This window comes from Sphingomonas sorbitolis (assembly GCF_036663875.1).
Taxonomy (GTDB): domain Bacteria; phylum Pseudomonadota; class Alphaproteobacteria; order Sphingomonadales; family Sphingomonadaceae; genus Sphingomonas.
Genome location: NZ_JAXOJS010000002.1, coordinates 1 through 229,065, shown reverse-complemented (window position 1 = coordinate 229,065; position 229,065 = coordinate 1). Strand labels below are relative to the sequence as shown.

General features: G+C 65.6%; 209 protein-coding genes and 4 tRNA genes (1 of these 213 only partly in view). 111 read left to right on the top strand and 102 right to left on the bottom strand.

The genetic code is table 11. The annotated features are described in order from the left end of the window. Positions 1–355, top strand: partial view of a response regulator gene (locus U1763_RS06345; protein ID WP_132735457.1) — the 3' portion only. Its footprint begins 38 nt before the window's first position; 355 of the gene's 393 nt are visible here — the last part of the coding sequence; its start codon lies beyond the left edge, outside the window; its stop codon occupies positions 353–355. Here the strand turns inward: U1763_RS06345 and U1763_RS06340 are convergent, their stop codons facing one another. Further along, positions 356–1,198 (bottom strand): class I SAM-dependent methyltransferase, encoded by an 843-nt coding sequence (locus tag U1763_RS06340; protein WP_332754565.1) that lies wholly within the window; start codon positions 1,196–1,198, stop codon positions 356–358. A 78-nt stretch (positions 1,199–1,276) separates the two neighbouring features. Between U1763_RS06340 and U1763_RS06335 the strand changes: the two genes are divergently transcribed. The 4 genes from U1763_RS06335 to U1763_RS06320 are packed head-to-tail and all read left to right on the top strand — an operon-like array spanning position 1,277 to position 3,567. Further along, complete coding sequence (locus U1763_RS06335; RefSeq protein ID WP_332754564.1) at positions 1,277–2,026, top strand: ComF family protein; 750 nt, start codon at positions 1,277–1,279, stop codon at positions 2,024–2,026. Between the two features lie 31 nt (positions 2,027–2,057). Next, the gene (gene grxC, locus U1763_RS06330) at positions 2,058–2,312 is read left to right on the top strand and encodes a glutaredoxin 3 (RefSeq protein ID WP_132735451.1); all 255 of its coding nucleotides are present in this window, start codon (positions 2,058–2,060) and stop codon (positions 2,310–2,312) included. Next, a complete protein-coding gene (locus U1763_RS06325; RefSeq protein ID WP_332754563.1) occupies positions 2,312–3,139 on the top strand; it encodes a carbon-nitrogen hydrolase family protein in 828 nt (275 codons plus the stop codon). The genes grxC and U1763_RS06325 overlap by 1 nt, the downstream gene beginning before the upstream one ends. Next, positions 3,136–3,567, top strand: a complete 432-nt coding sequence (locus U1763_RS06320; RefSeq protein WP_132898454.1) for a DUF1178 family protein — start codon at positions 3,136–3,138, stop codon at positions 3,565–3,567. Before U1763_RS06325 ends, U1763_RS06320 begins: the two co-directional genes overlap by 4 nt. 70 nt (positions 3,568–3,637) lie before the next feature. Here the strand turns inward: U1763_RS06320 and U1763_RS06315 are convergent, their stop codons facing one another. Continuing rightward, positions 3,638–3,952 (bottom strand): hypothetical protein, encoded by a 315-nt coding sequence (locus U1763_RS06315; RefSeq protein ID WP_332754562.1) that lies wholly within the window; start codon positions 3,950–3,952, stop codon positions 3,638–3,640. A 1,101-nt stretch (positions 3,953–5,053) separates the two neighbouring features. Here U1763_RS06315 and U1763_RS06310 point away from each other — a divergent pair. Both U1763_RS06310 and uxuA read left to right on the top strand, forming a co-directional pair. Next, entirely contained in the window at positions 5,054–5,818 is a 765-nt protein-coding gene (locus U1763_RS06310; protein WP_332754962.1) for a FadR/GntR family transcriptional regulator, read from the top strand. Positions 5,819–5,929: 111 nt separating this feature from the next. Next, entirely contained in the window at positions 5,930–7,105 is a 1,176-nt protein-coding gene (gene uxuA, locus U1763_RS06305; RefSeq protein ID WP_332754561.1) for a mannonate dehydratase, read from the top strand. A gap of 49 nt (positions 7,106–7,154) precedes the next feature. On the opposite strand, the gene U1763_RS06300 is transcribed toward uxuA, so the two are convergent. From U1763_RS06300 to U1763_RS06290, 3 genes are all read right to left on the bottom strand, one after another. Next, a tRNA-Arg gene (locus U1763_RS06300) sits at positions 7,155–7,231 on the bottom strand. A 199-nt stretch (positions 7,232–7,430) separates the two neighbouring features. Next, on the bottom strand, positions 7,431–7,691 hold the full coding sequence (locus U1763_RS06295) for an SWIB/MDM2 domain-containing protein (protein ID WP_031394799.1): 261 nt from the start codon (positions 7,689–7,691) through the stop codon (positions 7,431–7,433). A 47-nt stretch (positions 7,692–7,738) separates the two neighbouring features. Next, positions 7,739–7,942, bottom strand: a complete 204-nt coding sequence (locus U1763_RS06290) for a hypervirulence associated TUDOR domain-containing protein (protein ID WP_056482645.1) — start codon at positions 7,940–7,942, stop codon at positions 7,739–7,741. A 119-nt stretch (positions 7,943–8,061) separates the two neighbouring features. On the opposite strand from U1763_RS06290, the gene U1763_RS06285 reads away from it, so the two are divergent. From U1763_RS06285 to fghA, 3 genes are read left to right on the top strand one after another with little or no spacing between them, the layout of a single operon-like run. After that, positions 8,062–9,168 (top strand): S-(hydroxymethyl)glutathione dehydrogenase/class III alcohol dehydrogenase, encoded by a 1,107-nt coding sequence (locus U1763_RS06285; RefSeq protein ID WP_192977096.1) that lies wholly within the window; start codon positions 8,062–8,064, stop codon positions 9,166–9,168. Between the two features lie 10 nt (positions 9,169–9,178). Then, positions 9,179–9,562: a VOC family protein gene (locus U1763_RS06280; protein WP_132898118.1), complete on the top strand. Its 384-nt coding sequence runs from the start codon at positions 9,179–9,181 to the stop codon at positions 9,560–9,562. Then, positions 9,562–10,395, top strand: a complete 834-nt coding sequence (gene fghA / locus U1763_RS06275) for an S-formylglutathione hydrolase (protein ID WP_332754560.1) — start codon at positions 9,562–9,564, stop codon at positions 10,393–10,395. Before U1763_RS06280 ends, fghA begins: the two co-directional genes overlap by 1 nt. Before the next feature lie 213 nt (positions 10,396–10,608). On the opposite strand, the gene U1763_RS06270 is transcribed toward fghA, so the two are convergent. Next, entirely contained in the window at positions 10,609–13,584 is a 2,976-nt protein-coding gene (locus tag U1763_RS06270) for a TonB-dependent receptor (protein ID WP_332754559.1), read from the bottom strand. A gap of 203 nt (positions 13,585–13,787) precedes the next feature. Between U1763_RS06270 and folE the strand changes: the two genes are divergently transcribed. The 4 genes from folE (at position 13,788) to U1763_RS06250 (ending at position 16,440) form a co-directional block, all read left to right on the top strand. Then, complete coding sequence (gene folE, locus U1763_RS06265; protein WP_332754558.1) at positions 13,788–14,426, top strand: GTP cyclohydrolase I FolE; 639 nt, start codon at positions 13,788–13,790, stop codon at positions 14,424–14,426. Beyond that, positions 14,426–15,184, top strand: a complete 759-nt coding sequence (locus U1763_RS06260; protein WP_332754557.1) for an SDR family NAD(P)-dependent oxidoreductase — start codon at positions 14,426–14,428, stop codon at positions 15,182–15,184. The genes folE and U1763_RS06260 overlap by 1 nt, the downstream gene beginning before the upstream one ends. Then, on the top strand, positions 15,177–15,533 hold the full coding sequence (locus tag U1763_RS06255) for a dihydroneopterin aldolase (protein WP_332754556.1): 357 nt from the start codon (positions 15,177–15,179) through the stop codon (positions 15,531–15,533). The genes U1763_RS06260 and U1763_RS06255 overlap by 8 nt, the downstream gene beginning before the upstream one ends. A gap of 229 nt (positions 15,534–15,762) precedes the next feature. Then, positions 15,763–16,440: a type 1 glutamine amidotransferase domain-containing protein gene (locus U1763_RS06250; protein ID WP_332754555.1), complete on the top strand. Its 678-nt coding sequence runs from the start codon at positions 15,763–15,765 to the stop codon at positions 16,438–16,440. Between the two features lie 44 nt (positions 16,441–16,484). Here the strand turns inward: U1763_RS06250 and leuA are convergent, their stop codons facing one another. The 6 genes from leuA to miaA all read right to left on the bottom strand — a co-directional run bounded on the left by leuA (position 16,485) and on the right by miaA (position 23,930). Continuing rightward, positions 16,485–18,143 (bottom strand): 2-isopropylmalate synthase, encoded by a 1,659-nt coding sequence (gene leuA, locus U1763_RS06245; RefSeq protein WP_332754554.1) that lies wholly within the window; start codon positions 18,141–18,143, stop codon positions 16,485–16,487. A gap of 194 nt (positions 18,144–18,337) precedes the next feature. Next, complete coding sequence (locus tag U1763_RS06240; protein WP_332754553.1) at positions 18,338–18,943, bottom strand: YceI family protein; 606 nt, start codon at positions 18,941–18,943, stop codon at positions 18,338–18,340. Positions 18,944–19,418: 475 nt separating this feature from the next. Continuing rightward, complete coding sequence (gene ilvC, locus U1763_RS06235) at positions 19,419–20,438, bottom strand: ketol-acid reductoisomerase (protein WP_093397093.1); 1,020 nt, start codon at positions 20,436–20,438, stop codon at positions 19,419–19,421. A 214-nt stretch (positions 20,439–20,652) separates the two neighbouring features. Next, on the bottom strand, positions 20,653–21,168 hold the full coding sequence (gene ilvN / locus U1763_RS06230; RefSeq protein ID WP_056057922.1) for an acetolactate synthase small subunit: 516 nt from the start codon (positions 21,166–21,168) through the stop codon (positions 20,653–20,655). Position 21,169: 1 nt separating this feature from the next. Further along, positions 21,170–22,918, bottom strand: a complete 1,749-nt coding sequence (locus U1763_RS06225) for an acetolactate synthase 3 large subunit (protein ID WP_332754552.1) — start codon at positions 22,916–22,918, stop codon at positions 21,170–21,172. Positions 22,919–23,000: 82 nt separating this feature from the next. Then, positions 23,001–23,930: a tRNA (adenosine(37)-N6)-dimethylallyltransferase MiaA gene (gene miaA, locus U1763_RS06220; protein WP_332754551.1), complete on the bottom strand. Its 930-nt coding sequence runs from the start codon at positions 23,928–23,930 to the stop codon at positions 23,001–23,003. On the opposite strand from miaA, the gene serB reads away from it, so the two are divergent. Continuing rightward, positions 23,923–24,804, top strand: a complete 882-nt coding sequence (gene serB / locus U1763_RS06215; RefSeq protein WP_332754550.1) for a phosphoserine phosphatase SerB — start codon at positions 23,923–23,925, stop codon at positions 24,802–24,804. The two genes, miaA and serB, sit on opposite strands and share 8 nt — an antisense overlap. A 149-nt stretch (positions 24,805–24,953) precedes the next feature. On the opposite strand, the gene U1763_RS06210 is transcribed toward serB, so the two are convergent. The 3 genes from U1763_RS06210 to U1763_RS06200 all read right to left on the bottom strand — a co-directional run bounded on the left by U1763_RS06210 (position 24,954) and on the right by U1763_RS06200 (position 26,815). Next, on the bottom strand, positions 24,954–25,433 hold the full coding sequence (locus U1763_RS06210) for a hypothetical protein (protein WP_332754549.1): 480 nt from the start codon (positions 25,431–25,433) through the stop codon (positions 24,954–24,956). Positions 25,434–25,533: 100 nt separating this feature from the next. Next, positions 25,534–25,743 carry a hypothetical protein gene (locus U1763_RS06205; protein WP_332754548.1) on the bottom strand — a complete coding sequence of 70 codons (210 nt, stop codon included), beginning with the start codon at positions 25,741–25,743 and terminating at the stop codon, positions 25,534–25,536. A gap of 55 nt (positions 25,744–25,798) precedes the next feature. After that, the gene (locus tag U1763_RS06200) at positions 25,799–26,815 is read right to left on the bottom strand and encodes an SPOR domain-containing protein (protein ID WP_332754547.1); all 1,017 of its coding nucleotides are present in this window, start codon (positions 26,813–26,815) and stop codon (positions 25,799–25,801) included. A 177-nt stretch (positions 26,816–26,992) separates the two neighbouring features. Here U1763_RS06200 and U1763_RS06195 point away from each other — a divergent pair, with 177 nt between their 5' ends. Genes U1763_RS06195 through U1763_RS06185 form a run of 3 tightly spaced genes read left to right on the top strand, consistent with a single transcriptional unit; the run spans position 26,993 to position 29,487 of the window. After that, positions 26,993–27,697 (top strand): AAA family ATPase, encoded by a 705-nt coding sequence (locus U1763_RS06195; RefSeq protein WP_132898105.1) that lies wholly within the window; start codon positions 26,993–26,995, stop codon positions 27,695–27,697. Position 27,698: 1 nt separating this feature from the next. Continuing rightward, entirely contained in the window at positions 27,699–28,154 is a 456-nt protein-coding gene (locus U1763_RS06190; RefSeq protein WP_332754546.1) for a hypothetical protein, read from the top strand. Positions 28,155–28,170: 16 nt separating this feature from the next. Continuing rightward, complete coding sequence (locus tag U1763_RS06185) at positions 28,171–29,487, top strand: SPOR domain-containing protein (RefSeq protein ID WP_332754545.1); 1,317 nt, start codon at positions 28,171–28,173, stop codon at positions 29,485–29,487. A gap of 203 nt (positions 29,488–29,690) precedes the next feature. Here the strand turns inward: U1763_RS06185 and U1763_RS06180 are convergent, their stop codons facing one another. From U1763_RS06180 to U1763_RS06160, 5 genes are read right to left on the bottom strand one after another with little or no spacing between them, the layout of a single operon-like run. Then, positions 29,691–30,911: a dihydroorotase gene (locus U1763_RS06180; protein ID WP_332754544.1), complete on the bottom strand. Its 1,221-nt coding sequence runs from the start codon at positions 30,909–30,911 to the stop codon at positions 29,691–29,693. Beyond that, positions 30,908–31,894, bottom strand: coding sequence for an aspartate carbamoyltransferase catalytic subunit (locus U1763_RS06175; RefSeq protein ID WP_332754543.1), 987 nt, complete (start codon positions 31,892–31,894; stop codon positions 30,908–30,910). Before U1763_RS06175 ends, U1763_RS06180 begins: the two co-directional genes overlap by 4 nt. Before the next feature lie 41 nt (positions 31,895–31,935). Beyond that, positions 31,936–33,468 (bottom strand): hypothetical protein, encoded by a 1,533-nt coding sequence (locus U1763_RS06170; protein WP_332754542.1) that lies wholly within the window; start codon positions 33,466–33,468, stop codon positions 31,936–31,938. A 46-nt stretch (positions 33,469–33,514) separates the two neighbouring features. Further along, positions 33,515–33,982, bottom strand: a complete 468-nt coding sequence (gene ruvX, locus U1763_RS06165; RefSeq protein ID WP_332754541.1) for a Holliday junction resolvase RuvX — start codon at positions 33,980–33,982, stop codon at positions 33,515–33,517. After that, positions 33,979–35,088, bottom strand: a complete 1,110-nt coding sequence (locus U1763_RS06160) for a DUF3089 domain-containing protein (RefSeq protein ID WP_332754540.1) — start codon at positions 35,086–35,088, stop codon at positions 33,979–33,981. The genes ruvX and U1763_RS06160 overlap by 4 nt, the downstream gene beginning before the upstream one ends. Positions 35,089–35,334: 246 nt before the next feature. Here U1763_RS06160 and gatC point away from each other — a divergent pair, with 246 nt between their 5' ends. Genes gatC through gatB form a run of 3 tightly spaced genes read left to right on the top strand, consistent with a single transcriptional unit; the run spans position 35,335 to position 38,604 of the window. After that, positions 35,335–35,637: an Asp-tRNA(Asn)/Glu-tRNA(Gln) amidotransferase subunit GatC gene (gatC, locus tag U1763_RS06155; protein ID WP_056048145.1), complete on the top strand. Its 303-nt coding sequence runs from the start codon at positions 35,335–35,337 to the stop codon at positions 35,635–35,637. Next, a complete protein-coding gene (gene gatA, locus U1763_RS06150) occupies positions 35,637–37,121 on the top strand; it encodes an Asp-tRNA(Asn)/Glu-tRNA(Gln) amidotransferase subunit GatA (RefSeq protein ID WP_332754539.1) in 1,485 nt (494 codons plus the stop codon). Before gatC ends, gatA begins: the two co-directional genes overlap by 1 nt. 1 nt (position 37,122) lies before the next feature. Beyond that, positions 37,123–38,604, top strand: a complete 1,482-nt coding sequence (gatB, locus tag U1763_RS06145; RefSeq protein ID WP_332754538.1) for an Asp-tRNA(Asn)/Glu-tRNA(Gln) amidotransferase subunit GatB — start codon at positions 37,123–37,125, stop codon at positions 38,602–38,604. 295 nt (positions 38,605–38,899) lie between these two features. Here the strand turns inward: gatB and U1763_RS06140 are convergent, their stop codons facing one another. The 3 genes from U1763_RS06140 to U1763_RS06130 form a co-directional block, all read right to left on the bottom strand. Continuing rightward, entirely contained in the window at positions 38,900–39,463 is a 564-nt protein-coding gene (locus U1763_RS06140; protein ID WP_332754537.1) for a retropepsin-like aspartic protease family protein, read from the bottom strand. A gap of 135 nt (positions 39,464–39,598) precedes the next feature. Further along, positions 39,599–39,817 (bottom strand): hypothetical protein, encoded by a 219-nt coding sequence (locus U1763_RS06135; RefSeq protein ID WP_332754536.1) that lies wholly within the window; start codon positions 39,815–39,817, stop codon positions 39,599–39,601. A gap of 2 nt (positions 39,818–39,819) precedes the next feature. Beyond that, positions 39,820–39,975 (bottom strand): hypothetical protein, encoded by a 156-nt coding sequence (locus U1763_RS06130; protein ID WP_332754535.1) that lies wholly within the window; start codon positions 39,973–39,975, stop codon positions 39,820–39,822. A 109-nt stretch (positions 39,976–40,084) separates the two neighbouring features. Here U1763_RS06130 and U1763_RS06125 point away from each other — a divergent pair. The 5 genes from U1763_RS06125 to clpX all read left to right on the top strand — a co-directional run bounded on the left by U1763_RS06125 (position 40,085) and on the right by clpX (position 45,228). Continuing rightward, positions 40,085–40,169 (top strand) — tRNA-Leu (locus U1763_RS06125). 68 nt (positions 40,170–40,237) lie between these two features. Beyond that, complete coding sequence (gene tig, locus U1763_RS06120; protein ID WP_332754534.1) at positions 40,238–41,893, top strand: trigger factor; 1,656 nt, start codon at positions 40,238–40,240, stop codon at positions 41,891–41,893. Between the two features lie 212 nt (positions 41,894–42,105). Then, positions 42,106–43,032: a glycosyltransferase family 2 protein gene (locus U1763_RS06115; RefSeq protein WP_332754533.1), complete on the top strand. Its 927-nt coding sequence runs from the start codon at positions 42,106–42,108 to the stop codon at positions 43,030–43,032. A gap of 117 nt (positions 43,033–43,149) precedes the next feature. Further along, positions 43,150–43,839, top strand: coding sequence for an ATP-dependent Clp protease proteolytic subunit (locus U1763_RS06110; protein ID WP_056048165.1), 690 nt, complete (start codon positions 43,150–43,152; stop codon positions 43,837–43,839). A gap of 123 nt (positions 43,840–43,962) precedes the next feature. Next, positions 43,963–45,228, top strand: coding sequence for an ATP-dependent Clp protease ATP-binding subunit ClpX (gene clpX / locus U1763_RS06105; protein ID WP_056048170.1), 1,266 nt, complete (start codon positions 43,963–43,965; stop codon positions 45,226–45,228). Between the two features lie 429 nt (positions 45,229–45,657). On the opposite strand, the gene U1763_RS06100 is transcribed toward clpX, so the two are convergent. Next, on the bottom strand, positions 45,658–46,110 hold the full coding sequence (locus U1763_RS06100; protein WP_332754532.1) for a hypothetical protein: 453 nt from the start codon (positions 46,108–46,110) through the stop codon (positions 45,658–45,660). Between the two features lie 100 nt (positions 46,111–46,210). Between U1763_RS06100 and U1763_RS06095 the strand changes: the two genes are divergently transcribed. Continuing rightward, a complete protein-coding gene (locus tag U1763_RS06095; RefSeq protein ID WP_332754531.1) occupies positions 46,211–47,335 on the top strand; it encodes a calcium:cation antiporter in 1,125 nt (374 codons plus the stop codon). Between the two features lie 2 nt (positions 47,336–47,337). Here U1763_RS06095 and U1763_RS06090 read toward each other — a convergent pair whose 3' ends face one another. The 3 genes from U1763_RS06090 to U1763_RS06080 form a co-directional block, all read right to left on the bottom strand. Beyond that, positions 47,338–47,724, bottom strand: a complete 387-nt coding sequence (locus U1763_RS06090) for a c-type cytochrome (protein WP_132741456.1) — start codon at positions 47,722–47,724, stop codon at positions 47,338–47,340. Continuing rightward, a complete protein-coding gene (locus U1763_RS06085; protein WP_332754530.1) occupies positions 47,721–47,975 on the bottom strand; it encodes a hypothetical protein in 255 nt (84 codons plus the stop codon). Before U1763_RS06085 ends, U1763_RS06090 begins: the two co-directional genes overlap by 4 nt. 95 nt (positions 47,976–48,070) lie before the next feature. Beyond that, the gene (locus U1763_RS06080) at positions 48,071–49,795 is read right to left on the bottom strand and encodes a M1 family metallopeptidase (protein ID WP_332754529.1); all 1,725 of its coding nucleotides are present in this window, start codon (positions 49,793–49,795) and stop codon (positions 48,071–48,073) included. A gap of 261 nt (positions 49,796–50,056) precedes the next feature. On the opposite strand from U1763_RS06080, the gene lon reads away from it, so the two are divergent. From lon to U1763_RS06045, 7 genes are all read left to right on the top strand, one after another. Continuing rightward, positions 50,057–52,450 carry an endopeptidase La gene (gene lon, locus U1763_RS06075; RefSeq protein ID WP_332754528.1) on the top strand — a complete coding sequence of 798 codons (2,394 nt, stop codon included), beginning with the start codon at positions 50,057–50,059 and terminating at the stop codon, positions 52,448–52,450. Between the two features lie 128 nt (positions 52,451–52,578). Then, the gene (locus U1763_RS06070; protein WP_056048186.1) at positions 52,579–52,851 is read left to right on the top strand and encodes an HU family DNA-binding protein; all 273 of its coding nucleotides are present in this window, start codon (positions 52,579–52,581) and stop codon (positions 52,849–52,851) included. 209 nt (positions 52,852–53,060) lie between these two features. Next, positions 53,061–53,135, top strand: a tRNA-Val gene (locus U1763_RS06065). 283 nt (positions 53,136–53,418) lie between these two features. Next, the gene (locus tag U1763_RS06060) at positions 53,419–54,057 is read left to right on the top strand and encodes a CerR family C-terminal domain-containing protein (protein WP_332754527.1); all 639 of its coding nucleotides are present in this window, start codon (positions 53,419–53,421) and stop codon (positions 54,055–54,057) included. Continuing rightward, the gene (locus U1763_RS06055) at positions 54,054–55,214 is read left to right on the top strand and encodes an HlyD family secretion protein (protein WP_332754526.1); all 1,161 of its coding nucleotides are present in this window, start codon (positions 54,054–54,056) and stop codon (positions 55,212–55,214) included. Before U1763_RS06060 ends, U1763_RS06055 begins: the two co-directional genes overlap by 4 nt. A 1-nt stretch (position 55,215) precedes the next feature. After that, on the top strand, positions 55,216–56,832 hold the full coding sequence (locus U1763_RS06050) for a DHA2 family efflux MFS transporter permease subunit (RefSeq protein WP_332754525.1): 1,617 nt from the start codon (positions 55,216–55,218) through the stop codon (positions 56,830–56,832). Continuing rightward, the gene (locus tag U1763_RS06045; RefSeq protein ID WP_332754524.1) at positions 56,832–58,295 is read left to right on the top strand and encodes an efflux transporter outer membrane subunit; all 1,464 of its coding nucleotides are present in this window, start codon (positions 56,832–56,834) and stop codon (positions 58,293–58,295) included. Before U1763_RS06050 ends, U1763_RS06045 begins: the two co-directional genes overlap by 1 nt. Before the next feature lie 706 nt (positions 58,296–59,001). On the opposite strand, the gene acnA is transcribed toward U1763_RS06045, so the two are convergent. Beyond that, positions 59,002–61,686, bottom strand: coding sequence for an aconitate hydratase AcnA (acnA, locus tag U1763_RS06040; RefSeq protein ID WP_332754523.1), 2,685 nt, complete (start codon positions 61,684–61,686; stop codon positions 59,002–59,004). A gap of 280 nt (positions 61,687–61,966) precedes the next feature. Here acnA and U1763_RS06035 point away from each other — a divergent pair, with 280 nt between their 5' ends. Then, a complete protein-coding gene (locus tag U1763_RS06035) occupies positions 61,967–63,058 on the top strand; it encodes a lactonase family protein (protein WP_332754522.1) in 1,092 nt (363 codons plus the stop codon). A gap of 25 nt (positions 63,059–63,083) precedes the next feature. On the opposite strand, the gene U1763_RS06030 is transcribed toward U1763_RS06035, so the two are convergent. Beyond that, complete coding sequence (locus tag U1763_RS06030; protein WP_132741474.1) at positions 63,084–63,359, bottom strand: hypothetical protein; 276 nt, start codon at positions 63,357–63,359, stop codon at positions 63,084–63,086. Positions 63,360–63,720: 361 nt separating this feature from the next. Here U1763_RS06030 and U1763_RS06025 point away from each other — a divergent pair, with 361 nt between their 5' ends. The 3 genes from U1763_RS06025 to U1763_RS06015 are packed head-to-tail and all read left to right on the top strand — an operon-like array spanning position 63,721 to position 66,088. Continuing rightward, entirely contained in the window at positions 63,721–64,692 is a 972-nt protein-coding gene (locus tag U1763_RS06025) for a KpsF/GutQ family sugar-phosphate isomerase (protein ID WP_332754521.1), read from the top strand. An 8-nt stretch (positions 64,693–64,700) separates the two neighbouring features. Then, positions 64,701–65,516 (top strand): 3-deoxy-manno-octulosonate cytidylyltransferase, encoded by an 816-nt coding sequence (gene kdsB, locus U1763_RS06020; protein WP_332754520.1) that lies wholly within the window; start codon positions 64,701–64,703, stop codon positions 65,514–65,516. Then, a complete protein-coding gene (locus tag U1763_RS06015; protein ID WP_332754519.1) occupies positions 65,513–66,088 on the top strand; it encodes a histidine phosphatase family protein in 576 nt (191 codons plus the stop codon). The genes kdsB and U1763_RS06015 overlap by 4 nt, the downstream gene beginning before the upstream one ends. A 125-nt stretch (positions 66,089–66,213) precedes the next feature. On the opposite strand, the gene kdsA is transcribed toward U1763_RS06015, so the two are convergent. Beyond that, a complete protein-coding gene (kdsA, locus tag U1763_RS06010; RefSeq protein ID WP_332754518.1) occupies positions 66,214–67,053 on the bottom strand; it encodes a 3-deoxy-8-phosphooctulonate synthase in 840 nt (279 codons plus the stop codon). Beyond that, a complete protein-coding gene (locus U1763_RS06005; RefSeq protein WP_332754517.1) occupies positions 67,050–67,355 on the bottom strand; it encodes a hypothetical protein in 306 nt (101 codons plus the stop codon). Before U1763_RS06005 ends, kdsA begins: the two co-directional genes overlap by 4 nt. A gap of 20 nt (positions 67,356–67,375) precedes the next feature. Between U1763_RS06005 and U1763_RS06000 the strand changes: the two genes are divergently transcribed. Both U1763_RS06000 and U1763_RS05995 read left to right on the top strand, forming a co-directional pair. Then, positions 67,376–68,500 (top strand): histidine phosphatase family protein, encoded by a 1,125-nt coding sequence (locus tag U1763_RS06000; RefSeq protein WP_332754516.1) that lies wholly within the window; start codon positions 67,376–67,378, stop codon positions 68,498–68,500. Further along, the gene (locus tag U1763_RS05995; protein ID WP_332754515.1) at positions 68,497–69,852 is read left to right on the top strand and encodes a cytochrome P450; all 1,356 of its coding nucleotides are present in this window, start codon (positions 68,497–68,499) and stop codon (positions 69,850–69,852) included. The genes U1763_RS06000 and U1763_RS05995 overlap by 4 nt, the downstream gene beginning before the upstream one ends. Positions 69,853–69,867: 15 nt before the next feature. Here the strand turns inward: U1763_RS05995 and U1763_RS05990 are convergent, their stop codons facing one another. From U1763_RS05990 to U1763_RS05975, 4 genes are all read right to left on the bottom strand, one after another. Continuing rightward, entirely contained in the window at positions 69,868–71,412 is a 1,545-nt protein-coding gene (locus U1763_RS05990; RefSeq protein ID WP_332754514.1) for a DHA2 family efflux MFS transporter permease subunit, read from the bottom strand. Between the two features lie 304 nt (positions 71,413–71,716). After that, a complete protein-coding gene (locus U1763_RS05985; protein ID WP_332754513.1) occupies positions 71,717–72,886 on the bottom strand; it encodes an HlyD family secretion protein in 1,170 nt (389 codons plus the stop codon). Further along, positions 72,883–74,316: an efflux transporter outer membrane subunit gene (locus tag U1763_RS05980; RefSeq protein ID WP_332754512.1), complete on the bottom strand. Its 1,434-nt coding sequence runs from the start codon at positions 74,314–74,316 to the stop codon at positions 72,883–72,885. Before U1763_RS05980 ends, U1763_RS05985 begins: the two co-directional genes overlap by 4 nt. Further along, positions 74,313–74,783, bottom strand: a complete 471-nt coding sequence (locus U1763_RS05975) for a MarR family winged helix-turn-helix transcriptional regulator (protein ID WP_332754511.1) — start codon at positions 74,781–74,783, stop codon at positions 74,313–74,315. The genes U1763_RS05980 and U1763_RS05975 overlap by 4 nt, the downstream gene beginning before the upstream one ends. A 270-nt stretch (positions 74,784–75,053) precedes the next feature. Between U1763_RS05975 and U1763_RS05970 the strand changes: the two genes are divergently transcribed. Together U1763_RS05970 and U1763_RS05965 are read left to right on the top strand one after the other, a co-directional pair. Further along, positions 75,054–76,778, top strand: a complete 1,725-nt coding sequence (locus tag U1763_RS05970) for a glycosyltransferase (protein WP_332754510.1) — start codon at positions 75,054–75,056, stop codon at positions 76,776–76,778. A gap of 2 nt (positions 76,779–76,780) precedes the next feature. After that, positions 76,781–78,040 carry a glycosyltransferase family 4 protein gene (locus tag U1763_RS05965; RefSeq protein ID WP_332754961.1) on the top strand — a complete coding sequence of 420 codons (1,260 nt, stop codon included), beginning with the start codon at positions 76,781–76,783 and terminating at the stop codon, positions 78,038–78,040. Between the two features lie 334 nt (positions 78,041–78,374). On the opposite strand, the gene rplA is transcribed toward U1763_RS05965, so the two are convergent. Then, positions 78,375–79,067, bottom strand: a complete 693-nt coding sequence (rplA, locus tag U1763_RS05960; RefSeq protein ID WP_056047582.1) for a 50S ribosomal protein L1 — start codon at positions 79,065–79,067, stop codon at positions 78,375–78,377. A 4-nt stretch (positions 79,068–79,071) separates the two neighbouring features. Next, positions 79,072–79,503, bottom strand: a complete 432-nt coding sequence (rplK, locus tag U1763_RS05955) for a 50S ribosomal protein L11 (RefSeq protein ID WP_056047586.1) — start codon at positions 79,501–79,503, stop codon at positions 79,072–79,074. Positions 79,504–79,878: 375 nt separating this feature from the next. Between rplK and U1763_RS05950 the strand changes: the two genes are divergently transcribed. The 6 genes from U1763_RS05950 to arsH all read left to right on the top strand — a co-directional run bounded on the left by U1763_RS05950 (position 79,879) and on the right by arsH (position 86,654). Continuing rightward, a complete protein-coding gene (locus U1763_RS05950; protein WP_332754509.1) occupies positions 79,879–82,293 on the top strand; it encodes a TonB-dependent receptor in 2,415 nt (804 codons plus the stop codon). Positions 82,294–82,758: 465 nt separating this feature from the next. Beyond that, positions 82,759–83,721: a hypothetical protein gene (locus tag U1763_RS05945; protein WP_332754508.1), complete on the top strand. Its 963-nt coding sequence runs from the start codon at positions 82,759–82,761 to the stop codon at positions 83,719–83,721. 115 nt (positions 83,722–83,836) lie between these two features. Continuing rightward, on the top strand, positions 83,837–84,169 hold the full coding sequence (locus tag U1763_RS05940; RefSeq protein WP_132898069.1) for an ArsR/SmtB family transcription factor: 333 nt from the start codon (positions 83,837–83,839) through the stop codon (positions 84,167–84,169). 12 nt (positions 84,170–84,181) lie between these two features. After that, positions 84,182–84,625 (top strand): arsenate reductase (glutaredoxin), encoded by a 444-nt coding sequence (gene arsC / locus U1763_RS05935; protein WP_132898068.1) that lies wholly within the window; start codon positions 84,182–84,184, stop codon positions 84,623–84,625. Beyond that, positions 84,625–85,908, top strand: coding sequence for an arsenic transporter (locus U1763_RS05930; RefSeq protein WP_332754507.1), 1,284 nt, complete (start codon positions 84,625–84,627; stop codon positions 85,906–85,908). Before arsC ends, U1763_RS05930 begins: the two co-directional genes overlap by 1 nt. Continuing rightward, positions 85,908–86,654: an arsenical resistance protein ArsH gene (arsH, locus tag U1763_RS05925; RefSeq protein ID WP_132898066.1), complete on the top strand. Its 747-nt coding sequence runs from the start codon at positions 85,908–85,910 to the stop codon at positions 86,652–86,654. The genes U1763_RS05930 and arsH overlap by 1 nt, the downstream gene beginning before the upstream one ends. A 145-nt stretch (positions 86,655–86,799) precedes the next feature. Here arsH and nusG read toward each other — a convergent pair whose 3' ends face one another. From nusG to U1763_RS05905, 4 genes are all read right to left on the bottom strand, one after another. Then, positions 86,800–87,336 carry a transcription termination/antitermination protein NusG gene (gene nusG / locus U1763_RS05920; RefSeq protein WP_055872668.1) on the bottom strand — a complete coding sequence of 179 codons (537 nt, stop codon included), beginning with the start codon at positions 87,334–87,336 and terminating at the stop codon, positions 86,800–86,802. Between the two features lie 13 nt (positions 87,337–87,349). Next, positions 87,350–87,547 carry a preprotein translocase subunit SecE gene (gene secE, locus U1763_RS05915; protein ID WP_056047594.1) on the bottom strand — a complete coding sequence of 66 codons (198 nt, stop codon included), beginning with the start codon at positions 87,545–87,547 and terminating at the stop codon, positions 87,350–87,352. Positions 87,548–87,824: 277 nt separating this feature from the next. Next, the gene (locus tag U1763_RS05910) at positions 87,825–87,974 is read right to left on the bottom strand and encodes a hypothetical protein (protein WP_332754506.1); all 150 of its coding nucleotides are present in this window, start codon (positions 87,972–87,974) and stop codon (positions 87,825–87,827) included. 166 nt (positions 87,975–88,140) lie between these two features. Beyond that, positions 88,141–88,217, bottom strand: a tRNA-Trp gene (locus U1763_RS05905). A gap of 146 nt (positions 88,218–88,363) precedes the next feature. Here U1763_RS05905 and U1763_RS05900 point away from each other — a divergent pair. Beyond that, positions 88,364–89,383, top strand: coding sequence for an alpha/beta fold hydrolase (locus U1763_RS05900; protein ID WP_332754505.1), 1,020 nt, complete (start codon positions 88,364–88,366; stop codon positions 89,381–89,383). A gap of 13 nt (positions 89,384–89,396) precedes the next feature. On the opposite strand, the gene U1763_RS05895 is transcribed toward U1763_RS05900, so the two are convergent. Beyond that, positions 89,397–90,611 (bottom strand): putative hexosyltransferase, encoded by a 1,215-nt coding sequence (locus U1763_RS05895; RefSeq protein ID WP_332754504.1) that lies wholly within the window; start codon positions 90,609–90,611, stop codon positions 89,397–89,399. 304 nt (positions 90,612–90,915) lie between these two features. Between U1763_RS05895 and rpsL the strand changes: the two genes are divergently transcribed. From rpsL to U1763_RS05870, 5 genes are all read left to right on the top strand, one after another. Further along, on the top strand, positions 90,916–91,287 hold the full coding sequence (rpsL, locus tag U1763_RS05890; RefSeq protein WP_010164594.1) for a 30S ribosomal protein S12: 372 nt from the start codon (positions 90,916–90,918) through the stop codon (positions 91,285–91,287). Positions 91,288–91,336: 49 nt separating this feature from the next. Beyond that, on the top strand, positions 91,337–91,807 hold the full coding sequence (gene rpsG / locus U1763_RS05885; RefSeq protein ID WP_055872660.1) for a 30S ribosomal protein S7: 471 nt from the start codon (positions 91,337–91,339) through the stop codon (positions 91,805–91,807). A gap of 147 nt (positions 91,808–91,954) precedes the next feature. Next, positions 91,955–94,051 (top strand): elongation factor G, encoded by a 2,097-nt coding sequence (gene fusA, locus U1763_RS05880; RefSeq protein ID WP_093396859.1) that lies wholly within the window; start codon positions 91,955–91,957, stop codon positions 94,049–94,051. Between the two features lie 213 nt (positions 94,052–94,264). Continuing rightward, positions 94,265–95,458, top strand: a complete 1,194-nt coding sequence (gene tuf / locus U1763_RS05875) for an elongation factor Tu (RefSeq protein WP_132741515.1) — start codon at positions 94,265–94,267, stop codon at positions 95,456–95,458. Between the two features lie 311 nt (positions 95,459–95,769). Then, positions 95,770–96,075 (top strand): hypothetical protein, encoded by a 306-nt coding sequence (locus U1763_RS05870; protein ID WP_332754503.1) that lies wholly within the window; start codon positions 95,770–95,772, stop codon positions 96,073–96,075. Between the two features lie 120 nt (positions 96,076–96,195). Here the strand turns inward: U1763_RS05870 and U1763_RS05865 are convergent, their stop codons facing one another. Next, complete coding sequence (locus U1763_RS05865) at positions 96,196–96,570, bottom strand: endonuclease domain-containing protein (protein ID WP_332754502.1); 375 nt, start codon at positions 96,568–96,570, stop codon at positions 96,196–96,198. 300 nt (positions 96,571–96,870) lie between these two features. On the opposite strand from U1763_RS05865, the gene rpsJ reads away from it, so the two are divergent. The 26 genes from rpsJ (at position 96,871) to U1763_RS05735 (ending at position 113,841) form a co-directional block, all read left to right on the top strand. Next, the gene (gene rpsJ, locus U1763_RS05860) at positions 96,871–97,179 is read left to right on the top strand and encodes a 30S ribosomal protein S10 (RefSeq protein ID WP_007406109.1); all 309 of its coding nucleotides are present in this window, start codon (positions 96,871–96,873) and stop codon (positions 97,177–97,179) included. Positions 97,180–97,537: 358 nt separating this feature from the next. Then, the gene (gene rplC, locus U1763_RS05855) at positions 97,538–98,284 is read left to right on the top strand and encodes a 50S ribosomal protein L3 (RefSeq protein ID WP_133031706.1); all 747 of its coding nucleotides are present in this window, start codon (positions 97,538–97,540) and stop codon (positions 98,282–98,284) included. Between the two features lie 2 nt (positions 98,285–98,286). Further along, positions 98,287–98,913: a 50S ribosomal protein L4 gene (rplD, locus tag U1763_RS05850; protein ID WP_056047616.1), complete on the top strand. Its 627-nt coding sequence runs from the start codon at positions 98,287–98,289 to the stop codon at positions 98,911–98,913. Further along, entirely contained in the window at positions 98,906–99,220 is a 315-nt protein-coding gene (locus U1763_RS05845; protein WP_056047618.1) for a 50S ribosomal protein L23, read from the top strand. The genes rplD and U1763_RS05845 overlap by 8 nt, the downstream gene beginning before the upstream one ends. Positions 99,221–99,224: 4 nt before the next feature. Beyond that, positions 99,225–100,064 carry a 50S ribosomal protein L2 gene (rplB, locus tag U1763_RS05840; RefSeq protein WP_055872649.1) on the top strand — a complete coding sequence of 280 codons (840 nt, stop codon included), beginning with the start codon at positions 99,225–99,227 and terminating at the stop codon, positions 100,062–100,064. Position 100,065: 1 nt separating this feature from the next. Beyond that, a complete protein-coding gene (rpsS, locus tag U1763_RS05835; protein WP_031393761.1) occupies positions 100,066–100,341 on the top strand; it encodes a 30S ribosomal protein S19 in 276 nt (91 codons plus the stop codon). Beyond that, complete coding sequence (gene rplV, locus U1763_RS05830; protein ID WP_056047621.1) at positions 100,341–100,718, top strand: 50S ribosomal protein L22; 378 nt, start codon at positions 100,341–100,343, stop codon at positions 100,716–100,718. Before rpsS ends, rplV begins: the two co-directional genes overlap by 1 nt. Further along, positions 100,718–101,425: a 30S ribosomal protein S3 gene (rpsC, locus tag U1763_RS05825; protein WP_055872646.1), complete on the top strand. Its 708-nt coding sequence runs from the start codon at positions 100,718–100,720 to the stop codon at positions 101,423–101,425. Before rplV ends, rpsC begins: the two co-directional genes overlap by 1 nt. A 15-nt stretch (positions 101,426–101,440) precedes the next feature. Then, the gene (gene rplP, locus U1763_RS05820; RefSeq protein ID WP_031393758.1) at positions 101,441–101,875 is read left to right on the top strand and encodes a 50S ribosomal protein L16; all 435 of its coding nucleotides are present in this window, start codon (positions 101,441–101,443) and stop codon (positions 101,873–101,875) included. 4 nt (positions 101,876–101,879) lie between these two features. Then, positions 101,880–102,086, top strand: a complete 207-nt coding sequence (rpmC, locus tag U1763_RS05815) for a 50S ribosomal protein L29 (protein WP_055872644.1) — start codon at positions 101,880–101,882, stop codon at positions 102,084–102,086. Between the two features lie 10 nt (positions 102,087–102,096). Beyond that, positions 102,097–102,369: a 30S ribosomal protein S17 gene (rpsQ, locus tag U1763_RS05810; protein WP_031393756.1), complete on the top strand. Its 273-nt coding sequence runs from the start codon at positions 102,097–102,099 to the stop codon at positions 102,367–102,369. Positions 102,370–102,636: 267 nt separating this feature from the next. Continuing rightward, entirely contained in the window at positions 102,637–103,005 is a 369-nt protein-coding gene (rplN, locus tag U1763_RS05805; protein ID WP_031393755.1) for a 50S ribosomal protein L14, read from the top strand. Continuing rightward, a complete protein-coding gene (gene rplX, locus U1763_RS05800) occupies positions 103,005–103,322 on the top strand; it encodes a 50S ribosomal protein L24 (protein WP_056047623.1) in 318 nt (105 codons plus the stop codon). Before rplN ends, rplX begins: the two co-directional genes overlap by 1 nt. Before the next feature lie 49 nt (positions 103,323–103,371). Then, positions 103,372–103,935 carry a 50S ribosomal protein L5 gene (gene rplE / locus U1763_RS05795; protein WP_082441396.1) on the top strand — a complete coding sequence of 188 codons (564 nt, stop codon included), beginning with the start codon at positions 103,372–103,374 and terminating at the stop codon, positions 103,933–103,935. 128 nt (positions 103,936–104,063) lie between these two features. Then, positions 104,064–104,369 (top strand): 30S ribosomal protein S14, encoded by a 306-nt coding sequence (gene rpsN / locus U1763_RS05790; RefSeq protein ID WP_056015537.1) that lies wholly within the window; start codon positions 104,064–104,066, stop codon positions 104,367–104,369. A gap of 10 nt (positions 104,370–104,379) precedes the next feature. Beyond that, positions 104,380–104,775, top strand: a complete 396-nt coding sequence (rpsH, locus tag U1763_RS05785) for a 30S ribosomal protein S8 (protein WP_031393751.1) — start codon at positions 104,380–104,382, stop codon at positions 104,773–104,775. Further along, entirely contained in the window at positions 104,775–105,308 is a 534-nt protein-coding gene (gene rplF, locus U1763_RS05780) for a 50S ribosomal protein L6 (protein ID WP_056047628.1), read from the top strand. Before rpsH ends, rplF begins: the two co-directional genes overlap by 1 nt. Further along, the gene (rplR, locus tag U1763_RS05775; RefSeq protein ID WP_031393749.1) at positions 105,308–105,664 is read left to right on the top strand and encodes a 50S ribosomal protein L18; all 357 of its coding nucleotides are present in this window, start codon (positions 105,308–105,310) and stop codon (positions 105,662–105,664) included. The genes rplF and rplR overlap by 1 nt, the downstream gene beginning before the upstream one ends. Before the next feature lie 3 nt (positions 105,665–105,667). After that, the gene (gene rpsE, locus U1763_RS05770; protein ID WP_060524133.1) at positions 105,668–106,462 is read left to right on the top strand and encodes a 30S ribosomal protein S5; all 795 of its coding nucleotides are present in this window, start codon (positions 105,668–105,670) and stop codon (positions 106,460–106,462) included. 6 nt (positions 106,463–106,468) lie between these two features. Beyond that, positions 106,469–106,645: a 50S ribosomal protein L30 gene (gene rpmD, locus U1763_RS05765; protein ID WP_332754501.1), complete on the top strand. Its 177-nt coding sequence runs from the start codon at positions 106,469–106,471 to the stop codon at positions 106,643–106,645. A 120-nt stretch (positions 106,646–106,765) separates the two neighbouring features. Further along, positions 106,766–107,308: a 50S ribosomal protein L15 gene (rplO, locus tag U1763_RS05760; RefSeq protein ID WP_332754500.1), complete on the top strand. Its 543-nt coding sequence runs from the start codon at positions 106,766–106,768 to the stop codon at positions 107,306–107,308. 382 nt (positions 107,309–107,690) lie between these two features. Then, on the top strand, positions 107,691–109,055 hold the full coding sequence (gene secY / locus U1763_RS05755) for a preprotein translocase subunit SecY (protein ID WP_055872627.1): 1,365 nt from the start codon (positions 107,691–107,693) through the stop codon (positions 109,053–109,055). A 52-nt stretch (positions 109,056–109,107) separates the two neighbouring features. Continuing rightward, positions 109,108–109,755 carry an adenylate kinase gene (locus U1763_RS05750; RefSeq protein ID WP_332754499.1) on the top strand — a complete coding sequence of 216 codons (648 nt, stop codon included), beginning with the start codon at positions 109,108–109,110 and terminating at the stop codon, positions 109,753–109,755. Between the two features lie 595 nt (positions 109,756–110,350). Next, positions 110,351–111,043, top strand: coding sequence for a winged helix-turn-helix domain-containing protein (locus tag U1763_RS05745; protein WP_132741525.1), 693 nt, complete (start codon positions 110,351–110,353; stop codon positions 111,041–111,043). Between the two features lie 9 nt (positions 111,044–111,052). Then, the gene (locus tag U1763_RS05740) at positions 111,053–112,399 is read left to right on the top strand and encodes a sensor histidine kinase (RefSeq protein ID WP_332754498.1); all 1,347 of its coding nucleotides are present in this window, start codon (positions 111,053–111,055) and stop codon (positions 112,397–112,399) included. Positions 112,400–112,581: 182 nt separating this feature from the next. Beyond that, positions 112,582–113,841, top strand: a complete 1,260-nt coding sequence (locus tag U1763_RS05735; RefSeq protein ID WP_332754497.1) for an MFS transporter — start codon at positions 112,582–112,584, stop codon at positions 113,839–113,841. Between the two features lie 58 nt (positions 113,842–113,899). Here the strand turns inward: U1763_RS05735 and rsmD are convergent, their stop codons facing one another. Together rsmD and U1763_RS21095 are read right to left on the bottom strand one after the other, a co-directional pair. Then, positions 113,900–114,436: a 16S rRNA (guanine(966)-N(2))-methyltransferase RsmD gene (gene rsmD / locus U1763_RS05730; protein WP_332754496.1), complete on the bottom strand. Its 537-nt coding sequence runs from the start codon at positions 114,434–114,436 to the stop codon at positions 113,900–113,902. Further along, positions 114,436–116,028 carry a pseudouridine synthase gene (locus U1763_RS21095; RefSeq protein ID WP_443026887.1) on the bottom strand — a complete coding sequence of 531 codons (1,593 nt, stop codon included), beginning with the start codon at positions 116,026–116,028 and terminating at the stop codon, positions 114,436–114,438. The genes rsmD and U1763_RS21095 overlap by 1 nt, the downstream gene beginning before the upstream one ends. A gap of 120 nt (positions 116,029–116,148) precedes the next feature. Here U1763_RS21095 and U1763_RS05720 point away from each other — a divergent pair, with 120 nt between their 5' ends. Together U1763_RS05720 and U1763_RS05715 are read left to right on the top strand one after the other, a co-directional pair. After that, entirely contained in the window at positions 116,149–116,580 is a 432-nt protein-coding gene (locus U1763_RS05720) for a response regulator (RefSeq protein ID WP_332754960.1), read from the top strand. 88 nt (positions 116,581–116,668) lie between these two features. Continuing rightward, positions 116,669–118,000, top strand: coding sequence for an AmpG family muropeptide MFS transporter (locus U1763_RS05715; RefSeq protein ID WP_332754495.1), 1,332 nt, complete (start codon positions 116,669–116,671; stop codon positions 117,998–118,000). Positions 118,001–118,002: 2 nt separating this feature from the next. Here the strand turns inward: U1763_RS05715 and U1763_RS05710 are convergent, their stop codons facing one another. The 12 genes from U1763_RS05710 to U1763_RS05655 all read right to left on the bottom strand — a co-directional run bounded on the left by U1763_RS05710 (position 118,003) and on the right by U1763_RS05655 (position 128,948). Continuing rightward, complete coding sequence (locus tag U1763_RS05710) at positions 118,003–118,479, bottom strand: DUF6628 family protein (protein ID WP_332754494.1); 477 nt, start codon at positions 118,477–118,479, stop codon at positions 118,003–118,005. Positions 118,480–118,547: 68 nt separating this feature from the next. After that, positions 118,548–119,867 (bottom strand): bifunctional folylpolyglutamate synthase/dihydrofolate synthase, encoded by a 1,320-nt coding sequence (locus U1763_RS05705; protein WP_332754493.1) that lies wholly within the window; start codon positions 119,865–119,867, stop codon positions 118,548–118,550. A 106-nt stretch (positions 119,868–119,973) separates the two neighbouring features. Next, the gene (gene accD, locus U1763_RS05700) at positions 119,974–120,825 is read right to left on the bottom strand and encodes an acetyl-CoA carboxylase, carboxyltransferase subunit beta (protein ID WP_332754492.1); all 852 of its coding nucleotides are present in this window, start codon (positions 120,823–120,825) and stop codon (positions 119,974–119,976) included. Next, the gene (trpA, locus tag U1763_RS05695) at positions 120,822–121,634 is read right to left on the bottom strand and encodes a tryptophan synthase subunit alpha (protein ID WP_332754491.1); all 813 of its coding nucleotides are present in this window, start codon (positions 121,632–121,634) and stop codon (positions 120,822–120,824) included. The genes accD and trpA overlap by 4 nt, the downstream gene beginning before the upstream one ends. A 202-nt stretch (positions 121,635–121,836) precedes the next feature. After that, positions 121,837–123,078, bottom strand: a complete 1,242-nt coding sequence (gene trpB, locus U1763_RS05690; protein ID WP_332754490.1) for a tryptophan synthase subunit beta — start codon at positions 123,076–123,078, stop codon at positions 121,837–121,839. Between the two features lie 161 nt (positions 123,079–123,239). Beyond that, positions 123,240–123,875, bottom strand: a complete 636-nt coding sequence (locus tag U1763_RS05685) for a phosphoribosylanthranilate isomerase (protein WP_332754489.1) — start codon at positions 123,873–123,875, stop codon at positions 123,240–123,242. 37 nt (positions 123,876–123,912) lie between these two features. After that, complete coding sequence (gene pyrF, locus U1763_RS05680) at positions 123,913–124,587, bottom strand: orotidine-5'-phosphate decarboxylase (protein ID WP_332754488.1); 675 nt, start codon at positions 124,585–124,587, stop codon at positions 123,913–123,915. Further along, the gene (locus U1763_RS05675; protein WP_132898048.1) at positions 124,587–124,931 is read right to left on the bottom strand and encodes a DUF1049 domain-containing protein; all 345 of its coding nucleotides are present in this window, start codon (positions 124,929–124,931) and stop codon (positions 124,587–124,589) included. Before U1763_RS05675 ends, pyrF begins: the two co-directional genes overlap by 1 nt. An 80-nt stretch (positions 124,932–125,011) precedes the next feature. Next, positions 125,012–127,300: a patatin-like protein gene (locus U1763_RS05670; protein WP_332754487.1), complete on the bottom strand. Its 2,289-nt coding sequence runs from the start codon at positions 127,298–127,300 to the stop codon at positions 125,012–125,014. Positions 127,301–127,319: 19 nt separating this feature from the next. Then, the gene (locus U1763_RS05665; protein WP_332754486.1) at positions 127,320–128,027 is read right to left on the bottom strand and encodes an endonuclease/exonuclease/phosphatase family protein; all 708 of its coding nucleotides are present in this window, start codon (positions 128,025–128,027) and stop codon (positions 127,320–127,322) included. A 145-nt stretch (positions 128,028–128,172) separates the two neighbouring features. Further along, positions 128,173–128,616 (bottom strand): hypothetical protein, encoded by a 444-nt coding sequence (locus tag U1763_RS05660; RefSeq protein ID WP_332754485.1) that lies wholly within the window; start codon positions 128,614–128,616, stop codon positions 128,173–128,175. A 101-nt stretch (positions 128,617–128,717) separates the two neighbouring features. Next, positions 128,718–128,948: a hypothetical protein gene (locus tag U1763_RS05655; protein WP_332754484.1), complete on the bottom strand. Its 231-nt coding sequence runs from the start codon at positions 128,946–128,948 to the stop codon at positions 128,718–128,720. Positions 128,949–129,323: 375 nt separating this feature from the next. On the opposite strand from U1763_RS05655, the gene U1763_RS05650 reads away from it, so the two are divergent. Continuing rightward, on the top strand, positions 129,324–129,974 hold the full coding sequence (locus U1763_RS05650) for a prolyl hydroxylase family protein (protein WP_332754483.1): 651 nt from the start codon (positions 129,324–129,326) through the stop codon (positions 129,972–129,974). Positions 129,975–130,036: 62 nt separating this feature from the next. Here the strand turns inward: U1763_RS05650 and U1763_RS05645 are convergent, their stop codons facing one another. From U1763_RS05645 to U1763_RS05595, 11 genes are all read right to left on the bottom strand, one after another. Then, positions 130,037–130,666: a L,D-transpeptidase gene (locus U1763_RS05645; RefSeq protein WP_332754482.1), complete on the bottom strand. Its 630-nt coding sequence runs from the start codon at positions 130,664–130,666 to the stop codon at positions 130,037–130,039. Between the two features lie 46 nt (positions 130,667–130,712). Beyond that, positions 130,713–133,394, bottom strand: coding sequence for a two-partner secretion domain-containing protein (locus tag U1763_RS05640; RefSeq protein WP_332754481.1), 2,682 nt, complete (start codon positions 133,392–133,394; stop codon positions 130,713–130,715). Between the two features lie 55 nt (positions 133,395–133,449). After that, on the bottom strand, positions 133,450–135,132 hold the full coding sequence (locus U1763_RS05635; protein WP_332754480.1) for a ShlB/FhaC/HecB family hemolysin secretion/activation protein: 1,683 nt from the start codon (positions 135,130–135,132) through the stop codon (positions 133,450–133,452). 536 nt (positions 135,133–135,668) lie between these two features. Further along, complete coding sequence (locus U1763_RS05630; protein WP_332754479.1) at positions 135,669–136,310, bottom strand: Crp/Fnr family transcriptional regulator; 642 nt, start codon at positions 136,308–136,310, stop codon at positions 135,669–135,671. Between the two features lie 506 nt (positions 136,311–136,816). Then, complete coding sequence (locus U1763_RS05625; RefSeq protein ID WP_332754478.1) at positions 136,817–139,318, bottom strand: glycoside hydrolase family 31 protein; 2,502 nt, start codon at positions 139,316–139,318, stop codon at positions 136,817–136,819. Next, the gene (locus tag U1763_RS05620; RefSeq protein WP_332754477.1) at positions 139,315–140,847 is read right to left on the bottom strand and encodes a tryptophan halogenase family protein; all 1,533 of its coding nucleotides are present in this window, start codon (positions 140,845–140,847) and stop codon (positions 139,315–139,317) included. The genes U1763_RS05625 and U1763_RS05620 overlap by 4 nt, the downstream gene beginning before the upstream one ends. After that, positions 140,844–142,445, bottom strand: coding sequence for an alpha-amylase family glycosyl hydrolase (locus tag U1763_RS05615; RefSeq protein WP_332754476.1), 1,602 nt, complete (start codon positions 142,443–142,445; stop codon positions 140,844–140,846). The genes U1763_RS05620 and U1763_RS05615 overlap by 4 nt, the downstream gene beginning before the upstream one ends. A gap of 35 nt (positions 142,446–142,480) precedes the next feature. Beyond that, on the bottom strand, positions 142,481–143,995 hold the full coding sequence (locus U1763_RS05610; RefSeq protein ID WP_332754475.1) for a tryptophan halogenase family protein: 1,515 nt from the start codon (positions 143,993–143,995) through the stop codon (positions 142,481–142,483). A 238-nt stretch (positions 143,996–144,233) separates the two neighbouring features. After that, positions 144,234–147,215, bottom strand: a complete 2,982-nt coding sequence (locus tag U1763_RS05605) for a TonB-dependent receptor (protein WP_332754474.1) — start codon at positions 147,213–147,215, stop codon at positions 144,234–144,236. A 183-nt stretch (positions 147,216–147,398) separates the two neighbouring features. Next, positions 147,399–148,079, bottom strand: coding sequence for a DUF6445 family protein (locus U1763_RS05600; protein ID WP_332754473.1), 681 nt, complete (start codon positions 148,077–148,079; stop codon positions 147,399–147,401). Between the two features lie 102 nt (positions 148,080–148,181). After that, complete coding sequence (locus U1763_RS05595; RefSeq protein WP_332754472.1) at positions 148,182–149,018, bottom strand: glutamine amidotransferase-related protein; 837 nt, start codon at positions 149,016–149,018, stop codon at positions 148,182–148,184. Positions 149,019–149,244: 226 nt separating this feature from the next. On the opposite strand from U1763_RS05595, the gene U1763_RS05590 reads away from it, so the two are divergent. The 7 genes from U1763_RS05590 (at position 149,245) to U1763_RS05560 (ending at position 155,947) form a co-directional block, all read left to right on the top strand. Then, entirely contained in the window at positions 149,245–150,399 is a 1,155-nt protein-coding gene (locus U1763_RS05590; RefSeq protein ID WP_332754959.1) for a DUF2252 family protein, read from the top strand. Positions 150,400–150,432: 33 nt separating this feature from the next. Further along, on the top strand, positions 150,433–151,011 hold the full coding sequence (locus U1763_RS05585) for a hypothetical protein (RefSeq protein ID WP_332754471.1): 579 nt from the start codon (positions 150,433–150,435) through the stop codon (positions 151,009–151,011). An 84-nt stretch (positions 151,012–151,095) separates the two neighbouring features. Further along, positions 151,096–153,684 (top strand): PAS domain-containing protein, encoded by a 2,589-nt coding sequence (locus U1763_RS05580; RefSeq protein ID WP_332754470.1) that lies wholly within the window; start codon positions 151,096–151,098, stop codon positions 153,682–153,684. 250 nt (positions 153,685–153,934) lie between these two features. Then, positions 153,935–154,300 (top strand): hypothetical protein, encoded by a 366-nt coding sequence (locus tag U1763_RS05575; RefSeq protein WP_332754469.1) that lies wholly within the window; start codon positions 153,935–153,937, stop codon positions 154,298–154,300. 159 nt (positions 154,301–154,459) lie between these two features. After that, the gene (locus tag U1763_RS05570) at positions 154,460–154,744 is read left to right on the top strand and encodes a CsbD family protein (protein ID WP_132741579.1); all 285 of its coding nucleotides are present in this window, start codon (positions 154,460–154,462) and stop codon (positions 154,742–154,744) included. Positions 154,745–154,835: 91 nt separating this feature from the next. Further along, positions 154,836–155,690 (top strand): aquaporin Z, encoded by an 855-nt coding sequence (gene aqpZ / locus U1763_RS05565; protein ID WP_443026886.1) that lies wholly within the window; start codon positions 154,836–154,838, stop codon positions 155,688–155,690. Then, entirely contained in the window at positions 155,687–155,947 is a 261-nt protein-coding gene (locus tag U1763_RS05560; protein WP_332754468.1) for a hypothetical protein, read from the top strand. Before aqpZ ends, U1763_RS05560 begins: the two co-directional genes overlap by 4 nt. Positions 155,948–156,103: 156 nt before the next feature. Here U1763_RS05560 and U1763_RS05555 read toward each other — a convergent pair whose 3' ends face one another. From U1763_RS05555 to U1763_RS05515, 9 genes are all read right to left on the bottom strand, one after another. After that, a complete protein-coding gene (locus U1763_RS05555; RefSeq protein WP_332754957.1) occupies positions 156,104–156,601 on the bottom strand; it encodes an Hsp20 family protein in 498 nt (165 codons plus the stop codon). 161 nt (positions 156,602–156,762) lie between these two features. After that, positions 156,763–158,352: an alpha,alpha-trehalase TreF gene (gene treF, locus U1763_RS05550; protein ID WP_332754467.1), complete on the bottom strand. Its 1,590-nt coding sequence runs from the start codon at positions 158,350–158,352 to the stop codon at positions 156,763–156,765. Positions 158,353–158,442: 90 nt separating this feature from the next. Then, positions 158,443–161,139: a TonB-dependent siderophore receptor gene (locus U1763_RS05545; protein WP_332754466.1), complete on the bottom strand. Its 2,697-nt coding sequence runs from the start codon at positions 161,137–161,139 to the stop codon at positions 158,443–158,445. A 93-nt stretch (positions 161,140–161,232) separates the two neighbouring features. Continuing rightward, a complete protein-coding gene (locus U1763_RS05540; RefSeq protein WP_332754465.1) occupies positions 161,233–162,231 on the bottom strand; it encodes a FecR family protein in 999 nt (332 codons plus the stop codon). After that, the gene (locus U1763_RS05535; protein WP_332754464.1) at positions 162,228–162,770 is read right to left on the bottom strand and encodes an RNA polymerase sigma factor; all 543 of its coding nucleotides are present in this window, start codon (positions 162,768–162,770) and stop codon (positions 162,228–162,230) included. The genes U1763_RS05540 and U1763_RS05535 overlap by 4 nt, the downstream gene beginning before the upstream one ends. 63 nt (positions 162,771–162,833) lie before the next feature. Then, positions 162,834–164,159, bottom strand: coding sequence for an MFS transporter (locus U1763_RS05530; RefSeq protein ID WP_332754463.1), 1,326 nt, complete (start codon positions 164,157–164,159; stop codon positions 162,834–162,836). Continuing rightward, positions 164,137–166,263 (bottom strand): glycoside hydrolase domain-containing protein, encoded by a 2,127-nt coding sequence (locus U1763_RS05525; protein ID WP_332754462.1) that lies wholly within the window; start codon positions 166,261–166,263, stop codon positions 164,137–164,139. The genes U1763_RS05530 and U1763_RS05525 overlap by 23 nt, the downstream gene beginning before the upstream one ends. Positions 166,264–166,364: 101 nt before the next feature. Further along, complete coding sequence (locus U1763_RS05520; protein ID WP_332754956.1) at positions 166,365–167,495, bottom strand: YdcF family protein; 1,131 nt, start codon at positions 167,493–167,495, stop codon at positions 166,365–166,367. A gap of 14 nt (positions 167,496–167,509) precedes the next feature. Continuing rightward, positions 167,510–170,068 (bottom strand): TonB-dependent receptor, encoded by a 2,559-nt coding sequence (locus U1763_RS05515; RefSeq protein ID WP_332754461.1) that lies wholly within the window; start codon positions 170,066–170,068, stop codon positions 167,510–167,512. A 113-nt stretch (positions 170,069–170,181) separates the two neighbouring features. Here U1763_RS05515 and U1763_RS05510 point away from each other — a divergent pair, with 113 nt between their 5' ends. Beyond that, positions 170,182–171,300, top strand: coding sequence for an ROK family transcriptional regulator (locus U1763_RS05510; protein WP_332754460.1), 1,119 nt, complete (start codon positions 170,182–170,184; stop codon positions 171,298–171,300). On the opposite strand, the gene U1763_RS05505 is transcribed toward U1763_RS05510, so the two are convergent. The 3 genes from U1763_RS05505 to U1763_RS05495 all read right to left on the bottom strand — a co-directional run bounded on the left by U1763_RS05505 (position 171,275) and on the right by U1763_RS05495 (position 173,997). After that, positions 171,275–171,562 (bottom strand): hypothetical protein, encoded by a 288-nt coding sequence (locus tag U1763_RS05505; RefSeq protein ID WP_332754459.1) that lies wholly within the window; start codon positions 171,560–171,562, stop codon positions 171,275–171,277. The genes U1763_RS05510 and U1763_RS05505 overlap by 26 nt on opposite strands. A 10-nt stretch (positions 171,563–171,572) precedes the next feature. After that, positions 171,573–172,349: an SDR family NAD(P)-dependent oxidoreductase gene (locus tag U1763_RS05500; RefSeq protein ID WP_332754458.1), complete on the bottom strand. Its 777-nt coding sequence runs from the start codon at positions 172,347–172,349 to the stop codon at positions 171,573–171,575. Positions 172,350–172,437: 88 nt separating this feature from the next. Continuing rightward, complete coding sequence (locus U1763_RS05495) at positions 172,438–173,997, bottom strand: GH39 family glycosyl hydrolase (protein WP_332754457.1); 1,560 nt, start codon at positions 173,995–173,997, stop codon at positions 172,438–172,440. A gap of 71 nt (positions 173,998–174,068) precedes the next feature. Between U1763_RS05495 and U1763_RS05490 the strand changes: the two genes are divergently transcribed. After that, positions 174,069–175,163 carry an SMP-30/gluconolactonase/LRE family protein gene (locus U1763_RS05490; RefSeq protein ID WP_332754456.1) on the top strand — a complete coding sequence of 365 codons (1,095 nt, stop codon included), beginning with the start codon at positions 174,069–174,071 and terminating at the stop codon, positions 175,161–175,163. A 148-nt stretch (positions 175,164–175,311) separates the two neighbouring features. Here U1763_RS05490 and U1763_RS05485 read toward each other — a convergent pair whose 3' ends face one another. From U1763_RS05485 to U1763_RS05470, 4 genes are all read right to left on the bottom strand, one after another. Continuing rightward, positions 175,312–175,785: a cupin domain-containing protein gene (locus U1763_RS05485; protein ID WP_332754455.1), complete on the bottom strand. Its 474-nt coding sequence runs from the start codon at positions 175,783–175,785 to the stop codon at positions 175,312–175,314. Next, entirely contained in the window at positions 175,782–176,888 is a 1,107-nt protein-coding gene (locus tag U1763_RS05480) for a Gfo/Idh/MocA family protein (protein WP_332754454.1), read from the bottom strand. The genes U1763_RS05485 and U1763_RS05480 overlap by 4 nt, the downstream gene beginning before the upstream one ends. Before the next feature lie 45 nt (positions 176,889–176,933). After that, on the bottom strand, positions 176,934–179,963 hold the full coding sequence (locus tag U1763_RS05475; protein WP_443026900.1) for a TonB-dependent receptor domain-containing protein: 3,030 nt from the start codon (positions 179,961–179,963) through the stop codon (positions 176,934–176,936). Between the two features lie 166 nt (positions 179,964–180,129). Beyond that, positions 180,130–183,174, bottom strand: a complete 3,045-nt coding sequence (locus U1763_RS05470) for a glycosyl hydrolase family 28-related protein (RefSeq protein WP_443026899.1) — start codon at positions 183,172–183,174, stop codon at positions 180,130–180,132. A 269-nt stretch (positions 183,175–183,443) separates the two neighbouring features. Here U1763_RS05470 and U1763_RS05465 point away from each other — a divergent pair, with 269 nt between their 5' ends. Further along, the gene (locus U1763_RS05465) at positions 183,444–183,971 is read left to right on the top strand and encodes a gluconokinase (protein ID WP_132741605.1); all 528 of its coding nucleotides are present in this window, start codon (positions 183,444–183,446) and stop codon (positions 183,969–183,971) included. Positions 183,972–184,003: 32 nt separating this feature from the next. On the opposite strand, the gene U1763_RS05460 is transcribed toward U1763_RS05465, so the two are convergent. After that, positions 184,004–184,681 (bottom strand): FadR/GntR family transcriptional regulator, encoded by a 678-nt coding sequence (locus U1763_RS05460; protein WP_132741607.1) that lies wholly within the window; start codon positions 184,679–184,681, stop codon positions 184,004–184,006. A 43-nt stretch (positions 184,682–184,724) separates the two neighbouring features. Further along, positions 184,725–186,083, bottom strand: a complete 1,359-nt coding sequence (locus U1763_RS05455; RefSeq protein WP_443026898.1) for a GntP family permease — start codon at positions 186,081–186,083, stop codon at positions 184,725–184,727. A gap of 293 nt (positions 186,084–186,376) precedes the next feature. On the opposite strand from U1763_RS05455, the gene U1763_RS05450 reads away from it, so the two are divergent. Together U1763_RS05450 and U1763_RS05445 are read left to right on the top strand one after the other, a co-directional pair. Then, positions 186,377–186,646: a helix-turn-helix domain-containing protein gene (locus U1763_RS05450; RefSeq protein ID WP_243643467.1), complete on the top strand. Its 270-nt coding sequence runs from the start codon at positions 186,377–186,379 to the stop codon at positions 186,644–186,646. Between the two features lie 148 nt (positions 186,647–186,794). Beyond that, complete coding sequence (locus U1763_RS05445; protein WP_332754450.1) at positions 186,795–189,803, top strand: glycosyl hydrolase family 28-related protein; 3,009 nt, start codon at positions 186,795–186,797, stop codon at positions 189,801–189,803. On the opposite strand, the gene U1763_RS05440 is transcribed toward U1763_RS05445, so the two are convergent. The 4 genes from U1763_RS05440 to U1763_RS05425 form a co-directional block, all read right to left on the bottom strand. Continuing rightward, a complete protein-coding gene (locus U1763_RS05440; RefSeq protein ID WP_332754449.1) occupies positions 189,804–191,054 on the bottom strand; it encodes an SGNH/GDSL hydrolase family protein in 1,251 nt (416 codons plus the stop codon). It abuts the gene before it with no gap. Next, positions 191,051–192,262: an endo-1,4-beta-xylanase gene (locus tag U1763_RS05435; RefSeq protein WP_332754448.1), complete on the bottom strand. Its 1,212-nt coding sequence runs from the start codon at positions 192,260–192,262 to the stop codon at positions 191,051–191,053. Before U1763_RS05435 ends, U1763_RS05440 begins: the two co-directional genes overlap by 4 nt. 117 nt (positions 192,263–192,379) lie before the next feature. Beyond that, positions 192,380–193,393, bottom strand: a complete 1,014-nt coding sequence (locus U1763_RS05430) for a sugar kinase (RefSeq protein ID WP_332754447.1) — start codon at positions 193,391–193,393, stop codon at positions 192,380–192,382. Between the two features lie 46 nt (positions 193,394–193,439). After that, on the bottom strand, positions 193,440–195,563 hold the full coding sequence (locus tag U1763_RS05425; RefSeq protein WP_332754446.1) for an alpha-glucuronidase family glycosyl hydrolase: 2,124 nt from the start codon (positions 195,561–195,563) through the stop codon (positions 193,440–193,442). A 154-nt stretch (positions 195,564–195,717) separates the two neighbouring features. Here U1763_RS05425 and U1763_RS05420 point away from each other — a divergent pair, with 154 nt between their 5' ends. Genes U1763_RS05420 through U1763_RS05400 form a run of 5 tightly spaced genes read left to right on the top strand, consistent with a single transcriptional unit; the run spans position 195,718 to position 203,491 of the window. After that, a complete protein-coding gene (locus tag U1763_RS05420) occupies positions 195,718–198,087 on the top strand; it encodes a glycoside hydrolase family 3 N-terminal domain-containing protein (RefSeq protein ID WP_332754955.1) in 2,370 nt (789 codons plus the stop codon). 10 nt (positions 198,088–198,097) lie between these two features. After that, positions 198,098–199,309, top strand: coding sequence for a D-mannonate dehydratase ManD (gene manD / locus U1763_RS05415; RefSeq protein ID WP_132898016.1), 1,212 nt, complete (start codon positions 198,098–198,100; stop codon positions 199,307–199,309). Next, positions 199,303–200,592, top strand: a complete 1,290-nt coding sequence (locus tag U1763_RS05410) for an MFS transporter (protein WP_332754954.1) — start codon at positions 199,303–199,305, stop codon at positions 200,590–200,592. The genes manD and U1763_RS05410 overlap by 7 nt, the downstream gene beginning before the upstream one ends. Further along, positions 200,589–202,001: a glucuronate isomerase gene (gene uxaC / locus U1763_RS05405; protein WP_332754445.1), complete on the top strand. Its 1,413-nt coding sequence runs from the start codon at positions 200,589–200,591 to the stop codon at positions 201,999–202,001. Before U1763_RS05410 ends, uxaC begins: the two co-directional genes overlap by 4 nt. Further along, complete coding sequence (locus U1763_RS05400; protein ID WP_332754444.1) at positions 201,998–203,491, top strand: mannitol dehydrogenase family protein; 1,494 nt, start codon at positions 201,998–202,000, stop codon at positions 203,489–203,491. Before uxaC ends, U1763_RS05400 begins: the two co-directional genes overlap by 4 nt. A 28-nt stretch (positions 203,492–203,519) precedes the next feature. On the opposite strand, the gene U1763_RS05395 is transcribed toward U1763_RS05400, so the two are convergent. Beyond that, positions 203,520–203,888: a DUF4440 domain-containing protein gene (locus U1763_RS05395; RefSeq protein WP_332754443.1), complete on the bottom strand. Its 369-nt coding sequence runs from the start codon at positions 203,886–203,888 to the stop codon at positions 203,520–203,522. Positions 203,889–204,136: 248 nt separating this feature from the next. On the opposite strand from U1763_RS05395, the gene U1763_RS05390 reads away from it, so the two are divergent. Beyond that, entirely contained in the window at positions 204,137–205,063 is a 927-nt protein-coding gene (locus U1763_RS05390) for an L-lactate dehydrogenase (protein WP_332754442.1), read from the top strand. Positions 205,064–205,128: 65 nt separating this feature from the next. Here U1763_RS05390 and rpsU read toward each other — a convergent pair whose 3' ends face one another. Beyond that, a complete protein-coding gene (gene rpsU, locus U1763_RS05385) occupies positions 205,129–205,329 on the bottom strand; it encodes a 30S ribosomal protein S21 (protein WP_031393196.1) in 201 nt (66 codons plus the stop codon). 317 nt (positions 205,330–205,646) lie between these two features. Between rpsU and U1763_RS05380 the strand changes: the two genes are divergently transcribed. The 4 genes from U1763_RS05380 to U1763_RS05365 all read left to right on the top strand — a co-directional run bounded on the left by U1763_RS05380 (position 205,647) and on the right by U1763_RS05365 (position 210,283). Continuing rightward, positions 205,647–206,330, top strand: a complete 684-nt coding sequence (locus U1763_RS05380) for an NAD(P)H-dependent oxidoreductase (protein ID WP_332754441.1) — start codon at positions 205,647–205,649, stop codon at positions 206,328–206,330. A 115-nt stretch (positions 206,331–206,445) separates the two neighbouring features. Next, a complete protein-coding gene (locus U1763_RS05375; RefSeq protein WP_332754440.1) occupies positions 206,446–208,842 on the top strand; it encodes a phosphoketolase family protein in 2,397 nt (798 codons plus the stop codon). Further along, positions 208,830–209,870, top strand: coding sequence for an acetate/propionate family kinase (locus U1763_RS05370; RefSeq protein WP_332754439.1), 1,041 nt, complete (start codon positions 208,830–208,832; stop codon positions 209,868–209,870). The genes U1763_RS05375 and U1763_RS05370 overlap by 13 nt, the downstream gene beginning before the upstream one ends. A gap of 128 nt (positions 209,871–209,998) precedes the next feature. Beyond that, complete coding sequence (locus tag U1763_RS05365) at positions 209,999–210,283, top strand: hypothetical protein (protein WP_332754438.1); 285 nt, start codon at positions 209,999–210,001, stop codon at positions 210,281–210,283. Positions 210,284–210,354: 71 nt separating this feature from the next. Here the strand turns inward: U1763_RS05365 and U1763_RS05360 are convergent, their stop codons facing one another. From U1763_RS05360 to U1763_RS05340, 5 genes are all read right to left on the bottom strand, one after another. Beyond that, positions 210,355–210,795, bottom strand: a complete 441-nt coding sequence (locus tag U1763_RS05360; protein ID WP_332754437.1) for a response regulator transcription factor — start codon at positions 210,793–210,795, stop codon at positions 210,355–210,357. A 69-nt stretch (positions 210,796–210,864) separates the two neighbouring features. Continuing rightward, positions 210,865–211,497 (bottom strand): response regulator transcription factor, encoded by a 633-nt coding sequence (locus U1763_RS05355; protein ID WP_332754436.1) that lies wholly within the window; start codon positions 211,495–211,497, stop codon positions 210,865–210,867. After that, on the bottom strand, positions 211,490–213,097 hold the full coding sequence (locus tag U1763_RS05350) for a PAS domain-containing sensor histidine kinase (protein WP_332754435.1): 1,608 nt from the start codon (positions 213,095–213,097) through the stop codon (positions 211,490–211,492). Before U1763_RS05350 ends, U1763_RS05355 begins: the two co-directional genes overlap by 8 nt. Positions 213,098–213,185: 88 nt before the next feature. Beyond that, on the bottom strand, positions 213,186–213,320 hold the full coding sequence (locus tag U1763_RS05345; protein WP_332754434.1) for a hypothetical protein: 135 nt from the start codon (positions 213,318–213,320) through the stop codon (positions 213,186–213,188). Between the two features lie 3 nt (positions 213,321–213,323). Continuing rightward, a complete protein-coding gene (locus U1763_RS05340; protein WP_332754433.1) occupies positions 213,324–214,142 on the bottom strand; it encodes a universal stress protein in 819 nt (272 codons plus the stop codon). A 172-nt stretch (positions 214,143–214,314) separates the two neighbouring features. On the opposite strand from U1763_RS05340, the gene U1763_RS05335 reads away from it, so the two are divergent. Then, entirely contained in the window at positions 214,315–214,965 is a 651-nt protein-coding gene (locus U1763_RS05335) for a BON domain-containing protein (RefSeq protein ID WP_332754432.1), read from the top strand. 9 nt (positions 214,966–214,974) lie between these two features. After that, positions 214,975–215,667, top strand: coding sequence for a VIT1/CCC1 transporter family protein (locus U1763_RS05330; RefSeq protein WP_443026897.1), 693 nt, complete (start codon positions 214,975–214,977; stop codon positions 215,665–215,667). A 30-nt stretch (positions 215,668–215,697) separates the two neighbouring features. Here the strand turns inward: U1763_RS05330 and U1763_RS05325 are convergent, their stop codons facing one another. Together U1763_RS05325 and U1763_RS05320 are read right to left on the bottom strand one after the other, a co-directional pair. Continuing rightward, a complete protein-coding gene (locus U1763_RS05325) occupies positions 215,698–217,050 on the bottom strand; it encodes a metal-dependent hydrolase family protein (RefSeq protein WP_332754430.1) in 1,353 nt (450 codons plus the stop codon). 174 nt (positions 217,051–217,224) lie between these two features. Further along, complete coding sequence (locus U1763_RS05320; RefSeq protein WP_332754953.1) at positions 217,225–217,983, bottom strand: FadR/GntR family transcriptional regulator; 759 nt, start codon at positions 217,981–217,983, stop codon at positions 217,225–217,227. A 135-nt stretch (positions 217,984–218,118) separates the two neighbouring features. On the opposite strand from U1763_RS05320, the gene U1763_RS05315 reads away from it, so the two are divergent. Genes U1763_RS05315 through U1763_RS05300 form a run of 4 tightly spaced genes read left to right on the top strand, consistent with a single transcriptional unit; the run spans position 218,119 to position 221,846 of the window. Continuing rightward, positions 218,119–218,277, top strand: coding sequence for a hypothetical protein (locus U1763_RS05315; protein WP_332754429.1), 159 nt, complete (start codon positions 218,119–218,121; stop codon positions 218,275–218,277). A gap of 53 nt (positions 218,278–218,330) precedes the next feature. Then, on the top strand, positions 218,331–219,323 hold the full coding sequence (araD1, locus tag U1763_RS05310) for an AraD1 family protein (RefSeq protein WP_332754428.1): 993 nt from the start codon (positions 218,331–218,333) through the stop codon (positions 219,321–219,323). Positions 219,324–219,325: 2 nt separating this feature from the next. Further along, positions 219,326–220,252: a Gfo/Idh/MocA family protein gene (locus U1763_RS05305; protein WP_332754427.1), complete on the top strand. Its 927-nt coding sequence runs from the start codon at positions 219,326–219,328 to the stop codon at positions 220,250–220,252. 7 nt (positions 220,253–220,259) lie between these two features. Further along, entirely contained in the window at positions 220,260–221,846 is a 1,587-nt protein-coding gene (locus U1763_RS05300) for an alpha-N-arabinofuranosidase (protein ID WP_332754426.1), read from the top strand. A 109-nt stretch (positions 221,847–221,955) separates the two neighbouring features. Here U1763_RS05300 and U1763_RS05295 read toward each other — a convergent pair whose 3' ends face one another. From U1763_RS05295 to U1763_RS05285, 3 genes are all read right to left on the bottom strand, one after another. Then, positions 221,956–223,428 (bottom strand): sulfotransferase, encoded by a 1,473-nt coding sequence (locus tag U1763_RS05295; RefSeq protein WP_332754425.1) that lies wholly within the window; start codon positions 223,426–223,428, stop codon positions 221,956–221,958. 94 nt (positions 223,429–223,522) lie between these two features. Then, on the bottom strand, positions 223,523–226,663 hold the full coding sequence (locus tag U1763_RS05290; RefSeq protein WP_332754424.1) for a TonB-dependent receptor: 3,141 nt from the start codon (positions 226,661–226,663) through the stop codon (positions 223,523–223,525). A gap of 675 nt (positions 226,664–227,338) precedes the next feature. Next, entirely contained in the window at positions 227,339–228,298 is a 960-nt protein-coding gene (locus U1763_RS05285) for an alpha/beta hydrolase (RefSeq protein ID WP_332754423.1), read from the bottom strand. Positions 228,299–229,065: the final 767 nt, after the last annotated feature.

Here is a 229,065-nt window from a genome sequence, read left to right as displayed (position 1 = left end):
ACGTGTCGTGAAGGACATGCTCGATGTCGCCGGCGTGACGATGGTGGAGGCGGAAAGCGCCGAACGCGGCCTGGAAATCATCGACGAGCAGGACTTCGCGATGATCTTGGTCGATCTGCGGATGCCTGGCATGGACGGCGTGACCGCGATCAAACACATTCGCGCGCGGGACGATGCCAAGGGCCGCGTGCCGATCATCGTCGTGACGGCAGATATCGCCCCCGATCTTCGCCAGCGCTGCCTCGTCGCCGGCGCGGATGACGTGATCTTCAAACCGGTGGCGATGGATTCGCTGTTCGACGCGATGGGCCGGATTTTAGCGCGCGATGCCGAAGGCGAAGGGATGATCGGCTAGCTAGCCTCGAGGCTTCAGCGCGTCCGTCATCGAGGTGGTCGCGCTGCCCCGTCGTGCCGGCTTTGGCTGCGACGGGTCGGGGGACCAGCCGGTCAGGAAGACGATCTGGAACGTCTCGTGCGTCCGGCCGCGGTCGTCGGCGGCATCCCCGAATGCGGCCAGCGTCCGCCCGAAGATTTCACGCGACATCGGTTGGCGCTGCTTGAGCATGTTGCTTGCTGCCATCCCGCGAAGATCGCCCAGTAATCGTCCGAGATCGCGGTAGCCGACATCGAGCGTCTCGACATCCGCGACCGGCAACGCAAAGCCCGCGCGCATCAGCAGGTCGCCGGCGGAGCGGACGTCGATCTGAGGATGTAAGCGTGCCGCCGGCCGGTCGGCCTCGGCGACGCGGAGGGCGGCGCGCAAGGCAGGCAGGCTGCCGGCGCCGACGAACGCGCCAAGGAAGAGACCGTCGGGGCGCAGTACGCGCCGGATCAGCGACAACGCGCCGGGCAGGTCGTCGACCTGGTCGAGGACGCCCGCGCTCACGACGAGGTCGAAGCTGGCATCGGCGAACGGCAGCCGGTCTTCATCGGCCTGCACGCCGTTTGCATTGGCGGCAAAGGCATAGCCTGGATCGCACCGCGCGATCCGCGCACCGATCGGCGCCGGAAACGCGGCATCGAAACAGCCGAGATCGAGGATATCGGCGAACGACCGCGTGACAGCCTCCAGCCGCTCCGCGATCCCGTCGAGCATCGTCGCGCGGAGAAAGTCGTGCTCGGCATAGTCGGGCGCAGCGCGATCGCGGCGGTGGCGCCGCGCGAAGCGGTCGAAGATTTCGGGGGCTTGATCGGACACGGGGCGCTTGTGCCGCGCACCGGCATCGCCGACAAGGGGCACGGCGCAAACAGCGGCCCCGGAAAAGGAGGCCTGCCTTTGCAACCGCCCTTGAACCAGCCTTTCAAACTGCCGAGCGTGCTACGCCATATCGTCGACGCCGCGTTGCCGCCGCGCTGCGCCGGGTGCGGCGACCCGGTCGCGCAGGATCATAGGTTCTGCGCGGTATGCTGGTCCAGCCTGCGCTTCATCGCACCGCCCTGGTGCGCCGGATGCAATCGTCCATTCGCGTTTGATCGCGGCGCCGATGCGCGCTGTGGCGCGTGCCTGCGCGATCCGCCGCGCCATGCTGGCGTGCGCGCGGCTGTAGCCTATGGGCCCGTCGCCCGCAGTCTTGCGCTTCGCCTGAAATATGGTGGGCGGACGGCCTTTGCCGAGACGATGGCGTTGCGGATGCGATGGCTGCTCCCGGCCGAGACCGACCTGCTCGTCCCAGTCCCGCTGCATCGTCGGCGGATCTGGTCGCGCGGGTTCAACCAGGCGGCGCTGATCGCGCAAGGCCTGGCCAAACTGAGTGCCGTCCCAGAGGACCGCGACGTACTCGTCCGACCGCGTCGCACCGCCGTCTTACGCGGCTTGGGAGGGCGACAACGCGCTCGGGTCGTCGCGGGTGCGTTCGCGATCGAGGCGGCCGAACGCGTGCGCGGCAAGACCGTCGTTCTGGTCGATGACGTCTACACCAGCGGCGCGACCGCAGACGCGTGCACCCGCGTTCTGCTGCGCGCAGGTGCCCGCTCCGTCACGATATTATGCTGGGCGCGTGTGCTGTCGGCGGACCGTGACGATTGACAAGAGCGGCATCGAACCACATTTCCGACGAATGGCTAAAGTTGAAATCTACATAAAGCAGTTCTGCCCCTATTGCTCGCGGGCGATGAAACTTCTCGCATCGAAGGGTGTCGAGCCCGAGACGTTCGACGTCACGATGGGCGGCCCGAAAAAGGCTGAAATGGTCGAGCGATCGGGCGGGCGCATGACGATGCCGCAGGTCTTCATCGATGGTAAGCACATCGGCGGGTCGGACGACCTCGCCGCGCTCGACGCAAAGGGTGGCCTCGACCCGCTGCTCGCCTGATGCCACGGATCGGCGTCCTCCAGATGACCAGCGGGATCGATCCCGCGGTCAACGCCGCTACGCTGGTCGATGCGATCCGCGCCGCGGGGGGACAGGGCGCCACGATGCTGTTCACCCCCGAAATGTCCGGTCTGATCGATCGCGACCGTCCGCGGGCCGGAGCCGCTATCGTTGCCGAGGATACCGACATCGTCCTGGCTGCAGTGCGTAGGGCGGCGGCGGAGACGGACATCTGGGTGCATCTCGGGTCGCTCGCGGTCCGGCGCCCAGACGGCAAGTTCGCCAATCGCGGCTTTCTGATCGATGCGACAGGGGTGATCCGGGCGCGCTACGACAAGCTGCATCTGTTCGACGTCGACCTGCCGTCGGGCGAAAGCTGGCGTGAATCCGCCGCCTATGTCGGCGGCGACACCGCGGTGGTGGTCGATACGCCTGCGGGAAGGGTCGGTGCGTCGATCTGCTACGACCTGCGGTTTGCCGATCTATATCGCGCACTCAGCGATGCGGGCGCGACGATCCTCTCGGTCCCCGCTGCGTTCACGCAACCGACTGGGGTTGCGCATTGGCACGTTCTGTTACGCGCTCGCGCGATCGAGGCCGGAGCGTATGTCGTCGCCGCCGCGCAGACCGGGACCCATGCCGATGGGCGCGCAACCTATGGACATTCGCTGGTGATCGACCCTTGGGGTGAGGTGATCCTGGACATGGCAGAGGCTGCGGGTCTCGCCGTCGTCGACCTCGATCCCGCGCAAGTCGACGCGGTCCGATCGCGTATTCCGGTGCTGCGACACCGCCGGCCGATACCCCCCGTCACGATCGTCCGATGATCGTGTTCGACCTCAAATGCGGCGGCGGCCATGTCTTCGAGGCGTGGTTCGGGTCGAGTAGCGCGTATGAAGATCAGCGCACCGCAGGCCAGGTCCGGTGCCCACTCTGCGACAGCGCCGACATCACCAAGGCGCTGATGGCACCCGCGATTGCAGCGAAGGGCAACAGGACGCCCGACTCGCCGACGCCGGATGCGGTCAAGGCAGTGATGAAACTGATTGCCACCCGACAGGCCGAAGCGCTCAAATCCTCGCAATGGGTCGGCCCGGCATTTGCCGAACGCGCCCGTGCGATGCATCTGGGCGAGGAGAAACAGGCGACCATCCACGGTCAGGCCAGCCTTGCAGATGCCAAGGCGCTGGTCGACGACGGGATAGCGATCACGCCGCTGCCGCTACCGATCGCGCCGCCCGAAAAGCTCAACTGAGCGTCGGCCGCGGATCTTTGCGGGTAAGGCGGATGACGGGGATGATTGCGATCGTTCCGGTGTGCGAATGTTATACGCGTCGAGCGCGCCGGATAAAGCTCAGAAGCCGGATAGTCAGATCGCGTTGATCGGCTGCGATCTGTTTTTGCGCGCGTTCGATGGCCGTCTGACCGGTCTGCGGCGATGCGCCAGCCTCACGGATCAGCGATTTCGTGTACCGATCGCGATCGGATGAGCATGCCGCCAACGCGCCGACTGCTATCGTGACGTCGCTCTTCGAACCGAGGCTCTCGACTTGCGCAAATGTCTGAAGGCAGCTTTCCCAGGCAGCCTTGGCCGATGGGGTACCATTTGACGGTGGAGGCGTAAGAGCGAGCGCCAGCATGAGCGAGACCAGTATCATCGGAGCCGTTTGCCTGATTAAGGCGATTGCGCAAAGGTTTACGAACGAACGATTGCAAACCCCGGCCGATCCAGCATGGCGATTTTGCCAGCTACCGTGACGACGGTCGCCGTGAACGCCATGCTGGGAGGAGGCGAACGCGCCTGACGCAGACAGACCACGCGACATTGATGGGCGACATACGATAATTTATAATGCGTTAACCTTCGCTGCGGTATGCAAGCCGCGCCGCGGGGCGTGTAGCGTATCTGCCCCGCGGTGAGACTTCGCCATTGCATGCACCCCAGAATGCGCTGCATTGACAATCCTTTACTCGATCCGCCATCGCCGCGTTCCGAACGCAGGCCTTGGCATCGCCGGTCGGGTTGGGGGACGTGGAGAGAGTTATGTCTGTCGAAGTGACGGGTGCACTGGTTGGCTGGAAGAGGGTTCCCTCGAGCAACGGCATCATGCTGACGATTCAGGTTGCCGGGACGGCCGCAGATTATGCAGCGGGGCGCCTCACGCGAGTCTCGGTCGCGCTGAACGATCGTCAACTACGGTCGCTGACACGCGATCTGGGGCGTGCATCGACATCGCGCGGACTGGATCTACGCGCACCGCGTCGCTGGTGGCAGTTCGGTAGAGCGAAATCCAGCTAGGTCCAGGCTGACAGGGTAATGCTTCGATGGCGGGGCTAGACGACCAAAGTGCAAAGTGGCAACCGTAATGACCGCCCGATTGACGCCTTCCCTATTCCCCAACGCACGTACCGCACCATCAGTCTGCTGGCGCGTCTGGGACGAAATGTACGATTAGTGGCGTCGTCCGCCTTGATGGCGCGCCGAGGGACACCTCGTAATGAACAATGTACTCTCGCACCCGCTGCCCAATCGTAGCGGTCCAAAGTCGCACGGCCGGCCATGTCGAAGTCGATGGGTCCAACATCCTGACGATAGCCGAGGCGCGGTGCCGCAGCTTGGAACGACGGCGGCTTGCGCGCGATGATGTCTTTCCACGCCGCTGCCTACTATGTAGCATTTGGCTGAATACGATCGATTGGTAAGTCCGATGGCGAAAGCTGCAGCACGCAAGACACTGTCCATGGTGGGAGCCTATGATCCTCCGGCCAATGACCGGCTTTATCAGCGTATTGCACGGCAGCTGGTCGATCAGTTGACGACGGGAACCTATGCCATCGGCGACAGGCTGCCCGCGGAGCGAGAGCTGGCGATCGATTACGGCGCAAGCCGCCCGGCGGTACGTGAAGCCCTGATCGCGTTGGAAGTGCAGGGCCTGATAGAAGTGCGCGTCGGCTCCGGGGCGTATGTCTGCCGGTTGCCGGGGCAGGGGGAAGAGCCCGGTTTCGCGATCACCGCCTTCGAGCTGACCGAGGCGCGGATCATGTTCGAGGGCGAGGCGGCGGCACTGGCGGCCGTCCAGATCAGCGATGCGGAGGTGCGCGTGCTCGACGGCCTGGTCGATGCGATGACGACCGAAAACCTGCTTGCCAAAGTGACCGAAATTGCCGACCGCGACTTCCACATGGCGATCGCGAAGGCGACCCGGAACGCCGGTGTCGTCCGGACGATCGAGGATCTGTGGCATCTTCGATCGACGTCTCCCGAATGCGCGCTGCTCCACGCCAAGGCGCGCAATGCGAAGGTCCGGCCGGTGGTCGCCGAACATGCTGCGATCGTCGATGCCTTGCGCGCCCGCGACGCAGTCGGCGCACGGGCGGCGATGCGCGCGCACCTGACGTCGGTGATGGACCATCTGCTGTTCCAGACCGAGGAAATGGCGATGGAGCAGGCGCGGCTCGCGCTTGCCGAGACCCGGCAACGCTATGGCGGCATTGCGCCGTCGTAATGCCCCCGCAAGGTGGCGGTAAGAAGTTGTCAGACCAATTCCGTAGCTGCTATCAACTACCACGGGGATGCGTCGCGCTCGCCATGATCTTAGCACGGGGATAGCTGCCAAATGACGATGACCCAGACCATGCGCTGGTTTGGCCCGAGCGATCCCGTGCCTCTTCATGCCATCCGCCAAGCCGGCGCGACCGGTATCGTCACGGCGCTGCATCAGGTCGCGAATGGCGACATATGGACCATGGATGCCATCGCCACGCGCCGCCGCGTCATCGAGGATGCCGGGCTGGCGTGGAAAGTGGTCGAGAGCCTGCCCGTTGCGGAAGCGTTGAAGACGCGTTCCAGCGACTGGGACCGTTTGATCGAGGCCTATATCGCCAGTCTGCGAAACCTTGCCGGGCAGGGCATCGAGGTCGTGACCTATAATTTCATGCCGTTGCTCGATTGGACACGGACCGACCTGAGCTGGGAAATGCCGGACGGCGCGCGTGCCCTGCGGTTCGAACTCCATGCGCTGGCCACCTACGACATCCACATCCTGCGTCGTCCCGGCGCCGAGGCGGATTATACACCCGATGTCGTCGCGATCGCCGGCGAGCGTTTCGCGGCGATGGACGACGCGGCACGCGCAACGCTCGAACGGACGATCATCGCTGGCCTGCCGGGGAGCGAAGAGACTTTCAGCTCGGCGCAGTTGCTCGAACAGATCGAAACCTATGCCGAGGTCGATGCAGCGCGGCTGCGTGCCAATCATGTCGCGTTCCTGGAGGCCGTTTGCCCGGTCGCCGAGGCGGAGGGGATCCGACTCGTGGTACATCCCGACGACCCGCCATTCCCGATCTTCGGCCTGCCCCGGGTGGTCAGCACCGAGGCGGACGTGAGCGCATTGTTGGCGGCGGTGCCCTCCGTCGCAAACGGCCTGTGTTTTTGCAGCGGCTCGTTCGGCGCGCGCGCGGACAATGATTTGCCGGGCATGGTGCGGCGGCTCGGTGACAGCATCGGCTTCGTCCATCTGCGATCGGTGCAGCGCGAACCCGACGGCGCCTTCCACGAGGCGGCGCATCTCGAGGGTGATGCGAACATGCCGGCCATCATGTCCGAACTGATCGCGTTGGAGGCGCGCACGGGGCGATCGCTGCCAATGCGTCCGGATCACGGTCATCAGATGGCAGACGATCTCGACCGGCGCACCAATCCGGGCTATTCCCTGATCGGACGATTACGCGGCCTGGCGGAGTTGCGCGGACTGGAAGCGGGTCTCGCCTACCAGGCCACCGCCCGGCCTTGAGCGCCGGGAAAGGCCTGTCGAATGCAGCGGGTCGTCGACGATCTACGGCTGGTGCCCCCGGCGAGATTTGAACACGCGGCCTACGGTTTAGGAAACCGTCGCTCTATCCGGCTGAGCTACGGGGGCATCCGAATGCGCAGTACGACGGTCGGATGAGGCGATCAAGCGTCTGGTGCGCGATCGGCCAAGCGTCATTGCGGGGCCGCCAGGGGGCAGGGCGACCAGGTAGCCGCCATCGGGTAACGATAATCGGGTATTAGAGTATCAAGGGGCGACGGGTATCGCTGTCGATGCCCCGTCGCCGCTTGCCGTGCAGTGCTGGCGGTTAGGCCTTGACGTGCTGCGAGATGTACTTGTTCATCTCGAACATCGTGCACTTGTCACGCCCGAAGACCTTCTTCAGCTTCTCGTCAGCCAGAATCTCGCGCTTGTTCTCGGGGTTCTGGAGGTTGTGTGCCTTGATGTAGACCCACACCTTGCTGATCACTTCGCTGCGCGGCAGCTTGTCGTTGCCGACGATCTCGCCGAGCTCGGGAGAGGGCTGGACGGGGGCGTGGATGCCGCCGGTCTTGGGAGCTGTAGCCATAAGCATTCCTTCCTGTTGCGCGCGTGCGTTAGGCACTGCGCGCGTGGTCACGCCTTGGTGAGCGCGTCCGCCTTGTGCGCTGCCTTGCCGCCCTTGTCACTCCTTACGATGAACTGCGGCTCCTCCTTGGAGGCCTTCACGGTGTGGCCCTTGATCTTCGTGTCGGTGGTCTGCTTCTTCTCGACCGTGCCATGCGCCTCGCCGCCGTGCGATTTCCAGGTGACCTCGTCGCCCTTCTTCGGATCCTTCATCGCGCCATCTCCTTGATTTGAAAGGATCAAGCGCGGGAACGTGGCTTTGGTTGCATCGCCGACGGGTTGCGGAGCCGGGGCTCGGGGGGCATCAGGGCGGCAATCAAGGAGACCGACCGATGAAGACCCGCGCCGCCGTTGCCTTCGAGGCAAAAAAACCGCTCGAGATCGTCGAACTCGACCTCGAAGGGCCGAAATTCGGCGAAGTCCTCGTCGAAATCATGGCGACGGGCATCTGCCATACCGACGCGTACACGCTCGACGGGCTTGATTCGGAAGGCTTGTTTCCGAGCGTGCTCGGCCATGAGGGCGCCGGCATCGTCCGTGAGATCGGCGCGGGGGTGACCAGCGTCGCGGTCGGCGATCACGTCATCCCGCTCTACACGCCCGAATGTCGGCAGTGTAAGTCGTGCCTCAGCGGCAAGACCAACCTGTGCACCGCGATCCGCGCGACGCAAGGGAAAGGGCTGATGCCGGACGGCACGACGCGGTTCAGCTACAAGGGGCAGCCGATCTTCCATTACATGGGCTGCTCGACCTTCTCGAACTTCACGGTGTTGCCGGAGATCGCGGTCGCGAAGATCCGCGAGGACGCGCCGTTCGATACGTCTTGTTATGTCGGCTGCGGCGTGACCACTGGGGTCGGCGCAGTGGTGCACACAGCGAAGGTCCAGCCGGGCGACACGGTCGTGGTGTTCGGGCTCGGCGGCATCGGCCTGAACGTCATCCAGGGCGCGCGGCTTGCGGGCGCGGGGATGATCGTCGGTGTCGACATCAATCCCGACCGCGAGGAGTGGGGCCGGCGCTTCGGCATGACGCACTTCGCCAACCCGAAGGATGTCGGCGACATCGTCCAGCACATCGTCGCGCTGACCGATGGTGGTGCGGATTACACCTTCGATGCGACCGGCAACACCACGGTGATGCGACAGGCCCTCGAGGCGTGCCATCGCGGTTGGGGGACCTCGATCGTGATCGGCGTGGCCGAGGCGGGCAAGGAGATTTCGACACGGCCGTTCCAGCTCGTCACCGGGCGCAACTGGCGCGGGACGGCGTTCGGCGGCGCGCGCGGACGGACCGATACGCCGAAGATCGTCGACTGGTACATGAACGGCATGATCGAGATCGACCCGATGATCACGCACCGCCTGACGCTCGACGAGATCAACAAGGGCTTCGACCTGATGCACGCCGGCGAGAGCATCCGCTCCGTCGTGATCTACTGAGGGGGGCGGAATGTTCACGCATATCATGATCGGCGCTGACGACGTCGCTGCCTCGAAGGCATTCTACGACGCGGCGCTGGGCGCGCTTGGCGTACCCGAAGGTGTCGTCGATGACTGGGGGCGGGTGGTCTACGCGCATGACGGTAGCCGCTTCCTGCTGACCAAGCCGATCGATGGACAGCCGGCGAGCCATGGCAACGGCAGCACGCTGGGGTTCGCTGCAGCCTCGACTGAGGCGGCCGATGCGTGGCACGCAGCCGGGCTAGCTCATGGCGGTACCGCTTGCGAGAATCCGCCAGGCGTGCGCGAGGCTACCGGGGGGCGGAAGCTGTACCTCGCGTATCTGCGCGATCCGTCGGGTAACAAGATCTGCGCGCTGCACCGGGTCGCGTGATGGAGACCGTCTCCACCAGCAAGGCATACGGCGGCATTCAGGGCGTTTACCGCCACGCCTCCACCGCGACCGGCACCGACATGACCTTCGCGGTCTACGTGCCGCCGCATGAGCAGGGCGCGCGGTTGCCGGTTTTGTGGTTCCTGTCGGGGCTGACGTGCACGCACGCGAACGTCATGGACAAGGGCGAGTATCGGCGGGCGTGTTCGGAACTGGGCGTGATCCTGGTTGCGCCGGATACGTCGCCGCGGGGCGACGACGTGCCGGATGACGACGCGTATGACTTTGGCAAGGGCGCAGGGTTCTACGTCGATGCGACCGAAGAGCCCTGGGCGAAGAGCTTCCGGATGCGGTCCTATGTCGAGAACGAACTGCCGGCGCTGATCGGCGCGGCGTTTCCGATGGCGGATATGACGCGGCAGGGGATCTTCGGACACTCGATGGGCGGGCATGGCGCGCTGACGATCGCGCTGCGTAATCCGGAGCGGTTCCGCAGCGTATCGGCGTTCGCGCCGATCGTGGCGCCGTTGCAGTGTCCCTGGGGTGAGAAGGCGCTCGGCGGGTATCTGGGCGCGGACCGAACGACTTGGCGGGCGTATGATGCTTGCGCGCTGATCGAGGATGGCGCTCGGGTGGCGGAGATTCTGGTCGATCAGGGGGATGCGGATGGCTTCCTCGTGGAGCAGTTGAAGCCGGAGTTGCTGGCGGCCGCGTGCGAGGCGGCGGGGATCGACCTGACGCTGCGGATGCAGCCGGGGTATGATCACAGCTACAACTTCATTTCGACGTTCATGGCAGACCATGTCGCCTGGCACGCGGCGCGGCTACGGTAAATTACCGTTCGCTTTTGGCGGACGGCTCTTCCCAAGCGAAAGACCCCAGCTTTCGCTGGGGTGACGGGCTGACGGGCTGACGGGGGAGTGAGTGGCCAGCACACCAAACTCCCGCCCGTCATCCCAGCGAAAGCTGGGATCTCACCGTGTAGCGAACCACGCTCGCCCCGCACGCGGTCCCGCTTAGACAGAACCGCGCGATAGTCGGCCTCCTCAGAACTTGAACCCCGCCGCGACGCCATATCGCCGTGGCTCGATCGTGAAGATGTTGGTGAACAGCCCGGCCGACTGGTCGGTCACATATTGCCCGGTCGTCGCATCGTTGTTGGTCAGATTCTGCACATACGCGCGGACGTAGAAGCGGTCCTCGCGGGCGTTGAGCTGGACCTGCATGTTGACGACTTCATACCCCTGGATCCGGTCGATCTGGGTGTTGAAGATGCTGCCCGACAGCCCGCCGGTATAGTTGAGGTCGGCACGCGGGACGAGGCTCATGCCGTTGGCGAAGTCGATCGTGTACTGCGCGCCGACCGACCATTTGTACGTTGGTGCCTGGGGCAGGCGGTTGCCGCGGATGTTGGTGGTCACGCCGTCGAGCACCGATACGCCGCTGGCGGCTGCGTTGGCGCCCAGCGCCGAGCAGATCCCGAACGCGCCGGTCGCCGCGATCGTCGGGATCGCGGTCGGCGCGCGCAGGCCGATCGCGCGATTGACCGCCGCGACATAGCCGTTAGATAGCGCCGCATTGCCCGCCACGTTGGGCACGACGACGCAGTTTGACGCGTTGGTGATGTCCTTGATGATCACCGCGTCCGCGCGGCCGCCCGACACGTCGCGCGGGTTCACCAGGAACTTGTCGCTCGACACCTTCGAATGCAGGTAGCTCGCATTCATGTTGACCACGAACGCCGGGATCGGGCTCATGATCGCTTCGGCCTCGACGCCGTAGATATCGGCGTTGACGTTGTCGTTGACCGAGGTCCGCGCGACGATCCGGCTCAGCTGGAGGTTCTTGTACTGGTAGTAGAAGCCGGTGAGGTTCAGCCTGAGCTGGCCGCCGCCGAAGGTGTTCTTCGAGCCGATCTCGTAGGCATTGACCTGCTCGGGGAGGAACGTGCTGCTGACGTTGAACATCGGCAGCAGCGGCGGATTGATCCCGCCCGATTTATACCCGCGCGAATAGGACGCGTAGAGCAGGTTGTTCTCGGTGATCCGGTAGTCGAGTACCGCGCGCCCGGTCAGCCGCGAGAAGCTGACCTGTGCATTGGCGAACTCCTGGCGCCCCGGCAGATTGGGGTCGAAATCGACCGTGCCGTAGTTCAGCCCCTGCTCGATTCCCGTCGCGCCGATCGGTGTCAGCACGTTGAGCGCGAGGTTGCGTGCCTGGTCGGTCTTCTTGTCATGGTTGTAGCGCAGACCGACGGTGAGCTTCAGCTTGTCGGTGAACTTGAAATACGTCTCGCCGAAGATGCCGTAGGATTTTAGGCGGAACTCGACATCGCTGTTGCGGTAGAACGGCGTCGACAGGAAATAGCCGTTGCCGGCGGGCAGCCCGGCCCCCGCGGCGTTCGCCGAGCCGAGGATGCCCGAGGCATAGTCCAGCCCGAACGCATTGACGAAGTAATCGGTGTTGGTCGACTTGCTGTCGACATAGATGCCGCCGAGCAGGAAGTTGAACATCCCGTCGAAATTGCTGTCGAGATGCGCCTCGGCGGAATATTGGCGGTTCTTCTGACGCGAGCGATCGAAGTCGAGGCTTTGTGCGTAACAGCCGATCGAATTACCGCCATAGATGCCGACATTGTTCGGGTCCGCTGCCGACTGGCATACGCCCCCCGCCGCGCCGTTGGGGATCAGCGTCTGCCGCACGCCGTTGAGGAACGCGAAAGGCGATCCGGTCCGGGCGAGCGCGTTGAGATTGGCGAGTCCGGCATTGTTGGTCAGCGGGTTCTCGACCGCGAGATTATAGTCGGCGGTGCTGTCGACCACGTTGCGTGTGTAGCCGCCGGTGAAGTTCAGGCTGACCGGGCCGAAATCGTGGAAAATCTTGGCGGTATATTGCTCTTCCTCGGCGAAATAGGTCGGGCTGTAGTCGAGCGACACGGTCCGCACGTCGGCCGGGTTGACGACGCCCGCATAGGTATCCTGGCCGTACAGGCTCTGCAGGCCGAAGCGCGCGAGCGCGGGGTTGTTGACCGCGAAGAACTCGTTCGAGCTGAGTACCGCGGACAGCGTCGAATTGCCGTTCGCGGTCTCGTTGGCGAGCCGGTCGGGCAGGCAGCCCAGGACGCCGGTCGGATCGCGGTGGCACAGCTGCTTCTGCAACCGCGAGCGATCGTCCTTTTCGCGGAAATAATAGCCGATCAGGTCGATCCGGGTGTCGCTGGTCGGCTCCCACGACAGCGTGCCGCGGATCGAATACAGATCGCGCCCGTCGATCTTGCGGCCGTCGTACAGGTTCTTGGTATAGCCATCGCGGTTGAGATAGGTGCCCGCGACGCGGATGCCGAGCGTGTCGGTGAAGGGCAGGTTGAACATCGCCTTCACGCGCTTCGAATCGTAATTGCCATATTCGAACTCGGCGGCGGAATGGATCGCGGACAGATCGGGCTTGGCGGAGATGAAGTTTACGACGCCCGAGGTCGCGTTGCGGCCGAACAGCGTGCCCTGCGGCCCGCGGAGGACCTCGATCCGCTCGAGATCGAAGAACTCGCTCTCGAACAGGCGGGTCGTCACCAGCGGCATGTCGTTGACGTGGATCGCGGTCGCGGTGTCGCAGGTCGCGCCGGTGCACAGATCGCCGATCCCGCGGATCGTGAAGCTCGACGTGGTGAAATTGGTCTTGGTGAAGGTGACGTTGGGCAGCGTCTGCTGGAGCGCGCTCGGGTTGACGATCTGCTGCTTGCTGAGGTTTTCAGCGGTAAAAGCGCTCACAGCAATCGGAACATCCTGCAAACGCTGCGATTGGCGTTGCGCGGTAATCACGATATCCTGCGACGCGTAAGCGCTGGACGGCGTATCGGCTGGGGCGGTCTGCGTCGACGGGGTTTGCGTCGACGGGGCTTCCTGGCCGGGTCCGTTGGTCGGCGCGGTGTTTTCAGCCGATGTGGTGGTGGCGGTCTGCGCCATTGCCGGCGCGATCGACAGGAGTATCATCGCCGATGCGGCGAGCAGTTCGAACTTAGCCATGGCAGTCCTCTCCCCGATCGTGCCGGTCTATGCCGATTCACGATTTAGTTTTTCAGGTATGGCGAGGTAACGACGATTTAAATCAACCGTCAACGCTTTTTCGTCCCCTGAAAACCGGGATTTATGGCAAGTGGCCGAAATGAAACAGTTGCAAAAGAGGACCCATGTTCTGATGTTTGGGTATGCTGACAAAGGGTGTTGCGATGCGGGATGAACTGGGCGGCCCCGAGGGGCCGGCGGCTGCGGAGGACGGGGTTGGTCCCGACGGCAAGCTGAATGTGCCCGAAGACGTAGCGTCGGCGATCCGTACGCTGATCCGCTGGGCAGGCGACGATCCAACCCGCGAGGGGCTGCTCGATACGCCGCGTCGTGTTGCACGTGCGTGGAAGGAATATTGCGCGGGCTATGGCGACGATCCGGCCAAGCACCTCGACCGCGTGTTCGAGGAAGTCGGCGGCTATGACGAGATCGTGCTGCTCAAGGACATTCCGTTCCAGTCGCATTGCGAACATCACATGGCGCCGATCATCGGCAAGGCGCACATCGCGTACCTGCCGCGCAACCACGTCGTCGGCATCTCGAAGCTTGCGCGCGTGCTGCACGGGTTCGCGCGGCGGTTGCAGGTGCAGGAGCGGCTGACCGCGGAAGTGGCGGACTGTATCTGGGACAATCTCAAACCGCAGGGCGTCGCGGTGGTGATCGAGGCTAGCCATGCCTGCATGACCGCGCGCGGCGTGCGGACGCCGGGCGTGACGATGGTGACGAGCCGGATGATGGGCGTGTTCCGCGACGACGAACGCAGCCGCAAGGAAGTGCTGGCGTTGATGGGACAGCGCGCCTGATGCGGACCGTGTTGGTCACCGGCGGGGCGAAGCGGTTGGGCGCGGCGATCGTCCGGCGGCTGGCGGCGGACGGCCATGCGGTGGTCGTGCACCAGGGGCATTCGCGGGACGAGGCGGAGGCGCTGGTCGCGGAGATCGTCGGGGGCGGCGGGCGTGCTGCTGCGGTGGCTGGCGACCTGAGCGACCTTGGCGCGATCGGCGACCTGTTCGCGGCGGCGCGGGCTGCGATCGGCGGGCCAATCGACGGGTTGGTGAACTGCGCCTCGCGGTTCGAATTCGATCGGCCGCCGAGCGTCGATCCGGTGCTGTTCGCCGAGCTTGGCGCGATCAATTGCGGCGCGCCGGTGCTGCTCGCCTCCGCGCTGGCGTCGCAGGATGATGTCGCGGACGGCGCGGTGGTCAACGTGCTCGACCAGAAGGTGGCGAATCTGAACCCCGATTTCTTCTCGTATAGCTGCGGGAAGATCGCGCTGGAGGGTGCGACGACGATGCTCGCGCAGGCGCTCGGGCCGCGGATCGCGATAAACGCGGTGTCGCCGGGGCTGACTTTGCCGAGCGGCGACCAGACCGAAGCGGAGTTCGCGGCGGTGGCGAGCGAGAATCTGTTGCGGCGACCGGTCGGTGCGGAGGCGGTCGCGGAGGCGGTTGCGTGGCTGCTGACTGCGAAAGGCGTGACGGGGCAGAATGTGTTCGTCGATTGCGGACAGCGGTTTCTGACGCGCGATAGCGACGTGATGTTTGAGGGGCGACATGGCTGAATTCACGACGATCCTCGACGGGCTCGAGGTCATGATGCGGCTTGGCATCCATCCGCACGAGGTCGCGCCGCAACGCGTGGTCGTCTCGGTCGAGATGACGGTGGTGTATCCAGGTCCGCTCGGCGAGGATGCGATCGAGGAGGTGCTCGATTACGATTTCGTCCGCGCTGGCATCCTGGCGATGGTCGCGGAGCGCCCGTTCAAGTTGCAGGAGACGCTCTGCGAGGCGATCGCTGCGCTCTGCCTGAGCGACGAGCGCGTGAGGCGGGTCGAGATCGAGACGATGAAGACCGGCGTCTATCCAGATGCGGCGATCGGGTGCCGGATTGTGCGGGAACGAGGGATTTAGCGGAAGATCGATCCAGCGTTTGGGAAAGACGTGTTTCCCCGCGAAGGCGGGGATCCAGGCTGGGCTCCCGCCTTCGCGGGAGAACAGGGGCATGGCGCCGTATGATTGCCGACCGGTCCTGCTCAGGGCGATAGTCCCACGATCGGGCGCATTTCGTTTCACACGCGTAAGGCCCCGATCTTAGAGCCGGATCGTTCTCTCCCCGTAATCCCCGATCCGGAGACCAAAGTTGAAAATTCTCGTCGTCCTCACCTCGCATGCCGATCTCGGCGATACCGGCCGCAAGACCGGGTTCTGGCTCGAGGAACTCGCCGCGCCCTATTACGTGTTCAAGGACGCCGGCGTGGACATCACGCTCGCGTCGCCGGCGGGTGGCCAGCCACCGCTCGATCCGAGCAGCGCCAAGCCCGACGCGCAGACCGACGCGACGCGCCGCTTCGAGGCGGACGCCGAGGCGACCGCCGCGCTCGCCGATACGCGCAAGCTGTCCGATATGCGGATCGCCGACTATGACGCGGTGTTCTATCCGGGCGGGCACGGGCCGCTCTGGGATCTCGCCAAGGATCCGGCATCGATCGCGTTGATCGAAGACACGATCGGCGCGGGCAAGCCGGTCGCGCTGGTTTGCCATGCACCCGGCGTCCTGCGCGACGTGAAGGCTGCGGATGGCACGCCGCTCGTCAAGGGCAAGACGGTGACCGGCTTCACCAACAGCGAGGAATCAGCGGTCGGGCTTAGCGATATCGTGCCGTTCCTAGTCGAGGACATGCTGGGTCAGCAGGGCGGCAACTATTCGAAGACCGCCGACTGGGGCGTGCATGTCGTCGAGGACGGCCTGCTGATCACCGGCCAGAACCCGGCGTCGTCGGAAAAGGCGGCGCAGGCGTTGCTGGCGAAGCTGGCGTAAGGAGGAGCGGCCACCGGTTCAGCCGGTGGCCGTTCTTTAGAGGGTCACGCGCGGTTGGCGGCGCTCAACACGGCACGGACCGAGGCGGTGGCGATGTCGGTGTCCATGCCGACCCCGAACACCGTCTTGCCCTCGGCGGTCCGGCATTCGACATACGCCGCCGCCTGCGCGTCCGCACCGTGGCCGATCGCGTGCTCGTTGTAATCCACCACGTCGAGCGTCGGCCCCGTCGACTCCGCAATTGCCGCAATCACCCCCGAGATCAGCCCGTTGCCGCGCCCGGAGATCGACCGCTCCTCGCCGTCGATCGCGACGCGGCCGATGAACACGCGCTGCCCCGAGGCACCGCTCTCCTCGTAATCGCGCAACTCCACGCGGTCGTCTGCCTGCGGCATGTAGGTCCGCTCGAACAGGCCCCAGATGTCCGCCGCATTCAGCTCGCGGCTGGTCTCGTCGGCATAGGCCTGGACGTGCCGGCTGAAGTCCGCCTGCAACCGCTTGGGCAGCTTCAGCCCCTTGTCCTGCTCGATCACCCAGGCGACGCCGCCCTTGCCCGACTGCGAATTGACGCGGATCACCGCCTCGTAGCTGCGACCTAGATCGGCGGGGTCGATCGGCAGGTAGGGCACCTCCCACAGCGTGTCGTTCTTCGCCTCCTGCGCCGCGAAGCCCTTCTTGATTGCGTCCTGATGCGAGCCCGAGAACGCGGTGAAGACCAGATCGCCGGCATAGGGCGTGCGCGGATGGACGGGAATGTTGGTGCAGTAGTTGACCGTGTTCACGACGCCGTCGATGTCCGACAGGTCGAGCTTCGGATCGACGCCCTGCGTGTACATGTTGAGCGCGACGGTCACGAGATCGCAATTGCCGGTGCGCTCGCCATTGCCGAGCAGGCAGCCCTCGACGCGGTCCGCGCCCGCCATCATGCCGAGCTCCGCCGCCGCGACGCCGGTGCCGCGGTCGTTATGCGTATGCAGCGAGATCGCCACCGCCTCACGGTTGCGGATGTTGCGCCCGAACCATTCGATCTGATCGGCGTAGATGTTCGGCGTCGCGCACTCGACGGTTGCCGGCAGGTTGAAGATGATCGGGTTCTCGGACGTCGGCATCAGCACGTCCATCACCGCCTCGCAGACCTCGAGGCTGAAATCGAGCTCGGCAGTCGAGAAGGTTTCCGGCGAATATTCGAACTGCCAGCGGACGTTCGGCTGCTTGGCGGCTTCGTCGCGCAGCACCTTGGCGCCGTCGATCGCGATCTGCTTCACCTGCGCGCGGTCCATCCCGAACACGATCTTGCGCCATGCCGGCGAGACGGCGTTGTAGAGGTGGACGATCGCGGTCTTGGCACCGACCAGGCTGGCAAAGCTCGTCTCGATCAGGTCGCGGCGCGACTGGGTCAGCACCTGGATCGACACGTCGTCGGGAATGCGCCCGGTCTTCACGAGCCCCGAGATGAAGTCGAACTCGGTGGCACCGGCGCTCGGGAAACCGACTTCGATCTCCTTCAGCCCGACCTTGCAGAGCAGGTCGAAGAAGCGCGTCTTCTTCTCGGCATCCATCGGGTCGATCAGCGCCTGGTTGCCATCGCGCAGATCGGTGGAGAGCCAGCGCGGCGGCTTGACGATGGTCTTCGACGGCCATTGGCGGTCGGGCAGGTCGACTTGCGGGAAGGGTCGGTATTTGGTCGATGGGTCGCGCAGCATGGCTCGTGTCTCTCGTGTCGTCGGGAGCGTTCGGGTCAGCCCTTAGGCGCGGGGCACGGGGCAGGGCCACCGCGCAAACGATCGGCGCGCCTAAGGGCGCGTAAGTCGAAGCAGCAGGAGGCGGCCGTGCGTCATTAATTGTCTCCTATCGCGCGGACACGGTGCGTGTCCAGCGCGATAGGAATTTTGGTATATTATTGCGCGGCGAAGGCGGCGTTGATCGTCAGGTCCACCTTGTCCGACACCACCGGAGCGTAGGCGCCGAGGTTGAAGTCGCTGCGCTTGATCGAGGTCGTCGCGCGGAAGCCGAAGTTCAGCTTCTTGTTCATCGGGTTCGCACCCGCGCCGACGAAGGTCGCCTGCAGCACGACCGGCTTGGTGACGCCCTTGAGCGTGAGGTCGCCGGTGATCGTCGCCTTGTCGCCGGTCGCGACGACCTTGGTCGAGACGAACTTGGCGGTCGGATAGGTCGCGGCGTCGAAGAAGTCCTTCGACTTCAGATGCCCCGCAAACGGTGCCGAGGTGACCGAGAGCTGATCGATCGCGAAGTTCACCTCGACCTTGGTCGCGTTCGGCTTGGCGGGATCGATCGTGATGCTGCCGCCCGACGCGCCGAGCTGCCCCTCGAGCATCGAGAAGCCCATGTGGTTGACCTGCCACGTGACCTGCGTGTGGTTCGGATCGATCGCGTAGGTGCCGGCGGCGACGCGTGCCTTGACCGGTGCGCCGGGGACGCCTGCGGTCTGGGCCAGTACGGGCGCGGCGGTGAGGGCGAGGATGGTGGCTAGGACTAGGCGCATGCGGGGTCTCCTGTTTGACGCGCGATGCTGGCCGAGGGGAGGGGGCGCGTCAAACGGCGTTATGCCAACGCTGTGTTTCGGATTTGGGTCGGTGGGGGGAGAGAAAGCGAGGCCGCTGCCCCGTTCCAGTTCCCCCGCGGACGCGGGGGCCCAGCTAAACCACGATCACCGCCCGAGACCCTGGCCCCCCGCGTTCGCGAGGGAACAGGGGAGGAGTGATCGACGCTTTCTCCAAAACGCGACCACCCCGGCGAAGGCCGGGGCCCAGTTGGAAAGGTCGAGGTAACGGAGCGTCGTCTTCCGTTAGCAACGTCCCCCAACTGGGCCCCGGCCTTCGCCGGGGTGTTAGGGTAGCGGCAGGCTTCACGCTGACCTCAGCACGTTCCCCACGCCAGCCCGTCGGACCCGGCGAAGCCGTGCCCTATGGGCAGGCTCCGTCGTGCCGGCCGCGCTCACGCGCTGTCGCGCGCTCGCGTCAGTTCTTCGCCTTGTCCACCAACGCATTCTTACCAATCCAAGGCATCATCCCACGCAGTTCCGACCCGATCTTCTCGATCGGATGCGCCAGCGCCTGCTTCCGCGCCGCCTTCAGCTCAGGCTGCCCCGCACGATTATCGAGGATGAAGTTCTTCACGAACCGCCCCGACTGGATGTCCGCCAGCACGCGCTTCATCTCGGCCTTCGTCTCCGCCGTGATGATCCGCGGACCCGTCGTGATGTCGCCATACTCGGCCGTGTTCGAGATCGAATAGCGCATGTTGGCGATGCCGCCCTCATACAGCAGGTCGACGATCAGCTTGGTCTCGTGGAGGCACTCGAAATACGCCATCTCGGGCGCGTAGCCGGCCTCGACCAGCGTCTCGAACCCGGCCTGGATCAGGTGGGTGATGCCGCCGCACAGCACGGCCTGCTCGCCGAACAGGTCGGTCTCGCATTCCTCGCGGAAGTTGGTCTCGATGATGCCCGAGCGACCGCCGCCGACGCCCGACGCGTACGCCAAAGCGATGTCATGCGCGTTGCCCGACTTGTCCTGATCGATCGCGATCAGGCAGGGGACGCCGCCGCCGCGGACATATTCGCTGCGCACGGTGTGGCCGGGGCCCTTGGGCGCGATCATGATGACGTCGAGATCGGCGCGGGGCTCGATCAGGCCGAAATGCACGTTGAGGCCGTGCGCGAACGCGATCGTCGCACCCTGCTTGAGGTTGTCGTGCAGGTCGGCAGCGTAGATCGCCGCCTGATGCTCGTCGGGCGCGAGGATCATGACGATGTCGGCCCAGGCTGCGGCTTCCTTGTTCGACTTGACCGCGAAGCCTGCCTCGATCGCCTTCTTGGCGGTGGCCGAGCCTTCGCGGAGTGCGATCGCGACGTCCTTGACGCCCGAATCGCGGAGGTTCTGCGCGTGGGCGTGGCCCTGCGAACCGTAGCCGACGATCGCGATCTTCTTGTCGGTGATGAGGTTCAGGTCGGCGTCGCGATCGTAATAGACACGCATTGGAAAGGTCCTTTCTGGAAGAATTGGGTCTTGAAGCGTCGGTGCCCGCAAATCCGCCACACCAGCGGCAAATCGCGTCATGCCAGCGAAAGCTGGTATCTCATGCGGCTCTTGCGGGACAGGAGCCGGGGGAGACCCCAGCTTTCGCTGGGGTGACGGATGGGGGGGCGGGGTCAGATCAAAATGGGTATCGATGAAGCTGGGTCAGCGGAATTCAGGCCGGCTCTTTGCCGCGGGCGATCGCGACAATGCCGGTTCGGGCGACTTCGATCAGACCGACTTCACCCATGAGTTCGACGAACTTGTCGATCTTGTCGATCCCGCCGGTGACCTCGAACACGAAGCTCGACGTCGTCGCATCGACCACGCGCGCCCGGTAGACGTCGGCGAGGCGCAGCGCCTCGATCCGGTGGTCGCCGGTGCCGCGGACCTTCACCAGCGCGAGCTCGCGTTCGACGTGCGCGCCCTGTGCGGTCAGGTCGGTGACCTTGTGGACGGGGACGAGGCGGTCGAGCTGGGCGAGGATCTGCTCCATCGTCGCCGGCGATGCGCTGGTGACGATCGTGATCCGGCTGACCGACTTGTCCGCGGTGATCTCGCTCACCGTCAGGCTCTCGATATTATAGCCGCGCGCGGTGAACAGGCCGGCGATCCGGGCGAGGATGCCCGGTTCGTTGTCGACGATGACGGCGAGCGTGTGCCGCTCGGCCTTTTCCTGGGAGATGTGCATCTTAAACCAGCGCCTTCGCTTCGTCGTCCATCGTGCCGGACACTTCGTTCGCCTGCAGGATCATGTCGGTATGCGCAGCCCCCGACGGGATCATCGGGAAGCAGTTTGTCAGCTGCGACACGCGGCAATCGACGATCACCGGGCCGTCATACGCGAGCATCTCGGCAATCCCGCTGTCGAGCTGGTCGCGCGTCTCGATCAGGATGCCCTTCCAGCCATACGCCTCGCCGAGCTTGACGAAATCGGGCAGCGAATCCGAATAGCTCTCCGCATAGCGGCTCTCATAGGTGAGCTCCTGCCACTGGCGAACCATGCCCATATACTGGTTGTTGAGGATGAAGATCTTCACCGGCAACCGGTATTGCGACGCGGTCGCCAGCTCTTGGATGTTCATCTGGATCGACGCTTCGCCGGCGATGTCGATCACCAGCGCGTTCGGATTGCCGAGCTGCGCACCGATCGCGGCGGGCAGGCCATAGCCCATCGTGCCGAGACCACCGCTGGTCAGCCACTTGTTCGGCTTCTCGAACCCGAAATGCTGCGCCGCCCACATCTGGTGCTGGCCGACCTCGGTCGTGATGATCGGCGACTGCGCCTGCGTCGCGTCGAACAGCGCCCGGATCGCGCGCTGCGGCATGATCTCGTTCGGATCGTTCTCGGGGAAATCGAGACACTTCACCGCGCGCCAGCCAGCGATCCGCCGCTGCCAGTCGGTCGTGTCGGGCTTCGGATGCTGGCGGCTCTTCCAGATCCGCACCATGTCCTCGAGCGCGTGGCCGACGTCGGCGATGATGCCGAGATCGACGCGCACCGTCTTGTTCACCGACGAGCGATCGATGTCGACATGCACTTTCCGCGAGTTCGGGCTGAACGCATCGAGCCGCCCGGTCACGCGGTCGTCGAAGCGCGAACCGAGCGCGACAACGAGGTCGGCCTGGTTCATCGCCATGTTCGCCTCGTACGTGCCGTGCATCCCGAGCATGCCGAGCCACTGCGGCCCCGACGCGGGATAGGCGCCAAGGCCCATCAGCGTCGACGTCACCGGCGCGCCGGTGATGCGGACGAGTTCGCACAGCAACTGGCTCGCGGCCGGGCCCGAATTGATGATGCCGCCGCCGGTGTACAGGATCGGACGTTCGGCCGCGGCAAGCATGTCGACGAGCTGCTCGATCTGCGACTGGTCGGCCTTCACCTGCGGGCGATAGGTCTTGTGCTGGATCGGCCCCGGCTTCTTGTACCGCGCGGTGGCGACCTGCACGTCCTTGGGAATGTCGACGACCACCGGCCCCGGGCGACCCGAGGTGGCGATATGGAACGCCTCGTGGATCACGTCGCCAAGCTTGGCGGGGTCCTTCACGAGGTAATTGTGCTTCGAGCAATGGCGCGTGATGCCGACGGTATCGGCCTCCTGGAACGCATCGGTGCCGATCAGTGCGGTCGGCACCTGACCGGTGATCACGACCATCGGGATCGAATCCATCAGCGCGTCGGTGATGCCGGTCACGGCATTGGTCGCGCCAGGGCCAGAGGTGACGAGCACCACGCCAGGCTTGCCGGTCGAGCGCGCATAGCCTTCGGCGGCATGCGTCGCAGCCTGTTCGTGGCGCACCAGAATGTGCTTGATCCGGCCGCTGCGGAACAGCGCGTCGTAGATCGGCAGCACGGCGCCACCCGGATAGCCGAAGACGACCTCCACGCCGAGATCGCACAGCGCCTCGATCAGGATATCGGCTCCACTCTTCTCGGTCATTTCATATCATCCTTTGCGAGAACGCTGCCTTTAGCGTCTCGTGGTGGGGCCGGCTACCGATATAAAAGATGCGTGTCAAACATCATTTGAGCAATATAGTTTCAAATTGCTGCAGGCGCGTTGGTAGGTCGAGGGCTTCGGTGCGGGGCCAGGTGGCGGGCGGCTGGTGTCGGAGCCAAGTGTATTGGCGCTTGGCGTAGCGGCGCGTGGCGAGCGATCCGGCGGCGATGGCGTCGGGTTTCGAAATCTCGCCGCGGACGAGCGCGGCGATCTCGGGCACACCGATCGCGCGGCGGATCGGGGCATCGTGCGGGATATCGGTGCGGGCGAGGAGTGCGGTGATTTCCTCGCCGCTGGTATCGGCCATCTCGGCGAAGCGCTGATCGATACGCGCGTTGAGCCAGTTGCGGTCGGGGATCAGGATGAGCGCGCGGACGTCGATTGTGTCGCCGATCCCGCCGACCTTGTCCCGCTGCCAGTCGGCGAGCGTGCGGCCGGTGCCGCGAACGACTTCGAGCGCGCGAGCGACGCGGGTGGTGTCGGCTGCGTTGAGCTTGACGGCGGCTTGCGGGTCGAGGTGCGCGAGCGCGGCGTGCGCCTCCGCCACGGGGAGGGCGCGGACCTCCTCGCGAAGGGCCGGGTCGATCTCGGGAACAGGCGCGATACCGTCGAGCAAGGTGCGGATATAGAGCCCGGTTCCGCCAACCAGGATCGGCAGCTTCCCCTCCGCGAGCGTTTCGCGGATCGCCAGCGTCGCCTCGGTAGCCCAGCGCGCAGCGGAGTAGCTCGCGTCGGCGGCATCGACATGGCCGAACAGCCGGTGCGGGGCGCTGGCCTCTTCCTCTCGCGACGGGCGGGCGGTGAGGATGCGGAGGTCGGCATAGACCTGTGCGGAGTCAGCATTGATGATGACGCCGACGTGGCGGGCGGCAACGGCAAGCGCGAGCGCGGACTTGCCGCTCGCGGTCGGCCCTGCGATGAGCGCGACCTTCGGGAGATGTTCTATGTTCACGGCAACGCTTATAGCCTCGGGCACGCTGACCGCAGGCGATATTTCGACCGCGATGGACCGCCTGCGCGACGCCGGCTGCGCACCGGGCGCGAGCGGCTGGATCGATGAGGGCGACGCCGCCGACCTGATCTTCGGGATGGCGCCGGATGCGGCTCGGGTCGCGCTTGAGGGCGCTTTCTCGGGGACGGACGTGGTCGTGCAGTCGAGCTTGTCGCGGACCAAGACGCTGCTGGTCGCGGACATGGACTCCACCATGATCACCGTCGAATGCATCGACGAACTTGCCGACTATGCCGGGATCAAGCCGCAGATCGCGGAGATCACCGAGCGCGCGATGCGCGGTGAACTCGATTTCGAAGCCGCGCTCGCTGCGCGCGTAGCGCTCCTCAAAGGCCTGGCCGAAAGCGACATCGAACGCTGCTTAGCCGAGCGCGTGACGATCATGCCTGGCGCCAAGGCTTTGGTGCGGACGATGCGCGCGCGCGGGGCACTGGCGGTGCTGGTGTCGGGCGGGTTTACGCGGTTCGCGGAGCCGGTGGCGAAAGAGATCGGTTTCGACCGTGTGATCGCCAACGTGCTGGAGATCGAAGGCGGCGTGCTGACGGGAACGGTGACCAAGCCGATCGTCGGCTCGAACACGAAGCTGACGACGCTCCGCGCTGCGATCGCCGAGCGGGGTATCCCGGTCGAGGAGTCGCTTGCGGTCGGTGATGGCGCGAACGATCTGGCGATGATCGAGGCGGCGGGTCTGGGGGTGGCGTATCACGCCAAGCCGATCGTCGCGGCGGCTGCGGCGGCGCGGATCGACCACGGGGATCTGACGGCACTACTCTATGCGCAGGGTATCGCGAAGCAGCACTGGGTCTTGGACTAGCCGTCCTTGCGATCCTCCCCCGCTAGGGGGAGGTGGCACCGAAGGTGACGGAGGGGGAGGACACGGAACACAGGTTTCCCCTTCCTCCCCCTCCGTCTGGCAAGAGCCAGCCACCTCCCCCTGGCGGGGGAGGATTAGAATGGGCCGTATTACCCCTTCGCCAGCGGTGTGCCGCTCGCTTCACAGACATACGTCGCCAGTTCTTCGCGCAACGGTAGCCCCTTGATCGGCCGCAGCGGGCCGTCATGCGCGATGTTGGTCTCGACCAGCGCGCGGTTGGGGCCGACGCCCAGCACATGGAACAGGCGGTTGGCGCAGTCGGTCTCGGTGCGCGCATAGGCGACCTTGCCATCATGCTCCTGGCGCAGGATCGCGATGATCGTGCCGCTGGCCGCCTTGCGTTCGCGCAGCAGGAAGTGCCGCGAGGTCGGATCGGAGGGGGTAGGGATCAGCCGGCCCTTGACCGTCAGCTGCTCGGGCTTGGGGACGGCCACGTCGGTTTCCGCGAGATTGCGCAACGACACGCCGTTTTCCGTCATCGCATCGCTATTGGTCGTTGCAGGCTGCTCGCCCGAACACGCGGCTAACAGCGTTGCGCCGGCAAATGCCAGCGCCAAGGTCTTAATCATTCATCTAGCTCCCGGTCGATGTCGAAACGAAACGACCGGTCCGGCTAATTGATCCCTGCCGCGCCAGGTCCCGCCCCCACAACGACGGCACCACCGGCGTTCAATGCGACCGTTTGTCGATACCGCGATCTGGACGCACCACGGCTTTTGCAGGCGCAGCGGGTTCGCAGATACGCCGCGTCGGCTGGCAGGCGATGCCGACCGTCGAACACCCTTTGAGGCTGCCCTCGGTGGGGCACGCGCGGCATTGCTGCTTAATCTCGGTGCAGGTCGACGGCGCCGACAATAACGCCAAGGTTAGAAAGAACATTCGCACATCCCCGTCATGAGTATCGTCATGCGTATCGCCGTTTCGGTCCCTTAAGTTAGGGCGCGACGATCACGCACGGCACGCCCGCTGCCGAGCAGGCGCGCGTCGCGTCCGCCTTCGACGCGAAGCCGCCGGCCTGGAGCCGCGTCACGGTGCCCGCCTTGGCATAGAAAGGCTGCGCGCCACGAAGCTTGCCGCGCACCTTGTTCCACTGCGTCTCGGCATTGCCCTGATCGCGGAACGCACCGAGCTGGACGCGCCAGTTGCCGGTCGCCTTGACCGGTGCGGGCTTGGGCGCAGGCTTCGCCACAACCGCCTTTGCCGGCCCTGGTTTCGGCGTCGGCTTTGGTGCGGGCTCACGCGTCGGGGCTGGGCCGCGAGCAGGCGGCGAACTCGATGCCGAGCGCGTAGGCCGCGGCGTCTCGGCCACCCGCGACGCCGGTACGTCGTTCCGTGCGCTGGTCGCTCCGACGGTTGATCGCGACGGGGCGGCGGGCGGCGCCTGCAACGCATATTGCTGCGCCAGCGCGGTGCCCTTCTCGCGGTCGGCGGGCGAAATATACTGGTCCATCTGTGCCAGTGTCTGCGAGGCCGACTGCAACCCCGACGCCGATGCGCGCGTCATCAGCGCATAGGCGCGGGGGAAATCGCGCGGCACGCCGTCGCCGTTGAACAGCATCGTGCCGAGCACCAGCTGAGTCCGCGGTTCGCCGCGTGCGACCGACTTTTCGAGCCAGGGCAGCGCATCGGTCTTCTTCCCCGCCTGGAACAGCGCGAGGCCGTAATTGTCGCCGGCCTGGAGATGCCCCTGCAAGGCCGCCTTGCGGAACCAGCTTTCGGCGAGGCCGGGATCGAGCGGCACGCCGCGGCCCAGCTTGTACGCCTGGGCAAGGTTGAACTGCGCGTCGGCATCGCCGGCGATCGCGAGCGGTCGCCACTCGCCGACGGCCCGCGCGTAATCGCCCTTGCCCCAGGCGTCGACGCCGGCCTTCACGTCGGCATAGGCGGGGACGGCGGCGAACACGCCGCTCAGTGCGATCGCACCCACCAGAAGCTTACGCCCAACCGTCATCGCTCTACCCCATATCGACTCATCGCTACCATGCCGCCGTTCGCCGCGTTAGGCAAAGGGCGTACGGGTAATTTCCGACCGATTTCGCTCGGATCAACCCCATTATGACGCGCTGTTAACCGCTTCTTGACCCGCGCCTGCCATGCCGGCTGCGACTATCGGGGGATCAGGCAGATTATGCGCGTTCTGGCGTTCGCATCGCAGAAAGGGGGATCGGGGAAGACGACCTTGACGGGTCATCTCGCCGTCCAGGCGGAGCGTGCGGGCCATGGTCCGGTGGTGCTGATCGACATCGACCCGCAGGGCTCGCTGTCCGACTGGTGGAACGAACGCACCGCCGAGGAGCCGGCCTTCGCGCAGACCACCGTTGCGCGGCTCGCCGCCGATCTCGAAATCCTCCGCCAGCAAGGCTTCAAGCTGGCGATGATCGATACGCCGCCAGCGATCACGATGGCGATCCAGAGCGTGATCCAGGTCGCCGAGCTGATCGTCGTGCCGACGCGGCCGAGCCCGCACGATCTGCGCGCGGTCGGTGCGACCGTCGACATGTGCGCGCGTGCCGGCAAGCCGCTGATCTTCGTCGTCAATGCGGCCACGCCGAAAGCGCGGATCACCGCCGACGCGACGCTGGCGCTGTCGCAGCACGGCACGGTCGCGCCGGTCATCGTCCACCAGCGCACCGACTTCGCGGTCTCGATGATCGACGGGCGGACGGTGATGGAACTTGACGCGAATACCCGCTCGACCGCTGAGATCGAGGCGCTGTGGACCTATGTCTGCGACCGGCTCGAGAAGAATTTCCGCCGCACCGTGTTCAGCGTGCCGGCCGCCGCAGGGCAGCGTCCTGTCGCAGGCGGCTTCGGCCGCCGGGGCGTCGGCTGAGATGGCCCAGACCAAACCACGCGCCGCGCTGTCGTCGTCGCTGCTGGCGCGCAAGGGCGACGCGCGTCCGGCGATGCGGCCGCAGGATCTGAATGCGCCGGCCGATGACGCGGGCGACGATCTCGGCTGGAACGACATGGGCTCGGCCGTGCCGTCGGTGCTGGTCGCGCGCGAGGCGTTGAAGGTCGAGATCGAACGTCCGGTCGTGGTCGCGTCGGTCTCGAATGCTACCGCTGCACGGATCGGCCGCGAGACTCGTGCCAAGACGAAGGGCGCGAAGGCTGCGTTCACGTTGCGGCTCGATACCGATCGACACCTCCGGCTGCGGTTGGCGAGTGCGGTCACCGGATCGTCGTCGCAACATCTCGTCACGCTCGCTCTCGATGCCTTTCTCCAGACCTTGCCGGAAGTGGATGCGCTCGTCGCGCAGCTGCCGCCGGCCACGCCAAAACGTTGAAACAGGGATTATCCCGATGACCACGCGCGCACTTTTCCTCGGCAGCATTTCCGCCCTCATGCTCGGCGGCACCATGGTCGGCTGCGCGGCCAATGGTAGCGGCATAGCGTCGGCCAGCGATCGCAGCGTGGCGCTCGCGTCGAAGGGCGCGGCGACGGATGCGGGCAGGGCGCAGACCGCGCTCGCCAGGCGTGATGGTCCGGCGGCGATCGGCTTTGCCGAGGGTGCGGTGGCGCTGATGCCGCAATCGGCGGACTACCGCATGCTGCTCGGCCAGAGCTATCTGCAGGGCGGGCGGTTCGTGTCGGCCTCGCAGGCGTTCGCGGATACGCTGCAGTTGTCGCCGACCAACGGCAAGGCAGCGCTCAACCTCGCGCTGGCACAGGTCGCGACGGGCGACTGGCAGGCGGCGCGGCAGACGCTGGCGACGCACGCGGCGATCATTCCGGCGCCCGATCGCGGGCTGGCGCTGTCGCTCGCGGGCGATACCGCGGGGGGGATCGCGCTGCTGACCGAAACCGCGCGGTCGCCCGAGGCGAACGCCAAGGTGCGGCAGAATTTGGCGTTGAGCTTTGCGCTGGCGGGGCGCTGGCAGGAGGCGCGCGTGGTCGCGGCGGCGGACATGGCGCCCGCCGATGTCGATGCGCGGCTCGAACAATGGGCGGCGTTCGCACAGCCGGCCAACGCGTCGGATCAGGTGGCGAGCCTGCTCGGCGTGCGCGCGGCGGCGGATGCGGGGCAGCCGGTTGCGCTCGCGTTGAACGCGCCTGCGCCCGTGGTGCCAGGTGCGCCCGCACAGGCGCTCGCGGCGGTCGATCCGGTGACGGTGGAGGCCCCGGTCGAGGTTGCTGTCGTTCCAACCGTTGCGCCGGTCGGTTTTTCGAAGGTGTCGTTCGGGCCGCGGCAGGAGGTCGTCCAGGCGTTGCCCGCGATGATGCTTCGTCCGGCGGGCGGTCCGATCAAGGTCGCCTCGGCTCCTGCGCCTTCGGGCCGCGGGATGGCGAGCGCGGCGTATCAGGTGAAGACGCCGGCCAGCGGTCGTTGGTATGTGCAGCTCGGTGCGTTCGACAGCGCCGGCGTTGCGCGCGATGCGTGGGGGCGTGCTGCCAAGCGGTTCGCGGTGCTCGCGGGCTACACGCCCAACGGCATGAATTTCAAAGCGGTTGGCGAGGATTTCTACCGGCTGTCGGTCGGCGGGTTCAGCCGGTCTGCGGCGGATTCGATGTGCCGGCAGTACCGCGCCAAGGGCGGGGCGTGCTTCGTCCGAATGGGCGCGGGCGATGCGATGGCGCAATGGTTGCGCAAGCCGGGGATGCAGTTGGCCTCGCGGTAAGAGGGGCAGGCTGAACGTCAGGCCTGTGAAATAATTACCACCCCGGCGGAGGCCGGGGCCCAATTGGAAAGGTCGGCGTAACGGAGGGCATCGCTCAGTTGGTGACGTTCCCCAATTGGGCCCCGGCCTTCGCCGGGGTGGTGTCGGTGGGTTCGGGGTGGTGTTGGGGGTCGGGGTGGTGTTGATGGGGTATCGCCCGCGCCTCACCGAACTTCGCGGCCACCCTTCCACAATCGCAGCACGCGGCCCTGCACCGGCAGCCCGTCGAACGGCGTATTCCCCGCCTCGGCCTTGAACGCCTCCCCGACGATCTGCCAAGGCGCCTGCTGATCGAACAGCATCAGGTCGGCAGGCTTGCCCACCTCGAGCGTACCCGTATCGAGCCCCAGCACCCGCGCCGGATTACGCGCCAGCAGCGCGAACAGCCGTTCCAGCGTCAGATGCTCGTCGCGCACCAGCATCAGCGCGAGCGGCAGCAGCGTCTCCGCGCCAGCCATCCCGCTGCTCGAGTCGGTGAACGGCAGCCGCTTCTCCTCCGGCCCGCGCGGTTCGTGACCCGAGCACAGCACGTCGATCGTCCCGTCCGCGATTGCCGCCAGCGCCGCCTGCCGGTCGCTATCCGCGCGAAGTGGCGGCGAGAGCAGCGCGAACGATCGGAAATCGCTCACTGCGATCTCCGACAGGTGGAGGTGCGCCGGCGTGATCCCGCACGTCACCGACACGCCGCGACGCTTGGCTGCGCGAATCAGGTCGAACCCGGCGGCGGTGGTTACCTGGCGGATGTGAATACGCGCGCCGGTATCTTCGGCGAGCATCAGGTCGCGCGCGATCGCCAGCGCCTCGGCAACAGCCGGCGCGGCGGGGAGACCGAGCCGCGTCGCCGTCTCGCCCTCGGTCGCGACCGCGCCAGCGGTGAGCCCGCCGTCCTCGGCATGCGCAATCACCGTCACGTCGAGATCGCGCGCATAGGCGAGCACGCGCCGCATCACGCCGCTGTCCGCGATCCAGTGTTTCCCCGTGCCGACCGCCTTCGCGCCCGCCGACAGACAGATCGCCATTTCGGCAAGGTCATGGCCTTCGAGCCCGCGTGTGGCGGCGGCGATCGGGTGAATCCACAGGTCTGGCTTGCCGATCAGCGCCGCGCGCTGGACGATGCCGGGGTCGTCGAGCACCGGCGACTGGTCCGGCATCAGGCCGATCCGCACGATCCCGCCGGCACGGAACGCAGCACGGTCGACCTTGGCCACGCCGAGATCGACGATCCCCGGCGCGACGGTCTTGCCGCCGCAGTCGACTATGTCCGCATCCGAAGGAATGTCGACGATCCCGGTTGCGACGATCACGCCGTCGCGGACCAGCACATTGCCCTTCGTCACGCCGCCGACGGGGCAGACGCGCGTCGCGTTGGTGAGCGCGAGGATCATGCCCAACCCTCCACGCCGCGCGCTCGTCGTGTCAGCACGTCGAGGCAGGCCATGCGGACGGCCACCCCCATCTCGACCTGTTCGGTTATCGCCGAGCGGGCGTGATCCGCCACCGCCGAGTCGATCTCGACGCCGCGGTTCATCGGGCCGGGGTGCATCACCAGCGCATCGGGCGCCGCCTTCGCAAGCCGGTCGAGCGTCAGCCCGTAGCGCAGCCGATATTCGCGCGTCGACGGCACGTACGCCCCGTCCATCCGCTCGTTCTGGAGCCGGAGCATCATCACCACGTCCGCACCCTCCAGCGCCTTGTCGAAATCGGTAAACGCGGTCACGCCCATCCGTTCGATCATCGGCGGCATCAGCGTCGACGGCGCACACACGCGGACCTCGGCGGCAAGCGCGGTCAGCGCGAGGATGTTCGAGCGCGCGACCCGGCTGTGCAGCAGATCGCCGCAGATGACGACGCGTTGGCCCGCGATCGAGCCCTTCCGCCGCCGGATCGTCAGCGCATCGAGCAGCGCCTGCGTGGGATGCTCGTGACGCCCGTCGCCAGCGTTCAGGACGGGGCAGTCTACCTTGTCCGCGATCAACCGCACTGCGCCCGACGACATATGCCGGATCACGATCACGTCGGCGCGCATCGCGTTCAGCGTCATCGCGGTGTCGATCAGCGTCTCGCCCTTCTTCACGCTCGACTGCGCGGCGTGCATGTTGACGACGTCGGCGCCGAGACGCTTGCCGGCGATCTCGAACGACAGGAGCGTGCGAGTGCTGTTCTCGAAGAACGCGTTGATCTGGGTAAGGCCGGCCAAGCGCTTGTCGGGCGTGGCATGCGCCCGGTTCGCGCCGACCCACGTCTCCGCCTCGTCGAGCAGGAACGCGATCTCGTGCGGCTGGAGCCCGTCGATGCCGGTGAGATGCCGGTGCGGGAAGACGGCGCCGCCTTCGATGAGGGCGGCGGGGCGGTGATCTGAAGTGCGCATTAAAGCCGCGGGATAGTGGCCGCGGGGGCGGGGGGCAAGGCTCAGATGGGCGCGCGCGTGATCCGGTACAGTGCACCGCGGTTGCCCGACCATATCCGATGGAGGCCGCGATCGTTCGGCTTGTCGGCGCGCGGCGTGTCGATCAGCCACACGAAGTCGAATGCCGTCCTCGGCAGCGTCGCGAGGGCGCGGGGAAGGTCGTACCGCGGGTCGTACCGGCATCCGGCGGGGAACAGCGTCTGACTGCCGGCATAGACGAAGCCGGTGGCGTCGGGTCGGTGCACCGTCAATTGCGATGACGGCATGTCCCACACGCCGTTGGCGAACGCATCGCGGCGGACGATCGCCATCAGCCCGAGATGATCCATCCGGTGACTGCTCCATGCCGATTCGCAGGGGAGCGTGACGAGCACGAACACGCGGCTGCCGCGCGGGATATGGTCGAGCGCGGCGAGCTGTTCCCGTTGCAGCGTCGCGGTGCGCGCCCAGCCGATCGTCTGGACCGCCAGCCGCAGCCCGAGAAACGCCAGCGCGGCAATGGCCAGCAGGTTGAGGTTACGCTGCGCCATGCTGGTCGGCGACAGCGACAGGATCGCCAGCGCCAGCGCGCAGGGCAGCACGCGCATGTCGGCGAGCGCGGACCCCATGATCATGCCGGGCATCACGAGGAACGCCGCGAACACCGCCGTCGCCGCGCAGGCGAGGCGTGGCTCCAGGCGGAAACCCAGCCCGCGCAGGCCGAACACGACGAGCGCGTAGAGCAGCACGGCGCTGGCGATATCGAACACGGCGTTCTGATCGCGCAGCACGGCTAGGACGAAGAACAGCTTCAGCGAGCCGTCGAACCAGTGCGAGAGGCCGATCGTCGACGATCCGCCCGGCTGGAGCAGCAGGAGCGCGAGCGGTGCGGCGAGCGGCAGGCAGGCGATGACCGCACGCCAGTAAGGGGCGCCATCGCGTCGCGCGGTCGCCAGTTCGATCGCGAACAGGACGAGGCAGAGCAATCCCCAGCCGGCGAGGTGCGTGATCCAGATCGCCAGGCCGATCGGCACGAAGAGCGCGGCGCGAACGATACCGCGATCCCGCCGCAACCCCAGCCGCAACCAAAGCGCGATCGCGGGGAACACCAGCGCTATCGACAGGCTGTAATTGAGGAAGCCGTAGTGGAACGGCATGCCGAACACGAGCGGCAACGCGAACGGTGCGGTCGGGGGGAGGCGGCCATGCGCCGCGCGCGCGACGAGCAGCATGCCGCCGCTGGTCAGCACCGCGGTCGCGATCATGGTGATCTTGGTGACGAGGACGAGGCCGAACGCCGGACCGACTGCGGCCGCGATCAGGTCGACGCCCAGATTGCCCGAGAGCTGCCAGTGCGTCGCGAACCAATGGTGGAGATACGGCGATGTGCCGATCCGTTCGACGATCGTGTAGCGCGCCAGATGGCCGAAGATGTCGGTCAGCGGCGGGATCGTCGGGCCCAGCAGCGGGACCGCGAGCAGTAGGCTGACCAGCGCGCCATAGCGGCGCGTGGTCCACCATGGCTTCGGCCTGTCCTGGTCGGTCGCGTGCGGCATGAGCGTGGCATCGCACGCCATCCGGCAAGGGACGGTTAACGGCGTGCTAGATCTGTGCGGTGACCAGCGCGTCGATCGCGCCCTGGAGAATGTAGGCTGCGGCCATCTTGTCGACGAGTTCGGCGCGTTTGGCGCGACTGGCGTCCTGTTCGATCAGCGTGCGCGTGACCGCGACGGTCGACCAGCGTTCGTCCTGGAGGAGGATCGGGAGGCCCATGTCCTTGAGGTTCTGCGCGAACGCGCGCGTCGATTGCGAGCGCGGGCTTTCGCTGCCGTCGAGGTTGATCGGCAGGCCGATGACGAGTCCGACGACGGCCTGCGCCTTGATGATCTCGGCAAGTGCGGCCTTGTCCTTCTGGAACTTGGTACGCCGGATCAGGAGGGCAGGGCTCGCGAACGACCAGCCCGCGTCGCAGAGTGCGGTGCCGATCGTCTTGGTGCCGACGTCGAGGCCGATCAGCCGGCCGCCGTTCGGGAGCGCGTCGCGGAAAAGGGCGGGGGAGACGGTGATCATTGCGCGAAAGCCTTGAGGCGGCGGTTGGCGTCGGCGCGGATGTTCGCCCAGAACAGGCTGTAGTCGTATACGTGGTAGTTGTTGCCCGGCAGCACGTACGGCCCGAGGTTCGGGCCCTCGCCGATCAGCAGGAAGCCGCGATCGGCGCAGCGCGCGGGAACGCTGCCGATTGCGATCGTCGCGGTCTTGAGGTCGGCTGACGGGACGAGTGTGCCGAGATTGGCAGTGGCGGGCGCGGTCGCGTCGGCGGTGCCGGTCAGCGGGTTGGTGCAGACCATCGGCGTGGCTTTCCGCGGCTGTCCGTCGAAACCGGTGGTCTGGTCGTAGGTGTCGACGATCAACGACGGATCTGCGGGCTCGGCAAAGCTTTCCCACGACAGGATGCAACCGGTCTGGTCGGCGGCGCGGCATTCGGGGAGGCCCATGCGCGGCAGGTCGGTCGCGCGCGAGACGGGCCAGCCGACGACATAGGCTGCGACGATCCGTGCCTTCAGCTTCGGGTCGGTGGCGATCCGGTCGCGGAGCAGGCGGGTGAGGTGGAGCGCGCCCTGGCTATGCCCGGCAAGGATGATCGGGCGGGTCGGGCCAGCTTCCTTGAGGAACCGGTCGAACGCCGCCGACACGTCGCCGTAGGCCAAGGCCAGCGCGCGTTCGCTTTCGGCGGCGCTGGTCAGGAATGCGCCGAACGTCGCCTGGCGATAGCGCGGCGCCCAGATGTCGCCGGCCTCGTTGAACGCGCTGGCTTGGCCGCGGAGGAAGAGTTCCGCTCGTGCATTGGTCTCGGGATCGTCGATCGGCGCGTTCCAGTGGTCGCGGTTGATGTACGAGGTCGGGTGGATAAAGAAGATCGCCGCGCCGGTGCCGGCCTGGCCGGGCGTGTAGCCGGGCGGCGTCCAGAGCGCCGGGTTGCCGGGCGCATCGGGGCGGGCGAGCCACATGATCTTTCGCGCGTAGATGTTGCGCGGGGCCTCGCGTTGCGCCTGAAACGTCTCGCGCGGGACCATCGCGATCCGGATCAACTCCGTCCCGTAGAGGCGATAGGCGAGCAATGCGGCGATCGCGAGGACGATCATCGCGGCGACGAAATAGAGAAACTTGCGGGCCAAGCGGGACCTTCCGTGCAGGCGGTGTCGCTCCCGTGCCGTATGCGGGGGAAGGTTGCAACGGGCGCCTTCTCGTTGGGGAAACCGGCGGCGGCCCGGAACTGGCTCGTTCCCCCGCGGAGGCGGGGGGCCCAGGATCTCGGGCGGCATCCTCTGTAATCCTGGGCCCCCGCCTCCGCGGGGGAACAAGAAGCGCCGCGAGCTAGAAGGGTGTTGCGCGCCCGCGCCACGCGGTGCTAGCCGCGGGGCATGTCCGTAGATACTGCAACCGTGAAGCGGATCGCGAGCCTTGCGCGCATCGCGATCACCGACGAGGACGCCGCCCGAATGGCGCCGGAACTCGGAAACATCCTTGGCTGGATCGAGATGCTCGAAGAGGTCGACACGACCGGTATCGAGCCGATGACCGCCGTCATCCCCAACACGCTGCGGCTGCGCGACGACGTCGTCAACGCCGACCCGCTGACCGGCGGCGGCATCCGCGAGCAGGTCTTGGCTAATGCCCCGGTGGCAGAGCATGGCTTCTTCGCCGTGCCGAAGGTGATCGAATAATGACCGACCTCACAGATCTCGGGATCGCAGGGATCCGCGACGGCGTTCGCGATGGTTCCTTCAAGGCGCGCGAAGTCGCCGACGCGTTCATCGTAAAGGTGAGCCAGGCCAAGGCGTTGAACGCGTTTCTTGTCGAGACGCCCGAGCACGCGATCGCCGCCGCCACCGCTGCCGACACCGCGCGCGCAGCCGGCGAGACGCTCAAGCCGTTGGCCGGCGTGCCGATCGGCATGAAGGACCTGTTCTGCACCAAGGGCGTCACGACGACCGCGGCGAGCCACATCCTTGAAGGCTTCACGCCGACCTACGAGTCGACCGTCTCGCAGAATTTGTGGGACGCGGGCGCGGGGATGCTCGGCAAGCTGAACATGGACCAGTTCGCGATGGGCTCGTCGAACGAGACCTCGGCGTTCGGCAACGTGATCTCGCCGTGGAAGCGCAACGATGGCGGTAACGCCTCGCTGGCTCCCGGCGGCTCGTCGGGTGGTTCGTCGTCGGCAGTGGCTGCTCGGCTATGCCCCGGCGCGACCGGCACCGATACCGGCGGTTCGATCCGCCAGCCCGCCGCGTTCACGGGCATCAGCGGCATTAAGCCGACTTATGGCCGTTGCTCGCGCTGGGGGACGATCGCGTTCGCCTCGTCGCTCGACCAGGCGGGGCCGATGGCGCGCGACGTCCGCGACTGCGCGATCCTGCTCGAGGCGATGGCCGGGTTCGACGCGAAGGACGGCACCTCGTTGCAGCTCGACGTGCCGAAGTGGGAAGCGGGTTTGTCCGGCAATCTCAACGGCCTGCGCGTCGGCATTCCCAAGGAATATCGCGTCGACGGGATGCCCGAGGAGATTGAGGCGCTCTGGCAGCAGGGCATCGACTGGCTGAAGGACGCCGGCGCGACGATCGTCGAGGTCTCGCTCCCGCACACCAAATACGCGCTCCCCGCCTATTACATCATCGCGCCCGCCGAAGCGTCGTCGAACCTCGCGCGCTATGACGGCGTGCGCTACGGGATCCGCGACCTGCCGACCGGCGCCGGCCTGCAGGACATGTACGCCGCCACCCGCGCCGACGGCTTCGGCCCCGAGGTGAAGCGCCGCATCATGATCGGCACCTATGTGCTGTCGGCCGGCTTCTACGATGCGTATTACACGCAGGCGCAGAAGGTCCGGACGCTGATCGCGCGCGATTTCGAGCGGGCTTGGGAGACGTGCGACGTCCTGCTGACGCCGACCGCACCGTCGGCCGCGTTCGCGCTCGGCGAGAAGTCGGCCGATCCGATTGCGATGTATTTGAACGACGTGTTCACCGTGCCGTCGAGCCTCGCGGGCCTGCCGGCGATGTCGGTGCCGGGTGGTCTCGACAAGCAGGGCCTGCCGCTTGGGCTGCAGATCATCGGCAAGCCGCTCGACGAGCAGGGCGTGCTGAACGCAGGGCTCGCGATCGAACAGCGGGCAGGATTTACCGCGCGACCAGAGGCTTGGTGGTAACATGAGCGATTATCGTATCCAGGGCGAAACCGGTGAGTGGGAGGTCGTGGTCGGCCTCGAAGTGCACGCGCAGGTGACGTCGAACGCCAAGCTCTTCTCAGGCGCGGCAACCGCGTTCGGTGCGGAGCCCAACACGCAGGTGAGCCTCGTCGATGCGGCGATGCCGGGCATGCTGCCGGTGCCGAACCGCGAGTGCATCCGTCAGGCGGTCCGCACCGGCATGGCGATCGAGGCGCAGATCAACACATGGTCGCGGTTCGATCGGAAGAACTATTTCTACGCCGATCTGCCGCAGGGCTATCAGATCAGCCAGCTCTATCATCCGATCGTCGGTGAGGGCGCGATCGACATCAGCCTCGACGAGAAGAATCCGGATGCCGCAGGCAAGCGGATCGGCGTCGAGCGCATCCATGTCGAGCAGGATGCGGGCAAGCTGATGCACGACCAGCATCCGACCCAGTCCTATGTTGACCTCAACCGGTCGGGCGTCGCGCTGATGGAGATCGTGTCGAAGCCCGATCTCGCTTCGCCAGCGGAAACAGGGGCTTACCTGCGGAAGCTGCGATCGATCCTGCGCTATGTCGGGTCGTGCGACGGCAACATGGAAGAAGGCTCGATGCGCGCCGACGTCAACGTCAGTGTGCGCAAGCCCGGCGACGAGCTGGGCACGCGGACCGAGACGAAGAACGTCAATTCGGTGCGCTTCGTGATGGCGGTGGTCGAACAGGAGGCCAAGCGTCAGGTCGAGGTGCTCGAAGCCGGCGGCAAGATCCAGCAGGAAACGCGGCTCTACGATCCCGATCGCAACGAGACGCGCTCGATGCGGTCGAAGGAAGACGCGCATGATTACCGCTACTTCCCCGATCCCGATCTGTTGCCGCTGGTGCTCGACGACGCGTTCCTGGCCGAGTGCCGGGCGTCGCTGCCCGAGCTGCCGGATGCGAAGCGGGCTCGGTACGAGGCGCTCGGGATCACCGCGTATCAGGCGACGGTGCTGACCGCCGAAGTCGAGGCGGCGCGGTGGTTCGATTCGTTGCTCGATGCAGGTGCGAAGCCGGCGGCGGCGGCGAACTGGACGACGTCGGAACTGTTCGGCGCGCTGAACCGGACCGGCAAGGACATCGAGAACTCACCGGTGTCGCCTGCCCAGGCGGCGGAGTTGCTGGGGCTGATCGCGGACGGCACGCTGTCGGGGAGCCTCGCGAAGCAGGTGTTCGAGGTGATGCTCGAGACTGGCGACGGCGCGGCGAAGGTGGTTGAGGATCGCGGGTTGAAGCAGACCAGCGATACCGGGGCGATCGAGGCCGTGATTGCCGAGGTGATGGCGGCGAATGTGGACAAGGTTGCCGATTATCGTGGCGGCAAGGACAAGCTGTTCGGGTTCTTCGTGGGCCAGACGATGAAGGCGATGGGGGGGAAGGCTAACCCTGCCGTGGTGAATGAGGTTTTGAAGGGGATGCTTGGGGAGTCGGTGGCTTCGTAAGGCTATCGACTTCCTCGCTCGCTCTCTCTCCCGCACCTGCTGGTGTCCCGCCCTTTCCGTTCTCCCGCGAACGCGGGAGTCCAGGGTAACGGAACGCAGCGCTGTTTGATTCCTGGGCCCCCGCGTTCGCGAGGGAACTAGCAGAAGTGTAGTTCGCCCGCCCTCGACAGGCACCACCCCGGCGAAGGCCGGGGCCCAATTGGTGGACGGTGATAACGATGGGCAGCGCTTCGTTACTGCAACCTTTCCAATTGGGCCCCGGCCTTCGCCGGGGTGGTTGTATACGGATGCACCTTTACCCGTCCAACTTCTGCGGATGATGCGGCACGAGGATCAGCGTGTTCTCCTCCACCCGCCAGGACGCTAGCCGCGACAGGAAGTTCATCCCCAGCACGTTCGTCTCGCCAAACGCCGGCGAAACCACCACCTGCAAATCCCGCGCAACGATCGCACCGAGACGCAAACTCGCGATCTTCCCCGTCTTCGCGGCAATAGACCCATTAGCAGTCTGCAAAACGATCGGCACCACGCCGACCCGTGCCTCAACCCCCGCAGTCTCCGCCGTCTTCTCCGAAATCGCTGTAATCGTCGCGCCGCTGTCGATCAGCAGCCGCTGGCTCACTCCGTCGATCGTCGCCCGAGCCCAGAAATGCCCATCCGGCGACATCCGGATACGGACATCGCCGCCAACAACCTGCTGGTCCTCGATCTTCAGGAACCGCGCAATCTTGCCGACATAGGGATCGAACTGACGCCGTTGGTCTATCGCGACGAACAGCAGTCCGACGAGGACAAGCGTCATTGCCAGATTGACGAGCGTTCGAATGATAGCGATGCGCTGCGCTAAGATCAGCAGCAATACGGCGAGCCCGAGCGCGATATAGAGGCTCTGGTGCTCGGCGAAGGTAGGGATCGTGGGGATTATCGGGTCCTGATTGGTGGGGATGGTATCGTATAGATAGCCATCCCCGCCTGTATGGTTGCTGACGCGAGCTTACTGCGCGTCGTTGTCCTGGTTCTTCACGACCCCGCCGGTACCACCGACGCCGTCGGGCATGCCGGTGTCCGTGAACGTCTCGGGCTCGTCGCCGCCTTCGCCACGCTCGACCGCGTCGGACCGCGACTCAACCGCCTGTTCGATATCGCTGCGGGTGTCCTCGTCACGGTCCTCGGGGAGCGTTTCGGGGTTCGTGCCGGAATGCGGATCGCTCATGCTCAAAACTCCGGCTGGACGGGTGCGGGATCGTTCGACGGCGTTCCCGGCGCGGGAAAGTCGACGTCCGGTGCGGGCGGATTGAACTCGGGCGGCGGCGCAGTGGGCTCGACCGGGGGCGTCGGGGTCGGGAATTCTGCCGGGGGTTGGGTAGCCATGATGTCTCTCCTTCTGGATGTTCAACGCCCGTAATCACCGGGAGTTGCCTATCTGCTTGCCCCCGCATGCATCGTTGGTATAGACGCGCCCGCTACGGCGATGTCCTGTGCGGGCGTGGCGGAACTGGTAGACGCGCTTGGTTTAGGTCCAAGTATCGCAAGATGTGGGGGTTCGAGTCCCTTCGCCCGCACCAGCCCGCCGCGCAGGCGAGGCGACCGCCCGAAGAATTATCCTGAATGCTCTTTTAGACAAAGGCCGGACATGCAGACTGTCGAGACGTTGAACGAGGGCCTCAAGCGCGCCTTTACGCTCACCATCACCGCGAAGGATATCGATGCCAAGGTCGATGTCGAGCTGAAGCGCCTCGCGCCGCAGATGAAAATGCCGGGCTTCCGTCCGGGCAAGGTGCCAGCGAACCTCATCCGCAAGATGCATGGCCCCGCGCTGACTCAGGACGCGGTCAACGCCGCGATCCAGGAGGGCGTCCAGACGCTCGTCGCCGAGAAGCAGCTTCGCCCCGCGATGCAGCCTTCGGTCGAGCTCGAGGACGGCTATGACATCGGCAAGGACGCCGTGGTCAAGGTCGAGATGGAGGTCCTCCCGCAGGTTCCCGCGCCTGCAATCGACGGCATCAAGCTCGAGCGCCTGACCGTGCCCGTCGCCGACGAGGCGGTCACCGAGCAGCTCCAGAAGTTCGCCGACCAGCAGAAGAAGTGGGACGACGCGGCCGACGATTACGTCGCCAAGATGGGCGATCTCGTCACCGTCGATTTCGTCGGCAAGACCGCGGACGGCGTTGCGTTCGACGGCGGCACCGGCACCGACATGGGCGTCGAGCTCGGTTCGGGTCGTCTCATTCCCGGCTTCGAGGATCAGCTCGTCGGCGTGAAGACCGGCGACGACAAGGTCCTGAACGTGACCTTCCCCGAGGAGTATCAGGAGAAGTCGCTCGCGGGGCAGCCGGCGACGTTCGACATCACCGTCAAGTCGGTGAAGACCGCGGGCGAGAGCAAGATCGACGAGGATCTGGCGAAGTCGCTGGGTCTCGAGAGCCTCGAGCAGCTCACGGGCCTGCTTAAGGGTCAGATCGAGCAGGAGCATAACGGTCTCACGCGTACGCACATGAAGCGCAAGCTGCTCGACCAGCTCGCCGAGGGGCACGACTTCGAAGTGCCGCCGTCGATGGTCGAGGCCGAGTTCAACCAGATCTGGTCGCAGCTCCAGCACGAAGCCACGCACGAGGCCGATCCCGAGGCTGCGATGGCCGAGATGGAAGGCGAGCGCGACGATTACCGCAAGATCGCCGAGCGTCGCGTGCGTCTGGGCCTGCTCCTGTCCGAAATCGGTCAGGCGAACGGCGTCGAGGTTTCGAACCAGGAAATGCAGCGTCTGCTCGCACAGGCCGCGCAGCAGTATCCGGCCGAGCAGCGCCAGCAGTTCATGCAGTACATCCAGCAGGAGCCGATGGCGGCCGCCCAGCTGCGTGCGCCGCTGTACGAGGACAAGGTCGTCGACTTCCTGTTCGAGAAGGCCGAGATTACCGACCGCGAAGCCACGCGTGAGGAGCTTGAGGCCGCGATCGAGAGCGAGGACGGTTTCGCGAGCGGCACGCACACGCATGATCACGACAATCACAAGCCGAAGAAGAAGGCCGCAGCCAAGAAGGCCAAGCCAGCTTCGGACGAGGCCGTGACCGAAGAGGCACCTGCCTCGGACGCAGCGGAAGACGCCAAGCCTGCGAAGAAGGCGCCTGCCAAGAAGAAGGCGGCTCCTGTCGAAGCAGAGACGGCCGTCACGGAATCGTCGCCGGTCGCTGCTGAGAACGCAGAGGGCACCGAAGCTGCCGACGCACCGGCGAAGAAGCCGGCCGCGAAGAAGACCGTTGCCAAGAAGGCTGCGACCAAGACCGAGGCGTAATGCCTTGCCGTCACTCCGAACCACTTTCGGGGTGACGGAGCGAATTAGTTGAGCCACCTCCCCGGCGGAGGCCGGGGCCCAATTGGAAAGGTAGCTGTAACGGGGTGCAAAGCTTCGTTATGGACCTTCCCCAATTGGGCCTCGGCCTCCGCCGGGGAAGTGCGTTTTGGACGATGCGGCCGGTGCATCGTTTTTGGTATTGAGGGCAGGGCATGACCGAACCGAGAATCGCCGTCCTCCTCCCCTGCTACAACGAGGACGCCGCGATCGCGCAGACGATCGCTGGCTTCCGCGCCGCGCTGCCCAGCGCCACCATCTATGTCTACGACAACAACAGTGCCGACCGCACGATCGAGGTCGCGCGTGCCGCGGGTGCGGTCGTCCGGACCGAGCGCATCCAGGGCAAGGGCGCGGTTGTCCGCCGCATGTTCGCCGACATCGACGCCGACATCTACGTCATGGCCGACGGCGACGCGACCTATGACGCTGCTTCCGCACCGAATCTGGTAAAGCGCGTGCTCGACGAGCAGCTCGACATGGTCGTCGGCTCGCGCATCAGCCAGGTCCAGGAAAGCTACCGTCGCGGTCACCGCTTCGGCAACGCGCTGCTCACCGGCATGCTCGCGCGTCTGTTCGGCCGCAGCTTCACCGACATTCTCTCAGGGTACCGCGTGTTCTCGCGCCGGTTCGTGAAGAGCTTCCCGTCGCTGTCCGCCGGGTTCGAGATCGAGACCGAGATCAGCGTCCACGCGCTCGAACTCAAGATGCCGATCGGCGAGGTCGAGACGCCCTATTACGCGCGCCCCGAAGGCTCCGAATCGAAGCTCAGCACGTACGGCGACGGCTGGCGCATCCTCCGCACGATCATGACGCTGTACCGCATCGAGCGGCCACTGTGGTTCTTCGGCGCGATCGGCAGCGTGTTCGGCCTGCTAGCGCTGACTCTCGGCATACCGCTGGTGCTGACGTACATCGAGATCCACCAGGTCCCACGCTTCCCGACCGCGATCCTGATCACCGGCCTCGGCATCTTCGCCGCGCTGAACGTCTTCACCGGCCTGATTCTAGACACGGTCGTAAGAGGCCGCCGCGAAGTCCGAAGGCTGGCTTATCTCGCCTACCCCGCCCCGGGAATCTAAACCCTCTCCCCGATGGGAGAGGGGAAAGCTGTCCCTGCTCACGGAGTTAAGCGGGGCTTGAACTCCCCTCTCGGACCGCCGATGTTAGCGGTTCACTGGGGCATAAGAGAGATTTCCATGCACAATCCGTTCGAGACCGGCGATTTCGCGAGCCCGTTGGCCAGCGCCGGGCTCGGCCTGCAGCAGACGCAAGCAGGCCTGGTTCCCATCGTCATCGAGCAGTCGAACCGCGGCGAGCGTTCGTTCGACATCTTCTCGCGCCTGCTCCGCGAGCGCATCATCTTCGTGACCGGCGGCGTCGAGGACGGCATGGCCTCGCTGATCACCGCGCAGCTGCTCTTCCTCGAGTCCGAGAACCCGAAGAAGGACATCTTCATGTACATCAACTCGCCGGGCGGCGTCGTCACGGCGGGCATGGCGATCCACGACACGATGCGGTACATCCGTCCGCGCGTCGGCACCGTCTGCATCGGTCAGGCCGCGTCGATGGGCAGCTTCCTGCTCGCCAGCGGTGAGCCCGGCATGCGCGTCGCGATGACCAACGCACGCATCATGATCCATCAGCCATCGGGTGGTGCACAGGGCATGGCCAGCGACATCGAGATTCAGGCCCGCGAGATCCTGCGCATCCGCAAGCGCATGAACGAACTGTATTCGCAGTATACCGGCCAGCCGATCGAAGAGATCGAGCGCCGGATGGACCGCGATACGTTCCTCGAAGCGAACGAGGCGAAGGATTTCGGGCTGATCGACGAGGTGTTCGACAAGCGTCCGGCGGTATCCGAGGATGCGCCGAAACCCGCTTGAACGAGACGGGCATGGGGTGAATCGTAAACCCCGCCGGTTTATTTGATTGTAGGAACTCCGGGGTGCGTTACGGTAGCGGCCCCGGAAACGGCACGTGCACCGACATGCGCGAGAGGTGATTGAATGACGAAGCTGAGCGGTGGCGACTCGAAGAGCACCCTCTATTGCTCGTTCTGCGGCAAGTCGCAGCATGAGGTGCGCAAGCTGATCGCGGGTCCAACCGTGTTCATCTGCGACGAGTGCGTCGAACTTTGCAACGACATCATCCGTGAGGAGACGAAGTCGGCGCTGGTGTCCAAGAAGGACGGCGGCGTGCCGACTCCGCAGGAGATCTGCGACGTCCTCGACGACTACGTGATCGGCCAGAAGCGCGCCAAGCGCGTCCTTTCGGTGGCGGTGCACAATCACTACAAGCGGCTCAACCACGGTGCCAAGGGCGCCGATGTCGAGCTGTCCAAGTCGAACATCCTGCTCGTGGGGCCGACCGGTTGCGGCAAGACTCTGCTCGCGCAGACGCTCGCCCGCATCCTCGACGTGCCGTTTACGATGGCCGATGCGACGACGCTGACAGAAGCTGGTTACGTCGGCGAGGATGTCGAGAACATCATCCTCAAGCTGCTCCAGGCATCCGACTACAATGTCGAGCGGGCACAGCGCGGGATCGTCTATATCGACGAGATCGACAAGATTTCGCGTAAAGCCGAGAACCCCTCGATCACGCGCGACGTGTCGGGCGAAGGCGTGCAGCAGGCGTTGCTCAAGCTGATGGAAGGCACGACGGCCTCGGTTCCTCCGCAAGGTGGGCGCAAGCATCCGCAGCAGGAATTCCTGCAGGTGGACACGACCAACATCCTGTTCATCTGCGGCGGTGCGTTCTCGGGTCTCGAGAAGATCATCGGCGATCGCCTTCAGGGCAAATCGATCGGCTTCGGCGCGTATGTTGCCGGGCCGGACGAGCGCAAGACCGGCGAGACGCTGAAGTCGGTCGAGCCTGAGGATCTGTTGAAGTTCGGGCTGATCCCCGAGTTCGTCGGCCGTCTGCCGGTGATCGCGACGCTCGAGGATCTCGATGTCGACGCGCTGGTGAAGATCCTCAAGGAGCCGAAGAACGCGCTGGTCAAGCAGTACCAGAAGCTGTTCGAGATGGAGGACGTCGCGCTCGGCTTTACCGACGATGCGCTGGTGTCGGTCGCCAAGAAGGGCATCGAACGCAAGACCGGTGCGCGCGGATTGCGCTCGATCCTGGAGAGCATCCTGCTCGACACGATGTTCGACCTGCCCGGCATGGACGGCGTCGACGAGGTGATGATCGACAAGGACGTGATCGAAGGCCGCAAGGAACCGATCCGCGTCTATGCGGAGAAGAAGAAGACCGGCGACGCTGCTTAAGCGCGGGGTTGGTCTGGGATAAGGAAAAGGGCGTCGAGCGATGGGCGCCCTTTTTCGTTTGAGGCAATAGCGCGCGATCCGCAGACGCCCCATCCGTTGGGGTGAAACTCGCTCATAAAAACCCGGCCCGTCATCCTGACGAAAGTCAGGACCCAGGGTACAAAGCGCAGGTCTTCGTGGCTCTGGATCCTGACTTTCGTCAGGATCCAGGGTGGCAGCAGCCCGGCGGAGATCACTCCGTTCCTCCCCTGCAAGGGGAGGTGGCGCGAAGCGACGGAGGGGTGATGGCCTATCGTGAGCGGGGCACCCCTCCGTCATCGCCCTGCGCTGCCACCTCCCCTTGCAGGGGAGGATTTCTCGATGGGCCTGATCGACCTCTCGGTCGTCACCCATCGTGAGGGGAACGGTGAGAGCGGCTCCGATGCTATCTTAAGAAGCCAAAAGCCGAACCCGCTCCAGATCCTTTGAGCGCCCGAACAGCCTGAGCATTCCGGCTAACTCCGCGCGCTCTGGTACGTAGACAGCGCACCCTTCGACGAGGACAGGCACGCGCGTCCGAGGCAGCACCTCCGTCCACCTAGTCGACGTCGCAACGTGGAACCCCGCCATTATCTCGACGACCAAGGGCGGCGTTTCCCACCGCCCTAGCAGGGTCGACCGAAAGAGCGAACTCGCGCCATTCTCGATCGGAGCGACCCCGAGCCCATCCATCAGTCGCCGGGCATCGCCCACGCTCATCAACAGATCGACATCGCCGACCTCGACCGGTCCGACACCGTGAAGCGCCACCGCCGCGCTCGCAATGACCCACCATGGGTCCTGCGCTCCCGCCAACGCGTCGGCGGTCATGACGAGCGTCTGGCGAAGATCGGCGGACAGCATCGCTGCAACCTACCCGATCCTCACCGCCCCGCAATCGCCCCGACTCGGACCCTTATCGGCCCTCGCGCATTCGTTGACCAAGTGGAACGAGGGAGCATGCATGACGATCGAAGTGGCCGACCGACCCAACGAGCACGTAGTTGAGACGATGCCGGACCGCCTGGCACTGCCGATCTGGACGCTGATCGCGCCGGGCCTAGGCCTCGTCGCCGTCCTCGTCGGTCTCGCCAAGATGGGCACGCTCGGCACCGCCGCCGCCGTGATCGTGCTGATCGGCAGCGTGCTCGCCGCGGTCCACCACGCCGAAGTGATCGCGCACAAGGTCGGCGAGCCATTCGGGACGCTCGTCCTCGCGATCGCGGTCACCGTGATCGAGGTGTCGCTGATCGTTTCTCTGATGCTCTCCAACGCCGGCGACGCCACCACGCTCGCGCGCGACACGGTGTTCGCGGCGATCATGATCATCCTCAATTTCATCATCGGCATCTGCCTGCTCGCGGGGGCGGTGCGGCATCATGAGCAGCGCTTTACGCTGAAGGGCATGACCGCGGCGCTCGGCGTGCTGGCGGCGATGGCGGTGCTGTCGCTGATCCTGCCCAACTATACGTCGTCGACCTCGGGACCCACCTACGCGGCGTCGCAGTTGATGTTCGTCGCAGTGGTATCGCTGATCCTCTACGGGACGTTCGTGCTTGTGCAGACGGTGCGCCACCGCGATTATTTCCTGCCGTCGACCGACGACAAGGACGATCACGCTGCGCCGCCATCGGGTCGCGCGACGGGCATCGCCTTCGCAGCATTGCTGGTGGCGCTGGTCTCAGTGGTGTTGCTCGCCAAGACGCTGTCGCCGACGATCGAGGCTGCTGTGATAGGCGCGGGCCTGCCGCTGACCGTGGTCGGTGTCGTGATCGCCGCGCTGGTGCTCGCACCGGAGAGCTTGGCCGCTTACAAATCCGCACGACGCAACCGGTTGCAGACCAGCCTCAACCTCGCGCTCGGCTCCGCGCTGGCGACGATCGGGCTGACGATTCCGAGCGTGGCGATCGTGTCGCTGGTCCTCGACCTGCCGATCGCGCTTGGCATCGATGCGAAGAGCATGACGCTGCTCGCACTGTCGCTGTTCGTGGCGACGCTCTCGCTCGGCACTGGGCGGACGACGGTGTTGCAGGGTGTCGTCCACCTCGTGATCTTCGCAGCCTACCTGTTCACGACGGTCGTGCCGTAAACTCAGGGGCCTTGCGTCGATAGGTAGGCGATGACGTCGGCGCGGTCCTTGGGGTCGGGAAGGCCTGCGAACGCCATCGTCGTGCCGGGCACCATCTTGCGCGGGTTGGTGAGCCAGGCGTCCATGCGCTTTGCATCCCAGTTGCCGCCGAGTGCTTTCAGCCCGGCGGTATAGGAGAAGCGCGGGCGCCGCTCGCCGATCGGGTTGCCCATGACCGCGTAGAGGTTCGGCCCATCGGTATCGCCCGCATATTGCCCGATCGTGTGGCAGGCAGTGCAGCGACGGAAGACGCGTTCGCCGCTGGCGATCTGGCTGGTCGTGCCGGCGTCGGGGCTCGAACCGCAGCCGGCTAGCGCCAGTGCCAGCAGGGGCCACCGCGGCAGGGTCATCGCTTCTGGCGTGCAGCCAAGGCAAGACCGGCGGCGATCTGCACGACGGCGTAGAGGCGGCGGCGGCCGGGCTTGTCGACGAAGGGCCTCACAAGTTTCTCGGTGCCAAGCGCGTCGTCCTTCCAGAGATCGACGTGGCGGCGGGGTTGGAGGAAACCGATCAACCCGTCGCCAACCATGAAGATCGCCGCCATCTCCGCCGCGCGCGATCCCCAGATGTTCTCCTGCGCACGCAGGAGTCCAGGAGTCACGGGCGTCGTCTCTTGGGACCCTGGGCCCCCGCCTTCGCGGGGGAACGGCGGAAAGGTCATTGGGGCGTGACGTCCGCGGCGGAACGGTGGAGAGGTCATTGGGCCTTGGCCTTCGCAGCTTGCGCGGCTTTCCAGGCGGCCACGTCTTCCAGTGCCACACTACGCCGCAGGACCAGAGCGTCCGGGTCGATCACGACATGCGCGCCCGCCGGGACCGACACGCTCGCCTTCCCCCCAGTCATCGGCAAGGTCCGCGTCTTGCCGTCGATCTGCACCTGCACCGGCAGCGGGAAGGGGCCATTACCCGGCACCTTCCAGGCCAAAGCCAGCGTATTTCCCGTCCGCGTCTCGACCAGTTCAGGCAAAGCCGCCTGCCGAAGATACACGTCGAAGAACCACGCATAGTCCTTCCCCGTCACCTTTCGGACGAGCGCCTCATATTCCTTCGTCGACCCGAACCGCGGCGCGAAATTCCCCGGCTTGGGATCCGCGCGCCCATACACCGCAAGCCGTGTCACATCGAAGAACGCCTTGTCGCCGATCAGCCCGCGCAGCGTGTGGAGCATCCACGAGCCCTTGTAATAGATGTCCTGCCCCGCGCCGCCCTTGTCGAGTTCGTACACCTCCTCCTCGGTAGTGACGCGCTGCTGCGTGATCGGCTTCCGGTTCATGATCGAGGTGCGTTCGCCCTGCATCATCGCCGCATAGCGCGCACGGCCCTCGCGCCACTGGCCATAGAGCGGCTGCATGTACGTGCCATACCCCTCATGCAGCCAGTAATCGTCCCAGTTCGCCGCGGTCAGCTGGTTGCCGAACCACTCGTGTGCGAATTCGTGCTGGAACAGCCAGTCGAACCCCTCCGGCGCCTTCTCGTAGCCGTTGCCGTAGGCGTTGATCGTCTGGTGCTCCATGCCCTTGTGCGGGGTCTCGACCACGCCGACCTTCTCGTCGCCGAACGGGTAGGGGCCGATCATGCTTTCGAAGAAATCGAGCGTCGGCGCGAACTCGGCGAACAGTTTTTCCGCCTGCGGTTTCTCCCCCGGCAAATACCAGTAATACATCGGAATGCTGTTGCCGAAGCGGCTCTTGTACGTGCCGCTGATCTCCTCGTACGGGCCGACGTTCAGCGCGATACCGTAGGTGTTGGGATGCTTGGCGCGCCAGTTCCAGGTCGTACGTCCATCCGCCAGCGTATCGACGCCCAGCAGCACGCCGTTCGATGGCGCTTTCAGCCCCTTCGGCACGGTGATGTGCAGCGTCACCAGCGCAGGCTCGCCGGTCGGGAAATCGAGGCATGGCCAGAACAGGTCGCAGCCATAGCCCTCCGCGGTCGTCGCGAACCAGGTCCGGCCATCGGGCGTCTTCGACCAGACCATCCCGTCGTCCCAAGGCGCCTTCACCGCGATGTGCGGCGTGCCGCCATAGGTGATCTTCGCGGTGACCTTCTGGCCTGCCGCAACGGGTTTCGGCAGCGTGATCGTCAACCGGCCCTCCGGATTGGTCCACGCGGAAGCCGGCAGCGCGACGCCGTCGATCGTGATCGCGCTCACCGGCAGGTTACGGTCGAGGTCGATCGGCAAGCGGGTGAGGGGGGCCTTCGCTGTGAAGACCAACGTTGCCACGCCGTTCAGGCTCTCGGTCTCGGGCAACACCTCGAACGCAAGGTCCGCGCTGTCGAACTGGAGTGCGGTCTGCTCGGGTGTCAGTACGCCCCCGGACCGCTGGGTTTGCGCGGTGATCGCGGGTTCGCCCTTCTTCGGCAGTGGGGCGGCGGCAAGGAGCGCGGTGGCGCTGGCGGCGAGAAGAAAACGCAAGATCATGTCGCGTTCTCGCGCGGCAGTTAGGGCGACACAAGCCCCCTACGTCATGCCGGGCTCGTTCCGGCATCCATCGTTCCGCACACCCGAGAGACGTGAGGTTGCGGCACCGTGGACCCCGGAACGAGCCCGGGGTGACGGAGCGGGTGAGGCCGATCCGTGCCCTACAAATACCGATCCAACCCCCAACCAATTGATGGACGCTTCATCCTCACCATATAAGCTACAGACTATGCCCCCATGCAGGCACCCACCGGAGCGTTCATGACCCAGTACCCCGTCCTTCCCCTTCGCGACATCGTCGTGTTCCCACACATGATCGTGCCGCTGTTCGTCGGCCGCGATAAGTCCGTTGCCGCGCTCGAAGCGGCGATGGCGGCGGACAAGGAGATCTATCTCGTCGCGCAGGTCGATCCCGCAGAGGACGATCCCGCGCGCGACGACCTGTACTCGATGGGCGTCACCGCGACCGTGTTGCAGCTCCTGAAACTCCCCGACGGCACCGTCCGCGTGCTGGTCGAGGGCAAGCAGCGCGCGACGCTGGAGACGCTGGACGAGAGCGGCGATTTCCTGACTGCGACGGTCGAGACGGTCGCCGATGCCGAGGTCGAGGGCGCCGAGGTCACCGCACTGATGCGCTCGGTGGTCGATCAGTTCGAGAACTACGCCAAGCTCAACCGCAAGCTCGCCTCCGAGACTGCGGTCCAGATGTCGGAGATCGAGGACGCGTCGAAGCTGTCCGACGCGGTCGTCGCCAACATCGCGATCAAGGTCGCCGAGAAGCAGGCGATGCTGATCGAGACCAACCCGTCGAAGCGTCTTGAAATGGCGATGGTGGCCATGGAGGGCGAACTGGGCGTCCTGCAGGTCGAGAAGAAGATCAAGAGCCGCGTCAAGCGCCAGATGGAGAAGACGCAGCGCGAATATTACCTCAACGAACAGCTGAAGGCGATCCAGCGCGAGCTCGGCAACGAGGGCGATGAAGGCGAAGGCGACGAGATCGCCGAGCTGACGCAGAAGATTGCGACGCTCAAGATGAGCAAGGAAGCGCGCGGCAAGGCGACCGCCGAACTGAAGAAGCTCAAGACGATGGCGCCGATGAGCGCCGAGGCGACCGTCGTGCGCAATTATCTCGACGTGCTGCTCGGGCTCCCCTGGGGCAAGAAGTCGAAGATCAAGAAGGACATCGCCGCCGCGCAGGTGACGCTGGACGAGGATCATTACGCGCTGGAGAAGGTCAAGGACCGGATCGTCGAGTATCTCGCCGTGCAGGCGCGCACCAACAAGCTGAAGGGGCCGATCCTGTGTCTCGTCGGTCCTCCGGGTGTCGGCAAGACCTCGCTCGGCAAGTCGATCGCCAAGGCAACGGGCCGCGAATTCATCCGCCAGTCGCTTGGCGGCGTGCGCGACGAAGCCGAAATCCGCGGGCATCGCCGCACCTATATCGGCTCGCTGCCGGGCAAGATCGTGACGAACCTCAAAAAGGCCGGCACGTCGAACCCGCTGTTCCTGCTCGACGAGATCGACAAGCTTGGCCAGGATTTCCGCGGCGACCCCGCCTCGGCGCTGCTCGAGGTGCTCGACCCGGAGCAGAACGGCAAGTTCCAGGATCATTATCTGGAAGTCGATATCGACCTTTCGGACGTGATGTTCGTCTGCACCGCCAACTCGCTCAACCTGCCGCAGGCGCTGCTCGACCGCATGGAGATCATCCGTCTGGAGGGTTATACCGAGGATGAGAAGGTCGAGATCGCCGAGCGCCATCTTGTCGAGAAGCAGATCGAGGCACACGGCCTGAAGCCGGGTGAGTTCACGCTGACGCAGGAAGGGCTTCGTACGCTCATCCAGCAATACACGCGCGAGGCCGGCGTGCGTACGCTCGAGCGCGAGATCGCCAAGCTGTGCCGCAAGGCGCTGCGCCAGATCCTCGAGAACAAGACGACCAGCGTCACGATCACGCCTGAGAACATAGGTGAATATGCCGGCGTGCAGAAGTATCGCCACGGGTTGGGCGAAACCGAGAACCAGATCGGTGCGGTCACCGGGCTCGCCTGGACCGAGGTCGGCGGCGAGCTGCTGACGATCGAGAGCGTGACGGTCGCGGGCAAGGGCCAGGCCAAGCTCACCGGTACGCTCGGCGACGTGATGAAGGAGTCGATCGAGACCGCGTTCAGCTATGTGAAGGCCCGCGCGCCCAGCTACGGGATCAAGCCGAGCCTGTTCGCGCGGAAGGATATCCACATCCATCTGCCCGAGGGTGCGGTGCCGAAGGACGGTCCGTCCGCAGGCATCGGCATGGTCACGTCGATCGTCTCGACGCTGACCGGCGTGCCGATCCGACGCGAGGTTGCGATGACTGGCGAGGTTACGCTGCGCGGCCGCGTGCTGCCGATCGGTGGCCTCAAGGAGAAGCTGCTCGCGGCGTTGCGCGGGGGCATCGAGACGGTGCTGATCCCGGCTGAGAACGAAAAGGACCTCGCGGAGATCCCGGCGAACATCAAGGCGGGGCTGAAGATCATCCCCGTTTCGCATGTCGACGAGGTGCTGCGTCTGGCGCTGACCGAGCCGCTCGAAGCGATCGAGTGGACCGACGCGGACGAGCTGGCGGCGCTGCCGCCGGCACCGATCGCGCCGGTCGGGGGTGGCCTTCACCACTGATCCATGTTTGGATCGTACGCGATGACGCGGCGGTTTCGTTTGACAGCAGACGGAGCCGCCGCATTATTGCGCGCTGAGCGCGGTCGCGAGTCCATCGCGGCTGATTCGAGTTTTTTCCGGGGGATTATATGAACAAGCAGGAGCTGATCGCGACGGTTGCCGACACGTCCGGGCTGGTCAAGGCCGACGCGGTCAAGGCCGTCGAGGCGGTGTTCGACGCTATCGAGGCATCGTTGAAGAAGGGCGACGAGGTTCGCCTGGTCGGTTTCGGAACGTTCTCGATCTCGAAGCGCAAGGCGTCGACCGGCCGCAACCCCCGCACCGGCGAGCCGATGACGATCAAGGCCTCGACGCAGCCCAAGTTCAAGGCCGGTAAGGGCCTGAAGGACGCGGTAAACTAACAAGCTCTCGATCCTCCCCCGCCAGGGGGAGGTGGCTGGCCCTTGCCAGACGGAGGGGGAGGTTAGAGACGACCTCTGCTCCGTGCCCTCCCCCCTCCGTCGCCTTCGGCGCCACCTCCCCCTTGCGGGGGAGGATCGAAGGGAGCGCCATCGAAAGGGCTGGACAGGTGGACGGGGTCTGCCTAAAGGCCCGCTTCCGAACGAGTTTCGGGCGCGTAGCTCAGTGGTAGAGCACACCCTTCACACGGGTGGGGTCGCTGGTTCAATCCCAGCCGCGCCCACCAGATTTACGCCGGTTCCTTCGCACGAAGGGGCCGGCGTTGCTGTTTCTGGCGTGCGTCGGTGGCATCGTGATCGCGTCGCAGGCATAATTAAGCCTCTTCCGTCATCCTGACGAAAGTCAGGACCCAGAGCCATGCAGTGCGACGCCCGTTACCCTGGGTCCTGACTTTCGTCAGGATGACGGGGCGGGCGCGGAAAGTCGGCGCGAAACGACGCCCGTCCCCTCCGCACAACATGACGCTTTGTTCATTAGGCTGGTTCGTTCGATCGAACTAAACGCCGCCCGTGGTTCAGTCCCGACTCCTAGACATCGCGATCAGCGAATTCGGTACCAAAGGGCTCGAGGGGGCCAGCACGCGCGGGATCGCCGCTGCGGCTGGCACCGCGATGTCGTCGATCACCTATCACTACGGCGGCAAGGAGGGCTTGTACCTCGCCGCCGCCGACCGGATCGCCGAGCGCATGTCCGCGGTGATGGGCGACCCGTCCGAACTGTCGCAGGATCTCGCGGCGGACGACGCCAGCGAGGCCCGCGCCCAGATCCACCGCATCTTCGGCCGACTCGCCGACAAGATGGCCAGCAACGAAAGCGCCGACTGGACGCTGTTCGTACTGCGCGAGCAGATGAAGCCGGGCGAGGCGTTCGAGCGCATCTATGGCGGCGTGATGGGCCAGATGGTGCGCAGGCTCGCCGACCTTGTCTGCATCGCCACCGGCTGTGCCGAGATCCGTACCGGCAGGATCGCGACGATCACCTTGATGGGGCAGGTACTGACGTTGCGCGCAAGCCGCGCGACCTGCCTCAAACTGCTCGAGCGCGACACGCTCGAGCCCTCCGACATCGACGATATCAAGGCGCGGATCGACGCCAATATCGACGCCATTCTCGATTCGATGCGTGCTGAAGAACAGGGCCAGGCATGACCGACCAGACGAACCACTCCGAAAACGACCACGACGAGGATCGCAAGGACGATCCCAAGGGCGAGGATCAGCAGTCCGACACCGAACAGCAGGACGAGTCCGACGACGACAAGAAGCCGTCGGTGTTCAAGAAGCCGCTGTTCTGGATCATCCTCGTCATTGTCGTCGGCGGGCTGATCATCGGCGGCGTGCTCTACTGGCTCCACGCGCGGCAATTCGAATCGACCGACGATGCGTTCGTCGACACGCATATCGTCCGCCTCGCGCCACAGGTCGCCGGCACGCTGGTGCAGGTCGCGGACATCGACAACCGTCATGTCGAAGCCGGGCGCCTGCTCGCGGTGATCAAGGCGTCGGGTCGCGACGCGCAGGTCGCCGAGGCGCAGGCGAACGAATCGCAGGCGCGCGCGCAATATGCTCAGGCGCAGGCGCAGGTCACCGCCGCCGAGGCGCAACGCCAGCAGGCCGCCGCACAGGCGCGCGTGCCGATGGCCGCCGCGGTGAAGGCGCAGCAGGATCTCGCGCGCTACGAGGCGTTGCTCCGGCTCGACCCGAACGCGGTCGCAGGGCAACAGCTCGATCAGGCGCGCTCGACCGCGCGCCAGACCGCTGCCGATGCCGCCGCCGCGCGCGAGCAGATCGACACCGCCGCGGCGCAGATTGCGGTCGCGCGGAAGCAGGTCGGTGCCGCCAGGTCGGTGATCGACGCCAAGCGTGCGCTGGTCGATCAGGCCAATGTCAGCATCAGCGATCTCCGCCTGACCGCGCCGGTCGCGGGGCAGGTGGTCAACCGCTCGGTCAATATCGGCTCGTATGTCGCGCCCGGCACGCAGCTGATGGCGATCGTCCCCGACCAGATGTGGGTGACGGCGAACTTCAAGGAAACGCAGCTCACGCTGATGAAGATCGGCCAGCCCGTCGACATCCATGTCGACGCGTATCCCGGCGTCGATTTCAAGGGCCATGTCGACTCGATCCAGCGCGGCGCCGGCCAGGCGTTCGCCTTGCTGCCCCCGCAGAACGCGACCGGCAACTATGTGAAGGTGGTCCAGCGCGTCCCCGTGCGGATCGTGTTCGACGCGAAGAACGGTCCCGATCCGAAGCGCTATCCGATCGGCCCCGGCATGTCGGTGGTGCCGACCGTCAAGGTCCGCTGAGGTGGCGAAAGCTCCCGCGAAAGCCGATGCGGGCGGCGGCCATGTCTGGTCGCCAAGCCGGTCGGCGGCGGGCAAGTACAGCCCGTGGCTGATCGTCGCGATCATCTCGATCCCGACCTTCATGGAGGTGCTCGACACCTCGATCGCGAACGTCGCGCTCGATCATATCTCGGGCGGGCTGTCGATCACCACCGATCAGGCGACCTGGGTTCTGACCAGCTATCTCGTCGCCAACGCGATCGTCATCCCGATCTCGGGCTGGCTCAGCGACGCGATCGGCCGAAAGCGCTATTTCCTCCTGTCGATTGCCCTGTTCACGCTTGCCTCGCTGATGTGCGGCCTTGCGCCCAATATCGCTACGCTCGTCGTCGCCCGCGTGCTTCAGGGCATCGGCGGAGGCGGATTGGCGCCGGTCGAACAGTCGATCCTCGCCGATACCTTCCCGCCGAAACAACGCGGGATGGCGTTCGCCGCCTTCGCGATCGTCGTCGTCGTCGGGCCGGTACTCGGGCCGACGCTCGGCGGCTACATCGTCGAATATTCGAGCTGGCACTGGGTGTTCCTGATCAACGTGCCGGTCGGCATCGCCGCGTGGTTCCTGGTCGAGACGTTCGTCGACGAGCCCGACCAGGTGAAGAAGGATCGTGACGAGCGCTTCAAGAACGGCCTGACGATCGACTATGTCGGCGTAGCGCTGGTCGCGCTTGGGCTCGGCTTCCTCGAACTCACCTTCGATCGCGGCGAGCGCGAGGATTGGTTTTCGAGCGGGTTCATCGTCATGTCGGCGATCATCGCCGCGGTATCCTTGGTCACGCTCGTTATCTGGGAGCTGAACCACAAGGACCCGGTGATCGACCTCAAGCTGCTGAAGAACCGCAACTTCGCGCTGACGATCGGCGTGATGGGCGTCACCGGCATGATCCTGTTCGGCACCACGCAGCTCATTCCGCAAATGCTGCAACAGGTGCTCGGCTACAGCTCGCTCGATGCAGGGCTCGCGCTGACCGCCGGCGGTCTCGCGACGCTCGTCATGGTGCCGTTCGCGGGCCGGCTTAGCGGGCTGGTCGATGTCCGCTTCCTGCTGTTCCCGGCGTTGCTGGTGCAGGCGTTCGCGCTGTGGAACATGAGCCATCTGACCGCCGACATCGCGTTCTCCGATGCGGCGTTCGCGCGGCTGTTCCAGGCGATGGCGCTGCCGTTCCTGTTCGTGCCGATCAACGCGATTGCCTATGTCGGGCTCAAGCAGACGCAGACCGCGCAGGCATCGAGCCTGCTCAACGTCTCGCGCAATCTTGGCGGCACGATCGGCATCTGCTTCGCGCAGACTCAGCTCGCGGGCGGATTGCAGCGGCACCAGTCGGAACTGACCCAGACGCTCAACCCGCTCGATCCGAACTACAACGACTGGATGCAGAAGGCGACGAGCGTGTTCGGCGGGCAGGGCGACGCAACGACGCCTCTGGCCGTTCTCTACAGCCAGATGCAGCGGCAGGCGACGATGCTCGCGTTCCTCGACGTGTTCCGCGCGATGATGGTGGTCGTGCTGGTCGTCGCGCCACTGGTTCTATTCATGCGCTCCGGCAAGACCGGCGGCGCCCCCTCGGGAGGGATGCATTGATGCGTGCGCGGTTCATGGTGGTTGCGGTTGCGGCCCTGCTCGCGGGGTGCACCGTCGGCCCGAATTACGTCGCGCCTGAGATGGCAGTGCCGCCGGCGTTCGTCGGCCCGCAGGCCACAGTTGGGACGACGGTCGATCCGGCGCGCTGGTGGTCCGCGTTCGGCGATCCGCAACTCGACGGCCTCGTCGAGCGCGCGCTGAAGGGCAATCCCGACATCGCCATCGCCGCCTCGCGCGTGCGCCAGGCGCGGTTGCAGGAGATCGTCGCACGCTCGCAGGGGTTGCCGAGCGTCAACGCCAGCGCCAGCCCGAGCCATATCGAGTTCAGCAAGAATGCCGGCCTTTCGTCGATCGCACGCGCGTTCAGCGGCGGTACGGGGGCAGGGGGCACCGGCTCGACCGGCGGCATCGCTCTCCCCGGCAGCGGGATTACGACGTACTCGGTGGGCTTCGACGCAAGCTGGGAGCTCGACCTGTTCGGTGGCGTCCGGCGTAGCACCGAAGGCGCGCGGGCCCGCACCGAAGCGGCGGTCTGGTCGAAGCGCGACGCGGCGGTGACTCTCGCGGCGGAAGTCGCGCAGGCGTATTTCGCGCTCCGGCTCGACCAGGCGCAGCTCGCGACGATCGAGGGCGAGATCGCCAATCAACAACGCGCGCTGACGATCGCGGGCAACATCGCTAAGGTCGGCCTCGTTCCGCCGATCGACGTCACCCGCCAGCGTGCTTCGATCACCTCGACGCAGGCGCGCGCCGAACCGGTCCGCGCCGATGTCGATGTCCGCATGCACGCGCTCGCGATCCTGTTGGGCGAGCCACCCGCGACGCTGATGACCGAACTCGCGGCACCGTCGGTCGCTCCGCTCGGCGTACCGACGATCCCGGCGGGCCTGCCCTCCGAGCTGTTGCGGCGGCGTCCTGACATCCGCGCGGCCGAACGCGATCTAGCTGCCTCGACCGCGGATATCGGTGTCGCGGTGGCGGACATGTATCCGAAGTTCAGCCTCACCGGCATGAGCCAGCTAATCTCGACCGCGCTCGGCAATCTGTTCTCCGGCGACAGTCTCCAGCTGACCGCGAGTGGCGCGGCGCAGTTCCCGCTGCTCGACTGGGGCCGGCGCAAGTCGACCGTGAAGTCGCGCGAGGAGGACCGTGAGCAGGCGTATCTCCGCTATCGCTCGACCGTGTTGCAGGCGTTGCGCGACGTCGAGGACCCATTGGCGCAGATCGCCGCCGAGCGGCGTCGGAATGCGGCGTTGCAACGGGCGATCGTCGATGCACAGAGCAGTGCGAAGGCGGCGGAGTCGCAGTACCGGACCGGGTTCGTGGCGCAGAATACGCTGCTGGATGCGCAGACCGACGTGCTGGCCGCCCGGGAGCAGCTGGTGGCTAGCGACGCGCAGTTGCGGCAGCTGACGGTGGCGTTGTTCAAGGCGCTCGGTGGCGGGTGGGAGCAGGCGGAGTAGCGCCACCGTCTGGGTGCATGCTGCGATCCCCGGATTAAATTATCGTCACGTCGATTCCGACATATCGCTGCAACATATCGGGACGAAAGGGTGTGTGTCGCCGCTCCCTCTCCCCCTGTGGACGGCGACTTGACCGGGTCTCCCCTGTCCCGGTCTTCTCCCTGAACTACGGGGCGATCGTAACGATCGCCCCGCCTTTTTGCGTTCAGGGACGGAGCTCGAATAGCATTCGCGCCACGCGTCTGCCTTCCGCCACGCGTCTGGGCCCGTCACGTCCCCAATATCCGTCACCCCAGCGAAAGCTGGGGTATTTCTCGTGGTGGGTGACCCTCGCCAAACCGGGAGATTCCAGCTTTCGCTGGAATGACGGCAAGGCAAAAGTATCGCCTGTCGGTCATCCGCCGACACACCCATTCGCCATACCCGTCACCCCAGCGAAAGCTGGGGTATCTCTCGTAATGCGCGACGCTCGCCGAACCGGGATATTCCAGCTTTCGCTGGAATGACGGCGGGGAACATGATCGACGCTTCGTCGTCCGCCAAAACACGTCATTCCAGCGAACGCTGGGATATCCCTCGTGATGGGCGACGTGGGCCTCACAGAGATATCCCAGCCTTTGCTGGGATGACGGTCGTTTTAGGTAGCTAACGGCTTGGACGGCGACGCGTCCGTCGTCCCGGATCGCTCCGGGACGACGTAGCAGTCTTACGCGGCCAGCTTGCGCAGGACGTAGTGGAGGATGCCGCCGTTTAGGAAATATTCCAACTCGTTGACGGTATCGATCCGGCACTTGGTCTGGAACGTCTCGCTCGACCCGTCGGCGCGGGTCATTTTGACCGTAACGTCCTGGCGCGGGCGGATGCTCGCGACGTCGAGGATCGTGAAGGTTTCCGAGCCGTCGAGGCCGAGTGTCTTGCGATCGGTGCCCTCGGCGAACTGCAACGGCAGCACGCCCATGCCGACCAGGTTCGAGCGGTGGATGCGCTCGAAGCTCTCGGTGATGACGGCGCGGACGCCGAGCAAGTTCGTGCCCTTCGCCGCCCAGTCGCGCGAGGAGCCGGTGCCGTATTCCTTGCCGGCGACGATCACGAGCGGCGTCCCGTCCTGCTTGAAGCGCATCGCGGCGTCGTAGATCGCCATGACTTCGCCGTCGTACTTCGACATGCCGCCCTCGACGCCGGGGACCATCTCGTTCTTGATGCGGATGTTGGCGAAAGTGCCGCGCATCATCACGTCATGGTTGCCGCGGCGTGCGCCATAGCTGTTGAAGTCCGCCTTGCTGACCTGATGCTCCTGCAGGAAGCGGCCCGCGGGGCTGTCGGCCTTGATCGAACCGGCCGGCGAGATGTGATCGGTGGTGATCGAATCGCCGAGGATCGCGAGCGGCTTGGCGTCGATGATGTCCTGCACGGGGGCGGGGGTCATCGACAGGCCGTCGAAGTAGGGCGGGTTGGCGACATAGGTCGAGCCCGCACGCCACTGGTACGTGTCCGAGCCCGTGACGTCGATCTCGCGCCACTTGGCGTCGCCCGCATAGACGTCGCCGTAACGCGCGCCGAACATGCCGGCGTCGATGTTCGCGTCCATCGTCGTGCGGACTTCCTCGTTGGTCGGCCAGATATCGCGCAGATACACGTCCTGGCCGTCAGACCCCTGGCCCAGCGGCGTCTCGATCATGTCGGTCGTGACGGTGCCCTTGATCGCATAGGCGACGACCAGCGGCGGCGATGCGAGGAAGTTGGCGCGGACGTCGGGCGACACGCGGCCCTCGAAGTTGCGATTGCCCGAGAGCACCGACGCGGCGACGAGGTCGTTCTCGTTGATCGCGGCGGAGATCGCAGGCGCGAGCGGCCCCGAGTTGCCGATGCAGGTGGTGCAACCGTAACCGACGAGGTTGAAGCCGAGCGCGTTCAGGTCCGCGGTGAGCCCAGCCTTGTCGAGATAGTCGGTGACGACCTGCGAACCGGGCGCGAGCGAGGTCTTCACCCAGGGCTTCGACTTCAGGCCGAGTGCGTTGGCCTTGCGCGCGACGAGCCCTGCGGCGACCAGAACCGACGGGTTCGACGTGTTGGTGCAGCTGGTGATCGCGGCGATGACGACGTCGCCGTCGCCGATGTCATGCTCGCGGCCTTCGACCGCGACGCGGGCGGGCTGCTCCTTGTGGTACAGCTTGTGGAGGTCGCTGTTGAACACCTCGTCGACCTTGTTGAGGCTGACGCGGTCCTGCGGACGCTTGGGGCCGGCAAGCGACGCGACGACGGTGCCCATGTCGAGCTCGAGCGTGTCGGTGAAGACGGGGTCCTCGGCGTTCTCGTCGCGCCAGAAGCCGTTCGCCTTGGCATAGGCCTCGACCAACTCGACATTCTCGTCCGAACGCGCGGTGAGGCGCATATAGTCGAGCGTCTTGTCGTCGATCGGGAAGAAGCCGCACGTCGCGCCGTATTCTGGCGCCATGTTGGCGATCGTCGCGCGATCGGCGAGCGTCATCGACGACAGGCCGGGGCCGAAGAACTCGACGAAGCGGCCGACCACGCCCTTGGCGCGCAGCATCTGCGTGACGGTGAGCACGAGATCTGTGGCGGTGATGCCCTCGTTCAGCTTGCCGAGCAGCTTGAAGCCGACGATCTCGGGGATCAGCATCGACACGGGCTGGCCGAGCATCGCGGCCTCGGCCTCGATCCCGCCGACGCCCCAGCCGAGTACGCCGAGACCGTTGATCATCGTCGTGTGGCTGTCGGTGCCGACCAGCGTGTCGGGATACGCGATCATCGTGCCGTCGCCGTGGTCACCCGACGATGCCGACGACCAGACGGCCTGGCCGATATATTCGAGGTTCACCTGGTGGCAGATGCCGGTGCCGGGGGGGACGACCTGGAAATTGTCGAGCGCCTTGCTGCCCCACTTCAGGAACTCGTAGCGCTCGATGTTGCGCTCATATTCGAGATCGACATTGTCGTGGAATGCCTGCGGGGTGCCGAACTCGTCGACCATCACCGAGTGATCGATGACGAGGTGGACGGGGACCTGCGGGTTGATCTTCTCGGGGTTGCCGCCGAGCTTGGTCATCGCGTCGCGCATCGCGGCCAGATCGACCACGCAGGGAACGCCGGTGAAGTCCTGCATCAGCACGCGCGCCGGGCGGTACTGGATCTCGCGGTCGCTGCGACGCTCCTTCTGCCAGTCGACGATCGCCTGGATATCCTCGCGCGTGACGGTCACGCCGTCCTCGAAGCGCAGCAGGTTCTCGAGCAGCACCTTCATCGAGAAGGGCAGGCGGCTGATGTCGCCGAGCTGTTCCGACGCCTTGGCGAGGCTGTAATAGTCGTACGACTTGCCGCCGGTCGACAGGCTGGTGCGGGTCTTGAGGGTATCCTGGCCAATGGCAGTCATAGGGGTCCTTCCCGTGGGCGTCGGGCCGCCGGGCGCCGAGGGGAAAGCAGCCATATAGGCCACGCGGGCGCGTCGGGGACCGAGCGAAAAATGCTGTTACCCGAGGGGCCTTAGCAAGGGGGAGCGGATCGGGGAAGGGCGCGGGTGGCTGGTGGGAGAGGATAACTGCAATTGCGGTAAGCATGACCGCGCCCCCGCCCCGCGACGACCCATCGGGCGAGCATCGTCGATCGACACGATCCGCCTTTCTTCGCCGATGGAACAGCGTAAGGCCCAGGTTATGATGCGCCATGACCCCGAACCGCAAACCGACAGGCCTGCCGCATCGCTGTGGATCGGGACCTATGCCGGTGGCGGCGGGGAGGGGGTGTATCCGTTGCATCGCGGTGCCGCGGAATGGACGACGCCCGCGCCGGCACATCCCGCGCAGAACTGTTCGTTCGGCGTCCATGCTGCGCGGTTCGATCTTCATTATCTGGTCGACGAACATGGTGGGTCGGTTGGGGTGTTCCGCAGGCGCGAGGATGATGGGGCCGCGCCCTGGGATTGCCTCGCACGAATACCGACTGGCGGTATAGCGCCGTGCCACATCGCGCTCGATCGCAGCGAGTGCTGGTTCGCGGTCGCCAATTACGCCAGCGGCAGCCTGTCGGTGCAACGCCTCGACCCGCAGACCGGTCTCCCGGTCGGCGTGCCGATCGTGCGGCAAAACACCGGGTCGGGGCCGAATCCCGATCGGCAGCAGTCGCCCCACGCGCATTGGGTCGGGTTCAGCCCGGATAATCGCTGGCTCTACGCAACCGATCTCGGCACCGATCAGGTGCTGGCGTTCGCGTTCGATGCCGAGGACGGTGCGCTCGGTCAGCCGATCGTCGCGCTGGATGCGCCACCCGGCTCAGGGCCACGCCACCTTCTGCTGCACCCCAACCGACCGGGGTTGGCCTATCTCGCGTGCGAGCTGACCAATCACCTGGTCGTCTTGGAGATCGAGGGGGCGGTGTTCCGCCCGCGCAGTACGGTATCGACCCTGCCGGTCGATGCGGCACAGGGGTCGATCGTCGCGCACATCGCGGCAAACGCCGCGGGCAACCGGCTCTACGTGTCGAACCGGGGCGACGACAGCATCGCCGTCTTCGCGCTCGATGACGAGGGCGAACCGGTCCTGCTCCAGCATGTCGCCAGCGGCGGGGCCTCGCCGCGATTCTTCCTGTTGCTCGAGGACGAGCGCCAGATGATCGTCGCGCACGAACGCGATCACCGTGTGACGCTGCTCGATATCCAGCCAGACGGCACGTTGTCGCCGACCGCGACCGGTATCGTCGTTCCCGGTGCGGCGTTCGTGTTCGATGGGCGGTCTCGAACACCCGCCTGACTACGCGCCCTTTACCGCCAATCGCCTAGCTCACGCTTGCGATCAGCAGCGTCAATTCATCGCGGACCGGGTTCAGTTCGATCCGGCTCGGGCGGAGCGCCCGCCGCTTGCCGGGATACGCGGCACGCACGGCATCGCACAGATCCTTGACGGGGACGCGAATGCAGGCGCCTTCGTCGCAGACCAGCCGCGGCGTGCTCACGGTGTTGCCGCAAGTCGGTATCTCGCCGGCGATCGCCGGTGCGGTGCTCAGGAAAAGGCATGCGGCTGCGACCCGCAAAACGGGTGTCGTAATCGTCATAGGTCTGGCCCCCCACAGGCGTTTGAACTTGGTAACCAGATCATTAGGCTTGAAGAGTTTCGGTATCGTTTCGATTTCGCCGCCGCCGGGACGAAAATTGCGAACGATCCAGGAATGGCACGTTGATATCGATATTGTACGCATCGTCTATTGTTGTCGGCGAACAATTCAGGATAATATCCGGGACTGAATTCGATCGGACAATAAAAACAACGATCAAATAAAATGGTGTATAGGACGTGGGGGCATTCCGGTTCGATGATATCGAATACGGTGATCGGCAAAGCCTTGAGAGGATAAAGATTACACGGGGGTGATAATCATGACGGCGAGATCGGCGGTAGCAGTACGAACATTGGGCATGTCGCGAACCGCGGCATCCGCACTTCGGACACTCGCAATCACGTCGGAAGGGCTCGAATCGCTGTTTGATCGCTTCACGGACCGATCATTTTCCGAAGCTTTCGAACAGCTTGTGCAGCAGATCTATCGACTTAGCGGGCGAGTGATCGTCACTGGCATGGGCAAGAGCGGAATCATCGCGCGCAAGGTCACTGCGACGCTCACCTCTACCGGTACGCCCGCGATGTTCCTCCACCCCGCCGAAGCGGGGCATGGCGATCTCGGCATGATCACCGACAAGGATCTGGTGCTGATGATCACGCTCTCGGGCGAGAGCGCCGAACTCGCGCCGATCATCACCTATTGCAAGCGCTTCGGTATCCCGATGGCCGCGATCACCTCACGCGCGCGCAGCACGGCGGGACGCGCGGCGGACGTGCTGATCAACCTCCCGGCGGTGCGCGAGGCTTGCCCGATCGCGCTGACGCCGACCACCTCGTCGACGCTGCAACTCGTGCTCGGCGATGCGCTGGCGATGGCGCTCGTCGACCTGCGCGGATTCTCGGCGGACGATTTCTACAAATTTCATCCCAATGGCCGGTTGGGCGCGCAACTGCTCAAGGTGCACGACCTGATGTCGACCGGCGGCGACGTTCCCAAGGTCCGGCCCGATGCCAGCCTGCTCGATGCGACCACCGAGATGACGCGGGCGCGGTTCGGGGGCACCGCAGTCGTCGATGCCGAGGACCGGCTGGTCGGCGCGTTCACCGATGGCGATCTGCGCCGAACGATCACCGGCGGCGGCAGCATGGCCGCGCGCGTCGATGCGTGGATGACGAGCAACCCGATCAAGATTGCCCCGAACGAGCTTGCGTCCGAGGCGCTTCGCCGGATGCAGGCGAACAGCGTGACGATGATGTTTGTCGCCGATGCCGGCTATCTGCTCGGTGTCATCCACATGCACGATACGTTGCGCGCAGGCATCGCCTGACCATCCTGGTGGTCATCCCCGCCCGCGGTGGGTCGTCGCGGCTGCCGATGAAGCCGTTGCGGACGATCGCCGGGCTCAGCCTGCTGCATCGGACGATCGGGCTCGGTCGCCGCGCGATCGCACAGCTCGACGATGCCACGCTCGTCGTCGCGACGGACACGCCGGAAATCGCAGCGCATGCCCGCGCAATCGGGTGTGAGGCGATCATGACGCGGCGGGCGATCACGTCGGGGTCGGGGCGTGCGCTAGCCGCGGCGATGGCGACGAAGACGCAGAGTGGCCTATCGCCGAGGATCGTCGTCAATCTCCAAGGTGACGCGCCGTTCCAGTCGCCTGCTTCGGTCGCGGCGGTGACGGCGGCGCTGTCGGTCGGAACCGCGGATATCGCGACGTCGGTGGTACGGCTTGACTGGTCGGCGCTCGACGCGCTGCGCCTGCACAAGCGAACCGCACCGTTTAGCGGCACCACGTGCGTGCGCACCACCGCGGGGCGGGCGCTGTGGTTCTCGAAGCAGATCCTGCCGGCGATCCGCGACGAAGCCACTGTGCGGGCGCTATCGATGACACTGTCGCCGGTATGGCGGCATGTCGGGCTCTATGCCTATCGGCTGGCCGCGTTGCAGGCGTTCGAAGCGTCTGCGCAGACCGAACTCGAGCGCCATGAGGGGCTCGAGCAGCTTCGCCTGTTCGAGCTCGGTCTGACGATCGATGCGGTCGAGATCGCACCGGCACGGTTCGACATTTCGGGGATCGATACGGAGGCGGACATCGCCCGGGCCGAGGCGTTGATCGCGGCGCACGGCGATCCGCTGGACGATCCATGATCGCCCGCGTGTTCGTCGTCCGCCACGGCAATACGTTCGGGACGGATGATGCGCCGCGCCGGATCGGCGGCCGCACCGATCTGCCGCTGGTCGTCACCGGCCGTGAACAGGCGCGCGCGCTGGGTCATGACTTTGCGCGGCGCGGCATCGTCTTCGATCGCGTCGTCTGCGGTCCGTTGCGTCGCACCCGACAGACGGCCCAGATCCTGCTGGCGGCGGCAGGGCAGGACCGCGCGGTGACGATTGCCGAATGGCTGCGGGAGATCGACCATGGGCCCGACGAGGATCGCTGCGAAACTGCCGTGCTCGCGCGCGTCGGGCAACCCGCGCTCGATGCCTGGAACATGGATGCGGTCGCACCCGATGGGTGGCAGGTCGATGCCGATGCGCGTCGGAGTGCCTGGCGCGGTGCACTGGCCGCCGCTGCCGGTACGCTGCTGGTGGTCACGAGCAGCGGACATGCCCGCTTCGCCTTGCCCGGCGTGACGAGGTTGCGCACCGGCGCCTACGGGATGATCGCCGTGGGCGCGAACGCGCCGCCCCTGGCGGTGACTTGGGACGTGCGCCCCTGACCCGCCGGACTTAACCGGGGTATCGCTGCCGGAATCGCCGTCCGTCCCAGCCTCGCCGAAACGGCCATTGCCCTCGACGCCCAGTTTCTGGCGCGTCGAGTGAAGGCACCACAAATGCGCGGCGCTTACGCCTTCACCACTTCGTCGATGGCAACCAGCTTCGCCAACAGCGGTGCGATCCAGTCGAGTGGCAACATGATCGCCCCATCCGAAGGCGCGTTGGCGGGATCGTCATGCGCTTCGGCGAAAACCGCGGCGACCCCCACCGCGACCGCTGCACGCGCCAGCACCGGCGCGAAGTCGCGGTCGCCACCCGAGGATTCGCCGTGACCGCCCGGCGCCTGCACCGAATGCGTCGCGTCGAACATCACCGGATAGCCGGTGCGCGCCATGATCGGCAGCGCGCGCATGTCCGATACGAGCGTGTTGTAGCCGAAGCTCGCGCCGCGATCGCACAGGATGATGCCCTCGTTCCCCGTCGACGCGATCTTCGCCGCGACCGCCGTCATATCCCAGGGTGCGAGGAACTGGCCCTTCTTGACGTTGACCACGCGTCCCGATCGCCCTGCGGCGAGCAGCAGGTCGGTCTGCCGGCTGAGAAACGCCGGGATCTGCACGATGTCGACCGCGTCCGCGACCGCGGCGACCTGGTCGACCGCGTGCACGTCGGTGAGCACCGGACAGCCGAACGCGTCGCGAACGTCGGCGAGAATCCGCAGGCCTTCGTCGAGGCCGATGCCGCGCCGGCCCGTGCCGGAGGTCCGGTTTGCCTTGTCGTAGGAGGCCTTGAACACGAACGGTACGCCGGCGGCGCGTGTCGCAGCGACCAGATAGTCGGCCAGCCGCAGGCTATGGTCGCGGGTTTCGATCTGGCATGGCCCACTGACGAAGACGAACGGCAGGTCGGAGGCGAACGTCACCGCGCCGACGGTCACGCGCCGGATAGGCGACGGCGCAAGCGTCATGACTGCGCCTTGACGAAACGCCGCACCATCTGGCCTCGCCAAAGCCAGTACCCCGGGTGATAATTGAAGAAAAACCAACCGAATCCGCGACATGCCAGCAGTGCAGGGATCGCCATCGGATCGTTTTGATCGCGCATTCGGCGATAAAAGTCAGTATCTGCCGCGTATCGATCGGATTCACTGCCGCCACCGGCAATACCGTAGGCGTTATCGTGTAATTGACAGCCGCGATTGCGATTATATTTGCGGTGATCCAAGAGGTGGCAATAGTTGCGTTCAGGCGGTTTTTCGTCAGTCGGCATGCGGGAAGTAGGCGGCGATCGTGACGATATTCAAGCGCAAAGTCTTTTACGTCGGCGGCTTTGATCCCCGCGGCGTGCGTTTTTATTACAATCTCGCCAAGGAACAGCTTGGCCGCTATGCCGACAACACCGGCGAGACCGTCACCATCTCGCGTCGCCGCATGGCCTCGCCGATCCGCAGCGACTGGACGATCCGCAACGATACCGCTGACGCGACCACCGACTACAGCTTCCTGCGCTGGGAGGACATCGTCCAGCAGGCGTGGATCCGCAATCCGGTCCAGCTCGGCCTGCGCGCCGCCCGTGTCTATGCCGGGTATTTCCGCCTGTTCGATTTCGCCACCGTCAGGAAGCTCGCCACCGGCCCGCTGGTGACGATGCTCTATCCGCCGATCCTCAGCATCCTGCTGCCCTTGCTGCTCGCGCTGCCGGTGTTCCTTATCGCGCTGCTCTGGTTGCCGTGGTGGCTCGCGCTCGGCCTTGGCCTCGTCATCGGCGGCGCGGGCGCGATCCCGGTGCTCGACGCAATCCGCGCGCCGTGGCTGCTGAGGTTCGCCGTGTTCAACGGCGAGTTCGGCAACGGCGAGGGCAGCCCAGCGCTCCAGGCGCGGCTCGACGCGTTCGCCGACGAGATCGCGAAGGACCTGCACGGCGATCATGACGAGGTGCTGCTGGTCAGCCACAGCAACGGCTCGATCCTGGCGATGCTGCTGATGGCGCGGCTGCTCGAGCGCTATGACGGCATTCTGCCCGCCAACTTCGTGCTGGTCACCTATGGCCACTGCATCCCGCTGGTCGCCTGCCGCCGCGACGCGGTGCGGTTTCACGCGCGGCTTCGGTATCTGTCGCGCCAGGATTTCCGCTGGATCGACATCGGCTCGCCGCCCGATGGCGCGGCGTTCTTCGGGGCGAACCCGCTGCTGCTGGTCGGCCCGTCGCCGCGCCCGCGGATCGATTTGCTCAGCCCGCGCTTCCACCGGTTCTACGAGCCCGAAACCTATCACAAGGGTTGGCGCAACAAATACGAGATCCACTTCGACTATCTGCGCGTCGGCGACCGCGTCAGCCCGCTCGACCTGCCCAGCCTCACCGCATCCGCGCGCGGCATCGAGGCCTCGGTCGCGGCGTTCCGGACGATCGCATGAGCGTCCGTTTCACGCCGCCCTATCCACAGCCGCACGCCACCAGATCCTCGCTGTTCAAGCGGTTCCTACGCGGCTGGAATTCGTGGATCCACGTCCTGTTCGACAAGAGCTACACGATGAAGATGGGCGAGATGCATCTGCCCGCGCTGTCGTTCTACATCGCCAATGAGCTGCCGCTGGTCCGCCGTATCCTCGAGACCGATGCGGCAATATTTCCCAAGCACGCCTTTCTCCACGACCTGCTCGATCCGCTGATCGGCAATTCGGTGTTCTCGTCGAACGGGCAGGACTGGCGCGATCAGCGCGCGATGGTGAACCCCGCGTTCAGCCATACCGCGCTGAAGGGCGTGTTCCCGATGATGGCCGCCGCGGTCGACGATTTGCTCGCGACGATGCGCGGCCTCGACCTGGCGAAGCCGGTGGCGATCGATCCGCTGGCGACACACATCGCCGCCGACGTGATCTTCCGCACGATGTTTTCGCAGCCACTCGATGCGGCCGGCGCGCGCGAAATCTTCGAGGCGTTCCACGAGTATCAGAAACAGGCGCAGCGCAGCGCGATGCTGCGGCTCTATCGCCTGCCGGGGTTCGGCTATCTCGGTCGCGCGCGCCGCGCCGCCGCACGAATCCACGCGGTGTTCGCGGGGATCGTCGCCGCGCGCTACGCGGCAACGCATGCGCGCGGCGAACGCGGCGCGGACATCCTCCAGTCGCTGATCGATGCGCGCCATCCGCGGACCGACGCGGCGTTCACCGAGCACGAGGTGATGGAGCAGGTTTCGACGATCTTCCTCGCCGGGCACGAGACTGCGGCGAGTGCGATCACCTGGGCGCTGTACCTGCTCGCGCGCGACCCGGCGTTGCAGGATGCGATCCGCGCGGAGGCGGGGGAGGGGCCGCTCACCTACGAGTCGCTCAAGGGCCTGAGCGTGACGCGCAACGTCTTCCGCGAGACGCTGCGGCTCTATCCGCCGCTGAGTTTCCTCGTGCGCAGCGTCACCTGTCCGGTCGACATGCGCGACAAGCATCTCGATCCCGGCGCGATGCTGGTCGTGTCGCCGTGGCTGGTCCAGCGCAACCGCGATAATTTCCCCGAGCCGCACGGCTTCGACCCCGATCGCTTCGACGATCCCGCACAGGCCGACGCGTGTCGCCATGCGTATCTCCCGTTCGGCAAGGGGCCGCGGGTATGCATCGGCGCGGGGTTCGCACAACAGGAGGCGTTGCTGACGCTGGCAGGGATCGTCCGCACGTTCGATCTCGCGACCATCCCCGGCGACGATCCCGAACCGATCAGCCGCCTGACGCTGCGCGCAGGCAACGGCGTCCGGCTGACGCTGACGCTGCGCTAACGAGCGTCCTTCCCCTCAATCCGCCGCGATCGGACCCTTGGGCGGATCGGGGCGGCGGGTGAACCAGACCAGCACGATCAGCGCGAGGCATAGCCAGGACGACAATCGGAACAGGTCGGTCGACGCGAGCAGGTACGCCTGCCCGACCAGCTGACGCGTGACGACGGCGGCGGATTGCACGTCGGTCAGCCCCATCCGTGCCAGCCCCTCGCGCGCCAGCTGATACGGCGAGCCCGCGCCGACCGCCTCCGACAAGCGGCTCTGGTGCAGCGTCTCGCGCCGGTCCCAAGCGGTGGTGATCAGCGACGCCGCGAAGCTACCCGCGGTGATTCGGACGAAGTTCGAGATGCCGGTCGCCGAGGGCAGTCGCTCGGCCGGAATGCGGTCGAACGAGATCGTCAGCATCGAGAGGAAGAATGTGCTCATCGCGATCCCCTGCACCAGCATCGGCAGCATCAGATCGTAGAAGCTCGCATAGGTCGTGTAGCCCGAACGCAGGTAATAGGAGTAGCCGAACGCCGCGAACGCCACGCTGGCGAGGATGCGCGCATCGAACTTGCCCGCGAGCTTGGCGACGAACGGCGTCAGGATCACCGCGACCGCACCGCTGGGGGCGGCAACCAGTCCGGCCCAGGTCGCGGTATAGCCCATCTGCGTCTGCAGCCAGAGCGGCAGCAACAGCGTGTTGGCGAAGAACACCGCATAGCCGAGGCAGAACGCGGTCGTGCCGATAGCGAAATTGCGGTTCTTGAACAGCGTCAGGTTCACCGCCGGATTGGCGTCGGTCAGCTCCCAGATCAGCCAGCCGACGAACCCGATCGCGGCGACGATCGTGGCGATGACGATCCGGTCGGCGGCGAACCAGTCGTCGTTCTTGCCGAGATCGAGCACGATCTGCAGCGCACCGACCCATACCACCAGCAGGATCAGCCCGACCTGGTCGATCGGCAGTTTCCGCGTCGGCGTGTCGCGTTTCCCGAGCTTGTTCCAGCAGATGAATGCCGTGAAAATGCCGAACGGCACGTTGATGAGGAAGATCCAGCTCCAGTGATAGTTATCGGAGATGTAGCCGCCCAGAATCGGTCCCATGATCGGCGCGACGAGCGTCGTCATCGACCAGATCGCGAGCGCGGTGCCGCGTTTATGCGCGGGGAAGATCGCGATCAGCAACGCCTGGCTGCCGGGAATCATCGGCCCGGAGACGGCGCCCTGGAGGACGCGGAAACCGATCAGCGAGGGCAAGTCCCACGCGATCCCGCACAGGAACGACGCGATCGTAAAGAGGGCGACGGACACGCAGAACGTCCGCACCACGCCGAACCGGCCCATCAGCCACCCGGTGAGCGGCACCGCGACGCCGTTCGCGACGGCAAACGCGGTCACGATCCAGGTCGAGTTGTCACTGGACACGCCGAGGTTGCCCGCGATCGTCGGCAGCGAGACGTTGGCAATGGTGGTGTCGAGCACCTGCATGAACGTGCCAAGCGCGAGCGCGAACGCGGTGAGCGCGAGCGATCCGCCGACGAGCGGGGCAGGGCCGGTAGTGGAGGGGGCGGCCATTAGTTGGCGCTCCGTGGAGAGCAAAGCATCCCACCACGGGCACCACCCCGGCGAAGGCCGGGGCCCAATTGGGGAACGCTGCTGATGAAGGACGGTTCTCCGTTACGACCACCTTGCCAATTGGGCCCCGGCCTCCGCCGGGGTGGTTTGCAACGCCGGGGTAGGGCCCCCAACACAGCGAACCGCCCGCTTCTTGTTCTCCCGCGAAGGCGGGAGCCCAGTCTGGGCTCCCGCCTTCGCGGGAGAACAAGGAAGGGCAGACCGAGTTCAGTCCGGCACCCCACACCCTGATCACGCCCGATCATCACCGGTTCGCCGCAATGATCTGCCGGATCTTCGCCTCGACCGCAGCATCGCCCGCGCCCGTCGCCAGCCCCTTATACGCCGCCACGGCAGGCCGCCCGACCATCGTCCCCGACTTGTCCGCCGTCGCGACGATCGCGTTCACCGACAGCCCCACGCGCAACGGGTTGCGCCGCAGCTCGCCCTTGTCGAGCGCGATCCGCACCGGCACGCGCTGGGTGATCTTGATCCAGTTGCCGCTGGCATTCTGCGGGGGGAGCAGCGCGAATGCGTTGCCGCTGCCCGCGCCCAGCCCGACGACGTGGCCATGATAGACCAGATCGTCGCCATACATATCCGCGGTCACCGTCGCCGGCTGGCCGATGCGCAAGTCGCGCAACTGCGTCTCGCGGAAGTTCGCATCGACCCACACCCGGTCGAGCGGCACCACCGCCATCAACGGCATCCCCGCCGACACCTGCTGCCCGAGCTGCACGGTCCGCTGCGCCACTACCCCGTCGATCGGCGCGACCACGTGCATGTGGCTCCGCGTGATCGCCGCGCGGCGATAGGCCGCGATCGCCGCCATCACCGCCGGGTTGTTCGACACGGTGGTGCCGGCAACGCCGCTACGCGACTGCGCCTGCTGGCTACGCGCGAGTTGCAGCGTCGCGCTCGCCACCTTCACCTGATCCGCCGCATGGCTCAGTTCCTCACCCGAGATCGCGCCCTCGGCCGCCGCGCCACGCCGCCGCGCGAGGTCGTTTCGCGCCCGCGCCAGCTCGGCTTCCGCCTGCACGACCGCGGCTCCGGTCTCGTTCACCTTCGAAAAATCCGACCGGGTCGACCGCACCGCCCGCGCCAATTCCGCCTCGGCCGAGGCGACACCGACATCCGCGGTCGCCGCATCAAGATCGATCAGCGGCTGGCCCGCCTTAACCACCTGCGTATTGTCGGCATGGATCGCGGTCACCTGTCCCGGATCGCGCGCGGTGATCGAGACGACGTCGCCCGCGACATACGCGTCGTCGGTCTCCTGCTCGGGCGCGGCGAGCAGGAAATGGAACACCGCCCACACGATCGCGCCGATCAGCACGACCACGCCGAGGATCGTCAGCGCACGCTTGCGACGCTGCGGATTGCCCGCAGGCGCAACAGGCTCGGCAGCGGGGGAAGTCTGCGTATCGGTCATCGTGTCACACCCTGAAAATCGAAACCACCACCCAGCGCCAGCACCAGCTGGACGCGGTGTTGCGCAGAATTGGCGGCAAGATCGGCATCGGCCTGTTCGGCGGCGAGCAACCGCACGTCGTTGTCGACCAGATCGAGCCGGCTATCGAGTCCGCTCGACACGCGGATCGCGTTCAGCCGCCCGGTCTCGGCATAGCCGCGCACCACCTCGCGTTGTCGCTGTCGGTCGGCATCCAGTGCCCCGATCCGCGCGACCGCATCCGCCGCCTCGCGCACCGCACCGATCACGCGGTCGTTATAGTCCGCCGTCGCCAGATCGAGCGCCGCGGTCGCTCCCGCCAGATCCGCCTTCAACCGGCCGCTATCGAAGATCGGCAGGTGGATCGCCGGCCCGACGCCGACCGTCCCGGCATCGAGCGACACCAGATTGCCAAGCCCGATCGCCTGGAACCCTGCCATCGCCGCCAGATTCACGTTCGGATAAAAGGCGCGCCGTGCCACCTGACGTCCCGCCGCCGCCGCCTCGATCCGCGCCTGCGCCGCCGCGATATCGGCCCGCCGTACGAGCAGATCGGCGGGTACCGACGCCGGCAACGGCAATACCGCATCGAGCTTCAACGCGGTCGCACCGATCGTCGCCGGATAGTCCACCCCGCGTCCCGCCAGCGCCGCCAGAGCGTTCTTCGCGAGCACCTGCGCCGCCTGCGCGCGCACCAAAGCCTGTCGCGCCTGCGCCAGCAACGTCGTCGCCGCCTGCGCATCCAGCTTGCTGCCGAGCTTGTTGCGGATCCGCACGTTGACCAGCCGCAGCGTGTTCTCGCGCGTCGCGATCGTCCGCGTCGCGATCCCCGCCTGCGCCTCGGCGCGTTCGAGGTCGATATAGGCCTGCACCACCGCCCCCGACAGCGCCAGCCGCGCCGCCGCGACGTCAAGCGCCGCCGCTCTTACCGACGCACGTGCACCAACGATCGCAGCCTTCTGCCGCCCGAACAGATCGAGGTTCCACGACAGGTTCGCCGCGACGGTCCCGACGAACCGCGTCGACCCCGCATAGGGCGGCGGGATCGTGTAGCGCCCACTCAGCCGCGCATATTGTTCCTGCGCATCGAGCGTCACGTTCGGGCCGTTCTCCGCGCGGTTGGTCGACAACACCGCCTGCGCCTGCGCGACTCGTGCGAGAGCGGCATCGAGCGACGGATTGCCCGCCACCGCATCGGTCACCAGCCGGTCGAGTTGGCGGTCGCCGAACCCGCGCCACCAATCGGCGGCGATGACCGGTGCAGCGGTGTTCGCGGCCGCGTCCGACAGCCCAAGCGACGGCCCGGCAAGCGGCGCCACCGCGGTTTGCGACTCCGGGATCGCACATCCCGCCAGTGATGCCGCCAGCGATCCTGCCAGCGTGGTGGCCAGCAACAGCCTCGTTCGGGTCATGCTTCTCGGTCCTCGATCGCCGCGGACTCGAGCGTGCCGCGCAGTTTCTGCATCAGTCCAATCATCGTTTCGACCTCGCTGCGATCCCAGTCCACCAACACGCGGTTCCAATAGGCTACCGCCCGATCGCGACAGTCCAGCGTCACGGCCGTCCCTTCCGGGGTGAGCATCAAATTCACGACGCGACGATCGTCGGTCGCTCGTGTGCGGGTGACCCAACCCTGCTGCTCCAGCGTATCGACCAGCCGGGTTGTCGCACCCCGATCGTGGGCCAGATCGCGCGCCAGATCCGCGCAAGTGTTCGCGCGGCCGAACCAGATCGAGACCATTGCCGACCATTGCGTCACGCTTGGTCCCGCAACGGCGAACAGCGGCTCGAGCGCACCCTGCACTCCTTGATTGATACGCCGCGCGAGGAAGCCCAGCGAGCAATCCGGACCGAACGCCTCTGTCGTATAAAAATCCATGTAGTTGCCTTGGCAACCATTGCCGATGCAGTCAATCCACGTTGCCCAATACGGTAAGGATCACACCCTTGCACGTCCTTCCGCCCCGGCTATGGTACGGCAACGTTGCTGCCCGTTCCGGCAACCGTCTCACCGGCCTGATCGGGCACGCGGGGAGAGTAAGGCCTCGGTATCGGTGGGCGCCGCAGGGTGACCAGCCGTCGATCGCGAGCCCGACCCGCTCATCACCCGCACCACGAAGAGGCAATCCGTCCTATGACCGTGGAGAGTATGTTCATCGATTCCGGCGTCGTGGTCGCCGGAAAACTCGTTCTTGCCGGATGGACGGTGGCGGATGGCGATCCGGTCGCGATCCGCCTGGAGACGGCGGACGGTCGCGTCGGCGAGGCGGCGGTCGAATGCTGCGTAAGGTTCGACCGCGCCGACGTCGCCGCGATGTATGGCCGTCAATCGATCGACGTCGGCTATGTGATCGGCGTCGCGATCGAGCTGTTTGCCGGGCTGGACCTGTTCGAGTCGCGCCTCACGCTGACGGTGCTCGGCGCTGCCGGCAATACGGTCCATAGCCAGCCGTTCGCCGTGGCGAAGCTGGTGGTGGGGCCGGACGGTGTGGCGGCCGACCAGCGCTGGCCGATCGAGCTGATCGTCGACCACGGGCTGTTTGCGCCGGAGATCGCGCGCGCGGTGCGATGGGGGGTGAATGGCGGTACCGCGGTCGAAACCGCGCACGTCTTCCTGGATAGCTGGGCACCGGTCGGCAACGGACTGATCCTCAGCGGCTGGATCGAGAATGCGGGAGCCCGACAGGTCGTGATCCTGACCGACACGCTTGATGCCGTGCGGGTCTCGGCCGACCTGGCAATTTTCGACAGGCCCGATGTCGCCGAGGCGATGCAACGCCGCGGGAGCGTGGTCGAGACGACACACCACGGGTTCCTGACGACGATGCCCTTGGTCGATCGTGCGACGCGACGGCTGTTCGTGCTGGCCGATCGCGGCGGCACGGCGACGCCGCTCGGTGCGCTCGCGCTGCGCGACGATCGGGTGGACAGCGTGGAGAACGCGCTGCACAATTTTGCGACCTATTTCGGGGGCACCGCGCTGCCCGCACCGGCGACGATGTTGCGCCATGCCGGACCGTTGCTGACCGCGCGGTCTGCCCATGCCGTCACGCACGAGGTGATACGGCTGTACGAAGTGTCGGAGCCGCCACGGCTGTCGGTCATCATCCCGCTATACGCTCGGCCGTTCCTGCTGCGCGCGATCCTCGCCAACCAGTCCGCGTATCCCGCAGGCACCGAGTTCATCTACGTCAGCGACGATCCGCGCCAGCACCTGTTCGTCCGCAACTATTTGCAGGATCGACGCAGCCTGATCGACCGGCCCACGACCCTGGTGATCAACGGCGGCAATTACGGATTTTCGGTCGCGAACGCGATCGGGGTTGGCGTTTCACGCGCGCCGCTACTGCTGTTCCAGAACTCCGATGTGTGGATCGAGGACGGGCAAGCGCTGACGGTGGCGGCCGCCGATCTGGATCAGGGTCGGTTCGGGATCGTCGGATTTCGGCTGCTGTACGAGGACGATACGCTGCAACATGACGGTATGGTCCTGCGCAGGGGCCGCCATGTCCACGACCTGTTCGCCGCTGAGCATCCGGGCAAGGGACTGCCTCCCGTGCCCGTCGATCCGGGTAAGCCCGTGACGATCGCGGTGCCAGCGGTCACCGGGGCGATGATGATGATCGCACGCGACTGGTACGAGACGCTGGGCGGGTTCGATCCGGGCTATGTCCGCGGCGATTTCGAGGATGCCGATCTGTGCATGCGCTCGGTCGCAGGCGGTCGCCCGATCGGTCTGGTCCGGAGCGGCGGGATGCGGCATCTCGAACGTCAATCGCTCGTCCTCAGCGGCGGCGAGGCATTGCGCAGCGCGATCACCTATCTCAACTGCATCCGCTTCAACACGCGCTGGCAGCAGGAACTGGCGGCGTGACTATGCGGGTCCTGATCCTAGCGCATGGCCATCCGGCCTTCTCGACCGGCGGCGGTGAGCAGGCGGCGCATGCCCTCTATGCGCGGCTGCTCGGTCGCGACGACATTGCCCCGGTACTGGTCGCACGCGCGCCGCGAAGCGCGATCGGTCACGATGCGTCGTTCGGCGCATTCGGCGCGAGCCCGACCGAGATTCTCGCGGATCCGCCGGGCCAGGAGCATTTCTCGCTCGAGAGCACGCATTTCACCGTGCTGGAGGCGATGGTCGGACAACTGCTCGAGCGGTTCCAACCCGACATCGTCCATATCGAGCACCTCGCTTACTGGAGCCTCGACGTCGTCGAACTGCTCGCCCGCGCGCGCGTCCCGGTCGTGCTGACGCTGCACGAGTTCCTGCTGATCTGTCACAATGACGGGCAGATGATCAAGACCGACGGCCGGCTCTGTCGCGACGAATCCCCCGTCGCGTGCTCGGCCTGCTTCCCGCATCACAGCGCCGGCGAATTCTATCTCCGCAAGGCGATGATCCTCCAGCGGCTCGCGCCCGTCGCGCGGTTCGTCTCGCCCAGTGCGTTTCTCGCCGACCGCTTCGTCGACTGGGGCCTCGATCGCGCGCGCATCACGGTGATCGACAACCCGCTGTCACCCGATCTGATCGCGCAAGGGGCAGCGGCCGATCCTGGACGATCGAACGATGGTGTGACGCGGATCGGCTTCTTCGGGCAGATCAATCCCTACAAGGGCCTCGACGTGCTGCTCGAGGCGGTGTCGCAGATTCCGAAGCCGCTCCGCCCGTCGCTGTCGGTCGGCATCCATGGCGCCAATCTCGATATCCAGGGCGGCGATTTCCGGACCAAGATCGACGCGTTGCTCGACGCGAACGCCGATGTGGTCGCGAACAAGGGTCGCTACGCCAACACCGACGTCGTCGCGTTGATGCGCCAGTATGACTGGATCGTCGTGCCCTCGATCTGGTGGGAGAATTCCCCCGTCGTGATCCAGGAGGCGCTGGTCGCGGGCCGCCCGATCCTGTGCAGTGCGATCGGCGGCATGGCGGAGAAGGTCGCGGGCGAGGTAGGCATCACCTTCCAGCCCGGCAGCGCGTTCGATCTCGCACGCATGCTCGTCAACATCGTCGAAGGCCGCATCGTCGCGCCCGACATGGTGGCGGCATTTGCGGTCGATGCGGAAGAGGCGCGGGTGACCCAGTATGTCTCGGTGTTCGCAACCACGCTCGACGCCAGGCGCGCGCTGGCCGAGTAAGGGTAGGGGGCGTTCGCTCCAACCCCGACCGTCACGCCACCTCACGATCCTCCCCCGCCAGGGGGAGGTGGCTGGCGCTTGCCAGACGGAGGGGGCGGAAGGCGACATCCGCTGTTGCGTGTCCTCCCCCTCCGTCACCTTCGGTGCCACCTCCCCTGGCGGGGGAGGATTGAATTCCGCTCGACCGGACACGCAAAAAGGGCCGGGATCGCTCCCGGCCCTTCTCAACTCTCAGCGGCAGGACGGGAGTAAATCCCGTCCCCGTCGGTCGCGGTTACCCGCGCCGGCCGCGCTTTCGCCGTCTCGTGGCTAGCTTGCGCTAGCCACGTGCGGCTCAGGCGCCAGCAACCTCGGTCGTATCGACCTTGATGCCTGCACCCATGGTCGACGAGATCGCGACCTTCTGGACGTACTTGCCCTTGGCGCCAGTCGGCTTGGCCTTGACCACCGCGTCGACCAGTGCGTCGAAGTTCGCGCGCAGGTCTTCCGCCGGGAACGACGCCTTGCCGATGCCCGAGTGGATGATGCCGGCCTTCTCGACGCGGTATTCGATCTGGCCGCCCTTGGCTGCCTGAACCGCGGCGGCGACGTTCATCGTCACCGTGCCGAGCTTCGGGTTCGGCATCAGGCCCTTCGGACCCAGCACCTTACCGAGGCGACCGACGATGCCCATCATGTCCGGGGTCGCGATGCAGCGATCGAAATCGATCGTGCCACCCTGGATGATTTCCATCAGATCTTCGGCGCCGACGACGTCTGCGCCTGCTGCGAGGGCTTCTTCAGCCTTCGCGCCGCGGGCGAACACGCCGACGCGGACGGTCTTGCCGGTGCCCTTGGGCAGCGTCACCACGCCGCGGACCATCTGGTCTGCGTGACGCGGATCGACGCCCAGGTTCAGCGCGACTTCGATCGTCTCGTCGAACTTCGACGTGGCGCCCGACCGTGCGAGACCGATGGCCTCGTCGATGCCGTGCAGCTTGACGAGGTCGACCGTGACGGCCTTCTGCTTCTTGCTCAGCTTAGCCATGATCTCAGCCCTCCACCACTTCGAGGCCCATTGCGCGGGCGCTGCCTTCGATGATCTTCGTCGCAGCGTCGATATCGTTGGCGTTGAGGTCCTTCATCTTCGTCGTGGCGATCTCGCTCAGCTGCGAGCGCTTGATCGTGCCGGCGACGACCTTGCCCGGCTCCTTCGAACCCGACTTGAGACCAGCGGCCTCCTTGATCAGGTACGATGCTGGCGGGGTCTTGGTCTCGAACGAGAACGAGCGATCCGCATAGACCGTGATGACGGTCGGGATCGGCATGCCCTTCTTCAGTTCGCTCGTGCCGGCGTTGAACGCCTTGCAGAACTCCATGATGTTCACGCCGCGCTGACCCAGCGCAGGCCCGATCGGCGGCGCGGGCTTTGCCTCGCCTGCAGGGACCTGCAGCTTGATGTATCCGGTAATCTTTTTAGCCATGTCACTCTCTTATATTGGGCTTTGAGCGCAACAGCGCCTCGCCCGGTGAGTCTAGCGGTGATGGCGGCTACCTTGTCGGCAACCTCCCGCAATTCCAACAGTGAAGGTGGAAGCCGGCGCGCATACCCCAAAACCCGCAAAGCGGCAACACCTGCCCTACCTTACTTCTCCTCCGCGTCTCCGCGCCTCCGCGCGAACCCCGAATCTTCTGCTCTTCGGGCCTTTGCGTGAACAGATCCGGCAGAGTGACACCCGATCCCCACACCCGTCTCCCAAATTAAATCTGTAGCGAAACCGTCACCTGACTGTCGCGACGCGGCCATAGGTGGCGCCTCGGGAGTGACGATCGATCGATCTCGCTAGGGGTTTTCAAGAATGACGATGTTTTCTCGTACCGCCGCACGGCTGTTGTGCGGCGCTGTCGGTGTTGCCGTATTCGGCGTGTCGCCCGCCTATGCGCAGTCATTGGTCGCCAAGGATGCCGAGCCGGGCTCGAGCGTTCCAACACCGGCGCCGGAACCCGAGCAGGCGACCACGCCCGCGGGCCAGGACGACACCATCGTCGTCACCGGCACCGCCACCCGCTCGGTCGCACAGATCAGCGGTGTCGACATGCAGAAGATCCTTCCCGGCGTCAGCCCGCTGAAGGCGCTCCAGACACTGCCCGGCGTCACCTTCCTGACCGCCGATCCATGGGGCAACAACGAGCAGAACATCTCGCTGTTCGTCCACGGCTTCAACGCGCAACAGCTCGGCTACACGCTCGACGGCCTGCCGCTCGGCGACCAGAATTACGGCAATTACAACGGCCTGTCGCCGCAGCGTGCGATCATCTCGGAGAACGTCTCGCGCGTCACGCTGGCCAGCGGCGCGGGCGATCTCGGCACCGCGTCGACCAGCAACCTCGGCGGGACGATCGACACCTTCTCGAGCGACCCGCGCAAGGACATGGGCGTCCAGGTCGACCAGACGCTCGGCAGCCACTCGACCTCGCGGCTGTTCGCGCGCGTCGACAGCGGGACCTTCGGCAACGGCAACAGCTTCTACATCTCGGGCTCGCGCCAGAAGGCGAAGGCGTGGGACTTCGACGGTATCCAGGGCGGCTATCAGGCCAACGCGAAGTTCGTCCATGACGATTCGAACGGCAAGCTGACGGTCTACGCGGCCTATTCGGACAAGACCGAGCCGAACGAGGACTCGACCGTCATCACCACCGCGACGCAAGGGACCGCGCCGTACGTCCGCCCGTTCATGTTCCCCAATTTCCAGGGCATGCTCAACTATCTGAACTCGGGCGCGTACAAGGCCGACGGGTCGAACTACCGCAACTATTACGGCGTCGCCGCGCGCACCGATTATCTCGGCTATATCAAATACGACTGGAACGTCAGCGACCGCGTCACCTTCTCGAACCAGGCCTATTATCATCACAATGACGGCGTCGGCATCATCGGCGGCCCGATCGATGTCGCCGGCCTGCCCAAGCTGTTCTCGTTCTACTACCCCGGCCAGAACCTGACGACCGTGTTCGGTGGCTCGGGCCTCGCGACGCGCACCACCGAATACCGCATCGCCCGCGGTGGTCTCGTCTCCACGGTCGGCATCGATCTCGGCGCGCATCACATCGAGTTCGGCGCCTGGTACGAGCATCAAAGCTCGTCCGCCTATCGCCGCTGGTATCCGTTCCCGGTCAACGATCCGACCACGCCCTACCAGCGCCCGCGCGACAATCTGACCCCGCTGATCACGCAATATCACAGCGAAGTCCGCGTCGACGAATATCAGGCGCACATCCAGGACAGCTGGAAGGTGCTGCCAAGCCTGACGATCCAGGGCGGCGTCAAGAGCACGTTCCAGAACGCGTCGCAGACCGTCCCGACGCAGCCGATCCCGGGCTCGTTCACCGGCTCGGTCGCGCTGCCGGTCGGCAAGATCGACACGCACAAATACTTCCTGCCGCAGCTCGGCGCGCTGTGGGATGCCAGCGACAACGAACAGGTGTTCGTCAACGTCCAGAAGAACATCCGCCAGTTCCAGACCAGCGCCGCCGCCGGCCTGTCGCCCTTCGCACTCGGCAGCCAGGCCGCGTTCGACCTGTTCAAGCAGGACGTCGAGCCCGAGACCAGCTGGACCTACGAGGGCGGCATCCGCTCGCATCACGCGCTGAACCTCGGCCCGATCACCGCGTTCGAGGGCCAGGTCAGCGTCTATCACGTCGACTTCAGCAACCGCCTGCTCGGCATCAGCCCGACGCCGGTCGTCACCGCGGTGGTCAGCGGCGCGGCAATCCTGCAGAATGTCGGCGCGGTGAAGACCGACGGCATCGACATCGCCGGCACGCTGCGCTTCGGCCCGCATTTCTCGTTCTACGACGCGCTGTCGTACAACAACTCGCGCTACGAGGCGGACTACATCAGCGGCACGACGACGGTCGCCACCGCGGGCAAGAAGGTGCCGGGCAGCCCCGACTGGCTCAACAAGTTCGTCGCCTCGGCCAATTACGGGATCTTCGACGCGCAGCTGGTCGGCGACTACATCGGCAAGCGGTTCGCGACCTACACCAACGACCTGTCGGTCGCGTCGTACTTCACGCTGTCCGGCCGGATCGCCGCGCGCGTGCCGCTGTCGGAAGGGCAGATCGTCAAGACCGCGACGGTCAGCCTCAACGTAACGAACATCACCAACAAGCGCGCCGCCTCGACGCTCAGCATCGGCGCGGCGAGCGGGACCTTCAACCAGTTCCCGGTCGCCCCCCGCCAGGTGTTCGGCACGATCAGCGTCGGCTTCTAAGCGCAGGCCTTGATCCTCCCCCGCCAGGGGGAGGTGGCACCGAAGGTGACGGAGGGGGAGGGCACGGAACAAAGGTTTCGCCGACCGCCCCCGCCGTCCGGCAAGCGCCAGCCACCTTCCTCAGGCGGGGGAGGATTTGAAAGCGTCACCGCAGCCGCACCGGATCGATCACCGCATGCCGGATGCGCACCCGGCATGCGGTACGTGACATGCACCAGCCAGTCGCGCGTCTGGATCACCGCCTGCTACGCACAACCGTCTGGCATAGGCCCGCTCTCCAGCATCAGCACAGTGCACCACCACACCCCACGACCACCGGCTTCGCCCCGAACCATGGCCACCTCGCCCAATCCTGCGAACGATGGCCTACATCGCCCGCGCCATTCTCCAACCGCTCTCGAGCCACTCGGCGCCCGACGCTCCGACGCGCTTGCAATGTAGGATTTCGAGGCAGACCCCCGTGGGATGCCACGCCCGTCCACCCCCGGCCAGTTCACCCGCCGCCAGGCCGCACAGAACGCCGCGTTCCTCGCCGCGCTCCGCCGCACCGGCAACGCGCGCGAAGCCGCCCGCGCGCTCGGCTACAACCGCTCCACCTTCACCAAGCGCCGCGCCGCCCACCCCGCCTTCGCCGCAAAATGGGACGCCGCCCTAGCGTTCGCCTCCGCCGCCCTAAATCTCCCCTCCCGCCTACGGGAGGGGTCGGGGGAGGGGAGTGCCAAGAACGCCGACCTCCCAACCGGAACCCCCACCACGACAAGAACCGCCAACGGCCGCCTCCAGCTCCGCCGCCCGCCCGCCAACCGCCTCGACCACGCCGCCGAGCAAGCCTTCCTCACAGCGCTCTCCGCCACCGCCAACATCCGCCTCTCGGCCGCCGCCGCCGGCTTCAGCCATTCCGCTTTCTACGCCCGCCGCAAAGCCAGCCCCGCCTTCGCCCGCGAGATGCGCCTCGCGCTGGAGGCCGGCTACGAACAGGTCGAGTCCGCGCTGCTCGCCGGCTCCCTGCCTGGCGCGCATGACCATGATGAGTGGCGCCACAACGATCCCCCGCCGATTCCGCCGATGACCGCGAACCAGGCGCTGCAACTCCTCCATCTCCACGCCAAGATGGTCCACCTCCAGGAGGAGCCGCCCCACATCAAGCGCCGCCGCGGTGAATCGAGCGAAGCGCACAGCTACCGCCTGTCGGCAATGTACGAAGCCCGCCAAGCCCGCGACCGCGAAGCCTTCGACCTCGCCGAAGCCGCCCGCAACGAACGCGGCGAACCGACGCTGACCAACCCGTATCCGATCCCGAATCCGATACGCCTGCCAGCGCTCGATCAGGTCACCGGCTGGAGCAAGGCCGACCCGACGAAGGTGCCGTATGATTCGAGCGTCGCGCTGTTTGGCGGGTGGCGTTTGAAGGATTGGAAGGGGGCATAGCGGTGCCGGTTTGTGTCGTGAAGGGGGTGTCCGCTGCGCTGGACAAGCAACGCCTGAGTGCTGCTCCGAACGCAGTAACTAGCGTCACTATCGAAATATCGTCTATGCTGGATATATGGATAACGAATCAGCTATCATAGCGCTCGGCGCGCTGGCGCAAGGTACCCGGCTAGATGTGTTTCGCCTGTTGGTCCGCCACGAGCCGGACGGAATGGCGGCAGGCGAAATCTCCCGTCAGCTCGACGTGCCACAGAACACCATGTCCGCGCACCTCGGCATCCTCGCACGCGCCGGCATCGTGCGCTCCGAACGGCATAGCCGGTCGATCATCTACCGCGCTGATCTGGACGGGCTGCGCGCGCTGACGCTGTTTCTCGTCAAGGATTGCTGCGTCGGTTCGCCCGAGCTGTGCGCGCCGCTTCTGGCCGAACTCACCCCTTGCTGCTGAAAGGACGCCCAGATGACCTACCAGAGCGTGGCCGTCGATATCGTGATCTATCACAACCCCGAATGCGGCACGTCGCGCAACACGCTGGCGATGATCCGCAATGCCGGCATCGAGCCGCATGTGGTCGAATATCTGAAAACGCCGCCCTCGCGCGCGTTGCTGGTCGAGCTGATCGATCGCGCCGGGATCACGCCCCGCGATCTGCTGCGTGAGAAGGGCACGCCCTATTCGGAGCTAGGCTTGGGCGACACGTCGCTGTCCGACGACGCGCTGGTGGACGCAATGATGGCGCATCCGGTCCTCATCAACCGGCCGCTCGTCGTCTCGCCGCTCGGCGTGAAGCTGTGCCGACCGTCCGAAGCTGTCCTCGATCTGCTGCCCGAGCCGCAACAGGGTGCGTTTGCCAAGGAAGACGGCGAAAAGGTCGTGGACGCCTCGGGTCAGCGCGTCGCCTGATGCTGCTCGCGCTCGCCATCTTCGTCGCCACGATCGCGCTCGTCATCTGGCAGCCCAAGGGCCTCGGCATCGGATGGAGCGCCGTGGGCGGCGCGGCGATCGCGCTGCTCGCCGGGGTCGTCTCGGTCTCCGACGTGCCTGTGGTGTGGGGTATCGTCTGGAACGCGACCGCGACGTTCGTCGCGATCATCATCGTCAGCCTGTTGCTTGATGAAGCCGGGTTCTTCGAATGGGCGGCGCTCCATGTCGCGCGCTGGGGCCGGGGGCATGGTCGCCGGCTGTTCGTGCTGATCGTGCTGCTCGGCGCGGCTGTGTCGGCGCTGTTCGCCAATGACGGCGCAGCGCTGATCCTGACGCCGATCGTCATCGCGATGCTGCGCGCGCTGGGATACAAGGACAAGGCGACGCTGGCGTTCGTCATGGCTGCGGGATTCATTGCCGATACCGCCAGTCTGCCGCTGATCGTCTCCAACCTCGTCAACATCGTGTCGGCCGACTTCTTCCGGATCGGCTTTGCCGATTATGCCTCGGTGATGGTGCCGGTCGATCTGGCGTCGATCGCCGCGACGCTGATCGCGTTGCTGCTATTCTTCCGCCGTGACATACCGGCGAATTACGATGTGGCGCAGCTCCGCACGCCCGGTGATGCGATCCGCGATCATGCCACGTTCAAGGCGGGCTGGGTCGTTCTCGCCCTGCTGCTCGCCGGCTTCTTTCTGCTCGAACCGATCGGCGTGCCGGTCAGCGCCGTGGCCGCTACCGGCGCGGTCCTCCTGCTCATCATCGCCGCGCGCGGACACGTTATCCAGACCCGCAAGGTGCTGGCGGGCGCGCCGTGGCAGGTCGTGATCTTCTCGCTCGGCATGTACCTGGTCGTCTATGGCCTGCGAAATGCCGGCTTGACCGACCACCTTGCCGGCCTGCTCGATCGCACCGCGCAAGGCGGCGTGTGGGGCGCGGCGTTCGGCACCGGGATCATCGCCGCGCTGCTGTCGTCGGTGATGAACAACATGCCGACCGTCTTGGTGGGCGCCCTGTCGATCGACGCGACGCACGCCACGGGCGCGATCAAGGACGCGATGATCTACGCCAACGTGATCGGTTGTGACCTCGGGCCGAAGATCACGCCGATCGGCTCGCTCGCCACGCTGCTGTGGCTGCACGTCCTCGGGCAAAAGGGCATCCGCATCGGCTGGGGCTATTACTTCAAGGTCGGCGCGACGCTGACGATTCCGGTGCTGCTGGTGACCCTCGCCGCCCTCGCCATAAGGCTCAGTCTGTAATGCCGCTTCGCACGCTCTCCGATCCTGACCACCTGCCCGCGCTCGATCGCCGCTATGCGCTCGACCGTCCCGCCCTCGGGTTGGGGGCCGATGATCCTCCCCCGCGCATCCTGCTGCTTTACGGATCACTTCGGGAGCGATCCTTTTCGCGCCTGTGTGTCGAGGAAGCCGCCCGCCTGTTGCAATTCTTCGGCTGCGAGACGCGCATTTTCGATCCCGCCACGCTGCCGCTCCCCGATCAAGTGACTGGGGACGATCACCCGGCTGTCCACGAGCTGCGCGAACTGTCGATGTGGTCTGAGGGGCATGTATGGTGCAGCCCCGAGCGGCACGGCCAGATAACCGGCATCATGAAGCTCCAAGTCGATCACCTGCCCCTGTCGATGGGCGGAATGCGACCGACGCAGGGCCGGACTCTCGCTGTCATGCAGGTATCGGCCGGATCGCAGTCCTTCAACAGCGTCAACACGCTCCGCGTTCTCGGCCGTTGGATGCGGATGGTCACGATCCCGAACCAGTCGTCAGTCGCCAAGGCATTCAACGAGTTTGACGACGCCGGCCGGATGAAACCGTCCAGCTACTACGACCGGATTGTGGATGTGATTGAGGAGCTGGTGCGCTTTACCGTTCTACTGCGGCCTCACACCGCTCAGCTCGTCGACCGGTATTCGGAACGAAAAGACGCGGGCCTGCCGATCGACACGACCACCGACCTGTCCAGCATTGCGACAGCACCGCAGCGCTGATTCTAATCAGGACGACACGCGGGCGCGATATAAATTGTAGAGCTTGGCTTTCGCCGAGGCGCGACGCGGGAGTAAATCCCGCGTCGTCGGCCGGGCTGGGGCCGTCTCGCGATTAGCCCATTGGCTAATCGCGTGTGGCTTGGCCTTACTTGCTGCGCTCGACCTGCTCGAACTCGAGCTCGACCGGGGTCGCACGCCCGAAGATCGACACCGAAACCTTGACGCGGCTGCGGTCGAAGTCGAGTTCTTCCACAAGCCCGTTGAAGGTCGCGAACGGACCGTCGAGGACCTTGACCTGGTCGCCGATCTCGTAGTCGACCTTGACCTTCTGCTTGGGCGCAGCGGCGGCTTCTTCCTTGCTGTTCAGCATCCGCGTGGCTTCCGCCTCGCTGATCGCCTGCGGCTTGCCCATGCTGCCGAGGAAACCGGTGACCTTCGGCGTGTTCTTCACCAGGTGATACACGTCGTCGTTCATGTTCAGCTTGGCGAGCACGTAGCCCGGCATGAACTTGCGCTCGACCGCGATCTTTTTGCCGCGACGGGCCTCGGTGGTGGTTTCGGTCGGGACTTCGATCTGCTCGACGAGCTGTTCGAGACCCATCCGGGTCGCCTCGGCCATGATCGAGTCGCGGACCTTGCCCTCGAAGCCCGAATAGGCGTGAATGATGTACCAGCGCGCCATGACGGAACCTTGCTTACTGAGCGAGTTTGAGGAGGGCGGAGACGATCGCTTGCAGGATCGAGTCGACGCCCAGGAAGAACAGCGCGAGGATCGTCGTCATGATCACCACCATCACGCCGGTCATGACCGTCTCGCGACGCGTCGGCCACGTGACCTTCGCGGTCTCGTTGCGGACCTGCTGGATGAATTCGAGGGGGGACGTCTTCGCCACGATGTTCTTCGAACCCGCTGATTGAGAAACTGAGATGCGAGGCATAGACCCACTAGCCGCTCCCTGTGAAGGGCCGCGGCGGCAGGTCCGTCCTCGCTGTCGGAAGCGCGGCAGATAGCTGCCGTCACAGGTGAAAGCAAGTGCGCGGCAGGAGTGGGGCGGGGCGACGTTCTAGAAGAGCGGTCGCATGACCGGAGGCGTGGCGCGTTGGGTAAGAGGTGGCGCGCGGCGAAGGCGTGGCGCATGGCCAGAGAAGTGGCGGGGGAGAGCGCTTGGGTCACTCGATCCCCCGCACGATCGTCTTGCCGGTGCCGGTTTCACCGGCGGCTCCGCTCCCACGGTTTCTTTTTATCGTTCGGCTTGACGACGGCACGAACGGTGTACGCGCATCGCGGACGAAAAAAAAGGCCGGTACGAGACCGGCCATGAAAGTTTTTAGGAGAGGATGCCTGAAAGGCCTGATCGTTGTGCATCGCAGCACATCATAGAGCAATTGCGAAAATTGCATTATGAAATGCATTTTCTGCAATCGCGATGGACGTGCGAAGGCACCGCGTGAAACGGTGCCGTTCGAAATCGGAATTTAAAGGGGGTGGCAGGAGTGCTCGGATTCGAACCGAGGGCCTTCGGTTTTGGAGACCGACGCTCTAACCAACTGAGCTACACTCCTACACGGACGCGCCCCTTACCCAGCGTTTTCGCGCAGGGCAAGCGCCTCGCGTGCAATTCGTCACCATTAAGGATGATGCGTTGCGCGCGGTCGTGTTTGCCCGTTAACCGTACGCCGTATCGTGGGATGTAGGAAAGCGTAATCTTATGCGGGTAGGTTTGGGGATGCTGGCGCTGCCGGTCGCGGCACTGCTGATGGGGGCGGGGCCGGTGCCGGTGCCGCAGGTGCCCGACCTCGGGCCGCAGCTCGAACGCTTCACCTATCCGTGGCCGGTCCAGACGATGGAAGTCGATATCGTCGGCAGCCCTGCGCAGATGGCGTTCATGGATATCGCGCCGCAGCGCCCGAATGGCCGCACGGTCGTTCTGCTCCACGGCAAGAACTTTTGTGGCGCGACCTGGGGCAGCACCGCGCGGGCGCTGAGCGAGGTCGGCTACCGGGTGATCGTCCCCGATCAGATCGGCTTCTGCAAATCGTCCAAGCCCCGCGCGGCACAATATAGCTTCGAGATGCTGGCGACGTTCACCAAGCGGCTCCTCGAATCGCGCGGCATCACGCGGGCGACGATCGTCGGGCATTCGATGGGCGGTATGCTCGCGATGCGGTACGCGATCCTCTATCCGGCCTCGGTCGAGAAGCTGGTCCTCGTCAATCCGCTCGGCCTGAAGGATCGCGGCGAGGAGGGGGTGCCCTATACCGACGTCGACACGCTCTGGGCGAACGAGAAGAAGTCGAGCTATGCGTCGATCAAGGCGTACCAGCTCGAGAACTATTACCACGGCGTATGGAAGCCGTCTTATGATCGCTGGGTCTGGATGCAGGCGGGCATGTACCAGGGCACAGGGCGCGACACCGTTGCGCTCGCGCAGGCGAAAACCAGCGAGATGATCAAGACGCAACCGGTCGCACACGAACTTTACCGGATCACGCCTCCCACGACGTTGATCGTCGGCACGCTCGACAAGACGGCTTTCGGCCGCGCGCAGGCCCCGACGAACTTGCGCAAGTTTCTTGAACCGATCCCGATGGTGGCGCCACGTGCGGTCAAGCAGATGCCAAATGCGAACCTCGTGATGCTAGAAGGGCTGGGCCACTCGCCACAGGTCGAGGATCCGGCGCGGTTCGAGAAAGCGTTGTTGGCGGCGCTGGAGATGCCGCGCCGCTAGGGTAGGTGAGGCGTTAGGAGGGCCTGTGTCGCGCGTCCATTGATCGAGGCCATGCAATAATGGCGCATGTTGGCGTCGAGTCAGCATCGTCCTTCGCGGATAGGTTGGCGCGCGACGGAAAACCGAGAAGTAGGGCGACTTGGTATGTCGCGATCATCATCGATACCGCGCCCAGAACGGCGAGGGCCTGCGTGTCCAGGATATAGGCGAGGATGGCGAGCGTAGAGCCCGCTTGGACTGCTACGGCGATGAACCATCCGGTCCGGTCTCGTCTTGTCAACGCGACGCTCAGTGCAAGAATGTCGCACAGGAAGAAATAGCGTTCGTGCATGTGGGGCAGCACGCCGACAACCAGTAAGACCGCAAGCAAGGCTGCTGCCGGTATCACTCGAGCGGGCAATCGGTGCGACGCAAGCCAGGCGATATAGCTCGCGCTGGCGCCAGTCGCGATTGCCATCGCCATTGCTTTCAAGGGGAGGTCGCCGATCAAGGGTAGAGTCTGGATAATGATCCAGGCGTTGGGTGCGTTCAACGACAAGACATCGGAATAGGCGGCCTGGCGAAAATAGATCGTCACAAGGTCGCCAAATGGCCAGCCTACCGCCCACGCCGGCACCAGTGTCAATAAGACGACGAGGGGTGCAATCAGCCACAGCCGCGCGGAAACCCGGCGGTTGATCAGCAGGGCGACGACGAAAGGCCCGAGAAACGCTGCCTGCAATTTAATCGCGATCGCCAATCCGAACCAAGCGAGCATGGGCGCGTGGCGACGCTCGATCGCCATCGCTACCGCCATGATGCAAGCTGCTGCCCACACCGCATCGCATTGCGCGAGGAGGGGTGCATTGAGCAGCGTCGATGGCAAAGCGAGGACAAGCGCCGCGCCACGCGCCGGCTGCGCGCAATCGAGTGCCCTGAGGAGTCGCCATACCGCCAGCGCCAGCGCAATGCTGCCCGCGGTCGACAGCAGCTTTATCACCGTGACCAGCGGAAAGATCGCGGCCAATGGCGAGGCAAACGCGAGGAGATATAGATAGGGTGGGGTATAGTTGCTGAACGGCGTCGCGAATGCGTCAATCATGCCAGTATACCGGATATGTTCGAGCCACGGGATCAAATACTCGTCGATGTCATTGGCTCGAAACGGCCACAATGCCGCATGGGCGACCAAGGCGCAGGTCAGCGTCAAGGCGACCGGCGGCAGACGAAGAGTATTGGTAGGCTGCATCCGCGTGGAATACGACGGAGATGGTTTCCGCGCGGTTAAACCGACTGCGACCAAAGCTGCGATCGAACATCCCGCACCTTCGTGCGCCGTGCTGGGCCATTCGCGATTCCGCCCCGTTGACCCGAGCCGCGTCCTCGCATATAGGCGCGGCCTGTTCTTCGGGAGTGTTTCCCGCCGGGCATGCTTGAACATTGCTGGATGCATTCCAGGGCCTGAGGAGCGTTTGCGCTTCAGAGGGTCCTTTTTGTATTCTCAGGCGCCTCATGGCTCCAGCAAAGTAACCACTTGAAAGGTGAAGGCTTCAATGCCGACGATCAACCAGCTGGTCCGCAAGGGCCGCGATCCGCAGAAGGCCAAGTCGAAGGTCCCTGCGATGGAAGCAAATCCGCAGAAGCGTGGCGTTTGCACGCGCGTCTACACGACGACCCCGAAGAAGCCGAACTCGGCTCTGCGCAAGGTGGCCAAGGTTCGCCTGACCAACCAGCGCGAAGTCATCAGCTACATCCCGGGCGAGGGTCACAATCTTCAGGAGCATTCGGTTGTCCTGATCCGTGGCGGTCGTGTCCGCGATCTTCCCGGTGTTCGCTATCACGTCCTGCGCGGCGTGCTCGATACACAGGGTGTGAAGGACCGGCGTCAGTCGCGTTCCAAGTACGGCGCCAAGCGTCCGAAGTAAGCCGGTCAGGTATCTGATCACTAAGGCTGAAGTTTAGAAGGAATACAAAATGGCACGTCGTCGTCGTCCCGAAAAGCGGGTCATCCTGCCTGATCCCAAGTTCGGGGATGAGGTTCTGTCGAAGTTCATGAACAGCGTCATGCTGGACGGCAAGAAGTCCGTCGCAGAGCTGATCGTGTACGGTGCATTCGAAACTGTCGAGCAGCGCGCCAAGCGCGATCCGATCGGCGTTTTCCACGATGCGCTGAACAACGTAAAGCCGGGCATCGAAGTTCGTTCGCGCCGCGTCGGTGGTGCAACGTACCAGGTGCCGGTCGAGGTTCGTCCCGAGCGTGCGCAGGCGCTGGCGATTCGCTGGCTGATCGGTGCGGCGCGTTCGCGCAGCGAGAACACGATGGCTGCACGGCTGTCGGGTGAGCTGATGGATGCCGCCAACAACCGTGGCAACGCGGTCAAGAAGCGTGAAGATACGCACCGGATGGCGGAAGCCAACCGTGCATTCTCGCACTACCGCTGGTAACAGCGGGCTTCCTGCCGCTGGTAACAGCGGGCTTTGAAGCCTAGCATTGCTATCCGTGTGACGGGCGGTCTTTCGCCTGTCACGCAAACACCTATATATTGGGGAGCCGGCACGTTCGGCTCCCCATATCCTTAAGGAAGCACGATCATGGCCCGCAGCCATCCGCTCGACCGTTACCGCAACATCGGCATCATGGCGCACATCGACGCCGGTAAGACGACGACGACCGAGCGCATCCTCTATTACACCGGCAAGTCCTACAAGATCGGCGAAGTGCATGAAGGCACCGCGACGATGGATTGGATGGAGCAGGAGCAGGAGCGCGGGATCACGATCACGTCGGCTGCGACCACCTGCAAGTGGCGCGCCGAAGAAGGTAAGGGCGAAGAGCACCTTATCAACATCATCGACACGCCCGGCCACGTCGACTTCACGATCGAAGTCGAGCGTTCGCTCCGCGTGCTCGATGGCGCGGTTGCCTGCTTCGACGGCGTTGCCGGCGTCGAGCCGCAGTCTGAGACCGTGTGGCGTCAGGCCGACAAGTACGGCGTGCCGCGCATGTGCTTCATCAACAAGCTCGACCGCACCGGCGCCGATTTCTACTTCTGCGTGAACTCGATCATCGAGCGTCTCGGCGCCCGTCCGGCCGTGCTGTATCTCCCGATCGGCATGGAAGGCGGATTCAAGGGCCTCGTCGATCTCGTCGAGAACCGCGCGATCATCTGGCTCGAAGAGAGCCTTGGCGCGAAGTTCGAATATGCCGAGATCCCCGCGGATCTGGTCGAGAAGGCCGCGAAGTATCGCAGCGAACTGATCGAGATGGCCGTCGAGCAGGACGATGCCCTCATGGAGGCATATCTCGAAGGCAACGAGCCGAGCGTCGCCGACCTCAAGGCGCTGATCCGCAAGGGTACGCTGAGCATGGCGTTCGTGCCGGTGGTTTGCGGTTCGGCGTTCAAGAACAAGGGCGTTCAGCCGTTGCTCGACGCCGTGGTCGACTATCTGCCTTCGCCGCTCGACGTTCCCGCGATCCAGGGTCTGAAGCTCGACGGCGTGACGCCGGACGAGCGTCCTTCGTCGGACGACGTTCCGTTCTCGGCACTGGCGTTCAAGATCATGAACGATCCGTTCGTCGGTACGCTGACCTTCGCCCGTATCTATTCGGGCAAGCTGGAGACCGCATCGCAGGTCACCAACTCGGTCAAGGACAAGAAGGAAAAGGTCGGCCGCATGCTGCTTATGCATGCGAACAGCCGTGAGGACATCCAGGAGGCTTTCGCTGGCGACATCGTCGCTCTCGCGGGTCTCAAGGATACGACGACCGGTGACACGCTCTGCGCGATGAACGCACCGATCATCCTCGAGCGGATGGAATTCCCCGAGCCCGTGATCGAGCTTTCGGTGGAGCCGAAGACCAAGGCCGACCAGGAGAAGATGGGCGTCGCGCTCAATCGTCTCGCCCGCGAGGATCCGTCGTTCCGCGTGTCGTCGGACCCCGAGTCGGGTCAGACCATCATCAAGGGCATGGGCGAGCTCCATCTCGAGATCCTGGTCGATCGCATGAAGCGTGAGTTCAAGGTCGAGGCGAACGTCGGCGCTCCTCAGGTCGCATACCGCGAGTATCTGAAGAAGCCGGTCGACGTCGACTACACGCACAAGAAGCAGTCGGGTGGTACCGGCCAGTTCGGTCGCGTGAAGGTCAAGGTCACGCCGGGCGAGCGCGGTTCGGGCATCACGTTCAAGGATGAGATCAAGGGCGGCAACATTCCGAAGGAATATCTGCCTGCGATCGAGAAGGGCTTCCGCGAAACCGCTGCTTCGGGTTCGCTGGTCGGCTTCCCGATCATCGATTTCGAGATCGTGCTGTATGACGGCGCGTATCACGACGTCGACTCGTCGGCACTGGCGTTCGAAATCTGTGCACGTGGCGCGATGCGCGAAGTCGCACAGAAGTCGGGAATCACGTTGCTCGAGCCGGTCATGAAGGTCGAGGTCGTCACCCCGGAGGATTATCTGGGCGACGTCATCGGCGACATGAACAGCCGTCGTGGCCAGATCCAGGGCACCGACAGCCGCGGCAACGCGCAGACGGTCGAGGCAATGGTGCCACTGGCCAACATGTTCGGCTACGTGAACTCGCTCCGCTCGTTCACGCAGGGTCGCGCAAACTACTCGATGCAGTTCTCGCACTATGACGAAGTGCCGCAGAACGTCGCGGATGAGGTGAAGGCGAAACTGGCCTAAGCCAGGGGCGCACGGAGCCAGGGCAACCTGGCTCCGAGATGCCGAACGGCCGGCCGACTTCGGTCAGCGACCGACGTCCGACGACGCGGAATTTACTTCCGCGTCGGCCTCCCCCTAAGCAGGGGCTGGCGCAACGCTTTAACAGCCGCTATTGGGCCGCGTTCGCGCGGTTCCCGGGGTGGCACCGGAATACGAATCAGAAGGTAGGAAACAATGGCCAAGGCAAAATTTGAGCGGAACAAGCCGCATCTCAACATCGGCACCATCGGTCACGTCGATCATGGCAAGACGTCGCTCACCGCTGCGATCACGAAGGTTTTGGCAGAGACGACCGGCGGTACCGCCGTCGACTTCGCCAACATCGACAAGGCTCCCGAGGAGCGCGAGCGCGGCATCACGATCTCGACCGCACACGTCGAGTACGAGACGGCCAACCGTCACTACGCGCACGTCGATTGCCCGGGCCACGCCGATTATGTGAAGAACATGATCACCGGCGCAGCCCAGATGGACGGCGCGATCCTCGTCGTTTCTGCGACCGATGGCCCGATGCCACAGACCCGTGAGCACATCCTGCTCGCACGCCAGGTCGGCGTGCCCGCAATGGTCGTGTTCATGAACAAGGTCGATCTGGTCGACGACGAGGAAATCCTCGAGCTGGTCGAGATGGAAATCCGCGAGCTGCTCAGCTCGTACGACTTCCCGGGCGACGACATCCCCGTCATCAAGGGTTCGGCTACCTGCGCACTGTCGGGTTCGAACCAGAAGCTCGGCGCCGACGCCGTCACCGAGCTGATGCAGGCCGTCGACGAGTACATTCCGCAGCCAGAGCGTCCGCTCGACAAGCCGTTCATGATGCCGATCGAGGACGTGTTCTCGATCTCGGGTCGTGGTACGGTCGTCACCGGCCGCGTCGAGACCGGCATCGTCAAGGTTGGCGAGGAAGTCGAGATCGTCGGCATCCACCCGACCGTCCGCAAGACCACGGTCACGGGCGTCGAGATGTTCCGCAAGCTGCTCGACCAGGGCCAGGCTGGCGATAACGTCGGCGCACTGATCCGTGGCGTTGCCCGCGACGAAGTCGAGCGTGGCCAGGTGCTCTGCAAGCCAGGCACGATCAAGCCGCACACCGACTTCAACTCGGAAGTGTACGTGCTGTCGAAGGAAGAGGGTGGCCGTCACACGCCGTTCTTCGCCAACTACCGCCCGCAGTTCTACTTCCGTACGACGGACGTGACCGGCACCGTCGAGCTGCCTGAGGGCACCGAGATGGTCATGCCAGGCGACAACGTGTCGCTCGGCATCAAGCTGATCGCACCGATCGCCATGGACGTGGGCCAGCGCTTCACGATCCGCGAAGGCGGCCGTACCGTCGGTGCAGGCGTCGTCAGCCAGATCGACAAGTAAGCATCTTCTCCTTCGGGAGGTGATCGAAAAGAGCTCGGCTTCTCGCGAGAGAGGCCGGGCTTTTTCGTGTTTGGGTGTGCTGGGTGTGACCGAGTGGATTGGGCAGTTTAAGCCGTGGGCAATCCAAGGCGCGCACACCGATACAGCCACAACGTCACTTAAGCGTGTCGTTGTTGCGATTGGGTAGCGCGAACCGCTAGGTACTGACTGGTGGCATCTGCCCTCGCCCAATTGCAAACACCCGCGTGTAAGTGCAGGCTGTCTTAATGAGGAGCCTAACTCTCGCAGTGCTAGCTGCTCTACGGATCCCAATGGACGTGGGGTTGACTGAGGCTCGGCCGCTCAAAGCGCATTTTGCCGACGCTGCTTTGCCACAACCCAAGCAAACGCTCACGTTGTCCGGACCAATAGCGACCTTATCGAAGGTGCTGAAGCAACTTACATCTCAGCCGCATTCGTGGAGCGCGGCGCCGGTCGAAAAGTCGGGTAATGTAGCTAGCGTACGTTTGAGTTGGCCAGGTCAGCTCAGCTACAAGGATTTAGGTGGTATTCTCTACCTGGTACAACTGAACGGCTTGACCATTTCCGATACCGAACTGCTGTTGCAGAATTCCTGACGGCAATCTGCCGTGTAATGTCGGTATTTATGGTGGAATTAGGAAGAGTAGCAGACAACTCGCGAATCCTCCCCCGCTAGGGGGAGGTGGCGCCGGAGGCGTCGGAGGGGGAGGGGGCGATTAGCTCTCGATGGTGGTTCGGCGTTGGAGTGCGATGGACGTGATCTGGCGGACGACACCGTCGAGGTTGGCTAGCATTTCTCGGGCTGGGTAGCGGAGGACTTGGATGTTCTGGCTGACTAGACACGCGTCTCGCGCTGCGTCTCGTTGGGGGCGGTTACCGTGGTTGTGGGCTTCGCCGTCGACTTCGATCGCGAGTCGGGCTGGGGCGCAGTAGAAGTCCAGGACGTAGGGGCCGGCTGCGTGTTGTCTGCGGAAGCGTAGGCCTTCTTCGTTTCGTCTTAACGCCAGCCAGAGAGCGATCTCCGGTGGGGTCATCTGTTTTCGCAGGCGCTTGGCGTTGCTGCGGCCGGGTAGGGATCCCTCGAGCTTCATCGCTTGCCTCCCCCTCCGTCACGCTTTGCGTGCCACCTCCCCCTGGCGGGGGAGGATCGAGTAGTGAGCCGATCTTAGCCGCAGGGCGTGGCTAGCTGCAATCCTCCCCCGCAAGGGGGAGGTGGCGCCGAAGGTGACGGAGGGGGAGGGTAGGGCGCCCTTCGTTATTGTCGGTCGCCTGGAAAACCCGCAACCCCCAGTTGCATTTTGCCCGACTCTCCCGTAATGGCCCGCCTTCGGTTTAAACATCAACCAGCAAGAGCCCGGAAACGGGCCCGCTCTTTCGCATCGGTAGGGACTATGGACAGCAATATCCGCATTCGTCTGAAGGCGTTCGATCACCGTGTGCTCGATCAGGCCACTGGCGACATCGCCGACACCGCACGCCGCACCGGCGCGCTCATCCGCGGTCCGATTCCCCTTCCGACGCGCATCGAAAAGTTCACCGTGAACCGCGGCCCGCACATCGACAAGAAGTCGCGCGAGCAGTTCGAGGTGCGCACGTACAAGCGTATGCTGGATATCGTCCAGCCGACGCCGCAGACGGTCGATGCGCTGATGAAGCTGGACCTCGCCGCTGGCGTTGACGTCGAGATCAAACTCGCCTGACGCGAGTTTGCCTTTAGTCCCCGCGAAGGCGGGGATCCAGCTTGTTGACGTAGTCAACGGGCTGGCCTATGGGCTGGCGCGGCGCGGTCGACCGGTAACGGTCCCGCGCCGTTCGACATTGGGATACCGCCGTCGGTGAAAACCGACGGGGCAGCGTCCCCCGTCACGCTTCCGCATTTGCAGGAGCACCAGCCCGGGACGGGGGCACGTTTCGTATTTACCGGGTTGAACCGACTCCATTCAGGGCATTTGCCGGGGATGGGGTCAGGTGGACGCATCATGGAGCTCGCTCCGGACATGGTCCGCAAGCCCCCGAGGAATAGTCCGACGGGGCCTCTGTCTAGGAAGGGACAAGATCATGCGTACTGGCGTGATCGCGAAGAAGATGGGGATGACCCGCCTGTTCCAGGAAGATGGTCGGCACGTGCCGGTCACCGTTCTGGCACTCGAAGGCAATCAGGTCGTTTCCGTTCGCGAAATGGATCGTGACGGCTACACTGCCGTCCAGCTTGGTGCAGGTGTCGCCAAGTCGAAGAATGTCGCAAAGCCGCAGCGCGGCCATTTCGGCAAGGCCGAAGTGGAGCCCAAGGCTGTCGTCCATGAGTTCCGTGTGAACGCAGACGGCCTGCTCGACGTCGGCGCCGAGATTTCGGCTGACCACTACGTCGCAGGCCAGATCGTCGATATCCAGGGCAAGACCCAGGGTAAGGGCTTTCAGGGCGGCATGAAGCGTTGGGGCTTCGGCGGTCTGCGGGCAACCCACGGCGTGTCGGTCTCGCACCGTTCGCTCGGTTCGACCGGTCAGCGCCAGGATCCGGGCAAGGTCTTCAAGAACAAGAAGATGGCCGGCCACATGGGCGACAAGTACCGCACCCAGCAGAACCTCGAGATCGTATCGACGGACGTCGAGCGTGGTCTCCTGTTCGTCAAGGGTTCGGTTCCTGGCTCCAAGGGCGGCTGGCTCTTCGTCAAGGATTCGGTGAAGGTCGCGCGCCACGCCGACGCACCGTTCCCCGCCGGTCTCAAGACCGCAAACAGCAACACCGCAGCAGACACGCCGGCCGAAATGACCGACGCACCTGCAGCCGACGGCCAGGAGGGCTGAGCGTGAAGATCAAGGTTTCATCTTTCGCCGGCACCGACGCAGCGGACATCGAGCTCAACGACGAGGTCTTCGGCCTCGATCCACGCGCCGACATCCTGCACCGTGTCGTCACCTGGCAGCTCGAGAAGCGTCGCGAGACGGCTCGTGGCACCCGTGAGCGCGCAGACGTCGCACGTACCGGCAAGAAGTTCGGTCGCCAGAAGGGCGGCGGTACGGCTCGTCACGGCGATCGTCGCGCACCGGTGTTCATCGGTGGTGGTAAGGCTCACGGCGCACGCGTCCGTGACTTCAACCCGTCGCTGAACAAGAAGGTTCGCTCGCTCGGCCTGCGGATGGCTCTCAGCAGCCACGCCAAGGCGGGTTCGCTGGTCATCATGGACAGCCTGGCTGTCGAGGGTGGCAAGACCAAGACGCTGCAGGGCGATCTCGCAAAGCTCGGCTTCGGCAAGCGTGCGCTCGTCATCGACGGCGACATGGTCGACACCAGCTTCGCATTCGCTGCGGGCAACCTGTACGAAGTGAACGTGATGCCGGCTGCCGGCGCGAACGTTTACGACATCCTGAAGCATGACACGCTGGTGCTGACGCGCGCCGCTGTCGAAAAGCTGGAGGCGCGCTTCCATGGCTAAGAAGCAGAAGGCGGGCATCGATAATCGTCATTACGACGTTATCCTGGCCCCGCACATCACCGAGAAGACGACGACCCTGTCGGAGTTCAACGCGGTTGTGTTCAAGGTATCGAACGATGCCACGAAGCCCGAGATCAAGGCGGCCGTTGAGGCGCTGTTCGACGTGAACGTCGTCGGCGTGAACACGCTCGTCCAGAAGGGCAAGACCAAGAAGTGGAAGGGCACGAACTATTCGCGCTCCGACATGAAAAAGGCAATCGTGACGTTGAAGGACGGTCAGTCCATCGACGTGACGACGGGGATCTGAGGCCATGGCACTCAAGCATTATAATCCGACATCGCCGGCACGCCGCGGTCTCATCCTGGTCGACAAGTCGTCGCTCTGGAAGGGTCGCCCCGTCAAGGCGCTGACCGAAGGTAAGCACAAGACCGGCGGTCGTAACAACAAGGGCCATGTGACCTCGCGCGGCATCGCCGGCGGTCACAAGCAGAAGTACCGCTATATCGACTTCAAGCGTCGCAAGTGGGACGTCGAAGGCACCGTCGAGCGGATCGAGTATGATCCCAACCGCACCGCGTTCATCGCCCTGGTCAAGTACCCGGACGAGGAACTCGCCTATATCCTGGCGCCACAGCGTCTGGCCGTCGGCGACAAGGTCCTCGCGGCCAAGAAGACCGACGTGAAGCCAGGCAATGCCATGGAACTCGGTCAGATGCCGGTCGGCACCATCGTCCACAACGTGGAGATGAAGCCGATGAAGGGTGGCCAGATCGCCCGTTCGGCCGGCACGTACGTGCAGGTCGTCGGTCGCGACAAGGGCATGGTGATGGTCCGCCTGAACTCGGGCGAGCAGCGCTACATTCGCAGCGATTGCATGGCGACGGTTGGCGCGGTCTCGAACCCCGACAACCAGAACCAGAACCTGGGCAAGGCAGGCCGTTCGCGCTGGATGGGTATCCGTCCTCTGACCCGCGGCGTCGCCAAGAACCCGGTCGACCATCCGCACGGCGGTGGTGAAGGCCGTACCTCGGGTGGCCGTCATCCGGTTACGCCTTGGGGTAAGCCGACGAAGGGTGCGCGCACGCGTCATAACAAGTCGACCGACAAGATGATCATCCGGTCGCGTCATTCGACGAAGAGGAAGGGCTAACATGGCTCGTTCAGTCTGGAAGGGCCCCTTCGTGGACCTTCATCTGCTCAAGAAGGCAGAAACCGCCCAGGACACCAACGCGCGTTCGCCGATCAAGACCTGGTCGCGTCGCTCGACGATCCTGCCGTCGTTCGTGGGTCTCACGTTCAACGTCTATAACGGCCGCAAGTTCGTGCCCGTCTCGGTCAACGAAGACATGGTCGGCATGAAGCTCGGTGAGTTCGCGCCCACGCGCTACTTCCCCGGCCACTCCGCCGACAAGAAGGGCAAGCGCTGATGTCTAAGCAAGTCAGCCCGCGCAAGGTCGCGGACAACGAGGCGCTTTCGGTCGGTACGCAGATCCGTGGTTCCGCGCAAAAGCTCGGCCTCGTGGCTGCGCTGATCCGTGGCAAGAAGGTCGGCGATGCGATGAACATCCTCGCCTTCTCGACCAAGGGCATGGCGATCGAAGCGCGCAAGGTGCTGGCCTCGGCCATCGCCAACGCCGAGAACAACCATAACCTCGACGTCGACGCACTCGTCGTCGCCGAGGCTTCGGTCGGCAAGTCGATCACGATGAAGCGCTTCGCTACCCGCGGCCGCGGCAAGTCGACCCGCATTCTCAAGCCATTCAGCCGTCTGCGCATCGTCGTGCGCGAGCAGGAAGAAGCATAATGGGTCAGAAGAGCAACCCCATCGGTCTGCGTCTGCAGATCAACCGTACCTGGGATAGCCGCTGGTACGCCGAAGGCGCCGACTATGGTCGGCTCCTGCTCGAGGATCTCAAGATCCGCGCATTCATCATGAAGACGCTGCCGCAGGCCGCGATCTCCAAGGTGGTCATCGAGCGTCCGGCCAAGCTGGCCCGCATCTCCATCTTCGCTGCACGCCCCGGCGTGATCATCGGCAAGAAGGGTGCGGACATCGAGAAGCTGCGTTCGACGATCGGCAAGATGACGTCGTCGACCGTGTCGCTGAACATCGTCGAGATCCGCAAGCCGGAAGTCGATGCGCGTCTCGTCGCGCAGGGCATCGCCGATCAGCTCGAGCGTCGTATCGCCTTCCGCCGCGCCATGAAGCGTGCGGTCCAGTCGGCGATGCGTCTCGGTGCCGAGGGCATCCGGGTGAACTGCGGTGGCCGTCTTGGCGGCGCCGAGATCGCACGGTCGGAGAGCTATCGTGAGGGTCGGGTTCCGTTGCACACGCTGCGCGCGAACATCGATTATGCCGAGGCTACGGCGCACACGTCCTACGGCGTTTGCGGCGTGAAGGTCTGGGTCTTCAAGGGCGAGATTCTCGGCAATGATCCGACGTCGTACGACCGCATCATGATGGAGGCTCAGACCTCCGGCGTGCGGCCGCAGCGCGACGATCGTCGCTAAGGGGCAGGAACAGACATGCTGCAACCAAAAAAGACCAAGTTCCGGAAGGCCTTCAAGGGCAAGATTTCGGGCGACGCCAAGAGTGGCTTCTCGCTCAATTTCGGCTCCTACGGCCTGAAGGCGATGGAACCCGACCGGATCACCGCACGCCAGATCGAGGCGGCCCGCCGCGCGATCACGCGTCACATGAAGCGCCAGGGGCGTTTGTGGATCCGCATCTTCCCAGACCTTCCGGTCTCGGGAAAGCCAGCCGAAGTCCGCATGGGTAAGGGCAAGGGCGCGCCGGAATATTGGGCCGCTCGCGTCAAGCCGGGTCGGATCCTGTTCGAGCTCGACGGCGTCGACGGCAAGATCGCCGCCGAGGCGTTCGAGCGGGCGGCCATGAAGCTGCCGATCAAGGTAAAGGTCGTTGCCCGCCTGGGCGACACCTCGCATCTGGGAGGCGAGTAAGATCATGGCTCGTATCGACGACATGAAGACCAAGAGCGACGACCAGCTGTCGGAGTCGCTCGGCGAACTGAAGCGCGAGCAGTTCAACCTGCGCTTCCAGGCCGCCACGAACCAGCTCGAAAAGCCGAGCCGCGTTCGTGAGGTCCGCCGCGACATCGCTCGCATCAAGACCCTGCAGGCTCAGCGCACCAGCGCTGAAGCCGCGAAGTAAGGAACGTATCATGCCGAAGCGCGTGCTGACCGGTCTGGTCGTGTCCGACAAGGGCGACAAGACGGTGGTCGTGAACGTCGAGCGTAAGGTGAAGCACCCGCTCTACGGGAAGATCATCCGTCGCTCGAAGAAGTATCATGCTCATGACGAGAGCAACGAGTTCAAGCAGGGCGAGACCGTGCGGATCGAAGAGACCGCACCAATCTCCAAGCTGAAGACCTGGAAGGTGATCGAGCGGGTCAACACCCACGCGACGCCGGAGCGGGCTTCGGCCGAGGGCTGAACTGGTATGCTCCAAACCCCGTCTTCCCAGCGAAAGCTGGGATCTCGTGGTGAGGGGCGATCGGCTCGAACAGGGATACCCCAGCTTTCGCTGGGGTGACGGGTTTGAGTTAAGAGGGCAGGGGGGAAACCTCCTGCGCTCTTGTTTTCGTAAACGGGAACGGCTAAGCGGCCGCTCCTCCCCGCTGCGGTTCGTCCGTGGCGGGGTGATTTTTTAGGCGGGGTTCGGTCGGTATCGACCCCAGAGACAGAGAAGGGATACGGATCCATGATCCAGATGCAGTCCAATCTCGACGTCGCTGACAACAGCGGCGCGAAGCGGGTGCAGTGCATCAAGGTGCTTGGGGGTTCCAAGCGTCGTGTTGCAGGCGTTGGCGACATCATCGTCGTCAGCATCAAGGAAGCGCAGCCACGTGGCCGTGTGAAGAAGGGCGACGTTCACCGCGCAGTGATCGTGCGTACCGCCAAGGATATCCGCCGTGCAGACGGTACGGTCATCCGCTTCGACGGCAATGCCGCGGTGCTGGTCAACAAGAACGAGGAGCCGATCGGCACCCGTATCTTTGGCCCAGTCGTTCGCGAGCTGCGCGGCAAGAAGCACATGAAGATCATCAGCCTTGCGCCGGAGGTGCTGTAATGGCGTCGCAGCGTATCAAGAAGGGTGACAAGGTCATCGTCCTGTCCGGCAAGGACAAGGGCAAGACCGGTGAAGTCACCGTCTCCATGCCGAAGACCGACAAGGTCGTCGTATCGGGCGTCAACATCGCCGTGCGCCACACCAAGCCGACTCAGGGTGACCCGCAGGGTGGCCTGATCCGCAAGGAAGCACCGATGCACGTTTCGAAGGTCGCGCACGTGACCGCCGACGGCAAGCCGACCCGCGTCCGCTTCGAGGAGCAGGACGGCAAGAAGGTCCGCGTCGCCGTCAAGACCGGGGAGAAGATCAATGGTTGATCAGAACACTGGCGAGCAGGCCGGCACCGAGGCCGTCTACGTCGCGCGCATGCGCAAGCTGTACGACGAGACGATCATCAAGGCGATGACCGAGAAGTTTGGTTACAAGAACGTCATGGAGATCCCGCGGCTCGACAAGATCGTGCTGAACATGGGCGTCGGCGAAGCTACGCAGGACAAGAAGAAGGTCGACCAGGCTGCTTCCGAAATGGAGCTGATCGCCGGCCAGAAGCCTGTCGTGACGAAGGCCAAGAAGTCGATCGCGCAGTTCAAGCTGCGTGAGGGCATGCCGATCGGCGTGAAGGTCACCCTTCGCCGTGAGCGCATGTACGAGTTCCTCGACCGTTTCATCACGATCGCTCTTCCCCGCGTCCGCGATTTCCGCGGGCTCAACCCGAAGAGCTTCGATGGCCGTGGCAACTATGCCTGCGGTATCAAGGAGCAGATCGTGTTCCCAGAAATCAGCTATGACCGGGTCGACAAGGTCCGCGGCATGGATGTGATCGTGACGACGACCGCAAAGACCGACGACGAGGCTCGCGAGCTTCTCCGTCTGTTCGGTTTCCCGTTCCCGATCGAAGACGACGCTGCCGACGAGAAGAAGGCAGCTTAATCTAAGTCCCCCTCCCGCTTGCGGGAGGGGTCAGGGGAGGGGCCTCGCGCGTAACAGGCGTTGGTCCTTCCCTCCCCCAACCCCTCCCGCAAGCGGGAGGGGAGCTAGCAAAGAAAGAACTTAAGTCGATGGCGAAACTGAGTTCAGTCAACAAGAACGAGCGCCGCAAGCGCATGGTCAAGCAGTATGCCCCGAAGTACGCGGCACTGAAGGCAATCGCAGCGGATAAGACGCTCGACGACGGTGAGCGTCTGATCGCTCGCCTCAAGATGGCGGCACTGCCGCGCAACGCGAACCCGACCCGCATCCGTAACCGGTGCGAGCTGACCGGTCGCCCGCGCGCCTATTACCGCAAGTTCCGGCTCTGCCGTATTCAGCTGCGCGATCTGGCCAACAAGGGCCTCATCCCCGGCGTCACGAAGTCGAGCTGGTAAGGACTAAATCATGGCAGTGACCGATCCCCTGGGTGATTTGCTCACCCGTATCCGTAATGGCCAGCGCGCGAAGAAGGACTCCGTCCTCACGCCGGCGTCGAAGCTGCGCGTCCGCGTGCTCGACGTTCTGCAGCGCGAAGGCTACATCCGTGGCTATAGCGAAGAGCAGATGGGCCCCGCGGCCGGCCTTCGCATCGAGCTGAAGTATTTCGAGGGCCAGCCTGCGATCAAGCATGTCGCGCGCGTCTCGAAGCCCGGCCGTCGCGTCTATTCCGGCTCGCAGGAACTCCCGCGCGTCCGTAACGGCCTCGGCATCACCATCGTCTCGACGCCCCGCGGCGTGCTGTCGGATTCCGAAGCACGCGAGCAGAACGTCGGCGGCGAAGTCCTCGCGGAGGTGTTCTGATGAGCCGCATTGGTAAGAAGCCGGTCACCGTACCGGCGGGCATCACGCCGACCATCGAGAACAAGCAGCTGACCATGAAGGGCCCCAAGGGTACCCTCAAGATGCCGCTTCGCGACGAGATCAGCTACACGATCGAAGACGGCGGCATTTCGGTGCAGCCGGCCAACGACACCAAGCGCGCTCGCGCGTTCTGGGGCATGCAGCGGACCATGGTGCAGAACCTGGTCACCGGCGTGTCGGAAGGCTTCACCAAGAAGCTGCTGATCACCGGCGTCGGCTATCGTGCCGCAGCGCAGGGTCGCAACCTCAAGCTGCAGCTCGGCTACAGCCACGACGTCAACATCGACGTGCCGGAGGGGATCGAAGTCAAGACCCCCGACAACACGACGATCGAGATCTCGGGTTCGGACAAGCAGATGGTCGGTCAGCTGGCCGCGGAAATTCGTCAGTGGCGCAAGCCCGAGCCTTACAAGGGCAAGGGTATCAAGTACGACGGCGAGTTCATCTTCCGCAAGGAAGGGAAGAAGAAGTAATGACCAAGGGACTTTCTCTTTTCGCCAAGCGGCGTCGCCGCAACCGTACCGCGCTCCGCGCACGTGCAGGCACCCGTCCGCGGTTGTCGGTGCATCGCTCGGGCAAGCACATCTATGCCCAGGTGATCGACGATGCCGCCGGCACGACGGTCGCATCGGCCTCGACGCTGGAGAAGGACGTGCGCGGCACGTCCGGCGCCAACATCGACGCGGCGACTTCGGTCGGCAAGCGCGTCGCCGAGGCTGCCAAGGCAGCGGGCGTGACCCAGGTCGTGTTCGATCGCGGCGGCTTCCTCTACCACGGTCGCGTGAAGGCTCTTGCCGATGCCGCGCGCGAAGCCGGATTGGAGTTCTAAGACATGGCTGACGAAAACAACACGCCGGCAGTAATCGCTCCCGAGACGACCGCACAGGACGTCACGGCTCAGAACGTTCCGCAGAGCACTGGCTATCAGGGCAACAACGGTGGCGGTCGCGGTCGCGGCGGTCCCGGTGGCGGCGGCGGCGGTGGTCGTGGTGGCCCCGGCGGCAATCGCAGCGGTGGCCCAGGCGGCAACCGCGGTGGTCGTGATGGCGGTCGCGGTCGCGACAATCGTGGCGGTCGTCCCGGTGCGGACGATGGCGGCGAAGAGCTGATCGAGAAGCTGGTGCACATCAACCGCGTCTCGAAGACGGTCAAGGGCGGTAAGCGCTTCGGCTTCGCAGCACTGGTCGTCGTCGGCGACGGCAAGGGTCGTGCAGGCTTCGGTCATGGCAAGGCACGCGAAGTGCCTGAAGCCATCTCGAAGGCGACGGCTGCTGCCAAGAAGAAGATGGTTCGCGTTCCGTTGAAGGACGGTCGCACGCTGCATCATGACGGCAACGGCCACTTCGGTGCCGGCAAGGTCACGCTGCGGTCGGCACCTCAGGGTACCGGCATCATCGCCGGTGGCCCGATGCGCGCAGTCTTCGAATCGCTGGGCGTTGCGGACGTTGTGACCAAGTCGGTCGGTACGTCGAACCCCTACAACATGATCCGCGCCACGTTCGAGGCCCTTGGCGAGCAGACCTCGCCCAAGGCCGTCGCACAGCGTCGCGGCAAGAAGATCGCCGACCTGCTCGGCCATGGTGGTTCGAAGACCGCCGAGGCCGATGCAGCTGCGATCACGGAGTAAGCGATCATGGCAACCATCAAGATCACGCAGACCGGTTCGCCGATCCGCCGCGAGAAGGATCAGCGCGCAACGCTGATCGGTCTCGGTCTCAACAAGATGCACAAGACCCGCGAGCTGCAAGACAGCCCAGAGGTCCGCGGCATGATCCGCAAGGTGCAGCACATGGTGTCGGTCGAAGGCTGAGCCTTCACGCTACCTAGTGACAAATACCGGGAAGGGGGCTAACGGCCCCCTTCCTTATTTCCGGATTCGAACCCGGCGATTTCAAACCAGCGCGTAACAAGCGAAAGCGAGTGCATTACCATGAAGCTCAACGAACTCCGCGATAACGAAGGTGCCCGAAAGTCCAAGATGCGCGTCGGACGCGGCATCGGCTCGGGCAAGGGCAAGACCGCAGGCCGCGGCCAGAAGGGCCAGAAGAGCCGCGAGGGCGTGTCCATCGCCGGCTTCGAAGGCGGCCAGATGCCACTGCACATGCGTCTGCCTAAGCGCGGCTTCAACAACATCTTCCGCAAGGACTTCGCAGAGGTCAACCTCGGCGCGATCCAGCTCGCGGTCGACGCCGGCAAGATCGAGGCTAACGCCACGCTCGACCACGACGCGCTGAAGGCCGCTGGCCTGGCACGCGGCGGCAAGGACGGCGTCCGCCTCCTCGCCAAGGGCGAGCTGACCACGGTCCTCTCGTTCACCGTCGACGGCGCGTCGAAGGGCGCGATCGAAGCGGTCGAGAAGATCGGCGGCAAGGTCGAGGTGATCCACTTCGTCCCCGCAGCCGAGAAGGCTGCCGCCAAGAAGGGCGTGAAGTACAAGGAGCGTGCGGCGCGCAAGGCGTCGTTCAAGGCCTGACCTTGATGGGGGAGGGGGTGCCGAGTGCGCTCCCTCCCCTTTTCGTTAAGGGCTTCTGAGATGCTCCGCCGTGGCAGCCCACGCGATCTCACCCCCATCCCGTTCGTGCCGAGTAGAGGTCGAGCGTAGTCGAGAACTCGTATCGAGGTACAAGACCCAAGCGGGCCAGTCCTTCGATACGCCGTCTCGACAAGCTCGACGGCTACTCGGGACGAACGGAATGGGGTGAGGGCAACAAGACGGCGGAATTGAATGGACGAGGTGGTTCTCCACCCATCCATATCCGCCTTAGCCATTAGACAAGCGCGCCCGTGCGCCTATATGAGCGGCGGGGGCGGTCACAACGCATCCCGCCTTCTTTGTTTCCAGGACGATCACACGCATGGCATCCGCAGCCGACCAGATGGCGCAAAGCATCAGCCTTTCGAAATTCGCGAAGGCTACCGACCTCAAGAAGCGGTTGTGGTTCACGATCGGTGCGCTGATCATTTTCCGCCTGCTCAGCTATGTCCCGCTGCCGGGTGTCGACCCAACCGCGCTCGGCCTGCTCTCGCAGCAGACGCAGGGCGGCGTGCTTGATTTCTTCAACACCTTCTCGGGTGGTTCGCTCAGCCGCATGTCGCTGATCGCGCTCGGCGTGATGCCCTACATCACCGCCTCGATCGTGGTGCAGCTCGCGACTTCGCTGTCGCCGACGCTCGCCGCCATCAAGAAGGACGGCGAATCGGGTCGCAAGCGCCTCAACCAGTACACGCGCTACGGCACCGTCGGCCTGACCGCGGTGCAGGGCTATTTCATCGCCGTCGGCCTTGAGACGCTCGGCGCGGCACAGGGCATCCAGGCGGTTATCGAGCCCGGCATGATGTTCCGCGTCGCCGCGGTCATCTCGCTGATCGGCGGCACGATGTTCCTGATGTGGCTCGGCGAGCAGATCACCAGCCGCGGCATCGGCAACGGTGTCTCGCTGATCATCATGGCCGGCATCGTCGCGCATCTCCCCGTCACGCTCGTCAACCTGCTCGAAGGCGGCCGTTCGGGTTCGCTCGATCCGATCAAGCTGATCGGCATCGTCGTGGCGGTGGTCGTGCTGATCCTCTTCATCTGCTTCATGGAGCGCGCGCAGCGCCGCATCCTGATCCAGTATCCCAAGCGCCAGACGCAGCGCGGCATGCAGGCCGATCGCAGCCATCTCCCGCTGAAGATCAACACCGCCGGTGTGATCCCGCCGATCTTCGCGTCGTCGCTGCTGCTGATGCCGCTGACGATCTCGCAGTTCGCCGGTCAGCGCGTCGCGGGTGAATCGAAGTGGGGTGACTTCATCATCACGCTCAACCAGTATCTGCAGCACGGCTCACCCGTGTACATGCTGCTGTACGGCGCCGGCATCATCTTCTTCTCGTTCTTCTACACCGCGGTCGTCTTCAACCCCGAGGAAACCGCGGACAATTTGAAGCGCAATGGCGGGTTCATTCCCGGCATCCGCCCGGGCAAGAATACCGAGAATTACTTCGATTACGTGCTGACGCGCATCACCGTGATCGGTGCGGCGTATCTGACGATCATCTGCCTGTTGCCCGAATATCTGGTGACCGCCTTGCAGATCCCGTTCTACCTCGGTGGCACCAGCCTGCTGATCGTCGTCAACGTGACGATGGACACGGTGACGCAGATCCAGTCGCACCTGCTGGCGCACCAGTATGGCGACCTGATCAAGAAGGCGAAGCTCAAGGGCAATCGACTTCGCTAATCCGCGCGTCTAACGCGGTAAAAATCCTGCACGAACGAGGGGAGTGCGTTTCGTGAATATCATCCTTCTTGGACCGCCTGGCGCGGGCAAGGGCACCCAGGCCGCCACGCTCGTCAACGAGCGCGGCATGGTGCAGCTTTCGACCGGCGACATGCTGCGCGCAGCGGTCGCTGCCGGAACGCCGGTTGGCCTTCAGGCGAAGTCCGTGATGGAATCGGGCGGTCTCGTCTCGGACGAGATCGTGTCGGGTATCATCGGCGAGCGTCTTGACCAGCCGGACACCGCGAACGGCGTCATCTTCGACGGCTATCCGCGCACGGCCGCTCAAGCCGAGGCGCTTGACGGCTTGCTCGCCGATCGTGGACGCACGCTCGACTACGTGATCGAACTCGGCGTCGACGAAGCCGCGCTGATCGACCGGGTCGTCGGCCGCTACACCTGCGCCAAGTGCGGCACGGGGTACCACGATCGCTACAAGAAGCCGGCCGTGGCCGGTGTCTGCGACGTCTGCGGCTCGACCGAGTTCAAGCGCCGTCCTGACGACAACGCCGAAACCGTCCACAATCGCATGGCCGAATACCGCGCGAAGACCGCGCCGATCCTGCCGATCTACGACGCTAGGGGCCTGGTCCACCGCGTCGACGGTATGGCCGACATCGCGCACGTCGGTTCGGCGATCGCCGCGATCCTCGACAAGTAATAGGCGTAAGTGAGCGTGTTCCCCCCGCGAAGGCGGGGGCCCAGGCTGGGCCCCCGCCTTCGCGGGGGGAACACGGCATCGGGCGTGAAGTTCTTACGCCTCCTTCTCTTACGCTTCTCTGTTTCTCCCCCTCCCACTCCGTCATCCCGGCGAACGCCGGGACCCATGGTTGCGGAATTGGTGGTGGTTGCAAGCTAACGGATGATCCGCCGTATCCGTGGGTCCCGGCGTTCGCCGGAATGACGGGGAGGGGCCGGGACGTATCGCGCGGGTGCTTTGCTAGCTTGATCCCACAACGCGCGGCGGTACCGCCTTCGTATTCGTATTCGTATTCGTATTCGTATTCGCGTTGCTCTTACCGTCGCCCGCGCCCCCAACATGACGCAATTGTCACCCGTCGGTCATCGCCCTGATCCCCACCCGATCCTAGAACCAACCCGTGGTCAGCAACGGCCGCACGCGTTTCCAGAGATCGGTGCCCGTCACTCCCGGGGGTACCGTGGGGGCCGGCGGGAAGACTTCTTTCCGCCGGCCTTTCCGTTTATGAGGGCAGGAGATAGTGACCGATTTCGGTGGCAGGGAAGGTGATAGCGCGTTGAGCCGCAAGATTTTGATCGTCGAGGACGATGCGTCGACATCCGCGTATCTTGCCAAGGGTTTAGCCGAAGCCGGGCATGCAATCGAAGCCTGCGCCGACGGCCGCGACGGCCTGTTCCTCGCCAGCGAGGGCATCTTCGACCTTATCATCGCCGACCGCATGCTGCCTGGCCTCGACGGCCTGTCGATGGTCAGCGCTATTCGTGCCGCCGGCATCGCCACGCCAGTCCTGATCCTGTCCGCGCTCGCCGCGGTCGACGACCGCGTCGATGGCCTCAAGGCAGGCGCCGACGATTATCTCTGCAAGCCGTTCTCCTTCGCTGAGCTCTCCGCCCGGATCGAGGCCATGCTCCGCCGCTCCGACCGCGCGGCGACCGAGCCGCAGAAGACGAAGCTTTCTGTCGGCGACCTGGAGATCGACCTGCTCGCTCGCGCGGTCTCGCGCGCCGGCCGCTCGATCCCACTGGGCGCGCGCGAGTTCAATCTGCTCGAATTCCTGGCGCGCCACGCCGGGCAGGTCGTGACGCGGACGATGATGCTCGAGAAGATCTGGAACTATCATTTCGATCCGGGCTCGAACGTGGTCGACGTGCATATCGGTCGCCTCCGCCGCAAGCTCGAGGACGGCTTCCCGACTCCGATCCTGCACACCGTGCGCGGCGCAGGCTACCGGCTCGCCGTTGAAAACTGATCCGGGGGAGTGATTCGCCTTTCGGTAACAGCCCGGATTGCGTTGCTCTCGATCGCGCTGGCGCTGGTGTCCAATCTGGCTCTTGTCGGCTTCGTCTGGAAGACCACCAGCGCCGATGCGATAGATGCGATTCGTCGCGAGACTACCGAGCAATCCGAAGCGTTGCGCGCAGTCTGGCGTAGCGGTGGGCTTCCCGCTGTCCGCCAGGCGATCGATGGTGCGGTTGTTCCCGGTGACGTTTCGCTCGTCCTCGCGGTGATCGACCCGGAGGGACGGGCGCTGGTGGGGATCGCGCCGGAACGGCTCGCGGTACCCCTTAAAACTACGCATTTCCGGATAGCGCGGCTCGGCGCCGACGAACTCTGGTCGGCGCGTGAGTCGGGCTACGCACTTCACCCGCTGGGCGATTATTGGCTACTCACAGGACGCAATCTCGACCTGATCGCCGCAGAGGAGCGCGCGATCGAGCGAGCGCTCGCGGTTGCCGTGTTCCTTTCGCTCGCGCTCGGCGTGGTCGGTGGCCTCGTTCTCACGCGCTATGTCGGCCGCCGGCTCGACGGTATCGCCAAGGCGATCGAAGCGGCGGGCGAGGGCGACCTTTCGCGTCGCGTCGACATGGTCGCCGGCGGTGGCGACGCGTTCGATCGTCTGGCCGCGCGGTTGAACGTCATGCTCGGCAAGCTCGAAGGCGTGATGGCCGAACTGCGAATCGTCACCGACAGCCTCGCGCACGACCTCCGTTCGCCCTTGGCGCGCCTGCGCACCAAGACCGAGCAGGCGGTGCTGATCGCCGATCCGGATGCGCGCGAGGCGGCGCTGGGCGGGCTGCTGGTCGAGACCGATCTCGTCATGCGGATGCTGACGATGGTGATCGAGATCAGCCGCTCGGGCTCGGTCTCGCGCGATCGCTTCATCGAAGTGTCGCCCGCGGACCTGTTGGAAGAGATCGGCGAACTCTACGCCCCCGTCGCGGAAGATGCAGGCCTCGTCTTCACGATCGCGATCGACGACCGACCGCCGCCGATGAAGCTCCACCGCGAACTGATCAGCCAGGCGATCACCAACTTGATCGACAACGCGCTTCGCCACGGCGCGGGGGGCGGCGAAGTCACGCTACGGATCGTCCACCGCACCGACGGCGTCGCGATCCAGGTCGAGGACCGCGGCCCCGGCATCGCCGCCGCCGACCGCGCACAGGCTTTGAAGCGTTTCGGCCGCCTCGATAGTGCACGGTCCACGCCCGGCGCAGGGCTCGGCATGGCGTTGATCGAAGCGGTAGCGCGGCTGCACGACGGTCACTTCGAACTGGCGGACAACGCGCCGGGCCTCGTCGCAAGAATCGTCCTTCCGGTCTGATCCTCCCCCGCCAGGGGGAGGTGGCTGGCGCTTGCCAGACGGAGGGGGAGGAAAGAGAAACCTCTGTTCCCTGTCCTCCCCCTCCGTCACCTTCGGCGACACCTCCCCCTGGCGGGGGAGGATCGTTCAATCGAGAACTGCAATCGGTTGACCGAAACCGCCGCCGCGGCGATGCCGTATGCATGACGACGCTAGCCTCCAACCGCCGCATCCTTGCCGCCAGCCTGGTCGGCACTGCGGTCGAGTTCTACGACTTCTACATCTACGCAACCGCCGCCGCGCTCGTGTTCGGCCCGCTGTTCTTCGCCGGGCAATCCGACTCCGCGCAGTTACTGCTCAGCTATGCGACGTTCGGGCTCGCGTTCGTCGCTCGCCCGGTCGGTGCGATCGTGTTCGGGCATTTCGGTGACCGTGTAGGGCGCAAATCCACGCTCGTCGCGTCGCTGCTGCTGATGGGCGGATCGACCGTCGGTATCGCCTTCCTGCCGACCTATGCGCAGGTCGGCTGGATCGCACCCGCATTGCTCTGTTTGATGCGGCTGGGGCAGGGGTTAGGCCTCGGCGGCGAATGGGGCGGGGCGGCGTTGCTCGCGGTCGAGAATGCGCCGCCGCACCGCAAGAATACTTGGGGCATGTTCCCGCCGCTTGGCGCACCTGTCGGCTTTCTCGCCGCCAATGGGCTGTTCCTCATCATCGGTCTTGTGCTCGACGAGGCGCAGTTCGTCGCGTGGGGCTGGCGAATCCCGTTCCTGTTGAGCGCGATCCTCGTCGGGCTCGGTCTCTGGGTACGCCTCAAGCTGACCGAGACGCCCGCCTTCCTCGAAGCGGAGGCGACCGAGGCGTTGCCCAAGGTGCCGATCGCAACGCTGCTGACGAAGCATTTGCGCGCTACGCTGGCTGGCACGTTTGGGGTCATTGCGTGCTTCGCGCTGTTCTACCTCGCGACCGCATTCGCGCTTGGCTACGGGACGAAGACGCTCGGCTATTCTCGCGAGACGTTTCTGGCGGTCGAACTGGTCGCGATCTGGTTCCTCGCCGGTGGCGTGATCGTCGCGAGCGTGCTGGCGGACCGGCATTCCGCGGCACGCATGCTGGCGATCGGGTTTGCTGGATGTATCGGCGTCGGCGCGTTGATGGCACCGATGCTCGGCTCGGGATCGCTGTTCACGGTGTGGCTGTGGCTGTCGGGCGCGCTGTTCGTGATGGGGTTCGCCTACGGACCCCTCGGCGGATGGCTGCCGAGCCTGTTCCCGGCGGGGGTGCGCTATACCGGTGTGTCGATGACGTTCAACTTGGGCGGTGTGCTCGGCGGTGCGCTCGCGCCGATCGTGGCGGAGGCGCTGGCACCGCGCGGGCTGTGGTTGGTCGGTGGGTATCTGATGGCGGCTGGGGTGTTGAGTCTTGGCGGGCTGCTGATTCTGGGCCGCGCGACCGAGAAATAGAATGTTCTCCCGCGAAGGCGGGAGCCCAGTCTGGGCTCCCGCCTTCGCGGGAGAACAATTATGCGGGGCGTAGCAGCGTCAGCCGCGCCTTGCCGTGCACGCGCGTGGCGTCGACCTCGAAGCCCGCCAGTTCGACGACTTCGGCCTTGGCCGTTTCCAGGCTGATCCACGTCACCGGCCCGACCCAACCCAGCCGTGACAGCTTGTCGAGCGCGACCAGCCCAGCACCGGTGTTGTACGGCGGATCCATCAAGATCACGTCGAGCGGGGCGGGCGCCGGCCCGAGCGCCATGACCGAGGTCGCGCGGACATCGCCGCGGATCTCCAGCTTGGCGAGGTTGCCCTTCAGCGCATCGACCGCCAGCTTGTCCGATTCGACGAACATGCACGTCGCCGCGCCGCGCGACAGCGCCTCGATCCCGAGCGCGCCCGAGCCTGCGAACAGATCGGCGACCGCCAACCCCTCGAAGCTGCCAACCCGACTCGTCAGCATCGAGAACAACGTCTCGCGCATCCGGTCGGCGGTCGGACGGGTCGAATCACCCTTGGGCGCGACGATCGGGCGTCCGCGCCATTGGCCTGCGATGATCCGCATCAGCGTTTCCCTCCACGTGGTGCACGGGGCGGATGACCGCGCCCTCCCGACGGACCCTTGCCAGGTGCCGTGGGACGAGTCCCCCGCTCGGGCCGTGCCGGCGCATCGCGCACCGGCCGCGGCTCGGCACCCGGACGTCCGGAAGCACTGCGCGCGGCACGTTTGTCGAGCGAACTGCGGCCGCGCGAATCATCGGCTTGCGGACGGAAGCCACGCTGCGGGTCCTGACGCTGCGGCGTTTCCGTGCGACGTGGCGTCACGGTGCCACCGGCGCCAACCCGAGATGGGGCCGCACGATCGCGGGGGGGCTTGGCGGCGCGGAAATGCTTGATCTTCGGGCTGGTGCTCAGCTCCTCGCCGCGATCCGCCCGCTCCTGGCGCACATAAGGCTTGGACATTTCGCCACTGGTCGGCCGGGCATGATGCGTGCCCGTCGGCCGAGCGGCATTCCGCGTGTCCGGCCGCGCCCAGGGATCGTTGACGTCGCCGCGCTGCATTGCGGCAGTCGGGCGGATCCGCTCGGGCCGCGCCGGTCGCGAAGGACGATCGGTCGGTGCTGCACCGCTGGAGAAGCCCGAACTCGCAGGCGCGGTGTACGGGCTCCGGGCAGGTGCACGCGCACCGCCAGGTGCAGGTCGCGCACCCGGTGCCGGCCTTGCACCCGTCGCAGGTCGCCCCGTCGACGCAGGACGGACGGCATTGCTGCCCCGCTGGCTCGATCGTGCGCCGATCCCGGCCCCCGCGCCGGCACTCGCGCTGATCCCGATATTCGCGCGCGCGCCCGGACCCTCCGGCCGTCCCTTTGCGAGCTCCTTCTGGAACGCGACGACGTCATGCTGCAGCACTTCGCCGATCTGCCCCGGCGGCAGGTCGCCGAGCACGAACGGGCCGTAGCGCGTCCGGATCAACCGCGAGACCTGCAACCCGAGATGCTCAAGCACGCGGCGGACTTCGCGGTTCTTGCCCTCGGTCAGGATCATCTCGATCCACACGTTCGCACCCGTCCGACGCTCGATATTCGCGTTGATCGATCCGTAGCGCACGCCCTCGATCTCGATCCCCTCGATCAGTTCCTCGAGCTGCGGCTGCGTGATGTTGCCGTAAGCACGCGCGCGATAGGCACGCTCGACGCCGGTCGCGGGCAGTTCGAGCTGGCGCTTGAGCCCACCGTCGGTGGTCATCAGCAACAGCCCCTCGGTGTTGAGATCGAGCCGACCGACCGGCACGAGGCGCGGCAGGTCCTGCGGCAGGCGATCGTAGATCGTCGTGCGACCGGCGGGATCGCGCTCGGTGACGAGCAGCCCGGTCGGCTTGTGATACAGGAACAGCCGCGCTGCGCTGGGCGCCTCGACCGGATCGCCGTCGACCGTCACGCCGGCGAGATTGCGCAGGATCGTCGCGGGCGTATCCAGCGTCGAGCCGTTGAGCGCGACGCGCCCCTCGGCGATCATCCGCTCGATATCGCGGCGCGAGGCGATCCCGGCGCGGGCGAGCAGCTTGGCGATGCGGTCGCCCTTGATCGGTGTGGCAGGAGTTACAGGCGCGTCGGGCGACGGGCTGGCAGTCGGGTTATCGTCTTTTGAAGTCGTCATGGCGCGGCTGATACTATGGATCGGCCGCCAGCGCGAAAATATTTGCGACCGTTCGTGCTGCGGTGCGTTAACACCCGCAAGCGTAACGACCTTTCGCGCGCGACCGGGGGCCTTTCGGCAATGTTGTTCGGCAAGAAAAAGCGGCAGATCGTCCGGCTCCTCGTCGTCGAGGACGAACCGTTGGTAGCGTTCGATACCGAGTATTTCCTCGCCGAAGCGAATTTCACGATCGTCGCGACGATCGACCGGGTCGCGGATGCGCTACCGATCCTGGCGAGCGACGCGGTGATCGACCTAGTGCTGGTCGACGTGAACCTCGCAGACGGCTCCGGCATCGACGTCGCACGCGCGGCGCATGCCAGGGGCGTGCCGGTGATGTTCGTGACCGGTAGCTGCCCGGTCGAGGCGACGACGCTCGCCGCCGGCTGCATGGCCAAGCCCTACGCCCCGCGCGACCTGATCGCCGCGATCGAGGCGATCGAGGCGACGCGCGCCGGCAGCAAGCCCAAGCGCGTCCCGTACGGCTTCACGCTGTTCGAAGCGAAAGCCTGACGTTTCCCCCGCGCTCCATCGCCTGACGGGTAGCGCGGTTGCGATTTCCCGTTAGGGTCCCCCGCAAGCGAGTGGGAGCGTAAGTGCGATGGGCGGAACCGAAAAAAAGCGCTGGAGCGACGGGTTTCGACCGTATGTCGAGAAGGCCCCGCTCGCCGCGCTCGCGCTCGGCATATCGTCGGGCTTCCCCTATGCGATGATTGGCGCGACGCTGACCACCCGGTTGGCGGCGAGCGGCATCGATAAGAAGACGGTGACCGCGTTCAGTCTTGCGTTTCTCGTCTACAATTTGAAATTTTTGTGGGCGTGGGTCGTCGATGGCGTTCACCCGCCAGTGATCGGGCGGCTCGGCCAGCGTGTGTCCTGGCTGATCGTCACGGCTGCGCTGGTCGTCGCCGCGGTCGTCAATCTCGCGCTGATCGACCCGGCGGCGAGCATCGCCTCCACTGCAACCGCAGCGATTCTGGTCGGCGCTGCAGGCGCGACGTTCGACGTCGTGATCGACGCGTTCCGGATCGAGACGCTCGAACCGCGCCAGTTGGGCGTCGGATCGGGGATGAGCCAATATGGCTGGCGGATCGGCTCGGCAGGCTCGGGCGCGCTGGCGCTGGTGGTCGCCGAACGGGCCGGCTGGAACGCCGCCTATCTGGCGTGCGTGGTGTTCGCACTACCCGCGGTGCTGGCAGGCTTGGCGCTGGGCGAGCCCGAACGCCGCCGTCCGCCGATCGAACGCCGCGGTCTCGCCGAGGGGTTCCGCGCCATCTGGGGGCCGTTCGTCCAGTTCTTCTCGCGCGAGGGGGCGCTCATCGTCCTTGCCTTCATCCTGATCTTCAAGGTCGGCGACACGCTCGCCAATTTGACGTTGCGGCTGCTGTTCGACGACCTCGGCTTCACCGGCGACGAGATCGCGTTCTACGATGTCGGGATCGGCTTCATCGCGTATCTCGTCGGCATCTTTATCGGCGGCATCCTGTACGCGCGGATGGGGATGAAGCGATCGGTGCTGTTGTCGCTCGTGCTGATGGCCGTCTCGAACCTGTCGTTCGCGGCGCTGGCGGCGGCCGGGCATTCGAACTTCGGCATGGCGGCGGCGATCGGCTTCGAGAACGCGTCGAGCGGGTTTGGCGGCGTCGTCGTGATCGCCTATTTCTCCGCGCTGTGCGATCTGCGCTTCACCGCCGCGCAGTTCGCGCTGATCTCGGCAGCGGCAAGCATCGTCGGACGGATCGTCACCGGCACGACCGCCGGCGCCCTGATCGAGGCGTTCGGCTATGTCGATTTCTACCTGCTGACGACCGTGCTCGCGGTACCAGGAATCGTGTTGTTCTGGTGGATGAGCCGGTCGGGGATGATCGACCGCTCGATCGGCAGCGCCGGCGTCGAGGGAGAGGGCGACGCGCGGGCTGGCGAGTCCGTCTAGCCTTACATCGTGACCGGTCGCCCCTCGTCGGCGAACGCGGCGGCGACGGCTGCGGCGCTGGCCAGGACGCCGTCGACGCGGCGGACGCCAAGGAGATCGGTCATCAGATAGCGGGCTGTCTCGGGCGCGGTCTCGACCCGCGCGAGGATCGACAGCATCGCCGACTCGGCCGGGGTCATCCGCGCGCAGCAGCATGGCGCGATCGCGATCGTTCCCGCCGACGTGCCCGCCAGGTCGGCCATCAGCGCGCGCAATAGTACCAGCGGACGACGAAAACTCTGCCCGAAAGCGGTGAACATCGTGTGCGCGGCGCGGGCGTCGGCGAGGCCATGCGCACCCATCCGCCGCATTGCGAACAAGGCGACTCGCGCATTTTCACAAGGCGGCAGTGGATGCGGCAGCAACGCCGTCGCGTTGGCGAGCAAATTGGTCGAGGCCGGCGTCGAACTGGGCGTCGAACTGGGGCGGGTATCAGTCATTCACGCGACTCCGTGGTGGTGTCCACAAACTCGCGCGTCCGTTATTGATAGTCAATAGCAATAAGAGGTCAGTCCGGCGGCTGGTCGTTCGCCGCGAGCACTTCACCGGCGAGGTAGAGCGAGCCGGCAATCAGGACGAGGTTGGATCGATCGCCACGGGCTGCGATCAGGTCGAGTGCGTCGGTTGGCGTCGACGCGGTTTCCGCGGTCTTGCCGAAACGTTCCGCGAGCACTGCAAGGGCCTCGGGTGCATGGTGCGCATGGCCGGGGACCGGGATCGCGACGACGTGGCCGACCGAGGGCGAGAGAATCCGCATCACCGCCTCGGCTTCCTTGTTGGCGAGCATGCCGAGGACCAGCGTGACGGGCCGGCCCTTGGCCAGCGTTCGCAGCGCCCGCGCGACCGGTTGCGCGGCGTTGGGGTTGTGCGCGCCGTCGAGCCAAAGTTCGCTGCCGGTCGGGAGTCGCGCGAGCAGGGGGCCGTCGGACAGACGCTGCATCCGCGCGGGCCAGTGCGCCCAATCGGCGGCGGCGCGCATCGCGGCTTCGGGAACATGCAGCGCGCCCTGATGGCGGAGCATCGCGATCGCGAGCGCGAGGTTGCGGGACTGGTGCGCGCCGACGAGGCGGGGGCGATTGGTGACGACCGAAAAGCCGGTATCCTCGTAGCGGACGGTCGAGCGTGCGGTCTCGCTCGTCCAGGCCGTGCCGCGCGCGTGGACGTGGGCACCCGCGGCGGCGGCTACCGCGGCGATCTTTGCGCGGAGGGCCTTGGGATAGTCCATCGTCACCAGCGGCACGCCGGACTTGGCGATGCCCGCTTTCTCGCCGGCGATTTCCAGCAGCGTGTCGCCGAGAAACGCCTGGTGATCGATGCCGAGCGCGGCGATGCCGGTGACGACCGGGTTCGGGATGACGTTGGTCGCATCGAGTCTGCCGCCAAGGCCGACCTCGACGATGGTCGCAGCCGCTGGCGTGCGGGCGAAGGCGAGGAAGGCAGCGGCGGTGGTGACTTCGAAGAAGCTGGCTTGCAGGTCGGCGGCTTGGTCGAGCACTTCCGACAGCAAGGCGGCGAGCAGGTCGTCTTCGATCAGTTGCCCGGCGAGGCGGATGCGTTCGTTGAAGCGGACGAGGTGCGGCGAGGAATAGACGTGCACGCTGTGGCCGGCGGCCTCGATCGCGGCGCGGAGGAAGGCGCAGGTCGAGCCCTTGCCGTTGGTGCCGGCGACGTGGAACACCGGGGGGAGATCGAGGTGCGGGTCACCGAGGCGGCTGAGGAGCGCGGTGATGCGCTCGAGGCCGAGGATGTCGGCGCCGGGCGACAGCGCGGTCAGCCGGTCGAGCTGCGCCTGTACCGCGGGCGAGGAAGAAACGGCGTGGTCTGGCATTAGCTCCCCTTCCGCTTGCGGGAGGGGTTGGGGGAGGGGCTTGGGCTTGGCGATCCGTGCATCATTCCCTCCCCCGACCCCTCCCGCAAGCGGGAGGGGAGACGCCTTACGCTGCTTCGCGCGCGCCCAGATACCCGATGACCGTGCCGAGCTGTTCGCGCAGGTCCTTGCGGTGGACGACCATGTCGATCATCCCGTGCTCGAGATAATATTCCGACGTCTGGAAGTCCTCGGGCAGCTTCTCGCGGATCGTGCTCTCGATCACGCGCCGGCCGGTGAAGGCGAGCGTCGCCTTGGGCTCGGCGATCTGCACGTCGCCGAGCATCGCATAGGCTGCCATCACGCCGCCCGAGGTCGGGTCGGTCAGCACGACGATGTACGGCAGACCGGCATCGTGCAGCATCTGGATCGCGACGGTGCTGCGCGGCATCTGCATCAGGCTGAGGATGCCCTCCTGCATGCGCGCGCCGCCGCTTGCGGTGAAGATCACGTAGGGTACGCGGTCCTCGATCGCCGCCTCGACGCCGCGCACGAAGGCTTCGCCGACCGCGAGTCCCATCGAGCCGCCCATGAAGCCGAAATCCTGCACACCTACGACCACACGGTGGCCGGCGATCGCGCCGCGCGCGTTGATCAGCGCGTCCTGTTCGCTGTTGTCGGTCCGTGCGGCCTTGAGGCGATCGGTGTACCGCTTCTGGTCGCGGAACTTGAGCGGATCCTCGGGGACTTTCGGTGCCGGGAGTTCGCTGCAGCTGCCTTCGTCGAACAGTTGCGCAAAGCGGATCTTCGGCCCGATGCGGTCGTGGTGATCGCATTTCGGGCAGACGTACAGATTGTCCTCGAGCTCCTTGGTGAAGACCATCTGCCCGCAGCCCTTGCACTTGTGCCAGAGATTCTCGGGCGTCTCGCGCTTTGCGACGAAGGGCAGGACGTTGCGGACGCTGTTGAGCCAGCTCATGCGGGAACCTTCCGTGCGGACGCGACGGCGTCGGCGAGAGATTTGATATAGGCGCGGACCGGTTCGGCCGCAGCGGCGCCGTGCTGCGCGACCAGTTCGACGATCGCCGAGCCGACGACGACGCCATCGGCGACGCGCGCGACGTTGGCCGCCTGTTCGGGGGTGCGGATGCCGAAGCCGACTGCGATCGGGATGTCGGTCTGTGCTTTGAGGCGGGCGACGGCGTCCTCGATCGAGGATTGCTGCGCCTGCTGGAGCCCGGTGATTCCGGCGACGGACACGTAATAGAGGAAGCCGCTCGCGCCATCGAGCACGGTCGGCAGGCGGGCGGCGTCGGTGGTGGGCGTGGCGAGCCGGATCAGGTCGATCCCCGCGGCGCGCAGCTGCGGGCCCAGCGCGTCGTCTTCCTCGGGCGGCACGTCGACGCAGATCACGCCGTCGACGCCGGCCTTCGCGGCCGCCTCGGCGAACCAGTCCGCGCCGCGCCGGAGCATCGGGTTACCGTAGCCCATCAGGACGAGTGGCACGTCCGGGTTGCGCGCGCGGAAGGCGGTGGCGGTCGCGAGGATATCCGCGGTGCGCGTGCCCTGCGCGAGGCTGCGGATGTTCGCGGCCTGGATCGCGGGGCCGTCGGCCATCGGATCGGTGAACGGCATGCCGAGCTCGATCGCGTCCGCGCCGCCTGCGACAAGCGCGTCGAGGATCGGGCCGGTGGCCTCGGTGGTCGGATCACCCGCGGTAACGAACGCGACAAGCGCGGCGCGACCGGCGGCGGCGGTGCGTGCGAAGGTGGCGGCGAGGCGGCTCACTTGCCCCCCTCCGCACCAACGCTCGTCGCTCGACTACCGCCCCGAGCGACGCCAAAACCCGTCACCCCAGCGAAAGCTGGGGTATCCCGATTGGCGGCCACGGCGCCCGCCCCATGGATACCCCAGCTTTCGCTGGGGTGACGGATAAAGGCTGCGGGGAGCGTTGACCGAAGTGCGGCGAGGGTGCTTGTGGCGCCACCAATCATATCGCCACTCCGAGCGCTTCGGCGACGGTGAAGATGTCCTTATCGCCGCGGCCGCACAGGTTGGCCAGGATGATCTGGTCCTGCCGCATTTCGCGCGCCTTCTTCGTTACCGTCGCGATCGCGTGCGATGGCTCCAGCGCGGGAATGATGCCTTCGGTCCGGCACAGCAGCTGGAACGCGTCGAGCGCCTCGGTATCGGTCGCGCTGTCATACTGAACGCGGCCGATATCGCGCAGCCAGGCATGCTCCGGCCCGATGCCGGGATAATCGAGACCCGCCGAGATCGAGTGCGCCTCGGTGATCTGGCCGTCTTCGTCCTGCAACAGGTACGTCTTGTTGCCGTGGAGCACGCCCGGGAATCCACCCGCGAGGCTCGCCGCATGTTCCTTGTCGAGGCCGTGGCCCGCCGCCTCGACGCCGAGCATCTGCACGTCGGCATCGTCGAGGAACGGATGGAACAGCCCGATCGCGTTCGAGCCACCACCGATCGCCGCGACCAGCATGTCGGGCAGGCGACCGACGCGCGACAGCATCTGCGCGCGCGCCTCGGTACCGATCACGCTCTGGAAATCGCGGACCATCTCGGGATACGGATGCGGGCCGGCGGCGGTGCCGATGATGTAGAAGGTGTCGTGGACGTTCGCGACCCAGTCGCGCATGCCCTCGTTCATCGCGTCCTTCAGCGTGTGTGCGCCACTTGTGACCGGGCGGACTTCGGCGCCGAGCAGCTTCATGCGGAACACGTTGGGCGCCTGCCGCTCGACGTCCTTGGCGCCCATGTAGATCACGCAGGGCAGGCCGAAGCGCGCGCAGACCGTGGCGGTGGCGACGCCGTGCTGGCCAGCACCAGTCTCGGCGATGATCCGCGTCTTGCCCATCCGCATCGCGAGCAGGATCTGGCCGATGCAGTTGTTGATCTTGTGCGCGCCGGTGTGATTGAGCTCGTCGCGCTTGAACCACACTTGGGCTCCCATGCCCTCGGGGGCGGACTCGCGGAGCGCCCCGGTCAGCCGTTCGGCGTAGTAGAGCGGGCTTGGGCGACCGACATAATGTTCGAGCAAATCGTCGAACTGCGCCTTGAAGGCGGGGTCGGCCTTGGCGGCGCGGTACGCCTCGTCGAGTTCGAGGACGAGCGGCATCAGCGTCTCGGCGACATAGCGGCCGCCGAAATCACCGAAATGGCCGCGCTCGTCGGGCTGGGCGCGGTAGGAGTTGGGAGCGAGGGTTGGAGCGTTCATGACTGGGCGTTTAGCACTTCGTAAATCGCTGTCACCCCTTCCGTTTCCGCTAAAGACCACCCCGGCGGAGGCCGGGGCCCAATTGGGAGCGGCTTTTGGCGAGTCGGATCCTCCGTTACCTCGACCTTTTCAATTGGGCCCCGGCCTTCGCCGCGGTGGTGCTACCGCGTGCCGACCGCGTTCAGGAATGCCGCGATCCTGGTTTCGTCTTTCATGCCGGGTTCGCTTTCGACCCCCGACGACACGTCGACCAGGTCCGCACCGGTCCGCCGGATCGCCTCCGCCGCATTCGCCGGATCGAGTCCCCCCGATAGCGCCCAGGGCAGGGGATGCCGGAACCCGTCGAGCAGGTCCCAGTCGAACCGCAAGCCCATCCCGCCCGGCAATGCGGCCGAGTCCGGGGTCTTGGCGTCATAGAGTATCCGGTCGGCGACTCCGGTAAAGCCGTGCGCAGCCTCCAGATCGCCGCGTGTGCGCACCGCTACCGCAACCCAGGTCTCGATCCCGAACTTCGCGCGGATCGCGGCGGCCCGCGCGGGCGTCACCTTGTGGAGTTGCAGCACGTCGAGCGCGGCCGATGCGACCGCCTGTTCGAGCATCTCGTCCTCGGGATCGACGAACACGCCGACCTTCGCGACGTGATCGGGTACGCGCGCCGCGAGTTCGGCGGCTTTCGCGAACGTCACGTGGCGTGGCGACGCGGGGAAGAACACGAACCCGACATGGCTCGCGCCGTGCTTGATCGCAGCGTCGAGCGTCGCGGGGTTGGAAAGGCCGCAGATCTTGGCGGTGGTCATGCTGGTTCCTAAAACCCTTCTCCCGATGGGAGAGGGATCAGAGCGTCGCGCCGATCGCGCGGGCGGCGGTGTCGGGGTCTTCTGCTTGCGTGATCGGACGGCCCACCACAAGGATCGAGGCGCCTGCGTCCATCGCCTGGCGCGGCGTGACGACGCGCTTCTGGTCGCCGATATGGCCGTCGGGCAGGCGGACACCGGGGACCACGAAGAACCCCTTGGGCCAGATTGCCTTCGCCGCAGCAACCTCCGCGCCTGAGCAGACGATGCCGTCGACACCGGATTCACTCGCAAGTTCGGTCAGGCGCGTGACCTGGTCGTGCGCGCTGCCGGTAATGCCGGTGGCGGCGAGATCGGCAGCGTCGAGGCTGGTGAGCATCGTCACCGCGATCACCTTCGTGCCGATCGGCGCGGCTGCCTTGGCGTCCTCGAGCATCGCCCGGCCGCCGCTCGCATGCACCGTCAGGATCGCGGGTTCGAGCGGGCCGAGCGCCTGCACCGCCTTGGCGACGGTGTTCGGAATATCGTGCAGCTTGAGATCGAGGAAGATCGGCAGGCCGAATTCCGCCATCGCATGCACGCCGGACTGGCCGTGCGCGGAGAAGAATTCGAGCCCGAGCTTGATCCCGCCGACATGATGGCGGACGCGCGCCGCGAGTGCCTTCGCGCGCGCCAGATCGGGCGTGTCGAGCGCGACGTAGATGCGGTTGCTCATTACGCGACGCCCGGCGGGACTGCGGTCGGCGCGCCGAGCGGCGCGATCGTTACCGGCGTTTCGGCGGGCACGAACGCCACCGGCTCGGGCCGCGGCGTGCGCAGTTCGAGCAGTTCGCGTTCGCAGGTCGACAGGCGCTGACGCAGGCGCCACCGGATCGCGTGATTGTAGATCATGGTCGGCACGAACCCGATCAGGAAGGTGACGAACAGCAGCAGCGGCAGGTTCACGTCCGCGATCAGCCCGCCCCAGAGCTGAATCTGGACGGCGTTCCAGTTGCTTATGGTGAACACCGCGGCGACGAACGCCAGCAGGCACCAGAACAGGATTTTCAGGAACTGCATGCGGCCACCTCTATGTCTTCGCCCGCAGCCGAAGCGGCGAGTGGCCCAGAGCTACCGCCAGATCGCGCGTTTGGCCAGCTTTAGCCGATTTCCGTCCGCAACTGCGCGATCAGCGGCAGGATCGCGGTCAGCCGCGGTTCCTCCTCGTCGAGGATCGCGAGAAACGCGGCGCGCTTGATCGCCGCGACCCGCCCGGGCTTCATCCGCACCGTCTGCGGCAAGGTCGAGACGGTGATATCGATCATCCGCTCCGACCCGTGCAGCCGGCCCCATAGATAGTCGTTCTCGCGGTAGGCACGACTGAAGAACGCGCCGAACGTGCCGAACTGGATCCCCTTCAACGTTGCCTCCGCGCCCCCGGAGCGGATCGCGGTCGCGTCGTCGGGCGCGATCCGGTCGACCTTGATCGGGTCGAACTCGTCGAGCCCCTCGCCCTGCAACAGCGGCAGCGTCGCGGTGTCGAAATACGGAAAACCCAGATAAGCGAGCAATAACGTCCGCCGCGCGGGCTTGGCGAGCGCGGCGAACGCCTCCGCCAGCCGCTGGTCGGTCTCCGCATCGAGCCGCTCCAGATCAAACGTCCGCCCGAGCGTCTCCAGCACCGCGGTCGCATCGCCCTTCATCGCGCGCACCGCATCGTGCATCGCGGCATGCATCTCGCCGCGCAATCGATCGAGATACGGCGACAACGATTCGTAGATCGCATCGCGCATCGGTGCGAGTTCGGGTTCGTCCGCGGCGGTCTCGACCTCCGACAGCCGCCGCGCCATCAGCCGGAGCCGACGGATGCGAAAGCCGATGTCGAAGGTCCGCAGGAACGCGATCGACGCGGGACTCGCGCCGTTCGCGAAGCCCGCGCCGAGCTGGTCCGCGCCCGTCGCTGCAACCTGCGCGACGATCGCGGCGCGGATCTGCGTCAGCCGCCGCGGACTATGATGGCGGCCCGCTTCATACAGCAGCCCGGCCAGCGCCTCGATCACCGCGCTGCGCTTCAGATGCCCATAGGCGACGAAGCCATAGCCCGAACTCGCCGCCGCCGCCTTCTGCGCGCGCCGCCGCCATGCGATCAGCCTCGGCGCGGTCGGTCGGTCGAGGAACAGCGTGTGGCCGAACAGTGATTCGACGTCCGCCTCGACCTCGGGCCGGATTGCGGTGACGATCCCGCGCATCCGGTCGATCCGTGCCGAGCGCTCGGCGATCGCCTCCAGATTGTCGCGGATCGGTTGCTGGCGCGGAATATCGCTGATCGCACCGATGATCGTCTGGAAGAAGCCGGGCGTGCCTTCGCCGCGATTGAGCCGCAGTTTGATGCCGGGGGAGGGGTCGATATAGATAAAGCGTCGGTCGATCTGGCGTCGTGCGGGGCGTTGCTTGAGCGCATCGAGCGCCGGACGGAACGGCGCATTGGCGAGCACCGATCCGTCGATCAGCACCGCACTCTCGGCTGCGTTGGCTGCGGTATGCCGTGGCAGCACGCGCGCGAGGAAGTTGCTGCGTTCCGGCCATGCGATCTTTCGCTGCTTCAGCACGCCGTCGAGTTCGGCGACCGTGAACGGCGGAAAAGCCCCTGGAAAGCTCGATGTCGCGCGCGCCGCGAAGGCCAGTTCCGCGCGCGGCGCAAGTGTCTCGGTCGCGCCGCCATGATCGGTAAAGTCGACCACCAGCCGGTGCTCGGTCTCGACCACTTCGGCGGGCGAGTTGAGCTGCAACCGCTCGGGATGCCCCGAAAAATCGGTAACCGTCACGAACAGGTCGAGCGGCTGGCCGGGTGGCAACAGCCGCGGCCCGCGCTCGCTCGCGCCCATCGCGTCGAACGCATCGAGCAGCAGGTTGGTGAAGGTCTTCCCCCCGAACGGCGGTTCGAACCAGCGCGAGCGGATGAAATGCGACAGCTTGGTCCGGACCTCCTCGCGGGTCGGCTCGTCGAGCGCCTCGACCTTGTCGGTGCTCCGTCCCGCCGCCATCCACGCGAGCGGCATCGCCCAAGCCTTCGAGAAGCGTGATTTCGGCGCCGCCTCGGTATCGATCAGCGCCTCGACATCGGCCGACGTCATCCACAGGTCGGTCAGCGGATCGAGGCTCTGTCCGGTCGCGATCGCCTGCGCGAGGAAGATGCCGTTGATCCCGCCCGCACTCGCGCCGGCGATAATGTCGGCGAGCACGCGCACCCGGATCGATGCGTGATCCTCGATCTCCTGGAGCAGCGCGTGATACACACCCTGGCTACCACCCTTCGGGGCCTCGCCGTCATGGAACGCCCGGCTCGCGCAGACCAGTCGCCAGATCTCCTTGGTGATGCCGTGCATGTAGACCGCCAGGCTGATCCCGCCATAGCAGACGAGCGCCAGTCGCAGTTCCTTCTCGCGCATTCTACATCCTCGGTATCGATTATGGAGCCGTTGCCCTGGGTTCGAGCATAGCCCAGATCGGCAGATGATCCGACGCTTTCCGCGCCGCCGGGCTGGCATGCACGCCGCAGTCGACGACGCTCAACTCGCGCGAGACCATGATCCGATCGAGCCGCGCGATCGCCCGCCGCGAATGGAAACTGGCCCCGGTCTCGGCAAACGCATAGTCGCGGCCGAAATCGCGCAGGCATCCGGCACCGGCGCTCCACTCGTTCAGATCACCCATCATCACCGTCGGATGCCGGTGCGCGCAGCTATCGACATGGTTCATGATCGCCGCCGCCTGCTTGCGCCGCCAAAGCCCCGACAGATCGAGATGCATCCCGAGCACACGGATCGTCCCGCCGGCGAGTTGCACGTCGGCCATCACCGCGCCGCGCGGCTCCAAAGCCGGCAGATGTAGCGGTTCGCTGGCAACGACGCGCGCCGATTTCCGGACAAGGATGACGTTGCCATGCCACCCCATGCTGAGCGCGCGGAGGCCAAAATCGACCGGTTTCCAGTCGCTGTGCTCCTCGAGCAGGTGATGCGGCAACACGCAGGCCTTCGCGCCGAAGCGGCGATCCGCCTCCTGCAGCGCGATCACGTCGGCGTCGATCTCGCGCAACACTTCGACCACGCGTTCGGGATTGCGCCGACGGTCGAGCCCGATGCCCTTATGGATATTGTAGCTGGCGACCTTGATCATGCGTGGGGTCTATAACGTCGCTTTGGCGATCCGGGTTGCGCAATGGTCACCGATTGGACTGCAAATCCCGTCGACCGTGCTGGACGCGGGTCGGACCCTATCGGGCCGCGCGGGAATACGCGGCGGGCGCCTGATGCGGCAATCGTCAGCGAGCATAGCATTTCTGCATGCCGATCAGTCGGCCGCGACCATCCATATGGGTCGCGTCGCCGGGAAAGGCGCGCATCGTCGCGCCCAGTTTGGCCAGTTCGTCCGGCGACAGCCAGCCCTGGATCCGGCCCTGCTGCACTGCCCAGCAATCGGCGGCGGCTTCGCCCGGACCAAAGATCTGGTGGGCACATTCGTGCGTGTACCAGAAGAGTTGCTGCGCACGCGGAAGGTTGAGAACGCGCGGGTGCAGGATGATCCGTCCCTTATAGGCGGCGGCAATGTCGTCGATCGGCTGGATCATCGTGTCGACCGGGCCACAGGTGGCGCGATAGCCCGCGAGCAACAACGCACCGGGCAGGATGAGACGCTGCGCGGGGGCGGGTTGCGGGACAAGCGCCAGCAACGACGCCGCAGCGCCTGCGAGAATGTTTTTGAACATGGGTATCCTGGCCCCGCGAAGCGCGAGGACGATAAAGAGTGGTGCGCGACGCGCGTTCGCGTTTCAGTCAGGGGAGAGGCGGATGTCGCCGGCCTGCGCGGCTACCCGAAATACAGGTAGATGATGCCGCCCCAGATCATCGCCGACGGCAATGCTGCGTAGCAAAGCCCTCTCATGACCGCGGTTTCCGGCAAGACTGTTCGCCGTCGTTTCGGGCGGACAGGCAAGACTTCTAAGGAAAACGCCGGGATAGTCGGAACCTGATCGGCCAAAGCATTGCCGAGCGGAGGCTTGCGTCCGAATGGGAACAGACTTTTCGTGAACGGCTTCATGCCCTGTCTCCGCCGATGTCGGTCAAATCGCGTCATCCGTGTCGTCGCCGGCAGCGACGCATGGGATGTTCCCGAACTCTTTGGCTTGGTGCGACTTAGCGCATCCATCGTGGCGGGGTGGTAGCGATAAATCGCCGAACCGAGCCGAACCTGTGTTGGTCGTACTTGATAAACGTATGTTAGCTGCTAAAGATGCATCAATTAAAATATAAACCTAGATTAAGAATCTTGATATCGGCCCAGTAAAGGGTGGATGATTAAAGCGATCAAAACATGTCTGAATTTTTAGATACTGGCGCTTGGCCAACAGATAACTCCCATAACACTTCGCTGATTTCCGCACCATTGTCAGCACTTGATCTACGCGATGGGCACATGGAAGCATTGGCCCGCTCCGATTCTGCGGCGCGTGTTCGGGAACGGATCGCGCATTATCCCGGTGCTGTCCGGATTCCGGCCAATGGCGTCGAACTCTACGTCGTCCGAAATTTCATCACGATCGAGGAATGTCAGGCACTGATTCGGCTTATCGATGCCGAGCGTGTACCGTCACCCGTCGTCTCCGACGATCCGGTGCCGTCGTATCGGACCAGCGAAACCTGTTATCTTTATCCCGGACCCGATGCGGTGACGGTGGTCGAGAATAGACTCGACGATGTCACCGGGATCGAGCCAATATTTGGCGAAGCCTTGCAGGGTCAGCGCTATGCGGTCGGACAAGAGTTCAAGCCGCATCACGACTTCTTCGATACTGGCCAGCATTACTGGCGGAACCAGGTGCCGATCGGCGGACAGCGGACATGGTCGGCAATGACGTTTCTCAACGAGCCGGCACTGGGCGGGCGGACGAACTTTCCGACCGCTGGCGTGGTGATCGCACCGAAGGCCGGCAATCTGGTGATCTGGAACAACATGGATGCGCTGGGCAGGCCGAATCCCGGATCGCTGCATCAGGGTATGCCGGTCGAGCAGGGCGTCAAATACGTGCTGACCAAATGGTATCGCGAGCGGCCCTGGTGCCAGTAACGTAGCGACCCGCTAGCGGGATCGTCGTGATCCTCTCCGACGTGGGGGAGGATCACGATGCGCTAGCCCGCCGCCGCGACCGGCACGGCGAAGACGCTGCGGAGCGGCCTGGTCTCGGGCAGGATGTAGACGATGCCGACGGTGCCGGTGAACAAGGGCTTGACCACGTCGTCGTAGAATTTGGCGGGTACGTTGACGCAGCCATACGAGATCCGGTTGTCGCTGGGTGTCGGCGATGCGAGTCGACCCGCACGGTTGTCGATCCGGCGGCCGACGATCACGCGGTGCATCGACAGCGCGGCGTCATAGTCGATCCACAGGATATCCTGCTCGAAATCGCGACCGAGCGATGCCTTGAACCGGCCCGCAGGGGTGGTGCGTTCGGCCGGCGTAATCGTCGCGAGCTTGCGCTGGCCGATGCCGGGTACGCTCGCATCGCCGCGTGCCATGCCGAGCAAGGCCGGCGCCGTGCCGCGCAATCCACCGGTGGCGTCGAACGCGAATACGACGGCGTTCACCTTGTCGATGACGATGAACGGCAAGCTCTGGTTGTCGTGCGATGCGGCGACCCAGTTCGCGGTGTCCCGCGCATCGTTCGACACCGTCTCGGTCCCGAACCGGGCGACGCTTTCGGCCGATACTGGTTGCGCCACACCCTGGGATGTCGCCGCAAGCCCCATGAGGCTTGCCATAAGCGTTACGCACCAGCCGCTCTGGAGAGCATCCCGACCGATCATCTTAATGACGCGCCTGCTTGCGCGGATAGTCGGGGACGGCCGGCGTATTCGGCGGGGTCGGTTGCACGAAGGGACGACCGGGGGTCGGCTGCACGGCCTGCGGCGTCACGGGGGTCTCGACGACGGGCAGCACGGTTTGCGGCGTGCCGGGGGTCTCGACGATGACCGTACCCGGACGGACGGGCGGCGGGAAGCTCACGCCACCCTCGACGACCTCGATCGGCGGCGGCGACGGCACGCGGACCATCACAGGCGGAACGTCCAGGATCGGGCGAGTCGCGGTCGGCAGGTTTGGCACCGGTGTCGGGGTGACCACGACTGGCGGGGTTGGCGTTGGGGTTGGGGTCGGGGTTGGTGACGGTGACGGCGCTGGAGCAGGCGCTGGAGCTGGCGCCGGCGCGGGTGCCGGAGCTGGAGCGGGCGCTGGTGCCGGGGCGGGCGCTGGAGCTGGAGCGGGCGCCGGCGCCGGTGCTGGAGCAGGCGCTGGTGCCGGAGCAGGCGCCGGTGCTGGAGCGGGCGCAGGTGCCGGAGCAGGCGCCGGTGCTGGAGCAGGTGCTGGAGCGGGCGCAGGTGCAGGAGCGGGCGCCGGTGCTGGAGCAGGCGCCGGTGCTGGAGCTGGAGCGGGCGCCGGTGCAGGAGCGGGCGCAGGTGCCGGAGCAGGCGCCGGTGCTGGAGCGGGCGCCGGTGCTGCAGCCGTAATCGTCCCGGTCGTCCGGAACCCGGCGACGCAGCACGAACTTGCCAGCGCATACTGATCCGCGTTGGCGCCGGTCAGCGTGTAACCGCTGAAGCTGACGCCGATGCCCGTGCCCTCGCCGGTGCTGTCGAACGTCGCGGTCGCATCGGTGCCGGCGACCAGCGAAACGCCGGTCGGCGTCCCCGAGGTGTCGGTCGTGTTGAACCCGCTCAGCACCGCCGCATTGGTGCCGTCGGCGACCTTCTGCGCGGTCGGGAACAGCAGCATCCGCTGGGTGATCGCCGCGCCCTCGGTCAGCACGAACTCGGTCGAGAAGTCGGTCGGCGTCGTATACGAGACCGGGTTGTAGTTGATCGACACCGGCGCCGCGGTGACGGTGGTCGGCGGCGACAGCGCGGAGAACACGATCGTGCCGCCGTTGACGCCCGGCCCGGTGCCGTCCGACCCAGCGATCAGCGTGAGGCCGACCGGCAGGCCCAGGCTCTGCGCAGGGATCGTCGTGCCGCGGGTCAGCGTGACCGCCGCGTCGATCATCACGTCATGGCCCGCGCACAGCGCGATGTTGCCGTCGGTCGTGGTGATCGCGTGGAACACCTGCACGTTGCGCCCGGCGTTCAGCAGGATGCTGCCGTTGGTCGTGGTCAGGTCCGCGTTGACGTTCACGTCGCGGCCGCAGCACGCGACGATGTTGCCGTTGGTCGCGGTGATCGGCGCGTTGATGTTGACGTCGCGAAACGCATTCATCGTCAGCGTCGTCGGCACACCCGATGCGGTCCACGCGACCGCATCGTTGACGAAGATGTCGCCATTGCCGGTGGTCGTGTCGCCCGCTGCGGGGATCGTGCTGATCGTGATGCTGGTCGTCACCAGCTGCGCCGACAGCGTCGCGCCCGAGATGTTGCCGCCTGCGCCGATCACGTAATCCTGCGGATCGATCAGCCATGTGCCGGTCATGCCGCCCGGTGCATAGGTCGAGACCTTGGCGCTGTCGGCCACGTTGACGGTGGCCGCCGACGTCTCGATGAAGCCACCATTGCCGCCGACCGGTGCGCTCGCGTCGAGCGTGCCGGCAAGGCTGACGGTGCCGGTCTTCATGTCGCCGAGCAGGAGAATGGTACCGCCGCGGTTCTGCAACGTGCGCGCCTCGACGACACCGGTGTTGTTGACCGCGGTATGGAGCAGGTCGCCCGCACCCTGCGCGGTCATCACGACCTTGCCGCCGTCGGCGCGGATAAGCCCGCCATTGCGGACCAGCGCGCCGACCGCGCCCTTGTCGACCGCGACGTTGAGTAGCCCGTCGCCTGCGACGTCGAGCGTGATCGCCTCGCCGCCCGCGAGCACGACGGTGCCGAAGTTCGCCTTGATCGTCCCGCCGTTACCGACGTTCGCGCCGAGCAGCGCGACATAGCCGTTCTTCGCGGTGATCGTGCCGTCGTTCTGGACGCTCGCGCCGCTTGTCCCCGCGAAACTGTTCTTGCCCGCGAGGAAATCGGAGTCGGAGATGTTCAGCGTCGACGCCACCAGCCCGCCGACGTTAACATTGGCGGTCTGGCCGAACAGGATGCCATTCGCGTTGACCAGGAACACCTTCCCGTTCGCCGACAGATTGCCGAGGATCACCGAAGGATCGGTGCCGAGCACGCGGTTCAGCGCGACCGAACTGCTGGTCGGCTGGTCGAAGACGACGCTCTTGCCCTTGCCGATCGAGAAGGACTGCCAGTTGATCGCCGTCCGGTCGCTGGTCTGCGTCACGGTCACCGACTTGCTGCCCGTCGCGATGCTCGCCTGGCCCGCGACGACTTCGCCGCCGGTCGGCAGCGTCTGCGCCTCGACCGGGCGCGCCGCCAACGTGCCGGCGAGGCTGAACCCGATCAGCCAGGCGAACCGCGCGAGCCCGGTCGTGCCGAACAGGCCGCCACGTCGTGTGCGCGTGACCGATGGGGCGGGGCGGCTGGTGTTTCTGAGCGAAGAGGGAATGGGCGTCATGGGCGGTATCCTTGGTGGCGGCGGATGGCCGCAAAATTCGGGGGTGCGTGCGCGGTCAGAAGGTCTTCGAAACCTGGAACCAGGCGCGGCCCGACTTGTCGGGGGCCGACGTCGCATCCGCGTCGCCGAGTTTGCGCGCATAGGTCGCCCTGGCGGCGATCCCGTACGGTCCCGCCCAGCTCAGCCCGGCGCCGTACGCGCTGCGCTTCGCGTGGTTCGACCCGTCGAAATACGGGTGCTTGACGTAATCGACCTCGCCGACGTCGACGAACCCGAACAGCTGGAGCGCACCCGGCACGACCTGCGGCAGTGCCAGCCGCGCCTCGGCGGTGGCCACATAGCCCTGGTCGCCGTAAGCCTCGCCCTCGGGATAGGCGCGGACAGCGTAGGCGCCGCCCAGTTCCATCCGCTCGGAGATGTCGAGGTTGCTGAACGCGATCTGCCCGCGGGCGGAGGCGAAGAACGACAGCGGCCCGGCGATCGTCTGCAACCGCGCGAAGCTGAACTGCAGCTTCCCATAGCTACCGTCGGTGCGCGCGGTCAGCGCATCGACCGAGCGCTCGTACGCGCCGCGAATGTCGAGATTGCCGACCGAATAGCTTAGCGAATACGCGCTCCAGCCGCCCCCGAGCAACGTGTCGTGCTCGTCACCGCTGAGCCCTGCAGTGATCACCTGCGCACGGCGATAGCTGGTAGTGTCGATGATCCCGATCTTGTCCTCGAACCATTTCGCGTCGCCGCCGATGGTCACGTACAGATTGTTGTCGCGCGAGCGGATCAGCGGATAGCTCGCATAGACGCTGGCCACGTCGGCATTGCCGCTGCCGTCGAGGCTGTCGAATTCCTTGCCGAGCGAGTATTCGAGATGCGCGAACGCGACGCCCAGCGTGACCTGCCCGATCGGCGCCTGGTAGGACGCGCGACCATAAGCGAGCCCGGAGAACGAGGTCAGCGCGCGCAGGCTCAGCACGTCGCCCGACCCGGTCGGGTTGTTCCAGTTGACCGAACCGCCGACACGGTAGGCGCCGGTGTAGCGGTTGCCGGCATTGTCGGCCTCGACGCTGCCGGTGATGCTCTGGCCGGGGGTGATGTCGACCAGCAGGTCCGACGTGCCGACCGCGGTGCCGGGGCTCAGCGTCGATTTCACGCGCACGCCGGGAAGGTCCGACAACATCAGCAGGCGCCGTTCGAGCGACGCGACCGCGACCGGATCGCTGACGTCGAGCCCGGTCAGGATACCGTTCGCGACGCTGTCAGCGAGCCGCGACTCGTTCTTGACGCCGACTGCGCCGAAGCGCCCTTCGATCACCGCGATAGTGACCGCGCCGCTCTGGACGTCCTGCTCGGGGAGATACGCGTTCGCGACGAAATAGCCGCGGCTGGTGTAATAGGCGGTGATCCGCGCGGCGAGCGTCTTCAGGTCGGACAGATCGAGCTCGCTGTTCGGCGTGAACTGCGACGCGGCGATCAGGTCGGCCTCGGGGAACAGCGTCGCACCGGTCACGCGGAGCGACCGGACGAGCGTCTTCGGGCCACCCGTGGCGGCAACGACGGTCGGCGTCTTGCGCTCGAAGCCGAAGTCAGGCGCCGGCGTCTCGTTCAGCGGAGTCGGCGGGATCTGCTGGAGCTGTCCACCGGCGCCGACGGGAACCTGCGCCTGCGCGGATTGTGCGGAAACCAGCAAGGCAGCCGGGCTCACAGCCGCAAGCGCGGCCGCCCATAGGGTCGACTTGTACATGAACACCTCGATCGTCACCGCGGATGGAAGGCACGGATCTCCCATCCGCAGCAGCGGGAGCCGTTCGAAGGGGGTAGAGCGCCCGAAGCGAGGACGAAGCCTTAGCGGATGGCAGCGGATCGATCTGCGTCGAACCTCGCTGCCATCAAAAACCAAATGGTCAGGGCATTGTATCCTAGGCGATCGACCGGTCGCGAGGATCGCACGGTATGATCGCTAAGTCTGCTTAACCTATGTAAGTCCGCCAAATAAAAATCAAGCTATAATCTTGATATGATAGTGTAAAACGTACAATTTGGGGCGATTTAGGCGGTTTGCCGATCGGTCTATCTGCGCAAGACTGTAATTAAGACCGTCTGTTAAGATTTGGATAACACTATTTCGCGTCCAAGCCGCGACGTGACTCAGGATCGAACGGGGGTTTCACTGGGCCGAATCTATCGATTCGTCAGATCACTGTAGTTCGATCGTCGAGAACGGCTGGAGCTGGAGCCTATGTTAGCGGAGCGGCGACCGCGGCGCCGACATCAGCCGGACTAGGCCGTTCGGTAGTTGGGAGCGGGCACTTGTCGGCCTGGATGCAGATAATCCGACGAGAAGCAGGCGACGTCGCGCAGCCCTTCCCAGTTCGAGAACACGACGTTGCGCCAGCTGCGCTCGATCAGACCGGCGGCGTGAAGCGTCTTCAGCATTCGGTTGACGTGAACCGCGGTCAGTCCCGTCGCCTGGCCGATCTGTTCTTGCGACATCGGCAACTCATAGCCGGCGGCGGTATCGCCCCGCCAGGCGTCGCAACGGACCGCAAATTCGCACAGAAAATGCGCGACGCGGCGCAAACCGTCTCTGGCGCCGATGTTGACGATCCATTCGCGGGCGATCGCATGGTTTATCGCCTGATGAATACCAAGCGCGTGGGCAACCGCCGGCCGGCTCGCGGAGAGTTGCTGCACCGCGGACAAAGGTATCATGGCGACGTCTACCGTCGTGAGCGCGCGCACGTTGTGATCGGTCGTCTGCAAGTATAAATGCTCGAGGCCGATAATATCACTGGGTATTGCGAGCGACACGATCTGGCAATTTCCCTCGCCATCGTCCTTTTGGCCGTAACAATAGCCATCCAATAGTACCGAAACGGTATCACACCGGTCACCCTGGCGTACGAGATATCCCGACGCCATGAATGTCTTTCGCGTAAAGGGCAGATTTAGCACGTGATTCCGGTCGTCTTCGGCGAGCGAGACCCCGAGCGAAAGCCCGTCGATAAACTTGGAGAGCGTCGTATCGATGTCGCGGTGTCTCTAAAAACCAGAGTATCTGTCTGACATCCGGTTCGACGGCGTCACACTTGGTATTGTTGGTCTTTAGCAGATGTGTGCGAGATCAAGGCGAACAATTATCAGTATCGGAAAGATTTTTTGTAAACTTATATTTGACCGTCAGTGCCAGAAATACTTGGCTCTTCCGTAAGGGTAAATGCGTTCCGCAGGCGCTACCAAGATTTCTAGTGCCGGCAAGGGGATTGGAACCGCGTCGCTGTCGGGGAGGGCGGTACACCCAACGCGCCCAGGCTCTTCTGCGCTACCGCTTACGGCAGCCGCGACCATCCCGCGCACGTCGGTGCACACGGGATGGTCGTGGGATGTTCGCTCAGCAACACGCGGCTATGCGCGGGGCGGCTCCGCGATCAGTTGGTGCGCGCTGGGCGCCCGTCGATCGCGATCGTGGTGGCACCGGATTGCGCGGGAACGGTCACGGTCGCGGTCAGAGCTTGGGCGTCACCAACGAGGTTCAGGCGCTTGCGCTTAACCGTGGCGGTGCCGCTCCCGGTCCAGTTGTGGACGGTAACGGCGATCGATGTCCACCACGGCTTGAATCCGCCCTCGGGCTTGGCGAAGTCGATCGACAGGCCGGTGGGCGTGATCGTGCAGCGCACCGTCTGACGGAAATAGCCGCGGCGGGTGTACGCCAGCGTGCGGCCGTCGTCCTCGTAGAGCGTGCCCATGCAGTCCGCGCCGGGATAAACGTCGAGCCGCAGCGGACCGTTAGGGGTTTCGCTCGTGCTCTGAACCAAGGGCTGGCGCGGCAGGATCGTACCGGCCCGGACGAACACGGGGAGGCGATCGAGGCGCGGCGTTTCGGTCACGCGGTCTCCGAGCGTGCGCGCGGTCGGTACTGCTTGCGTCGCGGACTGGATCGGGCCGGCGGCGGCGGGCTCGGGCGTGCCGACGCGCTGTCCGGTCCAGTAATCATACCAGCCGCCCGCGGGGAGGCAGACGTCATAGACCTGCGGCGACTCCGGCTTGGGCGGCGGCGCGATCAGCAGCGACTTGCCGAGCGTGAACGCCATCGACTGGTCGCACGATGCGGTCGCGGCGGCGGGATAATCGTAGAACACCGGGCGCATGATCGGATCGCCGAACCGCGCATTCTGGTCCGCCAGCGCGTAGAAATACGGCATCAGGCGATAGCGCTCCTCGATGAAGCGACGGCGGATCGCGAGATGGTCGGGACCATCGACCCAGGGCTCGACGCGGGGGGTGCCGGTCGCCGAATGGTTGCGGAACACCGGCGTGAACGCACCGATCTCGGTCCAGCGCGTGAGCAGGTCGGGGCTCGGGCCGCCCGCGAACCCGCTGACGTCCGCGGCGCTGTAGCCGAAGCCCGACAGCCCGAGGTTGATGATCTGCTGCACCGACAGCTTCAGGTGATCCCAGGTCGCGCTGTTATCGCCGGTCCAGGTGACCGCATAACGCTGACCTCCGGCATAGCTAGCGCGGGTCATCACGAACGGGCGCTCGTCGGGGCGCAGCTTGAGCAGGCCGTCATACGTGGCGCGCGTATTCTGCATGCCGTAGACATTGTGCGCCTCGCGGTGATCGGTGATCCGCGCCGTGAAATCGTCGCTGCCGATGCGGTGGCGGGTGTCGAGCGGCATCGTCTTGGTCGGCGTCTCGAAGATCGCCGGCTCGTTCATGTCGTTCCAGAACCCCGCGATCCCGGCGTCGAGGAAGCCCTTATATTGCTGTCCCCACCAAGTTCGCGCGGCGGTCCTGGTGAAGTCGGGGAACACCGACGGCCCCGGCCAGACCGGCGCGACATAGGGGGTGCCGTCGGCGTTCTTGATGAACGCGTCGGCCTTCATGCCGCTCTGGTACGGCGCATAGCCCTGCTCGACCGCGGCGATGTGGAGATCGGTGATCGCGACCAGCTTGATCCCGTCGGCCTTCATCTCGGTGGCGAGCTTGGGTAGGTCGGGGAAGGTCTTGGCGTCGGTGGTGAAGGGGCGGTTGCGATCCTGGTAGCCGATGTCGAGCCAGATCACGTCGGTCGGCACGCGGTCGCTGCGCAGGCGGGCGGCGATCTGGCGGACCTCGTCGGCGCTGCCATAGCTGTAGCGCGACTGCTGATAGCCGAGCGCCCATTTCGGCGCGAGCGGGGCGTGGCCAGTCAGGTCGGCATAGCGTCGTGTGACTTCGGCCATAGAGGGGCCCGCAATGAAGTAATAGTCGATCGGGCCGTCTGGGCCGCCGAACGAGAGCGTCTCGGCATCGCGGTGGCCGAAGTCGAACCAGGTGCGATAGGTGTTGTCGAGCAGGATGCCGTAGCTGCCTCCCGCACCGCCGGAGCCGATGAAGAACGGTATCGACTTGTAGATCGGATCGTCCGCGCTGCTGAACCCGAACGCATCGGTGTTCCAGTCGACGAAGCCGTGCCCGCGCCGGTCGAGTCCCTGCGTCTTGTCGCCGAGACCGTAGAAATGCTCGGCGATCGGCAGCGTCTTGGCGATCTCGAACGCCTTGCCGTCGGTCGCGACCGGCGCCGCGTCGGCGGAGATGATCTTGCCGTCGAGCGTCTCGAAGGTGATCGCGCCGCCGGCCCCGATGCGGACGCGGACGCTGGCGGTCACGAAGCCGTCGGGGGCTGCGCTTACCTTGGCGGTCTGCTTGCGGGTCGCCGCCGTCACCGCCCAGCTCGCATCCTCGGCGAACGCGCCGTTCTTGGCGACGCGCACGCGGACGAGGCCGTCGGTCATCGCGGTGATCCGCATGGTCGTCGCGCCGGCACGAACCTCGACGCCATCATTGCGCGGCGTGAGCGTGGGGGCGGCGAGCGTGGTCGTCTGCGCCTGGACGGGCACGCTGCACAGGCCAGCGGTGGCGGCGAGCAGGAGGGCGATGCGTTTCATACGTGATCCTTGTGGTCCGCGGCGGCGCGGAGGCGAGAGGCGTGCGACCCGAAATTCGATGCGCAACGGGTCAGGAAATCGTCGATCTTCGGCAGGTCGATGGGATCGATATCGGCACCGGGCGGGATCAGCCGCGCGGCGTCGGGAAAGGTGCCGTAGCCGGCGAACAGGCAGTGCCAGCTGATCGCGGAATAATAGCGGCCGAGCCCGGCGCGATCGATCGCCGCGACCATGTCGGCACCGGTGAACCAGGTCGACATCAGCATCTTGAGGTCGTCGGACAGGGCTTCGACGCCGCGTGCTTCCGCCCAATAGCCGGTCGGATCGTCGCGGCGCTGGTTCAGGCGGTAATGCGCGACGATGTAGTCGCGGACGCCGTCGTAGCGCGCGGCGATGCGCGCGTTGAACGCGGTGCGGGCTGCTTCGGTCGCGCCGCCCTGGTCGACCATGTCGAGGAACGCTTCGACGGTGGCGATGACGAGATGCAGCGCGGTTGCCTCGAGCGGTTCGAGGAAGCCTTGCGCCAGTCCGACTGCGAGCGCGTTGTGCGACCAGCTGTCGCGGACGCGACCGACGCGCATCTTGAGGTGGCGCGCTTCGCCGGCGTCGTCGCTGATATGCGCGCGCAGTTCCGCTTCTGCCTGCGCTTCGCTCAGGTGACGGCTGGAATAGACATAGCCGTTGCCGTTTCGGCTGGTCAGCGGGATGTGCCATGCCCAGCCGGCCGATAGCGCGGTCGCGCGCGTCTGGCTGGGGATCGCCGCGCCGGGGGTATGCGCGGTCGGCATCACTACCGCGCGGTCGTTGAACAGTGCGTCGGCGTAGCTGACGAAGGGGATGTCCAACGCGCTGAAGATCGTGCTGCGAAACCCGCTGGCGTCGACGAAGACGTCGCCCGCGATGCGCGCGCCATCGGTATCGATCAGCGCTGCGATGTCGCCGTTCGGAGCACGTTCGACGCTGGCGATCCGGCGCTGGACGTGGACGACGCCCAGCGTCTCGGTCGCGTGCGTGGCTAGGAATGCGCCGACCTTGTACGCGTCGAAGTGATAGCCGTAGCTGACCTCGAACGGGAAGTTGGCCGCAGGCTGCGGCGCGCAGTGCGCGGCGGCGAGGCGAGCGGGCAGGAGGAACTGATCGGGATGCGCGTCGACATCGCGACCGGTCCGTCGAGCCCGCGTGTTGTAGAAGAACTGCGGCGCGGTGTGGCCGTCGAGCGCGGTGGGGAAGGGGTGGAAATAGCGTTCGTACCCGGCGCGGTCGGACCAGCCTTCGAAGCCGATCCCGAGCTTGTAGGTCGCGTCGCACGCCGGCATCCATTCGGCTTCGGCGATGCCGAGCGTGTCGAAGAAATGCTTCAGCTGCGGTGTCGACCCTTCGCCGACGCCGACGATGCCGATCTCCGGGCTCTCGATCAGCGTCACGCGGACGCCGCGATCCCGCCAGCGGTGCGCGATCAGGCACGCGGTCATCCACCCGGCGGTGCCGCCGCCGAGGATGACGATGTGCTGGCCGAGCCCGTCGATCACCGCCGCAGGACCAGCCCGGACAGCGGCGGCAGCGTCGTCGTGTCGGCGCCGTCGGTCGCAAACAGCATGTCGCCGTCGGTCGCGATGCCGACTGGCCAATCGCGCGCGTCGTCGCCAAGATTGAACGCGCAGAGCAGCGTCTCGTCGCCGGACTCACGCTCGAACGCGATAACCGCATCGTCGCTGTGCACGATCCGCAGGCTCCCAAGCCGCAACGCCGGGTGCGCTTTCCGCGCGGCGATCAGCGCCCGTGTCCAGTGCAGCAGCGACGTCGCGTCGGCTTCCTGCGCGTCGACCGCGATCGCGCGGTGATCTTCCCCGAACGGCAGCCACGGCTCGGTACTGCCGAACCCGAGATCGGGCGCCGCGCCGATCCACGGCATCGGCGTGCGCGCGCCGTCTCGGGACAAGGTCAATGGCCAGTTCGCGATCGCCTCGGGATCGAGGAGATCGTCGAACGCGATGTCGACCTGCGTGAGGCCCAGCTCTTCCCCCTGGTACAGGAAGATGTTCCCGCGCAGCGCGACGAGCAGCAGGATCTTCATCCGTGCGAACGCGTCGCGCTGGTCGGGCGTCGTCCAGCGCGAGATCGCGCGCGGTGCGTCATGGTTCTCGAACGCCCAGCTCGGCCAGCCCAGCCCCGGCGTATCGGGCCAGTTGCCGACCGCATCGACGATCAGCTCCGGGGTCAGCCGGTCCGCGTACAGAAAGTCGAAGCCGTACGCGCTGTTCAGCCGGCCATTGCCGCCGGTGAACAGTTTCATCTCGCGGTCGCTGTCGTCGCCGCCGACTTCGGCGACGGTGAACCCGGCGCCATATTCGTCGAGCAGCGCACGGATCCGCTCGATGAACCCAACGATATCCGGATGGCTCTGGTTGTGCAGCTTCATCTGGAAGTCGAACGACCGCGTGCGTGCGCGGTTGGTCGCCGGTGCCGGCGGATTGTCGGTCAGCGCGGGGTCGTGCATCGCGAAGTTGATCGCATCGAGGCGGAAGCCGTCGACGCCGCGATCCAGCCAGAACCGCGCCGTCGCGATCAGTTCGTCCTGCACCGCGGGATTATGCCCGTTGAGCTGCGGCTGATCCTTCAGGAAATTGTGCATGTAATATTGGCCACGTCGCGCGTCCCAGGTCCAGGCCGGGCCGCCGAACACCGACTGCCAGTTCGATGGCGGGGTGCCGTCGGGCTTGGCATCCGCCCAGACATACCAGTCCGCCTTGTCGCCGCTGCGCGAGGCGCGGCTCTGGCGGAACCAGTCATGCTCCTCCGAGGTGTGCGAATAGACCTGGTCGATGATGATCTTGAGGCCCAGCGCATGCGCGCGCGCGATCAGTGCATCGAAATCGGCGAGCGTGCCGAAGATCGGATCGACGTCACGATAATCCGACACGTCATAGCCGAAGTCCGCCATCGGCGAGGTGAAGAACGGCGACAACCACACCGCGTCGACACCGAGCGCGGCGACATAGTCGAGATGCGCGGTGATGCCGGCAAGGTCGCCGATCCCGTCGCCGTTCGAGTCGGCGAAACTGCGCGGATAGATCTGGTAGATCGTGGCGCCCTTCCACCAGGGCGTCGGGGTCTCGGAAGCGGTCATCGGTCTCGATCGTAAAAGGGTGTCGGCGTCGGGGGTCATGCTGCCAGGCCCGCCGCGGCGGCGCAGTGCTGGGCGACGAACGCGGCATGATCCTGCATCTGGCCCGCCTCGCGTGCGTTCAGCTTGTCGATCGTGTCCATGAACTCGGCCAGATCGGCGGTCGATATCGCATCCGCCAGGGGATGATGGCCGCGCGGCACGATGCCTTGCCCGGCGAGCACCTGGAGCCAACCGACCTCGGTGAACAGCTCCTCATGCTCGCGGACGATGTGCCCGCTGCCGCGCCACAATTCGATCTTCGCGGCGAGCGTGTCGGGCACCGCCATGTCGCGGCACTCGCGCCAGAACGGCGTGTCGTCGCGCGCTGTCGCCTTGTAGTGGAGGATGATGAAGTCGCGGATGCGTTCGTATTCGAAGTCGCTCTGGCGGTTGAACTCGGTGCGATCGGCGTCAGCGATGACGCGCCCCGGCAACAGCTTCAGCAGCCGGGCGATCGCCGACTGGATCAGGTGGATGCTGGTCGATTCGAGCGGTTCCATGAACCCGGCGGCAAGCCCGAGCGCGACGACGTTGCGGTTCCACATCTGCTTGCGGCGACCGGTGCGGAAGGTGATCGTCCGCGGATCGGCCATCGCCGGGGTGTCTAGTCCGCTGAGCAGCGTCGCGGTCGCCTCGTCCTCGCTCATATGCGCGTTGGAGAACACGACGCCGTTGCCGGTGCGATGCTGCAACGGGATCCGCCACTGCCAGCCCGCCGCATGCGCGGTCGAGCGCGTGTACGGAGTGAACGCCTTGCTCCGCGCCGATGGTACCGCGATCGCGCGGTCGCATGGCAGCCAGTGCGTCCAGTCCTCATACCCCGTGCCGAGCGCCTCTTCGATCAACAGCCCGCGAAACCCGGTGCAGTCGATATACAGGTCGGCGGCGACGGTCGTGCCGTTCTCCAACATGAGGCCCGAGACGTCGCCGCTTTCGCCGTCGCGCGTCACGCGGACGATCTTGCCTTCGATCCGGTTTACGCCGCGCGTCTCGGAATAGCGCCGCAGATAGCGCGCATAGAGCCCGGCATCGAAATGATAGGCGTAGGGCATCGATGGCAGGACGCGCGACGTGCGGGCCGGACCACGCTGCATCCGCTCGGCGAGTGCGGCGTGCGTGTTGAGCGAATAGGCGCCGAGATCGCCGGCAAGCCCGAGCGACCGTGCGCGCAGCCAATATTGGTGGAACGGCAGCAGGCCGACGTCTCGCCCGACATCGCCGAACGCGTGCATGTAGCGATGGCCGGATTTGAACCAGTCGACGAACTCGATGCCGAGCTTGAATGTGCCGCCGGTCGCGCGGAGGAACGCGTCCTCGTCGAGACCGAGCGCATCGTTGAACAGGTGGATCTGCGGAATCGTCGCCTCGCCGACGCCGACCGTGCCGATGTCGTCGGACTCGATCAGGTCGATCTCGTAGCCCGTCTCCAGGAACCGCGCGAAGGTCGCCGCCGCCATCCAACCGGCGGTACCGCCGCCGGCAATGGCTATGCGCAAGGGTTGGTCGGCCATCGTTTGCGTCCCGTTTTCAAACCGTTGTTTGCGCCACATGCGAGCGGATCGACTGCTGCGCTGCTTGACCGAGCCCTCGCTGAAAACCGTCCGTCACCCCGGACTAGTTCCGGGGTCCACCGTTCCGCAAACCCCAGGCCCTCGATTTCGCGGCGCCGTGGATGCCGGAACAAGCCCGGCATGACGGAGAACTGGTTAGCCAATCCGCGTGGCGTTCTTTTTACGCCCCGCGTCCCGGTCAGAACTTGTAGGTGATGCCCACGTAATAATCGCGGCCATAGCGCTGGTAATCGATCACCTGGCGCGCATCGCCGTTCTGGTAGGTCACGAACGGACGGTCGGTCAGGTTCTTCGCCTGCGCCAGGATCGCGAAGTTCGCGAGCGGACCGCTCTGGAACTCATACCCGATCTGCGCATCCAGGATGCCTTCCGATCGCGCGGTGCGATAGGTCGGCGTCGACGAGATACCCGCGACTTCGGCCAGGAAGGACGAGCGGTAGCGATAGTTCACACGCGCCTGGAAGCCGGCCTTCTCGAAATAGACCGTGCCGCTGCCGGTCAGCTTCGACAGGCCGGGCAGGGTGATCGCCTCGATCGGGTTGTTCGCGTACTTGATCTCGGACTCGGTGTAATTGGCCGACACGAACATCCCGAACCCGTCGAGCGCCGATGTCAGCGCCTTGAACGGCAGCGAGAACGTCCCCTCGACGCCCAGCACGGTGCCGCGACCGGTATTCGCGGGCGCGCTAACCACCCCGGTCTGCAAGCCGTTCGCGATCACGATCGCCTGCTGCGCCGGGCTCAGCGCGCCGAGCAGCGAACTGAAATCATACGCATAGCTGTTGTTCGGATCGACGAAGTCGGTGAGGTGCTTGAAGTAGCCCGACAGCGCGACATAGCCGCCGCCCGCGAAGTATTTCTCGAACGACAGATCGATGTTGGTAGACTGATAGGGCTTCAGATTGACGTTGCCGCCGGTCGAGGTGAACACCGGGTTCAGCCCCGGGTTGGTGTTGTTCGCCTGGATGTTGGCGACGTTGATGCCGACCGCCTGCGTGACGCGCTCTTGGTCGAGACGCGGACGGACCATCGTCTGCGAAGCACCGACCTTGACGAAGCCCAGCGGGATCAGCTCGACGGACATCGTCGCCGATGGCAGGACGTTGGTATACGTCACCTTCTGCGAGGCGGGGGCGATCGTCACCACGCCGTCGACGACGCTGGCGATCTGGCCGTCCGAACGCTGGTCGCTATGCACGACCTGCGCGCCGATCGATCCCTTCAACGGCTTGCCGCCGAGATCCCCGTCGAGCGTGATCTTGGCATAGCCGGTGTAGATGTTCTCGGTCACCGTGTTGTCGCGGACCAGCGAGTCCGGCCGGTTGTCGTACGAACTGGTGTAGACGTTGTCGTAGAGATACAGCGGATCGAGCGCGAGTGCGGCCGGTACGCCGAGATAGTCGAGCGGCACGGTGCCGATGACTGCTTCCGCCGGTACCGCCGCCGAGGTGGGCGTGCCGCTGGTGACGGTGCAGTTGGTGCCGGCGCCCTTCGGGCACAGGAAATACGACTTGTACGCGCTGGTCTTCTCGCGGCGGCTATAGTTGCCGCCCGCTTCCCAGCTCTTGACGATGCTGTCGTCGAACTCGCCGTTCAGGCTTGCGCGGAGCGACTTCAGGTCGTCCTTGAAGTTGGGATTGCCCAGGAAGCCGGCCTGCACCACGGCCTGCGTGCCGTTATAGCCCCAGCCCTGCGGATCGGTCAGCTTGAAGATATTGGTGTCGGTGTAATCGAGCGTCGGTACGATCTTGTACGTGCCGTTCGAATTCTGCGACACCTTGACCGTGTCGTCCGGACCGGTCGCCTGATAGCCGGCGCCGGTATAGGTCTCGAGCGTGAAGTCGGTGCGTGTCGCGCGGCTCCAGCTGGCATCGACGTTGAGGTGAACCTTGTCGGTCAGCTTGAGGTCGTTGTTCCAGCCGAACGAGAAATTCTCGGCCTTGCGCTGATTATAGTCGTTGCGCTGGATCGCGTGGACCTTGCTGAAGGTGATCTCGTCGGCGAACCCGTCCGAGACACCCGTGATATTGGTATTGGCGGTGCCGACATTGCTCGCGAGCGGGAACTCGATACCGCGCAGGCGCTGCGTTTCCTCGAAATGCGAATACAGCGCATCGAAGGTCGAGTGGAAGCTGTCGGACGGCTGCCACTCGATCGTCGCGACGCCGCCATAGCGCTTGAGTTCGTTCGACTGGACATAGGGCTTTGCGCCCTGGATGACGTAGGGATCGGTCGCGGTGCCGGTGCCGTTATAGCCCCACGCATTGTAGCGCTCGTCCTGCGACGGGGTCTGCGTCGCCGACACGCCGATCGCGATGCCAAGCGTGTCGTTGGCGAACTTGTCGACATAGGTCGCCGATGCGCGATAGCCGTAGCGCGTGCCGTCGGGATTGAGCTTGTCGATGCCGTTCATCTGCGCGCGAGCGCTCACCGCGATGATGCGGTGCGCCTGGTCGAGCGGGCGCAGCATGCGCAGGTCGACCGTGCCGGCGATGCCGGCGGCGACCAGCGAGGCGTCGGCCGACTTGTAGACGTTGACGGTCTTGAAGAATTCCGACGGATACTGGTCGAACTCGACGCCGCGGTTGTCGCCGGTCGTCACCTGTTCGCGACCGTTGAGCAAGGTGGTCGAGAAATCGGGGCCGAGGCCGCGGATCGACAGACGCTGGTCGCGCCCCTCGAGACGCTGCGCGGTCACGCCGGGCAGGCGCGCGAGCGAATCCGCGATCGACACGTCGGGCAGCTTGCCGACGTCTTCGGCGGAAACCGAGTCGACGATCAGGACCGACTGGCGCTTGATCTTGGCGGAGGATTCGAGGCCGGCGCGGATACCGGTGACGACGATGTCACCACCGCCCGTCGCATCGTCCTGCGGTGCTGCGCTCTGCGTCACGGCATCCTGCGACGACGGCGGGACGGCGTCTGCCGGCTGCGGCGTCGGATCGGCGGCGGTGGTGACCGCGTCGACCTGCGCGGCGGCGGTCGGGTTGGCATTTGCGGTACCGGGAGTCACGGTCGACGGGGCGGACTGTGCGAATGCGGCATGGCCCGGCAGGATCAGTGCGGCGGCGAGCGCGGTGGCGCTGACCCGCAGCGCAAGGCGCGTGTGCGCCGTCGAGCTGAACGTCGCGCGGGCGCGGTACGATTTGAAATTGCTCATGAAATCCCCTTCGGCGAGACGGGTCCCGCGCATCCTCAACTCTGTTTGTCAGTGTCCTCGACGTCGTGCGTGCGCGTCGATTGTCCTGGGGATGCTGTATCCCCGTCGGGGGCGTATCGAAAGAAACCAGCATACGTATTCACGGCAGCGTCGGTGCCGCGGGCAGCGCAAGCGACGCCGCGATCAGTCGTCGAACAGGAACAGGTTCAGGGTCAGCCGCCCCGCCAGCGGATCCGCACTCAGTACGACCTCAGGCGGCAGATACGCGCAGTGCAGCGTGTTTCCCGCATAGACGAGCGCGCGGTTGAAGACGGCCGGCTGTACCGCAATCCGTTCGTACATCGGTGTATCACCGGCGATATACGCCGCATCGGGCAGGCCATGCGTTCGCACGTCGGCGTCGAGCGTCGCCCGGAACCGATCGAGCCGCGGGCCGTCGACGCTTTCATACCCCGTGGCGCGCTGGCGGTAGAACGCCGTCCCGCCTTGGTCGCCGTGACCGAGGAACAGCAGCACCGCGATTCGGCGTGGTTCGACCCCATCGAAATGCGGCAGGCGCTGGATCGGCGCGAGATCGGCGGGCGCGGTGGTGACGAGCGAATAATAGGCTTCCGAAATCGCCGGTGCGGGATCGAGGCCGAAATGCTCGGCGAGCAACGGCGCGATCCTGCAACGCATCGTGTCCGCCAGGCGCGGCGGCACGGTGGCGCGGATGCCAGGATAATGTGGTCCGATGCTACCCATGCGCAGGCTCGCCGCATCTTCGCGCAACGCTTCCGGATCGGGCCAGAAATCGTCGATGACGATCAGCGGGTGGCGCTCGACGCCGTGGTGATGGATGGTGATCTCGGGTGTACCAGTCATCGGCCTATCCATGCCGCCGTCGCCGCTGGAGGCAAGCCCGCAAAGGTCTCGTCACGTCAGCCGGTGCGATTTCTACCGGCTCGAACCCGTGCGCGGTCGCGGTCAGCGTTCAGCGAGATGTTCGAGGAAATTGACCAGCTCGGTGCGACGGCTCGCTTCCTCGGCGAAGGCACGATCGATCCCCAGCGCCCACCATAGCGCGGGCCGTTCGGGGTCGTCGTGGAGCGCATCGAGCAGCGCCGCCTGCCGCTCGACCTCCGCTTCGTTTTCGGCAAGGCCAAGTTCGACGATGTCCGCCGACTGCCGACGCAGCGCCACGGCGATCTCGCCCGGTGCCAGTTCGGGATGATATTGCACGCCCCAGAAGGTCCCGCCGTCATGGCGGATCTCCGCGGCCTGGACGGTCGTCACCGCATTGCTCGCGAGCAGGATCGCATCGGCGGGAAGCGTCTCGACTTCGTCGCCATGGATCGCCGGCGCGTCCCAACACGCGGGTCGGCCGGCAAGCAAGGGATGGTCGCGTCCGGCTGCCGTCGGCGTGATGCGCCGCGCGATCCCCGCTTCGAGCCGTTCGGGCATCTTGCGAACCTTGCCCCCGGCCGCGGCAACCGCGATCTGCAACCCAGCGCAAGATCCGAACGACGGTGTGTGCGACGCGAAGACGGTGCGCATGAACGCGATCTGGCGGCGGACTTCGGGGGTGTCGTCGTAGACGTGCATCGGCGATCCGGTGACGAACACCGCGTCGAACGCGCGCAGTTCGCCCGCGTCGAAAACCCGTGCATCGTCATCGGCGGGCGCGACGATGGTGATCGCGGCACCGGGCCGGATCTGGCGCAACGTTGCGGCATAGGTCTCACCCGAGCTCTTGCCCGCATGCCGCCGACGCGCCTCGCGCTCGTCGGCAGTTTCGCTCTCGGCCACCAGAAAATTCAGCAACGACAATCCTCTATCAAGCGTCTCTGCGGTGCCGAACGCGCGGCAACGCGTTTGGATGGCGGGTGGATGGCGGGAAACGTATAAATACAGGTCAGTATCGGTGTCGGTTTTGCGCGCTAGACGTTCTGTCTTCGTCGCCGCTGAAATGGATTTTACCGTAATGCCGAAGCCAATGCCCGCCGCCGCCGATCGTCGGGCCGTTCTCGAAGGAAACCGGACCCGCAAGATGGCGCGTTCGGCGCATGCCTATGTGCGCGGCAACACCGCACAATTCTACGAATGGCTAGCCGCGTCGCCGGTCGCCCGACGCGTTCCCACCGGCCCGGCGATCTGGATCTGCGGCGATTGCCATCTCGGTAATCTAGGCCCGATCGCGTCGGCGGACGGGCAGGTCGAGGTTCAGGTCCGCGATCTGGATCAGGCGGTGATCGGCAATCCGGCCCACGACCTGATCCGTCTCGGCCTGTCGCTGGCGACGGCGGCGCGTGGCTCCGATCTGCCAGGCGTGACGACCGCTCGGATGATCGAGGCGATGGTTGAGGGCTATGCCGCCGCGATCGACGATCCGAAGACGGACGATACCGGTCCCGAACCCGACGCCGTTCGCAGCGTCCGCAAACGCGCGCTCGGACGACGTTGGCGTCACCTTGCGAAGGAACGGCTCGAAGCGATCGAGCCAGAGATCCCGCTGGGCCGTAAATTCTGGGCGTTGGCGGATGACGAGCGCGCGGCGTTGACCGCGGTGTTCGACGATCCCGCCGTCGCCCGGATGATCCTGTCGCTCGATCGCAAGGATAAGGGGGCGGCGCGCGCGATCCGGCTGGTCGACGCCGCGTATTGGATGAAGGGGTGCAGTTCGCTGGGCCTGCTGCGCTTTGCCGCGATCCTCGAACTAAAGTCCGCCAAGGGGCGGTCGAGCTATGCGATCGTCGACCTGAAGGAAGCGGTCGCGCCGATCGCGCCCCGGGCGGCGCAGTCGTCGACGTCCGCCGATCCCATGCCAGCGGATAATGCGGAACGGGTTGCCGCCGCCGCCCGTGCGCTGTCACCGTATCTTGGTGCCCGAATGATCCCGGTACGGATGCTAGGCCGATCGTTCTTCATTCGCGAACTCGCGCCCCAGGACCTGAAGATCGAAGTCGATCAGTTCAGCCACGGCGAGGCGATCAAGGCGGGCCGTTATCTCGCCTTCGTGGTCGGCAAGGCCCATGCCCGGCAAATGGACGACGCGACCCGGCAGCGCTGGCTGGCGATGCTGGAGGCGGATCGGCGCGGCGCGATCGACGCCCCGACCTGGTTGTGGGACAGCGTGGTCTCGCTCGCCGGTGCGCACGAAGCGGGATATCTGGAGCATTGCCGTCGCTACGCGCTCGCAGCGTAGCGATGACGCGGTGTCGAGTGCTAACACCGCAGCATGGCCCGCGCACAAAAGCTGAAAGTCTATCGTACCGTGGCGGGGTTCCACGACGCGTATGTCGCCGCCGCCAGTCAGAAGGCGGCCCTGGCCGCATGGGGTAGCGACAAGGATCTGTTCGCGCGCGGTATCGCCGAGCAGGTCACGGATGACGCGCTGACGGCGGAACCGCTTGCGGCGCCGGGCACGGTCATCAAGCGCGCGCGGGGGACGGGCGCGGAAAATCTGGCAGTCGAGGTGGAGACACCGCAGGCACGTCGCACCGGACCGCAGGAACCGACACCGTCGAAGTCGGGTCCGAAGCCCAAACCTTCACCCAAGCCCAAGCCTTCACCCAAGCCATTACCCAAACCCAAACGCGATGCACTGGACGCCGCGGATGACGCGCTGGCGTCGCTCGAAACCGAGTATCGTCTGGCCATCAGGTCGATCGAACAGGAAGAGGCCGACCTTGCCCGTCGTCGTCGCGCGCTCGAGCGCATGCAGGACGCCGGGATGAAGGAAGCCGTCGCCGCGCGCGATGCAGCGCGCGAACACTATGACGCCGCGCGTTCCGCCTGGCTGCGAAGCCGTACCTGACCTGTCGTATCGTCACCGTTCCGACGTTGCGGCGATCCCGGGGCGGGCCTAGATGTCAGGGACTTAGCGACAATCGAGGCGGCCTTGACCGATACGACCGACAGCGCCGTCCAGGGCGTGCCGAAAATGACTGCCGATGCCGAGCGCATTGCTGCCGAGGTACTGGGGCAGGATGTCGGGACCGATCCGTTCGTCGCGGCGGTGCGCGCGACTCGGATGCCGATGATCATCACCAATCCGCGTCTCCCCGACAATCCCGTGGTGTTCGCCAATAACGCCTTCTGCCGGTTGAGCGGGTATACGCGTGAGGAGATTCTGGGGCGCAACTGCCGGTTCCTGCAGGGGCCGGCAACCGATCCCGCGACGGTCGCCAAAATCCGAGATGCGGTGCGGCGTGTCGAGTCGATCGAGATCGACATTCGCAATCAGCGCAAGGACGGAGAGCTGTTCTGGAACCGGCTGCTGATGGCGCCGGTCTACGACACCGAGGGCGTGCTGGCGTATTTCTTCGCCAGCCAGGTCGATGTGACGATCGAGCGCGAGAGGCTGCACGGTCTGGAAGTCAGCAACGCGTCGCTCATGGCGGAACTGACCGATCGACTGCGGCTGCAAAAGGAGCAGGAGCGCGAACTGGCGTTCACGCTGAAGGCGGCACGGTTCGGCACCTGGACGCTCGACATCGTCAGCCGCCAGCTGATCGCGTCGGAAACCTGCAAGGAGATCTTCGGGCGTCCGGTCGATCAGCCCTTCACCTATGATGAGCGGCTACAGGCGATCCATCCCGACGATCGGGAAAAAAGCGCGGCGGAGGTTCGTCGCTGCATCGCCGAGGGCAATGATTATGACGTGATCTACCGTATCTACCGGCAGGACGGTGAGGTGCGCTGGATCGCGTCACGCGGTCAGCCCTTCTACGATGCCAAGGGCGAGGCGTTGCGGATCGCCGGGGTGTCGACCGATATCACCGAGCATAAGCGCGACGAGATCATGCGCGCCGGGCTCGTCGAACTGGGGGACGTCTTTCGCGATACCGACCAGCCTGAGGACATCGCATTCGCCGCGGCGCGGATCATCGGCAAAACGCTGGAGGCAAGTCGCGCCGGCTTTGGCGAGATCGACTTGGCGGCGGAGACGGTGACGATCGTTCGTGACTGGAGTGCGCCCAATGTCGCGCCGTTGACGGGGACGTTCGCGCTACGCGCCTACGGTTCGTACATTGACGATCTGAAACGCGGCGAAGAAGTGTGCGTGGAGGATGCGCGGACCGATCCGAGGACCGTCACGACCGCAACTGCGCTCGAAGCACTCGACGCGCGGGCGATCATCAACATGCCGGTCATGGAGAATGGCCGTCTCGTGGCGATGCTGTACATCGCGTCTGCCGGCGCTCGGCGCTGGCGACCGGACGAGGTTGAGTTCATTCGCGAGGTCGCCGAACGGACGCGGATCGCTACCGAGCGCCGCCGCTCCGAACACGCCCTGAGTATGCTCGCCGCTTCGCTCGAGCAGCAGGTCGCGGCGCGGACGAGCGAATTGCAGACCGCGGAAGACGCGTTGCGCCAGTCGCAGAAGATGGAAGCGGTCGGCCAGCTGACTGGCGGCGTTGCGCATGATTTCAACAATCTTCTCACGGTGATCCGCTCCGCCACCGACCTCCTGAAACGCCCCGATCTCAGCGCCGAGCGACGCGAGCGGTATATCGATGCGATCTCCGATACCGCGGACCGTGCGGCAAAGCTGACCGGGCAGTTGCTCGCATTCGCACGCCGGCAGGCGTTGCAGCCTGAAGTGATCGACGTCGGACAGAGTCTGCGCGTGATCTCCGACATGCTCGGCACGCTGACGGGGTCGCGGATCGTCATCGCCATCGATCTTCCCGACACGCCGTGCTTCACGAATGTCGACCCCAGCCAGCTCGATACCGCGTTGGTGAATATGGCGGTCAACGCGCGCGACGCGATGGAGGGGGCCGGGCGGATCGATATCACGGTACGATCGGCGGGGCTCATTCCGGCGGTCCGCTCGCACCCGGCGGTCGAGGGGCGTTTTATCGCCATCGCAATGGCCGACAGCGGTTCGGGAATCGAACCCGACAAGCTTGAGCGTATCTTCGAGCCGTTCTTCACGACCAAGGGGGTTGGGCAGGGGACCGGACTGGGCCTTAGCCAGGTCTTCGGATTCGCCAAGCAATCGGGTGGCGACATCACGGTCGAGAGCGAGGTCGGCCGGGGCACGGTCTTCACGCTGTATCTTCCCCAGGTCGATCAGGGCGCGCCGGCCGAGGTCGACGATGTGGGCGAGGGCCTTGCCGATGGCCATGGCACGTGCGTGCTCGTGGTCGAGGACAACAGCGAAGTCGGGACCTTCACGACGCAGTCACTCGCCGAACTCGGGTACGTGACGGTCTGGGCGGCGGACGCTCAGGAGGCGCTTGCCGAACTCGCGGTTGACGCGACACGGTTCGATATCGTCTTTTCGGACGTAGTGATGCCTGGAATGAACGGCATCGAATTGGGCAAGGTGATCCGCGACCGCTACCCGACGCTGCCGGTGGTGCTGACCTCCGGCTACAGCAACGTGCTGGCGCAGGACGGTACGCATGGGTTCGAGCTGCTGCACAAACCCTATTCAATCGAACAACTATCGCGAATCCTGAGCAAGGTCGTGGGCTGACGGTTTGTCGTGCCCCGCTGGCAATGAGAGGCTCGGCTTACGATTGGCGTGATCGGCATGCCACGGACCCATGCCGACGACGCGGCCGCTTGAGCGTTTGGATGGGGCGCCGATAGTATAAACGTCACATGCGCATAGTGCATGGTTACCTGGGATACATCCGGCCGCACGCTGGTTATGCGTCTGGGAAATATGGGTTTTGCGTCCGGTCGGAGCGAAGCCGCATGGTGCCCGAAGACAGGGGCTTATCATGGTTCAGCATCGTAGGTTCATCCGCGTCGCAGGCGTTCTCACCGTTGGCATCGGCGCGCTATCGTTGGCGGCATGCGTCAATCCGTCGGCCAAGATTGCGACCTCGCTGGAGGGCTATGGTTTCCAGCCGGCTCAGTCGCAGTGCGTCGGCGACCGGCTCGAGGCGAACCTGTCGCTTGGCCAGCTCCAGCAGCTCGGTCGCGCCGCCAAGGCATCGCGCGAAGGCGACACGACACCGGGTCGCCTGACCGCGAGCGATTTCATCCGCGTGTCCAGCCAGGTCAAGGACCCTAAGGTGCCACTCGAAGTCGGCAAGGCCGCCGCGGCCTGCGGCATTCTGAGCGACCCGGCATCGCCGCTCTGATGCGATGATCGGATGCGATGAATCGTTCGGTATCCGGATCGTTCGCGGATCGTAACGACGCCACCGACGTTACCGACACGCCTCGTCCCCGATCGAAGCATCTCTGATCGAAGTTTTCAAACCCTTCATTAACCCCATCATCAACCAAGGAGAATTCATATGAACACCGACACCCTCGCAGGCGCAGCAACCGATTTCGGCGGCAAGGCCAAGGAAGCTCTCGGCACCGCGACCGGCGACACGTCGCTGAAGAGCGAAGGCGTTGCGGATCAGCTCGGCGGCACGGTCCAGAAAACCGTCGGCCAGGCCAAGGACGTCGTCGAAGAGAACATCCGTCCGCTGGTCGACTATGTCCGCCAGTTCTCGAAGGAGCGTCCGTTCACCGCAGCAGCGGTTGCCGGCGTTCTCGGTATCGCGCTGATCAACACGCTCCGCGGCAAGTAACCGCGTGGCCGGTGGGCGTGCCTGGCACGCCCATCGGTATTTTCGACCATCAGAGATGCGCAATAACGCGTCCTGTACGAGGTGTCAGGGGATGACCGAAGCCATCTATCGTCCGACCGCCGGCAAGACCGACGGTCCGCCAAGGCCGCGCCCGATCGCCACCGCGCGCCGACTTGCCGCGGAAGCGATCGGCACGTTCTGGCTGGTACTGGGCGGATGCGGGGCTGCTGTCCTCGCCGCAGGTAGCGGCGTTCCCGGCACGATTGGGATGGCCGGTGTCGCTCTTGCCTTTGGTCTTACTGTCTTCACCATGGCATTTGCCGTCGGCTTCATTTCCGGCGGGCATTTCAACCCAGCGGTCAGCGTCGGCCTGACCGTTGCCGGCCGCTTTCCAGCGCGCGACCTTCCCGGTTATGTCGCAGCGCAGGTCATCGGCGGCATTCTCGGCAGCGCCGCGCTTGCTGCGCTGGCCTCCGGCACCGGCGGGTTCGATCTCGTCGCCAGCGGGTTCGCCGCCAACGGCTATGGCGCCCATTCGCCAGGCGGCTACAGCGCCGCGACCGCGTTTCTCAGCGAAGCAATCCTCACGGCCGGCTTCCTGACCGTCATCCTCGGCGCTACCGACGAGCGCTCGCCGGCGGCCTTCGCGCCGCTGTCGATCGGCCTCGCGCTGACGCTTATCCACCTGATTTCGATCCCGATCGACAACACGTCGGTCAATCCCGCGCGCAGCACCGGCCCCGCTCTGTTCGTTGGCGGCTGGGCGCTGTCGCAGCTCTGGCTGTTCTGGCTCGCACCGCTGACCGGCGCCGCGGTCGCTGGACTGCTTGGCCGCTGGCTGTTCGCGCATACCGACGAGGATCAGTCGCCCGGCCCGATCGGCGATACCCCGGTCGAAATGTTGGTCGGCGACGATCGCACCCCCGCGGAGGGAGGCCGCGTATGATGGATCACAGCGATTACGACACGGTGTTCGACGAAGCTCATTACGAGCCACGGTCCGAGGAGGAATGGGAAGGCTTGTGGAACACCGACGACCGCAACCGCGACACGCTCCGCAAGATCGAACTGGGGTTAGCCGTGGTTGCCGCGGCGGTGGCGCTGGTCGTGATGCGCGGTGGCTGGCTACGGATGTCGTCGCGGGCTCGCCATGTCGTGCCATCCGCAGCCGATATCCACGTCAGGCTCCCACCGCCACGCTGATGCCCTTGCGCGGGGGTGCGCGTACCAAGGGATGTGACGGGTCGTAGGCGGTTAAGAGTTCCGCCTGCAGCGACGTAGACCTGACAAGCCGCATCGCAGGCAAAAGAAAGCGGTTGCCAGCATCGTTGCCGGCAACCGCGTTGAAGGTCGTGAAACTCAGGCGGCGCTGCGTTCCGCCTGGTGCTCTTCGATGCGTACCGCGGTGTCGCCGGTATTGCGATCGTTGGCCGCGGTGCCGGCAATCTCGATCCGCCGTGGCTTCATGGCCTCCGGAACCTCACGCTTAAGCGCAATACGCAACAACCCATTGTCAAACCCCGCGCCCTGTACCTGGACGAAATCGGCCAGTTGAAAGCGTCGCTCGAACGCGCGCGTGGCGATGCCGCGATGGACGAAGCGGCCCTCGTCGCGGTCATCGGGCTTGCGTCCGCTGACGGTCAGCTGGTTGTTCTGCGCGACGATCTCGATGTCGTCTGGGCTGAACCCAGCCACGGCGAGCGTGATCCGATAGCTGTCCTCGCTCTCACGTTCGATATCAAAAGGCGGATAGCCGTCGACCGTTTCGGTGCGCGCAGTCGCCTCCAGCAGGTCGAACAGCCGGTCAAAACCGACAGTGGACCGACGATAGGGCGTAAAATCGAAGTTCGTCCTCATATCCAAATCCTCCACATGAGCAATCTGAGCATAAGGAGCACCGGGAGAGCCGGTGCCCTCAGTCACCGGACCGATCGCGTCCGGCGTTGGCGAAGATAATTCACCCGATCGCCGCATCAAGACTGCGCTGCGATTTTTTTGGAGCCGAATTTCGGACGTAGTTATCCCGCTGGGCGCGCGAGATCGGGATAGCGCTCGAGGATCGCGCTGGCGACGCCGTTGGTCCAGCCGAAACCGTCCTGCACCGGATATTCGCCGCCGCCGCCAGGGGTGCGCTGCTCGATATTGTATTTCTCGAGCATCTTGCCGGTTTCAGCATAGGCTGCGCCGACCGTGCCGATCCAGCGCCGCGCGATATCCTTGGCAAGGGCGGGTTCGCCATTCGCATCGAGCCCGGCGATCGCGACCCATTGCAGCGGCGCCCAGCCATTGGGTTCGTCCCATTGCTGGCCGGTCTTCAGCGTCGTGGTGCGCAGTCCGCCCTCCGCGACCAGCGATCGGCGTACGGTCGCCGCGACCGCTTTCGCCTGTGCGGGCGAGGCGAGCCCGACGAACAGCGGCTCGATCATCGCGGCGTTGATGCTGGCGGTCGGCTTGCGGGTCGACAGGTCCCAGTCGGCATAGCGCGCGGTCGTCGCCTGCCAGAGATAGCGGTCGATCGCCGTCTTGCGCTTGGTCGCCATCGTCGTGAACGCGGTGGCGCACGGCGTGTCGCCCGCGGTTTGGCAGCGTGCGGCGATCCGACGCTCCATCACCCATAAAAGACTGTTAAGATCGACGGGTACGATGTCGGTGGTGTGGATCGTCGTCAGTGATTGCGGATCGCGCAACCAGCGCGAGCTGAAATCCCATCCGCTTTCCGCACCGGCACGAAGATTGCGCTGGGTGTCGGCGGCAGGGCGGGGTGCAGCCTTCGCCGCGGTCGCGACGTCCTCGGCATAGGATTCGTCGCGTGGCGTATCGCGGTCGTCGTAATAGCGGTTGAGCACGCTGCCGTCGGGCATCCGCACCACGCGCAGGCAGGCAGGTTTACCGGCGACACAGGTCTCGCCCTTCATCCAGAACGCGTGTTCCGCGCGCAGTGCCGCCAGCCGACGCTTCGCCACCGCAGGGTCGGTGTTGGTCGAGAGATCGAGCATCATCGCGTAATAGGGCGGCTGCGAGCGGCTGAGATAATAGGTGCGCGTGCCGTTCGGGATATGGCCGTATCGATCGATCAGGCTGGTGAAATCGTCGAGCATCGTCTCGACGAGCGGCTGCTGGCCATCGACCTTCAGGCCGAGCATGGTGAAATAGCTGTCCCAGTAGTAGATTTCGCGGAAGCGCCCGCCGGGCACGACATAGGGCGCAGGCAACGGCAGCGCGGAACTGCCAGCGACCGGTGCAACGGGCTGGCGCACGAGTTGCGGCCAGAGCGTGCGGACATGCGACCGAAGATCGCCGGAACCGCGATCATTCTCGCCGGGGACGATGAAATTGGCGAGGATAAAGGCCTTCAGCGCAGGGCCTTCGGGCTTGGCCTGCGCATAGTCCGCCATGATCGCATCAGCAGCGCGCTTGGGTATCGCATCGACGAACGTCTTGCCGTCCGCGAACACATGGCCTTGCTGTACGGCCTGGAACAGCGGCCCGTACAGATCCGCCGGCGATCGGATCGCGGTGGAGGAAAGGGGCGCGGGGGCCGGACCAGACTGGGCGGGCGCCACCGCGGCGACCGAGGCCAACACGGCAAAACGGCTGATAGTCTTCATCACGTGCGATCATCCCGGTAGAGCGATCGATCCCGCCGACATGGCGGGATCGATCGCCGAAGCCCTTATCAGAATTTGCCGTAGCGCCGATCAGAACTTGAACGCGGCGCCAAACCGGATCGACCGACCGACGATCGGCCGGGCGAGGATCGTGCCGCTGCCCTGCGATCCGAGCGTCCGCGGATTGCCCTCGGTCAGCCCGATCTCGTCGGTCAGATTGTCGCCGATCACCTGGAACTGGATCTGCGGAGTCAGATCGAGTGTGGCGCCTGCATCGAGCTTGTAATAGCTCGGCAGGACCTGCGCGTTCTGGACGTCGGAGAACCGGTCGCCGACATAGCCGATCGTCGCATACACGCCGGCCTTGGCGTCGCCACCGAGCTCCAGATCATAGGCGGGGGTGACGCGCCACTGCCATTTCGGCTGCCGCTGGACTCGGTTGCCGGTCAGGTCGGTCAGGCCGCCATCGGTGAAGAAATCACGGTATTTCGCGTCGAGATAGGTCGCGGATCCGCTGAGCGTGAAGCCGCCGAACGGCCGCAACTGCCCCTCGAACTCGACACCGGTCGCCTTAGCACCGCCAACCGATGCGATCGGTGCGCCGCTGGTGATGACCGTCGTCGCGAGCCCGTCGAAAGTGTTGTGGAACACCGTCGCATACAGGTTGGCGATGCCGGTCGAGACCTTCACTCCGCCCTCATAGCTGTCGACCTGCGGTGCGACGTCGATCCCGTCGCGCAGATTGTCGAAGAACGGGAAGCTATTGCCGCGGCTGTAGCGGACGAACGCGCCGATCTCGCGCGTCAGATCGTAATTGACGCCGCCGGTCCACGACCAGGCATCGCCGCGGTAGCGGATCGTGCGGAAGGTGCCGTTCAACTGCGCATCGCCATTGTCGTACAGCGTCAGCGGATTGCCGTCAGCGCCCGCCGCCGGGACCGTGCCGGCGAGGTTCTCGAGCGTGCCGTCGACCGAGTGGTGCTGATAGCGGACACCGCCATCGACGCGCAGTTTCTCGGTGATCTGCAACTCGTCGACCGCATACCCGGCGACGTCCTCGCCGGTGTAGCGCGCGTTGACCTTGAACGTCGAACCGCCCGAAAAGCCGTCGCGCGTGACGATCCGGCCGTCCGCCAGCGTCAGGTTGAGCCGGCGTGCATTGGGTTCGGCGGTGAGCAGCATGCTGTTGCCGAGATTCCACCGGTCGCGCGACTTGTAGCGTGTGTAATAGATGCCGCCGGTCAGCGTGTTGCCGCCCGACTTCCACGCCAGCGCGAAATCGTTGACGAACGCCTGGATATGCTTCTCGACGCTCCACAGCCCAGCCTCGACGACCGCGGTGTTGGGTGATGCCGGGGCACCGCCGGTGGCGTAGGTGAGCGATCCGATTGTGCCGCCCTTGCTGGCAGCATAGGCGGCGGCGGTGATCGGCGGGGTGCCGCCGGGGACCAGCCCGATCGTATTGGCATCGCCCTCCATCCAGCTCCCGCGATCGCGGATGGTGATGCCGCTGCCGAGGTCGTAGTCGAAATTGCCGCCGAGATTATAGGTCTTCGCGCTGCGGCCGTCCGCCAGATCGACGCGGCTGCCGTCGTTGCGCACGCCGATCCGCGTGTCGCGTCCTACCAGCGTGCCGGTGCCGGCATCGAAGCCGGGATATTCGCGGATCTTGTTGCCGTCCTGGACGACCGGGATCGGCAGCAGCCACTGACCGCGATCGTCGAGATAGCGGCCGAACAGCAGGATCGAGCCCTTGTCGAAATCATGGCGGATGTTGCCGGTGATCTGACCGCCGCGCTCCGCCTCGAACTGCGCATCGCGGATGCCGCGCGAAGTCGAGTAATAGCCGCCGACCATGTAGGTCGTGCTGTCATCGATCGGACCGGAGACATAGCTGTCGACGCGGAACTCGCCGAAATCGGTGCCGCTGAGCTTGAGTAATCCGGCCGGCGTCTGCTTGCCTTCGCGCTGGACGAGGTTGACCGTGAGCCCAGGCTGGCCGTTCGAGAACAATGCGCCGGTGCCGCCGCGGACCGCCTCGACGCGCTGGATCGTCTCGTCGATCCGGATCAGCTGCGTGTTCTCGAGGAACGACAGCGTCGGCGGCGGGAAGAACGGCACGCCCTGCGTCTGGAAGGTGACGTATTCCGCATCGCCGCCCGACGGATAGCCGCGGACGAAGATGTTCGCGCCGGTCTTGCCGCCCGAGCTTTCGGTGCTGACGCCCGGTACGGCGCGCAGCACCTCGGCGGTGCTGGCGGTGCCGAGACGCTGCGCCATCGTGCTGTCGATCGTGGTCACTGCGAACGCCGCGCTCTGCCGCCGCGTGCCGCCGCCCGCGGTGCCGATCACGACGATATCCGCGGCGGGTTCCTCTGGCGCGGCCTGTACGGGCGATGGGTCGGGGGCGGGCTGAGCCGGCTCGGTCTGCGCCGCTGCGGGGATCGTGCCCGCCTGCTCCTGCGCCGCGACGATCAGGTACGCGCCGCTCGGCGTCAGCCGGTGGTCGAGGCCGGAGCCCTTCAGGATCGTCGTCAGCGCATCACCGACCGCCATTCGGCCGTTCACCGCGCGCGCGGTCTTGCCGCGGACGAGGGTGGGCGCGAACAGGATCTGCTTGCCGCTCTGGCGTGAAAAGGCGAGCAGCGCGGTGCTCATGTCCTGCCGGGCGATGCGAACGCCGACCGCGGCCTGCGCGGTCGCGCCGATCGGGATGCCGCCTGCGCCGAACACCAATGCGGTCATCATCATGCCGCGCATCAGCACGGTCCTGCCTGTGGATGTCATGCAATCCTCCCTGTACGTGCGATCCCTCTGCCGGGGTCGATCTGAAGGTAAAGACGCAACGCTCCGAAAATACCGAACCTGTTCGATCCGTTTTCAGCGGTATTTTTTCGTCGCGATTATGATGTGCCCATCGGTGCGGCGATCGACCGTCACCGGAAAGCCGAGCTCCAGCGCATCAAGGAACGGCTGGACGTCACCGGTCCGGAACGATCCGCTGATCCGGACCGCACCGGCGCCGGCGTCGGCGATCGCGATCTGCGGCGTGCCATAGCGGTTCATCTCGGCGACCGCGTGGCGCAGGCTCGTATCCTCGAACACGAGCCGCCCCTCGCTCCAGCTCGACAGCGCCAGCGCCATGCCGGGCACATGGCGCACCGATATGCCAGTGGCGGAGGCGGTCAGAACGTCGTCGGGTACCATCTTGACCGGCCTGGCCTGGCCGCCGCTGGTCGCGACGCTCACCAATCCCTCGACCAGCGCGACCTGTACGGCGCTCGGATCGAGCCTCACGTCGAACGCGGTGCCATGCGCGGTGACCGCGTGCGATCCCGCGACAACGACGAACGGTCGGGGCTGGTGCTTGGCCACCTCGAACAGCGCCTGGCCGCGTTCGAGCACGAGCCGCCGTTCGGAATCGCTATACGCGACGCGGACCCGGCTGTCGGTGTCGAGCGTCAGCCGCGATCCGTCGGTCAGCGTCACCATCAGGCGCTGGCCCGTTGCGGTGCGATAGATTGGGGCGCTTGCGATCCGGCTCACCGGCGCACCATCGTCGGCCAGCCGCAGCCACGCCAGCGGCGCGACCACCGCGGCACAGGCCGCCGCCGCCAGCAGCCAGGGCGCGGTCCGGCGCGAGGCCCTGGGTGCACGGGCGAGCGCGACACGCGCCACCGTGGCATGGCGCAGCGCGAGCATGTCGGGATGATCCGCCAGCGTCGCGCTCGCCTCGCGCGCCTCGACGACCGCGTCGTATGCGACCTTGTGACCCGGCTGCGCGTGCCAATGGTCGAACTGCGCGCGCGTCGAATCATCCGACGCCGCATCCAGACGCTCGACCCACTCGGCAGCCTCGATCATCACGCGGCCGTTCACGCGCGCCAGTCCTTCAGACGGTCCGCGACATGCGCGAGCGCGCGCGCCTGATGCTTTTCCGCGGCGCGAGTCGAGATGGCCATGGCATGCGCGACATCGGCCATCTTCAGTCCCTCCAGCATCCGCAGCACGAACACGTCGCGCGTGCGCTCGGGCAATTCGGCCAGCGCGCGGCGCAGCGCATCGGCGACCTGCCTGCTTTCCAAGACGCGGTCGGGGGAAAAGTCCGAACCTTCGAGTGAAAAATCGTCGATCGGATCCGACAGTCCCGCGCCGCGCACCTGATCGCGTCGCGCCTGATCCTTCAGGACATTAGCCGCCGTCACGAAGATGAAGCTGTCGCGTTGGCGGATGTCGTTGGGGTCGGTCAACCGGCTGAGGCGGAGGAACACCTCCTGCACGAGGTCGGGAACGTCGTGCGGTGCCGACACGCGGCGATTGAAGTAGCGGCTGAGCGGACGGCTATATTTTTCGACCAGAGCCCGCAGGATCGTCGTCCTGTCGCCCGGTTCGGACGATCGTTCCCTCTCCATCCCCATGTCATCGGTCTAAAGGGTCCGTATCGGCCGTCAACATCGACCGAAGGGACGTCTTGCCTGTGCCTATCGATCCGACGCCCGGCTCCAGCTGCTCAGACCCAGGACCAACGCAAAGCACAAAGCTGCGCCTGACAGCGGCACCAACCACGCCATCGTCATCAGCCGAGCGCCCTGCGCTTCAGTGAGCGGCGTGGCGATGGTCCAGCCGATCCGCGACAGGCCATGGCCGAGCAGCGCACCGCTAAGCCCACCGCCCGATTTCAGCGTGAGCAACAGCAACGCGACCGGAAGCCCTTCGAAGCGCATGCCGGTCTGGCGGTCTCCGTGATCGATCGCATCGGCGAGCGACGCCCAGATCATCATCTGCAACCCTGCATTACCGATTCCGAACAGCGCGATGCCGGCGATGGTCGATGCCGACCCGGTCGCGAACAGCGCCAAGCCGGCGGCGGTCGTGGCCAGCGCGAGAGCAAGCACGTGGGTTTGCCCGATGCGCCGGGCGATGCTCATCCAGCCGGGCAGCGCGACGAGTTGCGAGAGCGCCAGCGTGGTTAGCGCCGTGCCGGTCCAGCTCGCATCATGGACGATGCCCTTACCGATATAGGCGAAGGACCGGGCGAAGAAGGGCAGCGTCAGCGCCTGCGCGAAGCCAAGCGCGAGCAACAGCAACAACGGCCGGTTGCCGAGAACCCAGGCGAGCGGGGCACGGGGGGCGGATATTTCCGGCACGACCCTCACTCGCGGCGCGGCAGCGGCCGAAACCCACAAGGTCGCTACATAGGTCAGCGCCGCACACCCGGTGACGACGAAAAGGGCATGGCCTCCCGCGGCGCGCGCCGGGTCGACGAATGTCCGCGCAAAATGCGCGACCGTGAGCGCGCCGAGGCAACTGAACATGTAGCGCAGTCCCGACACCGTGGTCGCCGCACCTGGCGATCGCACCATCCGCATCATCAGCGCGTTGTGCGCGACGTCGCAGACCGAATAGGCGGTGCGGAACAGCAGCACGATCGCGAGCGCCCAGACGAGGATCGCCGTCCCGCGCCAGCCCGGATCGACGAAGAACACCGCGAAAAATACGCCGACGACGGGCGCGCCGACGAACAGCAGCCGGCGATACAGACCGAGTCGGTCTGCGGAACGATCGACCAGCCGGCCAAGCAGCGGATCGCACAGGCCGTCCCACACCAGGCCGACCATCACCACCAGGCCAGCGGCTGCGGGCGATACGCCCCAGCGTTCGGTCAGAACGAACAGCAAGAAGAAGTCCATCGTCGAGGCGAGGACGTTCTTGCCGAAGTTTCCGCTCGCATAGCCAACCAGCCGTGCCCGGTGGACCGGGCGATCGACGACGTCCGTGGCAACTCTAGCGGCGGCGGCTTGCTCCATCCTTCGGGGTCTTAGCGCCGGTGTCTTGCAGTTGCGGGACATTTCGGACGGTCGTGATGACCAGCGTGCCGCCGCGGAGCAGGTCCGCGTGCCGGACGCGAAAGTTCGGGAGGGTTCGTCCGTTCAGGTTGGCCTGCGTGATCCGACCGTCTACCGGGCCGGCGCGCTGGATCGTCAGCGTGCGGCCGTTGCCGAGATCGATCGTGCTTCGCGCGAACGCCGGGGTCGTCACAATGTACCACGGCTCGCCCGGCACCAGCGGATACAGGCCGAGCGTTGCGAACACGTACCACGCGGTCATCCCGCCGGCATCGTCGTCCATCCCGTCGGCGAACCCCTGCGGCGACAGCTCGAAGCTGCGGCCAACGAACGGCACCGACAACTTACCGCTGTTGGTATAGGGGTGCGCGATCGGCTTGGTCAGGATCGTCTGGACGAGGTCGGCGGTCGGCTGCGGCTGGCCTAGCGCGGCGAACATCCAGGGCACCTGGATGTCGGGCTCGTTGGTCATGTTGAACAGGCCCGCATCGAAGAAGTGATGCAGTTCGCCGAGCAGCCGCTCGCGCCCGACCGTCGCGGTCATCCACGGCAGGTCGAAGATCGGCGCCCAGCGATATTGCCACAAGGTGCCCTGATACAGTCCGCGCGCCTTGACGATGTCACCATCCGCGCCCGGCGTCTGGAACACCGATCGCCACATCGGGCGGTAGCTTTGCGCCTTGGCGGTGAAGGTCCGTTCGAGGTCTGTGCGGCCGAGGTCACGGGCGAGTTCGGCGGTCGCCCAATCGTCATAGGCCGCCTCGATCTGTTCGTCTGGCGTGCCGCGCTTGAGCGTGTCGCTGTCCGCCGCCATTCCCGCCAGCGCGGCGGCCACGTCGAACGCGATGCCCTTGCGGTGCATGTCGAGCAGCGCGATCCCGGCATGTTCGGTGCGGACCGTCAGGAACGGTTCGTGGGGGGTGGACCATTGCGCTTTACCGTTCGCATAGAGCGCGACCAGCGACTGCGCGATATCGGCGCTGCGCTCGGGCTGGAGCAGCGCGAGCAGCGGCATCTGGGTGCGGTAATTGTCCCATAGCGACCAGTTCGCGTAGCGCGTCCGGCGCTTGGGCGAGGTCTGCACAGTGCCGTCCTTGTCCCGGTGGCGGCCGTCGGGATCGTCGATCGCGACCGGGGTTTCCATGACCCGGTAGAGCGAGGTGTAGAACAGCGCGCGCTGGTCTCTAGAGCCGCTGAGCACGACACGGCCGAGGATGCGGTTCCAGTCGGCGCGCGTTTCGCCCGCGACGGCGGCGAGGGACTTGTCGCCGACTTCCGTGTCGCGAACCGATGCCGCGCCGGGGCCGTCGACGGTCGATAGGCCGGTACGGATCTCGATCGCGTCGCCCGCTTTGCCGGCGATGTGCAGCGTCGCCAGATCTTTCGCGCCGGCGGTCAGCGTCTGGTGGATCGGCCGTCCGTTGACGAGGATCCGGCTCGCGCTGTGGAGATGATAGGCGCCCTGATCGCAGACCGTGCCTGCGACCAGATCGGCGCGGAGGTCGTCGCTGGCGAGGCTGCCCCAGCTAGCCGCCAGACGTTTCGAATAGCTGTGGCGCGGGTCGATCCGCAGGTCGACCGCGCCGGCGCGGGGCAGGGTGAAGCGAAGTACGCCGGCCCCCCGCGTTGCTGCCATCTCGGCCAGGATGCCGCCGTCGTAGCGGACGCGGTACGTCCCGGCGCGCGCGGTCTCGCTGGGCTTGTCGATCAGCGCCGGGCCGGTCTGGCCAGCATAGCGCAGCGAGATCATCAGGTCGCCGCCTGCGCCGCCGCAGCCGACCCCGACGCCGCGGGTGTGCGAGAAGCCGAGCAATGTGGTCGCGGCGTGATCGTAGCCGGCGTGGTTGGCGGGGCTGGTGTCGGGGCCGAGTTGCATCATGCCGAACGGGGCCACGGCGGCGGGGGAGAGTTGGCCGAAATCGGCGAGCGTGCCGACGAAGGGGTCGACTAGGTCTGCGGGGGTTTCTTGTGCGGTGAGGGCGGCTGGGGTGAGGAGTAGAACGAGGGAAAGCCCGCATCCCAACCACCCCGGCGAAGGCCGGGGCCCAATTGGGAAGGCCGGCATAATGGAGCGCCATCCTCGATTACTATCGTCCCCCAATTGGGCCCCGGCCTTCGCCGGGGTGGAGGCATAAGTGCGTATGGGGCTTGGCCGTCTTGAGCGTGTCATGGATCGAGAGGATCGCGCGGATCTTGGCGTAGCGATAGTCGCGACGGCTGAAATTCGAGATCGTACGCCGACAGTCGCCGCCCGACCGTCCCCGGCAGATACCCCAGCTCCGTGCGGTTGCGGTCGGTGAAGGTCTGGCTTTCGATGTATCTGCTCTGCTCGGCGTCGGTCACGATCAGCGTCGGCCGATCGAGCGGGATGCCGAGCGCCACCATCCGCCGCGTCGCGTTGCGCAGGTTGGTGGTCGTGTGCCGCGCGTACGGCTCAAGGATGACGCGGTCGGCGGGGATGCCGTAGCGCTCGATCAGTGCGCGGCGGATCTCGACGGCTTCGACGAACCGCGTGCCGCGCGGATGCACCGCGCTGCCCGAGACGAGGATGAACGGTGCGAGACCCTGGCGATAGCGTTGCGCCGCGAGCAGCGCGTGGAGCTTGCTGCGCGGGCTGAGCGTGGTCCCGACGTCCTCGGGGCCGACACCGGGAACGATAAGCAGCGAATAGCGAAAAGCTTTCCAGTCGGTCCGCGCCGCAAGCGTGCGTACGCCCGCATTCTCGCGTTGGTCGAGCGGTTCGAACCGCGTCGAAGCGGTTGCATCGTTGGCGTCGAGCAACGCTACCGCCAACCGCACGCTCGCTGCGATCGTCGCGGGCGGCGCATCGGACGCGGCGCGCGCGGTATCGATCGCGACTTTCACGCTGTCGGCGAAGAACGGCGTGTCGGTGGCGAAGATCGGTCCGTCGATCTTCGGGTAGCGTCCGGGCAAGCCGAGGCCGTAGACCCGGAGGACGACGTTCAGTGCCTCAAGCTCCTGATCGATGCCGGCCACCACCGACAGGTCGGCATTCGACTTCGGCCGCGCGCCATTCTTGGACAGACTGGCGACGACCATCGCCCGGTCCTGATCGGTCCAGATCGTCGCCTCGATCACGCAGGCGGGTACGTCACCGCAGGCGGCAATCCGTTGCGCCCGCGTATCGAGCGTCGCTGTCGGCAACCGCCCCAGCGCAGCCAGCATCGGGAACAGTCGCTCCGACAACGTGTCGACCACCGTATCGCTGACCGCCACTGGTGCAGGCGTTTCCGCCCACACCGGAGCCGCCACCGTCATCGCCAGCGCCGCGAGCATCAAACGCAAGCCCGTCACCAGGACTTGCTGACCACTAGGCGGACGTTGCGACCGAAGATCGGGCGGCCGTAGATCGCATCTGCGGTGCCCTGGCCGCTCAACTGATCGGTGCGCGTATTGCCTTCGGTCAGGCCCTTCGCGTTGAACAGATTGTCGCCGACGACCTGCATCTGCCACGTGTCGTGCGTCAGCGTGAGCCCCGCGCCGACCGTCTGATACGAGGGGAGGGCGGTGTTGTTGAAGAAGTCGACATAGCGTTTGCCGGTATATTCGTAGCGGCCGTACAGCTGCACCGAATTGCCCGCGACGTCGAAGTCGACCGAGGGGCGGATGTTGCCATAGATTTTGGGCTCGCGGACGATCTGGTTGCCTTCGACGTCGCCCGCGCTCGCGCCGTTGGCATTGACGAGGCTCTTATACTGCGGATCGCTGATCGTCAGCGCGCCGGTGATCGCGAAACCGTGCGGCAGCGCGAGGTTGCCGTCGATCTCGATGCCCTTGATCTCCGCCTTGCCGACGAACGGCACCGACTGGTCGTTGCGGCCGGTTACGGGATCGAGCGCGACGAACGTCGCGTTGAGCGGATTATAGCGCGTGTAGAAGCCGATCAGGTACAGGTACGACCGGCCGAATGCGGCCTTCAGACCGACCTCATACTGGTTCGCCTTCGACGTGATGATCGTCGGGTTGATCTGGTAGGTGACCTGCGTCGACGGCGGCGTTTCGAGATGCGACGCGCGGGCATAGGCGCCGAGATGCTGCGTGACGTCGTAGTTGATTCCGCCCGTCCAGTTGGTGATGCTCGGGCTCAGCTTCGAATTGATGATCTGGCCGGTGAACGCGCGGACCGCATTGTCGGCGAGCGTGGTCGGGTCGCCAAGGTTGGCGGAGGTCGTCGCGAAGGCATAGCCGTTGAAGCTGTACCGTTCGTGGCGGACACCGCCGTCGAGCGTCAGGCCCTTGGTCAGCTCCCACGTGTCGTTGGTGTAGAGCGCGTACATCTTCGCGTCGGTGTTGCCGCGGTTGAGCGTGGTCGTATAGCGCAGCACGCCGTTGTCGGTGATCGAACCGACCGCTTGGCCGGCAGCGTTGTACGCGATCAGGTCGAGCGTCCGCGGCTTGCCCTTCACCTCGAGGAGATAGTCCTGATACGCGACCTCGTTGGTCTCGCCGTACAGGCTGCCGTACACGCCGACGCGCAGATCATGCGTGCCGAACCCGGTCGCGATCGACCGCGTGACGCTGAGATCGCCTTGCGTCGAATAGTATTTCGAGACGACGTCGCGGAACTGCGCGGGGACAACCAGGCCCGACGCGGTGTTCGGGTCATAGACCTCGGCGCCATTGGTGCCGGCGATCGCATAGCCGAGCCGGGTCACGCCCGCGCCGAACGCGGTCCGTGCCGCGCCAAGGTTGCTGGCGGCATAGGCGTTGGCGTCCGAAGGATTGCTGGTCGAATACAGCGCGTTGAAATGGAGCTTGCCGACGCTGACGCCGCCCTTCGCCGCGACCTTCCAGCCGTCGTAATCCGCGTCGTACTGAACGCCGACATTCCCGAACTGCGTGTGGCGACCATTGCCGAGATCGGCGTCGACGTTGCGCGTCGTGCCATCGGCCTCGCGGAAACGGATGTTCGCGTTGCGCAGCGCGGGCGAGTTCATCGTGCCGCTGAAGAAGTCGATATACTGGTTGAGCGACTTGCTCGGATCGCGCGGGTCGGCGGTCGGGATCGGCAGGTAGAACACATTGTGGTCGTTCAGGTAATTCCCCGACACGCGCAGCGAGCCGTTGCTGAAGTCGTGCTTGATGTTGGCGCGGATCTGGCCGCCGCGATCGTTCGGGAAGCCGTTGTCGCGGTAGCCGTCGTGGCGGCGGAGGAACCCGCCGATCGCGTAATAGGTCGAGTCGTCGATCGGGCCCGCCTGGTACGCATCGAGCCGGTAGAGCCCGGTATCGCCGAGCGTGACCTGCGCCTTGCCGCGCGTCGTGTCGGTGCCGGACACGGTGATGTTGTTGACGATCGCCGCGGCATAGCTCGCATAAACCGGGGCAGGGCCGCCGCGCACGACCTCGACGCGCTGCGTCATCAGGTCGAAGCGGTTGATGCTGTCGCCGCGGAAGAAGTTGCCGTCATTTTCGTGGAACAGCGGCAGGCCGTCCTGCTGGAAGGTGACGAGGCCACCGTCGCTCGGCAGGCCGCGCAGGCGGATGATGTTCTGAACCTCGCCGCCGGTGTTCTCGACCGCGAACCCGGGCAGCTTACCGAGCAGGTCGGCGAAGTTGATCGGCGCAAGCTTCTGGATGTCGGCGTTGCTCAGCGAGTTGACCGCGTAGGAGACGTCGAAGCGGCGCTGCTGGCGAGCCGAGCCAGTAACGATGATGTCGCCGCCGCCGGCGTCAGGCGCCGCGGCGTCGGCCGCGGATGCTTCCGGGACCGCTTCGGCCGGGACCGTATCGGCCGGGGGTGTGGCGGCAGGCGGCGTGGTGGGGGCGGTCTGGGCCCAGGCCGGCGACTGCGCGGCGATGCTCAACGCAAGAATGGCGCAACCCGTGCGCAAGCCAAATTTGGTCATCTGTTCGTCCCCAACCCTGTTCGTTGCCACGCCGCTGGACGTGGAATATGACGATTTTAATTAATTTCACGAAATAAACTAATCGACTATCGGGATCAGCGAGGGAGCAGGCAATGGCCTATGCCAAGCTGAGACTGGACGATGACGAGCGGCGGATCATGCAGGTCCTGCGCTCGGTCGGTGGGCGATCGCGCAAGCAACTCGCCGGCGATCTCGCGATGAGCGCGTCGAAGCTGACGCGGCTGTCGAGCAACCTGCTCGCGCACGGACTGATCGAGGAATGTCCGAGTTCGGAGCCGGTGACGCCCGGTCGGCCCGCCGTGCCGCTGCGGATATCGCCCGATGCCGGCTATGCGGTCGGTGCGATGCTTCACCGCGGGCTGATGGAGGTGGCGCTCGTCGACTATGCGGGCGGGGTGATCGCACACAGCTCGCAACCGTTCGACGATCCCGATCCGCGCGTGTTCGCCGCGCGCGTAACCTCGGCGATGCACGCCATGGCGATAGAGAACCGCCTGCTCGGGCGGCGGCTGCTCGGGGTTGGGATCGGCGTGCCCGGGTCGTCGCTATCGCCGGAGGGGAACCGGCGCTGGACCGTCGACAGCCTTGGGGCATGGCGCGGGATCGATCTGAAGACGCTGTTCGAGGAGCATATCGGCCACCGGATCTGGATCGAGAACGATGCCAACACCGCCGCGCTGGCGGAATATTATGTCGGCGGGCTGATGCGGCGCTGCTCGACCGCGGTGGTGATCCTGCTCGGCCATGGGATCGGCGCGGGGATCATCGTCGAGGGGCGCATCCTGCGCGGCGCGATGGCGAGCGCGGGGGAGATCGGCTGCCTCTATCCCAACGACCGGCCACGCCCCTCGACGCTCGACCTGTTGATGACGTTGCGTGAAGCCGGTTGCGATATCCACTCGCTGGTCGATTTCGAGGCGGTGGTCGCGGGGTACGAGGACGTCGTCGATGCCTGGGTGCGCCGTGCCGCCAGCCAGATCGCGCCGATCATAAACTGGGGGCTGGCGTGGATCGATCCGGGCGAGTTCGTGATCTCAAGCCCGCTGCCGAACCGCATCCTGCGCGCGCTGGTCGAGCACATCGATTTCGGCGCGATGCACATCGGCGATCATGTCAGCGGCGTCCCGATCATCTCGGTGTCCACGCTGGAGGGTGCCGCCGCGACGATCGGTGCGGCACTCCTGCCTATCCACGCGACGGCGGTGGCGTGAGCCGCACCGGATCGGGCGTGTAGCCGAGTATGAAGGCGATCACGGTCTCGGCGGGCATCTCGCAGGGGCGTAGCACGGGCCGGTCCGCCAACCTGTAAAGGTTGAAACTGATCCGTGCCTTGCCGCCCAGGTCTTCGCCCCAGACCCAGCACCGCCGCCGATCCGCCGAAAGATCGAGCGTGACGCCCCAGCGACGGCCAGCGAACAGACCCTCGCTATAGCCGGTCGGCAGCCGGTCGAGCGCAGCGAGAAACGGATCCACCGGTGCCGTGTCAGAGCGTGTCGATCACGCCGCCATCGACGCGCATCGCCGCCCCCGTGGTGGCGGAGGCAAGCGGCGAGGCCAGATAGACGACCATGTTCGCGACCTCCTCGACCGTGGCGGCACGGCGGATGATCGAGCTTGGTCGATGCGTCTGGACGAATGTCGCGGCGACCTCGTCGATCGGCTTGCCGGTCTTGGCGCGCTCGTCCTCGAGCATTGCCTCGACGCCTTCGGACAAAGTCGGGCCGGGCAGCACCGAATTCACCGTCACGCCGGTGCCCGCCATCCGCTTGGCAAGGCCGCGTGCGAGCGCGACGTCGGCGGTCTTGCTGACGCCGTAGTGGATCATCTCGACGGGAATGTTGAAGGCGGATTCGGACGACAGCAACACGAGGCGTCCCCAGCCGTTCGCCGCCATGCCCGGCAGGTATGTACGGGCCAATCGAACGCCGGCCATCACGTTGACCTGCCAGTGCCGGTCCCAGGTCGCGTCGTCGACGTCGAAAAAGTCGGCGGGTTGGAAGATACCGAGATTGCTGACGACGATATCGGCGTGCGGCACCGCGGCGACGAGCACGTCATGACCGTCGGCGTTGCCGAGGTCTGCGGCCACCCCGCGCGCATTGCCGCCGATCTTCTCGACCGCCATGTCGACCTTCGCCTGCGTGCGGCCATTGACGATGACGGTCGCGCCCGCCCGTGCGAGCCCTTGCGCGATGCCGAAGCCGATGCCTTCGGTAGAGCCGGTGACGAGCGCGGTCTTGCCGGTAAGATCGATGCGCATGACGGTGTCCTGTGGTCTGTGCGGGATGGTGCTCCAATCCTCGAACGCGACGAAAGTGTCCGACTGCTCCGGCTGGGCCGTACTCGGTTCAGGCCGGTGTCAGCTCGATCATCACGACATCGTGATCGCGCATCGGCAGGTCGATCGTCGCCTTGCCATCGGCGCGGACCCGAAGCGTGCTGGTGGTCGGCAAATCCCGCGTCGCTGCCTGCAACTGCGCAAGCTGCGCCCCGGTCAGCGCCGCGGGCCTGCCCATTTCGAGATACGCGGTATGGGCATCGTTCTGGCGAAAGCCGGTGCGGCGTACCGTGACGCGGTACGATCCGGGCTTCAGGCCGCCGAGCTTGATATCGAGCGGCGCCGCGGCGGCGGGAACGCGGACCTTGGTGAAGAACGGGCGATTGCTCACGGGCTGGTCGGGCAGGACGTCGCGCCATGCGAGCAGCTGGATCGTCCGGCCCTTGATCGCGGCGATGCTCTGGGCGTCGCCGGTCGGCACTTCACGGTCGCCCAGCTCGGCGAGGTATTTATAGGCGAACCACGTCGCTTTGCGCACACCCTGCGGCGTCATCAGCCCGAAGCCGCCCTCGAACGGCTTGGCCTGCGGCCCGGGTTCCTCGAACAGGTCGCTGAACGTCCAGTAGCTCATGCCCTGCGCCAGCCCCTCGGTGCGCCGCAGCTTGGAGAGCACATAGGCCGCGCCGAGATAGTCGTCATGGATCGGATCGCGCGGATTGTAGCTGGTGCTCCATTCAGTGAAGAACAGCGGCAGTCCGGGGCGGCCGGCGGCATCGATCTGCGCGCGCACCGCGCGGACGTCCTTCACGACGGCATCGGGATCGCGCGACAGCTTGTTGTCGCCTTCGCCCTTCTCGTCGAGAAAGCCGCCCTCGACGCCGTAGGTATGCGTGCTGACGAAATCGACCGGGAGCGCATTGGCTTTCGCATAAGCGAGAAATTCGGGCACCCAGCCAGCGCCTGCGGTCGCCGGTCCGCCGACGCGCAGCGCCGGGTCGATCGCCTTGATCGCGCGCACGGTGCGTTTGTAATAGTCGAAATACGCGGCTTGATCGGCGCCTTCCCAGAAGCCGGCGAGATTGGGTTCGTTCCAGAATTCGAAATACCAGCTGCGGACTTCCTTGGCGCCATAGCGGTCGATCATGTGACGCGTGAACGCATCGACCAGCGCGGTCCATTTCTCGGGCTGCGGATGCGAGGTGTTGCCCTTCCAGTAGAAGATCGTCTGGTCGGACGTCTTCATCGCATCGGGGGTAAAGCCGAGTTCGACGAACGGCTTGAGCCCCATGCCGAGCAACCGGTCGTAGAGCCGATCAAGCTTGCGCCAATCATAGACCGGCTTGCCGTTCACCTCGCGGTACACGCCCAATTGGTCCGCAAAGACGTTGTGGAAACGGATGTAGCGGAAGCGCAGGTCTTTCTGGACGAGTCCGAGCTGCGCCAGACTGTCCTCGCGTTGCAGCGTGCCGGGAAAATCGGCGCCGATGGAAAGCTCGGCCATGCGGTCGCGCGGCGTCGTCGGTGCCTGTACGTCGACCGCGATCGTACGCGCGGTGGCCGCCAAGACCGGGCTGGCGAGAACGACGCTTACCCCAAACGCCGTGGCGTATCCCCATTTCGGTATCGACACAGTGATCCTCTCGCTTTTATCGTCGCATCTTGGGCGATAGCGCTACCAAGTGCAACGCGGAGGATGACGGCATGACGTGGGAACCAACCGGACAGAGTCGTTCGTCGTCCGAAGTGCGTAACGGCGTCGCGCTGGATCGACGCAGCGTCATGATCGGTGGACTGGCGCTGCTCGGCTCCGCGCGCGCCGCGACGGCTAACGCTGCGGAGGCGCATGCCGTCGTCCCGCGAATCGTCCGTCTGTCGCCGGCACTCGACCGCATGATCGCGCCGAACGCGGTCATCGAGACGATCGCTACAGGGATCCGCTGGGCAGAGGGGCCGTTGTGGGTCGAGGCCGGCCAAGACTCGGGATCGTACCTGTTGTTCTCTGACCCCGCGGCCAATATCGTCCGGCGCTGGCGCAAGGGCGGTCGTGCGACGCCGTTCCTCGATCCGTCCGGCGCCGGTGGAACCGATCCCAGACGAGTCCGAGAGCCGGGCGCCAATGGTCTTGCGCTCGATCGGGCGGGCAAGCTTCTGATCGCGAACAGCGGCGGCCGCTCGATCGACCGCGTCGATCTGGTCACGCGCCGTCGCGAGGTGCTGATCGACCGGTATCGCGGCAAGCGCTTCAACAGCCCGAACGACCTGCACGTCGCGCGCGACGGTGCGATCTACTTCACCGATCCGCCTTATGGACTGGTCGACGGCGACGCCTCGCCGGACAAGGAGATGACGGTCAACGGCGTCTATCGCTGGACGCGCGGCGGCGGCGTCGAACTGCTCGACGGTGGCCTGACGCGCCCCAACGGGATCGCGCTGTCACCCGACGAGCGGCGGCTCTACGTGTCGGTATCGGACGAAACCGCGCCACGGATCATGGTCTATGACCTGGATTCCGCGGGGCGGCCTGGCAACGCGCGGGTCTGGCTCGATGCGAAACCGATGCAGGCGCGCGGTGGCGCAGGTCTGCCTGATGGCATGAAGGTAGCGCGCGATGGCACGCTGCTGTGCTCGGTGCCGGGCGGGATGATGATCCTGACGCCCGAGGCCGAACCGTTGGGGCTGATCTCGACCAGGGCGTTGATCGCGAACTGCGCGTTCGGCGAGCGGGGGAGGGCGCTGTACCTGACTGCGAACGACCGCGTCCTTCGCGTGCCGCTGGGCCGCGGTTGGTGGGGGTGAGTCAGACCCTCCGAATCCCCCTCCACCAGCGGGAGGTGGCGCGAAGCGGCGGAGGGGGAGGCCGACGCAACCGAAGACATGCCTTACCTCCCCCTCCGTCAGGCTGCGCCTGCCACCTCCCCCTGGCGGGGGAGGATTAGAAGGTCCCTCACCGTCTCGCAGTCAGCTTCGTGCCGAGCAGTACGAGGCGGCCGCCGGTGATGCCGAACCAGTGCGGTACGCCCGCCGGGATCAGCATGACGTCGCCCGGCTTTAACGTCCGCGTTGTGCCGCCGACGATGCGGTCGCCTTCGGTGAGGTCGGGCTTGACGGGTTTCGCCGCCTCTAGCGTGCCGCCCGATATCAGCGTTCCGGCGCCGGCGATGACGATCGCGTATTCGGCCTGGTCGGGATGCACGGCAGGGCGTCCCGGGGTCTTCCAATATTCGAGCGCGGCCACCGTTTCGCCGTCGCGTACCAAGGGCTGCCACGCAAAGCCCTGTCCGGGTTTCATGGCTTTCGCCATCGCCGCGACCTGCGAGATCACGTCGGCGCCTGATGCGAAGGCAGTGGGATCCGTGGTCTGCGCCGTTGCAGCAACCGACACGAGGGCGAGGGCAACGGACACCAGACGCGCGATCATGCGCGACCGTCCAGGCGGATGGTCCGCCCTTCGCGCGCGGAACGGTAGATCGCCTCGACGATGCGCATGTCGCGCAGGCCCTCTTCGCCCGACACGATTGGTTCGCGCCCGGTGCGGACGCAGTCGACGAGGTGGTCGAGTTGCCCCGCGAACTGCGTCTTGCCGGGGCCGGGCGGCGGTGTGACCGCACGCTCGCGGCCGTCCTTGCCAACCCACATCTGGTTGCCGTCATAGCGCGTCGCCGGCTCGAGCTCGATCCGGCCGGCGTCGCCCATCAATAGGATGTGGTTCTGGTTGGCGCTGTACATCGACTGGCACCCGGCAATCGCGCCCGAGGGGAATTCCAGCGTCCAGTCGATCATGTCCTCGACCTCGGTAAAGCGGGGATCGCGGCGGTCGGTGGATTCGCGCGCGGTCACCGCGATCGGTTCCTCGCCGGTCATGTAGCGCGCCGCCTGGAGGCTGTAGATGCCCATGTCCATCAGCGACCCGCCGCCCGACAGCGCGCGTTTCAGCCGCCATTTCGACGGATCGCGCTGGACGAAGCCGTGCTCGGACCGGACATAACGGATTTTCCCCGCCGCACCGGTATGCGCCAAGCGCATCGCCTCGAGGTTATAGGCCTCGAAATGGCAGCGATAGCCGATCATCAGCTTGCGGTTCGCGGTCTTGCACGCGGCGATCATCGCCTCGCATTCCGCGACCGAGACCGCCATCGGCTTTTCGCACATCACGTGCTTGCCCGCCTTCGCCGCGCGGATCGTGTACTCGGCGTGCAGCGCATTGGGCAGGCAGACATAGACGATGTCGACATCCGGATTGTTTCGGATCGAGTCGAAATTGGCGTAGGAATAGACCGCGCTGGCGGGCAGGCCGTGCTCGGCGGCGACCCGCTTCGCCTTGACGGGATCGCCGCTGACCACGGCGGCCAGCCGGCTGTGCGTGCAATTGGCGAACTGGGGTATGATGACGTCGAGCCCGTACGAGCCGAGCCCGACGATCGCATAGCCGAGCTTGCGGTCGGGCCGCCCTGCGCCGCACGCCGCCGAACTCAGCGCCAGTGCGGCGGCGGACAGGATGATATCGCGTCGTGCAAAATCCATGAATAGAGCGTCCCGGCGTTTGGAAGGATAGGCGATCCGGACCCGTCAGAACCGCGCGCGCACGCCGATCCGGTAGAACCGGCCCAATGTGTCGTACAATGCCGGGTTCACGTCGAGCCCCGTATTGGTCTGTGGCGACGGTTCGGGATCGTGATCGAACAGATTGTCGACCTTGAAGAACATGCTGACCTGTTTGGTGACGTTGAGCGCGCCGCCGACGTCGAAGTATAACGCGCCCTTCATGCGGTTATAGTCGATCGTCGGGTTGTTCGCGGTCGATACCGGGCAGTTGCCGGGCTGGCAGACGACATATTGATGGCCGATTACGCCATCGCTGAACCAGCGCTGCTGCAGCGTGAGACTGAACTGATCATTGTCGTAACTTTCGGTTGCGAGCCATTTCCAGTCGGGGGTCGCACCCGAATTGGCACCCGCCGTATCCACGGGAATGGTACCGGGCAGGCCCGGATCGGTCACGTACTTCATGACGTGGGTGGCAAGCGCCCGGACCGTGAAATTGCCGTCGATCCCGAGCGGTTTGCGCCATTGATAGCTGCCCTCGATATCGAAGCCGTTGGTCTTGATCGACGCCAGGTTGAAAGACTGCACGTTGACGAAGTTCGGTCCGGCGGTGTTCTGAAGATTGAACGCGCTGCAGGTGTCCGTATTGCCCTGGAAGCAGAGATTGACGATCTGCGCCGCGGTCAGGCTGGAGACGACGTCCTTCAGCTTGATCGTGTAATAGTCGAACGACAGGCTGAGCCCCGGCAACCATGTCGGCCGCGACAGGACGATGCCCGCCTCGGTGCTGCGCGCGATCTCGGGACGGAGCGCCGAATTGCCGATCGTGTTCTGGATGATCAGCACCTGCGTGTTGCGGAACGGATCGGTGAAGTTGGGAACGGTCGTCGTGGTCGGCGCGGCGAACAGCTCCGACAGGTTCGGGGCGCGAACGTCACGCGACGTCACCGCGCGCAGGCGGAAGCCGTCGAGCGGCGTCTCCCACGTGCCGCCTACCTTCCAGGCGTAGACCACGCCCGAGGTCGAATAGCGCGTGGCGCGTCCCGCGGCGTTGACGTTCGCCCGGCCCAGCGTCTTGGAATCTAGGATCGGCAGGTTCATCTCGAGGAAGCTCTCGAGAACCGTGTATTTGCCCGTCCCGTTCTTGTAATTGCCCGCGTACCAATTGCTGCCGATCGTCGAATTGAGGTTCGGATCGGACGGATACAGCGTCGAATTCGGACTGACGTCGGAAACGCCCGCGCCGTACGGATCGGCGTTGACGCGGTAGAACTCACGACGCCATTCGATACCTGCCGCCAGCGCGAGCGGACCTGCCCACAAGGTGATCGGCTCGCCCGAGATGCTGCCCGCGGCGGCATCCTGGGTCTGCTTGGTATGCTGGAACGGTCCCGCGGCCGGCGTGATGTACGCCAGCGCCGCCGCCGACGGCGTGGTGCCGCCGAAGATGTTGATCGGCTGACATCCGGCGGCGCGCGCGGCCGCATCGGCGCAAACGATCTGGCCGTTGATCCGCGTCGCGTTGATCGCCTGGTTGTAGCGTCCGGTCAGGCTGACATTGTCGACGTTGATGTCGGTGATGTTGATGCCGTGCTCGTACGATGCGTCATAGGTCCAGCTGGTACCCAGCAGATCGGACTTGCCCTTCAAGCCCCCGACGAAGCGATACTGACGACGATCGGTGTTGACCTGGATGTTCGGCAGGATCGCGTTGCTGAGGCCGTACTGGAAATTGGTGATGCCGTTCGCCGCACAGGCTGCCGAGATCGACGCGGGCAGATACGGGTTGGCGCACTGGATGGTCAGCCCGGTCTTGGATGCGCCAGGATTGGGCTGGTTGTGCGTCTTCACCTGCGCGACGTTGGCGGTCATGTAGACCTCCATGTCGGGCGCAACGTCGTAGCTGATGCGCGTATAGCCGTTGAGGCGCTGGATCGCGGATTGCAGCGACGTGCCCGATCCGACATGCCCCGACTGGTCGCCGCCGACGCAGAAGCCGACATAACAGCCGGTGACGTTGCCCGCCGCGTTCTTCGCCGGCACGCCGTTCGAGCCGTAATTGAACGCGAACGGCTGGCCGTTGACGTCGAACGCGGTGCCTTGCAGCGGCCCGGCGCTGATCAGCCCGTATTTGGTATATTGATAGGCCTGCCCATTGTCGCGGTAGAGAAGCTGCGGCGAGCCGTTGTTGCGGATGCCGGTGTCGACCAAGGTCGTCGCGCGGTACCAGTCGCGGCTGCCGGCGAGGTCCTCGCCGAAATTGCCGGGGCCGACGCCCTGCTCCTTCGAATATTCCCCGCTCAGGATGACGTGGAGCTTGTCGTTCGCGAAGCTCTTGCCGACCGCGGCCTGGAACAGCACCTGGCCGTCATCGCCGTACGTGGTCACGCCGGTCTGGACGTTGGCCTTGAACCCGGTGAACTTGGTGTCGGTGATGAAGTTGATCACGCCGCCGACCGCGTCCGAACCATAGGATGCCGAGGCGCCGCCAGTGACGATGTCGACGCGCTTGATCAGCAATTGCGGGAACTGGCTGATATCCGGCACGCCGGTGACGTTGGCGCCGACGACGCGCTGGCCGTCGAGCAGCGTCAGCGTGCGGATCGTGCCGAGGCCGCGCAACGAGAACGAGCTCAACCCCTGCGATCCGCTCGACGTGCTGAAGGTGCCCGTGGTGGCACCGGTCGAGCCCTGCAGCGAGGGCAATTGCGCCACCGTCGTGAAGATGTTGGGTTGCGCGTTCTTGAGGATCTGCTCCTCGCCGATCACCGTCGTCGGCGTCGGCGCGTTGAAGCCGCTCGACGTGATGCGCGTACCGGTGACGACGATGTCGCTAACCGAGGCGGGGGCCTGCGCGTCACCGGCGAGGCTGGCGGGGGAGGCTTGCGGCGCAACCGGATCGGGTGTCGGCTCGGCCTGATCGCTGGCCGGGGCAGGCGGCGGTGCGACGGTCTGGGCGGATACAGGCGTACAGGCCAGCACGGTCGCCAGCGCGACCAGGCTGGTAGCGATACCATCAAATCGTCCAAACGACAGTCGGTCGCGCGTCGCCATTGTCATCGATCCATCCCCTGTGCCCACGGTACGTGCCGGTGATCCGGCTTGTCAGTCCATCGTGTCTACCGGGGTCTACCGCATCGTGACCGGCGCGGCATCTACGACCAAGGTCGCAATCCGCGCCCTATCGACGGAGCACAGGGTCGCGAGGGAACGGCGGGGCTCAGGGGCGGGCGGTATAGAGCGCGTGATGCGTCAGGATGAACAGCGTGCGGCCGTCCTCGCCGCCGAACAGCAATTGCAGCGGGCGGTCGGGCACGTCGATCCGTCCCTGCTCGCGGCCGTCCGCCGCGTAGACGAAGACCTGACCATTGGCGACGTAGACGCGCCCGTCCGGCCCTGCCGCGACGCTTTCGCCGCCACGCGAGGCGAACGGTTTCAGGTCGGTGATCGCGCCACCGCTCCCAAGCAGCCCGCTATAGGTTCGATCCTCCGATCCGTTGACCAGGTACAGACGTTCGCCGACGCGTCCGGTGACGAGCCCGTAGGTGTCGAGCGTATCGGAAAAGCGCCAGCCGAGATGATCGGCCGGTCCCTGTTGCCAGACCCGGTAGGCGGGCAGGGCGAGGCTGCCATCGGCCGATACGTATTCGAGCGGCTTGGCGACCCCGACATCGCGCGCAAACATCTCCGCCAGGGTCGTGAAGTGATCGTGCGTCGCGTCATATTGATCGCGGAACTCGCCATTGTTCCATACGCTCCCGGGCAGCACGACCCGCGCGTTGGCGTGGGTCCCGACCGGTGTCGGCGTGATGACCTTGATCGCCTGCGGAGCCTCGGGTCGGAGGCCGTATACCGTCGCGGCCGGGCCCGCCGAGGACAGCACCAGCAAGCCCCCTGATCGGTCCACTGCGAGATTGACGGGATCGAGCGGCGCATCCGCGACGATCGACAAACCCTCCGTCTCGGACCAGCCATGAATCCGGTGGAACTGGCGATCGACGAAGTACAGCTTGCCCTTCGCATCGACCGCGCCGCCGCCCAGCGAGTAGAAGCCGTCCGCAACCTTGCGGACGTCTGCCAAGGGCGGCGCGGCGGCGGGGATTGGTGCGGTCGTGACGTCGAGCACGGCAAACTCGCGTTCGCGCATCACGCGACCCTGCGTGATGTCGACGATCGCATTCTCGTACGGATATTTGCTCGCACGCAGATAGGTCCCGCAGCCGTTCGCGTCGCACGTCGAGAAGCCGCTCTCGGCATTCACATGGACATTGCGGAAACGAATGTCGGTCGATCCGTACAGAGTCACCGCCGCGGGTGCCGGTTCGAGCGACCGCGTCACGCGGTAGGCATGGAGGTTGGCAAACAGGATGTCGCGCGAATTGCGCACCTCCAGCGCGACCGCGGCGCGGCTTTCGCCGGCTTCCTCCTCGGTCTGCGGGGCGAGGAACTGCCAGTTGCGGACGCCGTCGAGGACGATCTCCGCCCGCCGGTGATGCTCGGCCGACATCTGGTATACATAGCCCGGCGTGCTCGTGTTCGAGACGTGGAGCCCGGCCTGCGCGTAGGTGTTCGGCGTCCACACGCCATTGAACGTGCCGCCGCCGCCATCCGTCACCCACAGGCTCGCATATTGCCCGTCCCAGCGCTTGGCCGGATTGAGGTCGGCGGTATGCGTTGCGTTGTAGGGATCGAAGCGAGTGCCGTCGGCGCGAAAGCTGCCATGCCCGCCGCCGAACTTGACGTCGTCGACCAGCGACTGTTCGCCGGCGCGCCATAGCAAGGCGGTCGCGCGCGGATTGCGGCCACCGGTCGACAGCCCGAGTCCGGAAACGATCGCCGCGCCGCCTTTCGCGCTTTCGATCAAGGCACGGGCGCTACCGACGCCGCGATAGGCGGGGCTGTCCTCCGCGAGCACGATCTGCGTCAGGCTGGGATGGAGGCCGATCAGGACAGTATCGGCGCGCAGCTTCAGCGTATCGGTGACGCGGTAGAAGCCGGCGGGGAAATACAGCACGCGGTGCGTATCGATCGCGCGCTGGAGCGCCGCGGTATCGTCGCTGGCATCGTCACCGCGGGCACCGAGATCCTTGACGCTCGTCCAGGCCGAGAGCGGCGGCAATGCACGGATCGCTGGTTTGCGCGACGGCGCAGGCGAGGACAGCGGCTTCGGATCGAACCGTGTCGCAAAGTTGCCCGTGGTACCCAGCGCGGGCAGGGTCAGTCCGGCGGTGAATTCGCCGACTCGGTATCGCGCCGTCGGGCCTGCCAATGTCCGACCGCTGTCGCGAAACTGCGCGAACACCGGTGTCGCGTTGGCCACGGCGTTGTCGAAACCGATCTGCGTATAGGCGCTGCCTTCGTTGCTGATGATGATCCCGGCCTTGGTCACGCCATCGAACCGGACGCCCTTGCCCCACAGCCAGTCGCCATAGCCGCGGTCGATCTCCACCCCGACGGGCGTGTTGCGGAACAGCGTGTTGACCAGAGTGAGCCCCGCTTCGTGTTCGCGGATACCGGCGTCGCGCTGGCCATCGAAGACCGAGTCGAGCAGCGTGTACTGCCAGGCGGGGGAGGTCTTTTCGGTCAGGATCCCGTACCGCCCGCCATAAAAGCGCAGGTCCTGGCCGAGATTGCCGACCTGGTAGATCCCCGCGAGCGCCGAACCGAGGTGAAAATCGATATGGCTCAGAAACGCATGCTGTGCCGCATGCGCGCGGACCGCGGTGGCAGCGGGATTGCCGTCGCCGATCATGAAGTCGATATTGGACAGCGCCGAATAGAAGGTGCCCGAATTCGCATCTGCGATATCGGGCGCGAACGGAACGCTGGTCGGTGGCGGGACCGCCACGGGTGGCGCAGCGCGCGCGCCCGGCGGTGGCGGCAAGTTGCCGGTGAACATGACCATGCTGCCCACGCCACGCTGGAAACCGGGCGTCGCGCTGGCCAGCACGAGCACCGGACGCGTCTTACCGACCCCGAACAGGCGGACGCCGGGACGCAGGTACAGGGTGCGGGTGATCCGGTAACGCCCGGCGGGAAGGAAGACGAGGCCGCCGGCACCGCTGCCCTTGGTCGTGGCCGCGGCGGCATCGATCGCGCGCTGGATCGCCGGGCCGTCGTCGGTGACTCCGTCGCCGCGGGCGACGACGGTGATCGCGCGCGGATCGCTAGGGGCGGTCGCGTAGACCGATCGCGACGGCGCGGCGAGGGCGCCTGTGGAAACGCTCGCGAGCAGCAGCGCCGCTGCCACACGCGGCAGGGCCATGAGCGGCGGAAAGGGCATGATCGCAGGTCTGGCCGTCATCATCGGTCCCTTTCGGCGTGCGCGTGAAGTTTCGGCACATCATGCCCGATAGGCGGTCGCGTCGGCTAGGACGACTGCGACAAAGGTCGTAATGGCCAAGCCCGTTGCGCCGTCCGATAGCGTCGTAGCGGGACAGTCGACGAGGGCGCGTGGTGCAAGCAGAGCGAGATACTTCCGGAAATCCGCATGACAGCCTTGGCAGGGCCATTCTTGGCAGGGGCATTGTCGTCATGGGCGTCAGCGGCAGCGGTAAATCGACGCTGGCGGCGTCTTTGGCGGAGAGGCTTCACTGTCCGCTGCTCGAAGGCGATATGTTTCACACGCCGGCAAGCATCGCCAAGATGCAGTCGGGGCATCCGCTCGACGATGCCGACCGCTGGCCGTGGCTCGACCGCCTCGGGGCTGCGCTCGGCGACGCGGCGCTGGGGGCTCGGACCGAGCAGGGTGGCCTCGCGGTGGCCGCCTGTTCCGCCCTGAAACGCAGTTACCGGGAGCGTCTGTCCGCGACCTCTGCCGTACCGCTGTCGTTCGTACTGCTCGATACGATGCCCGCGGAGATCGCGCGTCGGCTTGCCGCGCGGTCTGGACATTATATGCCGGCAAGCCTGCTAGACAGCCAACTTGCTACGCTCGAGCGGCCGGCAGCGGATGAAAACGCGCTGATCCTCGATGCGAGCCGGACGCCGGATGCGCTGGCGACAGAGGTGCTGGCCTGGCTAGGGATCACGACGCCCCTGCAGGAGCAACGGCGCGGCTGACCTGCGCACCGAACGAACCGACAGGTACCGCATCACGGCATCAGCCGCTTGCGCCCCTGTGACAAATGCCAGCGCATCGCGAGCGCGGCGCCGTCCGCATCTTCCGCGCGGATCGCCTCGACGATCGCGTCATGCTCGTCCATCATCGCTCCGATGACCTCGGGCGGGCGCGAGCGGGAGATATCGACGCCGGCACGCAGGATCCGCATCACCTCCTCGTGGAGATGGTCGAACACCAGCAGGAACGCGGCGTTGGCGGTCGCCTCGACGATCGCGCGGTGGAGCACCCAGTCCTCGTCATGCGCGGGCGCGTTCGACAGCAACGCGCTGCGCAACGCCTCCAGCGCCCGTTCGATCGCCTCGAGCTGATGATGCGATCGGCGCGATGCCGCGAGCCGCGCGGCCTCCGCCTCCAGCACGAACCGCACTTCGTAGGTGCCGAGCGTCGTCGCCAGCGCATCCATCGGCATGTGCGTGCCGAGCCGTTCGGAAGGGCGGCGCTTGACGTACGACCCCGCACCGCGCCGCGCTTGGGTGATTCCGTCCGACGCCAGCCGGGCCAGCGCCTCGCGGACGATCGTCCGTGACATCCCGAAGGTCGCCGCAAGCTGTGCTTCGGAGGGCAGCCGATCGCCGACCGCAAGCTTGTCGTCGGTGATGATCCGGACGATCGCCGTATAGGCGCGATCCGCGAGCCGTAATTCGGTCACGACCGCATTTCCTGCAGTGGCATATACCCTGATCCCGGCATCGTCAGACGACATAGCTCAGCGCCATCACCAGCGCGAGGCCGACCACCGAGATCGCGGTCTCGAGCAGCGACCAGGTGCGGAACGTATCCGCGGTACTGGTCCCGACATAGCTCTTGACCAGCCAGAAGCCCGGATCGTTGACGTGGCTGAAGAATACCGACCCTGCGCCGATCGCCAGCACGACCAGTTCGGGCGATACCCCCGAGCTGGCGACGACGCCGGGCATGATGCCGACCGCGGTGATCGTCGCCACCGTCGCCGAACCCGCGGCGAGCCGGATCGCGACCGCCACCAGCCAGCCGAGCAGCAACGGCGAGATCGCGTACATCATCACCGTCCGCGCCAGCAGATCGGACAGGCCGGCGGTCACCAGCACCTGTTTCAGCGCACCGCCGGCACCGATCGCCAGCAGGATCGCGCCCGCCGCACCCATCGTCTCGTGCCACACCGCATCCTGGATCGCCGCCTCGCGCAGCCGCCGCCCGAACAGCAACGGCAGCGCGAGCAGGTTCGTCAGGAGCAGCGCGACGACTGGATTGCTCGCCGCGATCAGGCCGGGCGCGCCCTTCAGCGTCGGGATCATCTGGCCGAGTTCGCCGGTTGCGATCAGCACGACCGGCAACAGCACGATCACCAGCGACAGCAGCCGCGAGGGCGTGGCGATCGCCAGTCCGGTGTCGCGCAGCACCGGCGTTGCCAGCCGCACGCCGCGGGTGGTGAATTTGGCCAGCAGCGGCCCGGCGACGATCGCCGTCGGGATCGCGATGAGGATTCCGTAGAGCATCGTCAGCCCGAGGTTCGCGCCGAGCGCCTCGACCGCAAGCAGCGGGCCGGGATGCGGTGGCACCAGCGCATGCACCACGCCGAGACCCGCCAGCGCAGGCATGATCAGCCGCAGCTTGGCCTGATCGCGTGCGGCATCGCTGGTTCCCGCGGTCATCGCGGACATTTCCTCCGCAGCCGCAACGACGATCGGCAGCAGCAGGACCAGCCCGGTCTCGAAGAACAGCGGCAGTCCGATGACGATCGCGATGCCGAGCGTCGCCCATGGCGCAGCGCGGGTGCCGGTCAGGTTCAGCGCGCCCTTGGCAAGCGACGCGGCGGCGCCCGACAGATGCAGCATCGCCCCCAATGACAGCCCCAGGGCGACGACCAGACCGGTGCCGCCGATGATGTCGCCAACGCCCTTCTGGACCGCCTTGGCGACGTCCGGCAGCGGCAGCCCCGCCAGCAAACCAACCGTGAAGGCGCCGCACAACAGGCCGATAAAGGGATGGAGTCGTCCGCGGACGATCATCACCACTGCCAGCAGGATTCCCGATAGCGCGGCAATGATCAGCCTCAGGTCGCCGCCGATCATCGGCGAATATCCCTGGGTCGTACGAGACGCGTGCATGGTGGCGACATCGGCATCCTTCCCTGCGATCCGACGGCGTGTTCACCTGTCGAGTAGACCCGATCTGTAGGACAGGTATTTGCGATCTGCCAACAGAAAAGGCTTGATACGGCGATGAACAGCGGAGCATAGTATAAACCTGTCCAACCGAATCTGTATAAAGCGGAGCGGTGGATCGAAAACTACGAGCTTGTTACCGCGGCGTCAGACTGCGGGAGAAGACGGCGGCGTCACAGCCGAAACAGTGGAGGATGATCATGGAAGCGACTGTTCGGGACGATTACCGATCCCTGCGCGGCAATGCCGCTCCGGCACTGGCGACGCGCCCTCCGCAACTCACCCCGACCCAGATCAAAGTCCTGCGCGGCGTCCATTCGGGACTTCTCAACAAGCAGATCGCCTATGATCTCGGGATCGCCGAGGCGACGGTAAAGGCGCACATGACCGCGTTGATGCGCAAACTGAACGTGCGCAATCGCACGCAAGTGGCGATCGTCGCGCAGACCCTGGTGCTGCACCCCGCCTGATCGACCTGCGCTACAAGTCGAGCGCGCGCGTGCGCGTGCGCGCATCCGGCGACCGGGTTCGACTTGTGAGCGGACAATCCCGCTACCGGGCCGGCGACCGCAAAATCGTTATCCGCAACTACGGCCCGTCATCGGGGATAGGATCGACATGACCATGAAATGGCTGCTGAGTGGTGCGGCATTGCTGCCAATGCTGTCCCCCGTCGCGGCATTCGCGAAGACGAATTCGGTCTATCTCACCCGTCCCGACGACCCGCGCGCGATAACCGTCAAGGGCGTTGGCGACGGGCGCGCCGATGACAGCGTCGCGCTGCAACAGGCGATCGATGCGGCGGCAGCCGGCGGCCAAGGTGGCGTCGTGTTCGTGCCGTCGGGGCGGTACCGGATCAGTCGGACGATTTTCGTCCGCTCGGCGGTCCGGCTCTTCGGCATCGGACCGACGCGTCCCGAGATCGTCCTTGCCGACAATAGTGCGGGCTACGCATCGGGCGTCGCGGCGATGCTGAGTTTCACCGGCGAGGATCAATACCGGGTCGGCAAGGCGCCGGTGCCGCCGCCCACCAGCGTGCCGTTCGACCCGGCGATCTTCGATGCCACCTCGAGCACGTTCTATTCCGCGCTGTCGAATATCGATTTTCGGATCGGCGACGGCAATGCGGGGGCGGTCGCGGTGCGCTTCCGGGTCGCACAGCATGGCTATCTGCGCCACGTTGATTTCCACATCGGTTCGGGGCTCGCCGGGGTCTATCAAGCTGGCAATGAATTCGAGGATCTGCGGTTCTTCGGTGGCCGCTACGGAATCATCTCGGAGAAGACGTCGCCCGCGTGGCAGTTCACGCTGATCGATTCCGAGTTCCAGGGCCAGCGCGACGCCGCGATCCGCGAGCACGAGGTCGACCTGACGCTCGTCAACGTCGCGATCCGCGATACGCCGGTCGGCATCGAGATCGATCGCGGCCATTCCGACTCGCTTTGGGGCAAGGACGTCCGGTTCGAGAACGTCACGCGCGCCGGAGTCGTCGTTTCGGCCGAGAACAGCGTCTTCACGCAAATCGGTTTCGACAATGCCGTCGGGGTCAATACGCCGACTTTCGTCCGTTTCCGCGACAGCGGCAAGACGGTCGCGGGAGCCGGGCCACGCTACCGGGTTGCGGATTTCTCGTACGGGCTGAAGCTGCCGGCGCTCGGCACGATCGGCGCATATGCGACCGACGTCACGATGGCGCCGTTGGCCCGCGTTCCGGTCCGCGCGACGCCGGCGATCCGTGCGCTGCCGCCGGTCCGCGACTGGGCGAACGTCCGCGATCTGGGCGTGAAGGGCGACGACACCACCGACGACACGGCGGCACTCCAACGCGCGATCGACACACACCGTGTGCTGTATTTCCCGACCGGCCGCTACCGCGTGTCCGACACGGTGAAGTTGCGCAGTGATACCGTCTTGATCGCGCTGCACCCAGGCCTCACTCACCTCTACCTCGTCGATCAGACGGCGGGCTATGCCGGGGTTGGCCCGCCCAAGGCACTGGTCGAGAGCGCCCGGGGCGGCAATGCGATCGTCTCCGGGCTCGGCCTGTGGACCGGCGGCGTCAATCCGCGCGCGACCGCATTGCTGTGGCGCGCCGGCGCCGCTTCGATGGTCAACGACGTCAAGATCCAAGGCGGCGGCGGCACCGCGCTGACCAAGGGAAGCCCGATCGGCTTTGGCGATCCCCGCGCGCGGTTCGACGGACAGTCGCCGAGCATCTGGGTGACCGATGGCGGCGGCGGGACGTTCGCGGCGATCTGGTCGCCCAACACGCTGGCCTCCTCGGGCTTCCACGTGTCGAACACCAAGACGCCGGGGCATGTGTACCAGCTGTCGGCCGAGCATCATTACCGCGCCGAAATCGTCCTGGACCATGTCGAGAACTGGGAGTTCCTCGCGCCGCAGACCGAGCAGGAGGTGCGCGACGGGGTCGATGCGATCTCGACCGAGATCCGACATTCGCGCAACATCCTGTTCGCCAATTACCATGCCTACCGCGTCACCCGCTCGATCAAGCCGATGGATGCCGCGGTGAAGCTGTATGACTCGGGCGATATCCGGTTTCGCAACGTCCACGTGAACGCCGAAAGCGGGTTTGCGAGCTGCGATGCGAAGGGCTGCGGCACGTATCTCCGCGCGAGCAAATTCCCGTTCGAGACCGCGATCAAGGACATCACGCGGCGCCAGGAAGTGCGCGAACGCGAGTTTGCGCGCCTGGACGTGCCGCCTGCGGTCACGAGCGCCGCGCTTGCCTCCGCCATCCCGGTGTCGACCGACGTCAGGAAGCTGGCGGACGGCTTTTATTCGATCGCCGGCGGCGCCGTCGATGCGCACGGCAAACTCTATTTCATCGACCGGCATTTCCAGCGGATTCATGGCTGGATCAAGGCCGAAGGGCTCTCGATCGTCGCCGACGCGCCGCTCGATCCGGTCAATCTCGCGGTCGATCGGTCGGGGCGTCTGCTCGTGCTGTCCTCAGCAGGGCGCGACGGTACCGTGTACAGCCTCGATCCCGCCAAGCCCGCGGCTGTTCAGGTGATCGCACCTACGCCTGCTGCCGGGGGAAAAGGGGCAGCGACTTTGCTCCCGGTCAACGTCTGGGCGAACGGCGAATTCGCAGACCGTATCGATCCCACGACCTATCAGTTCCCGACCATGGCGGACATGTTCGCGACCAAGATGGCAGAGCCCAAGCCCGAGGAATATCGCTCACCCGATGGATCGCTGTCGCTGCCTGCGTTCCGGGTCTGGAACCAGGGACCCGACGACCACCAGGGGTGGCGCTGGTCCGACACGCTCGATGCCTATGGTCTGGTGTCCGCCGCTCCCGGCGCGCGCGTCGTCCTGACCAACGCGTCGGAAAATCGGACCTATGACGGTCTGGTCGGCGATCAGGGGCGTGTCACCGACCTCAAGATCGTCGCCGACCGGGGTGGCGAAAGCGCGGTTCGCGATGCCGCAGGGCAGCTGTACGTCGCCAATGGGCAGGTGTTCGTCTACGCCGCCGACGGCACGTTGCGACGGCGTATCGACACGCCGGAACGGCCGCTGCAACTGGTCATCGGCGGCGACGACAATCGAACGCTCTTCATCCTGACGCATCACGCCTTGTACGCGGTTGCGATCTGATCAGCGCCGCCCACTACCGAACAAGGTCAGCGGGACCGCCTCGCCCATCCGGCGATACCCGGCTTCGGATGGGTGAAGGTGGTCGCCTGAATCGACGGCGGGATCCAGCCTTGCCGGTTGCGCCGGGTCGCGCATGACACGATCGAAATCGATCACCGCGTCGAACAGGCCGGATGTGCGGATGAACGTGTTGATGGCCTGGCGATCCGCTTCCGATGCTGGTCCCGGGTGATAATAGTCGTTTCCGCCGAACGGCGTGATCGTCGCCCCGATCACCTTGATGTCGTGCGCATGCGCGCGCGTCACGAGTTCGGTGTAGGCGGTGATGATCTGCGTCACGAGCGCGGCGTGCTGGGCGGGTGTTGCTGGCGCCTCCCGCGTGAGTACGCCCAGATCATTGACGCCTTCGAGCAGGATCGCCCAGCGTACGCCGCTACGCGCGATGACGTCGCGGTCGAACCGCGCCATGAGGTTGGAACCCAGCCCGTCGAGCAGGATACGGTTGCCGCCGATCCCGGCATTGACGACGCCGGTACCGCGGGTGGCGGGCGTGCGCCGCAACCGTTCGGCGAGAATGTCGGTCCACCGCGTATTGCGGTTTGGCTTGACGCCGTAGCCGTCGGTGATCGAGTCCCCGATCGCGACGATCGACCCCGCGTTGGCCGGACCCGCTACTTCGACATCGGCGAGTGCGTACCAATGCGGGGTTTGCGTAGCGCCTGCCAGGCTTGCATCGGCGACATGATTGCCCGCGAGCGCGAAGCTGATCGCGCGCGCGCCGGGATGGCCGGTCTGTGGAACCGCGGCTTCGGGCAGATACAGGCTGACGGCGAGATCGGCGCCGGCCGCGAGCGGCATCGCGACGGGATCCGAATAGAGTTCGGCTCCCGCGGGGATGACGGCATCGGCATGGCCGGCAAAGGTCAGTCGCACCCCGCCGACGATCTCGCCTGTCTGAGGCGACGAACTGCGCGCGATGTGCCCCGCAGCGATGGTGAGCGGCCGCGTTCCGAACGCGTTGGACAGGCGGACACGGAGGCGATCACCCCCTGCCGACAGCCGGATCACCTGACGCAGCGTGACCGCGCGTGCGCGATCCGCGGGCAACGCATTGTCGCCGTCCGCGATCATCTGCGACGAGCCCCAACTCGCGATCCAATGATGCGCAGGCGCAGTGTGGGCCGTATCCCGCGCGCCCGCACCGGCCGCAAGCAGGACGGCTGGCAGAAGCGCTATCGCCCAGCGACTCATCGGCGCGACCCCTCGCGGGCAACCGCCTTCGACGTCGCTCGCATCGGGGCGGCGGCAATCGCGCCCGCGATCGCCGCACGCATTGGCTTGGCGACGAACCTGTCGTCATAGGGGCAGGGGCGGCGGCGGGCCTTGTCGGGGCGAGGCTCGAAACCTTCGATCCAGCTGTAGCGATCGGACATGCCCCATAGCAGCACGTCGCGGACCGATGGGTATGACAGCATGAGATCGAGATACCCGCGTGTGAAATCCGCCACCGCGCGATCGCGCGCGGCGATGCCGCCCGGCAGGTTGTTGTCGCGAACGTCGAGTTCGGTGATCACGAGGCCATACCCCATCGCCGTCACCGCATCGAGGAAGCGACGCCACTCGCCTTCAAGCGCGGTGATCGCCGCGCGCGTATCGGAGCCCTGCGTCACGAGGTGAGACTGCACCCCGAGCGCGTCGACGGGCACGCCGCGTCGCTTGAATCCCTCGAGCAAATTCAGCACGCCGGCACGGTGTTTGGCGTTGCCGGGTTCCCAGCTCATATAGTCGTTATAGACAAGTTGCGCATGTGGCGCGGCGGCGCGTGCGGTGTGGAAAGCGAGATCGATCGTCGCCTCGGGACTGCCTAGCGCGCGCGACAGGGCCGTCTGGTAGAGTGTCGAATCCGCCGGATTCACCGCTTCGTTGACGACGTCGTAGCTGCCGATCTGCGTGCCATAGCGGCGGCAGACGGTGGTGATATGCTCGACCAGCAGACGCTCTGCCGCCTGTGCCGGGTTCGCGCCGAAATCATGGCTCTCTTCCCAGCGCGGCATCCATTTCGGCTGATGCCACAGCAGATTATGACCGCGCACCGGCAGCCGGTTAGCCTTCGCCCAGGCCATCATCGCGTCCAGATGGGCAAAGTCGAAGCGGGTCGCGCTTGGCCGGATCGCCTGCCACTTCATCTCGTTCTCCGGCACCAGCAGCCCGCAATCGCGCGTCAGCAGCGCGGCGTAAGCGGGATTGGCGAACGATCCGCGATCCGCGCCGGGGCGTCCCCAGGCAAAGCACGACCCTAGCCGCATCCCCTTGGTTGCCGCGATCGACTGCAAGCTGGCGACACCGCCGTCCAGCAAAGGGATCGCGGCACCAGTTTGCGCCAAAGCTCCCCCCGCAGTGCCCGCAGCGACGGCGAGACCGCCCAACATCGCCAGCCCGTCGCGTCGCGTGATATCCACCGAACTCTCCTATTTTATCATTATGATAGCGATATCATTTGCGCGCTTGGAGATGCTGTCAACGGGGGCATCGCGAATTTTCGACGCCGGGCTCTGGTGACGTGCTGCCCGCGTCGATCAACGCCGGACGTCGAACCCGCCCTCGCGGAACGTCGCCAGGTCGCGCGGGGTGGTCTCGCTCTGGTCGCCCGGGGTGGCATGTTTCAAGACCGCCAGCGCCAGCCCGGTTTGCGCCGCCAGTTCCGCACCCTCTCCAAGCTCGGCGAGAACACCCGCGGCGAACGCGTCCCCGGTGCCGATCCGGTCGACGATGCCAGAGACCTCGATCGCGTCGGTCTCGATGATCTCGGTCGGCGTATCGATCCGGGCGCGCAAGACGTTGCATCCGGCGTCACGGACCTCGCGGGACATGGATGCGATGTGGCTCAGGTTCGGGAACCGGTCGAACGCCGCCAATGCCGCATCCCGTCGGCCCTGTGGTGTGCTGCCATCCAGCGGACGCCGCAGCAGCAACGCGATGTCGCGGTGATTGCCGAACAACAAATCGGCATGGTCGACGAGCGGAAGAAGGATCGCGGCGGGGTCTGCACACCATTTCGCCCACATGGTTGCGCGGTAATTGCCGTCGAACGACACCGGTACGCCGATCGCGCGTGCGGCGGTCATCGCTGCCAGACAGATGTCGGCCATCGCTGAACCGATCGCCGGATTGATTCCCGACAGATGCAGCCGCGCCGCGCCGGCCAGCAGCGCCGGCCAGTCATAGGCGGCCGCCGCCCTGGTCGCGAACACGCTGTTCTGGCGGTCGTAGACGATCGCAGACGCGCGCAGCCCTGCACCGGGTGCGAGGTAATACAGGCCGAGTCGTCCGTCGCTGCGCGCGATCCGCGACACATCGACGCCGCACCGGCGGAGCGCATCGATCGCCGCATCGCCGACGACATCGTCAGGCACCGCGGAAATAACGCCGCTGCTCCTGCCGAGGCGGGCGAGCGCGACGGCGACATTGGCCTCCGCGCCGCCGAAATTCGCGTCCAGCCGCGACTCCCTGAACAAGGGGCCGTGCCCCGGCGGGGAGAGCCTGAGCAGCAGTTCACCGAAACACAGTATCGGCCCGTCGGTGCGCGTCATCGATCAGCCTCTTGCTTGGCCGCTGCGTGCACAGGCGGCCGGGAAATCATTGCGGGTTGCCGGGGGCATAGGGAAAGCGTTGCGCCTTGTACCATGCCAGGTCGTGCGCAGGCGCCGTGGCACCCGCCGGCAGCGGCAGGCCGTTGACCGACATCCAATAGGCAAGGCTGGCGTCGCGCCACCATCTGGCCTCACGCTGCTGGACCGCGAGATAGGTCGCGGTCTTCGCCCAGCGCTCGGCGTCGATCGATGGTTTCAAGGCATCCCATTGCCGCTGCATGTCGCCGACATAGCCGACGCCGGAATCATAATCATGGACCATCTCCGCCCATAATGTCCGACCCGACGCCATCCGCCGATCCCACGCGACATGGTGGAACCACAGCAGCTCGCGCTCCGGCGTGGTCGCCGGGTCGGCGAGCGTGCGGGCGAGGGCAGGAGCGTATTGCGCGACCGCGTTGCTACCCGTCCTGGTCCGGTCGAAACCGATCCCGGCCTTGTCGGCGCGGTGATAATAGACCGGGTTCCATTCGGGGCGCTTGAGGTCCGCGACCCAGGGGGCAGGGCCGTAGTGATGCCCGGTCGCCATGACATGCGCGAGCCCCAAGGGCGTCATGTAGTCGACCACGGCTTCCCGCGATCCCATCATCATCGCGACCACCGGATCGACGATCTTCGGGGAGGGCGCGAACGTCATCGCCGCCCATTCGCGCGCGACGGGTGCGGCGCCAAGCGTCGGATCCCACGCCATCCGCCCGAATGCGTACCAGTTCGCCTGGTTGAACGTCGAGCCCGCCCAGTCGCGGTCGCGCCCGATGTTCGCAACACCGGCCATGCCCGTCAGCGTATGACCTTCGACCGATCCATCGACGACATCGGCGACGGTCTCGCCCGGCGTCCGCATCGTCTTGCTGCCAAGCGTCTCGGCGAGCATCGGCCCGAGATAGGCGAGGTGAGTCGCGAAGCCGAGATACTCCTTGGTGATCTGGAATTCGATCATCAGCGGCGTCTTCGGCATCGCGCCGAACAGCGGGTGGAACGGCTCGCGCGGCTGGAAGTCGATCGCGCCGTTCTTGACCTGAACGATGACGTTCTTGGCGAATTTGCCGTCGAGCGGTCTAAACTCGGTGTACGCCTGTTTCGCGCGGTCATCGGGGTCGGTCTCGGCATAGACGAACGCGCGCCACATCACGATCCCGCCATGCGGCGCGACCGCGGCTGCGAGCATGTTGGCGCCGTCCGCGTGGCTGCGATGATAGTCGCGCGGGCCCGGCTGGCCCTCACTGTTCGCCTTAACCAGGAAACCGCCGAAATCGGGAATGCTGCGATAGATCTCGTCGGTCTTCGCCTTCCACCACGCCGCGACTTGGGGGTCGAGCGGGTCGGCGGTCCTCAGGCCACCGATCTCGATCGGGGCCGAGAAGCGCGCGGAGAGGTACACCTTGATCCCGTACGGGCGGAACACGTCGGCGAGCGCCGCGGCCTTCGCGATATACGGCGCGGTCAGGCTTTCGGCCTTCGCGTTGACGTTGTTCAGGACGGTGCCGTTGATCCCGATCGACGCGTTGGCGCGCGCGTAATCGGTGTAGCGCGGATCGCGGAAGTCGGGGAGCGTCCACCAGTCCCACAGCGACACGCCGGCATAGCCGCGCTCGACCACCCCATCGAGATTGTCCCAATGGTTGAGCACGCGCAGTTTCACGCGGGGGCTCGAGGTCAGCGCGATGCGGTCGAGGCTGCCACCGGTCTGGAGGTGTCGCAGTAGCGCGAAGCTGCCGTAGAGCACGCCGCGATCGGTGTTGGCGGTGACGAGGAGAACGCGACGGTTGCCGAGCGTGGCCTGGCCGACGCGGTATCCCTCGTCGCCGAGTGCGGCCAGGGGCAAGCGGAGCGCCGCGACGTCGCGATCGTCGGCGGTGGCCAGCATGATCGATGGCGTGCTCGTCCCGAACAGGCCCGCGCCGCGGCGCAATTCTTCGGCGGCCACGCGCAGCGTTGGCGTATCGCCGCGCGCTTCGATCGTCGGGATACTGCGCGCGGGCGCTGTCGCAGGGACGTGATAGCGAAGCCAGAGGTCATAGCCGTCTTCGGCCTGCGCCGGTCCGGTCAAACCAATTACCGCGCCGAACAGCAGCGCGAACTTACCGATCCATCGGCCGAATTGCGTCATAATCCTCTCCCGCCGTTCCGCGCTACATTGACAGGATCGCGGATGATCAGCCATGTTATCGCTATCACGACGACGGCTTCGACAGCAATGCCGCGTTTCATATTAGGAGATAATCGTGGCCGATACGGAGACAGCAGGGATCGTAACGACCATAATGCCGACCCGGCGCGACCTTTTCGGGTTGCTCGGCTCCGTCTCAATCGTGGGGCTAGTTCCCGGTGTCGCGCAGGCCGCGGCGGCGTCCCCGATCTACCGTGACGCACGCGCGCCGGTCGACCTTCGGGTCCGCGACCTGATGGCGCGGATGACGCTCGAGGAGAAAGTTGGCCAGACCATTTCACTGTGGGCGACCAAGGCGGACGTAATGACTGCCGGCGGTCTTACGTTCGACCCTGCGCGGGCGACCGCGGCGTATCCGGCGGGGTTCGGGCAGGTGACGCGGCCCTCGGATCTGCGCGGCGGGCCATCGGTGGCGGCGGTGGCAGGCGGCACCGGTGCACGGTTCCGCGGGTCGGCTTCGACGATCGCGTTCGTCAACGCGGTCCAGCGCTGGGCACGCGGCACGCGTCTCGGCATCCCGGTGATCTTCCACGAGGAATCGCTGCACGGCTATATGGCGCCCGACGCGACGATGTTCCCGCAGGCGATCGGCATGGCGGGTGCGTTCGACCGCGACCTGATGCGGCGCGCGCAGGCGATGATCGGTCGCGAAGTGCGCGCGCATGGCAGTCATCTCTCGTTGTCGCCGGTCGTCGATATCGCGCGCGATCCGCGCTGGGGCCGGATCGAGGAGACGTTCGGTGAGGATCCGTATCTGTGCGGCGAGATGGGGGTCGCCGCGGTTGAGGGCCTGCAGGGCGACAGCACGACGCTCGCCCCCGGCAAGGTCTTCGCGACGCTGAAGCACATGACCGGCCACGGCCAGCCCCAGGCAGGCAACAATATCGGCCCCGCACCGATCGGCGAGCGCGAACTGCGCGAGAGCTTCTTCCCGCCGTTCCGCGCGGTCGTCACGCGGACCGGGATCGGCGCTGTGATGCCGTCGTACAACGAGATCGACGGCGTGCCGAGCCATGCGAACCACTGGTTGCTCGGCGACGTGCTGCGCGGCGAATGGGGCTTTTCGGGCGCGATCGTCAGCGATTACGGCGCGATCGAGGAACTCGACACGATCCACCACGTCGCGCGCGACCTGAACGGCGCGGCGCGGCTGGCGTTGGCGGCGGGCGTCGATAGCGCGCTGCCGGACGGGATGGCGTTCCGGACATTGCCCGCGCAGGTGCGTGCGGGGACGGTGCCGATCGCGCAGGTCGACGCGGCGTGTGCGCGCATGCTGGCGTTGAAGTTTCGTGCCGGACTGTTCGAGGACTCGGCGGTCGATGCTCGCGCCGCCGCCCGGCTGACCGGCAATGCTGAAGCGCGAGGCGTCGCACTGGAGGCTGCGCGGCAATCGATGTGTCTGCTGACCAACGACGGTACGCTGCCACTCGCGCCCAAGGGCAGGATCGCGGTGATCGGCCCGAATGCGGCGATCGCGCGGCTTGGCGGCTATTCCGCGCCGCCACGCCAGACGGTGTCGCTGCTCGATGGCGTTCGTGCGTTGGTCGGTGGCGGCGCGACGATCGTCCATGCGCAGGGCGTGTTCATCACCCAGAGCGAGGACCGGTCGCAGGACGAGGTGCTGCTTGCCGACCCCGCCAAGAACCGCGCGCTGATCGCCGAGGCGGTCGAGGTCGCGCGCGGGGCCGACACGATCATCCTCGCGATTGGCGATACCGAGCAGACCAGCCGTGAGGGGTTTTCGGCCAATCACCTGGGCGACCGCACCACGCTCGACCTGCTCGGCGAGCAGAACGCGCTGTTCGACGCGCTGCATGCGCTGGGCAAGCCTATCGTGATCGCCGCGATCAACGGCCGTCCGCCGAGCTGGCCGGGCGTGATCGCAAAGGCGAACGCGGTCCTCGAATGCTGGTATCCGGGGCAGGAGGGCGGCACCGCGATGGCCGAGGCGCTGTTCGGGCGGATCAATCCGGGCGCCAAGTTGCCCGTCACCGTGGTCCGCGAAGTCGGGCAGGTGCCGTTCTATTACAACCGCAAGCCGTCGACGCAGCGCGGCTATCTGTTCGCAGAGACGGCGCCGCTGTTCCCGTTCGGCCATGGCCTCAGCTACACGCGCTTCGAGGTCAGCGCACCGCGGCTGTCGGCGGCGAAGATCGGTGTCGCTGGCAGCGTCGGCGTCGAGGTCGACGTCGCCAATATCGGGCAACGTGCTGGCGACGAGGTCGTCCAGGTCTATGTCCGCGACCAGGTATCGTCCGTCGCGCGGCCGGTGATGGAATTGAAGGGTTTCGAGCGCGTGACGCTTGCCCCCGGCGAGCGACGGACGTTGCGCTTCACGCTCGGCCCCGACGCGTTCGCTTTGTGGGACGTCGACATGCGCGAGGTGGTCGAGCCGGGCCTGTTCACGATCATGGCCGGCCCGAGTTCGGCACAACTGAAATCCGCCATCCTCGAAATCGCCTGAAGGACCCGCGATGCCCAAGATCGTTTCCGCCCGCGTCATCGTCACCTGTCCGGGGCGCAATTTCGTCACGCTGAAGATCGAGTGCGACGACGGCACCTACGGGCTTGGCGACGCCACGCTCAACGGCCGCGAACTGAGCGTCGCGAGCTACCTGACCGATCATGTCGTGCCCTGCCTGATCGGCCGCGATGCGCACCGGATCGAGGACGTCTGGCAGTATCTCTACAAGGGCGCGTACTGGCGGCGCGGCCCGGTGACGATGGCGGCGATCGCGGCGGTCGACACTGCGCTCTGGGACATCAAGGGCAAGCTCGCGGGCATGCCGGTGTACCAGTTGCTTGGCGGCGCGGCGCGCGATGCGTGCATGGTCTATGCGCACGCCAACGGCACGACGATCGAGGACACGATCGCGGTCGCGAAGGCCGAGCAGGCGAAGGGCTACAAGGCGATCCGGCTGCAATGCGGCGTGCCGGGGCTCGCCTCGACCTACGGCGTCGCCAAGCACGGCGCGCGCTACGAGCCCGCCGATGCCGACCTCCCGAGCGAAAGCGTCTGGTCGACCGAGAAATACCTCCGCGTTGTCCCCGAACTGTTCAAGGCCGCGCGCGAGGCGATGGGCTGGGACGTGCACCTGCTCCACGATATTCACCACCGCCTGACGCCGATCGAGGCGGGCCGGCTGGGCAAGGCGCTCGAGCCTTACAACCTTTTCTGGATCGAGGACCCGACGCCGGCCGAGAACCAGGAGGCGTTCAAGCTTATCCGCCACCACACGACGACACCGATCGCGGTGGGCGAGGTGTTCAATTCGATCTGGGACGCCAAGGACCTGATCCAGAACCAGCTGATCGATTATATCCGCGCGACCGTCGTCCATGCGGGCGGCCTCACGCACCTGCGCCGGATCGCCTCGTTTGCCGACCTGTATCAGATCCGTACCGGGTGCCACGGTGCGACCGATCTGTCGCCGGTAGCGATGGCGGCGGCGCTGCATTTCGGGCTGTCGGTGCCCAATTTCGGCGTGCAGGAGCATATGCCGCACACCGATGAGACCGATGCGGTCTTCCCGCATGCGTACAGCTTCGACGACGGCATGATGCATCCGGGCGAGGCGCCGGGGCTGGGCGTCGACATCGACGAGGATCTTGCCGCGACCTACGACTATAAGCGCGCCTATCTTCCGGTCGCGCGTCTCGAGGATGGCACGCTGTGCAACTGGTGAACGCTATCGCCACCCCGGCAGCCGAGAAACCGCGCGGGAAAGTGCGGTGGATCGTCTGCGCGCTTTTGTTCGCCGCGGTCGCGCTCAGCTATATCGACCGGCTCGTGTTGCCGGTGCTCAAACCCGAACTCCAGGCGCGCTACAACTGGAGCGAACAGGGCTATGCCGATCTCGCGATCGCGTTCCAGGCGGCGTACGGCATTGCCTATGTCCTGTTCGGGCGGTTCGTCGACCGGGTCGGCGCGAAGATCGGCTATGCGGTCGCGGTGACGCTGTGGACGATTGGTCATGTCGCGCATGCGCTGTTCACCAGCGCGGGCATGATGATCTTCGCGCGTATCCCGCTCGCGATCGGCGAGGCCGGTGCGTTTCCGGCGGCGCTGGCCGCGGCGAACGAATGGTTTCCGCAACGCGAGCGTGCGCTGGCGATCGGTATCTTCAACGCGGGCTCGAACGTCGGTGCGATCCTCACGCCGTTGATCGTGCCGGTGATCGCGGTCACGTTCGGCTGGCGGATGGCGTTCATCGCGACCGGCGCGCTGACGGTGATTTGGCTGGTCGCCTGGCTCGCCTTTTACCGATCGCCGCGCAAGCATCCGCGCATAACGCCCGAGGAACTGGCCTGGATCGAGGCCGATCCCGTACCCGCCGCGAGGCCGGTCCGCTGGCGCACGCTGCTGCGGTTGCGGCAGACCTGGGCGTATATGCTCGGTCGGTTCCTGATCGATCCGGTGTGGTGGACCTTCCTGTTCTGGCTGCCCGACTTCTTCAACCGGCAATACGGCGTGAAGATGCTCGATTTTGGCCCGCCGCTGGTCGCGGTGTACGTGCTGGCCGATGTCGGATCGATCGCAGGCGGCTGGTTCTCGTCGCGGCTGCTGGCACGCGGCCAGACGCCGAACCGCGCACGGAAGACCGCATTGTTCGCCTGCGCGTTGTTCGCGTTGCCGATCATCTTCGCCGCGCAGGCGCCCGGACTCTGGTGGGCGGTCGTGGCGATCGGCCTGGCGTGCGCCTGTCATCAAGGCTTCTCCGCCAACGTGTACGCGATCCCCGGCGACCTGTTCCCACGCGGCATGGGCGGATCGGTGATCGGTCTCGGCGGGCTGGCGGGCGCATGCGGCGGCATGCTGATGGCCAAGTTCGCGGGCACGATCCTGGCGGGCGTCGGCAGCTACGGCCCGATTTTCGCGGTCGCCGGCTGCGCCTATTTCGTTGCGTTGCTGGTTATCCACCTGCTCGTCCCGCACTATACCCCCGTCGATCCGGAACGCCTCGCATGACCCATCCGCTACGCCTTCACCCCGATCGCCTGTTCCCCAGCGACGGTCGTACCCGCGACATCGCCCGCGCGCTGCATGCGGGCGTGAAGGACCTGCCGATCGTCAGTCCGCACGGCCATACCGATCCGGCATGGTTCGCGCGGGACGAGGCGTTCAGCGATCCCGCCTCGCTGCTGATCGTCCCCGATCATTATGTGTTCCGGATGCTCTACAGCCAGGGCGTGCCACTCGACGCGCTTGGCGTGCCGACCGTGGATGGCAGTACGACCGAGACCGACCCGCGCAAGATTTGGCGCATCTTCGCGGAGAACTACCCTCTGTTCCGCGGCACGCCGTCGCGGATGTGGCTCGACTGGGTGTTCGCCGAGGCATTCGGGATCGACGTCCGCCTCGAACCCGCGACCGCCGACCTGTATTACGACACGATCGACGCCGCGGTGAAGACGCCAGCCTTCCGCCCGCGCGCGCTGTTCGACCGGTTTGGTATCGAGCTGATCGCGACGACCGAAAGCCCGCTCGACCCGCTCGAGCACCATGCCGCGATCCGCGCGAGCGACTGGAACGGCCGCGTCGTCACCGCCTATCGCCCCGATCCCGTCGTCGATCCGGAGACGCCGGGCTTCGCCGCCAACGTCCGCCGCTTTGGCGAGACCGCTAACGAAGATGTCGGCAGCTATGCGGGCTATCTTGCCGCGCACCGTTTCCACCGCGCGCGCTTCCGCGATGCCGGGGCCACCTCGACCGATCACGGCCACCCGTCGGCGGCGACCGCGGATCTGACACCCGCCGAAGCCGAGGCGCTCTACGCCCGCGTCATGGCGCAGCCGACCGCCGCGGAGTCCGAACTCTTCCGCGCACAGATGCTGACCGAGATGGCGGCGATGTCGGTCGAGGACGGCATGGTGATGCAGTTGCACCCTGCCGTATCGCGTAGCCACAACGCCTCGGTGCTCGCGCGTTTCGGCCGCGACAAGGGTGGCGACATCCCGCTGCCCGGCGAGTTCGTCCGCGCGCTGAAACCACTGCTCGACCGGTTCGGCAACGACCCGGCGCTGACGCTGATCCTGTTCACGCTCGACGAGGATACCTACTCCCGCGAACTCGCCCCGCTCGCCGGCCACTACCCGTCGTTGCGGCTTGGGCCGCCCTGGTGGTTCCACGATAGTCCCGAGGGTATGCGCCGCTTCCGCGAACGCGCAACGGAGACCGCCGGCTTCTACAACACGGTCGGCTTCAACGACGACACCCGCGCCTTCCTCTCGATCCCCGCGCGGCACGACGTTGCGCGCAGGATGGACTGCGCGTTCCTTGCCAAACTGGTCGCCGAACACCGGCTCGAAGAGGACGAAGCGCATGAGGTCGCCCGCGCGCTCGCTTATGATCTCGTCAAACAGGCGTACCGGCTGTGAGGCTGTCTACCGCCACGTTTGACCGGTTGCCCGCCGCCGTTGCACGTCCGACCTACGACCGGTCGCGCGTCAAGCGCGGCGTGGTGCATCTCGGCATTGGCGCATTCCACCGCGCGCATCAGGCGGCGGTGTTCGAGCAAGCGCTGGCAGCCGGCGACCTGCGCTGGGGCATCACCGGCGTATCGCTGCGATCCGCGGGCGTCCGCGACCAGCTGGCGCCGCAGGATGGTCTCTACACGCTCGTCGTCCGTGACGGCGAAGGGGAGCGCTTGCAGGTCATCGGCGCGGTCATGGACTTGCTCGTTGCGCCGGAGGATCCGGCCGCGGTGGTTGCCGCGCTGGCGTCGGCGCACACGCACATCGTGACGCTGACGATCACCGAAAAAGGCTACAAGCTCGACCGCGCGACGGGCAAATTGCAGGCCGGCGATGCCGATGTCGCGCACGATCTGGCCTCGCTCGACGCGCCGCGGACCGCACCCGGGTTCTTCGTCGCCGGGCTCGCGGCGCGCCATGCGGCGGGCACCGGCCCGCTGACGATCCTCTCGTGCGACAATCTGCCGCACAACGGCACGCTGTTGCGCGACGCGGTACTGGCGATGGCGGCGGCGCACGATGCGGACCTGCGTGACTGGATCGCTGCCACCGTGACGTTCCCGCAGACGATGGTTGACCGGATCGTGCCCGCCACCACGCCCGCCGATATTGCCGCGCTGGCGAATACGCTTGGGGTCGAAGATTACGCGATGGTGAAGGCGGAGCCGTTCACCCAGTGGGTAATCGAGGATCGCTTCGCCGGCGAACGGCCCGACCTGGCGGCGTTCGGCGTGCAACTGACCGACGCGGTGGCGCCATGGGAGGACGCCAAGCTCCGGCTGCTCAATGGCGCGCACTCGGCGATAGCCTATCTCGGTGGGCTCGCCGGGTTCGACTTCGTCCACGAGGTCGTCGCGCTGCCCGCGGCGCGCGCTTTCGTCGAAGCGCTGTGGGACGAGAGCGTGACGACGCTCGATCCGCCCGCCGCGCTCGATATCGCGCAATACCGGGCCGCGTTGATGGCACGCTTCGCCAACCCCGCGCTCCAGCATCGTACCCGCCAGATCGCGATGGATGGTTCGCAGAAACTGCCCCAACGGCTGCTCGCGCCAATCGCAGACCGTCGTGCAGCCGGGTTATCGGTCGACGCCCTAGCGCTGGCCGTCGCGGCCTGGATGCGGTGGCAGTCGGGCGTTACGGATACGGGGGAGGGCTTCACGATCGACGATCCGATCAGCGACCGTCTTGGAAAAGCGGTTCGCGACGCGACGACGACCCAGGAGCGGGTCGATGCGCTGTTGGCTTTGCTGTCGTTCAGGCCCGATCGGGATTTACGGAACGCGATCGCGGCAAACCTGGCAAACCTCGAAAACGCAGGTGCAATATCGGCGATCGACGCCGTTCTTGGCAGCCTCGTTCCGCGTGGAAAGGGCGAGGAAATCACCTCGCCCTGACCTAGATCATTTAATCCTGGCTCTAGCTTCAGGCAACGTGGGCCGTCGGTGCGGGCGTTTGCTGATGCTGCACCACGCGCCACTCCTCATGCTCCAGCCGGCGCATCGTCGTGGTGCAATAGGCGGTATAGCCGTCGGCGCCCTCACGGCGGGCTTCGGCCTTGTAGGCGATCGCGATCAGTCCCTCCTGCGGGCGCATGATCTGTTGTTCGCTGAATGTCACGCTCGACCACCGCGGTGTATCGGCGACGGCCTCGATCGCCTGCGCGCCGGTGAGGACGAACGGCTGTTCCGGCAAGACCATGACGCACTCGTCGTCGATCAACGCGTGATAATGGGCCGCGTCGCCGGTCCACAGGCTCTCCTCGAATTCCCAGATCCTGGTGTCGTCCATCATTGCGTCTCCTTTGCTGATAGGGGAGCGCCAGGGACTCCAAAACGTTCCGCGAAGCTGATGATAACGTGACGTCTTTAGCGAAAGCGGCGCTGCGGATCGGCGATATTCGCCCGATCGAGAATGCGCCTATGCGTCCATGTCATTCGATCGATGGTTGGCGCAGGCAAGACCAGCGTGTCGCCGCTGATAGTTTGCTCCGATAATCTGCGCCGAGAGTCTGCGCGGCGCCCCGAATGTGGAGTTCACCAATGCCTGTTTCATCCCGTATCGCTATCGTCGGTGCCGGTAACGTTGGCGCTACGACCGCCTATGCGCTGATGCTCCGCGGGTTGTTCGCCGAGATCGTGCTGATCGATACCGATAGCGATCGCGCCACCGCCGAAGCGACCGACATTGCCGACGCCAACGCGATCGCGCGGCCGGCGCGGATCTGGGCGGGCGACTATGCCGATGCCAGGGACGCAAGCATCCTCGTGATCACCGCCGGAGCCGCGACGGCCGATGGAGAGGCCCGGACGTCGGTTGCCGGCAAAAGCGCGGTGATCGTACGCACGTGCGTCGACGCGGCGATGGCGGCGGGGTTCGAGGGCATTCTGGTCGTCGCATCCAATCCCGCCGACGCCATGGCGCAGGTGGCGCAGGCGACCTCCGGATTGCCGGCGGCGCGGGTGATCGGCACAGGCACGCTGCTCGACAGCAATCGTTTCAGGAAGCGCGTGGCGGACCAACTCGCGATCGCTCCCGGCGCGGTCGAAGGCCTGGTTCTGGGCGAACATGGCGACAGCGAAGTCATGGCCTATTCCAGCGTTCGAATCGGCGGCCTGGATCTCGACGCGTATCTGGATGGGGCAGCGTTCGATCGGGCTTCGGTCGCGCACGAGGTGGTGCGTGCCGGCTATACCATCAGTCACGGCAAGGGACACACATCGTTCGGCGTCGCAACCGCGATCGTCCGGATCTGCGAGGCGATCCAGCGTGACGAACACATCGTACTGCCGGTATCGGCCAAGCTCGATGGTCAGTTCGGGATTTCAAACCTGTATCTGAGCTTGCCATGCCTCGTCGGCGCGGCCGGGATCATGCGCATCCTGACGCCCGACTTGACGAGCGAGGAGACGGCCGCGCTGCATGCGTCGGCCGACGCGCTGCGCCGCACGCTATCCGAATGCAAATAGGGCCGCGTCGATCGACGCGACCCTGCCGGCGCTATCTCAAATAGACGTCGCGCCGTCGGCGTGACTTAGTTGTCGCGCTCGGCGCGCTTGCGGTCCGCCTTGCGTGCGCGGCTGACGGCGGCAGCGTGTTCACGCGCACGCTTCTCAGACGGCTTTTCGTAATGCCGGCGCAACTTCATTTCACGATAGACGCCCTCGCGCTGCAACTTCTTCTTCAAAGCGCGGAGGGCCTGGTCGACGTTGTTGTCGCGAACGATGATCTGCATGGTAGAAAGGCTTTCGGCGCGCAGTGGCGCAATGGTGAGTCGCCGCCGCTTTATGGCGCCGACGAGTATAAGCCAAGCCCGGAAATGCATAGCCATGCGCTGATCGCTACAATGCGGCACGATCCAGCTTGAGCCGATGCCCGATACTGGTCGCGTTCCAGGGCGGGATGCCGGGGACAAACGCCGCGCCCTGCGTAGTTCCCGAGGGTCACCGCGCTGGCGGTGAATCGATAGGCCATGCGGGACCCCCGACGTCGAAGCCATCCGCTGCTGCGGGGCGGACGGCGCGCGGAAAGCCTTTCTGCAAGGACGTTGCGATGATCGTCGACGAACGAATGCCAACCGACCGCAGGCACGCGGTGATCGTGTGCCATCCCGATCCGTCGAGTTTCAATCATGCGATCGCGCATACCTACCGCGACGCGGTCCGCGCGACAGGGCAGGGCGTCGTTTTCCGCGACCTGTATGCGATGGGCTTCGATCCGGTGCTGACGGCGGCAGAGCGACCGACGGATCGTATCGCGACATACCGCCAGGACGTGCTCGACGAGATCGCGGCTATCGAGGGCTGCGACGTATTCGTGCTGATCTACCCGATCTGGTTCGGCACGCCGCCGGCGATGCTCAAGGGGTATGTCGAACGGGTGTTCGGCGCGGGCGTGCACCCCGACGCGCTGCAGGGCCGGGCGCGGACCAGCTTGCTGGGCGGCAGGCGCCTGCTGAGCTTTTCGACGTCGGCGGCCAGCAAGATCTGGCTCGACGAACAGGGCCAGGGGATAGGGCTGAACAGCGTTTTCGACCAGTATATCGTCCATGCCTTCGGAATGCGGTCGCAGGAACATCGGCGGTTCGCGCATATCGTGCCGGGTCTGAGCCCGCACCTTGCCCGCGGGTATCTCGAAGAGGTTTCGGCACAGGCGCGTCGCACCTGTGCGCAAGTCGCGTTCGGCGACGAGGCTTTGCTGTCCGACCCCGGTCTCGTCGCACAGATGGCGCGCTGACGATGGCGCATTTCGAAGGAAACCGCATGACCCGCATGATGCACGCCGGCGTCATATCCACGCCGATCGCGATCGGCGGCTCGACGTGTCCGATACCGAAAAGGGAGCGTCGAGCATGACCGTATTAGCGATGCCATGGTCCGTTGCGGCGCCGACCAAGACGCACCCGCTGTCCGCCGACATGCTGCGCCGGATGGACGCGTATTGGCGGGCGGCGAATTACCTGTCGGTCGGGCAGATCTACCTGCGCGACAACGCGTTGCTCGATCGGCCGCTGACGATCGCGGACGTGAAGCCACGGCTGCTCGGGCACTGGGGGACGACGCCGGGGCTGAACTTCCTCTACGTCCACCTCAACCGGCTGATCGTCGAGCATGATCTCGACATGATCAATATCATCGGGCCGGGGCATGGCGGGCCGGGGCTTGTGGCCAACACCTATCTGGAGGGCTCGTATACCGAACGCTATCCGGCGATCGAGCGGAGCCGCAGCGGCATGCACCGGCTGTTCCGGCAATTCTCGTGGCCGGGCGGGATCCCGAGTCATGTGGCGCCGGAGACGCCGGGATCGATCCACGAAGGTGGCGAGCTGGGGTATTCGCTGGCGCATGCTTACGGCGCGGCGTTCGACAATCCCGACCTGATCGTCGCGTGCGTGGTCGGCGATGGCGAGGCGGAGACCGGCGCATTGGCGGCGAGCTGGCATTCGAACAAGTTCCTCAACCCCGCGCGCGATGGCGCGGTGCTGCCGATCCTGCATCTCAATGGCTTCAAGATCGCCAACCCGACGATTCTCGCGCGAATCGATGGGCATGAGCTCGACGCGTTGCTGCGCGGCTATGGACATGAGCCCTATTATGTCGGCGGCAGCGATCCGGCGGCGGTCCACCAGCAACTGGCCGCCGCGCTCGACAAGGCGTTGGCGAAGATCCAGGCGATCCAGGCGGCGGCGCGGATCGAGGGCGTGATCCCTGAGCGGCCGCGCTGGCCGATGATCGTGTTCCGCACGCCGAAGGGCTGGACCGGGCCGAAGTTCGTCGACGGCAAGCCGGTCGAGGGCACGTGGCGCGCGCACCAGGTGCCGATCGCGGACTTCGAGGATCCCGAGCATCTGCGTCAGCTCGAAGCGTGGATGCGGAGCTATCGGCCCGAAGAGCTGTTCGATGCGAACGGCAAGTTCCTGGAGGAGTATGCGTCGCTCGCGCCGACCGGGCATCGGCGGATGGGATCGAACCCGCATGCCAATGGCGGCGAACTGATGGTGCCGTTGTCGCTGCCCGACTTCCGCAGCTTTGCGGTGCCGTTGGAGACACCGGGCAAGGTCAAGGCCGAGGCGACGCGGGTGCTCGGGCGGTATCTGCGCGACGTGATGAAGCTCAACCTTGCGACGGTGAATTTCCGGCTGTTCGGCCCCGACGAGACCGCATCGAACCGGCTTGCCGACGTGTACGACGTGTCGGGGAAAGTTTGGATGGCGGAGATCGAGGCGGTCGACGAGCATCTCGGGCCCGACGGCCGCGTGATGGAGGTGCTGAGCGAGCATCTCTGCCAGGGCTGGCTCGAAGGGTATCTGTTGACCGGGCGGCACGGGCTGTTCTCGTGTTACGAGGCGTTCGTCCACATCGTCGACTCGATGGTCAACCAGCATGCCAAGTGGCTGAAGACGACCAGGACGATCCCGTGGCGGCGGCCGATCGCCTCGCTCAATTATCTGCTGACCTCGCATGTCTGGCGGCAGGATCACAACGGGCTGTCGCACCAGGATCCGGGGTTCATCGATCACGTCGCGAACAAGACCGCGGACGTCGCGCGGATCTATCTGCCGCCCGATGCGAACTGCCTGTTGTCGGTGGGCGATCACTGTCTGCGCAGCCGCGGCTATGTGAACGTGATCGTCGCGGGCAAGCAGCCGGAGTGGCAATGGCTCGGGATCGACGCGGCAGTGCGGCATTGTACCGCGGGCGCCGGGATCTGGGAGTGGGCGGGCGATGACTCCGACCCGGACGTGGTGATGGCGTGTGCGGGCGACGTGCCGACGCTGGAGACGCTCGCGGCGGTGACGCTGTTGCGCGCCTACGTGCCCGATATCCGGATACGGGTGGTGAACGTCGTCGACCTGATGAGCTTGCAGCCGCGGTCGGAACATCTCCACGGGCTCGACGAGCGCGAGTTCGATGCGCTGTTCACGAAGGACACGCCGGTGATCTTCGCGTTTCACGGCTATCCGGCGATGATCCACAAGCTGACGTACCGGCGGGCCAATCACGCCAACATCCATGTCCGCGGGTACAAGGAGATGGGGACGACGACGACGCCGTTCGACATGGTCGTGCTGAACGATCTCGACCGGTACCGGCTGGCGCTCGACGCGATCGAGCGGATTCCGCGCTTCCGTACCCATGTGCCGCGCGAGACGGCGCGGTATTGGACGACGATGGAGCGGCACAAGCTCTACATCGCCGAGCAGGGCGACGATCTGCCGGAGGTGCGTGACTGGCAATGGTCGCGATAGAGGGGGGCGCGGTAGTTCTGGCGCTCAACAGCGGATCGTCGTCGCTGAAATACGGGTTGTACGCGGTGGAATCCGAGCCGGTCCTGCTGGTCGGCGGGACGATCGAGACGGCCGAGCATCATGGCGACGATCACGCGCGGTTCTTCGACACGATCGAGACGGCGTTGCATGCAGGGCCGACGCCGACTGTGATCGGCCACCGGATCGTACATGGTGGCCCGCACCGCGACGCGCATTGCCGGATCGACGCTGCGGTGATGGCGGATCTGGAGGCGGCGTGCGCGTTCGCGCCGCTGCACGGGCCTGCATCGCTGGCGCTGATCCGGGCGGCTGAGATCCGCTATCCGGGGGTGCCGCAAGTCGCGTGCTTCGACACGGCGTTCCATGCGGGGATGCCGGACGTTGCGAAGACATTGCCGATCGCCAAGGAATACCTTGCCGGCGGCGTCCGGCGTTACGGCTTCCACGGCCTGTCCTGCGAGTCGATCGTCTATCAGCTCGGTGACAAAATCCCCGCACGGCTGGTGATCGCGCATCTCGGCAATGGCGCGAGCGTGACCGCAGTGCGCGACGGCCGATCGATCGACACCAGCATGGGGCTGACCCCGTCTGGCGGCGTGATGATGGCGACGCGGACGGGCGATCTCGATCCGGGCATCCTCTTGTATCTACTACGCGAGGCGGGGCTCGATCGGGACTCGCTGGCAACGCTGGTCGACCACCGATCGGGGATGGCTGGCGTATCGGGACTGTCGGGTGACATGCGGGTCCTTCGCGCCGCCGCGACCGACGACGCCGACCTCGCGATCCGGATGTTCGAGAGGTCGGTGTGCAAGCAGATCGCCGCAATGATCGTCTCGCTCGGCGGTGTGGACACGCTCGTGCTCACCGGCGGCATCGGCGAGAACAATGCGGCGACCGGTCGGGCGATCCGCGCGGGTCTGGCCTGGGTGGCGGGGCTCGATATCCGCATCATGCCGTCGCAGGAGGATGCGCGGATCGCGTTCCACGCGGCCGCGCTGGGCTGACAAACTCGCGAAGTACGTGCTTTCCGAGTCCCGACGCCTTCGTTTGCCCGCGCTACTGTCTTGATACGGATCAGCCCTTCGACACCCGCATCGTGCGGCAGCGAGGACGAGCCGGCGGGGACTTCGCCATGAACTCTATCCATACCGAGATGCTCTATTTCCAGCGCCGCCTGAATGCCACGCGAGCGATGGCCGATGCCGCCGCGGGGCCGTGCGCGCGGGTCGCCCATGAGACGCTCGCCCGTCTGTATGGCGAGACGCTGGCGGCACTTGCCGCGACGCTCCCGTGTTTGATGACCGAACCGGCGGCTGCGATCCCGCGGCGTGTGTTGCGTGTCGAGCGCGCGGTGACGCCACCGACGCTGCGCAAGGTGACGGCCCGGCCTCGCCTGACGCTGAAGCTCGCCTGCTAGTGCGCGAGCGCCGTGCGTGTTGACGTTAAGCAAGGAAAGGCCGGTGGGTATCCCACCGCCCTTCCTTCGTCTCACCCCTCGGCATTCCAGGTGGACCAGCCGTGGTCGATCGAGGCGGCGATCGCGGTGAGGAGGGGGGCGTCGCCGGTGGTGCGGTCGAGGATGCGGTCGCCGTGGCGTTCGGCGGCGTGGATCAGCGCGGGGGGCGGGACGGTACCATCGAGCAGGATCGCCTTCCCCCGCCAGCCCGATGCGCGCATGGCGTGGAGCGTTTCCATGCCGCTGCCCCCATCACCATCGACCCCGCCTGCGACATCGACGACGATGCAGGGGACGTCGCGCGACCGGGGATCGGCGAGCAGCGCCGCGCCGGTCGCGTAGGAGCGGACGTCGTAGCGTTCGGATAGCAGCATGATCTGCCGCGCGCGGCGTATCACCGGGTCGCCATCGACCAGCGAAACGCCGATTCCGAAATGGGGCGGGGCAGGGGATTGGATCGGGTGGTCGGTCATCGAATGTCCTTGTCCTGACCTTCGATGACACCCCTCCGTCGCCGTGTCTGTACGTAGAAGACGAGGGCGTCAGGCGGGTTCGGCGGTCTCGCCAAGGCCCGCCGAAAACGCGATGCGGAGGACGTCCGACAGGCTGCGCGCGGCGAGTTTCTCCATCAGGTTTGCGCGGTGGACTTCGACGGTGCGCGTGGCGATGGCGAGGTCGTAGGCGATCAGCTTGTTGGGGCGGCCGAGCACCATGCCGTCAAGCACGTCGCGTTCGCGCGGGGTGAGGGCTGCGAGCCTAACCAGCGCGTCGGCGGCGGCGAGGTGTTCGCGGTCCGACCGTGCGGCGTGGGCGAGCGCGGTTTCGATCGCTGCGAGCAAGGCACTGCGTTCGAACGGCTTTTCGAGAAACTCGATCGCGCCGGCCTTGATCGCGCGGACCGCGAGCGTCACGTCGCCGTGGCCGGTCAGCATGATCACGGGCAGCGTGATGCCGGTCTGCGCCATACGCGCCTGCACCGCGAACCCGTCGAGATCGGGCATCCGGACGTCGAGCAGCACGCAGCCGCGCGTCTCGCGCGTGACGGCTTTCAGGAACTGCGTGCCGGTGGGATAGGTTTCGACGGCATAGCCCGCCTTGCGCAACAGGAAGCCGACCGATTGGCGGATCGCTTCGTCGTCGTCGACGATGTGGACTGTGCGAAGTGGATCAGACATCGTTGTTTTCCTGAAGCGTGGCGAGCGGTACTGTGAAGTGGAACGCGGTGCCGCCGCTCGGCACGCCGTCTGCCCAGATCCGCCCGCCATGCGCCTCGACGATCGTCCGGCAGATCGACAGGCCGAGCCCCATGCCGTCCTCCTTAGTGGTCGCGAACGCCTCGAACAGGCGCGCGCGGACGTCGGTGTCGATGCCCGTGCCGGTGTCGGCGACAGTGATCTGCATCCACCCCTCGCGCTCGGGCGCGGTGGCGATCGATAGCGTCCGGATCGGCGAGGCGGCCATCGACTGGATCGCGTTGCGGATAAGGTTGACCAGGACCTGCTGGATCTGGATGCGGTCGACGCGGACTATGGCGGGGCTTGGCGATGCCCTGTTGACGACGGTGATACCTGCCTCGTGCGCGCCGAGCAGACCGAGACTGGTCGCTTCCTCGACGAGCAGGTCGAGCCGTTCGTCGCGGAACCCGGTGTCGCCGCCATCGACGAACGCGCGCAGCCGGCGGACGATCGTGCCAGCCCTGAGCGACTGCGCCGCCGCCAGCTCCAGCGCTTCCGCGACGTCGGCCAGGAGCGGGGCCAGTACCGGATCGTCGCCGTCGGCGATCATCGCGCGCGTCGCTTCGAGATAGTTGGCGATCGCGGTCAGCGGCTGGTTGATCTCGTGCGCCAGGGTCGACGCCATCGTCCCCATCGCGCTGACGCGGGAGACGTGGATGAGCTCGGACTGGAGTTCCTGCAACCGGCGTTCGGTCGCGTGGCGGTTGGTGAGATCGCGGATGAAGCCGGTGAAGATCCGTTCGCCGCCGATCGACGCCTCGCCGACCGCGAGTTCGATCGGGAACGTCTCGCCGCCTTTGCGCATCGCGCGTTCGAGGCGGACATTGCCGATCACGTGGCGCTCGCCGGTATGGCGGTACTTCCGGAGGTGCGCATCGTGGTCGCGTGCCTCGGTCTGCGGCATCAGCATTGCGACGTTCTGGCCGATCACTTCGCTCGCCGCATAGCCGAAGACGAGTTCGGCGGCGGCGCTGAACGAGGCGACGATGCCGTTCTCGTTCATCACGATCATCGCGTCGGGTACGGTGTTGAGGATCGAGCGGAGGTGATGTTCGCGGCGGACGATCGCGGCCTCGGCGGCCTTTTCATGCGTGATGTCGCGGATCACCTTGCCGAACCCGCGCAGCGCGCCGGCGTCGTCGTGGAGCGCGGTGATCGTGACGTGCGCGAGGAATTCGGAGCCGTCCTTGCGGACCCGCCAGCTTTCTTCCTCGACGCGACCGTCGCAGTGCGCGCGGGCGAGGTCGGCGGCCGGTTTGCCCGCGGCGATATCGTCGGCGGGGTAGAAGATCGCGAAATCGCGGCCGATGATCTCCGCCTCGGCCCAGCCCTTGATCCGCTCGGCACCGCGGTTCCAGATCGTCACGCGGCCGCGGCGGTCGAGCATGTAGATCGCGTAGGTGGTCGCGCCGTCGATCAGCAGCCCGAGTTCCTCCGCCAGCATCGCATCGCCGCGCGCCACCGCCTGGGGGTCGGTATCGTGCGGCGACTGCGACGCGATCATGCGGGCGGTGCGGTGGCTCGGGGGGCGCAGAGGCAAATCATCGAGATGCGGGCCTTGTTCGACACACTGATCCGATCCGTCGGGGGGCAAGACTTCGCCGCCCTCCTTCGAAACATGACGCATGTTAAGCCAAGGATCCGCTATATGCTAATAGTCCTTCGATGATCGCGACGATCGACAGGATCGTGCCGCCGACGACTATCCTTCGGTTTGCGGTTACGACCAGGCCGAAATACTTGCGGATCGCGTGGCCCGTCATGGCTCAGTGCGACAGCAACGTGCAGCGCCGGTCGCGCAGCAGCAGGTCGCGGGTGACGCCGCCGAACGCCCATTCGCGGATCCGGCTGTGCCCATAGGCGCCCGCGACGACGAGGTCGGCCTCGATCTCGTCGGCGATTGCGGCGAGCGTATCGATGCTGGAGCCCTTCATCCGCGCGACGATCTTGTCCGCGTCGACGCCGTGGCGCGCGAGCCAGGCAGCAACGTCGTCGATCGGCTTCCGCGCCTCGATCGCGTCGATCGCGACTTCGACGATCACGACGCGGTCGGCGGCCTTGAGCATCGGCAGCGCATCGGCGATCGCACGGCGGCATTCGCGCGTGTCGGTCCACGCGACCAAGTTGGTCGCGAAGCGCGCGGTGGCGGCGCCATCGGGAACGACCAGTATCGGGCGGCCCGCGCGCAGGATCAGGTCGCCGGTATCGGCATGCGTCGCGAGGTCGGCAGAACCCGGCCCGGCGCTGGTGATGACGAGATCGGCAGACCGCGCATGCTCGGCGACGACATGCGCGACGTTGACGAGCGTCGGGATCGAGCGCCAGTCGAGCACATGCCGCGCAAGCCGTTCGTGCGCGTGGAACTCGGTCTTCGCGCGGGCGAGTTCGCCGGCGACGATATCGCGCTCGATCACCGCATATTCGCCGCCGAGATAGCCGTCGCACGTGCCGATCTGGACCGGCTGGCAGGCGGCGATGCCGATCACCGCAGCATCATATTGGTCGGCGAGCGTCGCGGCGACGTCGAGCAGGGCGACGTTGGGACGGCCGCCATCAAGATGCACCATCAGGGTCGAATAGGTCATGCGCGGTCTCCCTCTTTCGCAGTGCTGTCGGCGTTTGGGCGGATGCGCGAAAGGATCGGGAAGTACGCAGTCGGGCGGCATGCGTAGTTCCCGACGCTGTCGGTGATTGGCCATATCGATAGGCTCGCGATCATCGGCTCGGACCTCTCCGCGCTGTTCTCAGGAGCCTGTCATGTCCCACGACGCAAGATTGCAGAAAGCCGTGCTCGCCGAACTCAACTGGGATCCGAGCGTCCCCGCCGGGCATATCGGCGTTACCGCGAACAACGGTGTCGTCACGCTCAGCGGCCACGCCGGCAGCTATGCGGCGAAATACGCCGCCGAGCGTGCCGCCGCGCGGGTCGACGGCGTCAAGGCGGTCGCCGAGGAAATAGAGGTACAGCTGGAAGACCGGTTCAAGCGCGGCGACGAGGCGATCGCCAGCGCGATCGTCGAGCGGCTGTCCTGGGATACGACCGTGCCGCACGATAGCGTCAAGGCGCAGGTCGAGGACGGCTGGGTCAGCCTGCGCGGCGAGGTGCGCTGGCATTTCCAGAAGGATGCGGCCGAGGCGGCGGTGCGGACGCTCGCGGGCGTGGTCGGCGTGATCAACCACATCGTGTTGAAACCGCGGGTCGACGTCACCGACGTCAGCAACGATATCCGGACGGCGCTGCACCGGTCGTGGTTCTTCGACGGCGACACGATCAAGGTGTCGGTCGATGGCGGCACGGTGCGGCTTACCGGCTCGGTCGACTCGCCGCACGACCGGATGGTCGCCGAGCGCACCGCCTGGGCGGCGCCGGGCGCGGTGAAGGTCGAGAACATGCTCGAGATCGCCTGAGTGCGCGCGCTGTCGTCGCACCGCGAACGCCACGTCACCGATCGGATCGGCTGGCTGCGCGCGGCGGTACTCGGCGCCAATGACGGGATCGTCTCGACCGCGAGCCTGATCATCGGCGTCGCGGCGGCCGGTGGTCAGGTTGCCGCGATCGTCATCGCAGGAACCGCGGGGCTGGTCGCGGGGGCGATGTCGATGGCGGCGGGCGAATATGTCTCGGTCAGCGCGCAGGCGGATACCGAGACCGCGGAACTCGCGCGCGAACGGCGCGAACTGACGGATGACCCGCGCGGCGAATTGGCCGAACTCGCCGCGCTCTACGTCGCCCGCGGGGTGGATGCCGCCACCGCGGAAACGGTGGCGGCACAGTTGATGGCGAAGGATGCGCTCGGTGCGCACGCCCGCGACGAGCTGGACATCACGCCGGGTGCGCGGGCGCGCCCGGTCCAGGCGGCGTTCGCGTCGGCGGCAAGCTTCACGGTCGGCGCGGCATTGCCGTTGCTGACCGTGTTCGTGGTTCCGTCCACCTCGCTTGTCAGGGCGGTTGCAGCGGGATCCTTGCTGTTTCTTGCCGTGCTCGGCGCTGTCGGCGCGAAGACCGGTGCGGCGGTCGTGTGGCGCGGGTTGGTACGCGTCACGTTCTGGGGTGCGTTCGCGATGGCGGTGACCGCGCTGATCGGTCGGCTGATCGGTGGCGCGGTGTAACCCGCGCCAAGACGCAGCGCGGCCTACACGCTAGCGGAGGCCCCCGATCATCGATTTTGCGACGACACCGCGGTGCATGACGAACGTCACGTGTTCGAGCTGCGCGACGTCGTTCAGCGGCGAAGTCGCCACGGCGATGATATCCGCCGTCTTGCCGGGCGTGAGCGTGCCGATATCGTCGCGGCCGAGCAGGTCGGCGGCGCCGACGGTGGCTGCCGCGATCGCCTGTGTCGGGGTGAGGCCGTTCTTTACCATCAGCGTGAACTCGGTCGCGTTGTCGCCATGCTTGGAGACACCGGTATCGGTCCCGAACGCGACCTTGACCCCGGCCGCATAGGCGCGGCGGTGGCTCGCGGCCATGGCGGCGGCGGCGGCCTCGGCCTTGACGATCGTGGCAGGCGGCAATGCGCCGCCGCGCGCCTGTGCGAGTGCAGCGACCGGCGCGATCTCGGTTGGCACCAGATAGGCACCCTTCGTCTTGAACAGCCGGATCGTCTCGTCGTCGAGGAACGTGCCGTGCTCGATCGAATCCACGCCGGCTTCCAGCGCCGACCGGGTCCCCTCGGCAGCATGACTATGCGCGGCGACCTTGCGGCCGAGCGCATGCGCGGTCTCGATGATCGCGCGCATTTCCTCCGGTGTCATCGCCCGACCCAGTCCGCCGCTGACGTTGGACAAGACACCCCCGGTCGCTGCGAATTTGATCACGCGCGCGCCCAGCGCAACCTGTGCCCGCACGGCGCGGCGACAATCGTCGGGACCATCGCACAGGTTCACCTCCCTGGCATGGACCATGTCGGCGAACTCCTCGGCGAGCCCGTTGCCGCCATCGCCATGCCCGCCGGTCACCGAGATCATTTCGCCGGCGTTGGTGATGCTCGGCCCCTCGACCGTGCCGGCGTCGATCGCATCACGCAGCGCGCGGATGCCGCGCGGGTCGCCGCCGAGATCGCGGACCGACGTGAAGCCTGCGGCCAATGTCGTCCGGGCGTTGGCGACCGCGGTCATCTCGTCGTCGAACCGATCGCGGTTGAGCGCCTCGAGCCGCGCCCGCATCGGATCGCCGCCGATACCCCAGAGATGAACGTGCATGTCGACCAGTCCCGGGAGCACGAACGCCGTCCGCAGATCGACCAGCGTTGCGCCCGGTTCTGGTGTGACGAAGCCATCGCGCACATCGACGACCTTGCCGTCGCGAACGATGATCGTGCTATTGCCCCGCGGCGCCTGGCCTGGTCGATCGAGTAGCGTTCCCGCCTGGATATAGGTTGTCGGCGATGGCTTGGCCTGACCCCATGCGGGTATCGCGACAGTCATCGATACGGCCAGTGCACTAGCCACCGAGACTGTCGTTGCCAGACCGATCAGACGTATTTTTTTCATTGTCATCTCCCCCGTTGCGCCATGCTTGCCGAAGCGCGGCACGGCGGCAAGGGGGCATCGCGCCGATATGGGGCTGCCGGTGACGTCTAGTCCGACAAAATCATATCATACGGTCTGCGGGTGACCGGCAGCGTAGCGGGGATGCACGGGTAGGAGACCCCGAGCGACGGCGCGTCAGCGCGCCATCGCGAGCTTCGTATCCTCCAGTGCCAGATCGACCAGCGTCCGCATCGCCGCGCTGGCCCCGGCAGCATCGCCTGCGGCGATCGCATCATAGACCAGCATGTGATCGGGGATCGGATTGCGGGGCAGGGCGCGCGCGCGCATCTTGAACTGGGTGGTCCAGTTGACCGCGGCACCGATGCTCGCGCTCAACACGATCAACGCATCGTTGCGCGTCGCGGTCAGTATGGCATGGTGGAACTCGCGATCGGCGGCGCGACCGGCTTCGGTCGCCAGCGTCAGCCGCCGCATCGCCGCCAACGCATCCTTCATGAGCTTGAGGTCGGTTCGGTCGCGGCGCTCGGCTGCGAGCGCGGCGGCTGCCGGCTCGACGATCGCGCGCAATTCGAACAGCCCACGGACGAACGCGATGTCGGGTTCGCCGGCAAACGCCCAGGCAAGCACGTCGGGATCGAGCAGGTTCCACCGGCTGCGCGGCAGGACGCGGGTGCCGATCTTCGGACGGCTTTCGACCAGCCCCTTGGCGGTCAGGACCTGCACCGCTTCGCGGTAGGCGCTGCGCGAGACGTCGAGCGTCTTCGAGAACTCGACCTCGCCCGACAAGGTATCGCCGGGCGCATACTCACCCGACAGGATCGCGGTGCCCAGCTTGTGCGCGACCGCCCCGTGCAACCGGCGTCCCGTTCCTCGCCCGACGCGCGGCGTGATGACGTCGTCGGTCCCAGCGCCGATCGCGGCGCCATCTTCCATACCGTCTACACCGTCAGTTGTCGTCATCGTGCCCGCTCCACGCGCCAGACGTAACAGCCCGGCCCCGATCAAGGAACGACAAAGATTGCAAAAGCCAAACGGGGCTAATATGTCCGAGTATAGGGGAGGGGCGCTATGTCCAACAGCAACGAGAATGCGCACGTCCACGCGGCGACCGCCGGGCGAATCCTCGCGAACGGCTGGCCGACCGGTGGCGAGGTCGCGCTTGCGATGCTCCATGGCGGTGACGGTACGACCGCGCTGCGGCTTATCGACGGCGTTCCCGCCAACTGAATCGAAATATCGGGGACGAACCGTCGTAACGGCGTCCCGCTTAGGAGAGAGTGATGACTTTGCGCCTGTTGCAGCATGTTGGCGTCAATGGCACGCGATCGGTGATCGCTGCCACCAACGAGGGGGCGGCGTTCGTCACCGGGGTCGACAGCGTCCGTGCGCTGGCCGAGCGCGCGATCGCCGACGGCACCGATCTCGCCGCCGCGGTTGCGGCCTTGGGAACGGGCGCGAGCGTCGACATCGCCGCCGAGCTCGCCGCGGGTCGCCTTACCTCGCCGATCGATCATGTCGATCCCGCCCACCTGATCATGACCGGCACCGGCCTGACGCATCTCGGCTCGGCCGAGGGCCGCGACAAGATGCACCGTGCCGCGGCGGACGCCGAGACGCAGACCGATTCGATGCGGATGTTCCTCGAAGGCGTCGAGGGCGGCAAGCCTGCCGCGGGGACGCGCGGCCAGCAGCCCGAATGGTTCTACAAGGGCGATGGCTCGGGTCTCGTCGCACCCGGCGCGCCACTGACGATGCCCGACTTCGCTGAGGATGGCGGCGAGGAGCCCGAGCTTGCCGGGATCTACCTGATCGGTCCGGACGGCACGCCGTTCCGCCTGGGTCTCTGCCTCGCCAACGAGTTCAGCGACCACGTCACCGAGCGCCACAACTATCTGTGGCTGGCGCATTCGAAGCTGCGCCAGGCATCGCTCGGGCCCGAACTGCTGGTCGGCACGCCGCCTCAGCATATCGAAGGTGCGAGCCGCATCCACCGCGACGGCGCGCTGCTGTGGGAAAAGCCGTTCCTCTCGGGCGAGGCGAACATGTCGCACAGCATCGCCAACCTCGAGGCGCATCATTTCAAATATGATCTGTTCCGTCGTCCGGGCGACGTCCACGTTCATTTCTTCGGCACAGCCACGCTGTCGTTCGCCGACGGCGTGACGACTCGTGAAGGCGATGTGTTCGAGATCGAGGCGGCGCCGTTCACGCTCCCCTTGCGCAACACGCTGACCAAGGCCGCGCCGCAGCCCGTCGTCGTGAAGGCGCTCTGAGCATGGCCGCTATCAGAATCGCCGTCGTCGGGATGGGCAAGATCGCCCGCGACCAGCATCTACCCTCGATCGCCGGGAATCTGGACTTTGAGTTCGTTGCGAGTGTCAGCCCGCGCGATCCTGGCGTCGAGGGTATCGCCAACTTCAAATTACTCGAAACGCTGCTCGCCGACGGTCCGCCGATCGACGCGATCGCGCTCTGCACGCCGCCGCAGGTGCGCTACGAGCTAGCCTCGATGGCGCTCGCCAAGCGCGTGCACGTCTTCCTCGAAAAGCCGCCCGGCGCCACGCTCGCCGAGGTCGATGCGCTCGAAGCGCAGGCTGCCGAGACGGGAACCACGCTGTTCGCCGGCTGGCATTCGCGGTTCGCGGCAGGTGTCGCGCCGGCCAAGGCGTGGCTCGCCGAGCGTAAGATCGAGCGCGTGTCGATCGTCTGGCGCGAGGACGTTCGCGTCTGGCATCCGGGACAGGCGTGGATCTGGGAGCCGGGTGGGCTCGGCGTCTTCGATCCGGGCATCAACGCGTTGTCGATCGCGACCGAGATCCTGCCGCAGCCGTTCTTCCTGACGGCCGCGACGCTGTCGACGCCCGCCAACCGCGCCGCCCCGATCGCTGCCGACCTGACCTTCCGCAGCGCCGCCGGCACGCCGATCAGCATGGATCTCGATTGGCGCCAGACCGGCCCGCAGAGCTGGGACATCACCGTCGAGACCGACGCCGGTACGCTCAGCCTCGCCAAGGGCGGCGCGGTGCTCACCCTGCCGAGCGGCACGGTGCATAACGACGACGAGGAATATCCCGGCCTCTACACCCGCTTCGCCTCGCTGATCCGCGGCGGCCGAAGCGAAGTCGATACGACCCCGTTCACCCTCGTCGCCGACGCATTCCTGCGCGGCACCCGCACATCCGTGGAGGCTTTCGATGATTGAGGCAAAAATGACCCGGACTCTCAAGGGCCTCGCCGCCGCGCTGCTGCTGTCGACCGCAGGCATCGGTGCCGCACAGACCGCCCCACAGACCGCAGCGCCAGCGGACGCGCCAATGTCGGCGGCGGCAACCGTGACCGTCCACGCCGACACGCCCGGCCCGACCTATGACCGCCACATCTTCACGCAGTTTGCTGAGCATCTCGGCACCGGCGTTTATGGTGGGCTGTGGGTCGGCGAGAAGTCGAAGATCCCCAACGTCCGCGGCTTCCGCACCGATGTCGTCACCGCGCTCCGCGGGATCGCGGTACCGGCGGTGCGTTGGCCGGGCGGCTGTTTCGCCGACGAATATCACTGGCGCGAGGGGATCGGCGCCAAGGCCAAGCGTCCGGTCAAGATCAACACCAACTGGGGCGGCGTGACCGAGCCCAACGCGGTAGGTACGCACGAGTTCATGTATCTGGTCGGCCAGATCGGCGCGCAGGCGTATATCTCCGGCAATGTCGGCAACGGCACGCCGCAGGAAATGGCGGAGTGGGTCGAATATATGACCTCGCCCGCTGGCACACTGGCGGACGAGCGCGCGAAGAACGGCCACAAGGCGCCGTGGGCGGTGCCGTTCTTCGGGATCGGCAACGAACTGTGGGGCTGTGGCGGCAACATGCGCGCGGAATATGCCGCCGACGTGACGCGGCGCTACGCCACCTTCATCAAGGCGCCGGCGGGCACGAAGGTCACAAAGATCGCGAGTGGGGCGAACTCGGCCGACTATGCGTGGACCGAGACGATGATGCGCGAGGCCGGCGACCAGGTCGATGCGCTGTCGATGCATTACTACACGGTGGCCGCGCCTTGGGAACACAAGCTCTCGGCAACCGTGTTCGGCGAGGAGGAGTGGGCGCATGTGCTCGCCGAGACGCTGAAGATGGACGAGATGCTGACCAAGCACAGCGCGGTGATGGACAAATACGACCCGCAGAAGAAGGTGTGGTTGGCGGTCGACGAATGGGGCACCTGGTATGCACCCGACCCCGGCACTAACCCCGGCTTCCTGCGCCAGCAGAATACGCTGCGCGATGCGATGGTGACCGCGATCAACCTCAACATCTTCGCCAAGCATGCCGACCGCGTGAAGATGACCGCGATCGCGCAGATGGTGAACGTGCTGCAGGCGATGATCCTGACCGACGGCGCCAAGATGGTGCTGACGCCGACCTATCACGTGTTCGCGATGTACAAGCCGTACATGGACGGCACCGTCCTGCCAATCGACATCAAGTCGCCCTGGTACAATAAGGACCAGTGGACGATGCCGTCGGTCAGTGCCTCGGCGGTACGCGGCAAGGACGGCGTGGTGCGGATCGCGCTCGCCAATCTCGATCCGAACAAGGCGACGAGCGTCTCCGCGGCGCTGCCCGGCGTCACCGCGCAAACCGTCACCGGTCAGGTGTTGACCGCGCCGGCGATGACCGCGCACAACACCTTCGACGCGCCCAACGCGGTCGCGCCGACGGCGTTCAATGGCGCGCAATTGCGTGGTGGAACGCTCGCGGTAACGCTGCCGCCCATGTCGGTGGTGATGCTCGAGCTGAAGTGATCATGACGCCCGCCGGATCAACCGGCGGGCGCATAAACCCAGCGAACGGATCGGTTTTTCGCCAATAGGCGGTCGTGCGGCGGGATCTGGCGTGGGCGGATGCTCGCGATCACGATACTGCCGCCAACGCGGCGCGAGATCGCTCATAGGCTTCGACGAATGGCGTCATCCGCGCTGCGTAGGGGACTGCGGCGCCGATCGCGCGTCGATACAGCGGCTCGCGGACTTGCGCGACGCTGGCGGTCGCGACCGGGCGCTTCAATCGATGAAAATCGAGCATCGCGGGTTCGAAGGCGAGCCCGACATGGGCGGCAATCCGCGGCACCCAGGCGGCGATGTCCTCCACCAGCGCTTCATACGGCACGACCAGCAGACGAGTGCCGAGCATGCTACGCCAATGATCGAACAGCATGTCCTCGACCGCGAAGTGGCGTCCGATCATGTCCAGGCTGAACGTCCAGCCTAGCCCCTGGCTGAAAAAGGTTCGGAAGCATGACCAGGCGGTATCGATCGGATCGCGGCGAACCCACACGATGCGCGCGTCCGGCATCGCAACGCGGATCAGGCCCGCATATCGGCTCGTATCAAGGCTTTTGTCGACGAAACGCGTCCCTTCGATGCCGCGCTGTTGCGTCAGGTGGGTGTACGCTGGCCCGATCCGACTCCAGGCCTGTTCGGGGGTCGGATTTGCCAGGAAACGGTGCCGTATGCGCTCGGCGCTGGTGCCTCCCGCGTCGCCCATGGCGATCTCGAGCAGGTTAAGCTCCCCGCCGCTCGTCACTTGGGAGTGACTTGCCAGGATCTGGTCGATCAGCGTCGTGCCGGAGCGCGGCAGGCCGGTTACGAATATCGGCCCGGTCGACATCTGATCGGGCAATGCGGCACGATCCAGCCACGCCTTGTCGAGAGAGCCGACCAGCGCGCGCGCCTCGACTGCGTCGGGTTCGGGATCCCATGCCCGCTCTCGCTCCAGCAGTCTGGCACCCTGTTCGAACGCCGCGAACGCCCGGTCATGATCGCCGACATCGTCCCAGGCTTTGCCCGCTGCATAGAGATAGGCACCGCGGGCCGCGGGTAGGGTGCCTTGGGTGGCGCTGTCCGCCGCCATCAGGGGTGCCCATGCCGGATCCCGAACCGTCAACCGCCGGGCATTTGCGATCGCAAGCCAGGTCATGCCGGACGCGGGCCAGATGCGGGCGGCGGCGTGCAGATGATGCAGTCCCTGTTCGGTGTCGCCCAACTGAAGATAGGCGGTTCCCATCAGATGATGCAGTCTTGCGTCTTGGGGGGCTGTGGTCACCAGCGGGGCAAGCAAACTGATCGCATCCGCGATGCGCCCGGCATTGGCGAGAATGTCGGCGAGTTGGAGCATCCGCTCGAGATCATCCGGCTTCCGCGCAACGAAACGGCGCATCGCGGCGATCGCTAGCGGCCACTCGGCGACGCGCACCGCGAACCGTGCGACTGCCTGCCATTGATCACCCAGCGCAGCATTGGCAGCGAGCAGGCCGTTGGCGGCATCGACCGCGGCACCCCGATCGCGACGATTGAGCGCAGCGACGAAATCGGCGGTAGTGACCATCGGCAAAACACCTCCAGCAATTGATATCTGCCCTACGCAGAAAAGGAGCCGGCCGAGGCCGACTCCCTTTTCCGTCGCGTGATCGATCGTCGATCTAGAAGTCGAAACCGAGCTGGAAGCGAATGTAACGCGGCGCCTGATAGCTGAGCGGCGTGCCGAAATCGACGCGGGGCGCACCGTTCGCCTGCGTTCCCAGTTCCTGGACGTCCAATGCCGCCTTCTCGTTGAACACGTTGAAAACGTCGATACGGAACGTGCCGCTGAACAGATCGGACGGCACCTTGATCGCCGCGGTGATGTTCGTCGTGGTCTGCCAATCCGACTTGATGACAGAACCGCGCGGGGTCAGCTGACGATCCGGTACGGCTTCACCCGCGGCAAATGGCGTGGTGCGGATCGAGCCGTCCGAGTTGACGTTGCAATAGAAGCCCGCTGCACCGTACGCCCCTGCAAAGGCATCGACGTTGGTGGGCACGCGACCGATGCAACCGAACCGCCGCGGCGATTGTGCCGAGAAATTGGCACCCAGCGTCAGCCAAGGTGTTGGTGCGTAGGACCCGTACAGCTTGAACTTGTGGCGATTGTCGGTGGGCAGATAGCCATAGGCGCCGTTGGTGAGGCCGGGCTGATCGAATGCGGTGGTCAGGCCGGAGTCTTCCTGGCCATTGTCCGAACGGATGCCACCCTCGATGTTCCCTTTGTTCTTCGAGTAGGTGTACGAGCCGTTCAGGCTCCAGACGCCATCGAAGTCTCGGTCGAACGTGACCGTCACGGCCTTGTAGGTACGGCGTGCCTTCGGATAGCCGAGTTGTTCGCCGGTAAAGTCGATCGTGCGGACGGTGGTTTCGCCCGGCAGGACGTCGGACAACTGGATCGTCGCCGCGGCGCCGGGGTTGGTCAGCACATATTGATGGAAGCCGCTATAGATCGACGAACATGCCGTTCGAGCCGCCTCGCCGACGCCGCCGATGTTGTTGTCGACGCAATATTGGTTGACCGCTGCATCGATCGCGACGTCTTCAAGCGACTCGTTCAGCTTGCGATACTGGCCGAACATGCCGACGCGTACGCCGCCGCCGAGATTGCGCTCGACGCCCAGGACGAATTCATCGACCGACTGTGGCTTGAGGTTCTGCGACACCGTTGCATCGGTCGGCGTAGCGGTGCCATCACCTGTAATGTCGCAGTTCAGGATGCCCGTATCGGGGCATGCCGATCCCCCTGCATACAGAAGCGCCGAGCCGATATTGGGCAATCCTCGATCACCGACGCCGTTCAGGACGTTATAGCGGGTGTAATCCAGTTCCGCACCGGCGAGACGGATGTTGGTGTTGGCTGGCACCGGCAGGAAATACCGCCCGTAGAAACCGTAGACCTTCGTCAGGCCATCGCCGAGCGGATCGCCGGAGAAGCTCAAGCGCGGCGCCCACTGGTTGCCGGACTTGAAATAGGTGTCGCCATTGACGTTCTTGTTCTCGAACCGGTCGTTGCGGACGCCGAGGTTCAGCGTCAGCCGGTTGTCGAACAACGACCATGCATCCTGGATATAGAAGGCCTCGTTCTTCGACTTGAAGATGCCGCCATTCACGAACGTGCGGGCCGAGACATATTGCGTGCCGGCGGGGGCGAACGGATCACCGGCCTGCGCGAGAATATAGGTGTAGGCGACGTTGCCCGTGTAGCTGCTGGTCGTATCCGAGGTCAGGTTTTCACGGTCGTACCCGCCCTTGATGTGATGCTTGCCGAGCAGGTTGAAATATAGCTCGACATCGCCGCGATAAAATTCACGCTCGTCGCTCGACGTACCGATGGCGTTCAGCGGGTTGCCGGTCACGCCGCCGCCCGGTCGCGTATCGCTGATGAACGGATAGGCATCGTCGGCCGACCCGCTGATGTCCTGGTTCTTGTTCTTTCCGTAGGCCGCCGACAGCGTCAGCCAGTTGGTGAACTGGCCTGTGTAGCGCCCGACGTAGTTCTCGCCACCGAGGCGCTCGACAACGGTGTTCTGATACGCGCTGATAACCGGAGCGCCGGTGCTCGGGTTGGCGGCGCGAACCGTGTTGTAAGTCCGGCCGTTCGAATCAAGGAGCCCATAGCTGTTGGTCGTCGTCTTCTGCGACGAATCGAAATAGGTGAATTCGAGGCGTTGGCCGTCGGTGATGATCGCGTCGATCTTACCACCGAAGAACGGCGACCGGGTCGACTGGTTTTCACGACGTAGTCCGGTGCTTCCGGTTACCGCCGTCGCGACGCTGGAGGTGAGGAACGTGTCCCCGCGCGAATTGTCGTTGAACTGCGCCAGGCCATAGAAGAACAGGTGATCCTTGATGATCGGGCCCGACAGATAGAAATTGGTCTGCAGACGGGTCTGGTCGTCCTGCTTGTTGTAGTTGCCGAGCGTATTCGGCGCATCCTCGCGCAGCTGGTTGGGCTCGTAGCTGAACAGCATGCCGCCGTGGAAATCATTGCCCCCGGACTTTGTCGTGGCGTTGACGAAGCCGCCGGTAAAGCGCCCAAATTCGGCAGGAATAGAGCCGTTCTTGACCTCGATCGTGTTGTAGAACTCGAACGGTACCCCGACGGCGCCGAGGCCCTTGCGGAATTCGGTGATGTTCAGCCCGTTGACGAAGAAGATGTTCTCCGAGACGGACGAACCCGACACCGAGGCGAGGTTGCCGAATGCGCTGTCACCCGCGGCGGTGCCCGGTGCGAGGAGGATGACCGAGGTCAGATCGCGGGCGACCGGGACGCGGCTGGCGAGTTCGCCGATCGGGATGACCGCGCCGGTGGTGGTGCGATCGAAATCCGAAACCTGGACGCGGCGCCCCTTGACGACGATTTCGCCGTTATCGCTGGCACTCACGGCGGCGAGCTGGAACTCGTTACCGGCGGTGGACTGGGTCAGGTTGACATTGGGATCGGTGAAGGTCGCAAACTCGGGGGCTTCGATCGTGAACGTATAGGTGCCCTGCGGAAGCGCCGGAACGCGGTAGGACCCGCCGTTATCGGTGGTCGCGGTGCGCGTGAAACCCTGAGCGTTCGACGTCACGGTCACCTTGGCCTTGGCAACACCCTTGCCGGCGGCGTCGACAACGCGCCCGGTCGCGGTCACGTTGGTGAAATCCTGCGCTGTCGTCGGCACCGTAAGGATCGGTACTGTCGCGATGCCTGCGCCTAGCAGCGCCAAGGCGCGCAGTGCAGCGCCGCCGCGCAACGTATTGGTGATGGTGATCATTCGATGTCCCCCTGGTGAACCGGATTTTTTCCGAGTTCAGTCGCCCACCAAGGATCGAGCGGTGCCCGTCAGTGGTGAACATGACGAGAAGATGAACGGCAGGTTATGTTTGTGTAAAGCCGTAACATACTGCCAATTGTAATTTACTTCGCACTGTAGCGAAAAGGACACAAATGTGAGTGCGGGCATCACAGGTATGCCTCATTTGTACGCAACCTCTGTTGCATCGCACAATAACTAGGCATCGCGTGTCTGTGTTATAAGCTAGTTCAGTCTGGCGTATTGTAAGAGTGAGCCTCCAAGGCGTGTTGCGTGGGGTATTGCTGAAGCTGATCGTCAATATGACCACAGCCGCACTCGTGCGGGACGCCAGTATCACGCCCGGATATGGGCATCGGCCGGAGAGGCCGAGGGGCCGGTGGTGTTGGTGAGGAGCCGCTTCTAGGGTCGCGAGCGCCGTGGCGAGGGAGAACGGCCCAGGGCATTGATCGTCGCGGTGCCAAATGCTGCCTCAATTTCGATCACGGTGGGCGCGATCCCGATGTGATCGACGATGGCACTGCGGCCCACCCTGCGGCGACTAGATCCCATCCGTTGCAGGATGTGCGCGACTGCCGACCCGATAATGATTCGGAGGATCCTACGCAGTCCAGCGGCGTGCCGGTCCGCAGAGTATCACCGCGTTCGTGTAAGAAGGCCGTGCATGGCCATCCAGCGGGTGAATTCCTCGAACCACCCCGTGCTCGTGGTAGGCTTTGGGTACATGCCGAAGCCATGACCACCCTGTTCGAACAGATGGAACTCGACTGGACGTTTTGCCGCGCGCCAGCTCTCGATCAGCTCGAACTTGCCAGCGCCGAAGAATGGATCGTCGGCGGCCAGAGCGACGAACATCGGCGGCGCGTCCGCTGGCACCGTCATTGCTGCCAGCGGACCATAGATATTGCCGATGAACGCGGGCTTTGCATCGCCGCCGGCAATCGTGGTGGCCATCGTCAGCATCGCCCCGGCGGAAAAGCCGATCATGCCGATGCGCGATGGGGCGACATGCCATTCGCCGGATCGTTGCCGGACCAAAGCAAAGGCGGCGCGCGCGTCGGCAATCTGCGGCGCCAGGCCCGCGATCATCGCATCGGGCTGGGCGCGGGGCGGCTGCCGGCCGGCGGCGAACATCTCGGCCATCGATCGCTCGAATGCCGGCATCGCGACCGGTGTCGGGTTCAGCCGATATTTCAGGACGAACGCCGCCACGCCCTTGGCGGCCAGCGCACGGGCAACGTCCCACCCTTCGTTCTGCATCGATAGTGTCCTGAACCCACCTCCCGGGGCAACGATCACCGCGGTCCCGGTCGCGATGGCCGGATCGGGCAGGAATGGTGTCAACGTGGCGAATGTGACGTTGCGGACGAAGACGCTGCCATATTGACTATGCCATGCTTCGGGTGCGGTTGACCGGGGCAACTTGCCGGTCCCAAGTTGGACCGCGTCCGACTGTGCAGGGGCTGCGATCGGCACCATCTTGTCGTTCTGGGCAGAAACGGGCGCCGCCATCAGCAGCGCGGCAACCATGCCGATCCGGGTAAACGGGACGCGCGGGTACAGGCCTCTGGCGGTTACGCTCGTTATGCGACTCATGCTCGCTCTCCCTGGGTCGTGTTCTTAGCGGACACAGTAAAGAGAGCGCTATCATTGTCTACTGTGAGCGGGGGCAGGGCGATCGTTGTCGGAAGAGGTGTCGCATGCGAACGATCGAAAGCATCGTTAGGCAGCAGTATCGACCGCTACTCCGAGGGTCTCGTTCGCTCGACCTGTTGATACGGGATTGCGCGCGGTTTCCATCCAAAGCCGGAAGCGGAGAGCGAAACCCAATCGTTGTGTTCGGCACTGGTCGTTCATGTCGACGGCAATCGTCATCCAAGTCAGTGGAGCGGCTCGGCGGCGCTGACCGCTCAACTGCGTACGGTTCGCCGAGTTGGCCTTAGGTTTGGGTCCGTTCTGTATCTCCGACGACCCGTTGGTGCGGGCACGAAGCCCGCTGAGCGCTAGCCGGCCAATTTTCCGAAAACCGACCCGAAACTGTAAAAAAGCGTTTGACGGTGTGGCGAGGTGGTCTTAGAGGGGTGTCACCGCAGCGGAGTGCCTTACTGGTTACCGCGGCGGTCGCAAAAAACCAGATGCTGCAGCTTTCTCGGAAGGGAGGGTTATGCGAGTGTCGGTATTTTTGTCGGCTCTTTGACATTGTAGGTTAAGATGAAGGGACATGTGGGCGGCGGCTTGCGGTTTCTGGGGTCCTCAAGGCTCCGGAGTATCGTTTAAAGCTAAGTCGTTCTCATATGTCCTTCACATATTCCATATGTAATGGACACTCTGTCTGGCTTTGGTCGGGTAGGGTGTCTGAATGA

What these genes read in the sequence shown, in the direction of transcription:
- grxC (WP_132735451.1), top strand. Translation starts at nt 2,058, where the DNA reads ATGGCTAAAGTTGAAATCTACATAAAGCAGTTCTGCCCCTATTGCTCG.
- U1763_RS06325 (WP_332754563.1), top strand. Translation starts at nt 2,312, where the DNA reads ATGCCACGGATCGGCGTCCTCCAGATGACCAGCGGGATCGATCCCGCG.
- U1763_RS06320 (WP_132898454.1), top strand. Translation starts at nt 3,136, where the DNA reads ATGATCGTGTTCGACCTCAAATGCGGCGGCGGCCATGTCTTCGAGGCG.
- U1763_RS06315 (WP_332754562.1), bottom strand. Translation starts at nt 3,952, where the DNA reads ATGCTGGCGCTCGCTCTTACGCCTCCACCGTCAAATGGTACCCCATCG.
- U1763_RS06310 (WP_332754962.1), top strand. Translation starts at nt 5,054, where the DNA reads ATGGTGGGAGCCTATGATCCTCCGGCCAATGACCGGCTTTATCAGCGT.
- uxuA (WP_332754561.1), top strand. Translation starts at nt 5,930, where the DNA reads ATGACGATGACCCAGACCATGCGCTGGTTTGGCCCGAGCGATCCCGTG.
- U1763_RS06295 (WP_031394799.1), bottom strand. Translation starts at nt 7,691, where the DNA reads ATGGCTACAGCTCCCAAGACCGGCGGCATCCACGCCCCCGTCCAGCCC.
- U1763_RS06290 (WP_056482645.1), bottom strand. Translation starts at nt 7,942, where the DNA reads ATGAAGGATCCGAAGAAGGGCGACGAGGTCACCTGGAAATCGCACGGC.
- U1763_RS06285 (WP_192977096.1), top strand. Translation starts at nt 8,062, where the DNA reads ATGAAGACCCGCGCCGCCGTTGCCTTCGAGGCAAAAAAACCGCTCGAG.
- U1763_RS06280 (WP_132898118.1), top strand. Translation starts at nt 9,179, where the DNA reads ATGTTCACGCATATCATGATCGGCGCTGACGACGTCGCTGCCTCGAAG.
- fghA (WP_332754560.1), top strand. Translation starts at nt 9,562, where the DNA reads ATGGAGACCGTCTCCACCAGCAAGGCATACGGCGGCATTCAGGGCGTT.
- U1763_RS06270 (WP_332754559.1), bottom strand. Translation starts at nt 13,584, where the DNA reads ATGGCTAAGTTCGAACTGCTCGCCGCATCGGCGATGATACTCCTGTCG.
- folE (WP_332754558.1), top strand. Translation starts at nt 13,788, where the DNA reads ATGCGGGATGAACTGGGCGGCCCCGAGGGGCCGGCGGCTGCGGAGGAC.
- U1763_RS06260 (WP_332754557.1), top strand. Translation starts at nt 14,426, where the DNA reads ATGCGGACCGTGTTGGTCACCGGCGGGGCGAAGCGGTTGGGCGCGGCG.
- U1763_RS06255 (WP_332754556.1), top strand. Translation starts at nt 15,177, where the DNA reads ATGGCTGAATTCACGACGATCCTCGACGGGCTCGAGGTCATGATGCGG.
- leuA (WP_332754554.1), bottom strand. Translation starts at nt 18,143, where the DNA reads ATGCTGCGCGACCCATCGACCAAATACCGACCCTTCCCGCAAGTCGAC.
- U1763_RS06240 (WP_332754553.1), bottom strand. Translation starts at nt 18,943, where the DNA reads ATGCGCCTAGTCCTAGCCACCATCCTCGCCCTCACCGCCGCGCCCGTA.
- ilvC (WP_093397093.1), bottom strand. Translation starts at nt 20,438, where the DNA reads ATGCGTGTCTATTACGATCGCGACGCCGACCTGAACCTCATCACCGAC.
- ilvN (WP_056057922.1), bottom strand. Translation starts at nt 21,168, where the DNA reads ATGCACATCTCCCAGGAAAAGGCCGAGCGGCACACGCTCGCCGTCATC.
- U1763_RS06225 (WP_332754552.1), bottom strand. Translation starts at nt 22,918, where the DNA reads ATGACCGAGAAGAGTGGAGCCGATATCCTGATCGAGGCGCTGTGCGAT.
- serB (WP_332754550.1), top strand. Translation starts at nt 23,923, where the DNA reads ATGTTCACGGCAACGCTTATAGCCTCGGGCACGCTGACCGCAGGCGAT.
- U1763_RS06210 (WP_332754549.1), bottom strand. Translation starts at nt 25,433, where the DNA reads ATGATTAAGACCTTGGCGCTGGCATTTGCCGGCGCAACGCTGTTAGCC.
- U1763_RS06205 (WP_332754548.1), bottom strand. Translation starts at nt 25,743, where the DNA reads ATGTTCTTTCTAACCTTGGCGTTATTGTCGGCGCCGTCGACCTGCACC.
- U1763_RS06200 (WP_332754547.1), bottom strand. Translation starts at nt 26,815, where the DNA reads ATGACGGTTGGGCGTAAGCTTCTGGTGGGTGCGATCGCACTGAGCGGC.
- U1763_RS06195 (WP_132898105.1), top strand. Translation starts at nt 26,993, where the DNA reads ATGCGCGTTCTGGCGTTCGCATCGCAGAAAGGGGGATCGGGGAAGACG.
- U1763_RS06190 (WP_332754546.1), top strand. Translation starts at nt 27,699, where the DNA reads ATGGCCCAGACCAAACCACGCGCCGCGCTGTCGTCGTCGCTGCTGGCG.
- U1763_RS06185 (WP_332754545.1), top strand. Translation starts at nt 28,171, where the DNA reads ATGACCACGCGCGCACTTTTCCTCGGCAGCATTTCCGCCCTCATGCTC.
- U1763_RS06180 (WP_332754544.1), bottom strand. Translation starts at nt 30,911, where the DNA reads ATGATCCTCGCGCTCACCAACGCGACGCGCGTCTGCCCCGTCGGCGGC.
- U1763_RS06175 (WP_332754543.1), bottom strand. Translation starts at nt 31,894, where the DNA reads ATGCGCACTTCAGATCACCGCCCCGCCGCCCTCATCGAAGGCGGCGCC.
- U1763_RS06170 (WP_332754542.1), bottom strand. Translation starts at nt 33,468, where the DNA reads ATGCCGCACGCGACCGACCAGGACAGGCCGAAGCCATGGTGGACCACG.
- ruvX (WP_332754541.1), bottom strand. Translation starts at nt 33,982, where the DNA reads ATGATCACCGTCTCCCCCGCCCTTTTCCGCGACGCGCTCCCGAACGGC.
- gatC (WP_056048145.1), top strand. Translation starts at nt 35,335, where the DNA reads ATGTCCGTAGATACTGCAACCGTGAAGCGGATCGCGAGCCTTGCGCGC.
- gatA (WP_332754539.1), top strand. Translation starts at nt 35,637, where the DNA reads ATGACCGACCTCACAGATCTCGGGATCGCAGGGATCCGCGACGGCGTT.
- gatB (WP_332754538.1), top strand. Translation starts at nt 37,123, where the DNA reads ATGAGCGATTATCGTATCCAGGGCGAAACCGGTGAGTGGGAGGTCGTG.
- U1763_RS06135 (WP_332754536.1), bottom strand. Translation starts at nt 39,817, where the DNA reads ATGAGCGATCCGCATTCCGGCACGAACCCCGAAACGCTCCCCGAGGAC.
- U1763_RS06130 (WP_332754535.1), bottom strand. Translation starts at nt 39,975, where the DNA reads ATGGCTACCCAACCCCCGGCAGAATTCCCGACCCCGACGCCCCCGGTC.
- tig (WP_332754534.1), top strand. Translation starts at nt 40,238, where the DNA reads ATGCAGACTGTCGAGACGTTGAACGAGGGCCTCAAGCGCGCCTTTACG.
- U1763_RS06115 (WP_332754533.1), top strand. Translation starts at nt 42,106, where the DNA reads ATGACCGAACCGAGAATCGCCGTCCTCCTCCCCTGCTACAACGAGGAC.
- U1763_RS06110 (WP_056048165.1), top strand. Translation starts at nt 43,150, where the DNA reads ATGCACAATCCGTTCGAGACCGGCGATTTCGCGAGCCCGTTGGCCAGC.
- clpX (WP_056048170.1), top strand. Translation starts at nt 43,963, where the DNA reads ATGACGAAGCTGAGCGGTGGCGACTCGAAGAGCACCCTCTATTGCTCG.
- U1763_RS06100 (WP_332754532.1), bottom strand. Translation starts at nt 46,110, where the DNA reads ATGCTGTCCGCCGATCTTCGCCAGACGCTCGTCATGACCGCCGACGCG.
- U1763_RS06095 (WP_332754531.1), top strand. Translation starts at nt 46,211, where the DNA reads ATGACGATCGAAGTGGCCGACCGACCCAACGAGCACGTAGTTGAGACG.
- U1763_RS06090 (WP_132741456.1), bottom strand. Translation starts at nt 47,724, where the DNA reads ATGACCCTGCCGCGGTGGCCCCTGCTGGCACTGGCGCTAGCCGGCTGC.
- U1763_RS06080 (WP_332754529.1), bottom strand. Translation starts at nt 49,795, where the DNA reads ATGATCTTGCGTTTTCTTCTCGCCGCCAGCGCCACCGCGCTCCTTGCC.
- lon (WP_332754528.1), top strand. Translation starts at nt 50,057, where the DNA reads ATGACCCAGTACCCCGTCCTTCCCCTTCGCGACATCGTCGTGTTCCCA.
- U1763_RS06070 (WP_056048186.1), top strand. Translation starts at nt 52,579, where the DNA reads ATGAACAAGCAGGAGCTGATCGCGACGGTTGCCGACACGTCCGGGCTG.
- U1763_RS06055 (WP_332754526.1), top strand. Translation starts at nt 54,054, where the DNA reads ATGACCGACCAGACGAACCACTCCGAAAACGACCACGACGAGGATCGC.
- U1763_RS06045 (WP_332754524.1), top strand. Translation starts at nt 56,832, where the DNA reads ATGCGTGCGCGGTTCATGGTGGTTGCGGTTGCGGCCCTGCTCGCGGGG.
- acnA (WP_332754523.1), bottom strand. Translation starts at nt 61,686, where the DNA reads ATGACTGCCATTGGCCAGGATACCCTCAAGACCCGCACCAGCCTGTCG.
- U1763_RS06035 (WP_332754522.1), top strand. Translation starts at nt 61,967, where the DNA reads ATGATGCGCCATGACCCCGAACCGCAAACCGACAGGCCTGCCGCATCG.
- U1763_RS06030 (WP_132741474.1), bottom strand. Translation starts at nt 63,359, where the DNA reads ATGACGATTACGACACCCGTTTTGCGGGTCGCAGCCGCATGCCTTTTC.
- U1763_RS06025 (WP_332754521.1), top strand. Translation starts at nt 63,721, where the DNA reads ATGTCGCGAACCGCGGCATCCGCACTTCGGACACTCGCAATCACGTCG.
- U1763_RS06015 (WP_332754519.1), top strand. Translation starts at nt 65,513, where the DNA reads ATGATCGCCCGCGTGTTCGTCGTCCGCCACGGCAATACGTTCGGGACG.
- kdsA (WP_332754518.1), bottom strand. Translation starts at nt 67,053, where the DNA reads ATGACGCTTGCGCCGTCGCCTATCCGGCGCGTGACCGTCGGCGCGGTG.
- U1763_RS06005 (WP_332754517.1), bottom strand. Translation starts at nt 67,355, where the DNA reads ATGCCGACTGACGAAAAACCGCCTGAACGCAACTATTGCCACCTCTTG.
- U1763_RS05995 (WP_332754515.1), top strand. Translation starts at nt 68,497, where the DNA reads ATGAGCGTCCGTTTCACGCCGCCCTATCCACAGCCGCACGCCACCAGA.
- U1763_RS05990 (WP_332754514.1), bottom strand. Translation starts at nt 71,412, where the DNA reads ATGGCCGCCCCCTCCACTACCGGCCCTGCCCCGCTCGTCGGCGGATCG.
- U1763_RS05985 (WP_332754513.1), bottom strand. Translation starts at nt 72,886, where the DNA reads ATGACCGATACGCAGACTTCCCCCGCTGCCGAGCCTGTTGCGCCTGCG.
- U1763_RS05980 (WP_332754512.1), bottom strand. Translation starts at nt 74,316, where the DNA reads ATGACCCGAACGAGGCTGTTGCTGGCCACCACGCTGGCAGGATCGCTG.
- U1763_RS05975 (WP_332754511.1), bottom strand. Translation starts at nt 74,783, where the DNA reads ATGGATTTTTATACGACAGAGGCGTTCGGTCCGGATTGCTCGCTGGGC.
- U1763_RS05970 (WP_332754510.1), top strand. Translation starts at nt 75,054, where the DNA reads ATGTTCATCGATTCCGGCGTCGTGGTCGCCGGAAAACTCGTTCTTGCC.
- U1763_RS05965 (WP_332754961.1), top strand. Translation starts at nt 76,781, where the DNA reads ATGCGGGTCCTGATCCTAGCGCATGGCCATCCGGCCTTCTCGACCGGC.
- rplA (WP_056047582.1), bottom strand. Translation starts at nt 79,067, where the DNA reads ATGGCTAAGCTGAGCAAGAAGCAGAAGGCCGTCACGGTCGACCTCGTC.
- rplK (WP_056047586.1), bottom strand. Translation starts at nt 79,503, where the DNA reads ATGGCTAAAAAGATTACCGGATACATCAAGCTGCAGGTCCCTGCAGGC.
- U1763_RS05950 (WP_332754509.1), top strand. Translation starts at nt 79,879, where the DNA reads ATGACGATGTTTTCTCGTACCGCCGCACGGCTGTTGTGCGGCGCTGTC.
- U1763_RS05945 (WP_332754508.1), top strand. Translation starts at nt 82,759, where the DNA reads ATGCCACGCCCGTCCACCCCCGGCCAGTTCACCCGCCGCCAGGCCGCA.
- U1763_RS05940 (WP_132898069.1), top strand. Translation starts at nt 83,837, where the DNA reads ATGGATAACGAATCAGCTATCATAGCGCTCGGCGCGCTGGCGCAAGGT.
- arsC (WP_132898068.1), top strand. Translation starts at nt 84,182, where the DNA reads ATGACCTACCAGAGCGTGGCCGTCGATATCGTGATCTATCACAACCCC.
- U1763_RS05930 (WP_332754507.1), top strand. Translation starts at nt 84,625, where the DNA reads ATGCTGCTCGCGCTCGCCATCTTCGTCGCCACGATCGCGCTCGTCATC.
- arsH (WP_132898066.1), top strand. Translation starts at nt 85,908, where the DNA reads ATGCCGCTTCGCACGCTCTCCGATCCTGACCACCTGCCCGCGCTCGAT.
- nusG (WP_055872668.1), bottom strand. Translation starts at nt 87,336, where the DNA reads ATGGCGCGCTGGTACATCATTCACGCCTATTCGGGCTTCGAGGGCAAG.
- U1763_RS05910 (WP_332754506.1), bottom strand. Translation starts at nt 87,974, where the DNA reads ATGGCCGGTCTCGTACCGGCCTTTTTTTTCGTCCGCGATGCGCGTACA.
- U1763_RS05900 (WP_332754505.1), top strand. Translation starts at nt 88,364, where the DNA reads ATGCGGGTAGGTTTGGGGATGCTGGCGCTGCCGGTCGCGGCACTGCTG.
- U1763_RS05895 (WP_332754504.1), bottom strand. Translation starts at nt 90,611, where the DNA reads ATGCAGCCTACCAATACTCTTCGTCTGCCGCCGGTCGCCTTGACGCTG.
- rpsL (WP_010164594.1), top strand. Translation starts at nt 90,916, where the DNA reads ATGCCGACGATCAACCAGCTGGTCCGCAAGGGCCGCGATCCGCAGAAG.
- rpsG (WP_055872660.1), top strand. Translation starts at nt 91,337, where the DNA reads ATGGCACGTCGTCGTCGTCCCGAAAAGCGGGTCATCCTGCCTGATCCC.
- fusA (WP_093396859.1), top strand. Translation starts at nt 91,955, where the DNA reads ATGGCCCGCAGCCATCCGCTCGACCGTTACCGCAACATCGGCATCATG.
- tuf (WP_132741515.1), top strand. Translation starts at nt 94,265, where the DNA reads ATGGCCAAGGCAAAATTTGAGCGGAACAAGCCGCATCTCAACATCGGC.
- U1763_RS05870 (WP_332754503.1), top strand. Translation starts at nt 95,770, where the DNA reads ATGGACGTGGGGTTGACTGAGGCTCGGCCGCTCAAAGCGCATTTTGCC.
- U1763_RS05865 (WP_332754502.1), bottom strand. Translation starts at nt 96,570, where the DNA reads ATGAAGCTCGAGGGATCCCTACCCGGCCGCAGCAACGCCAAGCGCCTG.
- rpsJ (WP_007406109.1), top strand. Translation starts at nt 96,871, where the DNA reads ATGGACAGCAATATCCGCATTCGTCTGAAGGCGTTCGATCACCGTGTG.
- rplC (WP_133031706.1), top strand. Translation starts at nt 97,538, where the DNA reads ATGCGTACTGGCGTGATCGCGAAGAAGATGGGGATGACCCGCCTGTTC.
- U1763_RS05845 (WP_056047618.1), top strand. Translation starts at nt 98,906, where the DNA reads ATGGCTAAGAAGCAGAAGGCGGGCATCGATAATCGTCATTACGACGTT.
- rplB (WP_055872649.1), top strand. Translation starts at nt 99,225, where the DNA reads ATGGCACTCAAGCATTATAATCCGACATCGCCGGCACGCCGCGGTCTC.
- rpsS (WP_031393761.1), top strand. Translation starts at nt 100,066, where the DNA reads ATGGCTCGTTCAGTCTGGAAGGGCCCCTTCGTGGACCTTCATCTGCTC.
- rplV (WP_056047621.1), top strand. Translation starts at nt 100,341, where the DNA reads ATGTCTAAGCAAGTCAGCCCGCGCAAGGTCGCGGACAACGAGGCGCTT.
- rpsC (WP_055872646.1), top strand. Translation starts at nt 100,718, where the DNA reads ATGGGTCAGAAGAGCAACCCCATCGGTCTGCGTCTGCAGATCAACCGT.
- rplP (WP_031393758.1), top strand. Translation starts at nt 101,441, where the DNA reads ATGCTGCAACCAAAAAAGACCAAGTTCCGGAAGGCCTTCAAGGGCAAG.
- rpmC (WP_055872644.1), top strand. Translation starts at nt 101,880, where the DNA reads ATGGCTCGTATCGACGACATGAAGACCAAGAGCGACGACCAGCTGTCG.
- rpsQ (WP_031393756.1), top strand. Translation starts at nt 102,097, where the DNA reads ATGCCGAAGCGCGTGCTGACCGGTCTGGTCGTGTCCGACAAGGGCGAC.
- rplN (WP_031393755.1), top strand. Translation starts at nt 102,637, where the DNA reads ATGATCCAGATGCAGTCCAATCTCGACGTCGCTGACAACAGCGGCGCG.
- rplX (WP_056047623.1), top strand. Translation starts at nt 103,005, where the DNA reads ATGGCGTCGCAGCGTATCAAGAAGGGTGACAAGGTCATCGTCCTGTCC.
- rplE (WP_082441396.1), top strand. Translation starts at nt 103,372, where the DNA reads ATGCGCAAGCTGTACGACGAGACGATCATCAAGGCGATGACCGAGAAG.
- rpsN (WP_056015537.1), top strand. Translation starts at nt 104,064, where the DNA reads ATGGCGAAACTGAGTTCAGTCAACAAGAACGAGCGCCGCAAGCGCATG.
- rpsH (WP_031393751.1), top strand. Translation starts at nt 104,380, where the DNA reads ATGGCAGTGACCGATCCCCTGGGTGATTTGCTCACCCGTATCCGTAAT.
- rplF (WP_056047628.1), top strand. Translation starts at nt 104,775, where the DNA reads ATGAGCCGCATTGGTAAGAAGCCGGTCACCGTACCGGCGGGCATCACG.
- rplR (WP_031393749.1), top strand. Translation starts at nt 105,308, where the DNA reads ATGACCAAGGGACTTTCTCTTTTCGCCAAGCGGCGTCGCCGCAACCGT.
- rpsE (WP_060524133.1), top strand. Translation starts at nt 105,668, where the DNA reads ATGGCTGACGAAAACAACACGCCGGCAGTAATCGCTCCCGAGACGACC.
- rpmD (WP_332754501.1), top strand. Translation starts at nt 106,469, where the DNA reads ATGGCAACCATCAAGATCACGCAGACCGGTTCGCCGATCCGCCGCGAG.
- rplO (WP_332754500.1), top strand. Translation starts at nt 106,766, where the DNA reads ATGAAGCTCAACGAACTCCGCGATAACGAAGGTGCCCGAAAGTCCAAG.
- secY (WP_055872627.1), top strand. Translation starts at nt 107,691, where the DNA reads ATGGCATCCGCAGCCGACCAGATGGCGCAAAGCATCAGCCTTTCGAAA.
- U1763_RS05735 (WP_332754497.1), top strand. Translation starts at nt 112,582, where the DNA reads ATGACGACGCTAGCCTCCAACCGCCGCATCCTTGCCGCCAGCCTGGTC.
- rsmD (WP_332754496.1), bottom strand. Translation starts at nt 114,436, where the DNA reads ATGCGGATCATCGCAGGCCAATGGCGCGGACGCCCGATCGTCGCGCCC.
- U1763_RS21095 (WP_443026887.1), bottom strand. Translation starts at nt 116,028, where the DNA reads ATGACGACTTCAAAAGACGATAACCCGACTGCCAGCCCGTCGCCCGAC.
- U1763_RS05720 (WP_332754960.1), top strand. Translation starts at nt 116,149, where the DNA reads ATGTTGTTCGGCAAGAAAAAGCGGCAGATCGTCCGGCTCCTCGTCGTC.
- U1763_RS05715 (WP_332754495.1), top strand. Translation starts at nt 116,669, where the DNA reads ATGGGCGGAACCGAAAAAAAGCGCTGGAGCGACGGGTTTCGACCGTAT.
- U1763_RS05710 (WP_332754494.1), bottom strand. Translation starts at nt 118,479, where the DNA reads ATGACTGATACCCGCCCCAGTTCGACGCCCAGTTCGACGCCGGCCTCG.
- U1763_RS05705 (WP_332754493.1), bottom strand. Translation starts at nt 119,867, where the DNA reads ATGCCAGACCACGCCGTTTCTTCCTCGCCCGCGGTACAGGCGCAGCTC.
- accD (WP_332754492.1), bottom strand. Translation starts at nt 120,825, where the DNA reads ATGAGCTGGCTCAACAGCGTCCGCAACGTCCTGCCCTTCGTCGCAAAG.
- trpB (WP_332754490.1), bottom strand. Translation starts at nt 123,078, where the DNA reads ATGAACGCTCCAACCCTCGCTCCCAACTCCTACCGCGCCCAGCCCGAC.
- U1763_RS05685 (WP_332754489.1), bottom strand. Translation starts at nt 123,875, where the DNA reads ATGACCACCGCCAAGATCTGCGGCCTTTCCAACCCCGCGACGCTCGAC.
- pyrF (WP_332754488.1), bottom strand. Translation starts at nt 124,587, where the DNA reads ATGAGCAACCGCATCTACGTCGCGCTCGACACGCCCGATCTGGCGCGC.
- U1763_RS05675 (WP_132898048.1), bottom strand. Translation starts at nt 124,931, where the DNA reads ATGCAGTTCCTGAAAATCCTGTTCTGGTGCCTGCTGGCGTTCGTCGCC.
- U1763_RS05670 (WP_332754487.1), bottom strand. Translation starts at nt 127,300, where the DNA reads ATGCGCGAGAAGGAACTGCGACTGGCGCTCGTCTGCTATGGCGGGATC.
- U1763_RS05665 (WP_332754486.1), bottom strand. Translation starts at nt 128,027, where the DNA reads ATGATCAAGGTCGCCAGCTACAATATCCATAAGGGCATCGGGCTCGAC.
- U1763_RS05660 (WP_332754485.1), bottom strand. Translation starts at nt 128,616, where the DNA reads ATGTTCAAAAACATTCTCGCAGGCGCTGCGGCGTCGTTGCTGGCGCTT.
- U1763_RS05655 (WP_332754484.1), bottom strand. Translation starts at nt 128,948, where the DNA reads ATGAAGCCGTTCACGAAAAGTCTGTTCCCATTCGGACGCAAGCCTCCG.
- U1763_RS05650 (WP_332754483.1), top strand. Translation starts at nt 129,324, where the DNA reads ATGGAAGCATTGGCCCGCTCCGATTCTGCGGCGCGTGTTCGGGAACGG.
- U1763_RS05645 (WP_332754482.1), bottom strand. Translation starts at nt 130,666, where the DNA reads ATGGCAAGCCTCATGGGGCTTGCGGCGACATCCCAGGGTGTGGCGCAA.
- U1763_RS05640 (WP_332754481.1), bottom strand. Translation starts at nt 133,394, where the DNA reads ATGACGCCCATTCCCTCTTCGCTCAGAAACACCAGCCGCCCCGCCCCA.
- U1763_RS05635 (WP_332754480.1), bottom strand. Translation starts at nt 135,132, where the DNA reads ATGTACAAGTCGACCCTATGGGCGGCCGCGCTTGCGGCTGTGAGCCCG.
- U1763_RS05630 (WP_332754479.1), bottom strand. Translation starts at nt 136,310, where the DNA reads ATGGCGTCGGGATATCTCGTACGCCAGGGTGACCGGTGTGATACCGTT.
- U1763_RS05625 (WP_332754478.1), bottom strand. Translation starts at nt 139,318, where the DNA reads ATGAAACGCATCGCCCTCCTGCTCGCCGCCACCGCTGGCCTGTGCAGC.
- U1763_RS05615 (WP_332754476.1), bottom strand. Translation starts at nt 142,445, where the DNA reads ATGACCGCTTCCGAGACCCCGACGCCCTGGTGGAAGGGCGCCACGATC.
- U1763_RS05610 (WP_332754475.1), bottom strand. Translation starts at nt 143,995, where the DNA reads ATGGCCGACCAACCCTTGCGCATAGCCATTGCCGGCGGCGGTACCGCC.
- U1763_RS05605 (WP_332754474.1), bottom strand. Translation starts at nt 147,215, where the DNA reads ATGAGCAATTTCAAATCGTACCGCGCCCGCGCGACGTTCAGCTCGACG.
- U1763_RS05600 (WP_332754473.1), bottom strand. Translation starts at nt 148,079, where the DNA reads ATGACTGGTACACCCGAGATCACCATCCATCACCACGGCGTCGAGCGC.
- U1763_RS05590 (WP_332754959.1), top strand. Translation starts at nt 149,245, where the DNA reads ATGGCGCGTTCGGCGCATGCCTATGTGCGCGGCAACACCGCACAATTC.
- U1763_RS05585 (WP_332754471.1), top strand. Translation starts at nt 150,433, where the DNA reads ATGGCCCGCGCACAAAAGCTGAAAGTCTATCGTACCGTGGCGGGGTTC.
- U1763_RS05575 (WP_332754469.1), top strand. Translation starts at nt 153,935, where the DNA reads ATGGTTCAGCATCGTAGGTTCATCCGCGTCGCAGGCGTTCTCACCGTT.
- U1763_RS05570 (WP_132741579.1), top strand. Translation starts at nt 154,460, where the DNA reads ATGAACACCGACACCCTCGCAGGCGCAGCAACCGATTTCGGCGGCAAG.
- aqpZ (WP_443026886.1), top strand. Translation starts at nt 154,836, where the DNA reads ATGACCGAAGCCATCTATCGTCCGACCGCCGGCAAGACCGACGGTCCG.
- U1763_RS05560 (WP_332754468.1), top strand. Translation starts at nt 155,687, where the DNA reads ATGATGGATCACAGCGATTACGACACGGTGTTCGACGAAGCTCATTAC.
- U1763_RS05555 (WP_332754957.1), bottom strand. Translation starts at nt 156,601, where the DNA reads ATGAGGACGAACTTCGATTTTACGCCCTATCGTCGGTCCACTGTCGGT.
- treF (WP_332754467.1), bottom strand. Translation starts at nt 158,352, where the DNA reads ATGAAGACTATCAGCCGTTTTGCCGTGTTGGCCTCGGTCGCCGCGGTG.
- U1763_RS05545 (WP_332754466.1), bottom strand. Translation starts at nt 161,139, where the DNA reads ATGACATCCACAGGCAGGACCGTGCTGATGCGCGGCATGATGATGACC.
- U1763_RS05535 (WP_332754464.1), bottom strand. Translation starts at nt 162,770, where the DNA reads ATGGGGATGGAGAGGGAACGATCGTCCGAACCGGGCGACAGGACGACG.
- U1763_RS05530 (WP_332754463.1), bottom strand. Translation starts at nt 164,159, where the DNA reads ATGGAGCAAGCCGCCGCCGCTAGAGTTGCCACGGACGTCGTCGATCGC.
- U1763_RS05525 (WP_332754462.1), bottom strand. Translation starts at nt 166,263, where the DNA reads ATGCCGGCCTTCCCAATTGGGCCCCGGCCTTCGCCGGGGTGGTTGGGA.
- U1763_RS05520 (WP_332754956.1), bottom strand. Translation starts at nt 167,495, where the DNA reads ATGCTCGCGGCGCTGGCGATGACGGTGGCGGCTCCGGTGTGGGCGGAA.
- U1763_RS05515 (WP_332754461.1), bottom strand. Translation starts at nt 170,068, where the DNA reads ATGACCAAATTTGGCTTGCGCACGGGTTGCGCCATTCTTGCGTTGAGC.
- U1763_RS05510 (WP_332754460.1), top strand. Translation starts at nt 170,182, where the DNA reads ATGGCCTATGCCAAGCTGAGACTGGACGATGACGAGCGGCGGATCATG.
- U1763_RS05500 (WP_332754458.1), bottom strand. Translation starts at nt 172,349, where the DNA reads ATGCGCATCGATCTTACCGGCAAGACCGCGCTCGTCACCGGCTCTACC.
- U1763_RS05490 (WP_332754456.1), top strand. Translation starts at nt 174,069, where the DNA reads ATGACGTGGGAACCAACCGGACAGAGTCGTTCGTCGTCCGAAGTGCGT.
- U1763_RS05485 (WP_332754455.1), bottom strand. Translation starts at nt 175,785, where the DNA reads ATGATCGCGCGTCTGGTGTCCGTTGCCCTCGCCCTCGTGTCGGTTGCT.
- U1763_RS05480 (WP_332754454.1), bottom strand. Translation starts at nt 176,888, where the DNA reads ATGGATTTTGCACGACGCGATATCATCCTGTCCGCCGCCGCACTGGCG.
- U1763_RS05475 (WP_443026900.1), bottom strand. Translation starts at nt 179,963, where the DNA reads ATGGCGACGCGCGACCGACTGTCGTTTGGACGATTTGATGGTATCGCT.
- U1763_RS05470 (WP_443026899.1), bottom strand. Translation starts at nt 183,174, where the DNA reads ATGGCCCTGCCGCGTGTGGCAGCGGCGCTGCTGCTCGCGAGCGTTTCC.
- U1763_RS05465 (WP_132741605.1), top strand. Translation starts at nt 183,444, where the DNA reads ATGGGCGTCAGCGGCAGCGGTAAATCGACGCTGGCGGCGTCTTTGGCG.
- U1763_RS05455 (WP_443026898.1), bottom strand. Translation starts at nt 186,083, where the DNA reads ATGATCGGCGGCGACCTGAGGCTGATCATTGCCGCGCTATCGGGAATC.
- U1763_RS05450 (WP_243643467.1), top strand. Translation starts at nt 186,377, where the DNA reads ATGGAAGCGACTGTTCGGGACGATTACCGATCCCTGCGCGGCAATGCC.
- U1763_RS05445 (WP_332754450.1), top strand. Translation starts at nt 186,795, where the DNA reads ATGACCATGAAATGGCTGCTGAGTGGTGCGGCATTGCTGCCAATGCTG.
- U1763_RS05440 (WP_332754449.1), bottom strand. Translation starts at nt 191,054, where the DNA reads ATGAGTCGCTGGGCGATAGCGCTTCTGCCAGCCGTCCTGCTTGCGGCC.
- U1763_RS05430 (WP_332754447.1), bottom strand. Translation starts at nt 193,393, where the DNA reads ATGACGCGCACCGACGGGCCGATACTGTGTTTCGGTGAACTGCTGCTC.
- U1763_RS05425 (WP_332754446.1), bottom strand. Translation starts at nt 195,563, where the DNA reads ATGACGCAATTCGGCCGATGGATCGGTAAGTTCGCGCTGCTGTTCGGC.
- U1763_RS05420 (WP_332754955.1), top strand. Translation starts at nt 195,718, where the DNA reads ATGCCGACCCGGCGCGACCTTTTCGGGTTGCTCGGCTCCGTCTCAATC.
- manD (WP_132898016.1), top strand. Translation starts at nt 198,098, where the DNA reads ATGCCCAAGATCGTTTCCGCCCGCGTCATCGTCACCTGTCCGGGGCGC.
- uxaC (WP_332754445.1), top strand. Translation starts at nt 200,589, where the DNA reads ATGACCCATCCGCTACGCCTTCACCCCGATCGCCTGTTCCCCAGCGAC.
- U1763_RS05395 (WP_332754443.1), bottom strand. Translation starts at nt 203,888, where the DNA reads ATGATGGACGACACCAGGATCTGGGAATTCGAGGAGAGCCTGTGGACC.
- U1763_RS05390 (WP_332754442.1), top strand. Translation starts at nt 204,137, where the DNA reads ATGCCTGTTTCATCCCGTATCGCTATCGTCGGTGCCGGTAACGTTGGC.
- rpsU (WP_031393196.1), bottom strand. Translation starts at nt 205,329, where the DNA reads ATGCAGATCATCGTTCGCGACAACAACGTCGACCAGGCCCTCCGCGCT.
- U1763_RS05380 (WP_332754441.1), top strand. Translation starts at nt 205,647, where the DNA reads ATGATCGTCGACGAACGAATGCCAACCGACCGCAGGCACGCGGTGATC.
- U1763_RS05375 (WP_332754440.1), top strand. Translation starts at nt 206,446, where the DNA reads ATGACCGTATTAGCGATGCCATGGTCCGTTGCGGCGCCGACCAAGACG.
- U1763_RS05370 (WP_332754439.1), top strand. Translation starts at nt 208,830, where the DNA reads ATGGTCGCGATAGAGGGGGGCGCGGTAGTTCTGGCGCTCAACAGCGGA.
- U1763_RS05365 (WP_332754438.1), top strand. Translation starts at nt 209,999, where the DNA reads ATGAACTCTATCCATACCGAGATGCTCTATTTCCAGCGCCGCCTGAAT.
- U1763_RS05360 (WP_332754437.1), bottom strand. Translation starts at nt 210,795, where the DNA reads ATGACCGACCACCCGATCCAATCCCCTGCCCCGCCCCATTTCGGAATC.
- U1763_RS05355 (WP_332754436.1), bottom strand. Translation starts at nt 211,497, where the DNA reads ATGTCTGATCCACTTCGCACAGTCCACATCGTCGACGACGACGAAGCG.
- U1763_RS05345 (WP_332754434.1), bottom strand. Translation starts at nt 213,320, where the DNA reads ATGACGGGCCACGCGATCCGCAAGTATTTCGGCCTGGTCGTAACCGCA.
- U1763_RS05340 (WP_332754433.1), bottom strand. Translation starts at nt 214,142, where the DNA reads ATGACCTATTCGACCCTGATGGTGCATCTTGATGGCGGCCGTCCCAAC.
- U1763_RS05335 (WP_332754432.1), top strand. Translation starts at nt 214,315, where the DNA reads ATGTCCCACGACGCAAGATTGCAGAAAGCCGTGCTCGCCGAACTCAAC.
- U1763_RS05325 (WP_332754430.1), bottom strand. Translation starts at nt 217,050, where the DNA reads ATGAAAAAAATACGTCTGATCGGTCTGGCAACGACAGTCTCGGTGGCT.
- U1763_RS05320 (WP_332754953.1), bottom strand. Translation starts at nt 217,983, where the DNA reads ATGGAAGATGGCGCCGCGATCGGCGCTGGGACCGACGACGTCATCACG.
- U1763_RS05315 (WP_332754429.1), top strand. Translation starts at nt 218,119, where the DNA reads ATGTCCAACAGCAACGAGAATGCGCACGTCCACGCGGCGACCGCCGGG.
- araD1 (WP_332754428.1), top strand. Translation starts at nt 218,331, where the DNA reads ATGACTTTGCGCCTGTTGCAGCATGTTGGCGTCAATGGCACGCGATCG.
- U1763_RS05305 (WP_332754427.1), top strand. Translation starts at nt 219,326, where the DNA reads ATGGCCGCTATCAGAATCGCCGTCGTCGGGATGGGCAAGATCGCCCGC.
- U1763_RS05300 (WP_332754426.1), top strand. Translation starts at nt 220,260, where the DNA reads ATGACCCGGACTCTCAAGGGCCTCGCCGCCGCGCTGCTGCTGTCGACC.
- U1763_RS05295 (WP_332754425.1), bottom strand. Translation starts at nt 223,428, where the DNA reads ATGGTCACTACCGCCGATTTCGTCGCTGCGCTCAATCGTCGCGATCGG.
- U1763_RS05290 (WP_332754424.1), bottom strand. Translation starts at nt 226,663, where the DNA reads ATGATCACCATCACCAATACGTTGCGCGGCGGCGCTGCACTGCGCGCC.
- U1763_RS05285 (WP_332754423.1), bottom strand. Translation starts at nt 228,298, where the DNA reads ATGAGTCGCATAACGAGCGTAACCGCCAGAGGCCTGTACCCGCGCGTC.